This window comes from Amycolatopsis sp. SB7-3 (assembly GCF_041021335.1).
In the GTDB taxonomy this organism is placed as follows: Bacteria; Actinomycetota; Actinomycetes; order Mycobacteriales; family Pseudonocardiaceae; genus Amycolatopsis; species Amycolatopsis japonica.
Genome location: NZ_JBFPJQ010000006.1, coordinates 227258 through 442647, shown reverse-complemented (window position 1 = coordinate 442647; position 215390 = coordinate 227258). Strand labels below are relative to the sequence as shown.

Genomic DNA, 215390 nt, shown 5'->3' with positions numbered 1-215390 from the left:
CCCCACGTTCGGCACAGTCCTCATCGCAGTTCCACCTCCGCCCCGCGGTACAGCGGCCCCACCAGCAGGCTGCCCCAGTTCGGCACCTGGTCCGGCGTCGTGCCCATCGCCGGCGACACGAGCAGATCGATCAGCCGCTGCTCGTCCGGCGAGTTCACCATCGAACCTCCCGCGTTCCCGCCCGCGGGAATGGTCCCGTTCGAGGGCAGGGTGCCGTCGGGATCGCGCGGCGGGGCGGGTTTCGACGATCCGTCGTCGATGGCGCCGTCCGGCGGGTACTGCGGCCAGCGGCCCGGCGGCGGGACCTCCGGGTAGCACCGGGGCCCGCGTTTGTCGTTGTACTTCGGCTCGTCGACGCCGGGCAGGTACTTGCCCCGGCTCGGCGTGAACTCGATCGTCACCCGGCTGACCTCGGGATGTGCGGTGCCCTTGCCGAACGCGAGTTCCGCGCGGGGCACCGATCCGGCGAGCTGTTTGAGCAGGCACGGGTATTCCGGCGCGTATTTCGCGAGGACGTCCAAAGTGGGCTGCAGGTTGGTGGTGAGGCGGATCAGGTTGTCCTGGTTGACTTTCAGGAAGCTCGTCAGGTCGATCGAGGCCGCGGTCACGGTCGAGTAGACGTCGGCGAGCCCGCGCTGGCTCTCGACCAGGGTCTTGCTCGTGGTGGTCAGATCCGACAACGCGGCCAGCAGATCCGGCGCGGCCTTGTCGTAGATCGCGGCGGCGTCGGCGACCCCGGTGATGTCAGCCTTGAGGTCGGGCAGCGACGGGTTCACTTTGCCGAGGTACTCCGAAAGTCCCGCCATCGTCGCGCCGAGCTGCTTGCCCTGACCGTCCAAAGCGGACGCGACGGCGTTGAGCGTGCTGGCCATCTTCTCCGGCTGAACGGCCTGCAGCAACGGCATCACGTTGCCGAGCACGGTTTCCAGCTCGATCGCGCTGCTGCTGCGGTCCTGCGGGATGACGTCGCCCTCGGCGATGTGCCGCTCCGGCTTCTCGGGTATCTGCAATGCGACATACCGCTCGCCGAACAACGTCTTCGGCAGCAGGCGCGCGGACACGTTGGACGGGATGACCGAGGTCTTGTCCGGCTGCAGCGCCAGATCCATCGTCGCGCGGTCACCGTGGGCCTGGATCGCGCGGACCTCGCCGACGACCATCCCCCGCACTTTGACATCCGCGCCTTCGCGCATTTGGTTGCCGATGCGGTCGGTCTCCAGTTTCACCAGGGTCACCGAAGTGAAGGCCTTCTGGTAGAAGGCGATGGTGGTGACGAAGAACAGCACGACCACCACGAGGAAGATCAGCCCCAGCACCTGGTGCCGGAGCCGCTGCAGCAGCATCCTCCTGTTCACCCGGAAATCCTCACTGTCGTGGTGGCGCCCCAGATCGCCAGGCTCAGGAAGAAGTCGAGCACCGAGATCAGCACGATCGACGTCCGCACCGCGCGGCCGACCGCGACGCCGACCCCGGCGGGCCCGCCGCTGGCGGTATAGCCGTAGTAGCAATGGGACAGGATGACGAGCACGCTGAAGATGATCACCTTGAGGAACGACCAGAGCACGTCCTCGGGCGGCAGGAACAGCGTGAAGTAATGGTCGTAGGTGCCCGCGGACTGGCCGTAGAGCCAGATGGTGATCTGCCGCGACGCGAGATAGGACGAAAGCAGCCCGACGGCGTACAGCGGGATCACCGCGGTGACGCCGGCGATCACCCGCGTCGTCACCAGATACGGCATGCTCGGCACACCCATCACTTCGAGCGCGTCGATCTCCTCGGAGATCTTCATCGCGCCCAGTTGCGCGGTGAACCCGCAGCCGACGGTGGCCGAAAGCGCGAGCCCGGCCGAAAGCGGCGCGACCTCGCGGGTGTTGAAGTAGGCCGAGATGAACCCGGTCAGCGCGGCGGTGCCGAGCTGGTTCAGCGCCGAATAGCCCTGCAGGCCGACGATGAGACCGGTGAACAGGGTCATCCCGATCATCACGCCGAGCGTCCCGCCGATCACCGCGAGCGCGCCGGTGCCGAAGCTGACTTCGGTCAGCAGGCGGAAGATCTCGCGGCCGTAGCGCCGGATCGTGCGCGGGGTCCACGCCAGCGCGCGGAAGTAGAACGACAGCTGGCCGCCGAAGCCTTCCAGCATCGCACCCGGGCGCGCGATGATCTCGAGCGTCCGATCGGAGACAGCGGGTTCGCCTGCCATGTCACATCGCCTTCGGCGGCACGATCCGCAGATAGATCGCGGTCAGCACTACGTTGATCAGGAACAGCAGCAGGAACGTGATGACCACGGCCTGGTTCACCGCGTCGCCGACGCCCTTCGGCCCGCCCGCCGGGTTCAGCCCGCGGAACGCCGCGACCACCCCGGCGACGAAACCGTAGAGGAGCGCCTTGATCTCGCTGATCCAGAGGTCCGGCACCTGCGCGAGCGCGTTGAAGCTGGCGAGATACGCGCCCGGCGTGCCGCCCTGCATGACGACGTTGAAGAAGTAGCCGCCGAGCACGCCGACGACGCTGACCAAACCGTTCAGCAGCACCGAAACCACGATCGCCGCGAGCACGCGGGGCACGATCAGGCGCTGGATCGGGTTGACCCCGAGCACCTCCATCGCGTCGATCTCTTCGCGGATCTTGCGGGCGCCGATGTCGGCGCAGACCGCGCTGCCGCCCGCGCCCGCCACCAGCAGCGCGGTGATCAGCGGGCTCGCCTGCTGCACGATCGCGAGCGCGCTCGCCGCGCCGGTGAACGACTGCGCGCCGATCTGCTGCGTCAGCGATCCCAGCTGCAGTGCGATGACCGCGCCGAACGGGATCGCCACGAGTGCCGTGGGCAGGATGGTGACACTGGCGAAGAACCAGCACTGCTGGATCCATTCGCGGAACTGGAACGGTCGTTTGAAGATCGCGCGCAGGACTTCCCACGACAGCGTCGCGAGCCTGCCGACCTGTGTGAGCGCACCCGTACCCGGGACGGACACCGATGCGTTCACAGAACCTCCCAGTAGCCTGCCCCGAGTCTTACTCCACCTGTCAACGCCCCATTGCGTTAGCGGTGTTCACTTTGCTCTCGGCACCTCCGCGCTAGAACTTGAGAGCGTGCGTCGCGGTCGCGCCGCCGTCGGCGACGAACTCCGCGCCCGTGCTGTACGAACTTTCGTCACTGGCCAGGAACAACACGAGTTTCGCGATGTCCTCCGGCTGTCCGACGCGGCCGAGGGCGACCTTCTTGCCGACCCACGACATGTCGACTTTCTGCCCGCCCGCGGCGGCCGCGACCATCGGGGTGTCGATCGCGCCGGGGTGGACCGAATTGACCCGGATGTTCTTCGCGCCGAGTTCGAGCGCGGCGACCTTGGTCATCCCGCGGATCGCGAACTTGCTCGCGGTGTAGGCGACGAGGAACGGCATCCCGGCGAGCCCCTCCACTGAGGACACGTTGACGATGGAGCCGCCTCCGGCCCCGGTCATCGGTTCAACGACCGAGCGCATCCCGAGAAACGCGCCGATCTGGTTGACCCGGACGACGCGTTCGTAGTCGGCGAGCGTGGTCTTGCCCAGTTCCGAGAAGTGCAGGATGCCCGCGTTGTTGACCAGCACGGTCGGGGGGCCGAACTCCGCCTGGGTGCGCTCGATCGCCGCGTCCCATTCGGCTTCGTCGCCGACGTCGAGATGCTGGTAGACGGCCGCTTCGCCGAGATCGGCGGCGAGTTTCTTGCCGTCGAGGTCGTTGATGTCGGCGATCACCACGCGCGCGCCCTCGGCGACGAAAAGCCGCGCGGCCGCCTCGCCCTGCCCGCGGGCACCGCCGGTGATCAGCGCTACCTTGCCGTCGAGCCTGCCCATCGTCATCTCCTCCGATTCACGGCAGCGACATGATCTCGGACGCGGAGAACATCCGCTCCGGGTCGCGGTCGGCGAAGTAGCCGCCCACGCTGGTGGCGAGTTCTTCGGGGGTCCAGGTGCCGTTGGCGGTGTCGAACCGCTGTTCCACCGACGGCGGCCGCATCAGCGCGACCATCCCGCCGTAGACGAGGAACACCTGACCGTTGACGCGATCCGCGTCCGGCGAGCAGAGGAAGGCCACGAACGGCGCGACGTGGTCGACCGAAAGCGGGTCGATCCCCTCCGGCGCGTCGGCGCCGAAGACGGCTTCGGTCATCGCCGTGCGGGCGCGCGGGCAGATCGCGTTGGCGCGAACCCCGTAACGGGAGAGACCGCGCGCGGTGGAGACGGTCAGCGCGGCGATGCCCGCCTTGGCCGCGCCGTAGTTCGGCTGGCCGGGGGCGCCGAGCAGGAACGACTCCGACGCGGTGTTGACCACCCGGCCGTACACCGGCGCGCCGTCCACTTTGGACTTGTCGCGCCAGTACGCCCCGGCGTTGCGTGAAAGCAGGAAATGCCCGCGCAGGTGGACGCGGAGCACCGTGTCCCATTCGTCGTCGGTCATCGAGAAGAGCATCCGGTCGCGCAGCACACCCGCGTTGTTGACCAGGACGTGCAGCCCGCCGAAGTGGTCGACGGCGGCGGTGAGCAGCGCGTCGGCGGTCGCGGACTCCGACACGTCGCCGGTGACCGCGATGGCCTTGCCGCCCTCGGCCTCGATCTCGTCGGCCACCGCCTGCGCGGCGGTGGACACGTCGTTGACCACGACCGACGCTCCCGCGGCGGCCAGCGCCAGCGCCTCGGCCCGGCCGAGTCCCGCGCCGGCGCCGGTCACGATGGCCGTCTTGCCGTCCAAACTCACTCCGGGCCTCCTTGCCTCTCCGCACACACTAGAATCTGTTCTTGTTCGACGCAAGCAGCAAATAAACGGTGCTAACCACGTATGAGCAGCGCGTTTTTCGGGCAGCTCGCCACGGCTTGAGTAACACGTTCTACTTGATTCTGCGGAACCTCGCCTGTCGCGAGGACAAGCTCCTCGTCGTCATCGAGATCGAAGACCTCCGGCGCGAAGCCGACACAGATCGCGTTCGCCTCGCAGAGTGAGCGATCGACGTCGATCTCCATATTCCCTCCTCGCCGTCACACCTGGTACAACTAGAACAGGTTCTACCCTACCGCCGCGAGCGGCCATGGCACCAGTAACGAGCACCGACGGCAGAGGTGACGGATGCGGATCGACTACACGCCGGAGCAGCGGGCACTGGCGGGCGAACTCCGGGAGTACTTCGCCGGGCTGATGACCCCGGAGCGCCGCGAAGCCCTGGCCGGCGACGGCGGCGAGTACGGCAACGGCCTGGTGTACAAGGAAATCGTCCGCGACCTCGGCAGGGCGGGCTGGCTCGCGATCGGCTGGCCCCGCGAGTACGGCGGGCAGGACCGGCCGATGCTCGACCAGCTCATCTTCACCGACGAGGCGGCCGCGGCGGGGGTGCCCGTCCCGTTCCTGACGGTGAACACCGTCGGCCCGACGATCATGCGGTACGGCACCGAAGAACAGAAGGCGTTCTACCTGCCGAAGATCGCCGCGGGCGAGCTGCACTTCGCGATCGGCTACTCCGAGCCGGGCGCGGGCACCGACCTGGCGGCGCTGCGCACGCGCGCGATCCGCGACGGGGACGACTACGTCATCAACGGCCAGAAGATGTGGACGAGCCTGATCGAGTACGCCGACTACATCTGGCTGGCCGCCCGCACCGACCCCGAGGCGCATCGGCACAAGGGCCTGAGCATGCTGATCGTGCCGACGTCGGCCCCCGGTTTCTCCTGGACGAAGGTGCACACCGTCGCCGGGCCGGGCACGAGCGCGACCTACTACGACGACGTCCGCGTCCCGGTGACCTCCCGGGTCGCGGGCGAGAACGAGGGCTGGCCGCTCATCACGAACCAGCTCAACCACGAGCGGGTCGCGCTGACCTCGGCCGCGCCGATCCAGACGTCGCTGCGCGAGGTGCGCGCCTGGGCGCAGACCACGAAACTGCCCGACGGCACCCGCGTCGCCGACCAGCCGTGGGTGCGGCTGCACCTGGCGCGGATCCACACCCACGCCGAGTACCTGAAACTGCGGAACTGGCGGATCGCCTGGGCCGCCGCCAGCAGCGAGCTCGGCCCCGAGGAGGCGTCGGCGACCAAGGTGTTCGGCACGGAGTTCGCGACCGAGGCCTACCGGCTGATGATGGAGATCCTCGGCGCGGGCGCGGTGGTCCGCGAGGGCTCCCCCGGCGCCCAGCTGCGCGGCCGGATCGAACGGCTGCACCGCTCGTCGCTCATCCTCACCTTCGGCGGCGGCGCCAACGAGATCCAGCGGGACATGATCGCCGCGACCGCACTCGGCCTGCCCGTCACGCGCTAGGAGACATCCATGGACTTCACGCTCACCGAAGCGCAGCGAGACCTCGCGTCGCTCACGCGCCGGATCCTCACGGACAAGGTCACCCCCGAGGTGCTGGGGCCGCACGGTTCCGGCGGCTTCGACGCTCCACTGTGGACTGCACTGGCCCAGGCGGGCGTACTCGACGCGGCGCTGCCGCAGTCGGTCGGCGGTGGCGGGTTCGGGCTGCTGGAGCAGTGCTCGGTACTCGCCGAGATCGGCCGCGCGGTCGCTCCCGTGCCGTATCTGACCTCGGTGGTCATGGGCGCGGCGGCGGTGGCCTCCTTCGGGGACGGAAGGCTCGCCGAACGCTGGATCGTCCCGGTCCTGCGCGGTGACCACGTCCTCGCGGTGGCGTTGCCGGATTACGGCGTACCGTGCGGGTTCACGGCCGAGACCGACGGCGACGGCTGGCGGCTGACCGGCGCGCAGACCGCGGTGCCGTCGGGCGCGTTCGCGCACGGGTTCCTCGTCGAAGCCGCCATCGACGGCGGCCGTCAGGTGTTTCTGCTCGACCGGGACGCGGTGACGGTCTCGCCGCAGCGGACCGTCGACCACGCCGACGCGGCGCTCGTCGAACTGTCCGGCGCGAAGGCCACGGTGTCCTTGGGCGACGTCGGCGAATGGCTGCGGCTGCGAGGCACGATCGGGGTCTGCGCGCAGCAGCTCGGCGTCGTCGAACGGGCTTTGGAGCTGACCGCGGCGTACGCGCGGGAGCGCAAGCAGTTCGGGCATCTGATCGGGAGTTTCCAGGCGGTGCGGCAGCGGCTCGCCGACGCCTACGTCGACGTCGAAGCCGTCCGGCTGACGTTGTGGCAGGCGGCCTGGCGGCTGAGCGAAGGGCTTCCGGCGGCCGAAGAGGTCGCGACGGCGAAGTTCTGGGCGGCCGAGGCCGGGCACCGTGTCGCGCATACCGCCGTGCACATCCACGGCGGGGTCGGCATCGACGTCGACCACACCCTGCATCGCTACTTCGTCGCGGCGAAGCGGCTCGAGTTCACCTTCGGCGGGGCGACCGCGCAGCTGGGCGGGCTCGGCGACCTCCTGGCCGCGGCTCCGGCATGACCCCCACGGTCACGGAACTCCTGCTCGCGCGGGCGGAGGACCACTCGACCGGGTTGCTGTTCGAGGACCGGCGCTGGACCTGGGCCGAACACGTCCGGGCCTGCGCCGGATACGCCGCCGCGCTCGCCGGGATCCTGCGTCCCGGCGGGCATTTCGGCTTGCTGGCGGACAACGTCCCCGAGTTCTCGTTCCTGCTCGGCGGGGCGGCGCTCTCGGGGCACGTGCTGGCCGGCCTGAACCCGACGCGGCGGGGCGCGGCGCTCGCCCGGGACATCGCGCTGGCCGACTGCGAGCTGGTGTTCGTCGAGGAGAAGTACCTTCCGCTGCTGTCCGAGGCGGGCGTGCCGGTGCTGCCGCTGAGCGAGCTCGAACCGGCCCGGGAGGCCGTGGTCCCCGTGGCCGCGAAGCCCGAAGACCTGCTCATGCTGATCTTCACCTCCGGCACCAGCGGCGACCCGAAGGCCGTCCGGTGCACGCACGGGAAGATCGCCTACCCCGGCGAGATGCTGGCGACGCGGTTCGGTCTGTCCACAGAGGACAAAGTCTACGTGTCGATGCCGATGTTCCACTCCAACGCCATCATGGCGGGCTGGTCGGTCGGGCTCGCGGCGGGCGCGGGGATCGCGCTGCGGCGGCGCTTCTCGGCCTCCGGTTTCCTGCCGGACGTCCGGAAATTCGGGGCGACTTACGCCAACTACGTCGGCAAGCCATTGTCCTATGTGCTCACCACGCCCGCGCGGGACGACGACGCCGACAATCCACTGGAACTGGTCTATGGCAACGAAGGCGCGGAGGCCGACCTCGCTGCGTTCGGTACGAGGTTCGGCTGCCACGTGGTCGACGCGTTCGGTTCGACCGAAGGCGGCGTGAACTTCGGCAGGGACGCCACCACTCCGCCCGGTTCGCTCGGCCGCTTGCTCGACGGCGTCGCAGTCCTCCATCCGGAAACCGGGAAACCCTGTCCCCCGGCGGAATTCGGCGAAGGCGGGAAGCTGCTCAACGCCGCCGAAGCGGTCGGGGAACTGGTCAACACCGGTGGTCCCGGCTTCTTCGCCGGGTACTACGGTGATCCCGAGGCCGAAGCCGAGCGGATGCGCGACGGGATGTACCACACCGGCGACCTGGCGTACCTCGACTCGGACGGTTACTGCTATTTCGCGGGCAGGCTCGGCGATTGGCTGCGCGTCGACGGGGAGAACCTCGGCACCGCACCGATCGAACGCGCGCTCCTGCGGCATCCCGCCGTCAGCGAGGCGGCCGTGTACGGCGTCCCGGATCCGCGCGTCGGCGACCAGGTGCTGGCCGCACTGGTCTGCCGGACGCCGATCGACGCCGACGAGTTCGCCGCTTTCGTTGCCACGCAAGGTGATCTCGGGCCGAAACAGTGGCCCCGGTTCGTCCGGGTGCTCGACGCGCTGCCCCGGACGGCCACGCACAAGGTGCTCAAACGGGAACTGGCCGCGGACGGCACCACCGACGCCCTGGAGCTCCGCTACCCCCGCGTTCAGTCCTCTGAATGCGATAGTTCGCATTCAGAGGACTAAACGCGGAAGGGGACCCGGGGGCCGATCCCAGGGTCGCGACCGGTGATCTTCCCGATGTCCGCGGCCGGGCGCGCTCCCTACGTTCGGTGCCATGAAACGAACAACGCGCCGGATCGGCGTACTCGCCACCGCACTCGCCCTTCCCGCCGTCCTCCTCGCGCCGTCCGCGTCGGCGGCCCCCGTCCGCTTGAGCCTGCCCGCGCCGACCGGCCCGTTCGCGGTCGGCGCCACCGACCTCCACCTGATCGACCGCTCCCGCCAGGACCCGTGGGTTCCCGGCACCCCAAGGGAACTGATGGTCACCGTCCGGTACCCGGCATTGCCGAGCGGAAAGCCGAAGGCGCCGTACATGGCGCCGGGTGTCGCGAAGGTGGTGGCCGAAGGCGACGCCGCCAAACTCGGCATGCCGTCGGACCGGCTCGACTACCGCTTCCCCACCCACTCCCGGATCGGCGCGCCCGCGATCGGCGGCGGACGGCCGGTCGTGCTGTATTCACCCGGGGGCACGTTGTCGCGTTCGCACGGCACCACGCAGCAGGAACAGCTCGCGAGCGAGGGCTACGTCGTGGTGGCCATCGACCACACCCACGAAGCGGAAGCGGTGGAGTTCCCCGGCGGCCGTGTCGAGAAGAAAGCCTTGCCGCCGTCGAGCATCGAGGTGTCGAAACGCGTGATCGAGACCCGCGTGCGGGACACGCGTTTCGTCCTCGACTCGCTCGGCCTGGGCCAAGTCGGCATGTTCGGCCATTCCGCCGGCGGGTTCACCGCGGGCGAGACGATGGTGAGCGACCGGCGCGTCGTCGCCGGGGCGAATCTGGACGGCAGCATGGCCCACTCGCAGTCTCAGCGGATCTTCGGCCGCGTCGCCGACGAAGGACTGGACCGGCCGTTCCTGCTGATGAGCGCCGGCGACCACAGCGCGGCGTCGGACGCGTCCTGGCAGGAGTTCCAGCGCAACCAGCGCGGCTGGACCGGGGAAACACGGCTGCCGGACGGTGAGCACTTCAGCTTCACCGATTATCAGACCCTGCTGCCGCAACTGGGGAACGCGCCGGCCGCGTTCGTCGGCACCATCGATCCCGCACGGAGCGTCGCCGTCCAGCGCGCCCGGCTCTCGGCGTTCTTCGCCGAGCACCTGCGTCACCGAAGCAGCGACGCGACCAAAGTGTCCTTGAGCCAGGCTTCGTAGTCGTCGTGACTCCACCCGGCCTCGGCTACGAGGCTGGTGTGGACGTCGGCGCTCATCAGGGCCACGGCGATGTCCGTGGCCCTCGGCACCAGGGCGCGGCCGCTCTTCCGGACACGGTCCATGACCATCTCGACGCCGAGCCGGTTGCGCCGCGCGCCCTCCGCCTGGGTCGCGGCGATATCCGGATCGACGGCCGCGCCGGAGCTCAGCATCGCGACGATGTCCCCGCAGCGTTCCCGGACCTGGCGGGCGACCGTGGCGAGCAGGCCGAGCAGCGCGACCGGATCGTCGGTCCGCTGTGCCTCGGCGACGAGGTCGGGGATCCCGGCCTCGTCGTCGAGGAGGTCGACGAGACCGCCGAGGACACCGGCCTTCGACCCGAAGTGCGCGTAGATGGTCTGCGGTGAGACCCCTGCCTCTTGGGCGATGACGCGGATCGGCGTCCGCGCGTACCCGCGCTCGGCGAACAGGCCGCGGGCCGCCGTCAGGATCGTGCGCAGCGTCAGCGCCTCACGGCGATCGCGCAACCGGACGATGCCGGGAAGGTCCGCCGACATGTATGCTCCTCGAAAGTTGGAACGTTGTTCTAACTAATGGATCGTTGTTACAGGAGGATAGCGATGTCCACCGAGGAGATCATCACCGCGCTGGAACGTGCCTGGAACGCGGGCGACGGTGAGGCGTGGGCGGCGAACTTCGCCGAGGACGCGGACTTCGTCGACGTCGTCGGCCGGATCCAGCGCGGCCGCGCGACGATCGCGCGCGAGAGCCAGAACATCTTCGACACCATCTACCGGGGAAGCACGCTGAGGATTCGCCAGGTGTCGAGCCGCCCGCTCGGCGGCGGGTTCGACCTCGTGCACACCGCGACCGTGCTGACCATCCCCGCCGGGCCCCTGGCCGGGGAAGCACGGGCGGTGCAGACGAAACTCGTCCACGGCGGGCTGATCGTCGCGTTCCACAACACCATCCGCGGCGATATCGCGACGTTCACCCAGCACGACAAGGACCTCGCGGCCCGCTCGCCCCAAGAGTGGGAGCTCAAGCAGGGGCGTTGATCGGCCGCAGCCGTCGCGGCCCCGTGTCGGGACGGGACGGTGGCGGGCCCAGCACGATCCGGGCGTTGGCCACGAAAGCGCCGTCCGGCGAGGCGAGGATCGGGTCGAGCGTCATCGACCGGACCTCGGGGTTGTCCTCGGCGAGCGCCGCGACGCGCAGCACGATGTCCTGGAGCGCGGCCAGATCCGCCGGTTCGTCACCGCGGTAGCCGGTGAGCAGCGGCGACGTCCGCGGTTCGCGGAGCAGGGTGGCGGCGTCGACGTCGGTCAGCGGGACGGCGCGGTAGGCCCGGTCCCCCAGCAGCGTGCTGACCAGACCGGACAGCCCGAACGACACGAGCGTGCCGAACGACGGGTCGTCCTGCAGCCCGATCACGCAGGACAGGCCCTTGGGCGCCATCCGCTGGACGTAGACCTCGTCGTCGCCGGAGATCTCCCGCAGATCGAGGTATGCCCGGCGCACTCCGTCCACAGAGGACAGATCGAGCCGCACCCCGGCGAGGTCCGGCCTGCCGCGCAGCCGTTCGTCGATGGCCTTGAGCGTGACCGGGAAGCCCAGGTCCTCGGCCGCTTTCACCGCTTCGTCCGCGGAGGTCACGACCCGGAACGGGACGACGTCGATGCCGTAGCAGCCCAGGAGCCGGACCACGTCGTCGTCGGAGAGCAGCGTCGTCTTGCCGTCCTCGGCCGCCAGCAGTTCGGCGACGATCACCTGCGCCTGCTCGGCGTGCAGGCCGGCGGGACGCACGAGGTTGCCCTGCGGCCGCTGCCGCCAGGCGGCGTACCGCACGACCCGCGCGAGCGCGTTCACCGCGCGTTCCGGGCTCGGGTACGACGGGACCGAACCCCGCGTCGGCACGCCGTCCTCCGACAGCACGGCCAGCTCGTCCGGCACGCCCTCGACGGCGAGGAAGGTCGACACGATCGGCTTGTTCTTGTCCATCTCGACGACGGCCTCCCGCAACGCGCGGGCGTACGCGGTCCCCGGGATCGCGAGCGGTGGCACGAAAACCACAACGAGCGCGTCGGTGTCCGGGGAGTTGAGCGCCTCGCGCACGGCGGCGGCGAATTCCTCCGGGCTCGCCTGCGGCCCGACGTCGACCGGGTCGGCGGTCAGCCGGAGGCCGTGCGCCCGCGCCGTGTCGGCGGCGAGCAACCCGATGGCGCTGGAGTTGCCCACGATGGCGATCCGCGGCCCGGCGGGCAGCGGCTGATGGGCGAAGACCAGCGCGGTGTCGAAGAGCTGCGCGAGCGTGTCGACGCGGACGACACCCGCCTGCTCGAACAGGGCCTGGACACTGGATTCGTCGACCTCCGCCGAGGTCGCGGCGAGCTGCGGGCGGACGGCGTGCCTGCCGGATTTCACCGCCACCACCGGCTTCGTCCGCGCCAGCCGCCGCGCGAGCCGCGCGAACTTGCGCGGGTTGCCGAACGATTCCAGATACAGCAGGACGAGATCGGTCGCCGGATCGGTCTCCCAGTACTGGAGCAGGTCGTTGCCGGAGACGTCGGCCCGGTTCCCCGCCGAGACGAACGTCGAAAGCCCGAGGCCGCGTGCTTCGGCGTCGGCCAGGATCGCGGTGCCCAGCGCGCCGGACTGGCAGAAGAACCCGGTGCGGCCGCGCGCGGGCAGGCGGGGCGCGAGGGTGGCGTTGAGCCGGACCGAGGCGTCGGTGTTGAGCACGCCCAGCGCGTTCGGGCCGACGACGCGCATACCGTGTGCCCTGGCCTCCCCGACCAGCCTCAGTTCGGCGTGCAGCCCGTGCGGCCCGGCCTCGGCGAACCCGCCGGAGACGATCAGGAGGGTCTTGACCCCCTTGGCCAGCGCACCGTCCAAAACGGACTCGACGGCCTCGGCGGGCACCGCGACCAGCGCGAGGTCGACGTCCTCGGGGATGTCCACGACGGACGGATAGGCACGGACGCCGCGGACGGATTTGTGCTCCGGATTGACCGGGTAGACCGTGCCGGCGAAATCGGCGCTGAGCAGGTTGGTGAGGGCGACGTAGCCGATCTTCGTCGGATCGGTGGACGCGCCGATCACCGCGACCGACTTCGGATGCAGCAGGTTGTGCACGCTGCGGGCCTCCGCGGCCTGCTCCCGGGAACGGGCGACCGCGAGCGACTCCTCGGTCGGGTCGATGTCGAACTCCAGGTGCAGCACGCCTTCTTCGATCTCGCGGCTGACCTGGTAGCCCGCGTCACGGAACACGCGCACCATGCCCGCGTTCTCGGCGAGCACCTCGGCGACGAAGCGGCGCAGCCCGGATTCCGAGGCGGCCGCGGCCAGATGCTCCAGGAGGATCGACCCGAGCCCGCGGCCCTGATGGGCGTCGTCGACGACGAACGCGACCTCGGCCGAGGGCCCGTGTTCCAGCCGTTCGTACCGGCCGACCGCGACGATGTCGTCGCCCAGCAGCGCGACGAACGCGACCCGGTCGTGGTGGTCGACGACGGAGAACCGTTCGAGGTCGCGCTGCGGGATCCGCGGATAGGCGCCGAAGTACCGGAAGTACCGGGTGCGTTCGGACAACCGGCCGTGGAAGGCGACGAGGCCGTCGGCGTCGCTCGGGATCACCGGGCGCAGGTGCACCGTGCCGCCGTCGGAGAGCAGGACGTCGGCCTCCCACTCACGCGGGTAGTCGTAGGGGTCGCGTTTGGTGTCCTCACTGACCATGTTCAGTCCCTCGGATCGTCCGGATCGAGGCCGTGCAGGGGGAAGATCGCGCGGCGGGTGTCGCGGATGGCGATGTCGACCGGTTCGTCCTCGCCATCCCCCCACGGGACGAAGGCGGTGTCGCGGTCGTCGGACATGCCGGGCGGGATCTCGGCCTTCGGCGCCGCCCTGGTGATCGACGCGACCCAGTTCGGCGGCAGCGACGTCGCCGGGTCGACGTCGCGGTCGAGCACGGTGGCGAGCAGATGGGTCCAGGACCGGGGCACCACCCGGATCAGCTGGTAGCCACCGCCGCCCACGGCCAGCCAGCGGCCATCGGTATGCGTCTCGGCCAGTTCGCGCAGCCTGCGGTAGATGGCGCGGTGGCCGTCCACGGAGAGCGAGAGGTCCGCCAGCGGGTCTTCTTCGTGCGAGTCGACGCCGCATTGGGTGACGAGGATCTGCGGCCGGAACTGCTCCAGCAGCGACGGCACCACCGCCTCGAACGCCCGCAGCCAGCCGCCGTCACGGGTACCGGGCGGCAGCGGCAGGTTGACCGAGGTGCCCGCGGCCCCGCCCTTGCCGATCTCGGCCGAGTAGCCCGTGCCCGGCCACAACGTGAACGGGTGCTGGTGCAGGGAAACGGTCAGCACCCGCGGGTCGTCGTAGAACGCCGTCTGCACGCCGTCGCCGTGGTGGACGTCGGTGTCGACGTACGCGACGCGATCGAAGCCGTGGTCCAGCAACCACGAGATCGCGACCGAGCAGTCGTTGTAGACGCAGAAGCCCGACGCCTTGCCCGGCATCGCGTGATGCAGGCCGCCGGCGATGTTGACCGCCCTGGTCGCCTCGCCCTCGGCGATCTTCCGCGCGGCCAGCAGCGTCGAGCCGACGACGAGCGTGGAGGCCTCGTGCATGCCGGTGAACACCGGGTTGTCCTCGGTGCCGAGCCCGTGCGCGAAATCGGCACCGGTCATCGGCGCCTGCCGGACGGCCTCGATGTACTCGCCGAGGTGCACGCGGCGCAGCTCGTCCTCGCCCGCCGGGCCGGGGATCAGCAGTTCGACCCCGTCGAGCACGCCGAGTTCGGTGGCGAGCCGGATGGTCAGCTCGAGCCGCACCGGATTGAACGGATGCTCGCCGCCGAGGTCGTAACCCAGCAGCGAGGAGTCCCATACGACGGCCGGTGCTCGCATGGTCGGAACTCTAGTGCCCGGACGCGGCTCGTGCGCCATTCCGCGCGTCAGCCGGGCAGATCCCCCGTGGCCACCGGGCGCTCCGGATCACGGGACCAGTGCGACCACGAACCCGTGTACAGCGCTGCGGGCTCCGGGTGGCCGGCGACCTCGAGCGCGAGCACGACGGACGAGGCGGTGACGCCCGATCCACAGTAGACACCGACCGGTGTCTCCGGGGCCACGCCGAGCCCTTCGAACCGCTCGGCCAGCTCCGAGGCGTCTCGCCAGCGGCCGTCCTCCCCGACGTGCCCGGAGAAGGGCGCGTTGACCGCGCCGGGGATATGCCCGGCGCGCGGGTCGATCGGCTCGGTCTCGCCCGCGTACCTCGGCCGCGCCCGTGCGTCGAAGAGCAGCCCGTCCCTCGCGAGAGCGGCGGCTCCAGCCGCGTCGAGCACCGGCATGCCGCCCGGCTCGACGACGATGTCGCCCTCCGCCGGTGACGGGATCTCGTCGGTGAGCGGGCGCTCTTCCTCCGCCCACGCGGCGAACCCGCCGTCCAGCACGGCGACCTCGGCGTGCCCGGCCCAGCGCAGCAGCCACCACGCCCGGGCCGCGACCGAACCGTCGGAGTCGTCGTAGACCACCACCGGGTGACCGGCGCGGACCCCGGCCGCCCGCAGGTGCCGCTGCAACGTCTCCGGCTCGGGCAACGGGTGACGGCCGCCCTCCCCCGGCTCCCCGGCGAGCGCCGTGTCGAGGTCGACGTACACCGCGCCCGGGAGATGCGCCTCACGGTAGGAATCGGCGCCGGGCGGCCCGGCGAGCCGCCAGCGGACGTCGAGGACTACGGAGCGTGCGGATTCCGGCCCGGAGAGCCGCTCGGCGAGTTCGCTGGTGGTGATCATGGGGCGCATGGGCCCATCTTCCCGTGCCCCACGTCTCCATGCCCAGCTTGGGGGACTTTTCCCGCCTCGGTGCTTGTTCTCCCCACGCCTGCGTCGCTGTCGGTGCCAGCGACTACGATGAGCAACGCGGACGAAGGGGACAGCGTGAACGATCTCATCGACACCACAGAGATGTACTTGCGTACCATCTACGAGCTCGAAGAAGAAGGTGTCGTCCCGCTGCGGGCCCGGATCGCGGAGCGGCTGCAGCAGAGCGGCCCGACCGTGAGCCAGACCGTCGCCAGGATGGAACGCGACGGACTGGTCGTGGTCGCGGACGACAGGCACCTGCAGCTGACCGAGCACGGTCGCGAGCTCGCCATCGCGGTCATGCGCAAGCACCGGCTGGCCGAGCGCCTCCTGGTCGATGTCATCGGCCTGGAATGGGAGCACGTCCACAACGAGGCCTGCCGCTGGGAACACGTGATGAGCGAGGCCGTCGAGCGCAAGCTGGTGAAGCTGCTCGACCACCCGACCACGTCGCCCTACGGCAACCCGATCCCGGGGCTGGACAAGCTCGGCGACGGTGATCCCGCCCCGCCCGCCGAAGCCGACCTCGTGCGGCTCGACGAGTTCGCCCGCATGGGTGGCGGCGAGGTCGAGATCCGCCGCATCGCCGAGCACGTGCAGCTGGACGAGACGCTGATGACGGAGCTCAAGTCGGTCGGCATCGTGCCCGGCAGCCGGGTCAAGGTCGGCAAGACGGCGCCCGGCGGCACCATCGAGGTCACCGGCGGGAGCAGCACCGCGCAGGTGCCCGTCTCGGCGTTGCACGCCGTGCTGGCGCAGGCCAGGTGAGCGCCGCGTCCGACGCCGCGGAGACCTTCCAGGACCTCCACGGCCGGGCTCCGGCCGGCGTCTGGTCCGCACCGGGCCGGGTGAACCTGATCGGTGAGCACACCGACTACAACGACGGTTTCGTGCTGCCGTTCGCCCTCCCGCACCGGCTCGCCGCCGCGGCGTCGCCGCGCGAGGACGGTGTGCTGACCGTGGCCACCCTCGGCTCGGACGGGCGGGTCCAGGAATCCGGCCCGCTCACCATCGCCGATCTGCGGCCCGGCTCGGTGGAGGGGTGGGCCGCGTACCCGGCCGGGGTCGCGTGGGTCCTGCGGGACCAGGGCCTCACCGGCGGTGCGGACGTGGCGATCGCGGGGAACGTGCCCTCGGGGGCTGGCCTTTCCTCCTCCCACGCGCTCGAATGCGCCGTCGCGCTCGCCCTCCTGGGGCTGGCGGGCATCACCCCGGGGACCGGCGCGGGTGCGCCGACCCTGCACGAGGTGGCCCGCTGGGTGCAGCGTTCGGAGAACGACTTCGTCGGGGCGCCGACCGGCCTGCTCGACCAGACCGCTTCCCTGTGCTGCACGGAATCGAACGTGCTGTTCCTCGACGTCCGTTCCGGTGAGCTGGAGCAGGTGCCGTTCCCGCTGGAGGAATCCGGCGTCCGGATCCTGATCATGGACAGCCGCACGAAGCATTCGCACGCCGAGGGCGGCTACGGCGAACGCCGCCGGGGCTGCGAGCGCGCCGCGGAGCTGCTCGAAGTGAAGGCGCTGCGGGACATCGGCGTCGACGGGCTGGACACCGCGCTCGCCAAGCTGCCGGACGAGCTCGTGCCGCTGGTGCGCCATGTGGTGACGGAGAACCAGCGCGTCCTCGACACCGTGGAGCTGTTGCGGGCGGGCCGGATCACCGAGATCGGCCCTCAGCTCGACGCCTCGCACGTGAGCATGCGCGACGACTACCGGATCTCCACCCGTGAACTCGACCTCGCCGTCGATTCGGCCCGCGAAGCCGGGGCGCTCGGCGCGCGGATGACCGGCGGCGGCTTCGGCGGGTCGGCGATCGCCCTGGTCCGCGAGTCCGATGTGGACACCGTGGGCCGGGCGGTGAAGGCCGCGTACGAAGCGGCGGAGCTGCGCCACCCCAGGCTGTTCACCGCCGTGCCGTCGCGTGGCGCGGGCCGCGACGAGCTCTAGCCGCCGCACCACCCCCGGGCGCGCACCGTGCCCGGGGGCGAGGACACTGGGCCGCGACCGCATCCGCAGCAGAAAGGCGCGAACGTGACCGACGAACCGACCAAGACCCTGAAGCTGATGGTGACGGGCGGAGCCGGTTATGTGGGCAGCGTCTGCGCGGCCCGCCTCATCGAGGCCGGGCACGACGTCACCGTGGTCGACGACCTCTCCACCGGGCACGCCGACGCGGTGCACCCGGACGCGACCTTCGTCGAGGGCGACGCCGCCGAGGTCGCCCGGCGCCTGCTCGGTGACGGCTTCGACGGTGTCCTCCACTTCGCCGCCAAGTCGCTGGTGGGCGAATCGATGACGGATCCGGCGAAGTACTGGGAAGGCAACGTCCTCACCTCGCTCCGCCTGCTCGAGGCGATGCGCGACCACGGCACGAAGCGGCTGGTGTTCTCCTCCACCGCGGCCACCTACGGCGAACCCGAGTCCTCCCCCATCCCGGAGACCGCGCCGACCCAGCCGACCAACACCTACGGCGCGACGAAGCTGGCCATCGACCACGCGATCACGTCGTTCTCGCGCGCCCACGGCATCGCCGCGGTCAGCCTGCGCTACTTCAACGTCGCCGGCGCCTACGGCTCCTTCGGCGAGCGGCACACCACCGAAACCCACCTGATCCCCCTCGTGCTCCAGGTCGCCACCGGGGACCGCGAGCGGATCCAGATCTTCGGTGACGACTACCCGACTTCGGACGGCACCGCCATCCGCGACTACATCCACGTGGTCGACCTCGCCGACGCGCACCTGCTGGCCCTGCGGCACGCCGCCGACGGCGAACACCGCATCTACAACCTCGGCAGCGGCACCGGTTTCTCGGTGCTCGAGGTGATCGAGGCGTGCCGCCGCACCACCGGTCACGAGATCCCCGCCGCGGTCGCGCCGCGCCGCGCGGGCGACCCGTCGGTGCTGGTGGCCTCCAGCGAGCGGGCCGGTCAGGAACTCGGCTGGAAGCCCGAACGCACCGACCTCGACGGCATCGTGGCCGACGCCTGGGCGTTCACCCAGTCCCGCCAGAACGTCTGAGCCTGATTTCCGGTGGTCCTTCGGCTTGCTGCCGCAGGACCACCTCGATCAGATCGGACGGCGGCACCATCGCGTTGAGGGCCGTGGTCAGCAGCTCCGCCAGCCGGTGCCCGGGGTCGGCCTCGGCGGCCCTGGCCAAGGCCATCCCGGCGGTCGCCAGGTCACCTCGGACGTAGGCGGCGTGCGCCTTCAGGACGAGCGCCTCGGCCGCTTCGGGTGCCGGGAGCTCCCTGGCCAGGATGAGCCAGAGGTCCTCCGCCACGCGGGCGAGCGACGAGTCCGCGGGGACGGCCGTGAGCAGACAGGCGCCGCGAACCTCGACCAGGGAAAGCGCCCAGGCCAGCCGGACGGCTTGGTCGTCGCTGATCGCCCGGTCTCCGCTGTCGGCGCGGGTGAGGGCGGCGTTCACCTCGGCGACTCCGGCCGGGACGGGATCTTCCCCTCGCCACGGCGGATCGGCCATCCTGGTGAGCAGATCGGCACGTCTGGCGAGCGTCTCCGGCGCGACGGGGTCGAAGAGCCGCTCGACCTCGTCCCGGCTCGCGTGGGTGACGTGCCCGGCGCCGGTGACGACCGCGGCGGCCACCGAGTCCCGCGGATCCGGCAGGATCCCGCCACAGGTCCGCTCCCGGTAACAGCCCCACCGCACGTCGGCGGCGATCCGGGGCGCCCACACCGCATGTGTCACCGAGATCTCGTACTCGGCCAGCGAGGCTTCCAGGCGCCGGATGAACCGGCGCCGCGGTGGCCGCCCCGCCTTGTTCGCGGCGCCACCGCCGACCACCGCGAGGGTGGCGCCGGTGTGGCCGGACACGGCGAGCCTGATCGCCAGGTCACGCGCCTGGTCTTGTTCCAGGCCGGGCGGCGGCAGGTCCACGCGCATGACGAGGCCCTGTTTCCTCCGTCCCGGGCCGCGCAGGCCGAAGACGACGACGGAGTCCTCGGGGTGGAATCCGAGGAGGTACGGGATCGCGGCGAGCAGGTCCGCCGGATCCGTCAGATCGACCTTGGTCCTGCCGGTCGGGGTGGAAGTGGTCATGCCCCCACCCTGCGGCGGGAATGGGGCCGCGGGGTGGGGGCATGACAGATCTGTGGACAGCCGGGACCGTTGTGGACAACCGCCGCGGGACCGGTCGTGGGACGCCGATCCTGTCGGTGAGGTGATCTACAGTGCCCGGCCCCGAGTGATCAGCCGCAGTGTTCGAACGGGCTCTCGTAAGCGTTCGATCCGACCGAACCACCCCACTTGACGCAGGTCGAGGCGGCCGTCTTCTTCACCGGTCCGGCGTAGTAGGTGAAGCTGCCGGAGTCGGTCACGCGAGCCGAACCCTGTACTTCGAGGAACGCCGAAACCGGCGAGGCGGTGCCGAGCGAAACGGCCTTCAACGTGGTGACGCAGTTGGCCCCGGTCGAGGCGTTGTACAGCAGGTACGCGGTTCCCGAACCGTTCGCGAGCCCCTGCGAGTCAACGACCGAGAAGCCGCTGCCGCACACCTCGGTGGCCTCGTACGGGTTGCCGCCGCACGAGTTCTTGCTGGTGAAGTTCGTGTGGCCGTAGTACGGCACCGCGACCCCGTTCAGCACCGCCTTCTGCACCACGCCGTTGAGCCGCTCTTCGAAGTGCAGGTGCGGACCGGTCACCCCGCCGGTCGCGCCGGCCGTGCCGATCTGCTTGCCGAGGCTGACGGCCTGGCCGACCGAGACGGACTGCGTCGACAGGTGGGCGTAGCGGGTACGCCAGCCGCCACCGTGGTCGATCTCGACCCAGCGCCCGTAGCTCGTGCTGCCTTCGTTGGCGACCCGGGTGACGGTGCCGCCCGCCGAGGCCAGCACCGGCATCCCGGTGATCCCCGACTTCTGGAAGTCGACCGAGTTCGCCGGGCTGTGCCCGCTGAACGTCGCCGCCGTGACCGTGACGCCGCATTTGAAGGGGACCTGGAAGTTCGGGGCGGCCGACGCCTGCGTCGTGCCGGCGAGGGTCAGGCCGAGCGCGGGGATGACGGCGGCCGCGGCGAGCACTGCGAAACGGCGCAACCTGGACATGGAGACCTCCATCAGGTGGGGAAGCCGGACAGGACGGAGCAAAGCCGGGGGAAATACATTTTCCGTACAAGCCCGAGGTCGGGTCGGCGTTTTCCATCCGAAACGCCGGATGCCACGTCCCGAGGGAGACGTGGCATCCGGAAAGCGCGGCCCTGATCAGCCGAAGGCGGCACGCAGCGCGGGTTTGCCGCCCGCCACCGGCAGCACCAGCGTGGTGCGGTTCAGTTCGACCGAGACACCGGCGCCCGGCTTCGGCCGGAGCGTGTAGTCGTGGTCGCTGGAGGCCACCAGGAACTCGATCTTGTGCCCGGCCGCGAGCAGGTAGTCCTTCGCGACCAGTTCCACCTCGACCTTGTAGTTCTCACCAGGGGTGATCGGATCGGTGCGGGCGGGGTCGCGCCGGTTCTGCGGGTCGGTCCAGCCCCGGGTGATCACCTTCGCCGTCCCGTCCGGGGCGCGGTCGAGGAGCACCGCGGTCACGTTCGCGGCCGGCTTGTCGAAGGACAGCGACAGATCGGTCTTCACGGTTCCGGAAAGCCGCACGGGCTGCTTCGCCGCAGTGGTCGAGTACAGCAGGCGGTTGCCCGAAGACGTGGCGGCCGCCAGCTGTTCGATCGTCTTGCCCGCGTCGTCCGCCAGCGTCTCGACGGCGGCCTTGCCCGGGACGGGGTTCCGCGTGTCGAGCTTGCCCTTCGAAGAACCGCCGGGCCACGGGTACAGCTTGACGTCCTGGGTGCCGGGCAGCGGCCACTCCGGCTCGTCCACCCACGACTTGTCCTCGCGCTGGATGGTGGCCTTCGGCTCGCGCTCGATGCCGTTGTCGATGCCGTAGAGGTAGTGCGACATCCACTTGTTCAGCGTCGCGAGCCAGACGTCGCGGCGGAGGCTGTACGGGTCGGCGTGCCCGGCCTGGTGCAGCCAGATCTTGTGCTCGACACCGCGCGCCTTGAGCATTTCGTACCAGCGGGTGCCCTGGTCGGTCTTGACGTTCCAGTCGCCGAGACCGTGCACCACGAGCACCGAGGCGCGCACCTTGTTCACGTCGTTGCGGTAGTTCCGCACGTCCCAGAAGCGGCTGTAGTCGCCGGTCACCCGGTCCTGGTCCACGGCGATCCGGTCGATCGACGGACGGCAAACGGCGCGATCCTGACGTGTGTAGACGTAATCCGCGAGCACGTCCGCGTCCTCGCCCTGGAAACCGCCGGCCGCGACGACGGCGCCGTCGTTGCGGTAGTAGTCGTACCAGCTGGAGATCGCCGCGATCGGGACGATCGTCTCCAGCCCTTCGACGCCGGTGCTGGCGACCGCGTTGGGCAGCGTCCCGTTGTAGGAGACGCCCGTCATGCCGGTCTTGCCGGTGCTCCAGTCCGCGACCGCGGCCTTGCCCGCCGCGTCGCGTGCCGTCGCACGGCCGTTCAGCCAGTCCACAATGGACTTCGCGCCGATGGTCTCGTTGACGTCGCCGGTGCTCGGGCAGCCGGTGGACTGACCGCTGCCGAGCGATTCCCCGTACACCACGGCGAACCCGCGGGCGGTGAAGTAGTCCTGGTAGCGCCAGCTGATCGGTGCCGCGTTGGGGCCGACGGTCTTCGTCGCGATCCGCGGGCCCGCCGGGGCGCGCTTCGCGCCGGGCACGTACAGCTCCACGTCGACGTTGTGGTTCGCGACGTCGTTGCCTCCCGCGTAGTACGGGCTGGCCTGGTAGACGACCGGGACCTTCATGCCCTGCTGTGTCGCGCGAGGACGCACGACCTCCGCGTGCACGAGGTCGTCCTTGCCGTCGTGGTCGCTGTCGACCGGCGCGGTGACCCAGACGTTCTCCCGGATGACGTCCGCCGGGTCGAACACCGGCTGGGCTTGGCCGTCCTTGAAGACCGGCGTTGGCGGCGCGTCGGCTTGGGCGGGCAACGCCGTCGCCGGAAGGACCAGGACGGCGGTGAACAGGGCGGCGAGCCTGGCGACTCTCACAAGACCCCCAAAAGGCTGGTGGGCAAGACGAAGCTGAGGCTTCCGGCCACCCGATCGGGTGTCAAGAGACTAACGTCGGAGGCATGCCGAGCACCCTGGAAGCACCGATCGTCGCCGTCACCGTCTATCCGCACCACGCCCGGATCACGAGGCGGGCTTCGGCGGCCCTCGACGGGGAAACGCGTTTCGCCTTCGCGGGCCTGCCGTGGAACCTGGACACGGATTCGGTCCGCGTCACCGGTTCCGGTCCGGCGGTCATCGCCGGGGTCGACGTCGCCGTCGAGCGCCATCCCGCGCCCGCGGACGCGTCACTGCGCGCGCTGGCCGAACAGCGCAAGGCCGATCAGGCGGTGGTCGACGAGGTCGCGGACGCGGTCTCCGCCGAGACGGCGAAGGTCGACCTGCTGACCGGCCTGGCGACCCGTAGCGGCAAGAGTTTCGCGAAGGCGCTCGCGGCCGGCACGGCGGAGCCGCCCCGCGTCGCCGAAGTCACCGACGCGCTGGGCACCCAGCTGGCCGAGGCTCTGGGCAAGCGCCGCGAACTCGGCATCCGCCTCGCCCGGCTCCGTGACGACCTCAAGGCGCTGGACCGCGAGATCGAGGCGAAACGAGGGGCGTCCGAAGTGGACAGCGCGACGGTCACGGTCGAGCTGGAGCCCGGGGAGGACCGCGCGGAGATCGGCCTCGAACTGTCCTATGTGGTCGCGAGCGCGAGCTGGGAGCCGGGCTACGACGTGCGTGTCCGCGGCGAGGACGTCTCGCTGACCTGGTACGGGCGGATCACCCAGCACACCGGCGAGGACTGGCCGGAATGCGACCTGGCCCTCTCGACCGCGCGGCCGGCGAACACCGTCGAAGTACCGGAGCTCGAACCCTGGTTCCTCGACCGCGTGCGGCCGGTCCAGCCGTTGATGGCGCGCGCGGCGTACGGCAGCGCGTCGCCCGCGGGTGGCGGGATGCCGGAGGCGGCGGGCATGCCGGCGCCCGCCGGCCCCCCGATGGCCGCGCTGACGGCGTCCGTCGAACAGGGCACCACCGCGGTCACCTACCGGCCGAGCCGCCCGGTGGCGGTGCCGTCGGGGGCGCAGGGCCACCGCACGACGCTCGCCCAACTGGAGCTGACGGCGAAACTGGGCTACATCTCCGCTCCGGCGGTGTCCCCGGAGGCGTTCCTGCGGGCGACGGTGGTCAACACTTCGGAGCACACGCTGCGGCCGGGGAAGGCTTCGGTGTTCCACGAGACGGAGTTCGTCGGCACCACGCGGCTGGACGTCTGGGCGCCGGGCGAGGAACTCGAACTCGCCCTCGGCGTGGACGACCGGATCAGGATCGAGCGCGAACTCACGCACCGCACGGCGAGCAAGGCGACGCTGTCCGGCGTCCGCAAACGGGAAGCCGCGTACACCACGACGATCGTCAACCACAGCCCGCGCGAGGCCGTCGTGACCGTGCTGGACCAGGCACCGGTCTCCCGGGACGACGCGATCACCGTCCGGGACGTGCGCACCACGCCGGAGCCGGTGGAGCGGACCGAGCTGGGCGAGTTCACGTGGCGGCTGACGCTCGCTTCGGGCGCGAAGGGCGTCGTGACGCTCGGGTACCGGGTGGACGTCGCGAAGGGGGTCGAGCTGTCGGGGTGGCGCGAGTAGCCGCCCCCGGATGCAATGAAAGGTCTTTTCCTTGCGAAATTTGCAAGGAAAAGACCTTTCATTGCACGGACCGGACCGGGATCAGCCCTGCGAGATGTACGCCTCCAGCTGTTCCTGGCTCTGCTCCAGCTGTTCCATCCGGGTCTTCACGACGTCACCGATGCTCACGATCCCCGCTAGCCTGCCGTCCACCACCACCGGGACGTGCCGGATACGGCGTTCGGTCATCAGGACCGACAGCTGGTCCACCGAATCCTCGGGGGTGCAGCTCGCGACCATCTTCGTCATGATCGCGGACACCGATCCGTCGAGCAGCTGGGGTCCGCGCTCGTTGAGCCGTCGCACCACGTCCCGTTCGGAGACGATCCCGACGATCCCGCCCTCGGGGTCGACGACCACCAAGGCGCCGACGTTGTGCTCCGCCAGTCTCTCGAGCAGTTCGGTTACGTTCGTCTCCGGCGAGACGGTCGCGACGGCCGCCCCCTTGTTCCGCAACAGATCGGAAATCCGCATACGCGCTCCTCCCGGATGGGTGACCTGAGTCACTCCAGGTTATGGCCTCACCGCCGTGCGCGAAAGTCCGGAGAGTCCGGTTCGAGACCGAGCCGGGTGGCGAGCGCGTCGTAGGCCTCGATGATCCCCAGGCCGTAAGGGTCGTCGCCGAGCGCGCCGAGTGTTTCCCGCCCGAGCGCCCAGTGCTTCTTCGCGGACTCGTGATCACCGAGTTTGCGGTAGTCCTCGGCGAGGTTCAGGTGCAGCGAGGGGTAGAACCCGCGGACGGCGAGCGTCGCGTGGTACTCCTTGGCACGTTCGTCGGTGAGGGAATCGGCCGCCGCGAGCGCGCGGAGATCCCAGGCGAGTTCGTCGGCCGGGTCGTCGCACACGTCGGCCATGTAGTGCGCGAGCGCGCACCGGTGCAGCGGGTCGCCGTCCTCGCCGATCCGTTCCCACAACGCCGCGAACCTCTCGCGCGCGCCGGCGCGGTCGCCGGAGATGTGCGCCTGGAGGCCGGTGTTGATCTCGGCCATCACCTCGTCGGTCATTTGACGTCCGAAGCGGGCGCCGCCCAGGTGTTGCACGCCGACGTCGTCTTCCCGGAGAACCCTGCCTTCGCCCATTTCAGCTGGTTACGACGGCTGCCGTGGGTGTCGCTGTCGTCGGCGCGGCCGTAGTCGTCGAGTGCCGCGTTCGCCAGCGACTTGCTGATCGAGCCGCGACCGGCGGCGGCCGCGAGGGCGAGCGCGCCGAAACAGTTCGCCTGCAGTTCGATGCGGCGGACGAGTTCCTTGTCGGCCGGGCTGTCCTCGCCCGGCGACGACATCTTCTCCGCGGCCGCCGACAGGATCCCGCTGGACCGCTGGATGTGGTGCCCGTACTCGTGGGCCATCGTCGCGAGATGACGGGACCGTTCGAGACCCGCGTCGCCCAGCATCCACTGGGTCGGCGCGTAGATCGTGGTGTCGCCGCCGCAGTAGTAGGCGACGGCCTCGTTCTCGCTCGGCGCCTTCCCGCACGCGCTGGTCTCGGGCAGCGTCACCTGCACGGTCACCGTCAGCGCGGGTTCGTTCGCCTGGTCCAAGGCGGGTTTCCAGGATTCGGCGAGACAGGACACGAAGGTCTTGTAGTACGTCTCCAGTTTCGCGGGCTCGCGGCTGATCGCGGGCAGCCGGCAGGTGACGGCGCCGAGCGCGATCCCCTCCGCCAGCAGCGGGTTCGTCTCCAGTTCCCGCACCTCCTTCGGCGCGGGTTTCGCGTTCCCGGCGGGCGCTTTGGCCCCTTCGGAGGTGTACACACCGGACGCCGGGAGGGCTTGGCCGTCGATCTTCCGCGGTCCGCCCGCCATCGCCATCCCGGTGGTGGTCAGCGCGGCGACGATGAGCAGACCGACGACGGCCGCCCCCGGGTTCCGGCGAGGCGGCGGGGGCGCGAACGGTCTGGGTACCTCGTCGGTGCCGGTCATGGTGTCCCCCAAACGTGCGAGCCCACAGCATACGGAATGCCACACCTGGTGGCGCCGGGACGGAGCACCCGGCGAGACTGTGGGCATGAGTGACGAGGACCCGTACCTGTGGCTGGAAGACGTGACCGGCGAAGCAGCGCTGGACTGGGTGCGAGCCCGCAACGCCGAGGCGCTGGCGGAACTGTCCACCGGCGAGCGGTTCGCCGAGATCCGTGACGAGGTCCGCGAGGTCCTCGACGCCGACGACCGGATCCCGTACATCCGGCGCCGCGGCGAATATCTGTACAACTTCTGGCAGGACTCGGCCAACCCCCGCGGCCTGTGGCGCCGCACCACCCTGGAGCAGTACCGGCTCGACGACCCGGAGTGGGAACTCCTGCTCGACGTCGACGCCTTGGCCGAGGCCGACGGCGAGAACTGGGTGTGGCAGGGCGCGGCCGTCCTCCGTCCGGGGTATCACCGCGCATTGGTCGAACTGTCGCGCGGAGGCGCCGACGCGACCGTGGTCCGCGAGTACGACCTCGACGAGCGCCGTTTCGTCGACGACGGGTTCTTCGTCCCCGAGGCCAAGACCAGGATCGGCTGGATCGACCAGGACCGCGTCTACGTCGGCACCGACTTCGGTCCGGGGACGCTGACCAGTTCGGGCTATCCGCGGCTGGCGAAGGAATGGCGTCGCGGCACGCCGCTCGAAGAGGCGACGGTGGTCTTCGAGGGCAAACCGGACGACGTCTCGGTGTCCGCGCACCACGACCCGACCGAGGGCTGGGAGCGCGACTTCGTCTACCGGTCGATCGACTTCTACCGCACGGAAAGGTATGTCCGGACGGCCGCCGGTCTCGACCGCATCGAGGTCCCCGAAGACGCCCAGACGTCCTCGCACCGTGAGTGGCTGCTGATCCGGCTTCGCTCGGACTGGACCGTCGAAGGCACGACGTACCCTTCCGGCGCCTTGCTCGCCTCCGACTTCGACGCGTTCATGGCGGGCGAGCGCTCCTTCACGACGTTGTTCACGCCGGACGCGCACACGTCGCTGGAGTACTGGGCGTGGACGCACAACCACCTGCTGCTCTCGACGCTGTCCGACGTCCGGACGGAACTTCACGTGCTCACGCCGTCCGAAGGCTGGACCTCCCGGCCGCTCGCCGGCGCCCCGGAACTGGGCACCGCGCAGATCACCGGCACGGACCCCGACGTCAGCGACGAATACCTGCTCGACTCCAGCGGTTACACCCAGCCGTCGACGCTGAGCTACGGCCACGTCGGAGGTGACGTCGAGGTCCTCAAGCGCGCTCCGTCGTTCTTCGACAGCGAAGGCATGACGGTCTCGCAGTACTTCGCGACGTCCGAAGACGGCACGAAGATCCCGTACTTCGTCGTACGCCCCTCCGGTGCCGAAGGCGGCCCGACGCTGCTGACCGGCTACGGCGGCTTCGAGGTCTCACTGACCCCCGGCTACAGCGGCATCATCGGCCGCGGCTGGCTCGCGCGAGGCGGCACGTACGTCGTCGCGAACATCCGCGGTGGCGGCGAATACGGGCCGGACTGGCACACCTCGGTGACCAAAGCCAAGCGGTACAAGGTGTACGAGGACTTCTCGGCCGTCGCCGCCGATCTCGTCGAGCGCGGGATCAGCGAGCCGTCCCGGCTCGGGATCCAGGGCGGCAGCAACGGCGGGCTGCTGATGGGTGTTATGCTGACGCGCTATCCCCACCTGTTCGGCGCGATCGTGAGTCAGGTGCCGCTGCTGGACATGAAGCGGTATCACAAGCTCCTCGCGGGCGCGTCGTGGATGGCCGAGTACGGCGACCCCGATGATCCGGCGGAATGGGACTTCATCGGGAAGTACTCGCCGTACCAGAACGTCCACGCGGACCGCGCGTACCCGCCGGTCCTGTTCGTGACCTCCACCCGCGACGACCGGGTGCATCCCGCGCACGCGCGCAAGATGGTGGCGCGGATGGCGGAGCAGGGGCACGACGTGCGGTACCACGAGAACATCGAGGGCGGGCACGGCGCGGCGGCCGACAACGAGCAGCTCGCGTTCAAATGGGCGCTGATGTTCGAGTTCCTGTGGGAGAAGCTCGCCTGACATGTCATGAAAGGGCCGTTCAGGACATCTTTCGTCCTGAACGGCCCTTTCATGACACTCGGAGCTCACTCGGTCACCTTCGCGAGCACCACCCCTCCGACGATCAGCGCCATCGCCGCGAACCGGCCGAAGCTGACCGGGTCCTTGTGGATCACGATGCCGAACACGATCGCGCCCACCGCGCCGATCCCGGTGAAAACGGCGTACGCGGTCCCCACCGGGATCGAGTCCATCGCCTTCGACAGCAGGTACACCGCGGCGACGCCGAGCACGAAGCACAGCACGGTCGGCCAGAACCGGGTGAAGTTCTCCGTCGGCTTGATGCTCTGCGACCAGGCGACCTCGACGACTCCCGCCAGCAGCAGGATTCCCCAGCCCATCAGACTTCCCTCCCAGCCTTTTCGGCGCCGAGGAGCGCCTGCTCCCGCGACGCGATCCGGTCGGCGTCACGCGGGCTCAGCCGCGGGTCGACCAGGGCGTTCGTCAGTTCGGAGTGCAGGAAGGTGACGTCCCGGACGTCGTAGTGCCCGGCGAAGAAATCGCGCAGGTAGCGCTCGTGGTGGTCGACCGGCTCGCGCGGCGTACCCGGCAGGTACGTGCCGCCGCGCGCTCCCGCGACCACGAAAGCCTTGCCCGCCAAGGACATCTTCGGGAACGTCACCTGGTCGATCCACAGCTTGAGCGTCGCGGGGATCGAGAAGTTGTACATCGGCGCGCCGATCAGCACGACGTCGGCGGCGAGCAGTTCGGCCAGCAGCGGCTCGATGACCGCCCAGGCTTCGCGCTGCTCCGGCGTCTTCACCACGGAGGCGTACCCCTCCGGATCCGTGATCCCCGCCTGGAGGAGAGCGTCGCAGAGCTCGGTCCAGGCCTGGCCGATCGGCGGCACCGGGTCGGCGGCCAGGTCGCGGTAGGTGTAGGACGCGCCCGGGTTCGCGGCACGCCAGGCGCCGGCGAACCGGGCACTCAGCTCGCGGGAGAACGACGCGCTGCGGGCACTGGAGTCGAGGTGGAGAAGGTGGCTCATCGGGGCCTCCGAGACCAGGAAGTGGACACGGCGTCCACTTGCTTCGCCAGGTACAAGTGGACGCCGCGTCCGGATATTCCCTAGGCTGCGAAACATGCCGGAAGATCTGCTCGCGAACGGTCCGGGACGGGAACGTTCGGACGCCGCCCGTAACCGCGCGAAGATCCTGGAGGCCGCCGAAGGGCTCTTCGCCGCACGTCCGGCGGCCGACATCACCATGGAGGACATCGCCAAAGCGGCCGGAGTCGGCCGCGCGACGCTGTACCGCCGCTACCCGGACCGCTCGGCGATCGCCGTGGCCCTGCTGGACGAACACGAGCGGGAACTCCAGGAGCGGCTGCTCACCGGCCCTCCCCCGCTGGGGCCCGGCGCGCCGCCCGCCGAGCGGCTGGCCGCGTTCTACGCGGCGATGATCGGACTGCTCGCCCGGCACGCGCATCTCGTCCTCGGCACCGAGGTCGGGCACTCGCGGTTCACCACCGGGCCGTACCGGCTGTGGCGCACCCATGTCCGCCATCTCGCGGAGCAGGCGGGCGCCCCGGATCCGGACGTGCTCGCCGACGTCCTGCTGGCGCCGCTCGCCGTCGAAGTGTTCCTGCATCAAACAGGCGAGCTCGGCCTGAGCGTCGAACGGATCACCGACACCCTGGCCGAGCTCGCCCGGCGAACGTTCTCCTGATCAGCCGGCGAGACCGTCGACGACCAGCTTCATCACGGCCTGCCAGTGCTCCCGCTGCGCGGCGCGCTCTTCCGGGCCGGTCAGCCGCTCCTGGTGGAAGACCACGGTCGTCTTGCCCGGCCCGGCCGGACGGAGCCCGACCTGGACCGTGCTCTCGTGATCCCAGTCCTTCGGCCGCCAGGTGAGACGGATCTTCTCGCGCTCGCGGTAACCGCGGACCTCGCCGACGGTGCCCTCGGCCGTCTCGTACGGCGCGCCCTTCTCCGGCTCCAGCGACACTTCGCCCAGCCAGGCCGCCAGGCCCGGACCCGAGAGGTACTCCCAAACCTCGTCCAGCGGATACGCCACCGTCTTGGACACGCCGATCTCCCAGCCCGCGTCCTTCGTCTTGCCGATCATCACGCCTCCGCTGTAACCGTCTTACCTGGTTTCTGAAACCGACTATAGTGGTTACATGACTCCGGGAACAAGAGTGCTCGTCAACGCCCAGGGCGAGCGGTACCGGTTCGACCCGGGCAGCCTCAGCCTCGAACTCATGCTGACCGGCGGCCCCGGCCCGTACGAGCGTTACGAGATCGCGCATACGCCGTCCGCCCTCGCCGACTGGTTCACCGGCTCCCGGCTGGCGCTGACCGCTCCCCTGACCGACGTCCGGATCCGGCCCGCCGAACTCACCGCGCTCAAGGAACTGCGGGACACGCTCTACCGCGTCGCACCCGCCCTCGCCCGGGGCGAAGCACCGTCGGCCGGCGACCTCGCCGTGCTGAACAGCGCGACCGAAGCCACCCCGAGGCCGCTCGTGGACCCGGAGACCCGGCGGCTCGCCTGGGCGCCACCCGTCACCGGGAAGCAACTCCTCGGCGCCGTCGCCCGCGACGCCATCGGCCTGGTCGCGGGCGAACGCTCCGGCCGCGTCCGCGAATGTTCCGCGAGCGACTGCTACCTGCTGTTCTTCGACACCTCGCGGTCGGGCAACCGCCGCTGGTGCTCGATGGAACGCTGCGGCAACCGCGCCAAGATCCGGGCGTACCGGGCCCGGACCGAAACCGCGTGATCGCTAGGATTCCCGGCGATGCAGGGTGAAGCGAAACTGGAGCAACGCGTCGTCGACACGGCGGAAAAGCTGCTGGCCAAAAAGAAGTCGGTGACCGCGCTCGGCATCCTCACCGGCATCGGCTGGCTCTCGGAGAACGTCGTCGACGCCTGGCAGCGCGGCCGGATCCCCGCGCTGACGGGGGCGCTGTCGGTGGCACCGGAGAAGCTGACCTTCGCGCTCGGCGCCCTGCAACGCTGGGCCGCGGCGAACGGCCTCGAAGCGTCGGAGATCGAGCACGTCGGTGCGACCCGGGACCGGACGGCCCTCCAGGTGACCTCCGGCGAGCTCGCCGGTCTCGAACCGCTGTTCCGGACGCACTGGATCATGCCGGGACTGTCCGAAGCCAAACGCGCGCAAGTCGAAGCCAGGCAACGGAAAGCACCCGACCTCATGGTGTCGGTGGCCCTGCGGGATTGGACGTGCGCCGACTGCGGCGGCACCGGCGACCTGTGGTTCGCGGAGAACGAAAAGCCGCATTGCCTCGACTGCGCCGACCTCGGCCATCTGGTCTTCCTGCCTTCCGGCGACGCCACCCTGACCCGCCGGGCGAAGAAGGCGAGCCGGCTTTCCGCCGTCGTCACCAAGTTCAACCGTTCGCGGAAACGCCATGAGCGGCAAGGGATCCTGGTCGAAGAAGCGGCACTGCGCGCCGCCGAGGAACAATGCCTCGCCGACGAGGACATCCGGGAACGGCGCCGCGGCCGCGACCGGGAACGCCGCGCCCACGAAGACGTCGAGTTCACCGCCCGGTTCCACACCGCGATCACCGCGATGTTCCCCGGCTGCCCGCCGGACCGGGCACGCGCCATCGCCGAACACGCGGGCCTGCGCGGCAGCGGCCGGGTGGGCCGGTCCGCCGCCGGGCGGGAACTGGCCGAACGAGCGGTGTTCCTCGCCGTCGTCGCCTCGATCCGGCATCTGGACACCGAGTACGACGACCTCCTCATGGCAGGAGTTGAACGCCAGGCCGCCCGCGACCGCATCCGGCCCGCCATCGACGCGGTGCTCGACCGCTGGCGTTCCTGACCACTGTCACGTTCGGGGCACGGGCCTCGTCCACGGGGCATGTTCACCGCATACCTCATCGTGGCCATCGTGACGATCGCCCTCAACGCCGGGGCGGCGATCGCCGATTTCGTCCATGCCCCGTTCGTTCTCGAGAATTCCGCCGCCGTCGACGTACCCCGTTCCTGGATCGTGCCCCTGGGGCTGGTGAAGGCCGCGGGCGCGGCGGGGCTGATCCTCGGCCTGTTCGGGGTCCCGTACCTCGGGGCCGCCGCGGCCACCGGGCTCGTGCTGTTCTACATCGGCGCGGTCGTCGCGCATGTGCGCGCCCGCGTTTTCGGCGACATGATCGTCCCGGGCGGACTCCTGGCGCTGGCCGCGGTCGCCCTGGTCCTGGATCTCGCTCAAGCCAGGTAGGGACCGAAGTGCCCGGCGACGACGTCCGCGATCGCCTCGGCGTCTTTCGAGCCGTCGACCCACAGCACCCGGATCCTTAACCTTTCCGCGCTCCGGACGGCGTCCTCGGCGACGAGCCGGTCTCGCGCGATCCGGTTGCGCTGCGCCCGTTCGGGGTCACTGACCCGCTGTGTCACCGCCCCGGCACGGGGCAGCACACGAAGCTGGTGCTCGCGGAACTCGTCCGTGGGCACCAGCACGATCATCCGCCGGGGTGAATCCAGGAGTGGCGCGACCAGTTCAGGGCGCAGCCCCCAGCCCTCGGCGAGGATCGGGCGCCCGGACACCAGCGCGCGCAGATCGTCCAGCGCCCAGGCGAACCGGGTCGGGAAACCGGCGATCGTGTCGGCGGCCATCCGTTCGGGTGTCGTCTCGACCCAGACGGTCTCGGGGTCGGGATCCTCGACGGGCGAACCGTTCCGGACGCGGTGGGCGATGCGGCGGTCCTGATGGGCGCGGGCATCGTGGAAGTCGTAGTGGTAGACGGTGATGCCGTGGCGGCGGGCGAGCAGGCGGGAGACGGTGGACTTGCCCGCCCATTGCCCGCCGCAGATCCAGAGCGCCTGCTTGAGTGTGCCGAAAGGATCAACGATGGTCACGCACGCGCCTCCGGTGTCATGAAAGGGCCGTTCAGGACATATATCGTCCTGAACGGCCCATTCATGACATTCGCTTTGATCTAGCTGCAGCCGGAGGTCGCTCCGCACCCTTCGCAGGCGTAGCACGAACCGGCGGGCCGCATCTTGGTGCCGCAGGTCATGCAGAGCGGCGCGTCGGAAGCGGTGCCCAGGTTCAACTCCACCAGTTCCGCCGTCGAATGCGCGACCTTGGCGGGCTCGGCGGACGAGGAGTCCACAGTGGACCGGAGGGCGTCGATGTCGACGTTCTCCGGTTCCGCGGCGGGAGCGGTGCCGTAGCTCGCTTCGACCTGCGCCGAACGTTCGTCGGCGGTGAAGATGCCGAGCTGCGAACGCTTCTCGTACGGCAGGTAGTCCAGAGCCAGCCTGCGGAACAGGTAGTCCATGACGCTGGTGGCGATCCGGATATCCGGGTCGTCGGTCATGCCGGCGGGCTCGAAACGCAGGTTGGAGAACTTCGAAACGTAGAACTCCAGCGGGATCCCGTGCTGCAGGCCGACGGAGATCGACATCGAGAACGCGTCCATCACGCCCGAAAGGGTCGACCCCTGCTTGCCGAGCTTCACGAAGATCTCGCCGAGGCCGTCGTCCGGGTACGAACCGGCGTGCAGGTAGCCCTCGGCGCCGCCGACGGTGAACGACACCGTCTGGCTCGGGCGCTTCTTCGGCAGGCGCTTGCGGACCGGCCGGTACTCGACGACCTTTTCGGCCTCGGGCTCGGCCTTCTCCTTCTTGCCGCTGGACAGCGGCTGGCCGACCTTGCAGTTGTCGCGGTAGATCGCGAGCGCCTTGAGGCCGTACTTCCAGCCCTGGAAGTAGATCTCCTCGACCTCTTCGACGGTCGCCGACTCCGGCATGTTGACCGTCTTGGAGATCGCGCCCGACAGGAACGGCTGCACCGCGGCCATCATCCGGACGTGCCCCATCGGCGCGATGGACCGCTCCCCCACCGCGCAGTCGAATACTTCGTAGTGCTCCTGGCGCAGGCCGGGGGCGTCGACGACGTGGCCGTGCTGAGCGATGTATTCGACGATCGCTTCGATCTGCTCGCCCTGGTAACCGAGCGCGGCCAGCGCGCGCGGGATGGTCTGGTTGACGATCTGCATCGAACCGCCGCCGACCAGCTTCTTGAACTTGACCAGCGAGAAGTCCGGCTCGATGCCGGTCGTGTCGCAGTCCATCATGAAGCCGATGGTGCCGGTGGGCGCGAGCACGGAGGCCTGCGCGTTGCGCCAGCCGCTCTTCTCGCCCAGTTCGATGCCGCGCTTCCATTCCTGGGTCGCGAGCGCGCGGACCGCGGCGTCGTTCGAGTGGTAGGTCCGCACGAGTTCGTTGGCGGCGGCGTGCTTGCGCATGACCCGCTGGTGCGCCTCGGCGTTGCGCGCGTAGCCCTCGTACGGCCCGACGACCGCGGCGAGTTCCGCGGAACGCCGGTACGAGACGCCGGTCATCAGCGACGTGATCGCGGCGGCGAGCGCGCGGCCGCCGTCGGAGTCGTACGCGTGGCCGAGCGCCATCAGCAGCGCGCCGAGGTTCGCGTAACCGATGCCCAGCTGGCGGAACTTGCGGGTGGTGTCGCCGATCGCCTCGGTCGGGAAGTCGGCGAAGCAGATCGAGATGTCCATCGCGGTGATGACCAGCTCGACGGCCTTCGCGAACAGCGGCGCGTCGAAACCGCCGTCCTCGGTGGCGAACTTGAGCAGGTTCAGCGAGGCGAGGTTGCAGCTGGAGTTGTCCAGGTGCATGTACTCCGAACACGGGTTGGACGCGGTGATCCGGCCCGATTCGGGGCAGGTGTGCCAATCGTTGATCGTGCCGTCGTACTGCAGCCCCGGGTCGGCGCATTCCCAGGCGGCCTGCGCGATGGTGCGGAACAGTTTCTTCGCGTCGACCCGGTCGATGACCTCGCCGGTCGTCCGGGAGCGCAGGCCGAAGTCGCCCTCGGTCTCGACGGCCTGCATGAACTCGTCGGACACGCGGACCGAGTTGTTCGCGTTCTGGTACTGGACGGAGGCGATGTCCGAGCCGGACAGGTCCATGTCGAACCCGGCGTCGCGGAGGACCTTGATCTTCTCCTCTTCGCGGGCCTTGGTCTGCACGAACTCCTCGACGTCCGGGTGGTCGACGTCGAGCACGACCATCTTCGCCGCGCGCCGGGTGGCGCCGCCGGATTTGATGGTGCCCGCGGAGGCGTCGGCGCCGCGCATGAAGGAGACCGGACCGGACGCGGTGCCGCCGGAGGACAGCAGCTCACGCGAGGACCGGATGCGGGAGAGGTTCAAGCCGGCACCAGAGCCGCCCTTGAAGATCAGGCCCTCTTCGCGGTACCAGTTGAGGATCGACTCCATGGTGTCGTCGACCGCGAGGATGAAGCACGCGCTGACCTGCTGCTTCGACGTCGTGCCGACGTTGAACCACACCGGCGAGTTGAAGCTGAACACCTGGTGCAGCAGCATCCAGGTCAGCTCGTGTTCGAAGACCTCGGCGTCGGCGGGGCTCGCGAAGTAGCCGTGTTCGCGGCCGGCGTTGACGTAGGAGTGGACGACGCGGTCGATCAGCTGCTTCAGGCTCTGCTCGCGCTGAGGCGTCCCCACGGCACCGCGGAAGTACTTGCTCGTGACGATGTTCGTCGCGTTGACCGACCAGAAGTCGGGGAACTCGACACCGCGCTGCTCGAAGTTGACCGTGCCGTCGCGCCAGTTCGTCATCACGACGTCCCGGTTCTCCCAGGTGACCTGGTCGTACGGGTGGACGCCCTCGGTGGTGAAGACACGGCGCACGGTGAGCCCGCCCGCCTGCTTCTTCTTCCCGTTCGTCCGCGCTGTGGCCGGGTTGCCTGTTCCCACGGTCTCGGTCATGGGTCTTTCCCTCACTCCCACGCGGGAGGCGGCATCAGCCGTCTTTCGCGTCTTGATCGCTCTCGTCCGGTGTGGCAGCCATGGCCTCGCGGAGGTCCGAGATCTCCTTCTCGAAGTCCTCGACCGAGGAGAAGGAGCGGTAGACACTGGCGAACCGGAGATAGGCGACGCCGTCGAGTTCGCGCAAGGGGCCCAGGATCGCCAGGCCGACCTCGTGACTCGGGATCTCCGCCAGCCCCGCCGACCGGATCGATTCCTCGACCCGCTGCGCGAGCTGCTGCAACGCGTCGTCGTCGACCGGCCTGCCCTGGCAGGCGCGGCGCACCCCCCGGACCACCTTGTCCCGGCTGAACTGCTCGGTGACCCCGGATCGTTTGACGACGGCGAGCACCATCGTCTCCGAAGTGGTGAAGCGCCGGCCGCAAGCGGCGCAGGAGCGCCTCCGCCGGATCGCCTGACCCTCATCCACCTCTCGGGAGTCGACGACCCGAGAGTCCGCATGCCGGCAGAACGGGCACCTCATCCGCCGATCACCTTCCCCTCCGCGCCGGCCGGTCCCGAGTGGACGCCCGCCCCCGTCGCCACGCAACGACGGAAAAGATCGACATGTGGATCGATCTGTGGACATCCGGTGGGTGAACACCGGCCAGCTGTGGACAACTGGTACCGAGTCTACCCCAAGCTATGGACCAACTACAGCCATGTAACTACTACATATAGCGGTGGAGACTAGATCGCTGGTCGGACGCACGCAAGCGCAACGGCCGGGTCGATCAGACACGAAAGAGGAGCTCACCCACGACGGGTGAGAGCGCCCTTCGGGATCACCTCCCGCCTTCCGCGACCTCGGCCGCGACGGGCACCGTGAGCGGCAGCCCGGGCACGAGGACGGCGTTTTCCAGGGAGTTGAGCTCCTTGATCTTGGCGACGACCGCGCCGGTGTCACTGCCTGGCGCGAATCGCGCCGCGATCTCCGTCAGCGTCTCGCCCGCGGAAACGGACACCGTGGTGGTCCGTTCGGGCACCGCGGCGCCGGGAACACCGGCCAAGAACAGACCCAATCCGGTGACGACCCCGGCGACGAGCAAGGCCATCCCGACGAGCGACGGCCACCTGAGCGGGAGCCGCCGCGGCGCCGGGCACGCCGGGGCGACGGTGGCGACGCCGGGGCGGCGGCCCGCCACGACCCGCGCCCTGGTCGGCGGACGCAAGGGCTCGGCACGCCTGCCCCGTACCACCCGCACGGGCCGGGCCACCCCTGCCGGAACGGGCCCGGGGGAACTGGGCCGCACCAGTCCTCGATCGGCCAGAATCGACATCGGAACCTCCTCGCAGTCCTGCTGCACTCGCCGCCGGGCCGGGACCCGGCATCAAGATCGAACACGCGTTCTATCGAACGCCCGTGCGAATGTGTACCACCTTCCACCGACAAAAATCGAGCGACACGGCGTGTCCATCGAACAGATGTTTGAAATCGTCGTCCCGGCGGGCTAACGTCGTTGACCAGGGCGTCTGCTGCGCGGACGCCGCCGGTGCCGTGGGCGGGGAAGATCGTCCGCCACCGGCGAAAACACGCGAAGTCGGTCCGGGCGACCGGACGTACTGGGAGGCGACGCAGGAGATGAAGGAGCGAGACGGTGGCTAAGGAGAGCAAGGCGGGGAACGCGCCTAGGGGCTCGGGCAAGGTGCGCGCCTTGCCCGAGGTCTACGAGGTGGACGAGACCCTGACCGTGCGGCAGCAGCAGGTGCTCGACGTGATCAAACTGTGGGTGAGCCGGTTCGGCTACCCGCCGAGTGTGCGTGAGATCGGCGAGGCGGTCGGGCTGACCTCCACTTCGTCGGTGTCGCACCAGTTGCAGGCCCTGCAGCGCAAGGGTTATCTGCGACGCGACCCGAACCGCCCGCGTGCGGTGGGTGTGCTCGCCACGACGGACGACAACCCGATGGGCATCGACGTCGAGCAGCCGCAGTCGGCCGCGAAGGCCGCGTACGTGCCGCTCGTCGGCCGGATCGCGGCCGGTGGCCCGGTACTGGCGGAGCAGGCGATCGAAGACGTCTTCCCGTTGCCGAGGGAGATCGTCGGCGAGGGTGAGCTGTTCCTGCTCAGCGTCACCGGCGACTCGATGGTCGACGCCGCCATCACCGATGGCGACTGGGTCGTCGTGCGCCAGCAGCCCACGGCGGACCCGGGCGAGATCGTGGCGGCGATGATCGACGGCGAAGCGACGGTCAAGACGTTCAAGCGCAAGGACGGCCACATCTGGCTGATGCCGCACAACGAGGCGTACGAGCCCATCCCGGGTGACGACGCCACGATCCTCGGCAAGGTCGTCGCCGTTCTTCGCAGGCTGTAGCCCCAAGCCGGAGCACGCCGGGATCCCGGGTCAGCCGACCCGGGTCAGGCTCGGCAGCTTCGGCAGCCCTTCCGCCTCTCGGTCAAGCACGCCGCTTGCGCAGCCTGCCGACCAGGAGAAGGCCGCCGATCACGACGACCGCGGCGATACCGACCTGCACGTACGGGAAGTCGGCCCCCTGGCCCGTGCCACCGGCCGCGGAGGTCCCGCCCGACGTGCTGCCCTCGGATTTCGCCGCGTCCACGGCGAGGGCCGCCGCGCCCTTCACCGCCCGGATCTGCTCGCCGACGCCCTCCCCGCCGGACAGCAGCGTCCCGTCCGGATCGAAGGCGATCGCCTCCCCCTGCTTCTCGTTCGGCAGGGGTACCCGCACGGGCTCGCGCTGCAGCGCGCTCTTGAGATCCCCGTCGGTGACGGCGTAGAGGTAGGCGTCGGTGTAGGTGCGCAACGCGACCACTGAGCCGTCCGCCATCGACGCCGCGCCGGTGACGGTCATCGAACCGATCGACCCGACGGGCCCGCCGGGGGTCGAGGTCTCCTTGATCTGCAGTGACCCCACGCTCTCCAGCGGGGTCGGCCCGGGACTGGCGAGCGGCCCCGTCGGCCGGTACACCTTCGCGTCGCCGAAGACGTCCTTGGTGATCAGGTACGGCGTGCCGGAGCGGTCCATGATCAGCGCCTCGACGTCGTGCTGCCCGTCGGGGTACGTGAGCCGGTGCAGCGTCGCTTTGCCTTGCGGCGTCAGCGAGATCAGCGCGACCGTGTCCCGCCGCTTGCGGTTGTCGCCGGTGTCGGAAAGCCAGAAGGTGCCGTCCGCGGTACGGGCGAGATCTTCGGGGTCGTACGGGTCCGTGGGCGCAGAGATGACTTTTTGGACCTTGCAGTCGCGGCCGAGGACGAAGACCTGAGTCTTGGTGCCGCCGTCGTTGAGGGCGTACAGGTGCTCGCCGTCGGAAACCAGCCCGGAAAGCTCGCTAAGCCGGGAGTCGCTGTTCTTGCACACCGGCTGCGGCGCCGGGACCTCCTGCGCCAGGGCGGGAGCCGTCCCGCCGATGAACGCCGCCAGCACGACCGCCGCCGCGACAATCCCCCGCACATCCACCTCCGTACCGTGGAACCCCTGAAGCCCCACACTACGGAGACGTCCGGGACGGCGCGCAGTTCGGTGCGGACGCCGAGATGGGGCGGAATGTCGCGAAGGCCACTTTCAGCGCTGACTGTCGAACTCCTCCAGCCATACCTGGAAGTCGGCCGGGCCATACAAGTGACTCGACGGTGAAGTCATCAGGTCGGCGCCGAACAACCGGTCGAGTGCCTGCCGGACCAATTCGTCCTCTACTGGGAAGCGGTCGTCGACGAGCCAGGGACGCGCCCAGTCGTCGGCTTGCGCAGGCGTGATCGCACCGTCGACGAGAGCCTGCAGCACTTCACGGACCTCAGCGCGGGTCGGCACGGTCACGAATCCACCACCAGCGTCGAAGGGACGTGAAGGCCCCCTTCACTGCGTCTAGCGCACTGAAGGGGCCCTTCACGTACTTGCCTACAGAGCCGAGCCGTTCGTCTGGAAGTCGCTCAGCGCCGCGGCCAGCTCGGGCCTGCCGCGGACGACCAGCCGGGTACCGGTCTCGACGTGCTCTTCCTCCAGCACCTCGCCGTCGGCGTGGGCGCGGGAGACGAGCTCGCCCCGCGAGTACGGGATCAGCACCTCGACCACGACCTCCGGCCTCGGCAGCCGCTCCGCGATCACCTCGGCCAGCTCCGTGATCCCGGTGCCGGTCCGCGCCGACACCTGCACCGAACCGGCCAGCTGGTGCCGCAACCGGGCCAGCGACACCTCGTCGGCGGCGTCGGCCTTGTTGATCACCAGCAGCTCCGGCGGGAGCGGCTCGGAACGGCGCTTCGTGATCTCGGCGAGCACTTCGCGCACCGCGTTGACCTGCTCTTCCGGCGTCGGGTCGGCGCCGTCGACGACGTGCACGAGCAGGTCGGCGCTCGCCGCCTCCTCCAGCGTCGACCGGAACGCGTCCACCAGCTGGTGCGGCAGGTGCCGGACGAAACCGACGGTGTCGGTCAGCGTGTAGGTGCGGCCATCGGGGGTCTGCGCCCGCCGGGTCGTCGGATCCAGCGTGGCGAACAGCGCGTCCTCGACGAGCACCCCGGCGCCGGTCAGCGCGTTGAGCAGGCTCGACTTGCCGGCGTTGGTGTAGCCGACGATCGCGACGCTCGGCACCTCGTTGGCCACCCGGCGACCGCGTTTGGTCTCGCGGATGGTGTCCATCGCGGCGATCTCGCGGCGCAGCTTGGCCACGCGCTTGTTGATCCGGCGGCGGTCGGTTTCGAGCTTCGTCTCACCGGGACCACGCAGACCCACACCACCGTTGGCGCCACCCGCGCGGCCACCGGCCTGCCGGGACAGCGCCGCACCCCACCCGCGGAGCCGCGGGATCAGGTACTGCAGCTGGGCCAGCTCGACCTGCGCCTTGCCCTCCTTGGAGCGGGCGTGCTGCGCGAAGATGTCGAGGATCAGGGCGGTGCGGTCGATGACCTTCACCTTGACCTTCTCCTCCAGCTGACGCAGCTGGCCGGGCGAGAGCTCACCGTCGCAGATCACCGTGTCGGCACCGGTGGCCATCACGATGTCCCGCAGTTCCTTGACCTTGCCCGAGCCGATGTAGGTGGCGGGATCCGGGCGGATCCGCCGCTGCACCAGGCCTTCCAGCACCTCGGAGCCCGCCGTTTCGGCGAGCCGCGCGAGTTCGGCGAGCGAGGCCTCGGACTGGAGGGCGCTGCCCTCGGTCCACACACCGACCAGAACGACGCGCTCCAGGCGCAACTGCCGGTATTCGACCTCGGTGACATCCGCGAGTTCGGTGGACAGGCCCGCTACCCGGCGGAGCGAGGCGCGGTCCTCGAGCTCCAGTTCGCCGGTCGAAGGGTCCATGTCGTTCAGATCGTTGTGTGTCAGTTCCGTCATCGTGCCTCCATGGTCCCACGTTTCGGCGGCGGGACCGAATTCATTACCTGCTGGGATACTTCGACAGGTAGATGGCCGTGCGTTTCGCTTCCGGGTCGACCGGCCGGGACATGAAGTCGTCGACGAGCTCCATCAGCCGTGTTTCGAACTCGATGATCTGCTCGTCCGGCACCTGGACGACCAGGCGCGTCTGCTGCACCTCGTCGAATCCCACGTCGGCGATCTCGGCCAGATAAGCCTCGAAGATCGCCTGATCGATCCCCCTGTCGCGGGAATCAAGATGCCATGACAACCCGGTCGAGCGATACGGAATTTCTTTCGCACCGCGCGTGCCGCGTCGCGGCGGGAGCGCTTCGAGGAAGCCGGTGTCGACGAGCTTGCGCACGTGGTGCAGCGTCGTCGCCGGATCGCGATCGAGCCGTTCGGCGAGCTCCTTGTTGGTCAGCGCCTCGGAGTAGGTCAACCTGATGATGCGCAGCCTTATTCCGGAGGCCATCGCGGCGATCTCGGCCTCGGTGGCGGCGCGTCGTGGAGTGGGCACCGGGACAGCCTAGAGCGATTAGTGATTGACAGTTTCCAATCACTGGCGCCAAGGTGGCGTCGTGCGCAGAGACTCCCTCTTCTTCCACGCGGACTTCCGGCGGCTCTGGGCGGGTGACACGGCCAGTCAGGTGGGTGCTTTCGCCGGCCACACCGTGATCCCGCTGCTCGCGGCCACCGTGCTGGCCGCGACGCCGTTCCAGATGGGACTGCTGACCGCGGCCGAGACCATCGCGTTCCTGATCATCGGGCTGCCCGCCGGGGTGTGGGTCGACCGGATGCGGCGCCGGGTCCTGATGCTGCGAGCCGACTTCGTCCGCGCGGCGCTGCTGTTCACCGTTCCACTCGCGTGGTGGGCGGGCGTCCTGTCGCTGACACAGCTGATCATCGTCGCCACGCTCGTCGGCGTCGCGACGGTGTTCTTCGACGTCGCCTATCAGTCGTATCTGCCGTCGTTGGTCGGCCGCGAGCATCTCCTGGAGGGCAACGCGAAACTCCAGGCGAGCCAGTCGGTCGCGTTCCTGACCGGCCCGGGCATCGGCGGCGGGCTCGTGCAGCTGGCGGGCGCGGCCAACGCCGTGCTGATGACCGGCGTGGGTTTCCTGACCTCGGCCCTGTGCCTGCTGCGGATCCGCACCGTCGAGGAAGTACCCGGGCAACACGAAGAGGCGAAGCTGCTCCCCCAGATCGCCGAGGGACTGCGGTTCGTCTTCACCGACGCCGCCCTGCGCTCGATCGTCGCCTGCACCGCGACCGCGAACCTGTTCAACGGCGCCTTCACCGCGGTGGAGATCCTGTTCCTGAACCGGGAACTGGGCCTGTCACCGGCGGTCGTCGGCGTCGTCCTGGCGACCGGCGGCGTGGGCGGGATCGTCGGGGCGATCCTGGCCGGGCGCATCACCCGGCGGATCGGGCAGGCGCGGTCGATCTGGTTCGTCCCGCTGCTGACGTGGCCGTTCCAGCTGTTGCTGCCGCTCGCCGCGCCGGGCTGGCGGATCGTGCTGTTCCCCGCGGCGCTGGCGATCGCGGGGTTCGGGATCATCGTCTACAACGTCGCGCAGGTGTCCTACCGGCAGGCCGTCTGCCCGGACCGGCTGCTCGGCCGTATGAACGCCAGCGTGCGCTTCGTGGTGTGGGGGATGCTGCCGCTGGGCGGGCTGATCGGCGGTGTGCTGGGCGAGGCGATCGGGATCCGGGGGACGCTGTGGTTCGTCGCGGTCGGCGAGACGGCCGCGCTGCTGTGGGTGGTGTTCTCGCCGATCCGGAAGCTTCGCGACCTTCCCAAGGAGCCGATCGCGGTCGGTTAAGCGAGCCCGGCCCACCAGGTCTCGTCGAGTTCCCCGCGGGCGACGATCTCCGCCGGCCCGGTCAGTGTGGACCCGCCGCGGCGGATCTCGACCACCACGCGGCCGCCGGGGATGTCGACGGTCGCCTCACCGGTGTCGGTACCCGCGAGGTGCAGGGCGGCGGCGACCGCGGCGACCGTACCGGTGCCGCAGGACCGCGTCTCGCCGACGCCGCGTTCGTGGACGCGCATCTTCAGCGCGTTGTCGCCCAGCAGGTTGATGAACTCGAGGTTCACGCCGTCGGGGAACACGTCGGAGTCGAAGTCGGGCTGGTCGCGCAGGTCGAGCACGTCGACGTCGTCGTCGACGACCGACACCAGGTGGGGGTTGCCGACGTTCACCGCGACCCCGGAGAACGGCTTGCCCGCGACCACGGTGACCGAGGTGCCGGTGATCGCCGCCGGTCCCATCTGCACGGTCACCGTGCCGTCGGCGTGCATCCGCACCGGCCGGTCACCGGCGCGGGTGCCGATGACGAAGTCGCGTTCGGGTACGAGCCCGGAATCGACGAGGTACCGGACGAAGACCCGGACGCCGTTGCCGCACATCTCCGCGATGGACCCGTCGGCGTTGCGGTAGTCCATGAACCATTCGCCGCCGGACTCGGCACCCAGTGCGGCCGACCGCACGATCCGGAGCACACCATCGGCGCCGAGACCACGCTGACGGTCGCACAACGCGGCCACCCGCGCTTCGGTCAGCTCGAGGCGGCCGTCGGGGTCGGGAAGCAGCACGAAATCGTTCTGTGTGCCGTGTCCCTTGAGGAATTCGATGCCGCCCATGGCGCCAAGATTACTGGGCCACCGCTTCGAGGACGCGCTCGGCCAGCCGCTCCGAACCGCCGTCGAACCACCGGATGCGCTTGTCCCGCCGGAACCAGGAACGTTGTCTCCGCACGAACCTCCGGGTGGCCTGTGCGGTGGCCGCCGAGGCCGCCGGGAAGTCGCCGTCACCGTCTAGCGCGGCGATCACCTGTTGGTAGCCCAGCGCCCTCGAAGCGGTGAGCCCGTCACGGAGTCCCTGACCCAGCAACGTCCGGACCTCGTCGACGAGTCCGGCTTCGAACATGAGCTCCACGCGGCGGTCGACGCGGATGTCGAGTTCCGCCGGTTCGCGGTCGATGCCGATCAGGACGGTGTCGTAGCGCGCGGGCCCCGGTCTCGGCAGGTTCGCCGAGAACGGTTCGCCGGTGATCTCGATGACCTCCAGCGCGCGCACGATCCGGCGGCCGTTGGTCGGCAGGATGGCCGTGGCGGCGACGGGGTCCAGTTCCGTGAGCCGGGCGTGCATCGCGGCGACGCCGAGTTCGTCGGTCTCGGCGGTCAGCCGGGCGCGCACGTCCGGATCGGTACCCGGGAACTTGAGATCGTCGAGCACGGCTTGGACGTACAGCCCCGACCCGCCGGTGAGGATCGGCACGCGACCGGCTTCGAGGAGTTCCTCGACCCGCCGACGCGCATCGCGCTGGTACGCGGCGACGGAGGCGGTCTCGGTGACGTCGAGGACGTCGAGCAGGTGATGCGGCACGCCTCGCCGCTCCTCGACGGTCGCCTTCGCCGTCCCGATGTCCATCCCCCGGTAGAGCTGCAACGCGTCAGCGTTGACCACCTCACCCCCGAGGGTGAGGGCGAGTTCGACCGCGAGCGCGGTCTTCCCGGTCGCCGTGGGCCCGACGACCGCGACCGGCCGGATCACGCGCGCTCCCAGACCGCGACGTGATAGCCGACACCGAACGGCGCGGCAGAGTAGAGGACCTCGGCGGTCCAGTCCCCGGCCGCCAGACCGGCGAGAACCTGCCAGGGCGCGCGGCCACCTGCCCCGAGTTCGGCGGCCAAGGCGGGGTCGAGCGCGGCCAGCGCTCCCGTGTCTGCCTTGGCCAGGGCGTCGCGGACCCCGGCGTCGAAATCCTCGGCGCGCGCGTCCTCCCCGCCGGGGGAACGGGGGCCGTGCCTGCTCGAACCGTCGCCGAGAACGAGCACGGCGGAGTGGTCGCCCACCGCGCGGGCGAACTGTTCACACTGGTCGGAGGGGGTGGCGGGATCCACGAGATGGACGCGGACGGACGACGCGCCACTCTGCTCACGAAGCCAGCCGGCGACGAGCGCGGGCAACGGCAGCTCGGTTTCGGGGGCCGTCACCCGGCTGAGTGAGACTCCGAGGTCGACGCCGAAACCGCGGAACGACCCGCTCGCGTGTTCGGGCACCGCGGGGGCGCCAGCGGCCGCGCCGATGACGACCCAGTCCGGCGAAGCACTGGTCAGGCGCCTCGCCGCGGCGAGGCAGGCTTCGCGCAGCTCGGCGCACTCGTCAGCCGCTCCGGCGGCCAGTTCGGGGATGAGCAGCGGGGGTTGCGGGAGCACGGCGACACGGCGGATCACGGCCGCCGACGTTACCTTCCCCGCCACCTACCACCCGCAACCGACCGACACGGAGGGTCCTCCGGAAGTAGGATCACTGCCCTCTGGTGGTTCATCCGGTTCCACGGTGGACGCTGAGCTGCTTGAATGCCGCAAGGGGTTGATGCCCCCGAAGCAAGACGGCAACGCATTACCCGGCCCCGCCGCTAGGCGGGGCGCCCGCGCCAGCGGGCGTACAGGCGATAAGGAGCCTGCGATGGCCCAGGAGAACACGTCCACCGGTACCCCGGCACCGCACCCGGTACCGCACGCGCTCGGTGGCGGGCATCCCGCACCCCCCGTGCCGCCCGCCGAGCCCAGCCCGTCCGCTTGGGGCAGGGTCGACGAAGAAGGAACGGTCTACGTCACCACGGCCGACGGCGAACGCGCGGTCGGTGTCTGGCAGGCCGGGAGCCCGGACGAGGGTCTGCTCCACTACGCGCGCCGCTTCGACGACCTGCGCACCGAGGTCGAGTTGCTGGAGACCCGGCTGGAGTCCGGCGCGGGCGACCCGAAGCACGCGCTGGCGACGGCGACACAGCTGCGTGACGGCCTCGCCGAAGCCGCCGTCGTCGGCGACATCGCCGCGCTGAACGGCCGCATCGAGCAGGTCATCGCCCACGCCGAGAAGGCGCTGGCCTCGGCCAAGCAGGAGCGCGAGGAGGCCCGCGCGGCGGCCGTCGTCCGCAAGCAGGCCCTCGCCGACGAGGCCGAGAAGCTCGCCGCCGAGTCGACCCAGTGGAAGGCCGCCGGCGACCGGCTGCGCGCGATCCTCGACGAGTGGAAGACCGTCAAGGGCGTCGACCGCAAGACCGACGACGAGCTGTGGAAGCGGTTCTCCAAGGCCCGTGAGGCGTTCAACCGCCGTCGCGGCTCGCATTTCGCCGAACTCGACAAGCAGCGCGCGGGCGCCAAGCACCGCAAGGAAGAGCTGATCGCCGAGGCCGAATCGCTCTCGGAGTCGTCGGACTGGGGCGAGACGGCGGGTCGCTACAAGGACCTGATGACCGAGTGGAAGGCCGCCGGCCGCGCCCCCAAGGACAGCGACGAGGCGCTCTGGCAGCGGTTCCGCGCCGCGCAGGACAAGTTCTTCGCCCGGCGGTCCGCGGTGTTCTCCGAGCGGGACGCCGAGTTCGCGACCAACGCGCAGCAGAAGGAAGAACTCCTCGTCGAGGCCGAGAAGATCGACCCCGCCGCGAACCTGGAGGCGGCGAAGCAGCACATGCGCCGCATCCAGGACCAGTGGGACGAGATCGGCAAGGTCCCGCGCGAGCGCATCCGCGAGCTGGACGGGCGACTGAAGGCCGTGCAGGACGCGATCAAGTCGGCCGAGGACAGCAAGTGGCGGCGAACCGACCCGGAGGCGCAGGCCAGGGCGGCGCAGTTCCGCGAGCGGGTCGAGCAGTTCGAGTCGCAGGCGGCGAAGGCCCGTGCGGCGGGCGACGAGCGGCGCGCGAAGAAGGCGGACGAGCAGGCCGCGCAGTGGCGTGAGTGGCTCGAGGCAGCGGAAGCGGCCATCGCGGACCGGTAGGTCTTCGGCGTCCTGTAGTGCCATGAAAGGTCCTTTCCTTGCAAATTTCGCAAGGAAAGGACCTTTCATGGCGTTCGGGGGCGGGCGCACGCGTCACTCCACTGTGGAGGGACGCCTGGCACCTTCGTGCGTATTCGGGCGCTCTCCGCGCTCAACCGTGGTCGACTTCGATCATGAACCAGACACTGATTCCCCCAGCACGCCGGGCGTTCGCCGCCCTGGCGATCAGTTGTGCTCTGGTGGCCGGGCTCGCCCCGGCCGCGTCGGCGACGGCCGCCCCGGCACCGGCCCCGGTCTCCGCCGAAGCGGGCAAGAAGAAGGTCAAACTCGACGCCTCGCTCAGCAAGAAGCAGGCGAAGGTCAACGAAAAGGTCACCCTCAAGGGGACTCTGCAGGCTCAAGAAGGCGGCGACGCGGCCGACAGCCTCGAAGCGATCATCGTGCAGCAGCTTCAGGGCAGCGTGTGGGTGAACATCGCCGACACGACCTGCCGGCCCAACTCGACGTTCTCCCTGAAGCTGAGTTTCTCCTTCAGCGCGGTGGTCACGCTGCGGGCTTACCACCCGGAAACGACGCTCTACGCGAGCGCGTACACGTCCAGCAACCTCACCCTGCGGGTCGGCTAGCTGCGGGAGAAGGCCGCACGCATCCAGTAGATGGCCAGCGCGACGGTGGCGATCCAGGCGACGATCAGCCCGAAGCCCGGACCGCCACCGGCCGCGCCGGTCGCGTGCGAGGACTGCTGCGACCAGATCGCGAGCATCCCGTCGACGGAGGCGAACCAGCCGCCCGCGGCGCAGACCCAGGCCAGCCACCAGCGCCGGGTCACCAGCGCGACAGCGCCGACGAACACCCCGATGCCGGTGGAGGTCGCCGCGAACAGCTGCGGGATCCCGCCGCCCCTGCCGAGCAGCACCTCCCAGCCGGCGTGCTCACCGACCCAGGGCAGCAGCTGCGCGATCAGCAGCACGAACACCAGCACGGCGATGGAGAACCCGCGCCTGCCCAGCTCGATCGTCTTGGCCGCGCGCGCACCGACCTCGTCGATCTCGGCGGCGAGTTCGTCGATCTTCGGTTCGGTCACAGCGCACACCCGCTCACCGGTTCCGGCGTGACGGCCGGGGCGCCGAAGCCCGGCAGGCCCAGCGTCACGCCGTTGGTCTTCGGCCGCAGCCCGGCCTCGGAGTTGTCCCCCGCCTTGGTGCGGCGGTGCGACAGCAGGTCACCGTCGGCGACGAGGTGGTGCGGCGCGCCGTAGGTCACCACGGTCTCGACGACGTCGCCCGGCCGTACGAGGCGGTCCACGAGCGGCCCCGTCGGCGTGAAGTGGACGAGCCTGCCGTCACGGGCACGGCCGCTCATCCGTTGTGTCTCGGTGTCCTTGCGGCCTTCGCCGGAGGCCACCAGCAGCTCGACCCGCCGTCCGACGATCTTCTTGTTCTCGTCCCAGGAGATGTCGTTCTGCAGTTGCACGAGCCGCTCGTAGCGCTCCTGCACGACCTCCTTCGGCAGCTGCCCGTCCATCTCGGCGGCGGGCGTGCCCGGCCGGATCGAGTACTGGAAGGTGAACGCGCTGGAGAACCGCGCCTGCGCGACGACGTCGAGCGTCGCCTGGAAGTCTTCCTCGGTCTCGCCGGGGAAGCCGACGATGATGTCGGTGGTGATCGCGGCGTCGGGCATGGACTCGCGCACGCGGTCGAGGAGCTTGAGGTACCGCGCCGAACGGTAGGACCGCTTCATCTCGCGCAGCACCCGGTCCGAACCGGACTGCAGTGGCATGTGCAGCTGGTGGCACACGTTCGGCGTCTCGGCCATCGCGTCGATGACGTCCTCGGTGAACGCCGCCGGATGCGGCGAGGTGAACCGGACGCGCTCCAGCCCGTCCACCGAACCGCAGGCGCGCAGCAGCTTCCCGAACGCGAGCCGGTCGCCGAATTCGACGCCATAGGAGTTCACGTTCTGGCCGAGCAGGGTCACTTCCAGCACGCCTTCGGCGACGAGCGCCTCGACCTCGGCCAGGATCTCGCCGGGACGGCGGTCGCGTTCCTTGCCGCGCAGCGCCGGGACGATGCAGAAGGTGCAGGTGTTGTTGCAGCCGACCGAAATCGACACCCAGCCCGCGTACGCCGAGTCGCGCTTCGCCGGGAGCGTCGAGGGGAAGGTCTCGAGCGATTCGAGGATCTCGACCTCGGCCTCGGCGTTGTGCCGCGCGCGTTCCAGCAGCGTCGGCAGCGAGCCGATGTTGTGCGTGCCGAAGACGACGTCCACCCAGGGCGCGCGTTTGACGATCTCGCCGCGGTCCTTCTGCGCGAGGCAGCCGCCGACGGCGATCTGCATGTCCGGCTTCGCGGTCTTCTGCGGGCGCAGATGACCGAGGGTGCCGTACAGCTTGTTGTCCGCGTTCTCCCGCACCGCGCAGGTGTTGAACACGATCAGGTCGGGTGTGGCCTCGCCGTCACCCGGAACGTAGCCGGCGTCCTCGAGCTGCCCGGCAAGACGTTCGGAGTCATGCACGTTCATCTGGCAGCCGAAGGTGCGGATCTGGTAAGTGCGCGCGCTCATCTCGCCTTCGAGGGTACGCGGGCGGGGTTCCATGGCACGATCGACCCTCATGAGGAGACCAGGGGTGCTGGCGGTGGTGATCGCCGTGGTCTGTGCCCTGGTCGCCGGGTGCGGACCCGATCTGTCCGGGACGAAGGTGCGGATCGCGGCGGGGCTCAACGGCGGCGTCTACGACAAACTGGCCGAGGCGCTGGCCGACGCGTGGGCCGCTCAGCTGGACACCGAGCGGCCCGAGATCCAGGAGACGCACGGCTCGCCGGACAACGTCGACCGGGTGCGGGCGGGGAAGGCCGACGTCGCGTTCGTGGCCGCCGACGTCGCCGCCGCCGACAAGAGCCCCGGCCTGGCCGCGCTGGCCCGCGTGCACGACGACTACCTGCACGTCATCGTGCGCGCCGACTCGTCGATCAAGTCGTTCGCGCAGTTGCGCGGCCGCAAGGTCGCGATCGGCTCGCCGGACTCGGGGGTCGAGTTCCTGTCGAAGCAGCTGCTCAAGGCGGCGGGGTTGACCGGCGCGATCGACCGGCGCAACCTGGGCCTTCCCGAGGCGCTGCCCGCGCTGGAGAACCGGCAGATCGACGCCGTCATCTGGTCGGGTGGGCTGCCGACACCGTCGATCACCGAGAAGGTGCACACCGTCGGCCTGCGGCTGCTCGACATCACCGACCTCGCGGACGCGCTGCGGGCCACCAGCCCGGTGTACCGGACCGCGACCATCCCGGTGACCGCCTACAACCTGCCGTCGCCGGTGACCACGCTCGTGCTGCCGAACTTCCTGGTGGTGCCCACGTCGATGCGCGACGACGTCGCCGAGGCGCTGGTACGCGGGCTGTTCGACGCGCGGGACCAGCTGGTCAAGGCGGCGGGCGCGGCGTTGTCGATCGACGTCCACCCCGCCATCGAGACCGCTCCCCTGCCGCTGCATCCGGGGGCGCTGCGTTACTTCCGGTCACTCAAGGACTAGCACCGTTTAAGGGCAGGGTCACCGTCACCTGGAGACCGCCACCTTCGGGTGAGCCGAGCCGCAGCGAACCGTCCGATCTGGCCAGGATCTCGGTGACGATCGCCAGGCCGAGGCCGGAGCCGGGCACGTTCTGATGCGCGGTGCTGCGCCAGAACCGGTCCGCCGCGCGGTCCAGTTCGTCGTCGCGCAGGCCGGGGCCGTGGTCGCGGACGGCGATGTCCACCTTCCCGTCCGCCGTGGTGACGTCGACCCTCACCTCGGTCCCCGGCTCGGTGAACTTGAGCGCGTTGTCCAGCAGCGCGTCGAGGACCACTTCGAGGCCGCGCGCGGGCGTGAGCACCCTCAGCCCACCGCCCAGCCCGGACGCGACCAGGGTGATGTCGCGTGCCGCGCCGACGACGGTCCAGTCGGCGACCCGGGCGCCCACCGTCTCGTCGAGGCCGACCGGCACCAGTTCGCCGCCCGAGGATTCGGCCCTGGCCAGCGAAAGGAGCTCGTCGAGGATCTGGTTGAGCCGTCGCGCGTCGACGAGGGCGGCTTCGAGATCGGCCGCGGCCAGGTCGTCATCGACGTGCCCGTCGAGGTTGCCGAGCCGGATCTTCAACGCGGTCAACGGGTTCCGCAGCTGGTGGGAGGCATCGGCGACGAACGCGCGCTGCGCGGAGAGAGCCTCGTCGACGCTGGCGGCCATCCGGTCGAAGGAGCGTTCGAGCTGCCGCAGTTCCGGCGGACCGCCCGTCTCCCCCACCCGTTTGACCTCGCGGCCGCTGACCACGGAGGCGACCAGTTCGCCGGTGGCGTCGTCCAGCCGTCGGACCGGGCGCAGGATCCAGCGCACCACCGGCACCGCGACCAGCAACGCGAGCCCGAACGCCAGCACCGCACCCGCCGCGATGAGCAGCCACCACCACAGCAGCGCGGTGCGGGCCTTGTCCGTCGAGGAGACGGTGATCACCGCGCCCCGCACCTCGCCGTCGATCAGGATCGGCTCGGCCAGCACCAGCGGCTCGGTGGACCACGGCAGCAGCAGCGGACCGGGTTCCGAACGCCGCCCGGCCAGCGCCTGCTGCAGATGTGAGGCGATGACGGGGTCTTTGAGATCGATCCCGGCCGTCTCGCCCGGCCCTCCGGCGACGGATTCGCCGTCCTGGTCGACGATCGCCACCGGCACCCCGTAGACCTCGGTGTAGCGGCGGAGCTCGTCCTCGATCAGGTCCGGCCGGTTCTCCACCAGCGGGCGCTGGGCCAGCGACGCGAACCGGGAGGTGTCGGTGAGCCGGTCGAGGAAGAGGTCGAGCTGCGCACTGGCCGCCACGCTGAGCGAGAGCGGGATGCCGAGGCCGAACACGAGCGCCGCGACCAGCGTCAGCACGATCGCCTGGAGCCGGACGCGCACCGGCTCAGCCCTCCTCGGCCGGGCCGTAGGCGCCGCCGAGGCGGTACCCGACGCCGCGGACGGTCTCGATCAGCGCGGGCCTGCCGAGCTTGGTCCGCAGGGTGGCGACGTGGACGTCGAGCGACCGGCTCTCCGCGGGGCCGCGATGCCCCCACACCTCGTTCAGCACATGGTCGCGGGCGCAGACCGCGCCGCGGGCGGTGACCACCAGCGCGAGCACCTGGAATTCCTTGCGGGACAACGAAACCGGCTGCCCGTCGACCTGCACCTCATGGCGTCCGATATCGACGGACACATCACCCGCGCGGATGACGCCCGCCGGTTCGGGCGCGGCGGGCCGCTCCCCTCGGCGACGGCGCACGGCCTCGACGCGGGCGACCAGTTCGTCGACGTCGTAGGGCTTCACCAGATAGTCGTCGGCGCCGGACCGCAGTCCCTGGATCCGGTCGTCGACCTCGCCCCGCGCCGAAACGACGATCACCGCGACGTCGCTGACCGCGCGGATCCGGCGGCACAGCACGATCCCGTCGATATCGGGCAGCCCCAGGTCGAGCAGCACGACGTCGACCTCGTGCACCAGATCGAGCACCCCGGCGCCGGAGGCCAGGCGTTTGATCGTCAGGCCGCGCCGGGTCAGCGCGGGCGTCAAGGCACCCGCGACCCGGTCGTCGTCCTCCACCAGCAGTACCCGCACCCGTGTTTCCCTTTCACGCCGTCCCCGCACCGCGACGACTTGAGGAACGACTCTATGGGGTGAGTCACCACTCGCGCTGCCCGTACCGCTGGGCCGGATGGCCCTGTGAGGGACCCGCTGCACGCGGTAATGGTCACGATGCGTCACAGATCTTGTGTGACCCCGGTTACGAGGCACCCCCGCTTTGTCTAGGCTGATCAGCGCCGGACGGCGGCGGATCGGGCCGTCCGGTGGCTTGAGAACGATACGGACTTGAAACCCTAAGTATTGGTCAAGCCGCCTTTACAAGCGGTCCGACGGGAGTAGGTTTCCGCCATCGCGTGGTGCCTGACCCCGCAGTCCCCTGCAAACGAACGCTCCTGGAGGCCAGATGACCGCGGAGGTGGCGGCGCCGATGATCAAGGCGGCCGCCGTGAACAAGTACTTCGGCGACCTGCACGTGCTCAAGGAGATCAACCTCGAGGTGCCGCGCGGGCAGGTCGTGGTCGTGCTCGGGCCGTCCGGGTCTGGCAAGTCGACGCTGTGCCGGGCGATCAACCGGCTGGAACCCATCAACTCCGGCGAGATCGCGGTGGACGGCGTTCCGCTGCCCGCCGAAGGGAAGGCGCTGGCCGCGCTGCGCGCCGACGTCGGCATGGTGTTTCAGTCGTTCAACCTGTTCGCGCACAAGACGATCGTCGAGAACGTCATGCTCGCGCCGATGAAGGTCCGCAAGGTCAACTCGGCCGAGGCCCGCAAGACCGCGATGGACCTGCTCGAACGTGTCGGCATCGCCAACCAGGCCGACAAGTACCCCGCCCAGCTCTCCGGCGGGCAGCAGCAGCGGGTGGCGATCGCCCGCGCGCTGGCCATGCGCCCCAAGGTGATGCTGTTCGACGAGCCGACCTCGGCGCTGGACCCGGAGATGGTCCAGGAGGTCCTCGACGTGATGACCACGCTCGCCAAGGACGGGATGACGATGCTCGTCGTCACCCACGAGATGGGCTTCGCGCGGCGCGCGGCGAACCGGGTGGTGTTCATGTCCGACGGCGAGATCGTCGAGGACTCCACCCCGGACGACTTCTTCACCAAGCCGAAGACGGATCGCGCCAAGGACTTCCTCGGCAAGATCCTGACCCACTAAGCGTTTCCGCGGCGCGGGCTCGTGCCGCATCGACGGAAGAAACAGGAGAGGTTCACATGAGGATCCGCACCCTTGCGGTGGGTCTGCTCGTCGGCAGTCTCGCACTGACCGCTTGTGGCAAGGAAGGCACGCCCAGCTCGCCGGGCGGCAGCTCCGAAGGCGCGAACGCCGGTGCCCAGCTGCCCCAGTACACGGTGGCGTCGAACGTCGACCTCGCGGGCTCCCCGGTCTTCGCGAAGATCAAGGCCGCGGGCAAGCTGACCCTGGGCGCCAAGGACGACCAGCCTGGTCTGGGCAAGAAGGACCCGACGAGCGGCAAGTTCGCCGGTTTCGACATCGAAATCGCGAAGCTCGTCGCCGCGAGCCTCGGCTTCGGCGAAGACAAGATCACCTTCAAGACGGTCGACTCGGGTGCCCGTGAGCAGGCCATCGTGAACGGCGACGTCGACTACTACGTCGGCACCTACACGATCAACGACAAGCGCAAGGCGCAGATCTCCTTCGCCGGCCCGTACTTCGAGGCCGGCCAGGACCTGCTGGTGCGCAAGGACGAGACGACGATCACCGGTCCGGAGACCTTGAAGGGCAAGAAGGTCTGCTCGGTCACCGGCTCGACCCCGATCCAGCGCGTCCGCGAGCAGAACCTGACCGAGCCCGGCAACATCGTCGAGTTCCAGAAGTACTCGCAGTGCGTCGAGAAGCTCAGCACGAAGGAGGTCGACGCGGTCACCACCGACGACGCGATCCTGAAGGGCTTCGCTTCGGAGGACTCCGACAGCTTCAAGGTCGTCGGCAAGACCTTCTCGAAGGAGCCGTACGGCATCGGCCTGAAGAAGGACGACAAGGTCCTTCGCGACAAGATCAACGACACCCTGCAGAAGGCGCTGGACGACGGCACCTGGCAGAAGATCTACGACGCCACCCTCGGCAAGTCGGGTTCGGCGGCGCAGAAGCCCACCCTGCAGAAGTACTGATGTAACCAGCGGCCGGTGGACCCGTGACGGGTTCACCGGCCGCTCCACACCCACCTCCAGTCGACGGCAGCGGGGAAAGGCTCCATGAACGTCCTGCTCGACAACCTGGATCTCTACGGTCCGTTCTTCCTCACCACGATCGAACTGTTCCTCTGGTCGGCGGTCGGCAGCCTGATCCTCGGCACGATCCTGGCGATGCTGCGGGTGAGTCCGGTCCTGGCGTTCCGCGCGGCGGGAACGACCTATGTGACCCTCATCCGCAACACCCCGCTGACGCTGGTGTTCGCGTTCTTCGTGTTCGCGTACCCCCTGCTCGAAATCGTCAAGCTCAACTTCTTCACCGCCGCGGTCGTCGCGCTGATCGTGTACACCTCGGCGTTCATCTGCGAGGTCGTCCGGTCGGGCATCAACACCGTCCCGGTCGGCCAGGCCGAGGCCGGGCGCGCGCTGGGGCTGACGTTCGGCCAGATCCTCGGCCAGATCGTCCTGCCGCAGGCGCTGCGCTCCGTGGCGCCGCCGCTGATCAGCACCCTGATCGCGTTGCTGAAGAACACCACGATCGCCGCGGGCTTCTCGGTCGCCGAGGCCGGCGCGATCCGGTCGTACCTCTCGGAACGAGGTGACAACCAGTTGATCGGCCTGCTGTGGGTCGCCCTGGGCTTCATCATCCTCGTCGCCGTACTTTCTCTCATCCAGCGGAGCCTGGAGAAGCGCTGGAGCGTGGCCCGATGAGCAGTGTCCTGTTCGACGTCCCCGGCCCCAAGGCGCGGATGCGCCACCGCATCTACGCGGTCATCGGCGTCGTCGCCATCGCCGCGTTCATCACCTTCGTCGTCTACCGGTTCTACGACACCGGCCAGTTCACCGCGCGCAAATGGGAATGGCTCCAGTACCAGCAGGTTCAGATCGACCTGCTGAACGCGGTACTGGAAACGCTCCGGGCGTTCGCGGCGGCGGCGGTCCTCGCGCTGATCTTCGGTGCGGTCTTCGCGGCCGGGCGGCTCTCCGACCACGCCTGGATCCGGCGCATCTCCGGCGTGATCGTGGAGTTCTTCCGCGCCATCCCCGCGCTGATCCTGATGTTCCTGTTCTACTTCGGCCTCCCGGCCGTCGGCGTCCCGATGACGCCGTTCCTCGGCGTGGTCTTCGGTCTCACGCTGTACAACGGCTCGGTGCTCGCGGAGGTCTTCCGCGCCGGCATCCAGGCCCTGCCGAAGGGCCAGGCCGAAGCCGCGTACGCACTCGGCATGCGCAAGACCCAGGTGATGTTCACCGTCCTGCTGCCGCAGGCGATCCGGGCGATGCTGCCGACGATCATCAGCCAGATGGTGGTGCTCCTGAAGGACACCGCGCTCGGCTTCATCATCACCTTCCAGGAACTGCTGTACTACGCCCGCTACATCGGCACACAAGGCGAATTCGGCCGGCCGATCGTGCCGTCGACGCTGGTCGCGACCGGTATCTACATCTGCCTGTGCCTGCTGCTGACGGCGCTGGCGACGTATCTGGAGAAGCGCAACCGGCGCAGCAAGAAGCACATCGACCTGGACGAGAAGAAGGCCGAGGAGACCGGACTGGGAGCCGCCGCCTCCGCTTGATCTGTCCAGAAATCCGGAAGAGGCCCCGCCGCGCAGCGCGCGACGGGGCCTCTTGCTGTGCTCACGCTTTGCCGAGGATGCGGCAGCACCGCATCACCGGATTCCGCTGTGACCACAGCTATCCGCGGGTCGCCGGCTACATAACCCAAGCAGGTATCGAGATAGGCCTCTTGGTCCTGTCGGGACAGCAGCCGCTCGGCTAGCGTCGGCCGTATGGCGGACCAGGCCGCGACGCTGCTCGAAGCGCTGCCGGACCTGGCGGGCAGGGCGGTCCTGGTCGTCGGGTGCGGCGATGGCCGCTATCCGCGCCTGTTCCGGCGAGAGGGCGCGCGCCGCGTGGTCGGCGTCGACGCGGATCAGGCCTCGATCGCGGTCGCGCAACGCGAAGAGGAACGCGACCCCGTCGGGATCTCGTACGAGGTCCACCAGCTCGCCCGGCTGCCGGTGATGGGGGCCTTCGACGTCGTCGTCGCTTTCCTGGACTCGCCGGCCCATCTCGATCGCGTCGCCGCGAGCCTGGTGACGGGCGGGCTGCTGGTGGTCGTCGCCACGAACGGGCTCAACCTGGAAGAAGGCCTGCGCGACAACGGTTTCCAGGATCTCGTCCTGCGCCGCCACGAAAGCGGCGACGTGCACAGCGCCCGCAAGACGGGCTGAGTCGCGCACCCTGGTGTCGAGCCAGGCTGGCCGGGGCTATGAATCCCGGCCGGTCACCGGACCGTGCGCGTCTGGCGGTATGGGACACACGGACCCCACACCGCCGCACCGGTACGACGGAACAGGTTTCCCCCGCCGTGCCGGGGCGTAGCGCGTGTGGGAGTCGAACCCACGTCACCGGGGTGAAAACCCGGTATCCATTCCGCTGGACCAACGCGCCTTGGCCTGGAACACAGTCCGGCACGCATCGCGCACCGGACTGCTTCGTTCCAGAAAACAGGGTCACCGCAAAGAAAAAGCCGCCCGGTTCGGTTTCCCGAAGGACGGCTCCACGTACGCGACGTCCGGCTAGGACGGCGGCGTGGAGCCGTGTTTCTCTTCCATGCCAAGGAACATGGCGTAACAACGTCGCGTCATGTGTCCTCCTTGGTCGGTGTGCGGTAAGTGTGCGACAGGCGAGTGAGTGAGGGCAACCGATTAAAAGCCGTGAAGGCCTCCTTCCCTACTCTCAGGGTAGGGAAGGAGGCCTTCACGGACTTCCTCGTGACTACTTGTCCCGCCGGAACAGTTTGTTCCCCAGCCACACGATGGGGTCGTACTTCCGGTCCGCGACGCGTTCCTTCATCGGGATCAGCGCGTTGTCGGTGATGTGGATGCCCTCCGGGCACACGTCCGAGCAGCACTTGGTGATGTTGCAGTACCCGAGCCCGTGCTCCTCCTGCGCCTCGTCACGCCGGTCGGCGACGTCGAGCGGGTGCATTTCGAGTTCGGCGATCCGCATCAGATACCGGGGCCCGGCGAAGGCCTCCTTGTTCTCCTCGTGGTCACGCACCACGTGGCAGGTGTTCTGGCACAGGAAGCATTCGATGCACTTGCGGAACTCCTGCGAGCGCTCGACGTCCACCTGCTGCATCCGGTACTCCCCCGGCTTCAGTTCCGGGGGCGGCGTGAACGACGGGATCTCGCGGGCCTTGGTGTAGTTGAACGACACGTCGGTCACCAGGTCGCGGATCACCGGGAACGTCCGCATCGGTGTCACGGTGATGACCTCGTCCTCGGTGAAGGTCGACATCCGCGTCATGCACAGCAACCGCGGCTTGCCGTTGATCTCCGCCGAGCACGAACCGCATTTGCCCGCCTTGCAGTTCCACCGCACCGCCAGATCCGAGGCCTGGGTGGCCTGCAACCGGTGGATGATGTCGAGGACGACCTCGCCCTCGTTGACCTCGACGCTGTAGTCCTGCAGTTCACCCGAATCGGCGTCGCCGCGCCAGACCCGGAAACTCGCCTTGTAGCTCATGCCGGACTCCCGGGGTGCGAAGTCAGTTCTTCGTCGGTGTAGTACTTCCCCAGCTCGGACAGTTCGAAAAGCTCCAGCAGGTCCTGCCGCAACGGGACCTGGGCCTTGACCTCGACGCCGATGTCCGGCACCACCGGGTTGTCGCCCGGAGTCGCCGAGCAGACCAGGAGTTTGTTGCGCCACTGGGCATCCATGCCCGGGTGATCGTCCCGCGTGTGCCCGCCCCGGCTTTCGGTCCTGGTGAGCGCGGCCCTGGCGACGCATTCGCTGACCATCAGCATGTTCCGCAGGTCGACGGCGAGATGCCAGCCGGGGTTGAACTGCCGGTGCCCTTCGACGGTGACCCGCTTGATCCGCTCGCGCAGTTCCCCGAGCTTCTCCAGCGCCCGCTCGATCTCCTCCGCCTTGCGGATGATGCCGACCAGGTCGTTCATCGACTGCTGCAGTTCGGTGTGCAGGCTGTACGGGTTCTCCTCGACGCCGTCACCCGGCGGGTCGAACGGCGCGAGCGCCATCGCCGCGGCGGCGTCCACATCGGACTGACTGACCTTCGGACGGTCCTTCAGGTCCGCGACGTAGGACGCGGCGCCGAGGCCCGCACGACGGCCGAAGACCAGGAGATCCGACAGCGAGTTGCCGCCGAGCCGGTTCGAGCCGTGCATCCCGCCCGAGCACTCGCCGGCCGCGAACAGCCCCGGCACGCTCGACGACGCGGTGTCCGGGTCGACCTCGATCCCGCCCATCACGTAGTGACAGGTGGGGCCGACCTCCATCGGCTCCTTCGTGATGTCGACGTCGGCGAGTTCCTTGAACTGGTGGTACATCGACGGCAGCCGTTTGCGGATCTCCTCCGCGGGCAGCCTGCTGGCGATGTCGAGGAAGACCCCGCCGTGCGGCGATCCCCGGCCCGCCTTGACCTCCGAGTTGATCGCGCGCGCCACCTCGTCGCGCGGCAGCAGATCCGGCGTGCGGCGGTTCTTCTCCTGGTCGGTGTACCAGCGGTCGGCTTCCTCTTCGCTGTCCGCGTACTGCCCCTTGAACACGTCGGGGACGTACTCGAACATGAACCGTTTGTCCTCGGTGTTCTTGAGGACCCCGCCGTCACCTCGGACGCCTTCGGTGACCAGGATCCCCTTCACACTCGGCGGCCAGACCATGCCGGTCGGGTGGAACTGGACGAACTCCATGTTGATGAGCGTCGCCCCGGCCCGCAGCGCCAGCGCGTGCCCGTCGCCGGTGTACTCCCACGAGTTCGAGGTGACCTTGAAGGATTTCCCGATGCCGCCGGTCGCCAGCACCACCGCCGGCGCCTCGAACAGGATGAACCGGCCGCTCTCGCGCCAATACCCGAAGGCGCCGGAGATCCGGCCGTCTTCGGTCAGCAGCTCGGTGATCGTACATTCGGCGAAGACCTTGATCCTCGCCTCGTAGTCGCCGGTCTCCTTGAAGTCCTCTTGTTGCAGCGAAACGATTTTCTGCTGCATCGTGCGGATCAGTTCGAGCCCGGTGCGGTCGCCGACGTGCGCCAGCCGCGGGTATGTGTGCCCGCCGAAGTTGCGCTGGCTGATCCGGCCGTCGGCGGTACGGTCGAACAGCGCGCCGTAGGTCTCCAGTTCCCAGACCCGGTCCGGCGCCTCCTTGGCGTGGAGTTCGGCCATCCGCCAGTTGTTGAGGAACTTCCCGCCACGCATGGTGTCGCGGAAGTGCACCTGCCAGTTGTCGTTCGAGTTCGCGTTGCCCATCGACGCCGCGCAGCCGCCTTCGGCCATCACGGTATGCGCCTTGCCGAAAAGCGATTTGCACACCACCGCGACGCTGAAGCCGCGTTCACGGGCTTCGATGACCGCGCGGAGGCCGGCACCGCCGGCACCGATCACCACCACGTCGTAGCTGAGCCGTTCGACCTCGGTCATGAAAAGAGCCACCTCGAAGCTTGTCGCCGGGGACGGGAGATTCCCGCGCCGCTAGTTGATGAACCGCAGATCCGAAATCGCACCGCTCGCCACGAGCATCACGTAGAGGTCGGTCAGCACGAGCGTGCCGAGCGTCGTCCACGCCAGCGCCATGTGGCGGGTGTTGAGTTTCGTCACCTGGGTCCAGATCCAGTAGCGGACCGGATGTTTGGAGAAGTGCTTGAGCCTGCCGCCGGTCACGTGACGGCACGAGTGGCACGACAACGTGTACGCCCACAACAGGATCACGTTGCCGAGCAGCACGATGTTGCCGAGCCCGAAACCGAATCCGCCGGTCTTGCCGTGGAAGGCGGTGATCGCGTCGTAGGTGTTGACCAGCGAGACGACCACGGCCACGTAGAAGAAGTAGCGGTGGGCGTTCTGGATGATCAGCGGCAGCCGGGTCTCCCCGGTGTACTTCGCGTGCGGTTCGGCGACCGCGCAGGCGGGCGGCGAGAACCAGACGGCCCGGTAGTAGGCCTTGCGGTAGTAGTAGCAGGTCAGCCGGAAGCCCAGCAGGAACGGCAGGACCAGGAAGCCGAGCGGGATGAAGCCCGGCAGTTCGCCGAACCAGGCCCCGAAATGCCGGGAGCCTTCGACGCAGGACTCCGAGACGCACGGCGAATAGAACGGCGTCAGGTAGTGGTACTCGGGCACCCAGTACGCGGTGCGCACGAAGGACCTGATCGTCGCGTAGATGATGAAGGCGGAGAGGCCGAGGACGGTCAGCAGCGGGGACAGCCACCATCGGTCGGTGCGCAGCGTTTTTTCGGCGATCCGGGCCCGCGACGGCGCGCGGACCCCCGTACCCCGTCCGGCTCCCTGGCCGGCGGGGGCGCTCACCGCTGGTCGCGCTTGTAGCCGCCGACGCCTTCGTCATCGGCGCCGTGCCACAGCGCCGGGTCATAGGGCGTATCGGGAACTTGGACCCGATCGGCGGCCTTCGCCTGCGCGGGCACCGCGTTCGGGGTCGTGTCGAGGTCGGTCGCGTCGATGTCGAGCCGCTCGACGTCGTTCGCCAGGCGCCGTACCGCCGAGGCGTCGCCGTATCGGGACCGCAGCGCGCCGACGCACTGCCTCAGCTGACCGATGGCTCGCCGAAGCTCGGCGATCTCTGTGGTGGACATCGGTACCTCCCGATGGTCGGTTCGGTTGGCCGCTTGAGCCTTCGAGGGCAAGCGATTCCTCGCCATCCCGACTCTGCCGCGCGTTGTGCAATGTGACAAGTAGCACAGTAGAACCTAGGGGCGTGACGCAGGTCACGCGAGTCGATCTTCTGTATCGATTTTGATTCGGGCTTTCCCCTGAGCTACTGTGGCCACTGTCACGACCCAGCGACGTCAGCGTTGCCGTCCCGCGGACCACCACGACCAGTGATCCGGAGCCGGACAATGAGCACCGCCCCGAACGTCCACCCCATCATCGCCGAAGTCACCGAACGCGTCGCCGCCCGCAGCGCCGAAACCCGCGCCGCGTATCTCGAGCGCGTCGCCGCCGCCCACGAGGAAGGGCCGGTGCGGCGCGGCCTCGACTGCAGCAACCTCGCCCACGGCTTCGCCGCGATGGAAGGTGTCGACAAAGCGGCACTGCGCGCCGCGCGGGCGCCGGGAGTCGCGATCGTCTCGTCCTACAACGACATGCTTTCGGCGCACCAGCCGATGCAGGAGTACCCCGCGCTGCTGAAGGGGTCGGTCCGCCAGGCGGGCGGCGTCGCCCAGTTCGCCGGTGGTGTACCCGCGATGTGCGACGGCGTCACCCAGGGCCGCCCGGGGATGGAGCTGTCGCTGTTCAGCCGCGAGGTGATCGCGATGTCGACCGCGATCGCGCTGTCCCACGACATGTTCGACGCGGCACTGCTGCTCGGCGTCTGCGACAAGATCGTGCCCGGCCTGCTGATCGGGGCGCTGTCGTTCGGGCATCTCCCGGCGATCCTGGTGCCCGCCGGGCCGATGAACTCGGGCCTGCCGAACAAGGAGAAGGCGCGCGTGCGCCAGCTCTACGCCGAGGGCAAGGCGACCCGCGAAGACCTCCTGGACGCCGAAGCGGCTTCGTACCACTCGGCGGGCACGTGCACCTTCTACGGCACCGCCAACTCGAACCAGATGGTCGTCGAGGTGATGGGCCTGCACCTGCCGGGCGCCAGCTTCGTGCAGCCGAACTCGCCACTGCGGCGGGTGCTCACCGAAGAGGCCGGGCGTCGCGTCGTGAAGCTCTCGCGCGGCGAGGAGTACACGCCGGTCTCGCGCGTGATCGACGAGAAGGCCGTCGTCAACGGCGTCATCGCGCTGCTCGCCACCGGCGGTTCGACCAACCACACGATGCACCTCGTCGCGATCGCCGCCGCCGCGGGCATCCAGCTGACCTGGGACGACTTCTCCGATCTGTCGTCGGTGATCCCGCTGCTGGCCCGCGTGTACCCGAACGGCAGCGCGGACATCAACCACTTCCACGCCGCCGGGGGCATCCAGTTCCTGGTCGGCACGCTGCTCGACGCGGGTCTGCTGCACGAGGACGTCCAGACCGTCGCCGGACCGGGCCTGCACCGCTACCGGCAGGAGCCGATCCTTTCCGAAGGCGAGCTGGTCTGGCGCGACGTCCCGACACGCAGCCTCGACGAGGACGTCTTGCGCCCCGCGTGGCGGCCGTTCGCCGCCGACGGCGGCCTGCGGATGGTCGCGGGCAACCTCGGCCGCGCGGTGATCAAGGTGTCCGCGGTGGCACCGGAACACCGGATCGTGCAGGCCCCGGCGCGGGTGTTCACCGACCAGAAGTCCTTCAAGGACGCTTTCGAGGCCGGCGAGCTGGACCGCGACGTCGTCGTGGTCATCCGGCAGCAGGGCCCTCAGGCCAACGGCATGCCGGAACTGCACGGGCTCACCCCGGCGCTGGGGGTGCTGATGGACCGCGGGCACCAGGTGGCGTTGCTCACCGACGGCCGGATGTCGGGCGCGTCCGGCAAGATCCCCGCGGCGATCCAGGTGACCCCGGAAGCCGCCGCGGGCGGCCCGATCGCGCGGATCGCCGACGGCGACGTCGTCCGCCTGGACGCCAGGGCCGGGACGCTCGACGTCCTCGTGGGTGACGAAGAACTCGCCCGTCGTGAACTGGTGGACTCCCCGCCTTCGGAGGCATCCTGGACCGGCACCGGCCGGGAGCTGTTCGCGGCGCTGCGCCGCGCGGTCGGCCCCGCCGATCAGGGCACGAGCGTGTTCGGACCGCTCACGCCGGAACACTTCGGCGCTCCGGCGCACACGTTGACCCCTGTGGAGGTAACCCAGTGACCACCGGCGCCGACCTGCTCGGCCTGTCCCCCGTGATGCCCGTCGTCGTACTCGACGACGCCGCCGACGCCGTGCCCACCGCGCGGGCCCTGCTCGCGGGCGGGATCGGCGTGATCGAGCTGACCCTGCGCACCCCGGCGGCACTCGCCTCCATCGAGCGGATCGCCGCGGAGGTCCCGGAGATCGTCATCGGCGCCGGGACCGTCACGGCGCCCGAACACGCCAAGCAAGCGGCCGACGCCGGCGCGAAGTTCCTGGTGACCCCCGGCTGCACGGACGCCGTGCTGGACGCCGCGTTCGACACCGGCCTGCCGTTCCTGCCGGGCGCGAGCACGGTTTCGGAGGCGATGCGGCTGGCCGAACGCGGGCTGACCGCGCTGAAGTTCTTCCCCGCCGAGGCCAGTGGCGGCGTGGCGTACCTGAAGTCGATCGGCGGGCCGCTGCCCGGGCTGAAGTTCTGCCCGACCGGCGGGATCACCGTGAAGACCGCACCGGACTATCTCGCGCTGTCCAATGTGGGCTGCATCGGCGGTTCCTGGCTGACGCCGAAGGATGCCTTGGCCGCCAAGGACTTCGGGAAGATCGAGGCGTTCGCGGCGGAGGCTTCGAAGCTCTGATCCGTGTTGTGAAGGCCACCTTCGCGAAGGTGGCCTTCACTGCTTTCAGAGCGGGAGCTGGTACTGGATGAAGCCCCGGTTGACCGCGACCCGGTCGTACAGACGGCGGGCGGTCGCGTTGGATTCCTTGGTGTGCCAGTAGACCCTGCCGCACTCGCGGGTGCGGGCCCAGTCCGCGACGGCCTCGATCAGCGCCCGCGCGACCCCTTTGCCGCGGGCTTCCGGCGCGGTGAACAGATCCTGCAGGTAACAGACGTCGGTGAGCGCGGAAGTGCTGGGGTGCACCAGGAAATGCACGATCCCGACGAGCTCGCCGCCCACGTGGGCACCGAGCGCGTGCATCCGCTCCCCCGTTCGGAACTCGCGCCAAGCCCGGTCGTAGACCTCTTGCGGCGCAACACGTTCGTAGAAGGCGATGTACGCGCGGAACAGGCCTTCCCAGGCTTCGCGGTCTTCAGGCTTCAAGGGCTCGATGGTGATCATGTTCGTCCTCCCAGTGATCACCCGAGCCTAGGGTTTCCCCGCCGTTCCGCGTGTGGCCACTCACGCGGTAAAGCGGGTTGCCACTCCCGTCAGCTGACGGCTTGCTTCACCAGGCTGGCGATGCGCTGCTCCACGTCGGGCGTGACTCCCGTCAGCGCGAAGGCGGTCGCCCACATCGCACCATCGTCCAGCTGAGCCGCGTCGTTGAAGCCGAGCGTCGCGTAGCGGGTCTTGAACTTGGCCGCGGGCTGGAAGAAGCAGACGAGCTTGCCGTCCAGCGCGTAGGCGGGCTGGCCGTACCAGAGTTTCGGCGCGAGCATCGGGGCGTTCGCCTTCACGACGGTGTGGACCAGCTCCGCCAGCGCCCGGTCCTCATCGGACATCTCGGCGATCTTCGCGATCACGTCCTGCTCCGCGGCCGCCGCTTTGTCGGCGGCCGAGCTGCGACGCGCCGCCTTCTTCATGTCCTGGGCGTGTTCCTTCATCGCGGCCTTCTCTTCGGCCGAGAATCCTTCGTAGGTCGTGGTCATGGCGTTTTCTCCAAGGTAGGCGGCGAGCGGGGGCATCCGGAAGTGGCACATCAGGACTGGGCGGCGAGCGCCGAGGTCTCCCAGGCGAAGCCGTCCGGGTCGGTGAACGGGGCGGCGCCACAGATCGCGATACGGTGCGAGCCGGTGCCCTCCGGGGCGACGCCGGCGTCCTTGGCCAGTGCCTTGCGCTTGTACAGCGCCAGCTTCACCGGGCTCGAGCCGGCTTCGAACTCGACGTACACGCGACCGAAGCTCTTCCCGACGGTGAGACCGTGCTCGACGTAGAACTTCTTGCTCGCGGCCACATCGGCGACGCCCAGCAGCAGCACGATGGCGTCGATCTCGCGGGTGGCAGGCGCGGTGTTCTTCTTCGCCGAGGTGGCGATCTTCCAGATCGCGCCGTCCGGGGCCTGGACGGTTCCGCCGTAACCCCACATCGACTTCGTGGCGGGCTTGATCACGGTCGCCCCGGCGGCGACGGCCGCGTCGATGAGCGCGTCCGCGTTTGCGGGCTGGGAAACCGTGAGGGAAAGGGTGTAGCCGCGGAAGCCGGTGGAGGGCTCCTGCGACGCCCGGAAGCGAAGCTCGGAGCCGAGCCCGAAGGCGGTGGTGTAGAAGCGTTCGGCGGCCTCGGTGTCGGCCACTTCGAGGGTGATGGCGTCGATGAAGTTCATGCCGGTAACGCTATTTCGCGGCGGGCTTCCGGCGCTTCTCGATTCCTGATCGGTCGTATCGGCACTGTTCAGAGGCCTGGCTTGCGCGGTGATCTGGGTTGAAGTTCGACGGTGGTGCTTCGAGCGCGTTCGTGACGCGGCGCCGCACTCGCGTGGTTGAGGCCGGAACTCGCGTGATCAGAGGCGGAACACCGAGTGCGGCACCCAATCACGCAAGTCACGTGCCTGATCACGCGAGTCACGACCACCGTGCGCCCAGGCGGCACTTTCGCGTGATTGAACGGACGGCGCGTGTGATCACGCGGACGACACACGTGATTGGACGGACGACACGCGCGTAACCGCCGGGAACGCAAAACACCGGCCGCGCGGGCAAGTGTGCCCGTACGGCCGGTGAGTGGCTGTGGTGCGGAAGCTCAGTCGAGGGTGGCGTCGTCCAGCAGTGCCGATTCGGCGCCGAACTCGCGGAGTTCGTCGCGGATCACGGTGTAGGCCAGCCCTTGGGGATAGCCCTTGCGGGCGAGGAAGCCCAGCAGGCGGCGGATCGCCGTCTGCTCGTCGACGTTGCCCAAGGAGCGCATGCGCTTCCGTACCAGCTCTCGGGCGCGCTGCTCCTCTGCCTCTCGGTCCACCTCTTCGGCGGCCTGGACGGCGATATCCCCATCGATTCCTTTGCGTTTGAGTTCGGCTACGAGGGCGGTCCGTGCCAGGCCCATGTTGGCATGGCGGGAACGCACCCACATCTCGGCGAACTCGGCGTCGTTGATGAGCCCTGCCTGGTCCAGCTTACCGAGCAGGGTCTCCGTCGTCTCCTCGTCGAAGCCCTTGCGCTTGAGGGCCTGACGCAGTTCCTCCGTGGAACGCGGGCGCGCGGCCAGGAGATCGAAGCAGATCTCCTTGGCCTTCTTCCTCCGCTCGTCCGGCGGCAGCTCCGCCGGATCCACTTTGGGCGCACGCATTCAGCTCTCACTCCAGTCGAAACGGTCGATCGGCGACTTCACCCCGGTTGCGGGGCTCCGGAACTCAGAAGTCGACCGGCGCGGGGGCGGCTTCGGCGTCGACGGCGGCACCGATGCCGAGCTTCTCCTTGATGCGCTTCTCGATCTCGTTGGCGATGTCCGGGTTGTCCAGCAGGAACTTACGGGCGTTCTCCTTGCCCTGGCCCAGCTGGTCGCCCTCGTAGGTGTACCAGGCGCCGGACTTGCGCAGGATGCCCTGGTCGACACCCATGTCGATCAACGAACCCTCGCGGGAGACACCCTTGCCGTAGAGGATGTCGAACTCGGCCTGCTTGAAAGGCGGCGCGACCTTGTTCTTCACGACCTTGACGCGGGTGCGGTTGCCGACGGGCTCGCCGCCGTCCTTCAGCGTCTCGATCCGGCGGACGTCCAGGCGGACCGACGCGTAGAACTTCAGCGCCTTACCACCGGTCGTGGTCTCCGGGGAGCCGAACATGACGCCGATCTTCTCGCGCAGCTGGTTGATGAAGATCGCGGTGGTGCCGGAGTTGTTCATCGCACCGGTCATCTTCCGCAGCGCCTGGCTCATCAGCCGGGCCTGCAGACCGACGTGGTTGTCACCCATCTCGCCCTCGATCTCGGCGCGCGGCACGAGCGCGGCGACCGAGTCGATGACCAGGATGTCGAGCGCGCCGGAACGGATCAGCATGTCCGCGATCTCGAGCGCCTGCTCACCGGTGTCCGGCTGGGAGACCAGCAGCGCGTCGGTGTCGACGCCGAGCTTCTTGGCGTACTCCGGGTCCAGCGCGTGCTCCGCGTCGATGAACGCGGCGATGCCGCCGTTCTTCTGCGCGTTGGCGACCGCGTGCAGGGCGACGGTGGTCTTACCGGAGGACTCCGGACCGTAGATCTCGATGACGCGGCCGCGGGGCAGGCCGCCGATCCCGAGTGCGACGTCGAGTGCGATGGCACCGGTGGGGATGACCTCGATCGGCGCGCGGCCCTCTTCGCCGAGGCGCATGACCGAGCCCTTGCCGTACTGCTTGTCGATCTGGGCGAGGGCCAGTTCGAGCGCCTTGTCCTTGTCGGGTGCTGCTGGTGCCATGGAGTCCACCTCGTTGGTTGAGCCGGGTAGGGCTTGATTCAGTTCTGAGCTGTCGGGTCCGACGCTACGGGCGACCACCGACAATTCCAGGCCTCGCGCCCAAGCTGTGGATCGCTGACCCCGTTGTGGACAACACCATAGACGAACGTGTGTTCGAGGCCGTCTCCGACACGCCGTTGCGCTAGGGTTCTTGCCCGTTCTTCGAGGTCAGCGCCGCTCGGGCGGGATCTCGAAGGCGTCGCAGACCGCCCGCCAGACGTCTTTGGCCGAGGTTCCCGCGTCGAGGGCCTGTTCGACGGTCCGGCCCCCGAGTTCGCCGAAGACGTGATCCCTGGAGAGGGTTTCCGCACGTCCTGGACCGAATTCGTCGGCCATCAGCCGCCGGAAGACCGTGATACGCATCAAGCGGAGTCTAGCCCGGACACTAGGCGGGAAACGCGTGAAGGCCCCCTTCACGCGGCTGAGCCGAGGGAAGGGGGCCTTCACGCGCGAAAAGGGGACTATTCGCCCGGCTGGACGCTCTTCTCGAAGTAATCGGCCAGCTCACCCGGCGTCGGGGTCTGTCCTTCGGCCGGCACCTGGTAGATGAAGCCGACCAGCGGCCGGTCGGTCACGGTGAACACCAGCACGGCGGCGTTCCGCCCGGCGGCCGAGGAGTACTGGCCTTCCAGCGCGTTGCCGGCCCACTTGGCCTCGGTGCGGTCCCCGCCCGCCGACTTGAGCAGCCCGTCGGTGTAGGCCTTGAGCTTCTCCGCCGAGTCGCTCTGCAGATAGGTCACCTGGGTCCCGGCTCGGCCCGGGGCCGAGCAGGTCGACGTCACGCCGAGGTCTTCCGCCGGTTTCGCCGGCCCGTTGCCCATGCCGGGTTTGCAGTCCCCGGTGTCGGCGATCTTCCCCGCGAGCTGGCGCAGGCATCCGGTGAGGCCCTTGTCGTCGGCCGCGCCGGGCACCTTGCACTCGTCGGCCGTGTAGGTCGTCGCCGAAGAGGACGTCAGGAAGAACGTGAGCCCGGCGGCGAGCAGCACGACGACGGCCACGATGGCGCCGATGACGAGCGGCTTCTTCTTGCTCGCGGGCGCCTTCTCGGCGGTGGTCTGCCCGGTGAGGGAGTACGTCGGGAAATTCGTCGGCGCGGGCTGCTGCGCCTGCTGCGGACCGCTGTTCGGATAACCCGACTGGGGGAATCCGCCGGACTGACCGGGGCCCCCGCCCGAGTAGCCGGGGATCGACGCGACCTGCTGCGGCGGCGCGTACGGTCCCGACGCGCCGGGGCCGACCTGATGCGCTCCGGTTCCCGCCGCGACCTGCCCTTCGACACCCTGCGTCCGCGAGCTGATGCCGTCGGAAGCGACGTGCTGGGCGCCGAGCGCCACCGCGGTCTCGGGCTGGTCGAGGCTGCCGGGGACGACGCCGAGCTTCTCCGCGATCAGGCTGCCGACCAGCGGGAGACGGCTCGAACCGCCGACGAGGTAGATACCGGCGAGCCGGTCCGGGGTCATGCCCGCCGAGCGGACCACCCGCGACATCAGCTCGACACTGCGCAGCATCGACGGCCGCACCAGCGCTTCGAGTTCGCCTCGCGTGACGAGGACGTCCTCGAACGGCTCCGGCATCGGGACCTCGGTCTGCGGGTGCCGCGAAAGGGCTTCCTTCGCCGCCTTCACGTCCTCCTGCAGTGCGCGCCGCGTACGACGGTCCGGAGTGGACTCGGGCCGCAAAACCCGCTGCCAGCGCTGGGGGTCCCTGTGCGAGACCTCGCGGCCGACGTGCACCAGCAGCGCCTGGTCGACGTCGAGACCACCGAGGTCGGGAAGGCCGTCTTCGGCGACGACGGTGAAGCCGCCGTTCGGGGTCGCGCCGACGATCGCGACGTCGAAGGTGCCGGCACCGAGGTCGTACACGGCGAGCGCCTGACCCGGCGCGAGCGTCTTGCCGGGGAACGACGCGAAATGCGCGGCCGCGGCGACCGGCTCGGGGACGAGCACGATGTTGCCGCCCATCCCGGCGAGCCGGGCGGCGGACAGCAGCACGTTGCGGCGGGTCTGTCCCCACTGCGCGGGGTGGGTGAGCCGGACCTCGTCGGGCAGTTCGCCGCCGAGCTGGCGGGTGGTCTCGTCGAGGACGCGGCGCAGGATCGCGGCCAGCACCTCGGTGACCGGGATGACGTCCGTGCCCAGCAGGAGCGTCTGCTCGTCGATCCGGCGTTTGGGGTTGGGCTCGAAGCGGGTCGGGTCGAGCCGCGCACGGCGTTCGGCGTCGCGGCCGACCATGATCGTGCCGTCCTCGGTGGCGAACACCGCGGACGGCATGTTGGCCGAACCGTCGACCTCGACCACCCGCGGCGGCCTCCCGTGCGCCGATAGGACGGCCACGGTGTTGGACGTCCCGAGGTCCACCGACAGGATCCGCACAGCTCATACCCCTTCAACAGACGAACGGCGACCGCCCCAAGTACCGATCCGGCCGCGCTGGCCGTGATGCTCCCATGAGCGAGGTCACCGCACGTGCGGAACCCGCCGATCTCGTCCCGACCGGGTGCCTCGTCACAGCCCTCGGAGCGAAACTGTCGGTGGTCCGGCGCACTATGGAGGGCGTGGCAGACGTACTCGACCTCTTCTCCCCCGCGACCAGGGACTGGTTCACCGGGGCCTTCGCCGCGCCCACCCGCGCGCAGGAGGGGGCGTGGCGTGCCGCGCACGCGAAGGAACACGCGCTGGTCGTGGCCCCGACAGGCTCCGGTAAAACGCTGTCGGCCTTCCTCTGGGCACTGGACAGGCTGTCGGTCGAGCCGCCGCCGTCCGAGCCGCGGAAACGCTGCCGCGTCCTCTACGTCTCGCCGCTGAAGGCGCTGGCGGTCGACGTCCAGCGCAACCTGAGGGCACCGCTGGCGGGCATCTCACAGGCTTCGCGACGGCTGGGGCTGCCGGTGCCGGACATCGGCGTCGGCATGCGCACGGGTGACACCACGGCCGCCGAGCGGCGCTCGTTCGGCAAGACCCCGCCGGACGTGCTGGTCACCACGCCGGAGTCGCTGTTCCTCATCCTCACCTCCTCCGCCCGCGATTCGCTGCGCGGCGTGGAGACGGTGATCATCGACGAGGTCCACGCGGTCGCGGGCGGCAAACGCGGCGCGCATCTGGCCTTGTCCCTGGAACGGCTCGACGCGTTGCTGGAGAAGCCCGCCCAGCGGATCGGGCTTTCGGCGACGGTCCGGCCGATCGACGAGGTCGCCTCGTTCCTGGCCGGTGGCAGGCCGGTCACCATCGTCCAGCCGAAGCTCGCGAAGACGATCGAGGTCCGTGTCGAGGTCCCGGTCGAGGACATGTCCAATCTCGACGGTCCTCAGGGGCCGAAGCAGAACGAAGACCTCGACGCGGGCCTCGCGCGTCTACCCGGCTCGCTGGAGGACATCGACGGCGCACCGCGGCGGCCGTCGATCTGGCCCGCGGTGGAGGAGCGGGTCCTCGAACTCATCCAGGCGCACCGGTCGACCATCGTGTTCGCCAACTCGCGGCGGCTCACCGAGCGGATGACGGCCCGGCTCAACGAACTCGTGGCGGAACAGAGCGAGCTGGAGCCGGATCAGCGGTATCCGGCCGAGGCGATCGGCCAGTCCGGGCTCACCACCGGTGCGGCCCCGGTGATCGCGCGGGCGCACCACGGTTCGATGTCGCGTGAGCAGCGCACGCATGTGGAAGAGGAGCTCAAGTCCGGACGGTTGGCGTGTGTCGTGGCGACGTCCTCATTGGAACTGGGCATCGACATGGGCGCGGTCGATCTCGTCGTGCAGATCGAGGCGCCGCCGACGGTCGCTTCGGGCCTGCAGCGGGTCGGCCGGGCCGGGCACCAGGTCGGCGCGGTGTCGAGCGGGGTGATGTTCCCGAAGTTCCGTGGCGACCTCGTCTCCTGCGCGGTGGTGGCGGAGCGGATGGCGTCCGGGGCGATCGAGGCGGTCCGGTATCCGCGGAATCCGCTGGACGTGCTCGCGCAGCAGATCGTGGCGATGGTGGCGCTCGAATCGTGGACGGTCGACGAACTCGCCGCATTGGCCCGCCGCGCGGCGCCGTTCGCGTCCCTGCCGGACGACGCGTTGCTGGCCGTGCTCGACATGCTCGCCGGCCGGTACCCCAGCGAGGAGTTCGGTGAACTGCGCGCCCGGATCACCTGGGACAGGGTCAGCGGCGAACTCCACGGCCGCCCGGGTTCGCAGCGGCTGGCGGTGACCTCGGGCGGCACGATCCCCGACCGCGGGCTGTTCACCGTGATGACGCCGGGCGGCGACGACAAACCCGGGTCGCGCGTGGGCGAGCTCGACGAGGAGATGGTCTACGAGTCCCGCGTCGGCGACACGATCCTGCTCGGCACCTCCTCCTGGCGGGTCACCGACATCACCCACGACCGGGTGATCGTTGTCCCCGCGCCGGGTGAGCCCGCGCGGATGCCGTTCTGGAAGGGCGACGCCCCGGGCCGTCCGCTGGAACTGGGGCGGGCGCTGGGCGCGTTCGTCCGCGAACTGTCCACTTCGGAGCCCTCGGCGGCCAGGGAACGCGCCGCCGTCGCCGGGCTGGACGAGTACGCCTGCGACAACCTGCTGGCGTACCTGGAAGAGCAGAAGTCGGCCACCCGGCATGTGCCGAACGACAAAACCGTGCTCCTGGAACGGTTCCGCGACGAGCTGGGCGACTGGCGCGTCATCCTGCACTCGCCGTTCGGCGCGCAGGTCAACGCGCCGTGGGCGCTCGCGATCGCGGCCCGGCTGCGGGAGAACCGCGGGGTCGACGCGCAGGTGGCGCATTCCGACGACGGCATCGTGCTGCGGCTGCCCGAGGCGCTGGACATGGACGGCGCCGAGGTCACCATCGGGGTCGAAGACGTGTTGCTCGATCCGGAAGAGGTCGAGCAGCTGATCGTCGCCGAGGTCGGCGGCTCCGCACTGTTCGCCGCACGGTTCCGGGAATGCGCGGCGCGGTCGCTGCTGCTCCCCCGCCGGGATCCGCGCCGCCGCACCCCGCTGTGGCAGCAACGGCAGCGCGCGTCCCAGCTGCTTTCGGTCGCGGCCAAGTACGAGCGGTTCCCCGTGGTGCTGGAAGCGATGCGGGAAGTCCTGCAGGACGTGTACGACGTCGGCGGGCTGCGCGAACTGATGGCCGACGTCCGGTCCCGGAAGGTCAAGCTGGTCGAGGTCGAGACGCCGTCCGCGTCCCCGTTCGCGCGCAGCCTGCTCTTCGGCTACGTCGGGATGTTCCTGTACGAGACGGACGCCCCGCTCGCGGAACGGCGCGCGGCGGCGCTGGCACTGGATTCGACGCTGCTGGCCGAGCTGCTGGGCACCGAGGCGATCCGGGAACTGCTGGACGCCGAGGTCGTCGCCGAAGTGGAGCGCTCCCTGCAGCGGCTCGACCCGGACAGGCACGCCCGCAACGCCGAAGACGCCGCGGATCTGTTGCGGTTCCTCGGCGATCTCTCGATCGAGGAGGCCGCCGCGCGCGGGATCCAGCGGGAATGGCTGGAAGAGCTGGAAGCCGCGCGACGGGTGATCCGGGTGCGTATCGGCGGCGGCGAGCGGTTCATCGCGATCGAGGACGCGGGCCGGGTGCGGGACGCGCTGGGCACCGCGCTGCCGGTCGGTGTGCCGGAGGCGTTCACCGAACCGGTCGAGGATCCGGTCGGAGACCTGCTTTCCCGCTATTCGCGAAGCCGTGGCCCGTTCAGCGCCCGCCAAGCCGCCGAGCGGTTCGGGCTCGGGACGGCCGTGGTCACCGGCGTGCTGGACAGGCTGACCGCGCAGGGCAGGCTGGTCCGGGGCGAGCTGAGCCCGGTCGGGCATCCGGAGACCCACGGCGTCGGCATCGAGTTCTGCGACGCGTCGGTGCTGCGCAGGCTCCGGCGGGCGTCGCTGGCCCGGCTGCGGGCGGAGGTCGAGCCGGTCGAACCGGCGGCGTTGGGCCGGTTCCTGCCGTCGTGGCACGGTATCGGCGCGCGGGTGCGGTCGGCGCCGACGGCGGACGACGTGCTGTCCGTGGTCGAGCAACTGGCCGGGGCCCCGCTGCCGGCGAGCGCGGTCGAGTCCCTGATCCTGCCGAGCAGGCTGCCCGGCTACACCCCTTCATTGCTGGACGAGCTCACCACTGCGGGCGAGGTCACCTGGTGTGGTTGCGGTTCCCTGTCCGGCGGGGACGGCTGGCTGGCGCTCGCGCCCGCAGACGTCGCCGATCTGCTGTTGCCGGATCTCGACGACGACCTGCCCTCCGGTCCGCTCCACGAAGCCATTCTGTCCACTTTGGAGGGTGGGGCGCAGTTCTTCCGCCAGCTGGTGGATCGCGCGTCGCCGTTGGTCGAAACCCCACCCAACGACGGCGAAGTCGTGGCGGCACTGTGGGATCTCGTGTGGGCCGGGCTGGTCACCGGGGACACGCTGGGCCCGCTGCGGGCTCAGGTCTCCGGCTCCGGCGCGGCGCACAAACCACGGCGGCAGGCTCCTCGCGGCCGGTACGCGCGGCTTCGGGCCGGGCGCCCGGCGATGCCTTCGCGCACCGGGCCGCCGACGGTCGCGGGACGCTGGGCCCTGACCCCTGATCGCGAACCGGATCCGACCAGGCGCGCGCACGCGCGGACCGAGGCCTTCCTGGAGCGGCACGGCGTCCTCACCCGCGGAGCTCTCGACACCGAGCGCGTGACGGGCGGTTTTTCCGGGATCTACAAGGTTTTGCGCGGAATGGAGGATTCGGGCCAGGTCGTCCGGGGGTACGTGGTCGAAGGGCTCGGCGCGGCGCAGTTCGCGGCGAAGGGCGCCGTCGACAGGCTGCGCGCGCAATCCGGGAACCAGCGCACGACCTCCGAAGGCGCCGTCGTGCTCGCCGCCGCGGATCCGGCCCAGCCCTACGGTGCCGCGTTGCCGTGGCCCGCCGCTACCGGCGACACGAAGCACCGCCCGGCAAGGAAAGCGGGCGCGCTGGCGGTGCTCGTGGACGGTGTCCCGGCGATGTACGTCGAGCGGGGCGGCCGGTCGTTGCTGAGCTTCACCGAGGATCAGGAGACGTTGCGGTCGGCCGCGCGGGCGCTGTCCACGGCCGTGCGGGAGGGCTGGCTCGGGCAGCTCGCGGTCCAGAAGGCCGATGGCGAGGTGGCGCTCACTTCGGAGCTTTCGACCGTCCTCCAGGAGGCCGGTTTCCGGGCGACTCCCAAGGGACTGCGCCTGCGGGCCTAGAATCACCGCTCAGGCCTGCGGAAAAGGACGTTCGAACATGGTGATGCGCGACCTGCGCTATTTCGGGGATCCCGTGCTCAAGACCGTATGCGACCCGGTCACGACATTCGACAAGAAGATCGAGTCACTGGTGACCGATCTGATGGACGGGGTGAAACCGGCCGGGCGTGCGGGGCTGGCGGCGCCGCAGATCGGGGTCGGGCTGCGGGTGTTCAGCTACGACGTCGGCGGGCTGAGCGGGTACGTGATCAACCCCGAGATCGTCGAACTGTCCGAGGAGACGCACGAGATCGGCGAGGGCTGCCTGTCGGTGCCGGAGCTGTGGTTCCCGGTGGTGCGCGCGAAGCACGCCGTGGTGCGCGGTGTCGACCTGCGCAACGAGCCCGTCGAGGTCGAAGGCGTCGATGTGCTCGCCCAGTGCCTGCAGCACGAGACCGATCACCTCGACGGCAAGCTGTACCTGGAGCGGCTCACCCCCGAGCGCAAGAAGCGCGCACTTGGCGAGGCGCGGGGCAAAGACTGGTTCTGGAACCGCTGACCTCGTCCCGCATTTCGTCCTCTGGATGCGGTGGTTGGTAACGCGAACTACCGCATCCAGAGGACTAAACGCGGGGGTCGGGGAGCGGGAAGCGCAGGGTGCCGGAGTCGCCGGCGACGCGTTCGGGGCGGAGCCCCACGCGGACGGCGGTGCGGTACAGGGAATCGTCGCCGGGCAGGCAGACGGCGGTGAGCTCGCGCTCCCCCTTGGCCAGGGCGAGCGTGGCGAGCCGGGCCAGCAAAGCCGTGCCGATGCCTTGGCGCTGCCAGGAATCCTCGACCAGGAGCGAGACTTCGGCCGCGCCGCCGTCGGCCGACGGGATCAGCTGACCGAGGCCGATCACGTCGCGGCCGCAGACCGCGAGCAGGCTGATCCCGCGCGGCGGCATCAGGAGCCGGTGCAGCCAGCGACGCGGTACGGCACGCATTCCGGTGTGATAGCGGTGGAAGAGCGTCGTCATCGAGCATCTCTGATGCAGCGCGGACACCGCTTCCGCGTCACCCGGGACTCCCTTGCGCAGGACGACCGCGGCGCCGTCGGGCCGGTCGAGCACGATCGGGCCGGTCACGTTGTCGCGGACGGCGGCGATCAGGCCGGTCAGCGCGACGGCGCGGCTCAATTCCAGCTCGACGAACGGCGACCACCGGCGGCGGGCGACGAACGCGGCGCCGTCCCCCGCGGGGAACACCGCCCGGTGCCCGCCTTCCGTGCGGGCCGGGTTCGACTCGATCGACGGGACCTTCGTGACGACGTCGGCCGCCAGGACACCGCGGAGCACCTCCGCGAGGCCATCGGGTTCCTCGACGGCACGTTTGGCCGCGGTGAGGGTCGCGGTGGCCGGATCGACCAGTTCCGCCAGATCGGCGTCGACGACGGCGGAGCATTCGCATCCTTCGTCGCGGATCGCGTCGATGAGCAGCTGCCGTGGCAGCCCGGTGGCCGGCCGCAGGACGATCTCGTCGAGCACGCCGCCGGGCACCGGCAGCACCGACAGCCCGAGGATGTTGCACTCGAGGTCGGCCAGCCGGATCGCGATCCTGGCCAGCGTGCCGGGCCGGTCGTCGACGCGGATCCGGACACGCCAGGCCGAAGCGGCCGCCGTCTCTTCGCCGGGATGGACCAGGGTGGGCCGGACTCGATAGGTCTCCATGGCCTCAACGGTCCCGGCCGGTTGTTGCCTGCCCACGGCGCGGGTGTTTCGCTCAGGTCAGCGTTCGACGCCGCCGCGCAACCGGGGCGAAACACTCAGCGGGGCGTGAGCACGCTGAACTCGTTGCCCTCCGGATCCACCAGGGACACGGCGCCTTGTCTCGCCGTACCGCGCCCTAGCGCGCCCAGCCCCAGCAGACGCCGGACCTCGGCCGCCCGGCTCCCGCCCGGCCGTGGCGCGATCTCGAAGCGCAGCCGGTTCCGCTCCACCTTGTCCTCTTTCGTAGCGAGGAACTCGACCCAGGGGCCGCGACCGTCCGGCGGCCGCAGGCCCACGATCGTCTCTTCCCGGACGCCGATCTCCCAGCCCAGCGCGGCCGCCCAGAACCGCGCGAGCCGCTCCGGGTCGAGGGCGTCGACGACGACCGCGGCGAGCGCGCCGGTGCCCTCGTACTGCTCTCGCGGCTCGAGGACGCAGAACTCGTTGCCCTCCGGATCCGCGAGCACCACCCACGGCACCCGTTTCTCCTCCGGCGGGCCTTGGCCGACGTCGATGTGCCGGGCGCCGAGGGACAGCGCACGGTCCACCAGCTCGGCCTGGTGCCCGGGCGAACGGCTCGCCAGATCCAGATGCAGCCGGTTCTTGCGGCCTTTGGACCGCGTTTCGGAACGGAACGCCGGCTCGAACGGCGCGTCCCAGCTGAACAGCCCTTCCCAGAAACCCGCCAGATCCCTGGGAAGGGCCGAATCGAAGACCAGGTTCACCAGATGTGCCACCACACCGTGAACCTAGACGGCACCACCGACACTTTCCTTGTCGTAGGTGAACCCGCGACCGCGATCGACGTCGGCAGGGCGCTCGCCGCTCAAGCACGTCACGCTAAGCGGAAGGGGCGCCCTGCCACCGCGATAGCGGGGCCTTCGGCCGGGCGGGTTCACGTGTTCGGTCGCTCTACAGGCACATCTTCAGCTCCGTCGACCCGCTCTTGACCGGTTTGGCTTCCCCACCGACCGGTCATCGGGTCGCGAGCCGCAGAAGGGCCCAGAGTTGTCCCGCCATGTCCTGGTCTCCGCTGACCGTCACCGCCGTCGGACCCGCCCGGCCCCAGAGCCAGCGGTAGATCTTGTCCGGCTTCCCGGTGATCAGATCGTCCGCGCGCTGGGCTTCCTCGGCCGAGCACCGCCAGGCGACCGTTTCCGTGGGGCCGGCCCTGGCGATCCAGGTGTGGCCCGCGGTGCGGACGCCGACGGATCCGGTCTTGGTGCCGGACAGCCCGAGCAACGGCAGCCGCTGCCCGAACCAGAGCACCAGGGCCTCGTCGATCCCATCGACCGCCACGTCTTCGGGGATCTCCGACACCTCCCGCCCGGCCGCGCTCTCCGCGTCGATCCGGTGGATCGTCGTCTCGTGCGCCATCCGGCGCCGCCAGAACCCGTAACTGCGGTCCGCAGGCCACCAGGTCGGCGCCAGTTCGTCCGGATCGTGCGCGGACAGCTCGGCGACGAGCTCGTCCCGGCCCTCGCAGAAGTACTCCTCCAGGGTCTGCCCCGGCCCCGGTTTGCGCTGCCAGTGCTCGGGACGCCGCCCGTCGGTGATCCAGCGACGGGTGACCCGGTACACGCTGCCCACGTGCCGGAGGACCTCACCGAGTGTCCAGCCGGGGCAGGTGGGGACCGGCGCGTCGGCGGACGCGGTGTGCGCCACTTGAGCCATCAACTCGGTTTCGGCGCCGATCACCTCCAGGAACCTGCCCTGGTCGATCATGGCCTGCCCGGCCATCGGGCACCCCCTCTCCGTGGAGCACTAAGCCACATGCGCCGAATCACCCATCGGCAGCCCGTGCACCACCCGTCGCACCAGTTCCAGGAACACCGTCGCGGCCCGCGTCAGCTCGTCCGCCAGTTCGACGGTGACCTTGCCGGTGATACCCGCCTGCGCGGCGGCCCGCGTCGCCGAGTTGGCCGCGAAGAACGCCGCCCATTCCTTCAGCTCGGGCGCGACGGAGTCGAGCAGCACCCAGCCGCTCGCCGGGCGGGCACGGCCCCGGTGCGGACGCCCGCGGGCCTCCAGTACCGCCGCGGCGCCCCGCAGCGCGGCGAGATAGGCGCCGATGAACCGCTCCGCGGGATCGTTTTCCCGCTCTGCTTCGGCGAGCCCCCGCCTCGCCTGCGCGTACAAGGAGACCGCCGCGGGTGGTGCCGGCGGGCGCAACGACATGGGCAGGGCGGGCTGCGCGGTGCCCCCCGGCCTCTCGGCTTCGTCAGGGGACACGACCGAAACGGACATGACGACCCTCCTCCTGTACGTGAGCGCCGGCCGGTGCCCGGCGCCGAGGCGCTTCCCCCGCCCCCGCGCCGGGCACCTACCGGTGCGCGCTCACCGAATGTCGAACGTCTGTTCGAACAACTCCAATGTAACCCCGAAGTGCCCACTTCTTCAACCCCGTAGCCGGGTGGTCGCCGCATGTGGTGCGGGACACGGCATCGGCCACGTGATCTCATAGGCGTATGAGCACCATCGACCATCCCTCGGTGGCCAAGGTCGCGGCCGCGCTCGCCGAGGCGGGCCAGCAGGCCGCCGCGGACGGGATCCGGATCCTCCCCGCCGAAGTCCGCACGGCCGCCCAGGCCGCCGAAGCGCTCGGTGTCGAGGTCGGCGCGATCGCGAACAGCCTCGTCTTCCGCAGCCGCACCGGCGACACCGAAACGGCCCTGCTCGCCCTGACCTCCGGCGCGCACCGCGCCGACACGGGTCTCCTCGCTTCGCTGACCGGAGCCGACGAGATCGGCAAGGCGGACGCGGATTTCGTCCGCGCGCACACCGGGCAGCCGATCGGCGGCGTCGCCCCGGTCGGTCACCCGAAGGCGTTGACCACCCTCGTCGACACCGCGTTACGCGCCCACGAAGTCGTCTGGGCGGCCGCCGGGCATCCGAAGTCGGTGTATCCCACGACGTTCGACGGCCTCGTGGCACTGACCGGGGGCACTCCCGCGGACGTCGCGGGCGACAGGCAGGATGGGCGCCCGTGACCGCGATGTCCTCGGAATGCACCCGCTACGTCCAGCTGTCCGCGGACGAGTTCCGCGCCCGGCTCCCCGAGGCGCTGACCATCTACGTCAACGCCATGCGCTACCCCGAAGGCACGGCGGAGCAACGCGCGCCGATGTGGCTCACGCACGCGCTGCGCGAAGGCTGGCGCTGCATGGCCGCGCTCGACGCGGACGGTGTCCTGCTCGGGCTCGCCTACGGCTACAAGGGCCGCGGCGGCCAGTGGTGGCACGAACAGGTCCGCCACGGCCTGACCCGTCGCGAGGGCCAGGCCGCCGCCGAGCACTGGATGTCCGACTACTTCGAGCTCACCGAGATCCACGTCAGTCCCGAAAGCCAGGGGAAGCGGATCGGCGAAGACCTCCTGCGACGGCTGCTCGACGGCGTGCCCAGCGCCCACGTCCTCCTTTCCACGCCGGAAGGCACCAGCCGGGCCTGGAACCTGTACCGGCGCGTCGGATTCGTCGATGTGCTGCGGGACTACCACTTCGCCGGGGATCCGCGGCCCTTCGCGATCCTCGGCCGGACGCTGCCGCTCTAGGGCCTGGAATACGCCACGGCGAGCGCGGCGATGAGCACCACCGCACCGCACCAGCCCACGGCACCGAGCCGTTCCCCGAGCACGGACATGGACAGGAGCGCGGCGGTCAGCGGTTCGAGCAGCGCGGACAGCGCTGCCAGCACCGGATGCGCGCTTTCGAGACCCCGGAAGTACGCGGCGTACGCCAGCGCCGTGGGCACGACGCCGAAGTAGACGACGAGCGCGAGCACGTCGGCCTGCATCGGCACGGCCATCCCGAACCACAACGCGGCGGGAGTGAGCGCGGCGCCACCGATCAGGCAGCCGAAAGCCGTGGTGGGCAAGGGATCCAGCCCCTCGACGCGGGTCGCGGTCACGAGTGTCAGCGCGGCGAACCCGGCCGCGGCGAGCAGAGCGAACAAAACACCGGCGACGTTGACTTCCTGCCCTGGTGTCCATTGCAGCAGCGCGAGCCCGGCGAGCGACCCGGCCAGGGACACCGCCGTCCACGCTCCGGGCAGGCGGCGGGTTTTGACGACCGTCGTGACGGCGAGCAGCACCGGCGCGCTGCCGATGGTGGTCATCGTCGCGACGCTCACGGAACTCAGCGAGACCGAGGCGAAGTAGCTGGTCTGGAAGAGCGCGAACAACCCACCGACCGCCAGGAGGCGGCGACGGGCCTGTGGCGTGAGGGGAAGGCCACGAAGGCCTCCGGTGAGCCAGAGGTAGCCGGTGGCGATCACGCCGCCGATGAGCAGCCGGTACGCGGCGACGCTCAGCGGATGGAGCCCCGCCCGGGAGGCGAGCAGGGATCCGGCGAGGCCGCCGGTCCCCCAGAGGACCCCGGCGAGGACGAGCGCGGCCGACGATCGGGCGCGCGTGGGTACGGCAACGGACATGGGGAAACGCTCCTGCGTCTGTGTCTGTCGGAAAGGACGTCGACGACGCGGGGTGCTTCAGTGCAGCACGGATCGGCCGGGCGGCTGGAACGCCGCGCGGCCGGAGACACCCCGCTCAGGAGGCGGGGGGTGGGGTGACGAGAAAGATCCGGTGCACGCGGGGAACGTATCAAGGCCGCGGCAGCTGGGGCACGTGAATTACGGCACGCGGAGGGCCAGATGTCATGAAAGGGCCGTTCCTGACATTTTTCGTCAGGAACGGCCCTTTCATGACATTCGAGGAAGGGCGGCGGTTCAGTCGAGAGCGGCCAGCATCTCCCGCAGCGTGTCCAGCCCCATCCCGCCGAGCGCCAGCGCCCGCGTGTGGAACTGCTTGATGTCGAACGCGTCGCCCTGCCGCGCGCGGGCCTCCTCGCGGGCGGTGAGCCAGAGCCGTTCGCCGAGCTTGTACGACGGCGCCTGCCCCGGCCAGCCCAGGTAGCGGTCGATCTCGTCGTGCACGTGGGCCGGGTCGGTGACGGTCCGGGTGAGCATGAACTCCAGGCCCAGCTCGGGCGTCCACCGCTCGCCCTCGTGGAAACCGGTGCCCGCCGGGATCTCCAGTTCCAGGTGCATGCCGATGTCGACGATCACCCGCGCGGCGCGGAACAGCTGCTCGGACAGCATGCCGAACAGCTCGCCGTCGTCGGCGAGGAACCCGAGGTCCTCCATGAGCCGCTCGGAGTACAGCGCCCAGCCCTCGGCGTGCCCGGAGGTGAACGCGAGCAGCCGCTGGTACTTGTTCAGCGACTCCGACTGGTCGACCGCGGTCGCGATCTGCAGGTGGTGACCCGGCGCGCCCTCGTGGTAGACGGTGCTGACCTCGCGCCAGGTGGTGAACTCGTCCCGGCCCTGCGGCAGCGACCACCACATGCGGCCGGGGCGGGAGAAGTCTTCGCTCGGGCCGGTGTAGTACGCGCCGACGGTGCCGCCGGGCGGGGCGATCTTGCACTCCAGCGCCATCACCCGGTCGGAGATGTCGAAGTGCTTGCCGCGCAACGACTTCAGCGCGTTGTCGGACAGGTTCTGCATCCAGGCCTGGAATTCCGCCCGGCCACGCACGATGTACTTGGGGTCGGCGTCGAGGGCGGCGGCCGCCTCGGCGAGGGTGGCGCCCGGTTTGATCCGGCCGGCGACCTCGCGCATCTCCGTTTCGAGGCGGGTGAACTCGGCCCAGCCCCAGGCGTAGGCCTCGTCCAGGTCGAGGGTGGCGCCGGTGAACACGCGGGACCACAGCTGGTAGACCTCTGCGCCGACCGCGTCCTTGACCGGCGCCAGCGGGGCGAGTTCGGCGCGGAGGAAACCGGCGAACTCCGCGTACGCCTCCTGGGCGGCGTGAGCGGCCTGGCCGAGTTCGGCGCGGAGCTTCTCGTCGACGTCTTTCGCGCCGGAGACGAGGGTCTCGAAGAAACCGGTCTCGTCCTTCAGCCCGGCCCAGGTTTCGGCCTGTTCGGCGACCTTGCCGACCTGCCGCAACGCCGCCACCCGGCCGGCGTCCGCGGACGCGAGCAGCGAGGTGCGGAGACCGTCGAGCGCTTCGGGCACCCTCGCCATCCGGGCGGCGATGGTCGCCCAGTCCTCCGCGGTCTCGGTGGGCATGAAGTCGAAGACCATGCGCAGTTCCTGCACCGGGCTTTCGATCACGTTCAGCGCCGCGATGTCGAGGCCCGCTTCGTGGATTTCGAGGTTCAGCGCGATCCGCTCGCTGAACACGGCCTTGGCCGCGCGTTCACCGTCGTCGACCGGTTCGGCCGCGGCGATGTCGGCCAGTGCGCGCGCGGCGATCGCGGCCCTGGCCGCGTGCCCGGCGGGCGAATAGTCGGTCAGCTGGTCGTCGTATCCGGAGATACCGAACGTCGTCGCGGCGACCGGGTCGGCCGCGGCGTACTCGTCGACGTACCGGTCACAGATCTCGTGCACACTTCGCGCGGTTGAAGCCATGACCGGCACGCTACCGGGATCGCGGGCGACTTCGGTACGGAGTTACGCCCGGGCGGGGACCAGCCCGAGCCTGCTGACCACCTCACGCGTGGCCTTGGACCGGTTGAACGTGTAGAAGTGCAGGTCGGGGACGCCTTCGGCGATGAGCCGCTCGCCCAGTTCGGTCACCGCGTCGATACCCGCGGCGCGGAAGGCCTTCGGGTCGTCGGCCAGCGGCTCCAGCCGGTCCAGCAGCCGCCGCGGCGCGGGCGCGCCGGACAGCTTGATGGACGTGTGCAGCGTCCGCGGCGTGGTCAGCGGCATGATGCCGGGGATGACCAGTGCCTCGCAGCCGGTGGCCGCCACCCGGTCACGCAGGCGGAGGAAGTCTTCCGGTTCGAAGAAGAGCTGCGCGATCGCGAAATCCGCGCCCGCGCGCAGTTTGCGCACGAGGTACTCGGTGTCGGCTTCGAGGTTGGCCGAGCGAGGGTGGCCGTACGGGAAGGCCGAGACGCCGACGCAGAAGTCGCCGAGCGAACGCACCAGTTCGACGAGTTCCTCGGCGTAGTTCAGCCCGTCCGGATGCGGGACCCAGTCGCCGTAGACGTCGCCCGGCGGGTCGCCCCGCAGCGCGAGGATGTTCCGCACGCCGACGGCGGCGTACCAGCCGATGACGTTGCGCAGTTCCGCGACCGAGTGGTTCACGGCGGTGAGGTGCGCCATCGGCACCAGCGTGGTTTCGGTCGCGACGCGGGCGATGCTGCGGATCGTGCCGTCCCGGCTGGAGCCGCCCGCGCCGTAGGTGATCGACATGTACGCCGGGTCCAGCGGCTCGAGTTCCCGGATCGACTTCCACAGCACGGCCTCGTCGGCCGCGTCCCGGGGCGGGAAGAACTCGATGGAGAACACGGGTCCATCACCCTGCAACCGCTCGACCACCGACGTCATACGGCCATGTTAAGGGGGAATGTCCGCTGGCTGGGAGCCCCCTCTCAGGCTATGGGCGTACGAGCGGTTGCCGAGCGGAGCCCGCCTGGGGAGACTCGGTGAGGAGCACAGGGAGCCGCCATGAGCGCCGAAACCGACACCAGCTGGGATGAGGACGTCCGCGTGGCGGTCTACCGCGCGTTCGCCGAGCACGGGAGGCCGCCGACGGCCCCGGAACTGGCCGACGCCGCCCACGGATCGCTCGCGGTGGCGAAACAGGCGCTGCACCGGCTCGCGGAGCGGCGCCATCTCGTCCTCGACGAATGCGAGCACGTCGTGCTGGCGCATCCGTTCGCGGCGATCCCGCTCGGGTTCTCCGTGATGGGCGAGCGCACGTTGTGGTGGGGTGGCTGCGCGTGGGACGCGTTCGCGATCCCGCATCTGGTCAAGGGCGAGCCCGAGGTGCTGGTGTCCACCCGCTGCCGCGGCTGCGGCGAACCCCAGGCGCTGATGGTGAACGACCGGACCCCGCCGAAGGGTGATCTGGTCGCGCATTTCCTCGTCCCGGTGGCGCGGATGTGGGACGACGTCGTGCACACCTGTGCCAACCAGCGCCTGTTCTGCGGCGAGTCCTGTGTGGACGAATGGCTGGCGGAAACGGGGCAGGACAAGGGTTACGTCATGGATCTGGCGACGCTGTGGCGGCTCGCGGCCGGCTGGTACGACGGCAGGCTCGACCACGGCTACACCCGCCGGGAACCTGCCGCGGCGGCCGCGTACTTCGAGCAGGCCGGGCTGAGCGGACCGTTCTGGCGTTAGACGAGGAATCGCAGCACTGCTGTGACGACCACGCCGCAGAGGATCGCGGCGAGCACCGGCGCGCGCAGCACGTACGTCACCGCGATCGCGGCCAGGCCGGCGCAAAGCGTCCAGTCGAGCCCGGACCAGGCCGGACCGGTCACGTCCGTGAGCACGAGCCCGGCCAGCAGCGCGGGCGCGAGCAACGCGATCACCCCCGCGAGCCGCGGCGGCAGCGTGCGGTCGCCGAGCAGGACCGGTCCCGCCGCCTTGAACCCGATGCTGACCAGCGCCACCAGGACGATCGCGAGCCAGAGCGTCATCGCCGCACCCCCAGCCCGAGCAGCGCGGCGGCCGAAGCGCCGATCAACGCGAGCCCGACCGGGACGAACAGCACCAGGATCCCGGCGAGGCAGGCGGCGAGCACCGCGGTCAGCACCGCCTGGCGTGACCGGCGCAGTTCGTCGATGAGCAGGACCAGGAAGAAGCCGGGGAACACGACGTCGAGCCCGAACCGTGAGACGACGTCCGGTGGCGGGGCGGCCAGCACCCCGAGCACCGTCCCCAGCACCCACGCGGGCAGCTGGACGAGCGTGCAGCCGATGAGTTTCTCGCGGTCGAAGCGTCCTTCGCCGAGGTGGGCGGCGACCCATGAACCGTCGACGACGGCTTGGCCTTCCCACGCGCGGCGCAGGCGGCCGCCACGCAGGTCGGCGGCGACGGCGGCGCCCATCGGCAGGAACCGGGCGTTGATCAGGGCGGCCGCGCCGACCGCGACCGCGAGGTTGCCGCCGCCCGCGAGCGCGGTGGCCATCGCGAACTGGGCCGAACCGGAGAACACCACGATCGAGGCGACGATGGGGGCGGCGATCCCCCAGCCGAGGGTCTGGCTGTACGCGCCGAAGGTGACACCGAGGACGAAGGTCGCGACACCCAGTCCGAGCCCGACACGGGCGCCGGCCAGATAGTTGTGCCGGAGCGTTGTCATGGTTCGACCCTAACAAGCTAAACTCGTTTTGACCATTAGGAGGATGCGTGGACGGCCATTGGGACGGGTACGACAGCATCGGCGGGAGCGTGCCGTTGGACCTGGTCAACACCGTTTCCTGGCGGCGCGATCCGGCCCGGCGGGAAGACCGGCTTTCGGCTCCGGAACGGCTGTCCGAGTGGGTCGTCCTGGTCGGCGCGGGCACCGAACGGCTGGAGATCTCCGAAGCCGTCCTGGAGGCGGTGAAAGACTTCCGCGAGACGCTGTATCGCGTGCTGACGTCGGATCCGCCGGACGTCACGGTGCTGCGCAACCCGCTGCTGGCGGCGTACCGGCACGCCGAACTCCCGCCGTCCCTGCCGCTGCGGTGGCAGGTGCCACTGGTGGACGACACCGCGTTGCCGCACTTCCTCGCGTTGGCGGCCGAGGACCTGCTCCGGTCCGGGGAGCTGGAACGGATCCGGGAGTGCGAGGGCCCCGGCTGCGGCTGGATCTTCACCGACCACACGCGCAACCGGTCGCGGCGCTGGTGTAGTTCGTCGGACTGCGGGAACCGGGCGCGGGCGAAGCGGCACTACGACAAGACCCGCGTTTAGTCCTCTGAATGCGGTCCTTGCGCGTGCAACTACCGCATTCAGAGGACGGAATGCGGCGAGTTCCGCCACATTCGAAGGCACCCGACTGGGTCACGACGACGTCCTTCCCGGAGGATGTGCTCATGGACACGTCCGCCTACGACGCCGATCTGCCCGCCCACGTCGAGCGGGCGCTGGCCGGATTCCTCGAGCGCGCCGGTGCCGAAATCCGCCGCACCGAGCCGACGGTCGGGGCCGGGATCGACGCGCTGGCCGGATTCGTGCTGGGCGGCGGCAAACGCCTGCGCCCGACGTTCGCCTGGTGGGGCTGGCGCGGCGCGGGCGGCGACCCGGGCGGGCCGGACGTCGAAGGTGTCCTGCAGGCGGTGGCGAGCCTGGAGCTGATCCAGGCGTGCGCGCTGATCCACGACGACCTCATCGACTCCTCCGATTCGCGCCGCGGTGCGCCGACGGTGCACATCGCGGGCGCCAAACTGCACGCCGACAGCGGCTGGCTGGGTTCGCCGAGCACGTTCGGGCTCGCGACCGCCGTCCTGGTCGGCGATCTCGCGCTGGCCTGGGCCGACGACATGTTCGGCGAGGCCCCGCTCCCGCCCGCGGCCCTCGCGGCCGCGCGGCCGGCGTGGCGCGCGATGCGCACCGAGGTGCTCGCCGGGCAGTACCTCGACGTCCGCACCCAGGCCACCGGCGACGCCTCCCCCGAGGCGGCGCTGCACATCTGCAAGCTCAAGACGGCCGCGTACACCGTCCAGCGCCCGCTGCACCTCGGTGCCGCGCTCGGCGGCGCCGACGACGCCCTGATCGCGACGCTGCGCGAGTTCGGCGACGAGGTCGGCGTGGCGTTCCAGCTGCGGGACGACCTGCTCGGCGTGTTCGGCGACCCGTCGGTCACCGGCAAGCCCGCGGGTGACGACCTGCGTGAGGGCAAGCGGACGCTGCTGGTCGCGCTGGGTCTCCAGCGTGCGGCCGAACAGGGCAAGGACGCGGCGGCGAAGGTCATCTCCGACGCCATCGGCGACGCGCACCTGTCCGAAGACGCCGTCGAGACCGTGCGCGAGGCACTGCAGGACGTCGGCGCCGTCGACGCGGTGGAACGCCGTATCGACGAGCTCACCGACTCCGCGCTGGCCGCGCTGGACCGCGCCCACCTGGCCGAACCCGCCCCCGCCGCACTGACCGGGCTGGTCGTCAAGGCGACCCAGCGGACCTACTGATGCGCACGGTCACCGGTCCGAGTGACCACGTGGTGGTGATCGGCGGCGGGCTCGCCGGGCTGTCGGCGACGCTGCACCTGCTCGGCGCCGGACGCCGGGTGACCCTGCTGGAGCAGGACAAGACTCCCGGAGGGCGGGCCGGGCAGGCGGATCTCGGTGGCCACACCGTCGACACCGGCGCCAGCGTGCTGACCATGCCGGAACTGCTCGACGAAGCCTTCTCCGCCGTCGGCGAATCCCTGGCGGACAACCTCACGCTGACCCGCCTCGACCCCGCGTATCGCGCGCGATTCGCGGACGGGAGCACGATCGCCGTGCACACCGAGGCGGCGGCGATGGAGGCCGAGATCCGTGAGGCCGCCGGTCCGGCCGAGGCCGAGGGCTACCGGCGGCTGCGGCGCTGGCTGACCGAGCTGTACGCGGTGCAGAAGGACCACTTCATCGGCGCGAACTTCGATTCACCGTTCGATCTCGTGCGCCCGGAGCTGGCGAAACTGGCCGCGCTGGGCGGTTTCGGACGGCTCGGCCCGAAGATCGGCGGGTTCCTGCGCGACGACCGGGTGCGCCGGCTGTTCTCCTTCCAGGCGCTCTACGCGGGGCTCGATCCGGCGCGCGCGATCGGCGCGTACGGCGTCATCTCCTACATGGACACCGTCGGCGGGGTCTACTACCCGTCGGGTGGGATGGGCGAGATCGCGCGGTCGATGGCGAACGCGGCCGAACGCGCCGGCGCGGAGCTGCGCTTCGGCACCGAAGCCGCTTGGCTGGAAAGGGTTTCCTCGCGCGTGCGCGCGGTGCGGACCCGCACGGGTGAGCGGATCCCTTGCGACACCGTGGTTCTCGCGACCGAACTCGGCACCGCGTACCGGCTGCTCGGTGCCCGCCCCCGGCGTCCGCTGCCGCTGCGGTACTCGCCGTCGGCCGTCGTGTTGCACGGGCACGCGCCGAAAACGTGGCCGGATCTGGGCCACCACACCATCTTCTTCGGCCATGCCTGGGAGAAGACGTTCTCGGAGATCATCCGCGAGGGCAAGCTGATGAGCGATCCTTCGCTGCTGGTGACCCGGCCGACGGCGACCGACCCGGCCCTCGCCCCCGGCGGCGACCAGGTGATCTCGGTACTGGCCCCGGCGCCGAACCTCAGCCGGGGCAAGATCGACTGGCGCCGGGTCGGGCCCGCGTATCGCGCGGAGCTCCTGCGCACGCTGGAAAACCGCGGCCTCACCGGCTTCGCCGACGACTTTTCCGTCGACGAGATGATCACCCCGGCGGGCTGGGCGGAACGCGGACTCACCGCGGGCACGCCGTTCTCGCTCGCGCACACCTTCGCCCAGACCGGCCCGTTCCGGCCGGGGAACCTGATGCGGGCGGTGGACAACGTCGTGCTGGCAGGCTGCGGGACCACGCCGGGTGTCGGCATCCCGCCGGTGGTGATCTCCGGCAGGCTCGCGGCGGGAAGGGTCACCGGCCGATGAGCGAACTCGACGCGGCGGGCATCACCGAACCGGCGTTGCGGGCCGCGTACACCGAATGTCGCCGCGTCAACGCGCACTACGGCCGCACCTTCTTCCTCGCGACCCGACTGCTGCCGCCGCGGACGCGGCCGTTCGCGCACGCGCTGTACGGCTTCGCCCGCATGGCGGACGAAGTGGTCGACAATCCCGCGCCCGGCACCGATCCGGCGGTCGCGCTGGACGACGTCGCCGCGATGGTCGCGCAAGTCTTCGACGGTGACACGCCCGCCGATCCGGTGCTGACGGCGCTCGCCGACACCGTGCGGCGCCACGGCCTCGACCGCGACCTGTTCGACGCGTTCCTGCGGTCCATGGCGATGGACCTCAAGATCACCGAGTACGCGACCTACGCCGACCTGCGGGAGTACATCCACGGTTCGGCCGAGGTGATCGGCCTGCAGATGCTGCCGATCTTCGGCACCGTCGTCCCGGTCGAGGAAGCCGTACCCGGCGCCGCCGCGCTGGGCGAGGCGTTCCAGCTGACCAATTTCCTGCGCGACGTCGGCGAGGACCTCGACCGGGGGCGGCTGTACCTGCCGACCGAAGAGCTGGCCGCGTTCGGCGTCGACCGTGAGTTGCTCGAATTCTCCCGCGCCCGCGGCCTGCCCGACCGGCGGGTGCGGCGCGCGCTCGCCGTCGCGGTGGCCCGCAACCGGGCGGTGTACCGCCGCGCCGAAGCGGGCATCCCGTTGCTGCGTGAGGAATCCCGCGACTGCGTGCGGACCGCGCTCGTGCTCTACGAAGGCATCCTCGACGAGATCGTGGCCCTCGGGTACGACGTGCTGAACACCCGCGCGGTCGTCCCCCGCCGCCGCCGGCTGGGTGTCGCTCTGCCGAGGCTGTTGGCGAGCAAGTGGAGCAACTCCAGGCTTAGGCTGCGATCATGACTTCTGCTTCGAACAGGAAGATCCGGATCGGCGTCCAGCTTCAGCCCCAGCACGCCGAGTACAAGGCGATCCGCCGGGCGGCTTCGGAGGCCGAAGACCTCGGTGTGGACATCGTCTTCAACTGGGACCACTTCTACCCGCTCTACGGCGAGCCCGAAGGACTGCACTACGAGTGCTGGACCATGCTGGGCGCCTGGGCGGAGTCGACGTCGCGGGTCGAGATCGGCGCGCTGGTGACGTGCAACAGCTACCGCAACCCCGAACTGCTCGCCGACATGGCCCGCACCGTCGACCACATCTCCGACGGACGGCTGATCCTCGGCATCGGCTCCGGCTGGTTCGAGAAGGACTACGACGAGTACGGCTACGAGTTCGGCACCGCGGGCGGGCGGCTCGACAACCTGGCCGAGGCGCTCCCGCGGATCGAGAGCCGGTTCGGCAAGCTGAACCCGGCGCCGACCCGCAAGATCCCGGTGCTGATCGGCGGTGGCGGCGAGAAGAAGACGCTGCGCCTGGTCGCGAAGCACGCCGACATCTGGCACGGCTTCGGCGACCCTGAGGTGGTGGAGCGCAAGGTCAAGATCCTCGACCAGCACTGCGCCGACGTCGGGCGCGACCCGAAGGAGATCGAGCGTTCGGTCGCCGTCGACGGTGAGCCCGAGGAACTCGGTCCCAAGCTGCTGGACCTGGGTGTCTCGCTGTTCACCGTGGCGACCGGCGGGCCCGACTACAACCTGGACAAGCTGCGGTCCTGGATCCAGTGGCGGGACAAGCAGCAGTCCTGACCCGCTCGCAAATGTCATGAAAGGGCCGTTCAGGACGTTTCTTGTCCTGAACGGCCCTTTCATGACATCCGGGACCGATCGCGACGGTGAGCCGCCACCCGCTCCCGAGTGGCGCACCGCGTCGAGCAGTACCGCCGCGGGCTCCCGCCACCCAAGTGCGCGAACGGCTTCCCACAGCCCGAAGCAGCGCATAACCCGCCCGGCGGCGCCTGACGGTCCGCCAGCAGCACGGCCAGCGCCAGCGCGGACGACGTCACCAGCCACGCGCCCCACGGCCCGTCGTCGTCGGAGTCCACGTGGAGATGCCAGCCGAACCCGTCGGCGTGATCGGTCAACCGCGGCGGATGCGCGTAGCGGGCCAGCAGCCGGTTGAGCACGTCGGCCGCCTCCGCGACATCCCGCGCCGCGAACACCTCCCGCAGCTGCGAGGCCGCCTCGCGCAACGACGCCACATCCGACGGCGCCAGCTCGACCGAGGTCTCCCCGTGCGCTTCCAGCACGGCACGGACCGAGGAAGCCGACGGATCCGGTGCCAGCAGCACGACCATCAGATCCACCGCCCGCTGCGCCGCCGCCCGCGCCGACCGGCCGGGCAGGAGATCCCGCTGCGCTGAAGTCATATCCCACTGTAACGTCTCAGCTATGAGAAGCCGTTACAGGCTCGCCGTCTACCTGACCGGCGCGACGGTCGCCAGGACCGGCGACGAGCTGTCCGGGCCTGCGTTGCTCCTGCTGGGACTCAGCGTCGACGGCTCGGCCGCCACCGGATCCGCGCTGCTCGCGGGCCTGACGATCTCCGCGGCGGCGGGCGGGCCCCTGCTCGGCGCCCTGCTCGACCGCAGTCCCCGGCCGGGACGGCTGCTGGCGTGGGCGCTGCTCGCGTACGCGGGCGGGCTCGGCGCGGTGCTCGCGCTGGTCGAACTCCCCGCGGCGATCGTGGTGGCCGTCGCGGCGGGACTGCTCAACCCCGCGTTGGCCGGCGGCTGGACGGCGCAGCTGCCGCAGGTCCGCGGCGGCACACCACTGGAGCGGGCGAGCACGCTGGACGCGATGACGTTCACCGCCGCGAGCCTGGCCGGGCCGGGACTCGCCGGGCTCGTGGCCGCGTACGCCGGCGCCCCGGCCGCCGTGGCGCTCGCGATCACGCTGGTCGCGGCCGCCTTCCCGGCGGCATGGTCGCTGCCCGCCACCGAAGCGAAGCCCACGAGACCGATCCGCCGTCAGCTTGCCGACGGGTTCGCGGTCCTCTTCCGCAACCGCGCGCTGCTGCGGGCCACGGCGACGTCCACCGTGTCCTTCGTCGGCATCGGGATCGCCGTGGTCTGTTATCCGCTGCTCGGCGCCCAGCGACTGGGGAACCCGGGGTTCGGCGCGCTCCTGCTCACCGTGCTGGCCGCCGCGTCACTGGCCGCGAACGCCGTGCTGGCCCGCAAGCCACCGCAGCCGGATCGCACCGTGTTCGCCAGCACCGTCCTGCTGGGCGCGAGCTTCCTGCTCGCGGCGGCAGGCCACGGCGTGGTGCTCCTGCTGGCCGCCGCCGTACTCGCCGGATTCGCGGAAGGACCCCAGCTTTCGGCACTGTTCGCCATCCGGCATCGCGAAGCGCCCGCGGCGGTACGGGCTCAGGTTTTCACGACGGCGGCGAGCGTGAAGATCACCGGACTCGCGGTCGGAGCCGCGGTCGCGGGGCCGTTGAGCGCACTCTCCGTAACCGCCGCGCTGGGTGCCGCGGCGGGATTCCAGCTTCTCGCGGCTGCGACGTATGTACTGGTCAGAACGTCCGGGCGGACTAGAACGCCATCGCCTGCGCGCGCCGTTTGACCTCGGTGCCGTGGCTGGTGCGGAGCGCGTTGACCGGGGTGATGCCGGGCAGGGTCTCGTCCTCGGCGAAGAGCCAGCGCAGCATCTCCGTCCGGCTGAACCCGGAGTCCGCGAGCACGGTGATGGTGCCCGCCAGGCCCTTGACCACGCCGTCCTTGACCAGGAACGCGGCCGGGACGTACAGCTCGCCCTTGCGCCGGACGGCGATCAGGTGGCCGTCGCGCAGCATCTGGCGGACCTTGTTGGCCGAAACGTTCAGCGCGGTCGCGACCTCCGGAAGCGGGAGAACGGCCACATCTGCATCGAGAACGTCGTCGGCGACGGGAATACCACTCACAGGTGACACTGTGCCACATTCCGTCTCCCCCTCCGTTAGTGCGCATGGGTGACGGCCACGAGTCATGACGGACAGTGCCCGCATGGTCACGGATACCGCCAATTCGACGAAATGCCGGGAATCGTGATCCCCGGCGACCCAGGTCCCGTACACCAGAACATGGGTACTTCCGTACGATCCATAGCCGTGACACGCACGGACCCCACGCTGGTGGGCACTCTGCTCGAGGGCCGCTACCGGGTGGACAAGCTGCTCGCACGCGGTGGGATGTCGTCGGTGTACCGCGGCGTCGACACCCGCCTGGACCGCCAGGTCGCCATCAAGATCATGGACCCGCGGTTCGCCGACGACAGGTCCTTCGTCGAACGCTTCGAACGGGAAGCCCGTTCGGCGGCCCGGCTGCACCACCCGCACGTGGTGGCGGTGCACGACCAGGGCTTCGACACCCCCGGCGGCGAGGAGTCCGGCCGCGCGTTCCTGGTCATGGAACTCGTCGACGGCGGCACCCTGCGCGAACTGCTCGCCGAACGCGGTCCACTGGACGTCGCGCTCGCGCTGAGCATCACCGAACCGGTCCTCTCCGCGCTGGCCGCGGCGCACGCCGCCGGTCTGGTGCATCGCGACGTCAAACCGGAGAACGTCCTCATCGGCCGCGGGGGAACCGCTCTGTCGGGTGGTGTGGTCAAGGTGGGCGACTTCGGGCTGGTCCGCGCGGTCGCGAGCGCGGGCACCACGAGTTCGAGCGTCATCCTCGGCACCGTCGCCTACGTCTCGCCCGAGCAGGTCGCGACCGGCGCGACCACCTCGCGCGGCGACGTCTACTCGGCCGGGATCCTGCTCTACGAAATGCTGACCGGACGCCCGCCGTACACCGGCGACACCGCGCTCTCGGTGGCGTACCGGCACGTCAACGACGACGTCCCGCGCCCGAGCGAGCTGCGTCCGGGGATCCCGCCGCAGCTGGACGAGTTGATCCTGCGCGCCACGCGCCGTGACCCCGAGCAGCGACCGGCCGACGCCGCGGCGTTCCTCGCCGAGCTGAACCATCTGCGCACCGTCCTCGGCGTCCCGGCGGTCCCGGTGCCGGTCCCGCTGCCCGCCGACGCCGACCGCGAGACCGACGCCGAGCGCACCACGCCCGGCATCCCCGCCGTCCCCGCGGTGGCTCCGGCCGCCGCCGCGACGACCGTGCTTCCCCCGGTCGCCGAAGCGACCTTGCCGGTCACCGGGCCGCGCGGAACGCAAGCGCTGCACCGCGAGCCGCAGATCCCGGCCGCGCAGCCGCCCCGCACGCCTCCCCCGCGGCCCAAACCGGCCGCCGGCGACGAGCAGCCGGGGTCACGCAAACGGCTCTACCTGATGATCGCGGCCGCGGTGCTCGTGCTCGGCGGTCTGATCGGCGCGTTCGCCTTCATCCTCAACGACTCCGGCCCGACGTCGTCGTCGGTGCCGAAGCTCACCGGGATGAACCAGGCCGCCGCCGGTGACGCGCTCCGGTCGGCGAAGCTGACCCCGGCCTACACCGAGGAGTACAGCGACACCGCCGCCCAGCACACGGTGATCCGCTCCGACCCCGCGGAGGGCACGTCGCTCGCGCCGGGCGCCACGGTCAACGTCGTGCTGTCGAAGGGCCGTCCGATCGTGCCCGACATCCAGGCCGGGACGAGCCAGCAGGACGCGGAGACGGCGATCAAGGCCGCGCAGCTGACCCCGGTCCAGGGCGAGCAGGAGTACAGCGACGTCGCCAAGAACAAGGTGGTCCGCGTCGACCCTGGCCCCGGCTCGCAGCTGAACATCGGCGGGCAGGTCACGATCATCCTGTCCAAGGGTCCCGAGCCGCTGCCGCCGGTCCCGGACGTCACGGGCCAGAGCAAGGACGCCGCGTTCCAGATCCTGCAGCAGGCGGGCTTCCAGCCGTTCCAGGCCGGCGAGGAGTTCTCCGACCAGTTCGCCGCCGGTCAGGTGATCCGCACCGACCCGAAGGGCGGCGGCAAGGCGAGCAACCGCCGGATCGGCGTGTTCGTTTCGAACGCCGTCGAAGTACCGAACGTGACCTTCAAGCGGATGGAGGAGGCGATCCAGATCCTGAAACAGGCGGGTCTGGAGCCGGACCGTCAGGGTCGCGGAAACGGGAACGGTCACGGCGGCGGAAACGGTGGTTTCGACTTCGTCCTGGAGCAGGATCCGCAGCCGGGCACCAAGGTGCCGAAGGGCACGAAGGTGAAGATCAAGGGCTTCGGGTGACGCGAAAGGTGCTTTGAAACCGTTCAGTACCGGCATGGTCATCGGCTACCGTGAGCGCATGGTGGTAGTCGACGGCGTGAACGGCAGGTCGGACAGCTTCACCCCGCGTTCCGCCGCGCCACGATGAGCTTCTTCACGGACGGTCCGCGCAGCCGCCCCCTGTTCCCGGTGCCGGAACAGGAGCTGTTCGGCTACAACGGCCGCCCCTGGGTGGAGACACCGCACGAGTACATCGTCCCGGCGATCCTGCCGTGGTCGATGCCGCTGGGCCGCGCCGAACGGACCATCGTGGCGCTGCGTGGCATCGAGGTGTGGCCGGAGTCGGTGTCCTTCCAGCTGTCGGTGTACTCGCGGGATCTCCTGCTCGACGAACCCGGCGAAGGCCTGATCGACCACCGCCGGGTCCCGGACTACAACGCGCTGCTGGTCGGGGTGCTGTTCCCCGACGGCAGGCGGGCCAGTTCGGAGACCATCTCCGTGCCGTCGGCCACCAAACCGGATCAGCCGGTGCTGCGCGCGCAGGGGCTGGGCGGTTCGGCGTTCCACGTCGACCACGAGATCTTCCTGTGGCCGCTGCCGCCCGACGGGCCGCTGGAGTTCATCGTCCAGTGGCTCGACCGCGACATCGAGGAGTCACGCACCTCGCTCGACGGCACCGCCATCCGCGACGCCGCCAAGGAAGCGGGCGAGATCTGGCCCGGCCTGCCCGCCCGGAAATCGCATGGGCTGCCCGTCCGCCGGGTCGGGGCCCAGGCGATGATCACCCCGGCTTGGCCCGCTCAGGCCCCGCCGCCGCTGCCTCAGCCGCAGCGATCGTCCCCGCCACCCGCTTCGGACCAGCCGCGGGGCGCTCCGCTGCCGACCCGCCTCCCCCGCCGGGCCCGCTGACGCGTCGGCAACCCGTATCTCGCGTGTTCCTGGCCGTATCTCGCGTGATTGAAGCCGGAACGTCTCCAATCACGCAAGATACGGCTTCAATCACGCGAGTGACGGGCTCAGCGGAAGGCTTCGACGTTCGCCACCGCCCACTCCGCGTAGGTGACGCCGGGCCGGCCGGTGAGTTCCTGGACGACGCCGGTCGGCTTGTCGGGGTTCTCGGTGAAGTACGCGAAGCCGTCGAGCAGCCACTCGGCGATCTCGGCCGGGACCCCGGCGGCCGCCCACTGCTTGTTCGCCTCTTCCCTGGTGAGCTCCTGGAAGACCACCTCTTCGCCGAGCGCGGCCGAGATGGCGGCGACCTGTTCGCGCTGGCTGATCGCCGTCGGACCGCTCAGCGTGTGCTTCTTGCCGACGTGTCCCTCGGTCAGGATGACGTGCGCCGCGACGGCGGCGATGTCCGCGAGGTCGATCGGCGTCATCCGCGCCTCGGGGTAGGCCTCGCGGACCACCCGCTCGGCCTTGATCGTCGCCGCCCAGCCGAGCGTGTTGTTCATGAACGCGCCCGGCCGCAGGAACGTCCAGTCGAACTCCGCCTCCCGGACGGCCTTCTCGATGATCGCGTAGTCCACGCCGCTCGAGTTGTCCGCCGGGTCGTCGGCGTTGCTGCCCGACAGCGCCACCACGCGGCGCACTCCGGCCTCCTTCGCCAGCTTCACGAAGTCGTCCACCTTCGCCGCGAGCGGGGCCAGGTACACGGTCTCGATGCCCTTGAGGGCTTCCGGCAACGTCTCCGGCTTGCCCAGGTAGCCCTTGGCGACCTCCACCTGCTCGGGCAGTGCCGCCTTCGCCGGGTTGACGGTCAACGCCCGCACCGGCGCCCCGGCCTTCACCAGTTCGTCGACGAGCAGCCTGCCGACGCTTCCGGTCGCACCGGTCACCAGGATCGTCACGATTCCCCACTCCTTTTCGTACGCCCTACGGGATCAGTTTAACCGTACAGCATACGAGAATGTAGAATCCAGCTTCACGGCCGAGTGGAGTGTGGATGGACTTCGAGCGCAGCCTCGATCTGTTGTGGCGTGACCGCGGCGAAGCCCGGCAGCCGAGCAGGGGACGAAAACCCAAACTGACCCTCGACCAGGTGATCGCCACCGCCGTCGCGCTCGCCGACCGGGCGGGCGAGGCGACCGTGTCGATGAGCCAGATCGCCAAGGAACTCGGCGCGGGCACGATGACGCTCTACACCTACGTCCCCGGCAAGACGGAACTGCTCGATCTCATGGTCGACTCCGTGCTCGCCGAACGGAACCTCCCCGGCCCCGGCGACCCGCGGCCGGACGGCTGGCGCGAGCAGGTGCGGCTCTACGCCGACCGCACACTGGCCGTGTTCCGGGCACACCCGTGGCTACGTTCGACGTCGATGGTGCGGCCGGTGCTCGGGCCCGGGCTGATGGCGGGCCAGGAGTACGTGATCGCGGCGGTGTCGGACATCGGGCTGCAACCGCGCGAGGCGGCCGCGGCCGCGAACAGCATCGAGATCTACGTGCAGGCCAACGCGACGCTGTTCGCCGAGACGGCGCAGGTCGAGCAGGAGACCGGGGAGTCGACGGACGCCTGGTGGGGGCAGCGGTCGGTGTTCTGGGAGAAGTACTTCGACGTGGCGCGGCATCCGGCGATGACACGGATCTGGGAGAGCGGCGGCTACGACGCGGACACCTGCGAAGCCGCCGACGAGACCTTCGCGTTCGGCCTGGAACGCATGCTGGACGGTATCGAAGCCCTCGTCACCCGCTGAGCGCCCCGCATTTCGTCCTCTGAATGCGGTAGTCGGGGATACGAACTATCGCATCCAGAGGACGAAACGCGTCAGGAGACGGTGGGCAGATCGGGGGCCGAGACGTCGAAGACCTTGCCCTCGCGGGTGAGCAGCGCGGCCAGGACCTTCGCCTTGCGTTCGGTGTCGGCCGAGGTCCCCCACCGCACGGTCTTCCCGTCGGCCAGCGCGAACTCGACGCTGCCGGGGGTCTTCGCCGTCGCGGTGGTGACCTGCTTGAGCAACTGCTGCGGGATCACGCCGAGGACGCCGGTCACCGCGCGGGTCACCGGGTCGTCGGCCGACACCGACGGCAGCTTGAGCTCGGGCAGCCCGGCGGGCCGTTCCTTGACGGTCTTGAACACCACTCCCCCGCCGTCGACGAGGTGCACGCCGTCGCCGCCGGGCCCGCTGTCGAAGAACGCGATCGCGGTCCGCTCGGTCACGGTGATCTCGAGGGTGCTCGGCCACGACCGGGAGACGTCGACGGTCGCGATACCGGGCATCTGCGCCACCTTGTCGCGGATCTCGTCGGTGTCCAGGCGCAGCATCGGCTTCTGGTCCGGCACCGCCGCCGCGGCGCGGATCTGGTCCGCGGGCACGGAGCTCGCCCCGACGACGTCGACCTGCCGCACCCCCAGCATCGAGCTGAACCACAGCAGGTAGACGAGGGCGACGGCGGTCAGCACCGAAAGCAGCGCGACCCAGCGCCGCCGCAGCTCCTTGTGCCGGGTCGGCCGGGCGGAACGGCGGCGGTCGTCCACCGACCGCCTGCCGCGCCGCTGCTTCAGCCGTTGAGTCCGTTCGGCCCGTGGGGTCCGCTTGACCCGTTCGGAGCGCGGACGCCGACCGGGTTCGGCCGGGCGGCGGCGTTCCCCGGTCTGTGTCATGGGCTAGCCCGCCCGCCGGTCCAGTTCGGCCAGGATCTCCGGGCCGAGCTGCGTGACGTCGCCGGCGCCCATGGTCACCAGCAGGTCGCCGGGTTCGACCAGATCCGCCGCGAGCTTCGCCGCGACGTCGAACGCGGGCTGGTAGTGCACGGGGACGCCGGAGATCTGGTCGGCGATGAGCGCGCCGCTCACCCCGGGCTCCGGCTTCTCGCGCGCCCCGAAGACGTCCAGCACGACGACCTCGTCGGCCAGCGACAACGCGGCCGCGAACTCCTTCGAGAACGCCTTCGTGCGCGAGTACAGATGCGGCTGGAAGACCACGACGACCCGGCCCTGGCCGGCGGCCGTCCGTACCGCGCGCAGCTGCGCGTCGACCTCGGTCGGGTGGTGCGCGTAGTCGTCGTACACGCGGACGTCGCCCGCGCGGCCCTTGAACTCGAACCGCCGCCGGACGCCGCCGAACGCGGCCAGCCCTTCGGCCAGTCCTTCGATCGGCGCGCCGAGCTCGATCCCGGCCAGCAGCGCGGCGATCGCGTTCAGCGCCATGTGCTCACCCGGCACCGCGACCCGCAGGACGATCTCCTCGCCCCGCACCGAGATCCGGACGACGCCGCCGTCCGGCGCGGGGGCGTAGTCGAGCACCTTCGCGTCGTCCGCGCCGGTGACCGAACGCCCGTAGCGGCGGACGCGGATGCCCCGCTCCTCGGCCAGCGCGCCCAGCTTCCCGGCGCCCTCGTCGTCACCGCAGACGATGAGCAGCCCGCCCGGCACGATCCGGCCGAGGAAGTCGGCGAACACCGAGACGTACGCCTCGGCCGTGCCGTGGTGGTCCAGGTGGTCCGGCTCGACGTTGGTCACCACGGCGACCGACGGCGAGTACGCCAGGAACGACCCGTCGCTCTCGTCGGCCTCGGCGACGAAGACGCCGCCCTCGCCGTGATGCGCGTTCGCGCCCGACTCGTTGAGGTCGCCGCCGATGGCGAACGACGGGTCGAGACGGCACTGCTGCAGCGCGACGGTCAGCATCGACGTCGTCGACGTCTTGCCGTGCGTCCCGGCGATACAGGCGACGCGGTGCCCCTCCATCAGCCCGGCCAGCGCCTGCGCGCGGTGCAGCACGGTGATCCCGCGTTCCCGCGCGGCCATCAGTTCCGGGTTGTCGTCCTTGATCGCGGTCGACACGATCACCGAGGACGGGCCTTCGGGGAACGCGTCGAGGTTCTCGGCGCGCTGGCCGACGGCGATCTCGGCGCCCTGGGCACGCAGCGAAAGGAACGCGCGCGACTCCTTGGCGTCGGAACCGGACACCTGGACACCGCGGGCGAGCAGGATACGGGCGATGCCGCTCATCCCGGCGCCGCCGATCCCGATCAGGTGGGCACGCGTGAGCGTGTCGGGGAGTTGATCAGGCACCTGCGGCCTCCAGCACGATCTTGGCAAGGGTCTCGTCGGCCTCACGGTGACCGAGGCCGACCGCGGCCGCGCTCATCTTCGCGACCCGGTCGGCGTCGGACACCAGCGGGATCACCAGCTCCGCGACCTTGGCGGGGGTGAGGTCGGCGTCGTCGACCATCAGGCCGGCACCGGCGTCGACCGCGGGCCGGGCGTTGACCGCCTGCTCGCCGTTGCCGTAGGGCAGCGGGACGAACACCGCGGGCAGGCCGACCGCGGACACCTCGGCGACGGTCATCGCGCCGGAGCGGCACAGCACCGCGTCGGCGGCGGCGTACGCGAGGTCCATGCGCTCCAGGTACGGCACCGGCACGTACGCGGGCCGTCCGGGGAACTCCTGGACGACCAGCGTGTTCTTCGGTCCGTGGGCGTGCAGGACACCGACACCGGCGTCCGCGAACTCCTTGGCCGCGCCGGAGACGGCGCCGTTGATCGACACCGCGCCCTGCGAACCGCCGAAGACCAGCAGGGTCGGGGCGTCGGGGTCGAGCCCGAAATGCTCGCGGGCTTCGGCGCGCAGCGCGGCCCTGTCGAGCGAGGTGATGGAACGGCGCAGCGGGATGCCGATGACCTCGGCCTTCGCCAGCGGCGTCCCCGGGACGGCGACGGCGACGCGGACGGCGAACCGCGCGCCGACCCTGTTCGCCAGGCCCGGCTTCTCGTTGGCCTCGTGCACCACGATCGGCGTGCGGCCGCGCGCGGCGAGGTACGCCGGAAGCGCGACATAGCCGCCGAAGCCGACGACGACATCCGCGCCGACCCTGTCCAGGATCTCGCGGGTGCGCTTGACCGAATCGCGGACCTTCAGCGGCATCTTCAGCAGCTCGGGCGTCGGCTTGCGCGGCATCGGCACCGGCGGGATCAGCTCCAGCGGGTACCCGCGCGCCGGGACGAGCTTGTTCTCCAGTCCGCGCTGGGTCCCCAGCGCGATCACCTTCGCGTCGGGACGCAGGCGCATCACCGCGTCGGCGAGGGCGAGTGCCGGTTCGATATGCCCGGCGGTCCCACCGCCGGCGACCACGACCACCGGCGCCTTGCCGGTGACCTCGCCTGAAACGCCACCTCTGACGGGGTTGTTCACCTATGACCTCTCCGGTTTGCGGTACCCCGTTTCGCGGTACCGCGGTTCACCGCCGTTCGCGCGGCCGTCCTCCTGCCGGGCTCCCGTACCGAACGGCGCCGCTCCTGTGCGGGCGAAGGCCTCGCCGTCCTCGGCGCGGGCCTCGCCGCCTTGGCAGCGCCTCCCCTGGCCGCGCCGCCCTTGCGCTTGGCGGGCGGGCGGTACGGCTCGGGCGCGGGAAGCCTCAGCAGGCGTCCGAATTTACCTGGCCCCTGCGAGCGCAGTGCGGCCACCGCCTCCGGTTCGTGCCGGGCGGCGTTGGCCAGGATCCCCATGATGAGCATGGTGATCACCAGCGACGTCCCGCCGTAGGAGATCAACGGCAGCGTGACCCCGGTGACGGGCAGCAGACCGACGACGTAGCCGATGTTGATACCGGCCTGCGCGACCAGGAAGACGGTCAGCGTGCCGGACACGATGCGGATCCACGGGTCGAGGTTGCGGGTGGCGATCCGCAGGCCGACGACGGCGACCCCGGCGAACAGCCCGAGCACCACCGCGCAGCCGATGAAACCGAGTTCCTCGCCGATCAGGGCGAAGATGAAGTCGTTCTGCACGTTGGGCAGGTAGCCCCAGTTGGACTGGCCCTGGCCGAGGCCCTTGCCGAGGAACCCGCCGTCGGCGAGCGCGAGTTTCGCCTGGTTGGCCTGGAAACCGTCCGCGCTGGTGTCCGGGTCGCCGGAGACGAACGACATGACCCGCGCCAGCCGGTACGGGGCGATGATCGCCAGCACCAGGATCCCGGCCAGGCCACCGGCGAGGATGACCCCGAACAGCCGTTTCGGCGCGCCCGCGAACCACAGCAGGGCCATCAGCACCACCGCGAGGGTGATCGTGCCGCCGAGGTCGGGCTGCATCATGACCAGCGCGAACATCAGCAGCGCGATCGGCACGACCGGGACGAGCAGATGCCGCCACTGGTTGATGATGTTGTACTTGATCACCAGGATGTGCGCGCCCCAGAAGGCCAGCGCGACCTTCGCCGCCTCGACCGGCTGGAAGGCGAACCCGCCGAGCCGGAACCAGCCCTGCGAGCCGTTGACCGTGGACCCGAGCGGGGTCAGCACCAGCACGAGCAGCCCGAGGCACACCACCGTCGCCGTCGCCGACAGCCGCCGGACGCGTTCCAGCGGCACCCGCAGCCCGATCCAGAACACGACGGCGCCGATCGCGACGAACATGAGGTGCTTGCTGAACTGGGCGTACACGCCGGTGCCGGTCTTGGGGTTGTACGAGGCGACCGAGGACGCGGACAGCACCATCACGATGCCGATCACGGTCAGCACGCCGGTGAGCGCCAGGACCAGGTGGAACGAGGCGAGCGGCCGCGAAAGCCAGGCCGTCAGCGCGGTGCGGAAGGCGACGAACGGGCTTTCCTTGCGTTCACGGCGCTTGCGCTGCGCGGGCTCGCGTTTTCTTTCCTCAACCGCCGTCACTGGTCTCCCCCGCACCGTCGCGCAGGACACGGACCGCGCTCGCGAACGCGTCGCCGCGTGCGCCATAGCTCGAGTACATGTCCAACGACGCCGCGGCGGGGGCCAGCAGCACCACATCTCCAGGGCGCGCCAGGGCGCGGGCCGCCTTCACCGCCGCAGTCATGGTGTCATCGTCACCCGAAGGGAGGCTGTTCACCGGGACATCCGGCGCGTGTCGCGCGACAGCGGCGGCGATCACGGGTGAATCCACGCCGAACAGCACGACTCCGCGCAGCCTTCCGGCGATCGAACCGACGAGTTCGTCCACGGAAGCGCCCTTGAGCTGGCCACCGGCGATCCAGACGACGTTCAGATGCGCGCGCAGCGAACCGCTCGCCGCGTGCGGGTTGGTCGCCTTGGAATCGTTGATGTAGCGGACGCCGTCGATCTCGCCGATCTCCTCGGCCCGGTGCGGGGCGGGCCGGTACTCGCGCAGCCCCTTGGCGACGTCCTCGCCGGTGACGCCGTACGCGCGGGCCAGCGCCGCCGCGGCGAGCGCGTTGGAGACGTTGTGCGGACCGGCGGGACGCACGTCGGCCAGCGTGCCGAGTTCGTCGGCGCTGGTCGCCGGATCGGCCACGAAGGCGCGGTCCACCAGCAGATCTTCCACGATCCCGAGTTCGCCGGGGCGCGGGGTGTCCATCCCGAAGGCGACACGGCGCGCGTCGGCGGGCGCGTGTTCGTCGGCGAGCCGGGCGGACCACTCCTCGTGCAGGTTGTGCACGACGGTCCGGGAGTGGGTGTGGACCCGCCCCTTCGCGGCCGCGTACTCCTCCATCGAGCCGTGCCAGTCGAGGTGGTCCTCGGCCAGGTTCAACACCACCGACGCGAGCGGGGCCAGCGTCGACGACCAGTGCAGCTGGAAACTCGACAGCTCCACGGCGAGCACCTCGTGTCCCGCACGCACCGCGTCGAGCACCGCGAAACCGACGTTCCCGCAGGCCACGGCGTCGACCCCGGCGGTGCGCAGGATCGACTCCAGCATCCCGACCGTGGTGGTCTTGCCGTTGGTGCCGGTGATCGCGAGCCACACCGGCGGCTTGTCGCGCAGCTGCCCGACGCGCCACGCCAGCTCGACGTCGCCGATCACCTCGATCCCCGCTTCGGCCGCCGCCACCAGCAGGGGCGACGTCGGCTTCCAGCCGGGGCTGGTGACGACCAGCTCGACGTCTCCGGGCGGCTCGGTCAGGCCCGGCACCAGCTCGGCGCCGAGCCCTTCGAGCTCCGCCAGCCGTTCGGCGTTGCCGTCGGTGACGGTGATCCGCGCGCCCAGCTCCGCCAGGACGGGGACGATCGACTTGCCGGTGACCCCGGCTCCGGCGACGAGGACGTGACGCCCGGCCAGCTCCACCGCTTAACCCCCGAGACCGAGCTGTTCGCTGTAGAACAGGCCGAGACCGAACATGCAGCAGATGGCCGAAAGCAGCCAGAACCGGATGATGACGGTGGTTTCGGCCCAGCCCGCGAGCTCGAAGTGGTGATGGAACGGGGCCATCCGGAACAGCCGCCGCCGGGTCGTGCGGAACACGGCGATCTGCGCGACCACCGAGATCATCTCGACCATGAACAGACCGCCGATGACGATGGCGAGCAGCTCGGTGCGGGTGGTCATCGACAGACCGGCGACGAGGCCACCGAGGGCCAGCGAACCGGTGTCACCCATGAAGATCTTCGCCGGTGCGGCGTTCCACCACAGGAAGCCGACACAGGCGCCGGTGGCCGCGGCGGCGACCACCGCCAGGTCCAGCGGGTCACGGACGTCGTAGCAGGCGGCCTGCGGGGTGACCGCGCACGAGAGGCGGGTCTGCCAGAAGGCGATGACGACGTAGGTCGCCAGCACCATCGCCGCGGTGCCGCCGGCGAGACCGTCGAGGCCGTCGGTGAAGTTCACCGCGTTCGACCAGCCCGAGATGACGATGTAGCAGAAGATCACGAAGAACACCGACGGGAAGGTGATCAGCGCGAGGTCCCGCACGTAGGACAGGCTTTCCGACGCCGGGGTGAGCCCGCGTTCGTCGGCGAACTGCAGCGCCAGGATCGCGAAGGCGATCGTGACCACGAGCTGGCCGACCAGTTTCGCGGTCTTGTTCAGCCCGAGGTTGCGCTGTTTGCGGATCTTGATGAAGTCGTCGAGGAACCCGACGAGCCCGAGGCCGACGGCCAGCAGGAGGACCAGCAGCCCCGAGGCGGACGGGCCGCCGGTGCCGTTGCCGCCGCTGAGCGCGCTGATCAGATGCGCCACGAAATACCCGACGACCATCGCGACGATGATCGCGACACCACCCATCGTCGGGGTACCGCGTTTGGATTTGTGTCCCTGCGGTCCTTCCTCCCGGATCTCCTGGCCGAAGCCCTGCCGGGAGAACACCCGGATCAGATAGGGAGTGAGGAGGATGGAGACCAGCAGGCCCGCCGCGGCCGCGATCAGGATGCTGATCACGCGTCACCACCGTTCGAGCGTTCGTGAGAGGGGGAAGGGGCTACTACAGGGGATTCAGCGTCGGTTACGGGAGCGGCGAGCACGGCGTCGGCCACCCGCCAGAGGGCGGCGGCCTTGGACGCCTTCACCAGCACCACGTCTCCCGCGCGGAGCTGATCATGCAGCAGGGCGATGGCGGCCTCGACGTCGGGTACCAGTACCGACTCCTCGCCCCAGGAACCCTCGTGCTGGGCACCCTGATGGGTGGCCGCGGCGGCCTGGCCGATGACCACGAGCTTGTCGATGTTGAGCCGGACGACGAGCCTGCCGATGCCGTCGTGCGCGGCGACCGAGTTCTCGCCGAGGTCGCCCATCACGCCGAGCACGGCCCAGGAGCGGCGGTTCGCGCTCATCGACGCGAGCGCCTTGAGCGCGGCCCGCATCGACTCGGGGCTGGCGTTGAAGGAGTCGTTGAGGACCGTGACGCCGTCGGCGCGGGTGGTGACCTCCATACGGCGCTCGGAGCGTCGCTCCAGGCTCGACAGGCGGGCCGCGACCTCCTCGACCGTCGAGCCCATCTCCAGGGCCACAGCGGCCGCGCTGAGCGCGTTGCCGACCTGGTGCTCGCCGTAGAGCGGCAGCTTCACCGGCGCTTCGCCGTCCGGGGTGACCAGGCGGAACGACGCGCGCGCCTCGTCATCGAGGGTGATGTCGACCGCGCGGACCTGCGCGGACTCGCTCTCGCCGACGAACACGACCCGGGCCTTCGTCCGGCTCGCCATGGCCGCGACGTACGGGTCGTCGAGATTCAGGACCGCGACACCGCCGTCCTCGGCGCTCGGCAGCGCCTCCACGAGCTCGCCCTTGCCCTTGGCGATGCCCTCGCGCGAGCCGAACTCGCCGACGTGCGCGGTGCCGACGTTGAGCACGACCCCGATCCGCGGCGGCGCGATGGCCGCCAGTTCGGCGATGTGGCCGGGCCCGCGGGCGGAGAGCTCCAGCACGAGCTGCCGCGTCGAGTCGTCGGCCCGCAGCGCCGTCCAGGGGTGGCCCAGCTCGTTGTTGAACGAGCCCGGCGGCGCCACCGTCGGGCCGAGCGGCTCCAGCAGCTGGGCGATGATGTCCTTGGTGGAGGTCTTGCCCGCCGAACCGGTGACCCCGACGACGGTCAGGTGGTCACCCGCGAGCTTCTGGATCACGTGCCGGGCGAGTTTGGCGAGCGCGGCCAGCACCGCGGCACCCGCCCCGTCCTTGTCCGAGACCAGCGCGAACGCCCGCTCGTGCCCCTCGCCGGCCGCCAGCGGCGGCACGATCACGGCCGGGGCGTCGACTTCGCGGGCCGCGAGCACCGCGACGGCGCCCGCGTCGACCGCCCGCGCGGCGAAGTCGTGGCCGTCGACCTTCGCGCCGGGCAGCGCGATGAACAGACCGCCGGGAGTGACCTCACGGGTGTCGAATTCGACGCTTCCGGTGACCTCGGCGGTCCCGTCGGTCCGATGCAGCCGCCCGCCGACGATGGCGGCGATCTCGGCCAGGCTGAGCACGATCACACTGTCTCCAGACGTCTGCGGATGGCGGCGGCCAGCTCTTCCCGGTCGGAGAACGGGTGCACGACACCCTGGACCTCCTGGCCGGTCTCGTGGCCCTTGCCCGCGATGAGCACGATGTCGCCGGGCCGGGCCAGCTCGACCGCGTGGACGATGGCTTCCCGGCGGTCGGCGATCTCGAGGATCTCGCCGCCCAGTGCCGGTCCGGCGTTGCGGGCACCGGCCAGCATCGCCGCCCGGATCGCGGCCGGATCCTCCGACCGCGGGTTGTCGTCGGTCACGATCAGCACCTCGCTGCGGCGGACCGCGGCCTCGCCCATGACCGGGCGTTTGGCGGTGTCACGGTCCCCGCCGCAGCCGAGGACGGTGATGATCCGGCCCTCGGTGCGGGCACGCAGCGCGTCGAGCCCCTGCGCGACCGCGGCGGGCTTGTGCGCGTAGTCGACCACCGCGGTGAACGGCTGGCCGAGGTAGACCCGCTCCATCCGGCCCGGCACCTCGACCGAGGCGAGCCCGGCGACGATGGCGTCGAGCGGGACACCGGCGGTGTCGAGGATGGCGGCCGCGAGCACGGCGTTGGCCACGTTGAACTCACCCGGCAGCGGGATCTTGGCCGCGGCGGTGAGGCCCTCGGGACCGTGGAGGGTGAAGGTCTGCTCGCCGGCCGGGGTGGGGTTGAGGTCGGTGGCGCGCCACAGCGCGTCCGTCCCCGGCTCGGTGGACACGGTCACCGTGTGCGGGGTGAGGAGCGCCTGGCCCCAGGCGCTGTCGACGACGACCACCTCGGCGGTGGACCGGCCGTCGAACAGCAGCGACTTGGCGGCGAAGTACTCCTCCATGTCCTTGTGGAAGTCCAGGTGGTCCTGGGAGAGGTTGGTGAAGGCCCCGACCGCGAAGCGCGTGCCGTTGACCCGGCCCAGCGACAGCGCGTGGCTGGAGACCTCCATCGGGACGTGCGTGACGCCGCGTTCCACCATCACCGCCAGGAGCGCCTGCAGATCCGGCGCCTCGGGGGTGGTGAACCCGCTGGCGAGACGCTCCCCCGCGATCCGGGTCTCGACCGTGCCGATCAGCCCGGTGGTGAGCCCGGCCGCCTTGAGCCCGGCGTCGACCAGGTACGACGTCGTGGTCTTGCCGGACGTCCCGGTGATGCCGAGGACCGACAGCTCCAGCGACGGCTCCCCGTAGATCCAGGCGGCGATCTCGCCGAGCGCGGCCCGCGGGTCCGGGTGCACCAGGATCGGCACGCCGGCGTCGCGGAGCACCGGACGCTCGGCACCGGCCTCGTCGGTGAGCACGGCGGCCGCACCGGCCGCGATGGCCTGGTCGCTGAAGTCCGCGCCGTGGGCGCGAGCACCGGGAAGCGCGGCGAAAAGGTCACCGGGGAGGACGTGCTGGGCGCGGAGCGTGCTGCCCGTGACCGTCAGCTCGGCCGCGGCCGGGTAGTCGTCGCCACCCACCACGAGCCGGGCGCCCGCCCTGGCGAGCAGCGTGCCCAGCGGCATCGGCTCGATCCTGGCCGGACGAGGGGGTGCGGCGACGGCCTTAACCGGGCTGTCCGGGACCTGGGCAGCCGTCGCGCCGGACCCGCTTTCGACGGCGGGACCGCTGCGGGGATCTGAAGTAGGCACCGACACAGCCAAGGAGGTTACCGGCGCGGCATTCGGGTGACTGAAGCGGTGCGGGGTGTGAGCGCGGCGATCATGCTCGTGGTAATGGGTTTCGCGAGCTCTCCTTGGCACACAAGGGCTTCCGACTGTCGCTTGAGGACAGCGAGCCTCAGCGCGCTCCCGCTGGGCGAGATCCGGCCCCGAACACGCGAGTTCCGCCTTCAAGCACGCGAGTTGCGGCTCCGGACACGCGTGTCACGTCAGGAAAGCACCAGCGGCACCTGAGGCGACGGACCGTCCGAGAGCGGGATCTGGAACCGCTGCGCCAGGTAAGCGGCCACCGAATGGAACAGCGGCGCGGCCGAGAGTCCTTGCTGCAGGGTGGCGTCCGGCGCGTCGAGCCGGATGCCGACCACGAAACGCGGGTTGTCGGCGGGCAGGATCCCGGCGAAGGTGATGTTGTACAGATGGTTGCTGTACGTCTTCGTCTGCGGGTCGACCTGCTGGCCGGTGCCCGTCTTGCCCGAGATCTGGTAGCCCTCCAGCGCCGCCTTCGGTCCGGTGCCGCTCTGCTGCCCGCGGCCCTTCTGCGTCACCGCGCGCATCATCTCGCGTACGGTCTTCGCCGCCTGCGGGCTGATGACCTGGACGGTCTTCGGCGCCGGCTCCGGGACGAGGGTCCCGTCCGGGTTGACCTTCGCCTTGACCACCCGGGGTTCCACCCGCAGGCCGTCGTTCGCGATGGCCTGGTACATCCCGGCCATCTGCACGACGGTCATCGAAAGTCCCTGTCCGATCGGCAGGTTTCCGAAGGTCGTGGCCGACCACTGGTTGCGCGGCGGCACGACACCGGGGCTCTCACCGGGGAGGCCGAGCCCGGTGCGCTGGCCGAGTCCGAACTTCTTGAGCAGATCCGCGTACCGGTCCTCGCCGAGTTTCTGCGCCAGCAACAGGGTGCCGACGTTCGACGACTTCGCGAAGATGCCGGTGGTGGTGAACTGCTGGGTGCCGTGGTGCCAGGCGTCCTTGACGATCTTGTCCGCGACCTGCAACGAACCCGGCACCGGCAGCGAGGCCTCCGGCGTGGTGATACCCGCGTCGATCGCGCCCGCGGCGGTGACGATCTTGTTCACCGAACCGGGTTCGAACGGCGTGGTCACCGCGCGGTTGTTCAGGTTCTCCGTCTCGCTGCGCGAAGCGGGGTCGTTGAGGTTGACGGTCTTGTCGTTGGCCAGCGCGTAGACCTCGCCGGTCTTCGAGTCCAGAATGACCGCCTGGCCGCCCTTGGCCTTCGACTTGGCGACGTAATCGCTCAGCTGCCGCTGCAGTTCGTACTGCAGGTCGGTGTCGATCGTGAGCTGCAGGTCCGAACCGGGGACGGCGTTCTGGATGTCCCGTTCGGTACCCGGGATCACGAGATTGTCGTTGCCGTTCCGGGTGTTGACGATCTTGCGGCCCGGTGTTCCGGCGAGATCGTTGTCCCGCGAGGCTTCGAGACCGTAGCCACCGTGCAGGTTGTGCTTGGAGACGTCCTTGTCGTCGGTACGCCAGTTCGCGTAGCCGACGATGTTCGCGCCGACCGAGTCACCGGGATACTCCCGCTTCGAACGCTTCTCGACGCTGATCCACGGGTATTCCTTGACGATCGCCTCGGCGACCGAAGGTTCGATGTCGTGGACCAGGTAGGTGAAGCCGTCCGGCTTGTGGAACTTGTCCAGCAGTTCCTGCTCGGTGATCACCCCGGGCAGTTTGGCCGCGATCAGCTTCGCCGCGCCCGCCACCTCGGACTCGAAGTTCTTGCCCTTGGTCGGGTTCTTCGCGGCGAAGTCGTCCATCGTCTTGTGGAGCCAGTTCAGGCTCACCGCGAGCGTCCGCACCTCGACGCTGAACGCGATCTTCGTCCCGTTGCGGTCCAGAATGGAGCCGCGCTGCGCGGGACTTTCGATCACCGACGTCCGCTGCCGTTCCGCCGCCTCGGACAGCGCGCCGGCCTCGAACCACTGCACCTGCACCAGTTTGAGGCCGGCGAGCACCATCACGACGATCAGCAGGATCCGGACACCGGTGAACCGGCTCCGGTTCCCGCCGTTGCCCCGGCGGGCGGTGGCACGACGGGTCCCGGCGGCGTACGTCCGCCGCGCGCTCCCCGCCGACCTGGCCCTGGCCTGAGCCGGGCGGCCGGGCGACATCACTGACCTCCCTGCGCCGGGGTCGCCGCGTTCTCCTGCGGCACCGCGGGCTGGTCGCCCTCGTACGGGGTGCCCTGCTGCGTTCCCTCGGCGGGCGGGGGCGCCGTCGATTCGGTCGAGGCGGCGGGCGCCTCCCCTTCGGCCTTCTTCGGCTCACCGACCACAGTGGACTGTCCATCCGGGCCGACCACGATATGCGCGGGGTCGCCACCGGGCACCATGCCCAGTTCCCTGGCCTTGGGCGCCAGCGATGCGGGCGACTCGGCCTTCGCGACCTCGCGCTGCAGCCGTTCCTTCGCCTCGGCGAGCCCGGCGTTGGTCGTGCGGAGCTGTTCGAGCCGGTACGAATCGGCGATGGCCTGCGTGGTCAGCCACAGCGTGCACGCCACACCGACGGCCAGCATGCCCATCATCATCAGCACGAACGACGCGCGCGAACGCGGCCAGCGCAGCTTGAGCTTCTTCTTCGGCTCTTCCTTGCCCGCGCCGCCTTCCGCGTCGGGACGGTTGCGCTGCTGGTCTCGCTGCAGCAGGTCGGCGCGCTGGGCACGGCGGGCGTAGGCGCGCTCGGCCGCCGACGTCCGGCCACGGGAGGCGCGGGACGTCGTGGTCTCGGTGGTGTCGGTCGCCTGGTCGGCGGTGGCGGTCGCGCGGGCACGCCGTCCGGGCGGCGGTGTCCGGCGGCCGCGGGACTTCGCGGGAGCGGTCATCGTGCTCGGTCTCCGATCCGTTCGGCGGCCCGTAGCCGCACGGAGGCGGCCCGCGTGTTCTGTTCGGTCTCCGCCTCGCCGGCCTTCTCGGCCCCTCTGGTGAGCAGTTTCAGTTCCGGGCCGTGGCCCGGCAGTTCCACCGGAAGCCCTTCCGGCGTCCGGGATTTCGCCAGTTCCGCGAAGGCCTGCTTGACCAGCCTGTCTTCGAGGGACTGATAGGACTCCACGACGATGCGGCCGCCGACGGCCAGGCAGGACAGCGCCCGCGGCATCGCCCGCCGCAGCACCTCCAGTTCACCGTTGACCTCGATCCGCAACGCCTGGAAGGTGCGCTTCGCCGGATGCCCGCCGGTACGCCTGCTCGCCGCGGGGACCGCGTCGTACAGCAGTTCCACCAGCCGTCCGCTGCGCGTGAAGGGTTCCTTCTCCCGTTCCGCCACAACGGCTTTGACGATCCGCTGGGCGAACCGTTCTTCGCCGTAGTCGCGCAGGATCCGGATCAGCTCGCCGGGGGCGTAGGTGTTGAGCACGTCGGCCGCGGTGAACCCGGTGGTCGGGTCCATGCGCATGTCGAGCGGGGAATCCTTGGCATAGGCGAAACCGCGCTCGGCCCGGTCGAGCTGCATCGAGGAGACCCCGAGGTCGAACAGGATCCCGTCCACTCTGGACAGTCCGAGTCCCTGCAGCGCGGAGGGCATCTCGTCGTAGACCGCGTGCACGAAGTCGACACGATCACCGTGCGGCGCAAGCCGTTTCGCGGAAAGCTCCAGCGCGTTGGGGTCACGGTCGAGGGCGACCAGGCGCAGCCGGGGGAACGCGGTGAGCAGCGCGTCGGAATGACCGCCGAGCCCGACGGTCGCGTCGACCAGCACGGCCTCGCGGTCGGAGAAGACCGGCGCGAACAGTTCGACGATGCGGTCGAGCAGCACCGGGACGTGCTCGTGTTCGTCTGCCATGTCTTCCCCCCTTTCCTGTAGTGCCGGGGAAGATGCCGGATGCCGTCAGGTCCCTGTCCGCCCGCCTGCTGACCTGGTACCGGGGAAGGTGTACCAGGGCCACTGAGCGGACAGAGGCCTCACGGCATCCGTGTGGACGGTTCCCGGCGTGTCCGAAGCGTGAACCCGCGCCCCCCGACGGCGTGGGTGCTTCCTCGGCCACGTCTAGAAGACGCCCGGCAGAACTTCCTCTCGAGCCTTCGCGTAGCTGTCCTCGTGTTCGTCCAGGTAGCCCTGCCACGCTTGGGCGTCCCAGATCTCCAGCCTGGTGATCGCCCCGATCACCACGCACTCCTTGTTCAGCCCGGCATAGCGTCGGAGCTCGGACGCGATCGCGATACGTCCTTGCCCGTCCGGGCGTTGTTCGTCCGTCCCGGCGAAGAGATAACGCTGATAGGCCCGGACCGCCTCGTTCGTGAACGGGGCGTCGGCGACCTTCCTCGCCATCTGCTCGAACTCGGCCCGGGGAAAGACGAAGAGACAGTGATCCTGTCCCTTGGTGACCATCAGCCCACCGGCGAGCGCGTCGCGGAACTTCGCGGGCAGCGTGAGCCGCCCCTTGTCATCCAGTTTCGGGGTGTGGGTGCCGAGGAACACCGGCTCCACCTCCCTACCGATCCCGGCTGCGAACAGCCAAGCCCGGCCACGGGGCTCCCTTCTGCCCCACTGCGCACCACCGTACCCCACTTTTCACCACAGTCAACGCGGCAAAAGCCGCGACCACTCCGTCGTGTCAGACGTTTTCGCTGGTCAGCCAGGTGGGGCCTGGTGGGGGCTCGGTGGGGGACGGTGGCCAAGATCCCCCTGGGCGGGTATCGAAGCAACCTCATCCATGCCTGACACGTCCGGATATCGGCCGCCGGAACCCTGCTGTGGTGCGAAGTGGGGGTGAAAGTGGGGAATCCGGTGGGGCGTGGTGGGGACCGCCGAGGACACAGTGGAGGGTGGCCGTCGGGTCATCCCATGACCCGGGGTCGACAAAGGACTGCGGCCCGTCCTCGTGGCACCGCACTCACGTGATCAGCGGCGTGACTCGCGTGATCGAAGGCGGAACTCGCGTGATCAGACGGACGACACGCGTGACCAGATGGACGACACACCTGCGGCGAAGCCTCCGCCTCGTGCCGTCCGTTCAGACACACATGTCGTCCGTCTGATCACGTGTGTCGTCCAACCAATCACGCAAGACCGCCAGAAGGTATCCAGGACACGGTTGGTTCTAACCGTCCTCGCCACTCACGAGGTCAGCCGCGGTTGCGCTTGCGACGGCGTCCGTTCATTCCCGGTGTGGCGCGACGGCTGACGCCGCGCCAGTCCTTGGGCTTCTCCTTCGGTTCAGGCAGGAGCCGGCCGAGACGGTCACCCACCCAGAAGCCCGCGATCCACCCTGGGATCACGCTCACGAAGACGAGAAGGATCCACCAGCCGTCGGCGACCGGCCACGACGGCCGATCGACCGGGACGACGGAAAACCCACCTCTCGAACTGTTCTTCTTCCGGTACTTGTACTCCTCCACCGGCACCCTGCCCGAGAGCGCGGAAACCGCGGTGACCCACGCGGTCGAGACCTGTTCTCCGCCTGGGGAAACCTTGTCCCACCTGACTTCCGCCTCGCACCGGAAAGTCATCCAGGTGTGAACCGGGTTCCGCTGGCACTGCCCGATCTGCGCGGTACCCGCCCGGGTGGGCTTGCCCCAGGGCTCGAACCCGACCACCCACTGCAGGGAGAACATCAGCCACAACGTGAGGATCACGCCGACGGCGCCCATCACGCCTGGTGGCCACCACCGAGTCCGGCGGGCCGGGCTCGTCGTCTGTTCGGGCATCAGCGGCCCCGCCGTCGACGGCGTCCGTTCATTCCCGGTGTGGCGCGACGGCTGACGCCGCGCCAGTCCTTGGTTTTCTCCTTCGGTTCCGGCAGGAGCCGGTCGATGCCCTTGCCCGCGAACCACCCGGCGACATACCCGGGGACCAAGCTCACGACAGTGAAGAAAAACCACCAACCGAACGAGAACAGCGGCCTTGGGCGCTCGACGGGGACGGCGTTGTACTGCGACCCGCCATAGCGGCCCGCGGACTGGTAGGACACGACGTTCACCTCGCCCGACAGGTTCGAAACCGAACCGATCACAGCGGAACTGACGAGGGGCTTGCCCGGCGCCTTCCGATCCCACGTCACCTCGGCTCGGCAGACATGGATCAGCCAGAACCGCAGCGGGCTGCGGTGGCATTCCTGGATGCGCGCCACCCCGAACCGGTCCACTTTCCCCGTGTCGCTGATCCCCAGTGACAATCCGAGCGAGAACATGAACCACGCGGTCACCACCGCGACGACGACACCGGAGAGCACCCTCAGACTGACCCGGCCTCGCCGTTTCCGAACCGGCCGCTCGTCTTGTCCGGTCCGTTCAGTCATCGTCGTCGTCGAGCGTTCCGCTGATCCGGCCGGTGGTGGGCGGTGTGACCCTGCCGCGCTCGGCCGATCCGCCGTCGTATTGGACGCGATTCTCCGCGGCGGCCTTGCCTGCTTCCTTCCCGACCTTCAGGTAGGTGTTGTCGGCGATCTTGCCCGCGACGGTGTTCTCCATCCGGTTCATCCCGCCCCGCGCGTGTTTGAGCACACGCTCGGCACCTGTCGCGTCGGAGTCCAAGGCCTTCTTCGCGAGCTTGAGGTTGTCGGCTTTGAAAGCGTCCAGTGTCTTGTCACTGGCCTTGATCGCCTGATTGGCCTCGTGGCCCAGGTCCGAAGCCTTACGCCCCAGGGCCCGTGCCGCCTCCCGGGCCCGGTCGCTCGATCCTTCGAACCGTTTCACGAACTTTTGGATGGCACTGAGCAGCTTGCCGAGCTTCTTCTGGATCTTCGCCATGACCTTGACCGCGTCGGCGAAGATGCTCGCGGTGAAGGCCGCGACCGAGCCGCCCAGGGTGAACCACGATGAGGCGAGAGCCAGGAGCGCACGGGTGATCACATCGCTGATGAAGCCGGCGATGATGTCGAAGATCAGCGCCCGCGCGGTCGCCACCACCATCCCGCCCGTGGTGATCCAGTGGGCCGAATCCTTCGCCTCGGCCGCGACGTCGCGCAAGGACTGCGTGTACTGCAGGGCGATCCGCCGGTACGCGATCGCCGCGTCACCGTCCCACCCGGATGTCGTGCTCAGCGCACCTTCGTAGTCGCCCGCCACCGCCTCGAGTTCCGTCGCGATGTTGTTCCAGGTCTGTGCCGCCTGCTGGACCAGATCGGGATCACCGGTGAGGATCTCCAGTGGTTCGCGGATGAACTCCAGGTTCTCCATCAGCCAGCCGACTCCGGCCTTCACCAGCTCACCGAGCGGGTTCAAGCCCATCGACAGCAGGTCCAGCCCGACCGAGACCCCGTCCATGGCGAGCGCGAACGAGTCGATGTCCTGGCCTTGATCGGGGTTCAGGGTGCCGGCCAGCCCTTCGAGGCTGTCCGCCAGGCCGCCACCCTTGAAGTTCTTCTTCTCTTCGTTCTTCTGCGCGACCAGGTTCTGTTCCCTCGGGCCCGCGACAGGTCCTTCGCTCACAGCTTCTTCCCCAGGTCCCGGCCGAGCTGCGCCGCGTCGTCGTCGATCTTCGTGTAGTCCGTGGCCGCCTTCCGCAGCGCGTCGGACAACGCGTCGCCGAGATTCGCCGCGCTGGTCATCAGCTCGTCCGCGTCACCCTGGGCCAGCTGAAGGACACCGCCGACGGGCACCGCGCACAGGAGGCCATAGCCCTGGAAGCCGCCCATCCCGACCTGGTTCGCCGCCGAGGCCGCGCCGCGGATGCGGTCGGCGAGGTCGGTGACCTGGTCCGCGTGTGCTTTGAGGCGTTCCGGCGAGACGCCGTATCCCGGCCCGCTCACGAGCGGCCGGTCCAGTCGACGTGCTGGAAGTCCTCGCCGTCGTCCTCATCGGACACAGGACGGGGTGGCCGGGGCGGAGCGGGCGGCGGTTCGGCCGGGACGCCGAAGCGTGCGGAGTCGTCCGGTTCCGGAGCGGGCTGCGCTTCTTCCCTCGGCGGCAAGGTGCTCTTGATGAAGTCCACCGCGTCGGAGTCTTCGCCGGTCAGCCCGGCCATGATCTCCAGCGTCCGGTCCGCCGCGCGCGTCGTCGCCTTGCGGTAGGTGCTCATGATCAGCGACGCGAGCTGGGCGGGCGGACGCTCCTGTGCCTGCGGGGACAGCGAGAGCGACGTCAGTCCCCCACCGGGGTTGACCGTCACGGTGACCAGCCGGTCCGGGCTACTCAGCGTGACGACGTTGTTCTCCAGATCGGCCTTCGCCTGTTCCGCCTTGGCGAGCAGAGCGGCGCTGCGCCGCTCCTGTTCCCGCATCCACTCCTGCGGATCCCGCACGTGGCCACCGAATGGCACGGTCATTCCGAAACCCCCACTTCCCGAAGGCCCCCTCAGGCGTTCGTCTCGTCACAACTTAGCGGTCCGGGTCGAGCAGCGAAGCCAATCGCGCGGCCAGCCGGGGACCGTCCACAGGGGACACGTTCACCCACGTCTGCCCGCCGCGGCCCTCGGTGCGCGCCGCGCAGTACGCGCCGACGTCGGTGTCGAACCAGGTCAGCCCGCCCGCCCGGTGCGCCCGGCCGTCGCGGTCGCGGGTCCGCACGGTGAACTGGCCCGCGCTGTAGACGGGCCGCGCCTGGATCGCGAGCACCTCACGCAGCTGGCTGTCCGAAGCCGACGATCGCCCGCCGTCACCGAACACCGGATCCTCCAGGGCGTCGCCGAAGCGCGCCGCGGGCAGGCTGATGCCGTAACCCGGGCCGGGCCGCAGTTCGGGCAGGACGTCGACGATCGCGCCGAACACCTCGCCGTCGCCGATCCCGGAGAGCGCGATGGTCTGCTCGGGTTGCGTGGCCAGCACGCCGTGCCGCCCGCGCGCGGCCGCGACCGCGCGGAACGGCGCCGGAGCCGTCATGTCGGCCAGCGCCTCGCATTCGACGTAGACCTCGGCGCGTGCGAGCAGGTCCAGCCGCGCTTCCAGGGCGGCGTCGAGCCGGTCCCCGTCATAGAGGCCTCGTTCGGCGAGGTTGTCGTAGACAGCGCCGCGTATCTCGGCGCGTTCCGCTTCCGTGGTGCCGACGCTGCGCACGGACAACGGCCACGGCGGGGCCGCGTGTCCCAGATCGGTCCAGAGGACGTCGAACGCCGACGCGGAAACGCGGATCAAGACCGCCCCAGCTCGGGCGGCTTCCCGAAGGAGACCCGCGGGGTCAGCGAACGCAGCGAGGCATCGCGGGTGTTCATGACGTCGACGGCCTTGCGGCGGGCCTCTTCGGCTTCCGCGTGCTTGGCCTCCATCTCGTCGGCGAGCGCGGCCAGGAGCGCGAGGTTCCCGCCCGCCGCGGCGCCGCGGATCATCGCGCCGGGGTCGTAATCCACCGGCGGCGGCATGTCGGCGCGGGCCCGCGCGGCCGCCTCGGCCTGTCCGGACACGGCCTTCCCGAGCGAGGACGAGAGGTCCGCCGACCACGCCAGCCAGCCGGACGCCGTGGCCAGCACCCCGCGGAGCGCGTCGCCCGCTTCCCCGCGCCAGTTCTCCTCACTGCTGCCGACCAGCCCGGCCAGTTCCGACGTCGCGTCCTGCATGCGCCGCGCGAGCGCGTCCCAGCCGGCGCCGATACCGCCCGCGGCCTCGGGGTCGTTGCCCGCTTCGACCTCGGCTGCCAGCGCTTCGTGGCTGTACGCCTCGTACCGCGTGGCCGCGACCGGGACCTCGCGTCCCGGCGTCTCTCCATCAGGCACTGTCACTCCTAAGGCAGTTTCGGTTCGGCCAATCCCGCCACCGTCACCGCGCGCTCGCACGCGAGCGGGGTGTCGGCGAAGTTCGTGTTGCTCACGTCGATCTGGACGCTCGCCTTCTCCCCCATGCCGAGCAGGACCGCGCAGGTCCCGTCGGCGGCCTTCTTGTCGGCGACCTTCAGCGCGTTCCGGCCGCCGACCTTGGTCTTGGTGGCGGTCTTGCGCTCGACCTCGAGATCCGCCAGGCCGTTCTTCTCGTCCACGGTGATGGTGACGCCGAACGTGGCGGGCACCGTCCAGTCGCAGGCGCGGGCGCCGTTGATCTCCTTCGCGACGCCGAGCACGGAGATCCCGGCGGTCGACCTGTCCTTCGGGTCGAGCAGCGTGCACGGATCCACGCCGCGATCCGAGGACGAAGACGCGGGAGCCGGGGCGCCGTCGGCGGCCGGAACCGGCGTCTGGCCCGCGGCCCCTTGCCCGCAGGCGGACACTGTGAGGACGACCAGGACGCCGAGCGCGGAGAGGCCGGACTTCATGGGGTCAGCCGCCGACACAATCCACATCCGCCGCCGCTTGTTCATCCTGTCGGGTGTACTTCGCCAGCGCCTTCTCGATCCGGTTCTTGAGCGCCTCGAGTTCCTTGCCGAACGCGGTGAGCGCCTCGACCGCGGAGCCTTCGGCGCCGATCCCGTACTGCGCCATGAACTTGCCGACCTCGTCCGCGTATCCCCCGCCGAGGGGAACCGTGCGGCCGAGCACCTTCGCCTCGCGGACCATCTGGCCGACCACGTCTTGCAGGGCGGAGATCTTCACGTGGGCGTCGGCGGCCAGCTCCGGCGCGACCGCGAACCCGCTCAGATCGAACCTCGGCTTGGCGGTACTCACCTCGCTCATATGCGATTACGCCTCTCCGTAGTCGAGCGACCTCGCACCGGAGCATACGACAAAACAAGGTGTCAGCGGGAGCACCCGAAAACGCGCTCACCTCACCCGATCGAGGTAAGGTCTCTGGTTGCACAGAGTCATCGACTGGGGTTGGCGGGGTTCCCCCCACGAGTTCGCCCGAGTTTGACACACTTCGTGGGAGGCTGACCGCTGCCCGGGGGACTGAACGGTCCGGCAGAGGACCCAGCGGAAATCCAGCCACGCGGCATCAGGAGGTCGAGTGACGTCGAGAATCCAGTCTGCGACGCCCGGCGAACACCAGGGCGAGCAGGCAACCGGGCAAGCGCCGTACCCCACGGGCGCCGGCTCGGTCAGCGGCCGGCAGAACGGCCGTGAAGCCCCAGCGTCGCTGGACGAACTGCACGAGACCGCGCGGCGGATCGCCGCCAACGTGGAGCGGGTACTGGTCGGCAAACCCGACGTCATCCGCATCGCGCTCGTGACCCTGCTCGCCGAAGGCCACCTCCTCGTCGAAGACGTCCCCGGGGTCGGCAAGACCTCGCTGGCGAAGGCGCTGGCCCGCTCGATCGACTGCACCGTCAGCCGGATCCAGTTCACCCCCGACCTGTTGCCCAGCGACGTCACCGGGGTGTCCATCTACAACCGGCAGAGCGGCGAGTTCGAGTTCCGTCCCGGCCCGGTGTTCGCGAACATCGTGGTCGGCGACGAGATCAACCGCGCCTCGCCGAAGACGCAGTCGGCCCTGCTCGAATGCATGGAAGAGCACCAGGTCACCGTCGACACCTCGACCTACCACCTCGAAGAGCCGTTCATGGTGATCGCCACCCAGAACCCCATCGAGATGGAGGGCACGTACGCGCTGCCCGAGGCCCAGCGGGACCGGTTCACCGCGCGGGTGTCCATCGGCTACCCCGACCAGCAGGCCGAGCTGGCCATGGTCGACGAGCACGCCGGGCACAACCCGCTCGCCGACCTAGAGCCCGTCTCCGACCGCGAGTCGGTGCAGCGGCTGATCGAGACGGTGCGCTCGGTGCACATGTCGCCGGAGATCCGCCGGTACGCCGTCGACCTGGTGGCCGCGACCCGTCAGGTGCCGGAGATCCGTCTCGGCGCCTCGCCGCGGGCGACCCTGCAGCTGGTCCGCGCCGCCCGCGCGCAGGCCGCGCTGTCCGGCCGCGAGTTCGTCGTCCCGGACGACCTGCACACGGTCGCGGTGCCGGTGCTGGCCCACCGCATGGTGCTCACCACCGAGGCGCACGCCGCCCGCCGGTCGGCCACCGACGTGGTCCGCGCGATCCTGCACCGCGTTCCCGTTCCGCAGGGCTCCTCGGGCACGAACCACCGCTGAGTAAAGGAAACGTGGCCATGCTGCGTGCGCTGTCCGGCCTGACCACACGCGGCCGCTGCCTCCTCGCCGCCGGCGTCGCCGCGGCGGCGTGCTCGTTCGTGCTCAACGAACGGGATCTGCTGCGGGTCGCGGTGTTCGTGATCGCCCTGCCGCTGCTGGTCGCCTTCTTCATCTCGGCGACCCGGCTGCGGCTGGGTGCGGCCCGCTCGCTGCGCCCGGAGCGGGTCTCGGTCGGCTCGCCGGGCGAGGTCCAGCTCGAACTCTGGCGGAACGGCAGGCTCCCGGCCGGCGAGGTGCTGCTCGAAGACGGCGTGCCCTACGCGCTCGGTTCGCGGCCGAGGTTCGTCGTCGAACGCCTCCCCCACGACCGCCGGGTCGCGCTGCGGTATCCGCTGCAGCCGGTGCTGCGCGGGATCCAGCAGGTCGGCCCGCTGCGGGCGACGATCACCGACCCGTTCGGGCTCTGCGAGTTCGAACGCGAGCTGATCGCGCATTCCCGGCTGGTCGTCGTGCCGAAGGTGGTCGGCCTGTGGGGCCTGCCCAGCGGCGCCGGGATCGGCGCGGGCGACGACGGCAGCATCCGCCTGCACGCCGGGCAGGGCGAGTCGGACGTGATCGTCCGGCAGTACCGCCAAGGCGACGACCTCCGGAAGGTCCACTGGCGCTCGACCGCCCGCCGCGACGAGATCATGGTCCGCGTCGAGGAACGGCCGTGGCGCGGCGGCACCACGGTGCTGCTGGACCACCGCGCGGCCGCGCACCACGGCACCGGCCCCGCGGCGAGCCTCGAATGGGCCGTCTCGTTCGCCGCCTCCGTGGCCCTGCACCTGCGGCGCTCCGGGCACCGGGTCCGCCTGATCACCGAACACGGCCTGACCCTGGCCGACACCCCCGGCGAGGGTGGCGAGCACTACGACAACGTCGTGCTCGACGTGCTCGCCGCGCTCCAGCCCGCGCACCAGCGCGACATCACCCTCGGCCACGACCCGGCCGAGGGACAGGAACTCATCGCGGTGCTCGGCACCGTCAGCAACGAATCCGTGCACGAGCTGTCCCGGTACCGCCCGCGCGGGATCCGGAGCCTCGCCGTGCTGCTCGACACCCCCGGCTGGTCGTCCGGCGTCAACCGGCCCGAAAACCGTGCCGCCGCCACCGAGGAGTCGGTGGCGCTGCTGCGAGCCGCGGGCTGGGGCGTCGTCGTCGCCGGTCCCGGATCGCCCATGCCGCAGGTCTGGGCCGAGCTCTGCCAGACGGCCACCCGCCGGGGCACGCTGATCGGAGGCGGCCTGTGACCGCGACCGCGCCGCCCCTGCGGCACACCCCCAAACCGCGCCCCGCCGCCCCGCCGCCCGTCTGGACGAGCAGCGTGCTCGCGCCGGTCGCCGCCGGGCTCGCCACGTTGTTCGCCTCGACCTCGCTCACCGGCGTGGTCTCCGGCTGGGCGTGGTTCGGCTACCTGCTGGTCGCCGTCGTGCTGATCGCCTCGACCGGCCTCGCCCTGCGCTCGCTGCGCGCGCCGACGATCGTCGTCGGCCTGGCGCAGCTGCTGGTGCTGCTGCTCCTGATCACCGGGGCGTTCACCACCAGCGGGATCCTGAAGATCTTCCCCGGCCCGGACGCCCTCGACGAACTGCGCGGTGTCCTCGCCGCCGCGGCCGAGCAGATCCGTGTCGGCCTGCCGCCGGTCGAGGGCACCCCGCCGATCCTCTGCCTGATCACCATCGCGATCGGCCTGGTCGCGGTCCTGGTCGACACGCTGGCCGTGGCCGCCGCCGCGCCCGCCGCGACCGGACTGGTCCTGCTGTGCGTGTACGCCGTCCCGGCCGCGCTGGCCGAGGACATGTTGCCGTGGTGGACGTTCCTGCTCGGCGCGGCCGCGTTCGCCGGTCTGCTCGCCGTCGACGGCAACCACCGCCATCGCCGCTGGCGCAACCGGGACGCGCCCGGACTGGGCAATTCGGCGAGCACGTTGTCTGCGCCCGTCGGCGTGGTGGCCGCCGCGATCGCGATGGGCCTGGTGATCGGCACCGCCGTCACCGGGGTCGGCACCGTCGGCAGCCTTCCCGGCGGCCAGGGTTCGGGCCGCGGTGGCGCGGGCGGTTTCGGCGTCGAGCCGTTCACCCAGCTGCGTGGCCTGCTCGACCAGGGCGAGAACGTGGAGCTGTTCAAGGTCTACGGGCTGGGCGCGGACAAACGGCTGCTGCGCGCGTTCACCCTCGACACCTACACCCCGAACAAGGGCTGGGGGCTGGCGCAGAACGGCCGCGCCCAGCAGGGCGTGCAGGCCAACAAGGGGCTTCCGCCCGCACCGGGTGACGACGGCGCCGGGCCCGGACGCGAGATCCGGATCGAGCCGACGAACTGGGTCGACAACTGGCTGCCGATCTACGGCGCGCCGAGGGCGCTCAACGGGCTGGCCGACAACTGGCTGTACGACCCGGTCGGCGGTGCCGTGTTCACCACGACCAAGCAGAACGCGCCCGCCTACACCGAGACCGCGTCCATCAAGGAACCGTCGAAGGACGAACTCCGGCTCGACGACCCCCGCCTGGCCGAGGTGCCGCCGCAGTTCACCCAGGTCGACCGCGTCGATCCCCGCGTGGTCGCGAAGGCCAAGCAGCTGACGGAGAACGAGTCGAACAACTTCGACAAGGCGCAGGCGCTCTGGTCGTTCTTCACCGCGCAGAACGGTTTCGTGTACGACACCAAGACCGCCGACGCGACCGACTCCGACGCGCTCGCCGACTTCATCCTCAACGGCAAACGCGGGTTCTGCGAGCAGTACGCGTCCGCGATGGCCGTGATGCTGCGGGCGGTCGGCATCCCGTCGCGGGTCGCCATCGGCTTCACCTCCGGGACGCCCAAGGGCGATCACGTCTCGATCAGCTCCGAAGACGCCCACGCGTGGGTCGAGGTCTACTTCCAGACGAAGGGCTGGGTCAGCTTCGACCCGACCCCGCTGCTCGACGGCCGCGCGGTCGTCCCGCCGTACCTGCAGAACGACGCCGGCAGCTCCACGACGAACGACACCCAGGAAGTGCCGAGCGCGCCCGCGTCGAGCGCCCCCGCCACCGGCACCCCCCGCGACCAGGGCGAGGACCTCGGTGCCGACGGCGGCACGGGCCAGCAGGAGGAAGAGCCGCTGTGGCCCGCGATCCTCGCCGGGATCCTCGGCGGGCTGGCGGCCGCGCTGACCGTGGTCGCGATCGTGCGGTCGCGGTTGAGATACCGGGCGCTGATGCGGTCGTCGTCCTCCCCGGACGCACCGGAACCGGAACACGGGTTCCTCGACAACCAGAACGTGACGAACTGGCTGCCGCTGATCGCGATCGCGCTGTGGGTGGCGGCGTTCGCGTTCCTGGCGGCGTGGGTGTCGTGGTGGTTCGCGCTGGCGCTGGTGGTCGTCCTCGGCGGGCTCGGGACGCCGACGGCGATCCGGGAGATCAAGCGGCGGCTGCGACTGCAGAAGATCGCGTCCCGCTCCCCCGCCGCGGCCGACGCGGCGTGGCGCGAGCTGATGGACGAGTGCGCGGACCGCGGCCTGCCGCTGTCCGGCGGCGACACGGTGCGCGTGGCGGGCCGGAAGGTCGTCGAGAAGCACCGGCTGGACGAAGAGGGCCGCTCCGGGCTGCGGACGGTCATCGGCGTCGTGGAGCGGTCGTGGTACTCGGACAAGCCGGCCGACGACCGGACGCTGGGCCCGGCCTTCGACGAGGTGCGCAAGAGCCTGAAGCGGAACGCGCCGATGTCGTGGAAGGGCCGCCTGTTCCCGCGCTCACTGCGGCGGCGGGACAAGTAGCGCCCGAGTGCGCGTGAAGGCCTCCTTCCCTCGGCTGAGCCGAGGGAAGGAGGCCTTCACGCGCTTAGAGCCCCGGGCAGGACAACGCGAACATGCCGGCAGGGGCATCGCCCTGCCGGCATGTTCGCGTGTGTGAGAGCTATTGCTCCTCGAAGCGCTGGCGGAAGCGCTCTTCCATGCGCTGGGTGAACGAGCTCCGGCGCGTGGACGACTTGCCGCCGCCACCTCCGCCGCCACCCGGGCCACCGCTGTCCTTACCGCCCTCCGCTTCGGCTCCTTGCCGAATCGATGTGACGGCCATCATGACTCCGAAGAACATCACGAGGAACCCGAGCACGCTGATCACTGGGATCTCGGCCACCCGGATGTTGACCACCACGCCGAGCACCAACAGTGCGACGCCCACTACGAACAGGGCGATGCCCTGCAAACGCCGTCGGCGGGCGGGGCGGCGCAACCGGGTGCCTCGCACCGTGGATGCGAACTTGGGGTCCTCGGCATAGAGCTCGCGCTCGATCTGATCGAGCAGCCGCTGCTCATGCTCGGAGAGTGGCATCTTTCCTCCTCCGGCACAGCTGTCGCGGGCGCCGGGCCGCGCAACGTCATGGACCCAACAGACAACCCCAGGCGGGGTGTCTCTGTCCAGGATACGAGCCCCGCGCTCGTCCGACTACCCGATCCCGTATCCAGAAGGGATCGAATTGGCCGAAACCACCCGACTCGGCTCTCTCGAAGACGACCGAGCAGGCGATGTCACTGGTCACGGGGGGTCAGCAGTGACGCGGGCCGCACCGCGGCGGCACCGAACTTCGACCTCGCGACGTCGGCGGCGACTTCCGCATCCCGCCAACGGGGTTCGGGAGATGCGAAAAGCAGCTGTTCTCCACTACTCTCCGTGTCCAATCCCTCGACTCTTACGCCGATCAGGCGGACTGCGCCCGTCGGCGCGTGCTCGGTGAGGAGTTCGACGGCCGTGCGGTGGATGTCGCGGGCCACATCCACCGGGACGGCGGTTGTCCTGGCGCGGGTGATGGTCTTGAAATCCGCGAACCGGACCTTGATCGACACCGTCCGCCCGCGAAGGCCCCGGCGGCGCAAGGTGGCGGCGACGCGTTCCGACAGCCGGAGCAGTTCCAGCCCGAGCGCCGAGCGGTCGTGGAGGTCGACGTCGAAGGTCACCTCGGCGCCGATCGACTTGTCCGGGGACTCGGGGATGACCTTGCGGTCGTCGTGCCCGTTCGCGAGGGCGTACAAATGCTCCCCCAGCGCCCGCCCGAGCGAGCGCCGCAGCCTGGACAGCGGGGCGGCGGCGACGTCGGCGATGGTGTCGAGCCCCTGCTGCCGCAGATGCTCCTCGGTGCGCTTGCCGACGCCCCACAGCGCCGACACGGGCAGCGGGTGCAGGAACGCGAGCGTCTCGGCCGCCGGGACGACGACCATGCCGTCCGGTTTCGCCATCCCGGAGGCCAGCTTCGCGACGAACTTGACCTTCGCGACGCCGACCGAGCAGCTGATCCCGAAGTCGGCGGCCACCCGCTCGCGGATCCAGGCTCCGAGCCGCGCGGGCGAGGAGTCCAGCCGTTTGAGCGCCCCGCTGACGTCCAGGAAGGCCTCGTCCAGGCTCAGCGGCTCCACCAGTGGCGTCAGCTCGCGGAAGATCCCCATGACGCCCTGGGACACCTCGCCGTAGAGCCCGGGTGTCGGAGTGATGCAGATCAGCTGCGGGCAGAGCCGTTTGGCCGTCGAGAACGGCATGGCCGACCGGACGCCGAACTCGCGCGCCGCGTAGCTCGCGGCCGCGACGACCGACCTCGGCCCGCCGCCGGAGACGACCACCGGCTTGCCCGCCAGCTCCGGGCGGGTGCGCAGCTCGCAGGACACGAAGAAGGCGTCCATGTCGACGTGCAGCAGGCCGCAGCCGGTGTCGTCGGGCCAGGTGGTGGCCCCGGCCGTCACGCGGTAGCGGGCCATCCCTCCGGGCAGTTCAGCGTTTCGTCCCACGGGCAGACGCTAGCCCGGGCCACCGACAGTTCCCCGCTTCGAGTGTCATGAAAGGGCCGTTCAGGACATTTCTCGTCCTGAACGGCCCTTTCATGACATCCGGAAGGGCTCCGCGACGGTCAGGCCGGACGGCGGGCCAGCAGGTGCAGCCGGCTCGCGATGTCCCGCAACGGCGCGACAGACGCCGCCGCCAGCTCGAACTCGGCCAGGTCCTCTTCCCGCACCCCGCCGGGCACGAAATCCGCCACGACGCCGTCGCCCTGCAGCGAGGTCACCTCAAGGCCCACCTCGATCAGCTGGGCGCGCAGGGCCTCGGCGTCGAACCGCCGCAGCACGGTCTCCCGGCCACCGCCGAGCACGCCGCTTTCGGCCGCGAGCAGCTCCCGCGCCTCGCCGAGGCGTCCGGCCAGCGCGCGCTGCAGGATCGCGGCGTGCCGGTTCGCCACCAGCACCGAGACCGCGCCGCCGGGTTTGACCGCGGCGGCCAGCGCGGCGAGCACGAGCGCCGGGTCGTCGACGACTTCCAGCAGGCCGTGCGCGAGGACGAGGTCGGCCGATCCGGCGGCGACGTGGGCTCCGAGCGCGTCGGAGTCGTCGGCGATCACCGTGATGCTTCCGGAGACGCCCTCTTCCTCGGCGCGGCGGCGCAGGGTCGCCAGCGCGTTGGGGTTCGGTTCGACCACGGTCACCAGGCAGCCCGCCGAGGCCAGCGGCACCGCCCAGCCGCCGCTGCCGCCGCCGACGTCGACGACGTGCGGCTGTTGTGCGCCTCGCGCCCGTGCGGCCCGGAGTTCTGCTTCGAGAACCCGGCGAACCGCCCCCGATCCCCGCGTGGCCACGGTGTCCGTCTTCATAAACGCACAGGGTAATGCCCGCCTTCGCCGGCCCGTCGGGTGTAGTCCGATGCGGTGTTCGACACCTTGCCAAGGGGCCACCCCGCGGACTGCCCGTAGGCTGTATCGAGTGCACACGGTCGCTGTTCTCAGCCTGAAGGGTGGCGTCGGTAAAACGACGGTCGCCCTCGGTGTCGCGTCCGCCGCGCTGCGTAGGGGCGCCCGGACCCTCGTGGCCGACCTCGACCCGCAAGGCAACGCCACCACCTCGCTGGACCCGCCCTTCACCGATCGCACGCTGGCCGACGTCCTCGAGACGCCGGTGCGTTCGGTACTCGAACGGGCGATCGCGCCCAGCGTGTGGAGCGACCAGATCGACGTGCTCGTCGGCGCCGAAGAGCTGGAGATGCTCAACGAGCCCGACGCCGACAGCCGCCGCCTGGAGAACCTCTCCCGCGCGCTCGACGAGCTGCACACGAACCCGTTGCGCGAGGAACCCTACGAACTGGTGATCCTCGACTGCCCGCCGTCGCTGGGCAGGCTGACCCGCTCCGCGCTGGTGGCCGCGGACAGCGCCCTGATCGTCACCGAGCCGACGATGTACGCCGTCTCCGGCGCGCGCCGCGCCCTCGACGCGATCGAGAAGATCCGCGAGGAGCAGAACCCGGGGCTGCGGCCGATCGGCGTCGTGGTGAACAAACTCCGCGTGCGCTCCTACGAGCACCAGTTCCGCGTGGCCGAACTGCGGGAGAACTTCGGCCCGCTGGTGATGCCGACGGCCATCCCGGACCGGCTCGCCGTGCAGCAGGCGCAGGGCGCGTGCAGCCCGATCCACGAATGGCACTCCCCCGGCGCGCAGGAGATCGCGCTCACCTTCAACATGGTGCTGGCGAAGGTCCTGCGCTCCAGCCGGGCCGGACGGCATCGCGTCCGCGGCGAGGAAGAGCCCGAGACCACCGAGGCGCCCGCCAAGCTGAGCGACACCGGCACGGGATAGGCGCCGATGCCCGAAGGCGACACCGTCTTCCTCGCCGGCAAGGTCCTCGACAAGGCGTTGGCGGGCAAGACCTTGCTGCGCGGCGAGTTCCGGGTGCCCCAGCTGGCCACGACGGATCTCGCCGGCCGTGACGTGCTCGGCGTCGGCACGGTCGGCAAGCATCTGCTGACCCGGCTCTCCGGTGACCTGACCCTGCACAGCCATCTGCGGATGGACGGCAAATGGGACGTCTACCGGGCGGGCGCGCGCTGGCGGCATCCGGCGCATCAGGCGCGGGTCATCCTGGCCACCGACGAGCTGCAGGCGATCGGCTTCCGCGTGCACGATCTCGAACTCGTACCCACGGACGAGGAAGACCGCCTGGTCGGCCATCTCGGCCCGGATCTGCTCGATCCACAATGGACGGATGAACTCGCGCAGCGGGCGGCGGCCGCGCTCGCCGCCGACCCGGACCGCGAACTGGGCGACGCCCTGCTGGACCAGCGGATCATGGCCGGGATCGGGAACATGTACAAGGTCGAGATGTGCTTCCTGCTCGGTGTCACGCCGTGGACACCGGTGTCCGGAGTGGACACGGCGAAAGCGGTCGCGCTCGGCCGCAAACTGCTGAAGAGCAACGCCTGGCGCACCTCGCAGACCACCACCGGCGATCTGCGGCGCGGCCGCGAACACTGGGTCTACGAACGGACCAAACAAGGCTGCTTCCGCTGCGGAGGACGGCTGAAGGTCGCGCCCCAGGGCGACGGGTACCAGGCGAGGCCGACCTGGTTCTGCCCGAAATGCCAGTCCGGGCCCGCTCCCGGCGGCTAAGCTGGACCCGTGACGCTGTTCAAGCTCCCGCTCTACGGGGCCGACACCGAACGCGGCGACCTCGCTCCCTGAGCCGCCCGCTCCTTCCGCATGTCACCCTTCACTTCTCCCAGGGAGCTTTGTCATGCCCGGAATCCTCACGGGCGGGGCGCTGCGCGCGTTCGTGCACGCCCTGCCCAAGGTCGAACTGCACGTCCACCTCGTCGGCTCGGCGAGCCTGCCCACGGTGCTGGAACTGGCCCGCCGACGGCCTTCCGCGGGAGTGCCGACCGAGCCTTCGGCACTCGCCGAGTTCTTCACCTTCCGCGATTTCCCGCATTTCCTCCGCAACTACCTGGCGGTGACGTCGCTCGTACGCGACGCCCGCGACATCCACACCCTCGTCACCGGGCTGGCGGCCGATCTGGCCGCGCAGAACGCCCGGTACGCCGAAGTGACCGTGACGCCGTACAACCACGTGCTCGACGGGATGTCGACGGACGATCTCCTCACCGGGCTCGCCACCGGACGGGCCGCGGCGCGGGCCGACCACGGGGTGGAACTGGCCTGGTGCTTCGACATTCCCGGCGAGAAAGGGGTCGTCGCCGGCCGCGAGACGGTCGTGTTCGCGCTCCGCGAACGCCCCGAAGGGCTGGTGTCCTTCGGGCTCGGCGGCCCCGAGGTCGGTGTCGGCCGCGCGCAGTTCGCCCCGTTCTTCACCGCGGCGAGGGAGGCGGGGTTGCACAGCGTCCCGCACGCGGGCGAGACCACCGGGCCCGCCAGCGTCTGGTCGGCGGTGCACGATCTCGGCGCCGAACGGATCGGCCACGGCGTCGGCGCGCACACCGACCCGGCGCTCCTGGAACACCTTGCCGTGCAACGGATACCGCTGGAGGTCTGCCCCACGTCGAATCTCCGCACCGGCCAGTTCCCCTCGATCGCGGCGCATCCGGTGCGGCGGCTGCTCGACCACGGGGTGACCGTCACGCTCAACACCGACGACCCGCCGATGTTCGGCGCCACCCTCGACGGCGAGTACCTGGCGGTGGCCGAGGCCCTCGGGCTGACGCCGGCCGAAATCGCCCTGTTCGCGAAGAACGCCGTGGAAGCCTCTTTTCTGCCCTCGGCGGACAAGACCGCCCTGCTGCGGGAGATCGACGAAATCTTGTTGCAGGACCCCGAACTCCTCGCATAGCGTGGCGGTACACGAGAGAGGAGGTGGTCCAAAGTTGTATTCCAACAGGACTCGTGAGGTGGCTGTCCGCTAGCGGACCCCACGCGTAGGACTTCAGAGCAGCGATACAACGCAAGTTGGAGCCACCTTCGGCTCGTCGTCTCTGCTTCGCGTGATGCCTGCTAGCGAATACCAGGCAGTCACCGGGCCCCCGAGGTTCCCGAGCACCGGTCCGGCTCGGGCCCGGACGCCGATTCCCGGCGTCCGGGAGCCGCCTCGGGGGTACCCCTATTTCCGGGGTGCCGCCCGGCGCCCCAGAAGACCGTCCACCGCAGTTCCGCCCCCGGGAACCCCGTGGACTGGATAGATTGACGCCATGCTGAGGCCCGATTTCCCGATCATCACCCAGCGACTGACCCTCCGCGCCTTCACCTCCGCGGATCTCGACGAACTCAACTCCTTCCAGTCCCGCGCCGACGTCGCCCGCTACCTCTACTGGGGCCCGCGCAGCCGGGCCGAATCCGCCGCCGCGCTCGCGAAACGGGTGCACAGCAGCAGCCTGTCGAAGGAAGGCCAGCTCCTCGCGGTGGCCGTCGAGCTGACCGAGACCGGGCAGCTGATCGGTGACCTGAACCTCGAATACCTGAGCAGCGAACACCGTCAGGGCGAGATCGGGTTCGTCTTCCATCCCGATCACCACGGCAAGGGGTTCGCCGCGGAGGCCGCCACCGAACTGCTGCGCCTCGGCTTCGAAGAGCTGGGCCTGCACCGGATCATCGGCCGCTGTGACGGACGCAACACCGCGTCGGCCGCGCTGATGGAACGCCTCGGCATGCGCAAGGAGGCGCATCTGCGCGAGAACGAGGTCGTCAAGGGTGAATGGACCGACGAACTCGTCTTCGCGATGCTCGAAGACGAGTGGAAGGCGAAGCGCTAGAGCTCACCAGGCATGATGGGGCCGTGCTCTTCGACAAGATCGTCCGCCCCGCTCTCTACCGGGTCTCCGGCAGCGACCCCGAAACCGTGCACGAACGCACCATCGGCTCGCTCGCCAGGCTGAGCCGGGTCTCCCCCGCGCTCGCCGCGCTCGGCCGCGTCTACCGGACGGACGATCCGGTCACCTTCCTCGGCCTGCGCTTCCCGAACCGGGTCGGGCTCGCCGCCGGGATGGACAAGAACGGGCGCGCGCTGCACGCGTGGCCCGCGCTCGGTTTCGGCTTCGTCGAGGTCGGCACCGTCACCCGGCATCCGCAGCCGGGCAACGACAAACCGCGGCTGTTCACCCTCGCCCAGACCGACGCGGTGATCAACCGGATGGGCTTCAACAACGAAGGCGCCGAAGCGCTCGCAGCCCGCCTCGCCGCGACCGGGAAGCCGCCGGTGCCGCTCGGCGTCAGCATCGGCAAGTCCAAGGTGACCCCGCTCGACGAAGCCGTCGAGGACTACCGGTTCTCGCTGCGGGCCTTGTACCCGTACGCCGACTACTTCGCGATCAACGTCAGCTCCCCGAACACCCCGGGGCTGCGCGCGCTGCAGGACAAGTCCGCGCTGGCCGAACTGCTCGCCGAGCTGCGCGAGACCTCGGCCGGGCTCGCCGGCGACGCGAAGCCGACGCCGGTGCTGGTGAAGGTCGCCCCCGACCTCACGGACGAAGCGCTCGCGGAACTGCTGGAGGTCTGCCTCGACCACGGCGTCGCCGGGCTGATCGCGACCAACACGACGTTGTCACGCGAAGGGATCGCCCCGCCCGAGGCCGCCGTCGGCGAGCAGGCGGGCGGGTTGTCCGGCCGTCCGCTCACCGCGCGTTCGGTCGAGGTGGTGCGGTTCGTGCACGACGAAACCGGCGGCAAGCTGCCGATCATCGGCGTCGGCGGGATCTTCGACGCCGGCGCCGCCGCACGGATGCTCGACGCCGGCGCCGGTCTCGTCCAGCTCTACACCGGTTTCGCCCTGCACGGTCCCGGTCTGGTCAAGCGGGTCGCCCGAGGTCTCGCGGCCCGGCCGTACTGACGAACCTGAGGTAGGCACGCCAGCACTGGTACCGCGTCAGCTCCGTCGCCGTCGCGGCGGCCGCCTGGTCGCACAGGACGGCCAGCGGCGTTTCCCCGTTCTCCAGCCGGATCCGGCCCAGCACGAACGGCGCGGGCAGCGTGGCCGCGAAGGCACCGAGGGCGGCGGGCGAGAGCCGCCAGCGTTCACCCGAAAGCATCGTGTGCTCGCCCGTCGCGCTCACCGGCACGACCCCTGGCTGGGGCGGATCGGTGGGCAGCAACAACATCCGGTAGCCCTCGGCGGTCTGGACCAGCCCGGTGAACCGCGCCCCGGCACGGACCAGGCTGCCGTTCAAGGGCTGACCGCGCAGATGCGCGCCGAACACGACGAGATCCGCACCCGGTGCGGGATAAGGGAAATCGGCCTGTTCGTCGGTGAGCACGGCGGCCAGGTCGATGGCGACCTGGTCGTCGAACGGCCGCACCACCACCGACACCCCGTACGGCCCCAGATCCGACGGCGACGCCGGAACCGTGACGGCGGCGAGGTCGAGCAGGTTGACGAACGCCGTGAAGCGCTCCAGCCGCTTCGAGACACCGTCCGGATCGGACAACGCCTCGGAGACCTCGGGATGGTCCGCGACGGTCGGGAGCACGAGGGCGTCGTACTCGGACAGCATCCGGAGCGCGAGCATCCCGGCCTCGGCGACACGATGCCTGTCGGCGGTGAAGCCGTCGTCGTGGATCAGCTCGCCGACTTTCAGCAGTGCCGAGACCTCCACGGTCTCCACGAGGGCGCCGGACGCCCTCAGCGCCGAAACCGCGCCGAGGAAGGCGGATCGGGACTGCAGCGAAAGGCCGGTGAGCGTGTCGGAGCCCGGGATCGCCACCCGCGGCCGGTCGCCCGCCGACAGCCGGACGTCCGGCGGCCAGTCGCGGGCGAGCGGGTCGATCCCGTCGGGACCGGTCATCAGTCCCAGCGCGCGCTGCCCCAAGGTGAGGCTGCGGGCGAACAGGGCGATCCCGCCGCACGGCGCGGCGCCGGTCTTCGGCACGAGACCCAGTGTCGGCTTCAGGCCGACGATCCCGTTGAGCGAAGCGGGAACGCGGCCCGCGCCCGCCGTGTCCGTGCCGACCGCGAGATCGACGAGGCCGAGCGCGACGGCGACGGCCGCGCCACTGCTCGCGCTTCCGGAGACCCGGGCGGTGTTCAGTGCCGCGCTCACGGCGCCGTAGGGGCTGCGGGTGTGCTCGAGGTCGCTGCCGAACCGGTCGCAGTTGGTCTTGCCGATCACGACCGCCCCGGCCGCGGTCAGCCGGGACACCGAGGTGGCGCCGGTACAGCAGACGTCCTCGCCCGCCGTGGGAAGACCGGCGACGTCGACGACGTCCGCGACCGCCACCAAGGTGCCCGCGAGCGGCAGGTCCGCGCCCGCGCGCAGCCGTTCATCGACGGCTTTCGCGTCCACGAGGGCGTCTTCCACCGGGCGGAGGGTGATCCAGACGTCGGGGCGGTCGACTTCGGCTATCCGGTCGTAGGCGGCTATGACGCGCTGGTAGGAGCTGGGAGGCGGGACGGGGGTCGGCTCTGGTTCCGGGGGGAGCGTCGTCACTGGGCGTCCTTTCCTCGGCGGGGACGAGAAAGACCACTGCGCGAGATCCACTGTGTCCGGTCCGCCACCCTGGGACGCCCGCTCACGCGGGCTGGGTTCAGGCCCGGGCCGGGATGAGCACTGCGTGCATGGAAGAAACGTTAGGCACCGCGGGTCGCCGTCACCAGCGGATTCGGGTCACGCGAGCGTTTCGGTACCGCACAGTGAGCAGGTCGTTACGCAATGGAGTATTAGCGACGACGAATGAGACGATGGTCCAGGAAAGCGCCTCAGACCCTACCCGTTTCCGGACCTCGCGTGTTTGAACAGCGATCTCGCGTGATCGAAGGCGGAACTCGCGTGATCAGACGGACATGACCGCGATCAGGAGAGTTCGCGCAGGGCCATGGCGAGGCCGGCGAGCTTGTCGGTCGCGTCGGAGAGGGATTCCTTGGACGAGGTCATGCCGTCCGAGCTCGCGGCGACGGTGTGCCCGGCGGCCGCGACGAGACCGCCGTAGCCGTCGAGACCGTCTTCGAGCTGGTCGCGCAGTTGCCTGATGGCGGCGTCGAGGGCGCCGCGTTCCCGCTCGGGCGCGGCGTCGCGGCCGCGTTCGATGGCCTGGATCCGGCCTGCCAGCCCGCGCAGGGCCTGTGCCGCCTCGGCGGCGGTGGTGCGAGCGTCCGCGACGGCGATCTCCGAGACCGGCATGGTGCCGAGCGACGTCGGCTGCGAAAGCTGGCGAAGCAGCTCCGCCAGCGAAGCCTCGCTCTCGGCGAGGCGCTCCATCGGCTCACGCGCGACCGACCGCGCCGGGGGCAGCGGCGGCGGAGTGGCGGGGGCGGCGGGCAGCACGGTGCGGTTGAGCGTCCGCAGCCGCAGCCCCGACTTCACCCCGAAAGTCCCGAAGATGACGGCGAAGGCGCCGCCCGCGATGGCCTGGAGGACGTCGGCCTCACCGTTCTTCAACAGACCGGTGCCCGCGACGACGGCGAACAGTCCACAAAGGAAGGTGAGGAGGATCCAGAACGTCAGCGCCCGCGAGGCACGGCGTTTGCGTCGCTCCAGTTTGGCGGCGGGTTCGTTCCAGCGCGCCCATTTGGCCTTCGCGTCGGCCACGACCGGGATCTGCCCGGCGGCCATCGACGTCAGCTGCTGCGAGATCTTCGGCATGGCCGGCATCTGCGGCATCTGGGGGCGCGGCCGGGGCGGCGCCGGCTGAGCGGGCCGCGAGGAACCCTGCTCGGAGGGCGGGATGTAGCGCTGCAGCTTCTCCTGCGCGCGCTGGGCGTAGTCGGGCAGCTTTTCGATGTGCTTCTCAAGCTTGGCGGTGAACTCCCCGAAGTCCTTGCGCCTGCCCTGCCCCATGCCCTCTCCCCTGTCTTCTGGTGAGACCGGTCCCGCACCCGCGCGGGGTGCGGGACCGGCTCCAGTTGGTGTGTCAGGCGGGGTTCTTGCCCTGTTCGGCCTGAACCCGTGCCTGGATCTCACGCTGGATGTCCGCGGAGCTCGACGCCTTCGGCGCGGCGGCGGTCTTGCCGTCGGTCACCTGAGCGACGGAGTCACCCTTCATGGACGCACGGATCTGCTCCAGCCGCGAGTGCCCCGCGAGCTGCGTCGTGGAGGCCTGGACCTCCATCATCCGGCCCTGGACGGAGTTCTGTGCGAGTTCGGCCGAGCCGAGCGCGGTGGTGTAGCGCTTCTCGATCTTGTCGCGAACGTCTTCCAGCGACGGGGTGTTGCCCGGCGCGGCCAGCTGGCTCATCTGGTTCAGCGAAGCGGAGACCTGCTCCTGCATCTTCGCCTGCTCCAGCTGCGAGAGCAGCTTGGTGCGCTCGGCCAGCTTCTGCTGCAGCATGGTCGCGTTGCGCTCGACGGCCTTCTTCGCCTGCTCCGCAGCCTGAAGCGACTGGTCGTGCAGGGTCTTGAGGTCTTCGATGCTCTGCTCGGCGGTGACGAGCTGCGCGGCGAAGCTCTCCGCCGCGTTCTCGAACTCGGTCGCCTTCTGCTCGTCGCCCTTGGCACGCGCCTCGTCGGCGAGCACCAGCGCCTGGCGGGTCGAAGCCTGCAGCTTCTCCACGTCGCCGAGCTGGCGGTTCAGCTTCATCTCCAGCTGACGCTGGTTACCGATCACCGAGGCGGCCTGCTGGGTCAGCGCCTGGTGGTTGCGCTGTGCCTCCTCGATGGCCTGCTGGATCTGTACCTTCGGGTCGGCGTGCTCGTCGATCTTCGACGAGAACGCCGCCATCATGTACTTCCAGAACTTCACGAACGGGTTGGCCATCTCCTCCGCCTGCCTTCTCGCATCCCACGGGCTGTTACCTCGAGGTGGGGCGTCCCCTCTGTGATGTTGCAACGTCCCGACCCCGGCGTTGAGTTCCATCGTGTCAGGTCGGCGTCCCGCGTTCCAGGCGACCCCGACGGAATTCAGGGATCCCCCTGACTGTGACGTCCACGACCTTTCGGGTTCACCTGCCGGTGACGGTGGGTGAAAACGGCCGGAGTCAGCGCCCCAGGACGGTCTCCTGGTCCATACGTGACAACTTCTCGGGGTTGCGCACCGCGTAGAGGCCGGTGACGAGTCCGTCCTCGACCCGCAGCGCGACGACCGTGTCGACCTCCCCAGCTAGCCGGAGGATCAGTGCGGGATGGCCGTTGACCTGCGCCGTTGCCATCGTCGCCGCCTCGTCGCGGACCGGACGGCTCGCGGCCAGCAGCGGCGCGACCAGCGCGGCACCGACCACGGGCTCCAGTACGGCCTGCACCACGCCGCCGCCGTCGCCGAGGAAGACGACGTCCGGGGACAGCACGTCGAGCAGTCCCTGCAGGTCACCGGTCCGGACCGCGCGGTGGAACGCGTCGAGCACGTCCTTGGTCTCGCCGGGGGAAGCGACACCGCGCGGCCGCCGGGCGGCGACGTGCGCCCGCGCCCGGTGGGCGATCTGGTGGACCGCGGCCGGGGTCTTGCCGACGGCTTCGGCGATCTCGCCGTAGGGCACGTCGAACACCTCGCGCAGTACGAACACCGCCCGCTCGGTCGGCGTGAGCGTCTCCAGCACCAGCAGCATCGCCATCGAGACGCTGTCGGCAAGCTCGACGTCGTCGGCCACGTCGGGGCTGGTGAGCAGCGGTTCGGGCAGCCAGGGACCGACGTAGGACTCCTTGCGGCGGCCGAGCGTGCGCAGTCTGCCGAGCGCCTGCCGGGTGGTGACGCGGACCAGGTACGCGCGCGGGTTCTCCACGGTGCCGAGGTCGACGCCCGACCAGCGCAGCCAGGTCTCCTGCAGGACGTCCTCCGCGTCGGCGGCCGAACCGAGCATCTCGTAGGCGACGGTGAACAGCAGGTTCCGGTGGGCGACGAACGCCTCCGTGGCGGTGTCGGACATGGACTCGCTCCTGTTCTCGGCGACGCGTGGCCCCCACCAGACGCCGCGTCTCCCCGATTCCTGACACGTCGAAGCCGTGGCGCTCGTCACGCCCCGAGCCTGTCAGCGCAGCCTGACCGGCGGCATCTGGTGGTCGTTCGGCACACGACCACGAAAGAGGACGAGATCATGGATTCCCGTTTCGATCTGAACGGCACCGAGCTCGGCGCCAAGCTCGGCAAACGCTTCGCGAACGTCAGTGTGGGCATCAAGGGTTCGTCCCTGCCGAAGGTCACCCAGGAACTGGTGTCACTGCGGGCCAGCCAGCTCAACGGCTGCGGGTTCTGCGTCGACGCCCACGCCAAGGACCTGGCGGCAGCCGGGGAACCCGCGGTCCGCGTCAACCTGGTCGCCGCTTGGCGCGAGTCGACGGTGTTCACCGAGGCCGAGCGGGCCGCGCTGGCGCTCGCGGAGGAGGGCAGCCGGATCGTCGACGCGCACCAGGGTGTCTCCGACGAGACCTGGGCCCGGGTGCGGAAGCACTACGACGACGATCAGGTCGCCGCGCTGGTCTACCTGGTCGCGATGATCAACGCCGCCAACCGGCTGCTCGTGATCACGCACACCAAGGGTGGCTCCTACCAGGCGGGCACGTTCGACGCGAACTGACGGAAGAGGCCCCAGGCGACTGCCTGGGGCCTCTTCCGTTCACGACCTTCGCTAAGCGGCGACCATCTTCGGTGCGGAGATCGTCGTCCGCAGCGCGGGGCTCATCCGCGGCGGCGGCGAGATCCGCAGGTCGGCCAGATCGTTGCCGATCAGCTCGGACACCAGACGGCCGCCTTCGAGCTCGCCCGCTTCGGCGCTTTCCCGCTCCGGAGCGCGCCTCTTGCCCGCTTCGACCTTCTCGTCCACCGGGGCGACCTCGACGTTGTCCATCGCCGAGACGTCCGCCGCGACCTTGTGCAGGAGTTCGCCGAGCGGAAGGTCCAGGGCCTCGCAAATGGACGCCAGCAGCTCGCTGGACGCCTCCTTCTGCCCGCGCTCGACCTCGGACAGGTAACCGAGGCTCACCCTGGCGGCGCGGGAGATGTCCCGCAGCGTTCGACGCTGGTTCGTGCGGGCGTGTCGGAGCCGGTCGCCGATCGCCTCGCGCAACAGCACGGTCATCACGCGCCTCCCTTCCAGGACTGACTACCCCCTACGTTACCCAGAGCGGTGCCCTGGGCGCAGGTGTTGACACGGCAATACGCCAAGGGCGAACGCGGCGATCATGCGAGATGTTCCCCCAGCAGGGCGAACGCGCCGGAGACGGCACCCGCCCTGACCGAGGCTCGATCACCGCTCAAGCCCAGCGTACGGACGGTGAGGACGTCCGGTCCGGCGAGACCGACGTGGACGACGCCGGGCGCGACCCCGTCCTGTCCGTCCGGACCCGCGACACCGGTCAGGCCGAGACCCCAGGTGGCGCCGCACCGGTCCCTCGCGCCGGCGGCCAACTGCGCCGCGACCTCGGGATGCACGGCGCCATGCGCGGCGAGGAGGTCTTCGTCGACCCCGGCCAGCTTCGCCTTGAGGTCGGTGGCGTAGACCACCAGTCCGCCTCGTACGACGGCACTCGATCCGGGGACCTCGGTCAGCGTCGCGCAGACCAGACCGGCGGTCAGCGACTCGGCCGTCGCCACCGTCTCCCCACGCTCGATCAGGTGAGTGATCAAGGTCTCAGCTTTCATGCGCCCGCGGCACGCCGTCCCGCCGCGCGCAGCCGGACCGCGCGTACGACGTAGTCGAGACCGGTCACGACGGTCAGCACCAGCGCGAGCCCCATCAGCACCCAGCGCACCGGCTCGGCCGACGCGGGCAGGGGCAGCAGGTACGCGGTGATGGCCGCGATCTGCGCGAGCGTCTTGGCCTTGCCGCCCCGGCTGGCCGGGATGACGCCGTGCCGGATCACCCAGAAGCGCAGCAGGGTCACGCCGATCTCGCGGACCGCGATGACGATGGTGACCCACCAGCCCAGTTCGCCGAGCACGCTCAGCCCGATCAGCGCGGCGCCGATCAGCGCCTTGTCGGCGATCGGGTCGGCGATCTTGCCGAAGTCGGTGATCAGCCCGTACTTGCGCGCGACCCAGCCGTCGACCTGGTCGGTGAACGACGCGATCGCGAACAGCGCGGTGGCGATCGCGCGCCAGAACGTGTCCTCCCCGTCGCCGACGAACAGCGCCATCACGAACAGCGGCACCAGCACCAGCCGCGACATCGTGAGCAGATTCGCCAGGTTCAGGGTCGGGACCGGGGTGGCCTCGGGTACCCGGGCGTGCTCACCGCCCGTCCCCTCACCGGCCCCGGCGTCGCTCGGGGCGGCATTCACCGGTCGGCCTCGGGCGGCGCGGGCCGCACGATCAGGTCGACACCCTCGGAGTCGACGACCTCACAGCGGACGAAGTCGCCCACCGCGAGCTTGGGCAGGTCTTCGGTCTCGATCAGGACGCATTCGCCGTCGACCTCGGGGGCCTGGTGCGCGGCGCGGCCGATCGGGTCCTCGCCGTCCTCCGCCTGCTCGATCAGGACGTCGACGAAATCCCCGATGCGGTCCTCGGCACGCTGCGACGTCAGCTCCTCGACCAGCGCGGAGATCCGCGCGACCCGCTCGGCCACCACGGACTCGTCGAGTTTGCCGTCGAAGGTCTCGGCCTCGGTGCCGTCCTCGTCGGAGTAACCGAAGACGCCCACCGCGTCGAGCCGCGCGCCGTTGAGGAAGCGCTCCAGCTCGGCGACGTCCTCTTCGGTCTCGCCGGGGAACCCGACGATGACGTTGGTGCGGATACCGGCGTTCGGCGAGAGCTCCCGGATCTGATCGCACAGCGCGAGGAACGAGTCCGTGGAACCGAAGCGGCGCATGCGGCGCAGCACGGTCTCGCTGGAGTGCTGGAAGGACAGGTCGAAGTAGTCGGCCACACCCGGGGTGGTCGCGATGGCCTTGACCAGGCCGGGGCGTGTCTCGGCGGGCTGCAGGTACGAGACGCGGACGCGTTCGATACCGGGCACCGCGGCCAGGCGCGGCACCAGCAGCTCCAGCGCGCGGGCGCCGTCGCGGCCGAAGTCCTTGCCGTAAGAGGTGGAGTTCTCCGAGACGAGGAAGACCTCCTTGACGCCGTTCTCCGCGAGCCACATCGCCTCGGCGACGATCTCGTCCGGCTGCCGCGACACGAAGGAACCGCGGAAGGACGGGATCGCGCAGAACGAGCAGCGGCGGTCACAGCCGGAGGCGATCTTCAGCGCGGCCACCGGGGAGGTGTCGAGCCTGGTCCGCAGCACGCGCGGGCCCCAGCCGTGCTGCGCGTGCCCCGGAACCTCGACCGACTCGGCGGCGGTCGGGCGCTGGACCGGGCTGATCGGCAGCAACTTGCGGCGGTCGGACGGCGTGTGCGACTCGACCTTGCGGCCGGCCACGACGTCGTCGAGACGCTCCGCGAGGTCGGCGTAGTGGTCGAAGCCCAGGACCGCGTCGGCCTCGGGCAGGCTCTCGGCCAGCTCGTTGCCGTAGCGCTCGGCCATGCACCCGACGGCGACGACCTTCTTGCCGGTGTCGGACGCCGCGAGCAGCGTGTCGACCGAGTCCTTCTTCGCGGACTCGACGAAGCCGCAGGTGTTGACGACCACAACGTCGGAGTCCTCGGGCTCGGCGGCGAGCTCCCAGCCGCCCGCCGCCAGCCGTCCGGCGAGTTCCTCGGAATCGACCTCGTTGCGGGCGCAACCGAGGGTCAACAAGGAAACGCGACGGGTGGCGACAGGATCAGTGGTGGGAGAAGGCACGTGCCTTAGGGTAGCTGGCCTGTTCGCGGGGTCGGCGATCGCTCGCTCGGGCGAGCCCTCGACCGGGCCGGGCGCCGGGGATGGCTTAATGGTGGACGTGCCCTCAGACCCCCTCCCGCACCGCCGCCCCACCGTCCGCCGGGCGCGGATCGCGGACGTCCGCAAGATCAAGGCGCTGGTCGACTCCGACGCCGGGACGGTGCTGCTGGAGAAGGAACTCGTCACCCTCTACGAGAGCGTCCAGGAGTTCTGGGTGGTCGAGGACGGCGACGACGTACTCGGCTGCGGCGCGCTCCACGTGCTGTGGGAGGACATCGCGGAGCTGCGCACCATCGCGGTCGACAAGGACTCCCGCGGGCGCGGCATCGGGCACGCGCTGGTCGGGCAGCTGATCGACTTCGCGCGCGAGATCGGGCTGAAACGGCTGTTCGTGCTGACCTTCGAGACCCATTTCTTCGCCGGGCACGGGTTCGTCGAGATCGACGGGACGCCGGTGACCCAGGAGGTCTACGAGGAGATGCGGCGCTCGGCCGATCCGGGTGTCGCGGAGTTCCTCGACCTGCCGTACGTGAAGCCGAACACCTTGGGCAACAGCCGGATGCTGCTGGAGCTCTAGCCCTTCGCCGCGTGGCGCGCGACCCGGACCCGGTTGCCGCACAGCGACGGCGTGCACCACACCCGCCTACTGTTGGCCGCCACGAACAGCATCGAGCAGTCGTGCGCGCCGCATCGCCGCAGCTGAGCCGCGCGCGGCCCGGACACGAGGTCGATCGCCGCGACCGCGACGGCGGCGAGGGCGATCTCCCCGCCGTCCTCGCCGTGCCAGCACGTCTCCACTCCCCCGTCGATCAGCCGCGGGCTGGTCGGGACGGCGGCCGCGGCCGCGTTCACCCGCTCCACCGCCCACGCCTCGGGCTCCCGCGCCGCCACGACCGCCTCCAGCAGCTCACGCACCGCCGAACGCAGCCGCCTCGTCTGCTCGGGCGAAGGCGCGCGGGCGCCTTCCGGCAGAGCCTGTGCCGACCAGAACCGGGCGTGCCCCTCGTCGAGCAGGTCGATCGACGGCGAGACGGCCAGCATGACCGTGTCGGCGAGGTTCACCGCGAGATCGTCACCGGGAAGCGAGTCGAGATCGAGCATGCCTTGACACTATCAGGTACTAATGGTTCGAGACAGTTTTAACCATTAGGGAGTGCTCATGGCGACCATCCGGCACCGTTCCGTCAAGCTCGGCGACGTCGAGGTCTTCTATCGCGAAGCCGGCCACCCCGAAGCGCCCGTGTTGCTCCTGCTGCACGGCTACCCGACGTCTTCGCACCAGTTCGTGCGGCTGATGCGGCGTCTCGCCGGCCGGTGGCGGCTCGTCGCCCCGGACCTTCCGGGCTTCGGGCAGACCGTCACGCCCGAGGGCTTCACGTTCACCTTCGACCGGCTCGCGGAGGTCGTCGGCGAGTTCGTGGACGCGCTGGAGCTGCGGCGATACGCGCTCTACGTCTTCGATTTCGGCGCTCCGACGGGCCTGCGGCTGGCCGTCTCACGGCCCTCCCAGATCACGGCGCTGATCACGCAGAACGGCAACGCCTACGTCGAGGGGCTCGGCCCGGCGATGCCGGACTTCCCTTCCCTGACCGACGAAACCGAGGCGCGGCGCGGCTTCGAGGCGATCCTCGAACCGGAGCAGATCCGCTACCAGTACACCGGCGCCCGCGACCCGGAGACCATCGATCCCGCGAACTACCTGCTGGACCAGTACTTCCTCGAGCGCCCCGGCCGCGCGGAGGCGATGCTGGACCTGTTCTGGGACTACCGGAACAACCCGCCCGCGTACCCGAAGTTCCAGGCGTGGCTGCGCGAGGCCCAGCCGCCCGTACTCGCCGTGTGGGGCCGCAACGACCCGTTCTTCGTCCCGGCGGGGGCCGAGGCTTTCCGGAAAGATGTTCCCTCGGCGGAGGTCCACCTCTTCGACACCGGGCATTTCGCGCTGGAGGAGGACCTCGAACCGATCAGCGACCTGATCGACCGCTTCCTGGCGAAGCATCTGTAGAAGGGCGGCACATGGACACCTCGGTCACCGACCACCTGCTCAGCACGACGCGGGCGGTCCGCCGCAAGCTCGACCTGGACCGTCCGGTGGAACCCGAGGTGCTCGACGAGTGCCTGCGGCTCGCGCTGCAGGCACCCACACCGGGCAACCAGCAGGCGTGGCGGTGGCTCGTCGTGCGGGATCAGGGCGTGAAGGACCGGTTGTCCGAGCTGTTCCGGCGGGTCGGGAAGGCATACCTGGAGGCGAACGCGGCGGCGCTGGGCGAGGCGATCACCGAGCCTTCGGTGGCGCGGGCGTTCGCGTCGGGACAGCACCTGATCGACGTGATCGACCGGGTGCCCGTCTTCGTCATCCCGTGCCTGACCGGCAGGCCGAGCGGCGACAACGCGACCGACGCCGCGTTCTACGGCGGGATCTTCCCGGCGGTGTGGAACTTCCAGCTGGCGCTGCGGTCACGCGGCCTCGGCTCGACGCTCACGACGTACCACCTGCCCCACGAGGCGGAGGCGGCCGGAATCCTCGGCATCCCCGCCGACGTCACGCAGGTCGGGCTGCTGCCGGTCGCCTACACGACGGTGCCGGATTTCAAACCGGCGGCGCGTGTGCCGCTGTCCGAAGTCGCGTATCTCGACGGCTGGGGCAATCCCCTTTAGGCCTTGGACACCCGCAGGGTGACCTGGTCGCCCCCCGAACTCACGGCGACCAGGTCCACCCGGCAGGCGGCGAACTCGACGGACTGCCTGCCACCACGTCCGGTGGAAGCGAGGGCCGCCGTCGTCCGCTCGCCGCGTCCCGGTTCGGCCAAGGTCAGCTCGACCACGGCCTCCCCTTCCCAGACGCAGACCATTCCCGTGGCGCAGCGGGAATCGGACACCAGGCGAGCGAAGCGGATGCTGACGTCCTTCGACGCGACCTCCGTCGTGTCACCGGTCTTGAGGACGACGGTCTTCCCCAGCTCGACGCTGTTCTGGGCGTCGCGAGCGGGCTGAGGCCGTTGCACCGGCGCGGGCTGGGCCGGCGCGGGTTGCTCGCGCGCGGCGGAGCTGCCGGCCCCGCAGGCGAGGCCGACCAGTGCGCAGAGGACGACGAGCAGCTTCTTGAGGTCCACGGGTCAAGGACGTAGCGGAGGCTCCGGTCCGTTGCACCGGTCTTCAGTTGATCTTTTCGACCAAGGCCCAGACTCCGGTGGACGGGTTCCGACCGTGCTCGAAGCCCAACTCGACGTTGTGCTTCTTCGCGCGCTGGACAGCGGCCTCGATCCCACTCTCGTAGTCCGCGAACCGCAACGCCGACTTACTGAACCCCGGTACGTGCTTGACCAGCCGTTTCGCCACGTCCCCGTAGCAGGTCAACGGCGCCGAGCAAGCCTCGAAATGAAGCAGCAACCAGAACTCGAAGCACGGATTCGAGATCGCCAGATTGATCCGGAGCCTGCCGGCCGTCGCCGCGGCCTTGTCGAGGTCGAACTCGTCGACGTCGACCACGCACCACACCTCGTCGTGCGTTCCCTCCGCACGATCGCGCATTCCCGCCGCGTACTTGACCACCGTGTCCGGGTCGCCGCGCTTCGCCTTGATCTTGATGGTGACGGCCGGGTTACGCCGTGCCCGTTTGAGCCCCTCGAAATACGCGGGCTCCGTGGCCTCGGCACCGCAGACGACGAGGACCGACGTTCGCTCCTCCCTGAATGCCGACCGCCTCCGGCCGCTGTTCTCCCGGCGAGTCATCTGCCCAGCACTGCCTCGGCGAAGTCACCCAGCACCGGAACGGCCCCATAGCTACCGGCGAGATAGCGCCGTTCGGTGTTCTGGTCTTTGCGCGGCTTGAAGTCCGTAAGCGGGTAAAGCTCGCTCGCGCCTTCGGCGTTCTTGTCGACGAACCAGATCTGGTCTCGTTCCAGCACGTCGTCGCCGAGCATGGTGCCCAGGAGAGTCGTGTCATGGGTGGTGAAGACCAGTTGGGCTCCGCGTCGATTGACGCCCTGATCACGGAACAAGCCGATCAGCTCCGCCACGAGTTTGGGATGGAGGCTGGTGTCGATCTCGTCCACGACGAAGGCCCATCCGTTGTCCAGCACGGTCAGGACGGTCGGCAAGAGCCCGAGCCAATTGTTCGTCCCGGCCGATTCGTCGAACAGGCTGAAGGGCTCGGCGCCCTGCCCATGGTGCAGTCGTACCGAACGATGGTCGCTGCCCTTGTCCTGCCAGACGACCATGTCGGTGATCCCGGTGTCAGCGGCTCGCAGCAAGGCGATCAATCGCGCCCGGTTGTCCGGGTCCACGTCGATGAACTCGGTGACCCTTCGCTGTACCTCGAGCGGCTCCCACTGCTGATTCCTGAGCCACACCCGCAATTCCTGTTTGAACCAGCGATAGACCGGGACCAGGGGGCCCAGCTGTAGCCGGTCGCAGACGCTGAGCAAGAGCGCGTTCGGCTGGATCAACTCCTCCAGCACGGCGAATTTGCTTTTGAGGTCCGCGGTCGTGCTCCCGAATCGGACGCTGCCGCCCTGCCGTTCGAAGATGACTCGCCGACGCTTCTCCGGATAGGTGTAGAGCCACTCCTCCACCACCCGGTCGGCCGCGGTCTCACCGTCGATCCGGAATCCATAGGTGTGGCGGACGTCGTCGAGCATCAGTTCCACGACATAAGTCGACGGGCGCCTGCTGTCCCCCGAGCCGAGCCGGAAGTGACTTTGGTGGAGAAGGCTCCAGTAACCCTCCACCAGGGACCTCATGGTGAAGAGCCCGTCGAGCAGATTCGACTTTCCGGAGGCGTTCGCCCCGTAGACGGCCGCCACGGGAACCGCCGCGCGCTCGTCCCCCGGCATCGCGGGCATCAGGAGCAACTCCTGCTCGTCGCGAAAAGAGCGGTGGTTGCCCAACCGGAAGCTCCGGAGCACCCTGAGCACCTCCCTGGCAAAGTTTCAGGCCGTTCTGTGACAGTAAACCGCACAGAACGGCCTGAAGCATCATCCAGGGACCGGTTCAGTCGTCGGAGACGTCGCCGCCGTTCGCGTCCCCGCCGCCGCGGATCATGAACAGCACCGACTCCAGCTCCTCCGGCTTGATCAGCACATCTCGCGCCTTCGAGCCCTCCGAGGGACCGACGACCCCCCGGCTTTCCAGCAGGTCCATCAGGCGCCCGGCCTTAGCGAAGCCGACCCGCAGCTTCCGCTGCAGCATCGACGTCGAACCGAACTGCGAGGTGACGATCAGCTCGGCGGCCTGCAGCAGCACGTCGAGGTCGTCGCCGATGTCGGAGTCGATTTCCTTCTTCTCGCCCGCCTTCGCCGCGGTGACGCCGTCGGTGTAGTCCGGCTGCGCCTGCTCCTTGGCGAAGTTCACCACCGCGGCGATCTCTTCGTCGCCGACGAAGGCGCCCTGGATGCGGACCGGTTTCCCGGCGCCCATCGGCAGGTACAGCGCGTCACCCATACCGATGAGCTTCTCCGCGCCCGGCTGGTCGAGGATGACCCGCGAGTCGGTGAGCGACGACGTCGCGAACGCCAGCCGCGACGGCACGTTGGTCTTGATCAGGCCGGTCACGACGTCGACCGACGGGCGCTGCGTCGCCAGCACCAGGTGGATACCGGCGGCACGCGCCTTCTGGGTGATCCGGACGATCGCGTCCTCGACGTCGCGCGGGGCGGTCATCATCAGGTCGGCGAGCTCGTCGACGATCGCCATGATGTACGGGTACGGCGCGTACACGCGCTCGCTGCCCGGCGGCGCGGTGATCTCGCCCGAGCGCACCTTCTTGTTGTAGTCGTCGATGTGCCGGACCTTGTTGACCTGCATGTCCTGATACCGCTGCTCCATCTCCTCCACCAGCCAGGCCAGCGCGGCGGCGGCCTTCTTCGGCTGGGTGATGATGGGCGTGATCAGGTGCGGGATGCCCTCGTACGGGGTCAGCTCGACCATCTTCGGGTCGATCAGGATCATCCGGCACTCGTCCGGCGTCGACCGCGCGAGCAGCGACACCAGCATCGAGTTGACGAAGCTCGACTTACCGGACCCGGTGGACCCCGCCACCAGCAGATGCGGCATCTTCGTCAGGTTCGCGGTGACGAAGTGGCCTTCGATGTCCTTGCCGAGCCCGATGACCATCGGGTGGTTGTCCTTGACCGTCGACGGCGCGCGCAGCACGTCGCCGAGGCGCACCATCTCGCGGTCGGAGTTCGGCACCTCGATGCCGACCGCGGATTTGCCGGGGATCGGCGCCAGCAGCCGGACGTTGTCGGTCGCCACCGCGTAGGCGATGTTCTTGGTGAGCGCAGTGATCTTCTCGACCTTCACGCCGGGGCCGAGTTCGACCTCGTACCGGGTGACCGTCGGCCCCCGCGTGAAGCCGGTGACCTGCGCGTCGACGTTGAACTGCTCCAGCACGCCGGTGATCGCCTCGATCATGGCGTCGTTGGCCTTGCTGCGGGACTTCGGCGCGTCGCCGAGCTTCAGCAGGTCCGGCGGCGGGAGTTTGTAGTCGCCCTCGACGGTCCTGGTGACCGACAGCGGAGCCTCGGCCTTCTTCGGCTTCTTCTCCTCGACAGGCTTGGGTGCGGGCTTCGGCGCGCGCAGCGGCGTCGGCGCCTCGGCCAGCGCGGCTTCGATGTCGAGTTGCTCGCCCTCCTGGTCACCCGTGGCCTGGCGGCGCCGCGACGGCTTCCGCAGGCGGACCGATTTCGGGTCGGCTTCGGTGACGGCGTCGCGTTCCTCGTGGATGGCCTTGCGCTCAGCCTCGGCCTCCTCGATTTCCTCAGGGTCGAGGCCCCAGTTACGCAGGCGGTGCGGGATCTCCCGGACCGGGGTCCCGGTGAACACGAGCGTGCCGAACAGCAGCGCCAGCACCAGCAGCGGCACGGCGACCCAGGTGGTGACCCCCATGGTCAGCAGGCCACCGGAGAACGCACCGATCACGCCACCGGCGTACATCCGGCCGTCGTTGGTCTCGGGCAGCGCGGTGAAGATGTGCAGCAGGCCGAGTACCGCCAGGACCACCAGCAGGGTGCCGATGACCATCCGCGGCCGGGCTTCGGGCACCGGTTCCGACCGCATCAGCGCGACGGCCACCACGGTGAGTACCAGCGGGAGCGTCACCGCTCCGGCGCCGAGCAGCGAGCGCGTGCCGAGCTCCACCCAGCCGCCGATCGGGCCGGCGGCCCGCCACCAGACGCCGAACGCGATCACCAGCGCCAGTGCGATGAGACCGAGGGCGAGACCGTCGCGACGGTGCTCGGGTTCCAGTTCGCGGCCGCGGCCGACCGTCCGCGCGAGGGTGCCGAGGCCCTTCGCGAGCAGATTCCAGGTGCCGCGCACGCCTTTGGCGAACGTGCCGGAAGAGCGTTTCCGCGGCGCCGGACGCCGTGGAGCGGGCTTCCTCGCAGCCGTTGACCTGGGCTTCGCCGGGGTACGCGGCTTTCGCGCCGGCCCCTTGCTGCCGCCGCTTCGCGCCGTACTCCGCTTCCTGGTCGTCGACCCGCTAGCCATGTCTCCACGGTAACCGCCTCGACCCTCCAGCCCCGGCCGCCACTCGGAGCACATCCGGAACATTCGTCTCAGGTCACAGCTTGAGCGGCCATCCGGGTGAAAAGCCGTTCATGAAATGCTCTGCGCATGTTCGCGCTGCATCAGGATGAAAATTCGGCTCGCCGCGCCCCGGCCATCTGGCGCACGATGCTGAACATCGACCGGGGGCTGGTCAACTTCGTCGGCAAACTCACCGTGACCGGCGGTGTTTCGGCGGAACTGCGTCGGCGGCCCCTGCTCATGACGGCCAACCACATCGGCGTGTTCGACGCGTTCGTGCTGATGGCGGCCTGCAAACGGATCGGGATCAACCCGCGGTTCATGCTGGCGGGCGGCATCCTCGACGCGCCGGTCATCGGCCCGGCGCTGCGGGTCAGCGGCCACCTGCGGGTCGACCGCAAACAGGCATCGACGGCCATCGGCCAGTTCGCCGAGGCCGCCGAAGCGCTGCGGACCACTCGCGACCCGCTGATCGTCTATCCGGAGGGCCGGATCAGCCACGATCCGGGTCTGTGGCCGGAGCGCGGCAAGACCGGCGCGGCGCGGCTCGCGCTGGCCGCCGGGGTGCCGGTGATCCCGATCAGTCAATGGGGCGCGCACGAAGCCGTCTACTGGGGGACGGAGACCGTCAACGGTCCCGCCGATCTGGTGCCGCTCGCCAAGTCCGGGCTGAGCGCGCCCATGCGGCGGCCGCGGTTCAAGGTGCACTTCGGCGAGCCGGTGGACCTGTCGGAGGTCGAGCCCGAGCGGCCGGGCGCCGGGGTCCGCGCGCACGCCAAGATCATGCAGGCGATCACCGACGGCCTGGTCCCGCTGCGCCGCGACGAACTGGACAAGCCCCGGTTCCACGACCCGACGCGGCCAACGGACACCGTCAGCCCCTGGAAGAAGCACTGAGTTCCGGATCCTGAGACGGGGGCTCACGCTCGCCTAAGGTCGGCGGACGTGAGCACCCGCATCCTCGTCGTCTACTACAGCGCGACCGGCAACACCGCGAAACTGGCGTCGGCGCTGGCCGACGGCGCCCGCGAGGCCGAAGCCGACGTCCGCGTCCGCACGGTTCCCGAGACCGCCCCGCCCGGAGCGGTGGCGAGCAATCCGCGCTGGCAGGCGTGGGTGGACTCGGGGCCGCACCACGAGACGGCGACGCTGGAAGACCTGGAGTGGGCCGACGGTTTCGCGGCGGGCAGCCCGACCCGGTTCGGCGGCCCGGCCGCGCAACTGAAGTCCTTTTTGGACAGTACCGGCGGCCTGTGGGCCAAGGGGAAGCTCGTGAACAAGGTCGCGACCTCGTTCACCACCGCGTCCACCGCGCACGGCGGGCTCGAATCGACCGTGCTGGCGACGAACAACATCTTCTACCACTGGGGCGCCATCGTCCTGCCGCTCGGCTACACCGACCCCCACCTGCTCGAATCGGGCAATCCGTACGGCGGCTCGTTCGTCTCGCGCAAGTCCGCCGAACCCGACGACCTCGCCCTCGACGCCCTTCGTCTGCAGGGGCGGCGGCTCGCCACCGTCTCGCGCTACGTCGCCGACGGGCTTTTCAAGGACGGGTGAAGGGAACCGCAAGTCCGTCTCCCGCGTCGTAGGGTGGTCACACAGCGTCACGCTACGGGGAGGAAGCGGGATGACCGGCGGGTACGAGGTGGCCTTGGCGGCGATCGGCGCGGCATCAGACGCGGCGAAACGGGCTTCGGCCGACGTCGGGAAGGTGGACCTCTCGGCCACCCTCGCCGGCGTCGCGACCGGCTTGCCGGGTGGCGTTTCCGGTGAAGCGGCGCGGCTGCTCGCGGACGCCTGGAGCCGCGCGGTGCCCGGCTGGGCGCGGAACACCGCCGACTACGCCGAACGGCTCGACGAGGCGGCCGTCCGCTACCGCGCCAACGAACTGGCGGCGTCACGGGAACTCCCCGTCTGATGCTCACCTGGGGAGACGTGCGCCGGTGGGATCCGGCCGCGATCGGCCAGGTCGCCGACGCGCTCAACGACGGTTGCACCCGGATCATCGCCGCCAACGACGACGTCGAAGCCATGGCACGCTTCACGAACTGGACCGGCGACGCCGCCACCGCCGCGAAGACGCGGGGCGAATCGCTGACCTCCACCCTGGAGCGGCTCGTCGCCCAGGCGTCCGCGGTCCGGCGGGGCGCGCACGAGGTGCAGATCGCGCTGGACCGGATCGTCGCGTTCGTGCGGGAGACCGACGAACTGGCGCGACGGAACGGGCTGGCCATCGGCCCTGGCGGGGAGATCACACCCGCGGGTGTTCCGTCGCCCGACCAGCCGCGCGTGAGGGCGGAACTGGCGGACAGGGTCGAACAAGGCCTGCGCCGCGCGGCCGACGTCGACGCCGATTTCGCCGAGATCCTGCGTCGCGCGCTGCGGGGCGAGATCACCGAACAGGGTGGCGGCACGCTCGCCCAAGCGGCCGACGCCGGAGCCGCGCAAAGCGGCCTGTCGATCATCGGCCCGCCGGAGAACGGCACCCCCGGGGACAACAAGGCGTGGTGGGCGAGCCTGTCGGACACGGCGAAAGTAGCTCTGCTGCAAGGAAATCCGGGACTCGTCGGGAATCTCGACGGTATCCCGGCGACCGACCGCGACGCCGCCAACCGCGCCGTCCTCGCCCGCGAGATCGCGCGACTCCAAGGCGATCCCAAACTCAGGGGTCTCGAAGCCATCCAACAGAGGTTGGACCGGTCGGACCCGCAGGCGTTCCTGCTGGGGTTGGACACCGGCGGCGACGGGAAGGCGATCGTTTCGGCGGGGAATCCCGACACGGCGGTGAACGTGGCGACGTACGTGCCGGGGACCGGCTCCGAGTTGTCGAAGATCGGCGGCGACCTCAACCGGTCCGACAAAATGTGGGCCGCGGCGACCACGTCGGGTTCCCCGTCGACCGCCGTGATCACCTGGCTCGGCTACGACGCACCGAATGAGATAACCGACGCCGCGAGCCCCAAGTACGCCGACGGCGGCAAGGCGGCGCTCGCGCAATTCCAAGACGGGCTGAGGGAAACGCATCAAGGCGCGCCCTCGCACAACACGGTGATGGGGCACAGCTACGGAACGACCGTCGTCGGGCACGCGGCCGTCGACGGCGGCCTCGCCGCGGACGAACTCGTCTTCGTGGCGAGCCCCGGCGTCGGCGCGCACGACGTGAGCGAACTGCATCTCGACGGGGTGGATCAGGACGAGATCGGCAAGCACGTGCACGCGACCGTGGCCGAGCACGACATGATCAATCTGGCGAACCTCGAGATCGCCGGGTACGACCCGATCCTCGGCCAGGACCCGGCCGACGCGGACTTCGGCGGGCAGGTGTTCACGTCGGCGCCGGGGACGGACGGGTGGGGTGGGTACAGCAAGGAAGCGCACAGCGAATACTGGGAAGACAACAACCCGTCGCTGAACAATCTCGGCCAGATCATCGCCGGGAAACCGACGACGTGAACCGGGCCTTCACATTCATCCTCGCCTCGCTGATGTTCTCGGCGGCCTGTTCCCCTGGAGGTGGGGACGACATGGAATCGACGATCACCGAACAGCAGGCTCGCGACAAGGTCGAGCAGTACATCCAAGGCGCGCTGTCGGCGTTGCCCGCCGGTGCCGAGTTGAAGCCGTTCACGCGGAACCGCTCCGAATGCACGGACCCGACCGACAAAGGCCCGTTGGGCCGCTTCGAGATCTCCGCGACCTACGAGGTCATCGGCCTGGACTCCGCGCGGTTCGCCGAGCATTTCACGGCGATCACCCAGTGGTGGGAGTCGCACGCGTTCAAGATCCTGACCGACTCCCGGCCGACGGATCAGTACGTCTTCGCCCGCAACACCGGCGATGCCTTCGACATGTCGATCAAGGCGAACGACCTCGGCAAGTTCTACGTCGGTGCCACCTCCCCGTGTGTCTGGCCGAACGGCACCCCCGATCCCCAGGCCCTCGAAGCCACCGAGCCCGAGCAGCCGGTCGCCGCTCCCCCGGAGCCGGAGCCGGAGCCCGCGCGCAAACCGCGTCGCGCCCCCGTCGACGACGAGGACTTCGCCCAGACGAACTGGACCGACGGCGGCACCTCCTTCTGACCGCTCGCCTGCCAAGTACGTGAAGGCCCCCTTCCTTGCGCTAGACGCAGTGAAGGGCCCCTTCCCTCGGCTGAGCCGAGGGAAGGGGCCCTTCACGCGCGGCCGCTGTGACTGCTGGTGCACATGGGACGCACGTGGCGATCATCAAGTCCGTGAAGGCCTCCTTGAGGGACCCAGAGCCCCTCAAGGAGGCCTTCACGGACCGGCCCGGTGACCATCCGCGGCCAGGGCCCCGAAGACCAACCGGTGGGAAAACGGGTCGCCCCGCAGGCACCCGGCCTCTACCCTCCGGCCGTGACCGCCGAACTCGCCGCCGCCCCCAGCCAGCACGTCGCGCATCGCGGCCGGGGCATCACGCTGATCCTGCTCGCCGCGCTCTTCTTCGGCACCTCGGGGGTGCTGGGCAAACCGGCGATGCAGGCCGGGTTGTCGCCGGAGCAGGTCGCGGCGATCCGCATCGGGCTGTCGGCGATCGTGTTGCTCGCGCTGGTCGCCGTTTTCCGGCCGAAGCTCCTCAAAGTCGCGAAGAACGAGTGGCCGCTGCTGCTCGCGTACGGCTCGCTCGGTGTCGCGGGCGTCCAGCTCATGTACTTCCTCTCGGCGGGCCGGATCCCGGTCGGGATCGCGATCCTGCTCGAGTTCACCTCACCGGTGCTGATCGCGCTGTGGGTGCGGTTCGTGCGCCGCGTGCGGCTACCGAAGGCGATGTGGGCGGGGATAGCGCTGGCGATGACGGGGCTCGTGCTGGTCGCGCAGGTCTGGGAGGGGCTCAGCCTGGACGTCCTCGGGTTGCTCGCCGGGCTCGGCGCCGCCGTCTGTTCGGCGGGCTACTTCCTCCTCGGCGAGCGCGGTGTCGCGGACCGCGATCCGCTCGGCATGGTCACCTGGGGGATGACGATCGGCGCGGTACTGGTGTGCGCGGTCGCCCCGCCGTGGACGATCCCGTGGGGTGTCCTCGACACGCCGGCGACGTTCGGGCCGTGGGAGCCGCCGGTGTGGTCGTTGCTGATCGCGCTGGTGCTGATCGCGACCGTCCTCGCCTACGCGACGGGGATGGCGGCGCTCCGGCATCTCCCGGCGTCGGTGGCGAGCGTCGTCGGGCTGGTCGAGCCGCTGATCGCCGCCGCCGCGGCCTGGCTGCTGCTGGGCGAGGCGCTCAGCTGGATCCAGGCCGCCGGCGCGGTGGTGCTGCTGACCGGCGCGTACATCGTCCAGCTGAATTCCAACGTGGTCCAGACGGACTCAACCCTGCTGGAAGCCCCGTAGGTCGCCGATCTCCTGCTGCTGCGAACGGGAAGTCGTCGCGGCGAGGTCGCGAGCGTCGGGGTTGCGGCCGTGCTGGGTCTCGGCGTCGGCGATGCGGACGCCTGCTTCGCGCTGGCGCAGCAACCGCGTGACGAACTGGCGGTCGAAGTCCTTTCCGGACAGTGCGGCCAGTTCCGCCATGTCGCCGGGACTGACGTACCCGTCGCGCTGGACGTGTTCGAGGTTCGGGTCGTCCGGCGCGGGCTGACCCCACGCCTCGATGAGCCCGGAGAGCCGCGCGATCTCCGGTTCGTGCGTGTCGATGATCCGCTTCGCGAGCACCTTCAGCTGTTCGTTCGCCGCGCGGGTTTCCGCCAGGGAAGCCAGATCCATGCCCTGCTGGTGGTGCGCGAGGGCCTGCCGCGCGAAGGCGACGTCGGCGTCGTTGAACGGGACGGCGGCCTGCTGCGCCACCGGCGACGACCCGGGCGGCGCCGTCTGCGACTGGGGCGCCTCGTCCGAGCAGCCCGCGAGCGCGACGGCGGCCAGGGCGACGGCGGGCAGGAACCGGAGGACGGCGTGCGGCATCGAAGAGCTCCTCGGAACGCGCGGTGGAGTGCCTAGGTTGGCAGAGTCCACATCGGCCTGTTCACCTGGGGTTGCGCAAACACTTTTCCTCCCCGGCCCACGGTGCGACAATCCCGCGATCCGCCGACGCTCCGACAGGAGGTAACCGCGACATGGACCCCGAAACCACGCGCGAACGAGCGGGACTGCGCCCGGACCTGCGGCAACGCCACGTACGGATGATCGCCCTCGGCGGCATCATCGGCGCGAGCCTGTTCATCGGCAGCGGCGCGGTCATCCACACCGTCGGCCCGGCGGCCGTCCTCTCCTACGCCATCGGCGGCCTGATCGTCGTGCTGGTGATGCGGATGCTCGGCGAGATGGCGACCGCCTCGCCGTCGCAAGGGTCCTTCATGGAGTACGCGCGGACGTCGCTCGGCGGCTGGGCGGGCTTCACCGTCGGCTGGCTGTACTGGTACTTCTGGGTCGGCGTGGTCGCGTTCGAGGCCGTCGCCGGGGCGAAGATCCTCCAGAGCTGGATTCCCGTTGTGCCGCAATGGATCTTCTCGCTGGCGCTGATGCTGCTGCTGACCGCGACCAACCTCGCCTCCGCCCGTTCGTTCGGGGAGACGGAGTTCTGGCTCGCGTCGGTCAAGATCGCCACGATCGTGGTGTTCCTCGTGGTGGGCATCCTGTTCGTGCTCGGCGCCTGGCCCGGCGGTTCGTTCTCGGTCGGCAACATCGCGCAGGACGGTTTCCTCGCCAACGGCCCGTTCTCGGTGGTGCACGGGGTGGTGATCGTGATCTTCTCCTACTTCGGCGCGGAGATCGTCACCATCGCCGCCGCCGAATCGCGGGAACCCGAGGCCGCCGTGCGCAAGGCGACCTCGTCGATCGTGTGGCGGGTCATCGTGTTCTACGTCGGCTCCGTGACCCTGCTGGTGATGATCACCGGCTGGCGTGACATCCCGACCACGACCAGCCCGTTCGCCGCCGCGTTCGGCCGGTTCGGCATCCCCGCCGCCGAGACCGTGGTCAGCGCGGTGGTACTGACGGCCGTGCTGTCGGTGCTGAATTCGGGGCTGTACACCGCTTCCCGCATGTTGTTCGCGTTGCGCGGCAACGGCTGGGCGCCGAAATGGATCGCGGACACGAACCGGCGCGGCGTCCCGTGGAAGGCGATCCTGGTGTCCACTTCGGTCGGTTACGTGGCCGTGGTGATGAACTTCGTGTCCCCGGACAAGATCTTCTACTTCATCATCAACTCCGCCGGCGCGGTCGCGTTGTTCGTCTACGCGATCATCGCGGGCTCGCAGCTGCGGATGCGGCGCCGCCTGGAGGCCGAGGCGCCGGAACGGCTGAAACTGCGCATGTGGGGTTACCCGTGGCTCAGCTGGCTCACCCTCGCCGGGACGCTGGCCGTGGTCGCGTCGATGTTGTTCGTGGACGACGACACGCGGGCCCAGCTCTACCTCAGCCTGATCAGCCTGGCGGTGATCCTCGGCGTGTATTTCATCCAGCGCCGGCGATCCGGCCGAGAGCCCCGTAAAACACCTCTTCGATCTTCGCGGGATCACGGCTGAGGAAGGCCTGTCCACCGGCGGGCGCGACGAGCTGCCCTAGTTCGGTCTCGTCGGCGTCCGGGCCGATCCCGATGGCGATCACCTGCACCGGGCGCTCCCGGTCGCGCAGCTTTCCCAGTTCCGCCACCAGGTTCTCGCGGCTGATGCCGCCGGGATCGGTATTGCGGCCGTCGGTCATCACGATGACGAGGTTCAGCTTCCCCCGCTCGAATTCCTTGTGCGCCAGCCGGTAGACGTCGAGGACGCTGTCGTAGAGCCCGGTCTGCCCGTCCGGTACGGCGCGGACGGCGCGCAACCGATCGACCGCCGCCAGCTGCTGCCCGACCGGGGCCATCGGCAGGATCTCCCGGTAGTCCCGCTCACCGTCCACTTTGGTCGCGAAGGCCAGAAAACGGACCTGTGACGTGGATTTGAACAAGTGCAGGGCGTTCTCCGCCGCCTCCAGCGTGATCGCCAGGCGGGATTTCCCCGTTCCCGGTACCGGCGCGCTCATCGAACCGGACACGTCGATCAGCACCTGGACCCGGGCGCTCGCGTTCACGCCGGCCCACTGGCTGAGCGCCTTGCCGACTTCGGCGGCCGCCGGGATCTCGGCACTGCGCTGCCCATGTGCCTCGACGCGTCGATCGGTTTCGGTCAGCCGCAACGCTTGCCCGCCCGGAGCACGCAGTTCGGACCGCGTGCCGGTCGCGGCGCCGTAGAGCAGGGCACGCTTGAGCTCCGCGACGGCCTCGGCCTGCCGCCGGGTCGCCCCCGCGATCTCGACGAACGGATAGTCGAGCGCCATGGCCGCGGGCGAGTACGCGGCCACCAGCGCGGTCTCGCCTTCGGAAAGCACGGAATTGTGCCGTAGCACCGCGTTCTCCGGAGCGGGGAACACCGTCGCACCCGAAGTGGTGGCGGCGAACTTCCGGAGCGACGCGACGTACGCGGCGGCCGGATCCGGGGCGCCCTTCGTGACTTCGCGGAGTGCCAGCAGCGCCGAGACTCCGACGGGATCGCGTGCCGGATCCGGCATTCCGGCGACGATCCCGGCGTGGCCCAGCACTTCCGGCCACGTCAGCGGCTCGCGGGGCCAGCCGAGCGCTCGCGCGACCGGTTCCGCGACCGCGAGCACCACCGGGGAACTGGCGATCGACGGTCCCGACGGCGGAACACCGGTGGCCTGCCTCAGGAACAGCGTCGACGACGGGATCCAGGCCTGGGGCTTGGGCGCGGTCCCGGAGAGTTCCTGCGCCAGCTGGAGGGATTCCCGGGGCTGGACGTCGAACGCGACACACGCGAGAGCGAGGGCGCCCGCCGCCTCCGCGACGGCGGGGGCGATGTCGGGCGACGCGGCGACGACCACCCGCGTGGTCTCGCAGTCGGGTTCGGACCGCGACATGGCCACGGCGACCCAGGTGGCCGCGCCGAGCACGGCCGCCAGCGCGAGCGCCAGCAGCGGGAGCAGTATCCGTCTTCGGGTCCGGCTGGTGGCGTGGCGTCCCATCGGCTCTCCCGGCATGGGGCTCGAGGAGCGTCCGAGGGTACGCCGAGAGCACCCCTAGGGGAAGGCTACGACTTTCGGCGTAGAGAAACCCCACCGAGGCGGGAGGTGCCCCCGAGTGGCTCGCGAAACACTTGCCCGGTAAGGAAAACACTCGAAACCGGGGGAATTCGTGATGAACCGGCCCACCCGTGCGGAACAGCGCAAAGCGCGCAACGCCCTCTTCGGCCAGGCGATCACGGTCGCCTTCGCACTGCTGCTCGCGGCCGCCACTCGCGCGTGAAGGCCCCCTTCCCTCGGCTGAGCCGAGTAAAGGGGGCCTTCACGCGCGTTCGGGACTAGACGGGGATGACCGTCGGCACGATCATCGGGCGGCGCCGGTAGGTGTCGGCGACCCAGCGGCCGACGACGCGGCGCACGGCCTGCGCGATGCGATGCGTGTCGGTGATGCCCTCGGCCTCGGTCCTGGCGAGTTCCATCTCCACCATCGGGACCACGGCGTCGAGCGCCTTCGGGTCGTCGGAGAACCCGCGTCCCGACACCGTCGGCCGCGTCACGGCGCGGCCGGTGCTGGTGTCCACGGCGACGGTGATGGCGATGAACCCGCCCTCGCCGAGCACGAGCCGGTCGGACAGGGTCGACTCGCCGACGTCGCCGACCGAGAGGCCGTCGACGTACACGTGCCCGACCTCGACCCGGCCGGTCCGGGTGGCCTTGCCGTCGACGAGGTCGACCACGACACCGTCCTCGGCGATCACCACGTTCTCCGGCGCGACACCGGTGCGCACGGCCAGTTCCCCGTTGGCGCGCAGGTGTTTCCACTCGCCGTGCACCGGCATGACGTTGCTGGGGCGCACCGCGTTGTACAGGTACAGCAGCTCGCCCGCCGACGCGTGCCCGGACACGTGCACCTTGGCGTTGCCCTGGTGCACGACGTTCGCACCGAGCCGGGTGAGGCCGTTGACGACCCCGAAGACCGCGGTCTCGTTGCCCGGGATCATCGAGCTGGCCAGGACGACGGTGTCGCCGGCGCGGATCGAGATCTGCCGGTGTTCGCCGCGCGCCATCCGCGACAGCGCCGACAGCGGCTCGCCCTGCGAACCGGTCGACACGAACAGCACCTTGCCCTCGGGCAGGTCACTGGCCTGGTCGAGGTTGACCAGCAGACCGTCGGGCACGTTCAGCAGGCCGAGATCGGCCGCGATACCCATGTTCCGGACCATCGACCGGCCGACGAACGCGACCCGGCGCCCGTGCCGCACGGCCGCGTCGAGCACCTGCTGGACCCGGTGCACGTGGCTCGCGAAACAGGCCACGATGACCCGCTGGCCGACCTTGCGGACGACGTCGTCGAGCACCGGGCCGATGTCGCGTTCCGGCATGACGAAACCGGGCACCTCGGCGTTGGTCGAGTCGACGCAGAACAGGTCCACGCCCTCGTCGCCGAGCCGGGAGAACCCGGCGAGGTCGGTCAGCCTGCCGTCGAGCGGGAGCTGGTCGAGCTTGATGTCGCCGGTGTGCAGCACGACCCCCGCGGGTGTGCGGATGGCCACCGCGAGCGCGTCCGGGATCGAGTGGTTGACCGCGAAGAACTCGAGGTCGAACCGGCCGACCTTGCGTCGCTCGCCCTCGCGGACCTCGATCAGGTTCGGCCGCTGGCGGTGTTCCTTGGCCTTGGCCGCGAGCAGCGCGTTCGTGAACCGGGAACCGTAGATCTTCAGGTCCGGCACGAGCCGCAGCAGGAACGGGACGGCGCCGATGTGGTCCTCGTGCCCGTGGGTGAGGACGAGACCGTCGATGTCCTCGAGGCGGTCTTCGATCGCGCGGAAGTCGGGCAGGATCAGGTCGACGCCGGGCTGGTCGTCCTCGGGGAAGAGCACCCCGCAGTCGACGATCAGCAGACGGCCGTCGAATTCGAAGACGGTCATGTTGCGGCCGACTTCGCCGATCCCGCCGAGCGCGACCACGCGCAAGGCGCCTTCGGGCAGCGCGGGCGGCGGGGTGGTCGGTCCGGGTCCGGTTGGCAATGAACTCACCGAGGCATGGTCCCTACGCTGGTATGTGAGGTCGGCGCCGTGTAGGCCGCCGCTGAATCTGCTTGTGCCACTCGTGCACCATGCCAGTCACTGGCGGCGCTTTCGCCGAGCGGCACGCCCCCCTGGGCGAGATCCGCGGAAATCGCCTGGAGCTGCTCGTCGCTCGCGGCCACGATGGGCAGCCGCGGGTCGCCGATGTCGAATCCGCGCAGCTTCAGGGCCGCCTTCGAGAACGCGACCCCGCCGACGCGGGACATCGCCCGCAGGACCGGCAGCATGCCACGGTGGTTGGTGCGCGCGGTGGAGGTGTCACCGGACTCGTAGGCGTCCATCATGCCGCGGATGCGGCCCGCCACGACGTGCCCGATCACGCTGACCACGCCCGCGCCGCCGACCGAGACCCACGGCAGGTTGAGGCCGTCGTCGCCGGAGTAGTAGGCGAGCTGCGAGTTCGCGATGACCTCGGAGCCGGCGATCAGGTCGCCCTTGGCGTCCTTGACCGCGAGGATGCGCGGATGCTCGGCGAGCCGCAGCAGCGTGTCGACCTCGATGGGCACGATCGAGCGCGGCGGGATGTCGTAGAGCATCACCGGCAGGCCGGAGGCGTCGGCGACCGTGGTGAAGTGCGCGTAGAGCCCGGCCTGGCTGGGCCGCGAGTAGTACGGCGTGACGACGAGGATGCCGTGGGCGCCCGCCGCTTCGGCCTGCTTCGCCTGCTCGATGCTGTGCGCGGTGTTGTTCGTGCCCGCCCCGGCGACGATCGTCGCGCGGTCACCGACGGCTTCGACGACGGCGCGGACCAGCTCGGCCTTCTCGGCGTCGGTGGTGGTGGGGCTCTCCCCCGTCGTGCCGTTCACGACGAGACCGTCGTTGCCCAGTTCCACGAGGTGTTCGGCCAGCTCCTGCGCCCGCTTCAGGTCCAGCGCCCCGTCGGCGTCGAAGGGGGTGGCCATCGCGGTGAGCACGCGCCCGAACGGTCTTCCCGGCGCTGCGGTAGGTGGAGTGGACATGCTGTGAAGGTACCTCCTGCGAGCGCCGAACCCTTGCCGACGTGGTCGTTCCCGTCGAATGCGGGAGATTTTCCGCGACGAAGGCGAACTCGGCGCAAACTCTCTGTGAGCTATTTGACCTTGGTCGTGATCTGCGAGGGGATCTGGCTCCCGTCGGTCTTGGCGAGCAGGCAGTAGTAGCCCCGCGAGTAGCTGCGGTCCTCTTCGCCGGGCGGCCGCTTCCACTCGGCTTCGGTCGGGACGAGCGCCCGCCAGGTCAGCGACGCCCGCTGCGCCGCGGGCACGACGTTCGAGTTGAAGGTCGCCGAGCAGGTCGCCTCGGCGATCCGGTTGACCGTTTCCGCGCCCGGGTATTCGGCGATCTTCGCGTCGTCGTCGCTGGGGGACTCGACTTCGAGCAGGGCCCGTTTGGAGAAGATCTCCAGCAGGTGGTCCTTGTCGCAGCTGACCCCGTCGTTCAGGTTGATGCCCTCTCTGAGCGGCACGTTGTAGCAGTCCCCGGACGAACCGAGTTTGACCTGGCCGTTGATGCCGTAGGTCAGCGTCGGCTGCGCCTGTGAACTCCCCTCGGGCGCGGCCATCCAGCGGCCGAGGAAGATCCCGCCGACCAGCGCGCCGATCACGGCCACCGCGGCGAGGCTGAGCCACAACGGGCGCAGGTTGCGCTTCGCCTCGGGCGCCGGGGCGAGCCGGGTCATCGGCTGGCCGGACTGCGGCATCATCGCCGTGCCGCCCGAAGGCGGCGTGGGCTGGGCCTGCACGCCTTGCGCGGCCGCGAGCAGGCTGCGCACCTGGTCGTAGGACATCCGCGCCTCGGGTTTGGTGACCAGCAGGCCGAGGATCGCGGCGGCCAGCGGGCCCTGGACCCGGGTCAGGTACGGCGCCTCGGTCATGATCGCGTGCAGCGTCGCCGCGGTGGTCGACCGTTCGAACGCGACGATGCCTTCCGCGGCGAAGAACAGCGTCGTGCCCAGCGACCAGAGGTCGGATTCCGGCATCGCGTCGCGGCCCTCGACCCGTTCCGGCGCCATGAACGCGGGCGAGCCGACGATCATGCCGCTGGTGGTCAGGCGCGGGTCGTCGGCGGCGTGCGCGATACCGAAGTCGGTGAGTTTCACCCGGCCGTCCGGCGCGACCATGATGTTCGCGGGTTTGACGTCGCGGTGCACGATCCCGGCGGCGTGCGCGGCCCGCAACGCGGACAGCACCCGCTCCCCCACCAGCGCGACCTGCTGCGCGGGCAGCGGACCGCGGTCGCGCACCAGGTCGGCCAGCGTCGGCGCCTCGACCAGCTCCATCACGATGTAGGTGGCGCCGTTCTCGGTGACGACGTCGTACACGGTGACGACGGCCGGATCGTTGAGGCGACCGCCGGAGCGGACCTCGCGCAGCATCCGCTCCGACAGCACCGAGGCGTCCTCGGGGGCGTTCGGGAACTTCAGCTCCTTGATCGCCACCTGGCGGCCGATCACCTGGTCCTGCGCACGCCAGACGATGCCCATCCCGCCGCGGCCGAGCTCGCCCAGCAGGGCGTATCGGCCGGCGACGATCCGCGCGCCGGTGGCCTGCTGCGTCTGCTGGGGCGGCCCGTACGGACGGGTCTGTTCGTCGGTCAAGGTTCGGTGCTCCTTCGGTTCGCGCAGGATGCTAACTCGGACCCGTTCGCGTCCCGAAAGGTTCCTTCGCCCGGCTGATGGATCAGACCGTGACCTCGTGCCCGGCCTCCCGGAGCGCCTTCACCGCGCGCTCCAGTTCGGCGGCCCGGACCAGCACGTGGTCGGTGTCGAATGTGGACATCGAGAACAGCGCCACGCCGGCGGCGGCGAGCTCGCTCGACAACGCCGCGATGATGCCGGTCAGCGTGAACGCGAGCGGTCCGCGGACCGACAGCAGCCGCCAGCCGTCCTCGACGGTGGCCCCGGCCGGCGCGAGACCGGCCGGGCAGATCACCGACAGCTCTTCCGGCGTCCGGGTGAGGGAGATCAGCACCGGCTCGCCGGGGTCGAGCAGGTTCGCCGGAACCGGCGCGTCCGGGGCGAGGCGGGCGACCGCGTACTCGCCGGGCCGGACGTCGATCGCGAGGCGTCGCATCAGCCCTCGAGAACCTTCGGGCTGGACGCGACCTCGGTGCCGTCGGGCAGCGCGGAGATGGTGAAGTCCGCGAAGACGTTGCCGGAGGCCTTCTGCAGCTCGCGCAGGCAGTCGATGGCCAGGGCGCGGATTTCGACGTCGGCGTGCTCGGTGGCGCGCATCGCGATGAAGTGCCGCCAGGCACGGTAGTTGCCGGTGACCACGATGCGGGTCTCGGTCGCGTTCGGCAGCACGGCGCGGGCGGCCTGGCGGGCCTGCTTACGGCGCAGGGTGGCGCTCGGCACGTCGGCGAACTTCTCCTCCAGCCCGGCGAGCAGTTCGGTGTAGGCGTCGACCGCGGCCTGCGAGGCGGCGAGGAACTTCGCGTGCAGCTCCGGGTCCTGCGCGATGACGTCGGGCTCGACGAACGCGGCGTCGCGCTCCGGCACGTAGCGCTGCGAGAGCTGCGAGTAGGAGAAGTGACGGTGGCGGATCAGCTCGTGCGTCAGCGACCGGGAGATGCCGGTGATGTAGAAGCTGACGGAGCCGTGCTCCAGCACCGACAGGTGGCCGACGTCGATGATGTGCTCGAGGTAGCCGGCGTTGGTGGCCGTCTTCGGGTTCGGCTTCTTCCAGGACTGGTAGCAGGCCCGGCCCGCGAATTCGGCCAGCGCCTCACCACCGTCGGCATCGGTCGACCACGGTACGTCGGACGGCGGGAAGAACTCCGTCTTCGCGATCAGTTGAACCTTGGGTGACACGGTCTCGGCCACGTTCGCACTCCTTTTCGACCCCTGCTCCACGACTCCGGGCAGCGTAACCGTAAGCAGGTTTGACGCCGGGGCGACATCACGGTGACGTCAGGTCTCCTTGACGTGACATCACAGTGACGTCATAGTGGTGTCATGGATCTGACGCCGTACATCACAAGCCTTCGCGAGGACCTCGCGAACACGGCTTCGGCCGGCGACGAGCAGACGCGGCGCGCTGCCGCGCTGCTGTCGTCGGCGCTGGAGCCCGCCGCCCGGCTGACCATCATGAACGCCCTCGCCGACCTCGCCGCCGAAGTGACTTCGGCGCTGCCGGGGCACGTCGTCGACGTCCGGCTCGACGGCCGCGACGTGCGCGTCGTCGTCACGGGGGCGGGTGAGGGCGCCGAGCAGTCCGCGCCCCGCACCGATGCGCCGCGGGAGACCCCGCGCGCGCCCAAGGTGGACACGGGCGACATCACCCGGATCACCTTGCGCCTGTTCGAGCAGGTCAAGGGCCAGGCCGAAGCCGCGGCCGCCTCGCAGGGCGTTTCGCTGAACACGTTCGTCTCGCAGGCCGTCCAGGGCGCGCTGGGCAAGAGCGGGAGCGAGCACTGGCAGCACAAGCAGAAGCCTGGCGGCGGTGCCGGTTCGCACCTGCACGGCTGGGTCCAGGGCTGAGGGGGACGGACATGACCGAGGAAAGCATTCCCGCCGGTGAAGAGACCGTGCGCGTCGAGGACTTCGAGGCCGAGGGCCCGATCGAGGTCGACGTGAGCGTGGCCATCGGCCGGGTGACCATCGAACTGACCGACGGGAACGGGGTCCACACCGAGGTCCGCCGGGACGGCGGCGAACAGCAGCCGTGGGTGGACGGTATGACGAGCCTGCTCAGCTGGGTCGGGGAACGTTTCGGCGACCAGCTCGGCGGTTCACCGGTGGGGTCGGCGGGCGCCGTGGGTGACGCCGTGGCGCAGACACGGATCGAGAAGGTCGGCAACCGGCTGGTCGTCCAGGCGCCGAAGGCCTGGCAGCTGAAGAACGTCCCGCTCGCCGTGACCGTCCGGGCACCCGCCGGTTCGCATCTGGAGGTGCGGGCCGGGGCGGCCGACGTGACGGTCACCGGCTCCGCCGGACGGGCCGACCTCATGACCGGCGCGGGCAAGATCGCGCTCGAACGAGCCAACGGTTCGGCGATCGTCCGCACCGGCACCGGCGACATCAAGCTCGGGCCGACCCTGTCCGGTCTCCAGCTGCGTACCGGCAGCGGCTCCGTCGAGGCGGCGTCGGTGAGCGGTTCGGCCACGGTCGCGACCGGCACGGGTGACGTCTGGCTCGGCGAGGTCGCGGGCGAGGTCCTGGCGCGCACCGGCAGCGGTTCCCTCTCGGTGGCGGACGCCGCTTCCGGGACGCTGGAACTGACCACCGGATCGGGTGAGGTCCGCGTCGGGATCCGCGGTGGTGTCCAGGCGGAGATCGACCTCTCGTCGACGACCGGATCGGTGTCGAGCGAACTGGAGGTCGCGGACAGCGCGCCTTCGGAGGTCTCGCTGAAGGTGCGGGCGCGCACCGGCACGGGTGACGCGGTGGTGACCAGCGCGGCCGGCTGAGCCGCGGTCTGCAGGGGGATCGAGGGACCTTTGCTCGCACTTTTCCACGGGGGTGGGAGCAAAGGTCCCTTGCTCATTTCAGGTGCTCGCGAACGGCCGCCAGATGGACATCGGTGATGCCCGTGCGCGGATCGACCCGCACCAGGTGCGTGGCCGTCCCGTCCCGCCGGGAAAGGAACGCGTCCCTGGCGGCGGGATACAGGTCGAAATCGTCATCGAGCCAGACGAGAGGGCGCGGCCCGGCGTAGCGGGCGACTTCGCCTGGTTCCCCCAGGTGGTCGCCCAGACCAGTTCCGCGTTCCCGGCCGCGTCGAGCAGCGCCGTCCCGTGGCCTGGGTTGAGCCACATCCGCGGTGGATGCCGCCTGCTCCAGCCCCGGATCCGGAACATGTGCTCGATGCCCGAAGCCGCCGGGACCTTCACTCGAAAACGGCCGTTGATGAAGGATTTGGGACGTTGAATGCCCCAAATCCTTCACGGACCTCCCCGCGAGAAGCGCCGACGCTATGAAAGGTCCTTTCCTTGCAAAATTTGCAAGGAAAGGACCTTTCATAGCGTTCGCGAAGTTCAGCGCACGAGGCGCGAGAGCACCGGAGCGAGATCGCCCCGCTCCCCCACCGCGACCCCGTCCAGCCCCTGCCATTCCGCCATCAGCCGCAGCTCGCCCGCCAGCTCACTGGCGACCCGCGCGACATCCACCCCAGGCTCGGCGAAGGCGCCCTGGACGCGAAGCACCCCGGCGGCGCGATCGCATTTGAGGTCGACCCGGCCGACGAGTTCGCCGTCGAGCAGGAACGGGAACACGTAGTACCCGTAGATCCGCTTCGGCTCGGGCACGTAGATCTCGATGCGGTAGAAGAAGTCGAAGATGCGCTCGGTGCGGGCGCGTTCCCAGATCAGCGGGTCGAAGGGCGACAGCAGTGCCCGGCCGGTGACCGACCGCGGCGCTTTCGCCGCGACGTGCCGGTACGCCGGGGCGGGCCAGCCGTCCACGGTCACCGGTTCCAGCACACCCGCCTCGACCAGTTCCGCCACCGCCCGCTTGCTGACGTCGGGGCCCAGCCGGTAGTAGTCCCGCAGATCCGGTTCGGTGCCGATGCCCAGCGCGACGGCCGCGCGGGTGATCAGTTCGCGGGCGCCTTCCTCCGGGCTCACGGTCCGCGACAGGATCTCCGGCGGGACGACGCGTTCGGTCAGGTCGTACAGCCGCTCGAACGACCGGCGCGTGCCGGTGGTCAGCTGCCCCATGCCGAAAAGCCACTCGCAGGCCTTTTTGACCTCGGACCGCTCCCACCACGAACCGGGCCTCGAACCGCCCGACTTGCCCTCCAGCGCGCGCTCGATGCCACCCGCACCGATCGGTCCCTGTTCCTTGATCACGGTCAGGATGTCGTCCACCAGCTGCGGCGTCTGGTCCAGCACCCGCGCGTAGTTCGTCCACCAGCCCATGCGCTTCGCCCCGGACCGGATGAGCGGCCAGTCCGCCACCGGCAGCAGGCTCGCCTCGTGCGCCCAGGATTCGACCAGCATCCGGGGTTTGCGCGCGGAATGGGACCAGGCCGCGTCGTCCACCAGCGTGGGCTCGTACGCGCCGAGCCGGGAGAACAACGGCATGTAGTGCGCGCGGACCGCGACGTTCACCGAATCCAGTTGCAGCAACTGGATCCGCGACAGGACGCGCTGCAGATGCCTCCTCGTCACCGCTCCACCGGGACGCGCGTCGGCGAACCCTTGTGCGGCCAGGGCGATCCGGCGCGCGACCGGACCGCTGATGGTCGTAGTGCTCATCGTGCGCATGCTGCCATCCACCACCGACAGTTTTCGGCGACACCGCTAATCTGCGCAGCATGGCCGCCGCCGAAGTCCGCCCAGCAGTCGTGTCCGACGCCCCCGAGATCGCCCGCATCCAGCGCGATACCTGGCGAAGCGCCTACACGGAGCTGCTCGGCGAAGCGGCTGTCGCCGGGCTCGACATCGAAGAGCTCGAAAAAACCTGGACCGAGACGATCGAGTACCCGGGCACACGTGTCTTCCTCGCCACCGAAGGCGAGTTCACCGTCGGCTTCTGCGTCGTCGGCCGCGCGCCGGTGAGCGAGGTCGCCACGGCCGACGGATCGCTGCCCGACGACGCTTCGACGACGGCGCTCATCGCCTCGCTGCTGGTCGAGCCGCGCTGGGGACGCCGTGGGCACGCGGGACGGTTGCTGGCCAACGCGTCCGCCTGGCTGCGCGAAGACGGCGCCACCCGCGGGATCAGCTGGGTCGCCCAGACCGATCACGCGTCACTGGGCTTCTTCCGCCGCGCGGGCTGGTCGCCCGACGGGACCGTCCGCATCCTCGACACCGGAAGCACGAACGTGCGCGAAGTCCGCCTCACCGGCGGCCTCGACCTCGAGCTCACTCCCTGACTTCGCGAACACGACCCAGCGCATCACCGAGTACATGAACACGCCTTCGCACGCCCCGGCGATGAGCCGGGACAGGCGGTAGTCGACGCCGAGCGCGGCCAATCCCGCGCCGACGCCGAGCAGGAACGCCACGTAGTTGATGACGATCGCGATGACGTACAGCACCGCCTGCCTGCCGACGGGCGCGTGCGAGCGGAAGTTCATGCTGCGGTTCAGCACGAAGCTCAGCCCGAACGCCGTCGCGTAGGCGAGCGTGATCGCCAGCCACACCGGCAGGCCGAGCCAGCCGCGGAGCAGGGTCAGCAGGATCAGGTCGACCCCGAAGGTGAACCCGTTGATGAGCGCGAAACCGAGGAAACTCGGCGCCACCAGCCGGGAAAGCCCGAAGGGGAGGCGCCGCACCACGGCCGCGCAGAAGTCGGCGAAGCGATCCGCGAAACCCTTGCCGCGGACCGCGTCGTGCACGTCGGCCACGACTCCAGCATGGCAGCGGCAGGTGGCCGCGAGCCGACGAACAGGTGATCTTCTGGTGCGGCCCCGAGGCCGGGAACGGGGGCTGGCCCCAGTGCGTCCAGGTTTTCAGCTGATAACTTGGAGAGGACGAAGATAACGGGGAGGCAACGATGGTGGGCTGGTTGCTCCTGTCGTTCGGCGTCGCCTTCGGCTCCGCGATCCTCCCCGTGGTCAGCATCGAGATGTTCCTCATCGGCCTGTGCGCGAGCCAGCCGACGCTGCCGTGGCTGCTGCTCGGTGCCATCGTCGCGGCCGGTCAGGTGGGTGGGAAGACGCTCTACTACCTCGCCGCGAAGGGCACGATCAAGCTGCCGAAACCGCTGCACGACCGCCTGCACCGCGAGCGGCCACCGACCCCGCGCCGGGAACGGTGGCGGGCGCGCACCAAGAAGATGCGTGCCCGGCTCGACGCCTTGCGTGAGCGGTGCCATCGGCATCCGCATTGGATGGCGGGCACATACGGGGTGAGTTCGGTCGTCGGGCTGCCGCCGTACATGGCCACGAGTGTGCTCGCGGGCCTGGTGCGGATGCCGCTGGCGACCTTCCTGGCCACCGGTTTCGTGGGCCGCTGGCTGCGGTTCAGCCTGCTGGCCGCCTCACCCGCCCTGTTCGCGGGCTGGTTCCACTACTGACCTCACGCATTTAGTCCTCTGGATGCGTGAACGCCCACTCCCGCATTTCGTCCTCTAAGTGCGGGAGGCGGCTTCGAGTTCCACGGCGCGCCGCATGGTCGCGCGGGCCCGTTTCCGGTCCCCGGCGATCTCGTACGCGTACGCCAGCCGGTACCAGACGCGCCAGTTCTCCTGATCCGCCTCGACCTCGGCGCGGCGTTCGTCGAACCAGGCGTCCGCGGCGTCGCGATCCACCCGGCCCGAAGGCCGCCGCGGCAGATCGGAGACGTCGGGAAGGCCGCCTTCCTCATCCAGCCGCCGCGAGAGCCGCTGGATCTGGACGCCGGAACGCCAGGTGGTGACGATGATCCAGATCCCGAGCACGGGCAGCAGCAGGACGCCGATGCCGAAGATCACCGGCACCGTCTCGCCGGTGCGCAGCAACGCGATGGCCCGGCCCGCCAGCAGGACGACGTAGACGGCGAGCGCCGCCGTCATCACCAGCGCGAAGTTGCGGGCCCTCACAGGTCGAGGATGTTCTCGAGACCGACCGTGAGGCCGGGCCGGGTGAGCACCGAGCGCACGCCGAGCAGCACGCCCGGCATGAACGACGTGCGGTGCAGCGAATCGTGCCGGATGGTCAGGGTCTCCCCCTCGCCGCCGAACAGGATCTCCTCGTGCGCCACCAGCCCGGGGAGCCGGACCGAGTGCACGCGGACGTCGTCGACGAGCGCGCCGCGGGCACCGTCCACTTCGGACGTCGTCGCGTCTTCACCGGGAGCGAGACCGGCTTCCGCGCGGGCTTCGCCGATCAGCCGCGCGGTGTGCGCGGCGGTGCCGGAGGGCGCGTCGGCCTTGCGGTTGTGGTGCAGTTCGATGACCTCGGCCGAGTTGTAGAACCGCGCCGCCTGCTGGGCGAACCGCATCGCCAGCACCGCGCCGAGCGCGAAGTTCGGCGCGATGAGCACGCCGAGCGAAGGGTCGGCGGCGAGCCACGAGCGCAGCTTCTCCAGCCGCTCCTCGCTGAACCCGGTGGTGCCGACCACGGCGTGGATCCCGTTGCCGGTCAGGAACTCGAGGTTGTCCATCACCGCTTCGGGGTGGGTGAAGTCGACGACGACCTGCGCCTGCTTGAGCGCCGCGAAGTCGTCACCGGCGTCGAGCGCGGCGACGAGCTCCATGTCGTCGGCGCCGTTGACGGCGTTCACCACTTCCTGGCCCATCCGGCCGCGTGCGCCCAGCACGCCGACGCGAATCCCAGCGGTCATGATGCGATCACCTCGTGCAGATCGTCCGGAAGGTCGTCGGCGTGAGCGTACGGCCCGACCACCGCCGCCGCCGAGACGCCACCAGGGCGGGCGAGCAGAGTGCGAGCGAGCGCACAGACCTCTTCGGTGGTGACGGCGTCGATCCGCGCCACCGTGTCGTCGACGCCGAGATAGCGGCCGTAGTTCAGTTCGTTCTTGCCGATCCGCGACATCCGCGACGAGGTGTCTTCCAGGCCGAGCACGAGCCCGCCCCGCAGCTGTCCCTTCGCCCGCGCGACCTCGGCTTCGCTCAGCCCGTCCTTGCCGACGAGTTCGAGCACCTCGCGGATCACGCCGGCGACCTCGCCGAGCTTCTCCGGCTGGCAACCGGCGTACACGGCCATGTGCCCGGCGTCGGCGTAGCTCGCGACGGACGAATACACCTGGTACGCCAGGCCGCGCTTCTCGCGGACCTCCTGGAACAGCCGCGAGCTCATCCCGCCGCCGAGCGCGGCGTTGAGCACCGACTGCGCGAACCGCCGGTCGTCGTGCCGCGACAGCGAACGCAGGCCGAGCATCACGTGCGCCTGCTCGGTGTCGTCGGTGTGCAGCGCGAGTTTCGGCGCCATCGCGATCCGCGCCCGTCCGCCCCGCGGCGGGACGGGGGTCGCCGTTCCGGTCAGCCGGTTCCGCAAAGCCTTGCGCACCAAGCGAAGCACCTGGCCGTGCTCGATGTTCCCGGCGACCGCGAGCACCATCCGCGGCAGTGTGTAGCGGCGCCGGTAGAACCCGCGCAGCGCCGAAGCGGACATCTCGATGATGGACTTCTCACTGCCGAGCACCGGACGGCCGAGCGCGTGGTTGCCCAGGATCGCGCCGACGAACGTCTCGTGCAGCAGGTCTTCGGGGTCGTCGTCGCGCATCGAGATCTCTTCGAGCACGACACTGCGCTCGGTCTCGACGTCCTTGTCCGTGCACAGCGCCTCGAACACGACGTCGGTGACGAGGTCCATCGCGAGCGGCAGGTCCTCGTCGAGCACCTGCGCGTAGTAGCAGGTGTGCTCCTTCGCGGTGAACGCGTTGAACTCCCCGCCGACCGCGTCGATCTCTTCGGCGATCTGGGTGGCGTCCCGGTTCGTGGTGCCCTTGAACAGCAGGTGTTCGAGGTAGTGCGCCGCGCCCTCGACCGACGACGGCTCGTCGCGCGAGCCGACGCCGACCCACAGCCCGACCGTCGCCGAACGGGACGCGGGGACGTGTTCGGTGATGACCCGGAGGCCACCGGCCAGCACACTGCGCTTGACCACCGCGCCGTCCGAAGTGGACTCCAGCGTGCGGGTGCTGCCGACGGGCTGTTCGTGCCCGGGAACCTGACGAGCCAACGGATTCCTTACTCACATGTCAGGAAAGGGTCGTTCAGGACGAAAAATGTCCTGAACGACCCTTTCCTGACGTTTCACATCGGTCCAGCCAGGACTACTACGCGTCGGCCTTCGGGGCCTCGGCCTTGTCACCCTCGGCGGGCTTCTCGGCGGCTTCCTCGTCCTTGACCACGATCAGGCTGATCTTGCCGCGGTTGTCGATGTCGGCGATCTCGACGCGGAGCTTGTCGCCCACGTTGACCACGTCCTCGACCTTGGCGATCCGCTTGCCGTTGCCCAGCTTCGAGATGTGCACCAGGCCGTCCTTGCCCGGCAGCAGCGAGACGAACGCGCCGAACGCGGCCGTCTTCACCACGGTGCCGAGGAAGCGCTCGCCGACCTTGGGCAGCTGCGGGTTGGCGATGGCGTTGATCTTGTCGATCGCCGCCTCCGCCGACGGGCCGTCGGCCGCGCCCACGTAGATCGTGCCGTCGTCCTCGATGGAGATGTCGGCGCCGGTCTCCTCGGTGATCGAGTTGATCATCTTGCCCTTCGGGCCGATGACCTCGCCGATCTTGTCCACCGGGATCTTCACGCTGGTGACGCGCGGCGCGTACGGGCTCATCTCGTCCGGGCCGTCGATCGCCTCGGCGATGACCTCCAGGATGGTGAGGCGAGCGTCCTTCGCCTGCTTCAGCGCGGCCGCGAGGACCTCCGACGGGATGCCGTCGAGCTTCGTGTCGAGCTGCAGCGCGGTGATGATGTCCTTGGTGCCGGCGACCTTGAAGTCCATGTCGCCCATGGCGTCTTCGGCGCCCAGGATGTCGGTCAGCGCGACGTAGCGGGTCTCGCCGTCGACCTCGTCGGAGATGAGGCCCATGGCGATGCCGGCGACCGGCGCCTTCAGCGGGACACCCGCGTTCAGCAGCGCCATGGTCGAGGCGCAGACCGAGCCCATCGAGGTGGAACCGTTGGAGCCCAGCGCCTCGGAGACCTGGCGGATCGCGTACGGGAACTCGTCCCGCTTCGGCAGGACCGGCACGAGGGCGCGCTCGGCGAGCATGCCGTGGCCGATCTCGCGCCGCTTCGGCGAACCGACGCGGCCGGTCTCGCCGGTGGAGAACGGCGGGAAGTTGTAGTGGTGCAGGTACCGCTTCGTGGTCTCCGGGGAGAGCGAGTCGATCTGCTGCTCCATGCGGAGCATGTTCAGCGTGGTGACGCCCAGGATCTGGGTCTCACCGCGCTCGAACAGCGCGGAACCGTGCGCCCGCGGGATCACGGCGACCTCGGCGGCGAGCGAGCGGATGTCGGTCAGGCCGCGGCCGTCCATGCGGATCTTGTCCGTGAGGACGCGCTTGCGCATGATCTTCTTCGACAGGGCCTTGAACGCCGCGCCGATCTCCTTCTCGCGGCCCTGGAAGGCTTCGCCCTCGCCCAGGCCGATCTTCTCCAGCACCGCGGCCTTGACCTGGTCGGTCGCGTTGTCGCGGTCCTGCTTGCCCGCGATGGTCAGGGCGTTCGCGAGGTCGTCGGTCGCGATGGAGGCGACGGCGTCGTACGCGTCCTGCTCGTAGGCGAGGAAGACCGGGAACTCACCGGTCGGCTTGGCGGCCAGCTCGGCCAGCTGCTGCTGGGCCTCGCACAGCACCTTGATGAACGGCTTCGCGGCCTCGAGGCCCTCGGCGACGGCGACCTCATCCGGCGCCTTGCCACCGGCGGCGATCAGGTCGAGGGTCTGCTCGGTGCCCTCGGCCTCGACCATCATGATGGCGACGTCGTCACCGACGATGCGGCCGGCGACCACCATGTTGAAGGTGGCCTCTTCCAGCTGCTTCCAGGTCGGGAACGCGACCCACTGGCCCTCGATCAGCGCGACGCGGACGCCGCCGACCGGGCCCGAGAACGGCAGGCCGGCGATCTGCGTCGACGCCGAGGCCGCGTTGATCGCGAGGACGTCGTACGGGTCCTCCGGGTTGAGGCTCTGGACGGTGATGACGACCTGGATCTCGTTGCGGAGACCGTCGGCGAACGACGGGCGCAGCGGCCGGTCGATCAGGCGGCAGGTCAGGATCGCGTCGGTCGACGGGCGGCCCTCGCGACGGAAGAACGCGCCGGGGATGCGTCCGGCGGCGTACATCCGCTCCTCGACGTCCACGGTCAGCGGGAAGAAGTCGAAGTGGTCCTTCGGGTGCTTCGACGCGGTGGTCGCCGAGAGCAGCATGGTCTCTTCGTCGAGGTACGCGACGACGGCGCCGGCGGCCTGACGGGCCAGGCGGCCGGTCTCGAAGCGAACGGTGCGGGTGCCGAAACGGCCGTTGTCGATCACGGCTTCGGTTTCGTGCACGGTGACTCCGGTGGAGTCGGTCATAGGGTGTATCTCCTCTTTTGATCCTCTGTAACGGCGCGAGTCTCCCACCCTGGGACCTGTTTCGCCTGCGGACGCTCGAGGAGTGAGGCCGGTCTTCGATCGAAGCCCCCGGGCCGTTGCCCGGGAACCACTACCGAGGACCGGCGGACGGTTCCTCGTGCGCGCTCGCGCCGCGTGTTTCTGTACTTGGACCGAGGGGGAGCGACCGCAGTGGTCACTCCCCCTCGGGTTCGAGCTATCGGCGCAGGCCGAGACGCTGGATCAGCGCACGGTAACGCTCGATGTCCACCTTCATCACGTAGTTCAGCAGCCGGCGGCGGCGGCCGACCAGCAGCAGAAGCCCGCGACGGGAGTGGTGGTCGTGCTTGTGAGCCTTGAGGTGCTCGGTGAGGCCGACGATGCGCTTGGTCAGCAGCGCGACCTGGGCCTCCGGGGATCCGGTGTCCGAGTCGTGCACGCCGTACTCGGCAAGGATCGACTTCTTCTCTTCGGTGGACAAAGCCACAGTGGTGCTCCTAGATACTCTGTGCCGTGCGGCCCGGACGATGCTTCACGCCGGGTGAGACGGTCACGGCCGCCACGGACTGCAGCCGGACCCAATCATCGAGGTTACCAGCCTCGTGATCAGCGGCTTCAGTCGCGGGCGTGGTTCAACGCGTACGACCGGATCACCCGGTAGCGCGAGACGCCCTGCTCACGGTCACTGCTCATCAGAACGGCCTCGGTCGCCGTCCAAGTCTCACTGGTGAACCCGGCCAGCCGCTCCTCCCACGCGCTCGCGGCGTCCGGCCGGTCGCGGGGGAAGCGGGCCAGGGTCAGGTGGGCCACGTACGGCCTGCCCTCACTCTCCGCGCCGGCCCGCAGGGCCAGCTCGTGGAGCCCGGTTCCGGACACACTCAACCACAGGACCCCGGGGAATGTCGCGGCCTTTTCCAGCCGGAGGTCGAGCGGGCCCGCGTCCGCCAGCCGTCCGGCGAGCCAATCGCCTCGTTCCGCCGGGTCGTCCGCGCCGTAGAAACCGAGGGTGACGTGCCAGTCCTCCCGCGGCGACCAGCGGAAACCGTCGCCTCCGGGAGTGCCCACCGCGGCGGCGACCCGGTCGAGGACGCCGTCCGGCGGGATCAGCGCGCTGAAGAGGGTCACGAGCCGTTCTTGGCCGCCCGGCGCAGCAGATCCGCCAGCGACGGGAAATCTTCGTCGAGCAGCTTCGCGGCCTCGGTGAGGTCTTCGTCCTCGCCGATGTCCCGCAGCGCGGCGAGCACGCCCTGGTCGTCGGCGACGGCGCCGACCGGGATGCTGTCCCGGCCCACCGTCGGCCGCGAATCGCGGACGTCTTCCAGCGCCTCCTGCATGGCCTTGCGGTCGCCCGCGGCGACCGCGGGGACGAGCACCTTGCGCTCCAGCATGATCATCTTGGCGAGGACGACCGGGTTCCCGATCTTCGCGCGACGGCCGCTCATCACCTGGCTGAGCATGGGGGCGCTGATGCCGAGGACCTCGGCGAGGAAGGCCTGGGAGATGTCGAAGGCGACGACCAGTCTCCGCACGCGATCGCCGAGCGGTTCCCCGTACCACTCCTTCTGCAGCGCTATGTTCCGCTGGACGATCTTGTGGTCCTCCACCTGGTCCGCTCCCCTAACCCCATCGAACGCCATGCGCGCGGTCCGTGACATCTTGCCACCGGAACGCACCCAGGCGGGCGTGTTTGTCGATTCTCGTCCGGCCGTGGCCGGGTCCGGTCAGTCCTGCTCGCCGAGCATTTCCCTGGTCCGCGCGACGTCCTCGTCGATCTGCTTCACCAGACCTTCCGACGTCGTGAACCGGACCTGATCCCGCAGCTTGGCGACGAAATCGAGCGAAACGTGCTGTCCGTAGAAATCCTCGTCGATGTCGAGGACGAAGGCCTCGACGGTGCGCTCCCGCCCGGAGAAGGTCGGATTGGTCCCGACGGACACGGCGGCGCGCAACCGGCGGCCGGAATCCGACGAACGAGTGAACCAAGCGCTGTAGACACCGTCGGCGGGCACCGCCGCGAAACGCGGTGTCGACAGGTTCGCCGTCGGGTAGCCGAGGTCGTGCCCCCGGCCGTCGCCCCGGACGACGATGCCCTCCAGCCGATGCGGCCTCCCGAGTGCCTCGGACGCCGCCACGACGTCCCCCGCGTCGATGCACGAGCGGACGTAGGTCGAGGAGAACGTGATGTCGTTGTCCGCCTGCTCCTGCGCGAGCAGCCCCTGCAGTTCCGCCCCCTGCGCCACGAAACCGAACCGCTTCCCCAGCGTGCGGAGCAGGGCGACGTCACCGGCCGCCTTGGCGCCGAAGGTGAAGTTCTCCCCCACGATCACCGCGGCCGCGTGCAGTTTGTCCACCAGTACCTCGTGGACGAACTCGTGCGCCGTCAGCCGCGACAGCTCCAGGGTGAACGGCAGCACGCAGAAGACATCCGCCCCCAGGCCCTCGACCAGTTCCGCCTTGCGGCGCAACGTGGTCAGCTGCGCGGGATGGCTGCCCGGCCGGATCACCTCCGACGGATGCGGGTCGAAGGTGAGCACCACGCTCGGCACGCCGCGTTCGGCGGCGGCGCGGACCGTCCTCGAAATCAGCTCCTGATGACCGCGGTGCACGCCGTCGAAGACGCCGATCGTCACCACGCACCGTCCCCAGCTCCCGGGGAGGTCACCCAAACCACGCCAACGCTGCACTTCTAGCCCCGTCTCCCTAGGCCCGGCTCCGTGCACCACCCTAGGCGGGCAGCAACACGACCACCGACCGGGCCAGTTCGCCTTCGTCCGCGGCGAGCGCGAGCACCCGGCCGTCCGGTCCGAACATCCCGTACGTGCCCGCGATCCCGGCCGCGGGCACCCTCTGTCCATATCGGACCGCCTGCGCCGTGCGGGCGTCCAGATCGCGGCGCGGGAACGCCGCGGCGACGGCGGCGTCGAGGTCCAGCGACAGCTCCGGCTTGTCTTCGAGCTGGTCGAGGGTGCGGGCCTTGGCGAGGGTGAACGGCCCGACCGTGGTGCGCCGCAACGCGAGCAGATGTCCGCCGGCGCCCAGTCCGGCGCCGAGATCGCGGGCCAGCGCCCGGACGTAGGTCCCCGACGAACACTCGACGATCGCGTCGAGTTCGATCCGGCCCGCCTCGCGGCGCGTGGCGAGCAGATCGAAGCGGTGCACGGTGACCGGACGCGGCGGGATCACGACCTCTTCACCCGCCCGGACGCGGGCGTACGCGCGCTTGCCGTCGATCTTGACCGCGCTGACCGCGCTCGGCACCTGCTGGATGTCGCCGGTCAGCGCGGCGATCCCGGCGGCGATCGCTTCGTCGGTGATCTTCTCGACGACCTCCGGGGCGGCTTCGGCGATCGGCTCGCCCTCGGCGTCGTCGGTCGTGGTGGACAGTCCCAAGGAGAGGGTCGCGAGATAGGTCTTGCGGTCCAGGGCCAGGTGGCCGAGGAGTTTCGTCGCGCGTTCGATGCCGAGCACGAGGACACCGGTGGCCATCGGGTCGAGGGTGCCGGCGTGCCCGACCTTGCGGGTGCCCATGAAGCGCCGCGCCCTGGCGACGACGTCGTGGGAGGTCATCCCGGACGGTTTGTCGACGATGACGAGACCGGGCGGCGGGGCGGGACGTTTCTTGGCTTGAACCTGATTGGGGCGCGACACGGGCCGAACCCTATCTTTCGGCTCTCGGCCTAGGACGAGACGGGCAGCGGCGCTTCGGCGTCCCAGCGGCGGCGCCGGATCTGCACCGGGATCGCCTCGCCGCGGGCCTCGGCCTCGAACAGCACGGCGCGGGTGCGCCGCCACCACACGAGCATCCGGAAGGTGCCGAACGCGAGCACCGCGATGACCGACAGCAGCGCCAGGCGGAACGTGCCGCCCGTCCACTCCAGCAGGACACCGACCGCGAGCGCCGAGATCGTCGTGGCCACGAAGCCGCCGACGTTCACCACCCCGGTCGCGGTGCCGACGCGCGAGAGCGGGTTGTAGTCCCGTGCCAGCGCGAAACCGATCATCGACACGGGTCCGCCGAGGGAAAGGAACGCGAACACCGGCACCAGGACGGCGACCGGCATCGTGCCGCTCCAGCCGAGCAGGACCGCCCACATCACCGCGGCGCCGCCGATGTACCAGCCGACGAGCGGCATCCGCAGCGACGGGCGCCGTCCGATCAGCCCGCCGAGCACGGGGCCGCCGATCATCGAGCCGAACACGAACACGATCAGCAGCGAACTCGCGGTGGCCTTCGGATATCCCTGCCCCTGCACCAGGAACGGGACACCCCACAGCATGGTCAGCACATTGGGCGCGAACATCGTGCTGAAGTGGACCCAGAAGCCCAGCCGGGTCCCCGGCGTGCGCCACGCGTCGGCGACCTGGCGGCCCAGCACCTTCGGATGGACCTTTTCGCGCACGGGCTCCGGCAGGCCGCGCGGGATGTCTTCGACGCGGAGGGCGACGACAGCGGTGTAGAGCGCCGTCACCAGGCCGACGGCGAGGAACGTCGGGGTCCAGCCGGGACCGTCGAGCAGCAGGCCCAGCGGGAGGGTCGCGGCGAGGTTGCCGACGTACCCGATGGCCCCGGTCAGCGCGGCGAGCAGGGCGTACTGGCGGCCGGGGAAATGCGCGGCGATCAGCCGCAGGATGCTCACGAAGGTCAGGGCGTCGCCGAAGCCGACGACGGCGCGGGCGAGCAGGCCGAGCGGGTAGGAATCGGCGACCGCGAGCAGGATCTGGCCGAGGCCGAGGAAGAACACGGCGCCGGTGAGCACCCGTCGCGGGCCGTAGCGGTCGACGAGGACGCCGGTGGGGATCTGCATCGCGGCGTAGACGCCGACCTGCAGGACGGTGAACGTGCCGAGCGCGGCGGCGCCGACTCCGAACCGGTCGGCGGCCTGGAGCCCGGCGACGCCGAACGAGGTGCGGTGGAAGACGGCGAGGAGGTAGACGGTGACCGCGGCCAACCAGATGAACCAGGACCGGCGGGTGGCTCGGCCTGTCACAGTGGTCCTCCTTGGGCGCGGTTTCGGGCGGTGAGAGACGCCCGCACTGCCGCCTCATATAGTTGTAGCTCCTAAGCAACGGCGAAACATACCCGTTACCCGGGTGGTTTTCGCCACAGCGCGAGCCCGCCCCCACCGCATTTAGTCCTCTGAATGCGGTGGTTGCCCGCGCAAGGACCGCATCCAGAGGACTAAACGCGGACGGCGCCTTCCACGGCCCACCGGCCCGAGCGCCATCGCACCAGCAGGGTCGCCAGCCGCAGCAGCATGAACAGCGAGAGCCCGGTCCAGATCCCGGCCAGTCCCCAGCCGAAGGCGAGCGACAGCCAGATCAGCGGCAGGAACCCGACCGCCGCGCTGAGCAGGGTCGCGTTGCGCAGGAAGGCGGCGTCTCCCGCGCCGAGCAGAACGCCGTCGAGCGCGAACACCACCCCGGCGATCGGTTGCAGCGCGACGAAGAACCACCAGGCGTGCGGGATCTGGCCGAGTACGGCCGCGTCCGAAGTGAACACCCGCGGCAGCACCCCGGCCACCGACGCGAACACGACACCGAGGAAGCAGCCGAACACCAGGCCGTAGACGGTGATCTGGTTCGACACGCCGCGCGCCCGTTTGCTCGCCCCGGCGCCGAGCGCGGCGCCCACGAGCGACTGCGCGGCGATCGCGAGCGAGTCCAGCACCAGCGCGAGGAACGTCCAGAGCTGCAGTACGACCTGATGCGCGCCGACGGCCTCGGTGGACGTCCGCGCGGCGACCGCGGCGGCCGAGACGAAGCACGCCTGGAACGCGAGGCTGCGCAGCACCAGATCCCGCCCGAGGCCGAGCTGGGCGCGCATCACCTTCGGCTCCGGGCGCAGCGGGACCCGCTCCCGCACCAGGGCCGCGACGAACAGCGACGCCGAGATCACCTGCGCGACGACGTTCGCGATCGCCGAACCTTCCAGCCCCCAGTCCGCGCCGTACACCAGCACCGGGCACAGCACGGCCGAGATCCCGTTGCCCGCCAGCACATAGCGCAACGGTTTCGCGGAGTCCTGCACGCCGCGCATCCAGCCGTTGCCCGCCATCGTGATCAGGATGAACGGCGTGCCGAACAGCGCGATCCGCAGCCAGGAGACGGCGGCGTCGGTGATCGCGGCGTCCCCGGACAGGACGCGGGCGATCGGCGCGGCCAGCAGCTGCCCGGCGACGATCACCACCAGCCCGACGATCACCGCCAGCCAGGTCGCCTGGACGCCTTCGCGCACGGCGTCACCACGACGGCCGGCGCCGTGCAGCCGCGCCGTCCGCGACGTGGTGCCGTACGACAGGAACGTCAGCTGGCTCGAAACCTGCGACAGCACGACACCGCCGACGGCGAGGCCCGCCAGCGGCAGCGCGCCGAGATGCCCGACGACGGCCGTGTCCACCAGGACGTACAGCGGTTCGGCGGCGAGGACGCCGAGCGCGGGCACGGCGAGGCCGAGGACGCGTTTCGGCGGGACGCGTTCGTCGGGTTCGGAAGCTTCAGGCACCCCTGGAGACTAAAGGTCTGGTACGACAGTCCCATCCGCTGGACCGAAGCGAGCGTGCTTCACGCCGCTGGCGAACGCCCAGTACCGGTCCCCGTAGGACCAGTGCCACCATTCGCTCGGGTAGTTGACGAAGCCGGTCGTGGTCATCGCGTCGATGAGCGTTTCCCGGTTCGCGCGTGCTTCGGCGTCGATCAGCGCGGACTCGGTGAAGCATTCCGTCCCGTACTCCGGCGGTGTCGCGTTCACGTCGGTCCCCATCGGCAGCTCGACGCCGTCGACGGTGCACAGGGTGAGATCCACCGCTCCCCCGGCGACATGCGGCGCGACTTCGGGCGGTGAGACGTAGGTGGCGGCTTCGGCGGCCACCCGCCCGGACGACCATTCCGGATTGGCGCGCGCGATCCTGGCCATGCTGTCCGCGAAGTACCGCTCCTGCACCTCCCTCGGCCGGAATCCCTCGACGACGAGCAACCGCAGCCCGCGCGGGAGCTGGCATTGCGCCGCGACGAGCCGGTCCGCGACGCTGAGCCGCACGTGCGCGAAGGCACCCCGTTCGTCGGCGAGCCGGGGATCGATCCGGATGGCGCCGGTTTCCCGCAGGTCCACCAGGGGTTCCCCGCATTCCCGGACGGGCACGGCGGCGATGTGAGGATCCGACAACGACACGAACGAAGACATGGACCCCACTGTCCACGAACGTCCTTCAGGAACGCTGTAACCCGGTTACAGCGGAGAGTTCCCGGTACTCGCGAGCACCGTAGGTCCGGAAGATCTCGCACGCCTCCGCGGTCATCCGCTCCCCGGCAGGCACGTCGCCGAGCGCGTCGTGGACCTCCGCGAGCGTGCGCAGGGTCCGTGCCCGGAACAGTTCGGCGCGCAGGTCGGTCCACCGCCGGAGCGAGTCCTCCAGGCAGTCTTTCGCTTGGTACAACCGGCCTTCCGCGAGATGCACCTCCCCGACGACGCGGAGGGTGCACGCGTGGCCGAAGGCATCGCCGAGTTCACGGCAGACCTCCAGCGCGTTGTCCGCCAGCCGCCGCGCCGCGACGGAATCCCCGCGCCGTAGCAACGCCTTGGCCAGCGCGCGTTCGGAATACGCGGCCAGCATCCGGTCTTCGGTGCCCTCGAACACCGCGAGCGCGGCACGCGCGAACTCCTCGGCTTCGGCCCACTCGCCACGGGCCCGGTGATACAGCGACAGGCTGCGCAGGGTCAGTCCCTCGCCGCGCCGCGAGCCCGCCGCCGCGAACGACGCGCGCGCCTCGGTCAGCGCGGTCAGCGCTCCCGGGTATTCGCCGAGCTCCAGCCGCACGGTGCCGGCCAGCCGGTGGACGTGGCCCATCGCCCCCGGATCGTCCAGTTCGGACCACATCCGCCCGGCGCGATCGAGGAAGTGCACCGCCTCGGGCAGGTAGCCCTGCTCGCGGCAGGCGGCGCCGAGCGCGGCGAGGGTGGCGGCCTCGCCGCGGACGTCGCCCGCGGCGCGGAACATCGACAGTGCCTGGCTCAGATGCGCGCGGGACCGGGGGAAGTCGTCGTGCTCGTAGTACAGCTGCCCGAGCCCCGCCAGCAAAGTCGCCTCGCCCAAGGCGTTTTCGGTGCGGCGGGCGGCGGTGAGCGCCGCGTCGTGGGTGCGGCGCCAGGAGCCGAGCGAATCGTCGAGGACCCGGTTGTGCCCGCCGAACGCGGTGCCGCACAAGGCCGACGAGAGCCCGACCGCGATGTCGACCAGGTCCAGCGCCGCCGCCAGTTCGACGGCGGTGGTCATCGCCTCCTCCTCGGCGCGGAACCATTCGTACGGCCTGGCCACGACCCGCCGCGCGATCTCCTCGGCGACGGGACGGCCCAGCCGGGAGGTGCCCTGGATCGACGGCACGACCGGCGGCAGGGTCTCGTTGATCCGCTCGACCAGCCAGATCCAGGCACCGAGCACCCGCTCGACGGTGGCCGCCCGGTCCGCGGCGGGCTCCTCTTCGACGGCGCGTTCCAGCGCGAACAGGCGGACGAGGTCGTGCAGCCGGTACCGCATGAGCCCCAAGGGATCCACGCCGTCGACTTCGAGCAGCGACACATCGACGAGGTCTTCGAGCACCTGCTCCGCGTCGTCCGGATCGGACTCCATCGCCGCCGCGGCGACCCATGCGGGGAAATGCGTGAGGCCGAGCAAACCCAGCCGTCGCAACGCGGTCCGCGCCGCCGTGGGCAGGAGCGTGTAGCTCAGGTTGATACTGGCCCGCACCTCCTGGTCGCCGACCACCAGTTCGTCGAGGCGGCGCTGTTCCTGGGCCAGCCGGTTCGCCAGCCGGGACAACGACCATTGCCGCCGGGACACCAGCCGCGCGCCGGCGACGCGGATCGCGAGCGGCAACTGGCCGCACAGCTCGGTGATCTCGGCGGCCGAAGCGGGCTCGGTGCTGGCGCGTTCGGCCCCGACGATGCGGGTGAGCAGGTCGAGCGCGGCGTCCGCGGGCAGCACCCCCAGTTCGCAGAACGTCGCGCCCGCCAGCGCGGGAAGCCGGTTGCGTGACGTGACGACCACCGCACATCCCGGGCCGCCGGGCAGCAGCGGCCGGACCTGGGCCTCGTTCGCGGCGTCGTCGAGCACGACGAGCGTGCGGGTGCCGGCGAGCACCGTCCGATAACGGGCGACGCGCTCGTCGAGGGAGCCGGGCGGCGTCGTCGCGGGATCGAAGTCGCGCAGGACACGGCCGAGTACCTCTTCGGCGGTCGCGGGGCTGTCGGTGGAGCCGTGGAGTTCGAGGTGCAGTTGGCCGTCGGGGAAGTGCTCGGCGATCTCGTGCGCGACCCGGTGCGCCAAAGTGGACTTGCCCACGCCGCCCGCGCCGGAGACGACGGCGACCGGCATCCCGCCGGGCCGCACCAAGGTCGTGCGCAGCGCCGCGAGTTCGGGCGCCCGCCCGGTGAAGTCGGGTGGCGGCGACGGCAGCTGCCGCGGCGTACGGGAGGTGACGGCCGGGAGCAGGGCGGTGTCGGACCGCAGGATCGACTCGTGCACCCGGCGCAGCTCCGGGCCGGGATCGATGCCCAGCTCGTCGGCCAGCACCTTCCGGCCGCGTTCGTAGGTCTCCAGCGCTTCGGCCTGCCGCCCGGACCGGTACAACGCGACCATGAGCCCGCCGCGCAGCCGCTCCCGAGTGGGATGCAGGGCGACCAGTTCGGTGAGTTCCGCGAGCAGCCGCGGTCCCTGCCCCGCCGCCAGGTCCGCGTCGATCCGTTCCTCGGTGACGGTCAGCCGCAGCTCGTCCAGCCTGGTCGCTTCGGCACGCAGGAACGACTCCCCGATCCCGCCGAGCGCGGGTCCCCGCCACAGGCCGAGGCCGGTGCGGAAGAGATCCGCCGCCTCGGTGTGGTCGCCGTTCTGCGCGGCCTGCCGTCCCCGTTCCACCAACCGCTCGAACATCCGCACGTCGAGGGCGTCCTCGGCGACGTCGGCGCGGTAGCCGTTCCGATCGGACGCGATCACCTGCGGCAAGCCCGCCGTGTCGAACGCCCGGCGCAGCGTCGCGACATACGTCTGCACCACCGCGCGGGCGGTCGTGGGCGGCTCCTCGCCCCAGATCACGCCGATCAGCCGTTCGGCGGGCACCGTCCGGCCGGAGCCCAGCAGCAGCGCGGCCAGCAGTGTGCGCGGTTTGACCCCCGGGAGCGCGATCGGCCCCGACGGGCCCGCCACCTCCATCGGCCCGAGCAGAGAAAACCTCATCCGTCCCTCCCCCAGAGCGGATCCAGCCACAGCGCGCCCCTCTCGCTGTAGCTCGCCTTGAAGCGTGGCTACAGCGGCCTCCCGGAGCCTCTGTGTCGTCCACTCCACATCATGCTCAGGAAAGGTCGTCATGAACAGCTCCGGTTCTCCCAGAGCGGTCCGGTTCGCCTCCGCGGTCATGGTCCTCGTGACCCTCGTCGCAGGCTTGCTCACGTTCGGCACGCGGAACGAGGCGAGCGCCGCGTCCACAGTGGGCGGCGTGATCACGCGCGCCGAGATCATCGCCCGCGCCAAGTACTGGTACGACCGGGGAGACACCTGGTACAGCCAGGACCAGGCGGACGCGATCTCCGACGGCACCGGCGGCAAGTACCGGCCCGACTGCTCCGGTCTCGTCGCGATGGCCTGGCATCTGCCCAAGAAATCCGACGGCTGGGACCTCAACACCGGCGACTTCGAGTCCTACTCGCACAAGTCCTGGCTGCCGAGCCTGCACGATCTGCTGCCCGGTGACGCACTGCTCAAGAACGGTCACATCGAGCTGTTCGAGAAGTGGGTCGACCCCAAGGACCACTCGGCGGGCGCCTGGGTCTACTCGGAAAACGACTACGGCCAGAAGACCAACCACAACACCAACTCCTGGTCGGAGATGACCACCTACCGCGGCATCCGCTACGACAAGGTCATCGAGAAGTCCCTCGACGGCGGGGACTTCGACGGCAACGGCGTCGGCGACATCTACGCGACCGGCACGGGCACGCTGACGATCTGGAACGGCAAGGGCAGCAACAACTTCGGCACCGCGGACCCCGTGGGCGGCGGTTGGGAAGGCTTCACCCGCCCCGCCGCCGGCGACTTCAACAAAGACGGTAAGACCGACCTCGCCGCGGTGAAGAACGGCACCCTCTACGTCTGGAACGGCAAGGGCGGCAACAAATTCGGCGCCGCGGACGCCGTCGGCAGCGGCTGGGAACCCTTCAGCGCCCCCGTCGCCGGCGACTTCGACAACGACGGCATCAGCGACCTCTCCGCAGTCAAGGACGGCACGCTCTACATCTGGAACGGCAAGGGCAACAACCACTTCACCCCCGCCGACACCATCGGCGGCGGCTGGGAACCCTTCACCGCGCCCATCGCGGGCGACTTCGATGACGATGGCAAGAGCGACCTCGCCGCCGTCAAGGACGGCACCCTCCACATCTGGAACGGCAAGGGCGGCAACAAGTTCGGTGCCGTCGACGCTCTCGGCGGTGGCTGGGGCGACTACCAAGCGACCCTGATGTCCCTCGGCGACGTCAACAAGGACGGCCACTCCGACATCGGCGCCATCAACAAGACCAGCGGCACCCTCTACCTGTGGAACGGCAAGGGCGGCAACAAATTCGGCCCCGCCGACGCCCTGGGTGGCGGCTGGCTCCCCCACTTCTGACCGCTTCCGTCCCCACCCCACGACCTTGGAGGGTCGACCAGTGTCGAAGAACTTCACCCGCCGTGTGACCACGGCAGCCCTGACCGTCTTCGCGATCACCGCCCTGTCCCCCGTCGCGCACGCCGAAGAAGAACCGGCCGGCTTGGTGACCGCCGCCTACGCGACGGCCCCGTGCGACCGCTCGGGCACGACCAGCGGCGACGCCGCCCTGGCCACGCAACTGAACGGCACCCTGACCGCTAAGATGCGGGGATATCTGACTGCGTACCGGATGTCGTGCGCCCGCATGGTCGTCGACGCCGTCCGCGATCGCGGGCTGAGCCAGAGAGCCGCGGCCATCGCCATCGCGACGGTGATCGTGGAGACGAGTCTCCAGAACATCAGCGAGGAGGTCGACCACGACAGCCTCGGCCTGTTCCAGCAACGCGCGTCCTGGGGCAGCGCGACGAACCGGCTCAACCCCGTCTGGGCCACCAACGCCTTCCTCGACAAGATGGTGCGGGTGTACCCGAACGGGTCCTGGAGCTCGGCGCCGATCGGCGAGGTGTGCCAGGCGGTGCAGGTCTCGGCCTATCCGGACCGCTACCAGACCGAGGCCGGTGACGCGCAGAAGATCGTCAGCGCGCTGTGGCAGCGGTCGACCGCGGACGGTGGGGACTTCGACGGCAACGGCGTCGGTGACATCTACGCGACCGGCACGGGCACCTTGACCATCTGGAACGGCAAGGGCAGCAACAACTTCGCCCCCGCCGACCCGATCGGTGGTGGCTGGGAAGGCTTCACCCGCCCCGCCGCCGGCGACTTCAACAAGGACGGTAAGACCGACCTCGCCGCGGTGAAGAACGGCACCCTCTACGTCTGGAACGGCAAGGGCGGCAACAAATTCGGCGCCGCGGACGCCGTCGGCAGCGGCTGGGAACCGTTCAGCGCACCGGTGGCCGGGGATTTCGACAACGACGGCGTCAGCGACCTCTCCGCGGTCAAGGACGGGACCCTGTACATCTGGAACGGCAAGGGCAACAACCACTTCACCCCAGCCGACTCGGTCGGTGGCGGCTGGGAACCCTTCACCGCGCCGGTGGCGGGTGACTTCGACAACGACGGCAAGACCGATCTTGCGGCGGTGCGGGACGGCAACACGCTCTACATCTGGAATGGCAAGGGCAGCAACAAGTTCGGTGCCGCCGACGCCATCGGAAGTGGTTGGGGCGACTACCACGCCACGCTGATGTCCCTCGGCGACGTCGACAAGGACGGCCACAGCGACATCGGCGCCATCAACAAGACCACCGGCACCCTCTACCTGTGGAACGGCAAGGGCGGCAACAAGTTCGGTCCTGCCGACGCTCTCGGTGGCGGGTGGCTCCCGCACTTCTGAAACGGTCAGCGAAGGAACGGTTCGTACCGCCGTTGCTGGCGCAGCGACTCGACCTGCCGCGTGGTGTCGAGCGAGACACTGACCAGGAAGACGAGTACCACCTGCAGGGTCACCCCGGCGACGAACAGCGTCGCCGGGGTGACGCTCAGCAGGGCCAGACCGGCGACCGGGAGCAGCGCGACCACTCCCAAGCTGAACGCGCCGAAGGCGATGATCCGGCGGTTCACGTAGTCGAGGTACTCGGCGGTCCAGTTCCCCGGCCGGATCCCGGGGACGAAACCGCCTACCCGCACCAGCTCGCCCGCCACCTTGTCCATGTCCTGCGCCACGGCCGCCCTGACGAAGGCGAAGAGGCAGACGAGGACGAAGTAGACCGCGATCCACCAGGGATCTCCCAGGCCGAAGGGAAGCACCCAGAGCAGGGCCGCGGCGAGCACGGCCGGGCTGTTCGCTTGGGGGAAGCGAAGGGGAATGTAGGACGGAGTGCCGCCGAAAGCGCGTCTGCCGATCATCCGCTTGGCGTACTGCACCGGGACGCGGCGCTGCCCCTGCGCGACGACGATCGTGATCACGGTGATCGACAGTGTCACCACGGCCATCACCACGACAGCGGCCCAGCCCGTCCTTTCGTACAGGCGCAGGAACTCCGGCGGCAGCACCGCCAGGACCTGCGCGAGCAGCAGGATCCGGACGCCATCACCGAAACCCCGGTCGGTGATCAGCTCGGTCAGCCGAAGGACCACCGCGGTGCCCGCGGTCAGGCACGCCACCGTCACGGCTCCGTCCAGAACGTCCTGGGCCCCGGACACGACCACGCCGACGGCACCCAGCAGGCCGAGCACGACGACGAGCCGTCGCCGGTACCGCGTCAGCACCCGGGCTCCGGCCTCACCTTCCGCCCGGAGCGCCGCCAGCCGCGGGATCAGGACGATCAGCGCTCGCAGGACGAACGGGGCGACCAGGCAGGGAAGGACACCGAACCCGAACACCGTGGCCAGGCGACCGCCGGTGAGGAGGTCGAGGATCCAGCGCCCCGAATGATCGCTCAGCGGCGGGCGGGCCGACTGGGGCGTGGGCAGGCCCTGCCCCAGCCGGAACAGCACGATCACGCCCAGCGTGACCAGGATCCGGCGGCGGAGGGAGTTTCGTTCGTTCATCGTGGCTCACGTTAGGAACCACCGATGAAATTACGATGACACCGTTCGTCAGAGCAGCGGTGCCCTCGACAGGGCCTCCCGGAGCTTGCCGAGCACCTCGTCGGGCGTGCCCTCCGCGGTGCACCCGGCCGCCTGGCGATGTCCTCCGCCGCCCAGTTCCCCGGCCGCGGCCGACACGTCGACGCCGCCCGCCGAACGGAGCGAGACAGTCCATCGCCGCTGTGGCCCGATCGGCTCGGCCTCCTTGAGCACCACCGCGACGCCGGCCTCGCGGGTGGACCGGACGACGTCGACGACGGCTTCGACCTCTTCGGCACGGACGGACCGTGCGACGTCGAGCGTCACGACCGCGTGCGCGAGGCCGAAGCCGCGAGCCTCGTCAGGCTCCAGCCGGGCACCCGCGAGGACCTTCGAAAGCATCGGCAGCCACGCGAACGGGTGGTCGTCGACGATCTCGCGGACCACCTTGTCCGGGTCGACACCGGCTTCGAGCAGCTTCGCGGCCATCAGATGCGTGGACGGCCGGGCGCGGCGGAACCCGCTCGTGTCCGTGACCAGCCCCGCGTACAGGCAGCGCGCGATCGGCTCGTCGATCTCGGTGCCGAGCTCCTCCAGCAACGCGAAGACGAGGACCGCGGTGGCTTCGGCGGTGTCGTCGACGACGTGGTGTGTGCCGTAGAAGACGTTGGACGCGTGGTGGTCGATCACCAGGACGTCGCCGCCCGCCGCGCGGACGGCGTCCACCCGCGGCGCGAGTTTCCCGAGCCTGCCCGGCGTGGGCGTGTCGAGCGCGACCAGCAGCCGTTCGCTCTCCGGCAGCTCGCTCGCCGGGACGTAGAGCCCGCCGACGTCCAGGCTCCGCAGGGTTTCGGGCATCTCCTCGGGTTCGCCGACGGAGACGCGGACCTTGACGCCGCGCAGCTGAAGCGCCCGGCCCAGCGCCAGCGCGCTGCCGAGGGCGTCGGCGTCCGGGCGGACGTGGCCGAGCAGGGTCACGTCGGTGGCGCGCGCCAGGAGGGCGGCGGCTTCCTTCAGGTTCGGCACTGGAGTGGCTGTCACAATCAGTCAAGCTACGCTCTACCGGATGTCCGAGTACGCGATCCTGGTCTACCCGTCCGCCAACCGGGTCTACACCGACTCCACTCCGGCCCTCCTGCGCGCGGAGCTGGCGGTGTTCGGTCTGTCCGCTTTGGAGACCGAGGTCTCCGAGATCGGCGAGACGGAACTCGGCGGCGTCGGCTACCTCACCTTCACGACACCCGCCCCGCTGACCGAACGCGATCTCGCGCTGCTGTCGAATCTTTCGGCGCTGTACGCGCTGTTCGAACTCGGCGACGGCGTGCTGAAGCCCGTGACGATCAGCCCGCTCGCGAACTTCGACTCGGATCTGCTGACCATCCAGAAGTACCCGGGCAAGACGAACGAGCTGTTCACCAAACTCCTCGTCAACATCACCCTGCTGTCGAGGGCGGAGCCTGCCGCGATGCTGGACGAGCCGCTGCACCTGCTCGACCCGCTCTGCGGCCGCGGCACCACGCTGAACCAGGCGATGATGTACGGCTTCGACGCCATCGGCCTCGACGTGGACGGCAAGGATTTCGATTCCTACGAGATGTTCATCAAGACCTGGCTGAAGCAGAAGCGGATCAAGCACAGCGCCGAATCCGGTCAGGTGCGCCGCAACAAGGTCCGGCTGGGCAGGCGGCTCGACATCGGGTTCGGGATCACCAAGGAGCGGTACAAGGCGGGCGAGGTGCGCCGGCTGAGCTACCTCAACTGCGACACGCTCACCACCGACGAACTGCTGCGGCCGAGCTCGGTGGACCTCATCGTCACCGATGCCCCGTACGGCGTGCAGCACGGCAGCCACCGCACCCAGGACGCGTCGCTCGCGCGCAGCCCGCGCGACCTGCTCGCGGCCGCGGTCCCGGTGTGGACGCGGGTGCTGCGCCCGGGAGGCGCGCTCGGCATCTCGTGGAACACCAACGTCGCGCCGCGCGAGGACCTCGCCGCGATCCTGGACAAGGCGGGCCTGGAGGTCCGGGAGGACGGCCCGTACGCCGGCTTCGCCCACCGGGTGGACCAGGCGATCGTGCGAGACCTGATCGTCGCCTCCAAACCCCTCTAACCCCCTCCCGCGTTTCGTCCTCTGAATGCGGTGGTTCGCATCGCGCACTATCGCCGGGGCACGTCGCGAAAGCCACTTTCGCGACGTCTGATGTCCCGAAAGTGGCTTTCGCGACACGGTCGCCGAAAGGTCGCGCTCACCAACGCCATGAAAGGTCCTTTCCTTGCAAATTTCGCAAGGCAAGGACCTTTCATGGCACGAGGTGTTGCCTGCCCTTCCCGCATTTCGTCCTCTGAATGCGGTAGTTGGCATCGCGCACTATCGCATTCAGAGGACGAAACGCGGGGTCAGGCGATGCGGTCCCCCACGAACTTCAGCACGTCGGGCATGATCTCGCGCCAATAGTCGTCGTTGTGCGCGCCCGGGGTCATCTTCGCGACGGCCGGGTCCAGTGCCTTGATGAGCTTGCGGTCGGCACGGGCGAAGGGATCCGAATTCCCGCACCACACGCCCGTCGCCTCGGCGGAAAGGTCGACGGTGTGCAGCAGCGGCTCATGCGATTCCCACTGCGCGCGATCCTCGAAGACCTTGCGGGACTTGGCATCGGGCCAGCTCACGAACAGCGCCGCGCTGGCGACGGCGACGGCCTTGAGGTTCTTGTGGTCGCGGGCGTAGCGCAGTGCGCCGAATCCACCCATCGAGATCCCGAACATCGCCGACGGCGGCCGCAGCTGGCGCTGGGCGAGCCAGCCGGGCAGCTCGTCGGACAGCATCCGCTGCGGGTCGTCGTCCTTGCCGACGTCCACCCAGTAGTTGTCCCCGTCGACGGCGGCCACCGCGAAACCGGGCATCCCGGACGCGACGGCCCGGTTCAGCGCGTCCTGCACGCCCAGGTTCAGGAACGTCCGGGCGTCCGCGCCGCGCCCATGCAGGGCGACGCAGACCGGCATCCCGACCCGGGACACGCCGTCCGGCGCGATGATGACGAGGTTGACGTCGCGATTCCGCGCCGCCGACCGCATCTTCTGCACCGTGACCGCTTCGGTGAGCGGGGTCGGGGTGGACGGTGGGGCCACCGGCGGCGGCCCCACCAGAGGTGGTTTCTCGGCGCCGCAAGCGGAAAGCAGCGCCGAGCCGCCGAGAGCCGCGGCTCCCAGCAGGAGACCACGCCGGCTCACGGCGTGGTCCAGTCCCTCAGCGACGGGTCTCCTCGTCGGCGAACTCATCGTCTTCGGCCTCTTCCCGCGGCGGCTTGTACGGGTCGGCTTCGCCGGCGTGCTGCGCCCCAGTGGCCCGCCGGGCGACCTCGGCATCCGCTTCCCGCGCCTTCGCGAGAAGGTCTTCGATGCGCTTGGCGTCCTCAGGAATACTGTCGGCCACGAAGGCCAGCGTCGGAGTGTAGCGGACTCCGGTGCCCTGACCGACCTTCGTGCGCAGGACGCCGCGGGCGGATTCGAGCGCCGCGGCGGCACCGGCGTGGTCGGGCGTGGACTCCAGGTTTTCGCCGAGCACCGTGTAGTAGACCGTGGCGTCGTGCAGATCCGCCGTGATCTTCGTGTCGGTGATCGTCACGTGGTTGAGCCGCGGATCCTTGATGTCGTGCTCGATCGCGTGCGCGACGATCTGTGAGATCCGCTTGGCGAGCTTACGAGCCCGAGCGGGGTCGGCCATGGGATTTCGTCTCCTCGAAAGATCTTCTTTAGTCATCCGGGCCGAGCAGCCGGCGATGGCTGGAGAGCAGTTCGAACTCCGGCCTCCCGGCCACGAGGCGCTCACACGAGTCGAGCACGTCCCGAACGTGCTCGCCACTCGCCGCGACCACGGCCACACCGATCAGCGCGCGCCGGTGCAGGTCTTGATGGCCCGCTTCGGCGACGGAGACGTCGAAACGCCTGCGCACCTCGGCCAGCACCGGTTTGATCACGGATCGCTTCTGCTTGAGCGAATGGACGTCGCCCAGCAGGATGTCGAGCTCAAGAGCTCCTACGAACATGTGGGGTTCTGGGTTGTTTCGAAGTGAAGCGGCGCTCCCCCGCCCAGATGCGGAGGAGCGCCGCCCGTGTCACTTACGCACGCGGCTTTTCGCGCTGCTCGTAGGTCTCGATGATGTCGCCGACCTTGAGGTCGCTGTACGACCCCAGCGTCAGACCACACTCGTACCCGTCGCGAACCTCGACCACGTCGTCCTTGAACCGCCGCAGCGAGCTGATCGGCAGGTTCTCGGCGATGACGGTCGCGTCGCGGAGCAGACGGGCCCGCGCGTTGCGGCGGATCTCGCCCGAGACGACGAGACAACCGGCGATGGTGCCGATCTTCGACGACTTGAAGACGTCGCGGATCTCCGCCTTGCCGAGCTCGACCTCTTCGTACTCCGGCTTGAGCATGCCCTTCAGAGCCTGCTCGATCTCCTCGATCGCCTGGTAGATGACCGTGTAGTACCGGACGTCGACGCCCTCGCGGGTGGCCCGCTCGGTCGCCTTGCCCTGCGCACGGACGTTGAAGCCCAGGACGATCGCGTCGGACGCGGTCGCCAGGTCGATGTCGGACTCGGTGACGCCACCGACACCGCGGTGCACGACGTTGAGTTCGACGTCGTCGCCGACCTCGAGCTGCACCAGCGAGGCTTCGAGCGCCTCGACGGTACCGGAGTTGTCACCCTTGATGATCAGGTTGAGGCTGTTCGTCTCCTTCAAGGCGGAGTCGAGGTCCTCGAGGCTGACCCGCTTGCGACGCGACGCGTTGAGGGCGTTGCGCGTCCGGGCGGAGCGGCGCTCGGCGATCTGCCGGGCGACGCGGTCCTCGTCGACCACCAGGAAGGTGTCGCCCGCACCCGGCACCGAGGTGAACCCGATGACCTGGACGGGACGCGACGGGTACGCCTCGGTCACGTCGACGTTGTGCTCGTCGACCATCCGGCGGACGCGGCCGTAGGCGTCACCCGCCACGACCGAGTCACCGACGCGCAGCGTGCCTCGCTGGACCAGCACCGTGGCCACCGGACCGCGACCGCGGTCGAGGTGGGCCTCGATCGCGACACCCTGGGCCTCCATGTCCGGGTTGGCCCGGAGGTCCAGCGCGGCGTCGGCGGTCAGCAGGATCGCCTCGAGCAGGCCGTCGATGTTGATGTTCTGCCGCGCGGAGATCTCGACGAACATCGTGTCGCCGCCGTACTCCTCGGCGACCAGGCCGTACTCGGTCAGCTGCTGCCGGATCTTGTCCGGGTTCGCGCCTTCCTTGTCGATCTTGTTGATCGCGACCACGATCGGCGCCTTGGCGGCCTGCGCGTGGTTGATCGCCTCGACCGTCTGCGGCATCACACCGTCGTCGGCCGCCACCACGATCACCGCGATGTCGGTCGAGTTGGCACCGCGGGCACGCATGGCGGTGAACGCCTCGTGACCCGGGGTGTCGATGAAGGTGATCAGACGCGGGGTGCCTTCGAGCTCGGTCTCGATCTGGTAGGCGCCGATGTGCTGGGTGATGCCACCGGCTTCACCTTCGCGCACCTTCGTCTTGCGGATCGTGTCGAGCAGGCGGGTCTTACCGTGGTCGACGTGACCCATGATGGTCACGACCGGCGGACGGACCTGCAGATCCTCTTCCTCACCCGCGTCTTCGCCGTAGGTGATGTCGAAGGTCTCGAGCAGCTCCCGGTCCTCTTCCTCGGGACTGACGACCTGAACGTTGTAGTTCATTTCGCCGCCGAGCAGTTCCAGGATGTCGTCGGACACCGACTGCGTCGCGGTGACCATCTCGCCGAGGTGGAAGAGCACCTGCACCAGCGAAGCCGGGTTGGCGTCGATCTTCTCGGCGAAGTCGGTCAGCGAGGCACCACGCGGCAGGCGGATCGTCTCGCCCTGCCCCTTGGGCAGACGGACACCACCGACGCTGGGCGCCTGCATGTTGTCCATGTACTCCTGGCGCTTCTGCCGCTTCGACTTGCGGCCCTTGCGCGAGGGACCACCGGGACGCCCGAAGGCACCCGCGGTACCGCCACGGCCACCGGGGCCGCCACGACCGCCGCCACCACCGCGGAAGCCGCCGCCACCGGCCGGGGCGCCGCCCCCACCGGGACCGCCGCCACCGGGACGGAAACCGCCGCCACCGCCGCCGGGACGGAAACCGCCACCGCCGCCGCCACCGGGACCGCCGCGGAAACCTCCGCCGCCGCCACCGGGACCGCCACGAGCGCCGCCGCCGGGGCCACCGCGGGCTCCGCCGCCGGGCCCACCGCGGCCGCCACCGGGACCACCGGCCGGACGGGCCGGGCGGCCCGGCATCATGCCGGGGTTCGGGCGCGGGGGCATGTTGCCCGGGCTCGGCCGGTTACCGCCGGGCGCGCCGCCACCGGGGCGGGGAGCCGGACGGTCGCCGCCCTGGCCGCCACCGGGACGCGGCGGACGGCTGTCGCCGCCCTGCTGGCCGCCACCGGGACGGGGGCCGGACGGACGCGGGGCCGGGGAACCGGAACCCACACCGAACGGGTTGTTGCCGACGCGCGGGGTGCGCGGGCCGGGCTTCGGGCCGCCGGGCTTCGGGCCCTGCGGCTTGGGCGGCACGACCGAACCCTGCGACGGCGTCTGGGACGCGGGCGGGGTGGCCGGTGCCGCCGGGGTCTCCTTCTTCGGCTCGGCCGGAGCGGCCTTCGCCGCCGGAGCGACCTCTTCCTTCGGCGCCGGCGGCCGGGGGCCGGGGCGCGGACCCGGGCGGGCACCCGGGGTGGCGGGACGGGACGGCTGCTGGGCCGGAGCCGGAGCCGACGGGGCTTGGGCGGACGCCGCGGGGGCGGCCGGGGCCTCGGTCTTCGCCGCGGGCGCGGGCGCAGCGGGCTTCGCGGCCGGAGCCGGGGCAGCGGGCTTCGCCGGCGGGCGCGGGCCGGGAGTCGGGACGGGCTTCTTGCTCTGGCCGTCCTTGGACGAATAAGCGTCACGAAGACGCCGGGCCACGGGTGCCTCGACGGTCGACGACGCGGACTTCACGAACTCGCCCTGGTCCTTCAACTTGGCGAGAACTTCCTTGCTGGTGATGCCGAGCTCTTTCGCGAGCTCATGTACTCGGGCCTTGCCTGGCACAGCTCTCCTCATCTGGGGAGGCCGGCGGCAGACCCGCAGACCTCGTCCTATTGTCGCGCGTTCATTGATTCAGCTTCACGGCTGACTCATGACGGGTCGACCTGCTTCCTGATTCCATCCGGCACCGGGGATGTCCCGGCGCCCTTTAGCCTTCGGCGTGCCGCTCCAGGCGTTCGTGGACACCCTGGGCGTCGAGCGACCCCGGAACACGAAGTGCTCGGGGGAACGCCCTGCGCCGCTCGGCCTTGGCCAGACAGTCCGGCACGGGGTGCAACCAGGCACCCCGGCCCGGCAGCCGCCGACGTTCGTCGACGACCAACCGACCGTCCGCCGCGACCACTCGCAGCAACTCGCCGATCAAGGCCCGCTTACGGCAACCCACACAGGTGCGAACCGGGGTTTCCCGGTCATGCTGGAGGTCGGTTCCCGGCCGCGGGCTCTGAACCACTCGTAAGTCTAGCGCTTCGACCTTCACTCAGCCGAACCGGTTGCCGCGGCGGGCCGCGCCTGCCCGGCGTGTGCTTCGTCACCCTGCTCAGGGGCGGCGTCGCTGCGGATGTCGATCCGCCAGCCGGTGAGCCGGGCGGCGAGGCGGGCGTTCTGCCCCTCCTTGCCGATCGCGAGCGAAAGCTGGAAGTCCGGCACGACGACGCGGGCGGTCTTGGCCCGCTCGTCGACGACCTTCACCGATACAACCTTCGCGGGCGACAGCGCATTCCCGACGAACTTCGCCGGGTCTTCGGAGTAGTCGATGATGTCGATCTTCTCGCCCGCCAGCTCGCTCATCACGTTGCGCACCCGCGCGCCGACCGGGCCGATGCACGCGCCCTTGGCGTTGACGCCGGGCACCGTCGAGCGGACCGCGATCTTGGTCCGGTGTCCCGGTTCCCGCGCGACGGCGGCGATCTCGACCGTGCCGTCGGCGATCTCGGGGACCTCAAGGGCGAACAGCTTGTGCACCAGCTTCGGATGCGAACGCGACAGCGTGACCTGCGGGCCGCGGTTGCCGCGCGAGACGGTGACGACGTAGGCCTTGATCCGGTCGCCGTGCTCGTAGGTCTCGCCGGGTACCTGCTCGATCGCGGGCAGCACGCCCTCGATGTCGCCGACCTGGATGACGACCATGCCGCGGGCGTTGGCGCGGGCGTCGCGCTGCACCACGCCGGCGACGAGCTCGTTCTCCTTGGCGGAGAACTCGCCGAAGGTCTTCTCGTGCTCGGCGTCGCGAAGACGCTGCAGGATGACCTGCCGCGCGGTGGTCGCGGCGATCCGCCCGAAGCCTTCGGGGGTGTCGTCCCATTCCTCGTCGGTCTGGCCGTCCGGGGTGAGGGTGTGCGCGAGGACGCGCACCAGCCCGCTCTTGCGATCGATGTCGATCCTGGCGTGCGGCTGGTGGCCCTCGGTGTGCTTGTACGCGGTGAGCAGCGCGGTTTCGATCGCTTCGATCACCGTCTCGAAGGGGATGTCCTTGTCCCGTTCGATCGCGCGCAGCGCGGCGATGTCGACGTTCACTTCGGCTCCTCCTTCGGCTCCGTGGTGGCGGCGTTCAGGGCCGACGCATCGGTTTCCAACAGTTTCAGGTCCTCGGCAGGTGGTTGCTTGAACTCGATCTCGATGACCGCCTTGGTCACCGAGGCGTAAGAGACGTCCCGGATCTCGCCGTCCACGAGCACGCGCGCGGACTTCTCCCCCGCGTGCCCGACGCGGCCGATGAAGGCCGCGCCTTCGGCCGGGGTGACCTTGACGAGACGGAACTTCGCGCGCCGCCAGTGCCGCTGCACGGTCAGCGGCCGGTCCAGGCCCGGTGAGGTGACTTCGAGCGTGTACGCGCTCGCGATCACGTGCTCGTTCTCGTCGAGCGCGGCGGAGACCGCGCGGCTGACGCCCGCCACCTCGTCCAGCCCGACGCCGTCGTCCCCGTCGACGACGACCTTGACCAGCTGACGGCGGCCTGCCTGCTGGACCTCGAAGGAATCGAGGTCGAAACCCGCGGCCTTGACGGCTTCGGCCACGATGGGCTCCAGCCTGCTGGCGAGGTCGTTGGGCACGGTGGAGCGCTCCTGTTCGGCTGTGGGCGACCCGGCGGCGTGGATCCGGGTTCGGTAGTGGACCAGCTTATCCGGTCACCCCCGCGTGACGCGCGAGCGGCGGCCCCGCACGGGGTACTGGCAGGATGGGGCGGCGTGACCGGAAGATCGACAGAGCCGAGCCGTCGCACTTTCCTGCGGATGGGGGCGATGGCCGTGCTGGCCGTGCCGCTGGCGTCCGCCTGCTCCCCCGGCTTCGACGAAAGCCCCGACCCGCTGGGCCCGTTGCTGCGCGCGGCGGAGACCGACGCGGCCGGCGCGAAGGCGCTGGGCGCCGAGGGCGAAGCGGTCGCCACCGCGCGGGCCGCGCACGCGGCGGCGCTCAAGACCGAGGTGGACCGGCTCAACCGGCCGAAGCCGGAGCAACCGGGTCCGGCGGCGATACCTCCGCCGTCGTCGCTGGACGGGCTCAAGGAACGGCTCGCCGTGGCCCGTAAACAGGCCGAAGGTCTCGTGCCCGCCCTGCCGCGCTACCGCGCCGGGATGGTCGCCTCGATCGCGGCGGGCTGCGCGGCGCTGCAGCAGAGTTCGGAGAAGCTCGGCCGCGGCGACGACGCCGGAGCCGTCGAGGTGCCCGCCGGGGTCCAGCTCGGCGGCGAGGCGGCGGAGGCCGTCCAGCAGGCGCTGGCCGCCGAACACGCGGCGATCTGGGTGTACGGGCTGGTCAGCGCGTACCTGCCCGCGGCGTTCAGCGGCGCGGTGTCGCGGGGTACGGCCGAGCACGTCAAACGCCGTGACGTCTGCGAACGCATGCTTTCCGCGGCGGGACAGGCGCCCGCCGGGCCGGAGGCCGCGTACGTGCCGCCGAGGCCGGTGACCGAGGCGAACTCGGCGATGGAACTGGTGGCGACCGCCGAAGCGGACGCGTCCGCGGCCTGGCTCGGCGTGGTCGACCGCACCGACGACGCCGCTTTGCGGACGACGGCGCTGAACGCGCTGATCGGGTCGGCGCGGCGGGGGACGGCGTGGCGGGCGGAGTTCGGCGCGAAACCGGTGGCGATAGCGATGCCGGGCCAGTCGGCCTGAGGCTCTTCGCGTCCCTTCAAACGCTAGGAAAGGACCGTTCCTTGCAAATTTTGCAAGGAACGGTCCTTTCCTAGCATCCGGAGGCGGGTCCGGTCAGCGGCGCAGGTCGCCCGAAAGCCGCAGGGCGTCGGTCGCGATCTTCTCCAGCACCGGCTTGTCCTTCTGTTTGTCGTAGAAGCCGGCCAGCACGATGGCCACCTCGGGCCCGGTGACGTGGGAGTCGTAGGCCGCGTCCTGCCCCGAGATCTTCGGCGCGCCCTGCGCCTTGAAGGTCCCGTCGCGCACCAGGTCGGACACGTTGCCCGTGCCGTCCTTGTCGGTCAGCGCCTTGAGCTGGGTCGCGGTGACCTCGCCGGGCATGGTGACCAGGACGACCGACACGAGCGCCTTCTTCCCGCCGGTCTCGGTCGTGTACAGCGCCCGCGACAGTCGTGTGCACGGCGTGTCGGTGAAGAACTTCTTGGTGTCGCCGTAGGCCTTGCTCGCGCAGTCGGTGGTGACCTGCGGGCCTTCGACCAGCGTGTACTGGAACTGGCCGGTCTTCGCCGGCGGGTCCGCGACCGGCGTCGGCTCCGGCTCGTGCCGGATCAGCCACCAGAGCAGGGCCGAGACGACCGCGATGGCGACCAGCCCACCGCCCTTGAGCGCCAGGGCCTTGGTGTCCCTAGGCGGCTTCGGCGCGGACGGCGGTCCGCCCGGCCCTGCCGGTCGCACCGGCTGAAGCCGGGTCGTTTCCGTCGGTCCCGGGGTAAATTGCGCACCAACCACGGGAACATACGGTAGTTCACGCGCTTCCGGCGGTTCACCTGAACGTGCTTATCACCCGTTCGACGTCGTCAGCCGTGTTGTAGAGATGAAAGCCGAATCGCTGCCTTCCGGCCCGGGTACCGGCCACGATGCCCGCTTCCGCCACCCGGCGGGCGTCGGCGTCGAGCGAGACGATCGCACTCCCCTGAACGGGTGAGCCGATCGCTTCGAGGAGTGAGTCGGCGAGGCCCACGCAGTGCGCGCGGACGGCTTCGAGGTCCAACGACGCGAGGTAGTCGAGAGAGGCGGCGGCGCCGACGAACGCGAGCCAGGCCGGAGACAGGTCGAGCGACCGGACGCCCTCCGCCAGGCGCAGCGGGAGCCCGTAGACGGTCTGCCAGCGGTCCTCGCCCGCGTACCAGTTCGCGGCGACCGGCACGGCCCGCTCCAGCACCCGCGGATGCGCGGCCAGCCAGGCCGCCCCGCGCGGCGCGAGCAGCCATTTGTAGCCCGCGGCGACCACCCAGTCGGCCCAGCCGAGGTCCAGCGGCCGCCATCCGGCGGCCTGGGTGGCGTCGAGCAGGACCGCCGCGCCCGCCGCCTCGGCCGCGGCCCGGAGCGCGGCGAGGTCGACCTGGGCGCCGTCCGCCGACTGGACGACGCTGACCGCGACGAGGTCGTGCCCTTCAACGCGCTCGGTCAGTTCGGCCAGCGGGACTTCGGTGACCTTCACCCCGCGGTGCGCCTGGGCCGCGAAAGGGAAGGTGACGCTCGTGAAGTCGTTCGCGGCGACCAGGACACTGGCGCCGTCGGGCAGTCCGGGGGCCACGTTCGCGATCAGCTGCGACACGGACGCCCCGACCGCGACCCGCTCGGCGGGGACGCCGATCAGCGCGCCGAAGCCCGCCCGGGTCCGCGCGACGGGCTCGTCGAAGTCGGCAGGCCGGGCCTCGCCGCGCCGCCACCGTTCGACCGCCTCCGCCACCTCGTCGGCCACGTGCGACGGCGGGATGCCGATGCTGGGTGTGTTCAGATAACCGGGCGGGACGGCGAATTCGGCTCCGAAGGTCTGCATGCTCCCGAGGTTAATGAGAATCCGGGAGCAGAGCCGCGACGTCGGCGTAGGACGGCGGGATCAGCGGGAGTTCGCCGCCGTCGCGCACCGCTTCCACCGTGCGCAGCGTGGCGGCCAGCGCCATCCGGTACGGCAGCGACCCGAGGCTGATCCGGGCGACGCCGAGCCCGGCGAGCCCCGCGACGGTGACCTTGCCGGGCAGGAAAAGCAGGTTCACCGGCACCTTGACGGCCTTTACCAGCCGTTCGACGTCCGACGCCTCGGCGAGCCCCGGCACGAAGACCCCGTCGGCGCCCGCGTCCACATAGGACAGAGAGCGGTCGATCGCGGCGCCGATGTCGGGCGCTCCCAGCCAATGCGTGTCCGTGCGGGCGTTGACGAACAGACCGGGAGCGCGGTCCTTCACGGCCGCGATCTTGGCCGCGTGCCGCACCGGGTCGCCGAGGGCGTCTTCGAGGTTGATGCCCGCGACACCGGCTTCGGCGAGCTCCACCGCCAGCGCGCCGACCTCGCCCGGGTCTTCGCTGAACCCGTCGGCGAGGTCGACGCTGATCAGCGCGTCCAGCCCGGCGAGCCGTCGCGCCAGCCGGACGGTGGCGTCCTTCGAGGACGGGGCACCGTCCGGCTCGCCCTCGGCGGCCGAAACCCCGAGGCTGGTCGTGCCGAGCGCCGGGAAGCCTTGCGCGGCCAGGAAGGCGGCGGTGCCGAACTCCCAGACGTTCGGCAGGAGCAGCGGGGAACCGGGGACGTGGAGTGCGGCGAATGCGGTCATGGCACGACGGTAGCCAGCGGACGCTTCGGTGACGGCCGAAGCGTCGGTCGCGGTGGTCGTGAGTGGCGTTTCGGGTTAGAACCCGAAACGCCACTCACGACCCACTGGACCGAAGCGTCAAGCCCGTTCCAGGAAGGGCGTCAGCAGCTCCGGCACCGACTCCTCCGCGAACAGCAGCCCCTGCTCCTCCCCCGCGTCGTACACCGAGTACGCCCCGGCACCGGCGGCCGTGGTCGCCACGACGGTCAGCAAACCCTTGCGCCGCTGGAAGATCGACTGCTTCACCGTCCAGCCGATCACGCCGTCGCGCTCCAGCGCGAACGTGCTCCGCCGCACGGTGCCGTGCCGTCCGACCAGGTACCGCCCGGTGATCCCGTGTCCGAGGTTGCGGTAGGCGTCCAGCGCCAGCAGCACCGACACCGGCAGCAGCACGACACCGAGCGCGGCGCCGATCACCAGCAGGACGTCGGTCAGCAGAAGGCCGAGGAGCGCGAAGATCGCCAGCAGGACCACCACCGAACCGACCCACCAGCGCAGCAGCCGTCCCCGCGCGGCGCGAGGGTGCCCGGTGAGCCGGACGGCTTCGGTCGGCGAGACCGGTTCGCGCAGCACCGCCGCGGCGATCCGGTTGGCCGTCGCGACCGGCGCGGCGGGCAGAAGCGTGTGGTAGTCGGTCTTGTCCTTGTCGTCGCTTTGGCGCATGCCGGTGGCGATCGCGTCGACGCGCGCCGCGCCGGAGATCCGGTTCCCGAGCGGCTCCACGAGGTCGATGCCGCGCATCCGGCGTTCCTCGATCGAGATCGAGCGCGTGGTGAACAGGCCCCGGCGCACCCGCAGCGTGCCGCCCGCCTCCCGGTCGAGCCGGTAGTTCCACCACATCTCGACCCACAGGCCCAGCGCGCCGACCAGGCCGACGAGCATCGCGATCGCCAGCAGGATCAGGATCGCCACCACCAGCGGGATACCGCGGAACAGGCCGATCACCCAGTCGATCAGGCCCTTCTGCAGACCCGCCCATTCGGAGACCTGCATGAGCCCGCCGCCCGCGGCGAGCCCCAGCGCCGGGGTGAGAAACGACATCGGCGCGTAGCGGATCCAGCTCCGGTCGAGTTCGGCCAGCGGCGCGTCCTCGTCGGTCTCCACGGTTTCCGCGCGGCGCAACAGTTCCGCGCGCAGCCGCTCGGCTTCGGCGCGCGAGACGGGGTTGAGCTTGATCCGGCCCTGCCCGCCCGACTCGTGCGAGCCGGTGCCGATGGTCACCACCGCCACGCCGAACAGCCGGTGCAGCGGGTTCGCCGTCAGGTCGACGTTGCGGATCCGGTCGCGCTGCAGGGATTTCCGCGAGCGGAAGACCAGGGTGAACGCCGTCTCCAGACGGTCCGGCGTGAGCCGGTAGCGAACCCCCTTCCAGTAGAAGAGGTCCGCCAGCACTCCGCCGACGACGAGGACCAGCCCGCCCGCCACGACCCAGGCGAGCGCGACCCAGAATCCCGCGCCGCCGCCGACGATCGCGGCCGTGGTCGGGATCGCGGCACCGACGGCCGCGCCGGTCATCATCACCGCGGTGACGGCGAGTGTCCGCTTGTCGAGCGTGTTCCAGCCCTCGAATTCGCCCGAGGTCATGTCGCGTCCCCCGGCGTCGCCTGCGTCGTTTCGGTGAGCTGCTCCGCCAGGCTCGCGGCCAGTTCGTGGTCGAGGCCGCGGATCTTGACCGCGCCCCGCGCCGACGCCGTGGTGACCGTGACGGTCGCGAGCTTGAACAGCTGCTGCAGTGGCCCGCGCAGGGTGTCCACGGTCTGGATCCGCGACATCGGCGCGACCCGCCACTCCTGCCAGAAGAACCCGGAGCGCGCGTACACCGCCGTCTCCGTGACCTCCCAGCGATGCACCTTGAACCACCACAGTGGCATCGCGATCACCCACGCGAGGCCCAGTACCGCGAACACCACCGCCGGCGTCAGCAGCCAGAACCGCGCGGGCGTGATGAGCAGCCCGAGCACCACCAGCACCAGCACCGGCGCGCCCCAGAAAAGCGTTCCCTGCAGCCGCCACCAGCCCACGACGCGCTGATCCAGCACGTTACGCGGCGGCCGCAGCCGCACCTTCCCCCGTTCGGCTTCCACCGAGTTCACCCCCGAGCTCGTTTACAATGCGATCGCATCGTAATAACCTGGACAGTAGTGGCAATGCGATCGCATTGCAAACGGCGGAACGGATGGTGAAGGTGCCGAAACAGGTGGATCACGCCGCGCGCCGTGCGGAGATCGCCGAGGCGCTGACGCGGCTGACGGCCACGCGGGGCCTCGAAGGAGTCAGCCTCCGGCACGTCGCCGCCGAAGCGGGCATGTCGATGGGCTTGGTGCAGCACTATTTCAAGACCAAGGACGAGATGCTGCTGTTCGCCGTCGAACGCCGCTCGCAGGTCTACGAGGAGCGCATCAAGGCCCAGCTGGAGGCCGGTGAACTGCCGTCGACACCGCAGGCCATCATCCGCGCGATCATGGTCGAGATCCTGCCGCTCGACGAGCGCCGCCGCGGCGACTGGCTGATGGGTGTCGCGTTCTTCATCCGCGCGATCTCCGACCCCTCCTTCACGGCCGCGTTCACCGACGGCGTCCCGCAGTTGTTCGAGCTGCTCGCCCTCCTGATCCGCCAGGGCCAGGACGCGGGCACTGTCGACAAGTCGGCCGATCCGATGCACGAGTCCGCGATCCTGTGGGCCCTCGCCGATTCCCAGGGCACCAACATCGTGATGAAGCACCGCACACCGGAAGAGGCGTTGTCCACAGTGGACTACTACCTCGACCGGCTGTTCGGTTCAGCTCCCGCCGGATGAGGACGCTGCCGACGCCCGCACCGCCCGTAGCTCCCGGAACAGCTTCCGCAACGCGGGGACCGCGTCCCCGCCACGCTCGCCCAGTTCTTCGATCCGGTCCCGGTACCGACGCCTGTCCCGGCCCGAAACGACACCGCGGAGCTCCACCGCGGCCACCAGCGCGGTGAGCGCGGCGTCCACGGTGTCCACATCGGACGCCGGCGCCGGGCCGCGCAACGCCTGATCGACCGAGGCCCGCAACCTTTCCACGACGGCCGGATCCCGCACGACCGGACGGCGCGACGGGAACAACCCCAGGATCCGGGCGGTCTTCAAGTCGATCACACCCGCCGTGTCCAGCTGGGACTCCAGCGCCTCCAAGGTGCCACGCGCGTCCTTGCGCACCCACCCCTTCCACTTGCGCGGGCTCTCCCGGCCGATTTCGGCCAAGAGCTCGTCGAGGACGAGGTCCCCGGTCGGCCCGGCGCCCGTCACCGCGACCCGGCCGTCCGCGTCGGTGACGCGGCCGCGCAGCACGAGGTCGGTGAGCGCGGCGCCGCGGATCAGCAGGCCCGCGCGCGCCCGGTCGCGCAGCTTGGCCGCGCCGACGTCGCACGCGAGCAGATAGGCCTTGGCGGGCAACGAAAGTTCGGTCATCGTCAGTGCCTTTCCAGCTTGGGCCAGATCTCGTCCCAGGAACCCCGTCTACCGTCGTACCGCCACAGCAGTCCTTCCACCACCGGGGTCACCGTGGCGAAGTATGGCTTGAGCAGCCCCGGATCGAATCCCAGGAACAGCACGCCGTCCGCCGAATCCGGCGGCCGGTCGAAATACCAGTAGCCGCGATGTCCACTGTAGACGTGGTCGATGCCGTACCGCCTGCCGTAGAACTCCGTGGCGGCGGCGAACGGATAGATCTCGGCGTAGACCGCCGTGCGTGCGCGCTGATCCGGCGGCAGGGCCGCGTACACCTCGCCGACCGCCTTGACCAATTCCTGTTGCGGCAGCTCACCACCGGCGAAGGAACTGCCGAGCGCGATCGGCCCGAAGCTCGTCCTGGCCATGGTCGCCGGATAGATCGGCAGGCCCGCGAGGGTGATCACCGCCGAAAGCACCATCACCGGCCACGCCACCGGCCGCCATCGGGGGATGTGCTTCGCAAAGCCCGTCGCCGCGGCGGCGAACGGCAGCGCGAAGACGCCCATCAGATAGTAGGAACGTCCGTGCAGCACCAGGAACGCCACGATCAGCGCGGCTATCGCCACCCCCAGGAAGCGATAGCCGCGAAGTTCGCGGGAGAGGTTCAGCCGGACGAGGCCGTAGACGAACGCGAGCACACCGGCCCCGATCCCCGCCGTCAGGAAGCCGTCGCGCAGAAAGGGCCACGTTCCGGGGAATTCCGCCGAGACGACCTCGTTCATGATCAGATACGGCCAGCCGTTCCGCGCCTGCCAGAGCAACGTCGGGATCGTCGCGACGACGGCGATTCCCGCGCCGAGCCACAGTTTCGGCCGCCGCACGAGCTCTCTCGGCCCGAGCACCAGCGCGGAGAGCAGGGCGAGCACCCAGAAAGCCGGGACGAGGAACTTCGTCTGCAGGGAGACGGCGGTGACGACGCCCGCCCAGACCAGCAGCCCGTCCCGGCGGACGCGTACCCAGCGGACGACCAGCCAGACGATCACCGTCCAGAGGAACGGATCGAAGACGTAGGTGCCGATCCAGTGACTGACGATGATCACGCCGGACGTCGCGTGGAGCCCGGCCGCGAGCACCTGGGCGCCGCGTCCGCCGCCCAGTTCCCTGGCGATCAGCGCGGTGACGACCACACCGGCGGCGGCCGCCAGGGTCATCGGCAACCGCAGCATCACCAGCGAACCGGGGAACAGGGTGTCCATCGCCCCGGCCAGGGCGGGGATCAGCGGCGGCTGGTCGAAGTAGCCCCACGCGAGGTGTTCCTTGCCCGCCATCAGGAAGTACAGCTCGTCGAAACCGTGCGCGTAGCGGCCGCTCGTGGCCAGCAGCGCGGCCCCGGCCAAGGTGGCGACGACGAGCACCGGGAGACGGGCGAAGGTCTGCTCCCGTCCTGTTCGGACGGTCTGGGTCGCGATGCTCATGTTCTCCAGTCCAGCCGAGACGCTCGCTGCCGGCTACCGGGTAAGGAGGGTCATGGGATAGACGAAAGTTGCGGATCACCCCGTCGCGGCCGCCGGGTGGTTACCGTGATCCGGTGGAGAGAAGCAGGTCGTTCCGGCCGGGCCCGGTCGACACCGGGTGGCTCACGCTGGCGGCGCTCGCGTTCGCAGGCCTGGACGTCACGCTGTACGTGTTCGGCGAACCGACGTCCGGCTGGGCGGGGCCCGCCGCGGGCGTCACCCTGCAGGTGCTGCTCGATCTCTCGCTGATCCTGCTGTTCCGGTTCCCCCGGCTGGTCGCGGGCCTGATCGTGGCGGGCGGGCTGCTGATGCTCGCCTCGGATCTGCTCTCCCCCGGCCTGCTGGTGCCGGAACGGCAGCTGACGCTGATGACCGTCCCGACGATCACCCCTGTGGTGCTGAGCCAGCTGGCCCGCCTGATCGACCGGCGGACCCTGCTGTGGCTGACCGCGATCCTGGCGGTCTGCGCGTCCCGGCCGTGGGACGCGCACTGGAACACCACCCCGTTCGGGCTGCTGAGCACGGCGCTGCCCACCACGCTTTCGCTGTATTTCGAGGCCCGGCGCCAGTTGCTGCGCTCGCTGCGGGACCGGGCCGAACGGGCCGAACGCGAACAGCACCTGCTCGCCGAACGCGCCCGTGCCGAGGAGCGGCGGAAACTGGCCGAGGAGATGCACGACGTCGTCACGCACCGGTTGAGCCTGATGGTGCTGCACGCCGGCGCGCTCGGCGTCGTCTCGGCGGACGAGGCGGTGCGGACCTCCGCCGAGGACATCCGTCGCGAAGGCGCGCTGGCGCTGGACGAACTGCGTGATCTCGTCGGGGTGCTGCGCAACGGCGCGAACGCCGGGCCGCCCACCCTGACCGAGGGCCAGGCGGGCGATCCGGCGACGCTGGTCGCCGAATCGGCGTCGGTGGGCATCCCGACCGAACTGATCGTGCGTGGCGACCCCGGGCGGATTTCCCCGACCGTCGCCCGGACGGCGTACCGGGTAGTGCAGGAAGCGCTGACGAACGTCCGCAAACACGCGCCGGGCTCGTCCGCGACCGTCGAACTCCGCCACCACGCGGACGGTGTGGACGTCGCGGTGGAGAACACGCGCGCGGGTGCCCCACCGGATCCGGCGCTGGCCGGCAGCGGTTCGAGCGCCGGGCTGGCCGGATTGCGGCAACGGGTCGAGCTGATCGGCGGCCGGTTCGCGGCGGGGCCTCGGCCGGGCGGCGGATTCCGCGTCGATGCGATACTGCCCGCCTACGTCCCGACGGCGGAAGGGGATCGGTGATCCGGGTGGTCGTCGTCGACGACGAGCCGATGGTCTGCGCGCATCTGCGGACGATCCTCGGCTCCGCGGCCGACATCGAGGTGGTCGCGCAGGCACAGGACGGCGCCGAGGCGGTGGAGGCCGTGATCCGGCACAAGCCGCGCGTGGTGCTGATGGATCTGCGGATGCCCGGGGTCGACGGGCTGACCGCCATCGAGCGGATCGCGAAACTCCCGGAGCCGCCCGCGGTCGTCGCGCTGACGACGTTCGACGCGGATACCTACGTCATCCGCGCGCTGCGGGCGGGCGCGGCCGGGTTCCTGGTGAAATCCACCCCGCCGGAGGAGCTGATCGGGCTGGTCCGGGTCGCGGCCGACGGGCATACGGTGCTCTCCCCCGAAGCGGCGCGCCGTCTGGTGGCGATGTCGGCCGACGGGCGGCGTCGCGGGGACGACGCGCGCCGGAAGACCGAAGGGCTCACCGAACGCGAAATCGACGTCCTCGCCTGTCTCGGCGAAGGACTGTCCAATGCGGACATCGCGGCGCGGCTGCACCTGGCGGAGGCGACGGTGAAGAGCTACGTGTCGCGGATGCTGGTCAAGCTGGGCTGCGCGAACCGGACCCAGGCGGGACTGCTCGCGCACGAGGCCGGTCTGGTCAAGCGGTGAGCTGACCGTCGTAGCTCTTGCGGGCGTCGAGCACCTCGCCCATGTGGACCCGGGCCCACTTGTCGAGCATCTCGAGCGGTTCGGCGAGGTTGCGGCCGAGGGCGGTCAGCTCGTACTCCACGTGCGGAGGGATCTCCGGATACGCGGTGCGCGTCAGGATCCCGTCGCGGACGAGGCTGCGCAGGGTCTGGGTGAGGACCTTCTGCGAGATGCCGCGCACGCGTTTGCCGATCTCGGTGAACCGGAGCGGGCCGTCGCCGAGCACGCCGACGATCAGCACGGTCCACTGGTCGCCGATGCGGTCGAGCAGCGCGCGGGTCGGGCAGTCGGGGTCGTACGGGTTTCCGAGCACGTGACCTCCTCACTCTCCCGGGGAGAGTAACACGCTCAACGAGAGGGAGCGGGCTGCATCAACGCCTCGAACAGCAGGATCAGATGGCGGCGGCCGCGCTCCCAGCGCGCCTCCAATTCGGTCTGGTCGCGGGTCGCCCAGCTGGCGATGAGGATGCCGCGGACGACGTCCATCGCCGTGTACACCGCGTGCAGGAACTCCGGATGCGCCGAATGGTCCGGCAGCAGGGCCTTGCCGAACTCGACCAGGCTGCTCGTCGCGATCGGCTCGACCACCGCCATCTGGGCGCGCAGTTCCGCGTCGGTCCGCGACGCCACCCACAGCTCGACGGTCGCCGAGAAGACCGGGCCCTGGTGCATCTCCCACAGCAGCTGCAACGCGTCCCCGACCGGGTCGGCCGAGGCCTTTAGCCGGTCGATCTCCGCCATCGCGACCTCGGTGCGTTTGGCCGCGAGATGCCGGATCGCCGAGGTGACGAGGTCGGTCTTGGTCGGGAAGTGGTGCACCTGCGCGCCGCGGGTCACCCCGGCGCGGTCCGCGACGCGGGTGGTCGTGGTGCCCGCGTAGCCGTACTCGACGAGACAGTCGATCGTGGCGTCGAGCAGCCTGACGCGCATCGCGGCGCTGCGTTCCTCCTGCGTGCGTCGTGGGGCTGCCATGCGCCTACTTTATGGTGCGCCGCGCGAGGCGCGCGCCACGAGGCTCGCGACCATGCGCCCGATGAAGTGGCCGAGGAAGCGGCGATACAACCAGCCGGTGCCCGGGATCTTGGCGGTGAACGTGGAATGCCAGTGGATCGCGGTGCCGTTCCGCTCGGGGGTGAGGTCGACGTAGGCGCGGTAGTCCCGCACCGGGAGCCCCTTCTTCAGCGAGTAGCCGAAGCGTTTGCCGGGTTCGAGCGCGATGACCTCTTCGCAGCTGTTGACGCCGTTGGTGCTGAAGACGCCGATGGCGCCGAGACCGTTGGCGTCGCCCTTGTCGAGCAGGCGGAACGAGCCCATGGGCGACCAGTCGGGCCAATGCTCGCGGTCCACGAGGAGCGCGTAGACGGCATCGGGGCTCGCGCTCGTGTGGCCGTGGACGGAAATGCGCTGGATCTTCGCCATGCGTTCTCCTTCACCGGGGTTCGTGCCAGGGAAAGCCATCCAGGGAGGCGGCCGCTCTGGCGAGCAGTTCCGCGTCGTCGTGGCCGTGGACGTCGTGGAGGAAGGGGAAGTCCTCTGGTCCGACGGTGAGTTTGGCGACCGGCCGGACCGGTACCGGGCTGGCGGCCTGGGTCGGCCGGATGTCCCCGTCCGCCGGTTCCAGGTCGAAGGTCGCGGACGGCAGCAGGTACACCGTTCCTGTCCGCCACGGCCGCCGCGCAAAGGCGGGCGCGCTGATCGAGAAGTGGTAGCGGGCCTCACCACTGGCCCGCACGCACGCGTTGCACATCGACACCGGCGCGCTGTCGCGATCGAGGATCGCGTAGAACATCGGCCAGATCCCGTCGGCCGCCGCGAACACCGCGTGCCTGCTGCCGAACTCCGTGATGTCCGGCGGACGGCGCGGGACGAATTCGGGGATACCCGGGTCGCCCGAGCCGTGCAGGACGAAATCCGCGCGGTCGGCGACGTGGCACAGGAACTGCCATTTCGGCGCGTCGACGTGGTAGGCGACAGGCCGGTCGGGGCCGGCCGCGAGCGCTTCGTCCAGCAGCGCGTCGAACCGCCCGCGCAGCGCGGCCGACGCCGGGACGGCGGGCCGGCGCAGCCAGAAGTCGGGCAGGCTCATGGTTACGACCTTAGCCAGACGACGCCCCTCCCCTCTCGCATTCAGAGGACTAAACGCGGGCGATGGGTACCGAGAGCGAAGTCCCGCCCAGTTCGAACGTCACCCGGGAGCCGAGCGCGGGCAGCGCCGGATCGAACATGTCCCCATCGGTCCCGCCCAGCACGAGCGCCAGCCGGTGCCCCGCCGGGACGACGTGGTCGAGGCTGCTCAGCCGGAACGTCATCGTGTACGCCTTACCCGGCACGAGCGGCTCACCCCGCCACAGTGACCGGTGATGGCCGAGGTCCGCCCATCCGGTCGCGACGATCTGTCTGTCCACAGTGGTCAGATCGGCGACGGTGTCGAGGAAGCAGCCGGTGTCCGCGGCGGTGCCCGCGCCCCAGCAGGAGCGGGTCGTCAGGTCCTTCGTGCCGAGCGCCGGCCACGTCGTGTTCCGCACGGTCGCGGGCCCGTAATCCACCAGCACCGCGCCGAGCCGCGCGCTCGGCTTGTCCGAACGGGCGGTCACCGTCACGGTGGCGGTCCCGGCCACGCGCGTGTCCACTCGCACGGGTTCACCGGCGAAGACGACCCGATCCGGGCTGGGCTGCGCCGGGTTCTCCACCCACTGTGACGCTCCGCGCGCCGGATCGTCGGTCACCGAAGCCGTGCCCGGCGACGGGCGATTCCCCAGCCCGCCCGCCACCGATGGCCACATCACGCGCGTCCCCGTCACCGGTGGCCAGCGGCGTTCGTCGGTCCAGCGGTCCGGCGTGTGCTCGACGCGGATCGCGGGTTCGGTCTCGACGCCGTTGCGGACGCCGAGCAGCCAGCGGTCGAACCAGCGGTGCAGCGTCCGCACGAACAGCGACCGGTCGAGGTCGAACGGGTCGACGTGCGCCGCCTGGTGCAGCCACGCCTTGTGCGGCACACCGTGGGCGTTCAGCGCCTCCCACCACGGCCCGAACTGGATCGGGTTGACGTTGAGATCGTGGAAGCCCATGGACGCGAAAACGCTCGCGCGCACCTTGCCGGTCTTCGCGACGTAGTCGAGCCCGCGCCAGTACTCGTTGAAGTTCCCGTCCGTCCCCGCGCGCCGCGCGTTGTCCTCTTCGAACGGACGGCACAGCTTCTCGGCACGCTCGTTGTAGAACCCGGCGCCGCCCGCCCACCCGAAGTAAGCGCCGTGGGAGTTGTGCACCTCGTAGTACGAACTGACCCCCGCGATCGGCACGATCGTCTTCAAACCCTCGATCCCGGACGCGGCCATCCCGATCGCCGTCGCGCCGTCCTGCGATTTCCCGATCGCGCCGACCGATCCGTTCGCCCAGTCCGCGCGGACCCGCTCGGGCCCGAACGGCGTGCGGAAGGCCTGGGCGCGCCCGTTGAGCCAGTTCACGACGCCGTTGCCGGACGCGACGTCGTCGAAGCACCCGGACGAGCGATTGGTGCCCCCGACGTCGACCAGCACGACCGCGTATCCGCGCGGGACGAAGTAGTTGTCGTAGAAGAGCGGGAACTGCGAGGGCGTGCCGTCGGGGAGGTACGTCTTCGGCTGGCGCTCGTTGCCGCGCCCGACCTTTTCGAAGTACGGGCTGACGTCCATGATCACCGGGACGCGCTGCCCTCGCGCGGCCGGTTCCGCCGGGCGGATGATGTCGGCGGCGACGCGGTCCACCTGCCCGTCGCGGTCGAGGTCCTGGCCGGTCTCCACCCAGGCGGTCTCCCGGATGGCCTTCTCGTAGGAGAACACCGGCGCGCTGACGCCGTCACGCAGGACGAACGCGGGTGACGCGACGGCTGGTGCGGCGGTGAACAGCAGTGTCGCCACGACGGTGGCGGTCAAGGTCTTGAGCCCCATCGTCCGAGTATCGCTTACAAAACCCGAACATTTCCCCCACATTCCTCGTATCCGGCCGCGCCACGCTCTTCGCATGCTGAAACACACCATCGCCGTCTGCCTCACCGCCGCCGGCCTCGTCGCGCTCGCCCCCGCCGCCTCGGCCCAGGCGCCGATCACCCTGAGCCCCGAAGAGTCCCAGACGCTGTGCGCCGAATGGCTGCCCAAGCTCACCCAGCGCACCACGAAGCTCACCGAACGCATCAACGGCGGCCCCGAGGTCCGCGGTTCGGTCGCGAACCTCAAGGCCAGGGCCGAGGGCCAGCGCAAGAAGGGCCACAACGACACCGCCGACAGGCTCCAGAAGCGCGCCGACAAGCGCAGCGGACGGCTTCCCGAACTCACCGCCGCCAAGCAGAAGCTCGACGCGTTCGCCGGGGCGCACTGCAAGGCGGGCAAGTGAAACGCCTCCTGGCCGCGGGTTTGACCGCGCTCGCGTTGTTCGGCACGGCCGCGTGCACAGACGACGAGCCCGCGTCGAGTCCGGCGCCGGGTGAGCTGAGCGACGTCCAGCACACCCTCGACTCGATCGAACAGGACATGGCCGGCGACCCGGCCCCGTGACAGGATCGGCCGGTGACGACACAACCGGGACGCGGGCTGGTGCTGGTCGTCGAGGACGACCCCGCGATCGCCGAACTCTCCTCGCTGTACCTGCGGCGGGACGGGTTCGGCGTGCACGTGGAGGCGGACGGCGGCGCGGCACTGGCCACGATCCGGCGGACGCGCCCGGTCGCGATCGTGCTCGACATCGGACTGTCCGGAATGGACGGTATCGAGATCTGCCGGACGCTGCGCGCGGACGGCGACTGGACGCCCGTGCTGTTCGTGACCGCACGCGACGACGAGCTGGACCGCTTGCTGGGCTTGGAGATCGGCGCGGACGACTACCTGACGAAACCGTTCAGCCCGCGTGAACTCTCGGCGCGGGTCCGGACCGTGCTGCGCCGGGCCGCCGGGGCGCCGTCGCCCACCGAGACCTACACCGCGGGCGACGTCCGGGTCGACGTCACGCAGCGTCGTGTTTGGGCGGGCGGTGCCGAGATCGCGCTGACGTCGACCGAGTTCGATCTGCTGACCCATCTGGCTCGACGGCCGGGCCAGGTGTTCAGCCGCGAGCAGCTGCTCAGTTCCGTCTGGGGGTACGCGGCGTCGGCGGGCACGCGGACCGTCGACGTCCACATCGCCCAGCTGCGCGGGAAACTGGGCGAGCACAGTCCGATCAGGACGGTCCGCGGGATCGGCTACGCGGCGGACGCCGGATGAACCGGACGTCGCTCGCGCTGCGGATCACCGTGGTCTGCCTCGCGATCGCCGCGGTCGCGGTGGTGGTCGCCGGGCTGGTCGCGGCCCGGCTCATCCGCACCACCGGCACCGACGTGCTCCGGCAGTCGCTCTCGGCACAGGCCGACGTGGTCGCGAGCCAGCTGGACGAGACCGGGATCGGCAACCGGCTCAGCGTCGGAAAGGTCGCCGAAGTCGTGCGCGGGCAAGGGATCGACGTCGTCGTCCGCCGTCCGAACGGGACACTCGGCGGCGCCGGGACGGAAGCGGCGATCGCCGCCACCAAGGCGGGCCTGACCCGCACCGGCTCGGCCACGGTGCTCGTCGAGGGACGGCAGTACCTGGTCGAAGTCCGCACCGTGGGCGCCAAGGGGGCCGCGTTCGCGCTCGTCCAGGCGACGGAGATCGGCGAGGCGCGTGGCCGGACGCTGGTGCGCAACACCGTGCTCGCGCTCGGCGCCGGGCTGGCGGTCGCCGCGATCGCCGGGCTGGTGCTGAGCCGGATGCTGTCGCGGCCGCTGCGCCGGGTCGCGTCGGTGGCGAGCGGGATGCGCGCCGGGCGTCGTGACCTGCGGGTTCCGGTGGAAGGCCCGTCCGAGGTCGCGGACGTGGCGAAAGCGGTCAACGAGCTGGCCGACGCGCTGCAGTACAGCGAGGCGCGGCAGCGCGAGTTCCTGCTTTCGGTGTCGCACGAACTGCGGACGCCGCTGACCGCCGTCACCGGATTCGCCGAGGCGATCGGTGACGGCGTGGCCGAAGGCGAGGACGCGCGCCGCGCCGGGCGGACCATCCATCGCGAGGCGGAACGCCTGGAACGACTGGTCAGCGATCTGCTGGAGCTGGCGCGGCTGGGCGCGGACGAGTTCCGCCTCGACGCGGCGCGGCTCGATCTCGCCGCGCTGGTCGACGAATGCGCGGACGTCTGGCGGCTGCGGTGCGCGCGGCAGGACGTCACGCTGGTGGTCGAGCGGCCGCCCGGCGAGGTGCCGGTGATCGCCGACCCGCGGCGGCTCCGCCAGGTCGTCGACGGACTGGCCGAGAACGCCCTGCGCGTGACCCCGGCGGGCGCGCCGATCGTGTTCTCGCTGGTCGCGGCCGGCGGTCAAGCCCGGCTGGCGGTGCGCGACGGCGGGCCGGGTCTGGCGCCGGAGGACTACCCGGTCGCGTTCGAGCGCGGGGTGCTGAACCGGCGCTACCGCGACAGCCGTCCGGTCGGTTCGGGAATCGGGCTCGCGCTGGCGCACGGCCTGGTCACCCGGATGGGCGGTACGCTGACGGCGGGCCCGGCGCCGGAAGGCGGAGCCGCGTTCACGGTGGCTCTGCGGTTAGGGTGACCGGGTGGAGATGTTGCACCTGCGGTATTTCGTGGCCGTCGCCGAGGAACTGAACTTCTCCCAGGCGGCCCGCAAACTGCATATGGCCGCCTCCCCGCTGAGCCAGCGCATCAAGGATCTCGAACACGAACTGGGCCACCGGCTGTTCGACCGCAGCACGCACCACGTCACGCTCACCGCGGCGGGTTCCGCGCTGCTGCCCATCGCGCGGGACGTCCTCGAACAGGTCAACGCGATCCCCTGGCGGCTGCAGGAAGCGGTGAAACCCCGGCGGAGCACCGTGTTCGTCGGCATCCCCGCCGGCGTGCACCCGGCTTTGCGCGAGCGGGTCAAACGGCTCGAAGAACGCTGTCACGACCGCTTCGAGCTCAAGCGCTGGCCGGGCACGACCCCCGATCTGGTCGCCGCGGTGCACGAGGGCAAGCTGGCGTTGTCGCTGGTCCGGATGCCGGTGACCGATCCCGCGCTGGAGATCATCCCGGTGCAGGTGGAGCGGCTCGGCGCGGTCGTCCCGGCCGCCCGGTTCGCCGGACGGGAAACGGTGGACCTCGCCGAATTACGTGATCTGTCCTACATCCCGTCGGCGTCGGAGAGCATTCCGGCCTATTCGGACGATATGGACCACACCCTGTCGAAAGCGGGTATCAAGAAAAGGCTCAAGGTCGGCGGAACCGAATATTCGGGCATTTCCGAATTGGTGGCGAACGGTTCTTCGTTCTCGATCACGATGCTCGATCCGGCCAGCCCGATGCATCTGTTCCTGGTCGACGGCGCGACCATCCTGCCGTTCGCCGATTTCCGCCCCCAGCTGGAGACCGCCCTGGTCTGGCGGCGCGACCGCGGCGAGGAGGGCGACCTCGCCGAACTCGTGGCCGGGGTCCGCGAGATCTTCGCCGAACCGCTTTCGACCTGAAGAATGGTATGACCAC

Annotated in this window: 212 protein-coding genes, 1 tRNA gene and 1 pseudogene; 75 read left to right on the top strand and 139 right to left on the bottom strand. The window is 70.0% G+C overall.

Annotated features, from left to right (window positions below):
- Positions 1 to 20 precede the first annotated feature (20 nt).
- The 6 genes from AB8M46_RS34845 to AB8M46_RS34820 all read right to left on the bottom strand — a co-directional run bounded on the left by AB8M46_RS34845 (position 21) and on the right by AB8M46_RS34820 (position 5004).
- Entirely contained in the window at positions 21 to 1343 is a 1323-nt protein-coding gene (locus tag AB8M46_RS34845; RefSeq protein ID WP_394362955.1) for an MCE family protein, read from the bottom strand.
- 8 nt (positions 1344 to 1351) lie between these two features.
- A complete protein-coding gene (locus tag AB8M46_RS34840; RefSeq protein ID WP_016332769.1) occupies positions 1352 to 2200 on the bottom strand; it encodes an ABC transporter permease in 849 nt (282 codons plus the stop codon).
- 1 nt (position 2201) lies between these two features.
- Positions 2202 to 2987, bottom strand: coding sequence for an ABC transporter permease (locus tag AB8M46_RS34835; RefSeq protein WP_152611023.1), 786 nt, complete (start codon positions 2985 to 2987; stop codon positions 2202 to 2204).
- 91 nt (positions 2988 to 3078) lie between these two features.
- Positions 3079 to 3840 carry a glucose 1-dehydrogenase gene (locus AB8M46_RS34830; RefSeq protein ID WP_038516230.1) on the bottom strand — a complete coding sequence of 254 codons (762 nt, stop codon included), beginning with the start codon at positions 3838 to 3840 and terminating at the stop codon, positions 3079 to 3081.
- Between the two features lie 16 nt (positions 3841 to 3856).
- Positions 3857 to 4741, bottom strand: coding sequence for a 3-oxoacyl-ACP reductase (locus AB8M46_RS34825; RefSeq protein ID WP_394362944.1), 885 nt, complete (start codon positions 4739 to 4741; stop codon positions 3857 to 3859).
- 71 nt (positions 4742 to 4812) lie between these two features.
- Positions 4813 to 5004 (bottom strand): ferredoxin, encoded by a 192-nt coding sequence (locus AB8M46_RS34820; RefSeq protein ID WP_378429214.1) that lies wholly within the window; start codon positions 5002 to 5004, stop codon positions 4813 to 4815.
- Between the two features lie 103 nt (positions 5005 to 5107).
- Here AB8M46_RS34820 and AB8M46_RS34815 point away from each other — a divergent pair, with 103 nt between their 5' ends.
- The 4 genes from AB8M46_RS34815 (at position 5108) to AB8M46_RS34800 (ending at position 10105) form a co-directional block, all read left to right on the top strand.
- Entirely contained in the window at positions 5108 to 6289 is a 1182-nt protein-coding gene (locus tag AB8M46_RS34815) for an acyl-CoA dehydrogenase family protein (RefSeq protein ID WP_037343349.1), read from the top strand.
- Between the two features lie 9 nt (positions 6290 to 6298).
- Entirely contained in the window at positions 6299 to 7372 is a 1074-nt protein-coding gene (locus tag AB8M46_RS34810) for an acyl-CoA dehydrogenase family protein (RefSeq protein ID WP_394362943.1), read from the top strand.
- Entirely contained in the window at positions 7369 to 8916 is a 1548-nt protein-coding gene (locus tag AB8M46_RS34805) for a long-chain-fatty-acid--CoA ligase (RefSeq protein ID WP_394362942.1), read from the top strand. The genes AB8M46_RS34810 and AB8M46_RS34805 overlap by 4 nt, the downstream gene beginning before the upstream one ends.
- Before the next feature lie 91 nt (positions 8917 to 9007).
- Positions 9008 to 10105, top strand: coding sequence for an alpha/beta hydrolase family protein (locus AB8M46_RS34800; protein ID WP_394362941.1), 1098 nt, complete (start codon positions 9008 to 9010; stop codon positions 10103 to 10105).
- On the opposite strand, the gene AB8M46_RS34795 is transcribed toward AB8M46_RS34800, so the two are convergent.
- Entirely contained in the window at positions 10057 to 10662 is a 606-nt protein-coding gene (locus AB8M46_RS34795) for a TetR/AcrR family transcriptional regulator (RefSeq protein ID WP_125737796.1), read from the bottom strand. The two genes, AB8M46_RS34800 and AB8M46_RS34795, sit on opposite strands and share 49 nt — an antisense overlap.
- 63 nt (positions 10663 to 10725) lie before the next feature.
- On the opposite strand from AB8M46_RS34795, the gene AB8M46_RS34790 reads away from it, so the two are divergent.
- A complete protein-coding gene (locus tag AB8M46_RS34790) occupies positions 10726 to 11163 on the top strand; it encodes an SgcJ/EcaC family oxidoreductase (RefSeq protein WP_394362940.1) in 438 nt (145 codons plus the stop codon).
- Here the strand turns inward: AB8M46_RS34790 and AB8M46_RS34785 are convergent.
- From AB8M46_RS34785 to AB8M46_RS34775, 3 genes are read right to left on the bottom strand one after another with little or no spacing between them, the layout of a single operon-like run.
- The gene (locus AB8M46_RS34785) at positions 11147 to 13840 is read right to left on the bottom strand and encodes a GNAT family N-acetyltransferase (RefSeq protein ID WP_350598446.1); all 2694 of its coding nucleotides are present in this window, start codon (positions 13838 to 13840) and stop codon (positions 11147 to 11149) included. The genes AB8M46_RS34790 and AB8M46_RS34785 overlap by 17 nt on opposite strands.
- Before the next feature lie 2 nt (positions 13841 to 13842).
- On the bottom strand, positions 13843 to 15015 hold the full coding sequence (locus tag AB8M46_RS34780; RefSeq protein WP_394362939.1) for an acetoin utilization protein AcuC: 1173 nt from the start codon (positions 15013 to 15015) through the stop codon (positions 13843 to 13845).
- A gap of 47 nt (positions 15016 to 15062) precedes the next feature.
- Positions 15063 to 15911 carry a sulfurtransferase gene (locus tag AB8M46_RS34775; RefSeq protein ID WP_394362938.1) on the bottom strand — a complete coding sequence of 283 codons (849 nt, stop codon included), beginning with the start codon at positions 15909 to 15911 and terminating at the stop codon, positions 15063 to 15065.
- A gap of 108 nt (positions 15912 to 16019) precedes the next feature.
- Here AB8M46_RS34775 and AB8M46_RS34770 point away from each other — a divergent pair, with 108 nt between their 5' ends.
- From AB8M46_RS34770 to galE, 3 genes are all read left to right on the top strand, one after another.
- Positions 16020 to 16739, top strand: a complete 720-nt coding sequence (locus AB8M46_RS34770) for a metal-dependent transcriptional regulator (protein WP_016332755.1) — start codon at positions 16020 to 16022, stop codon at positions 16737 to 16739.
- Complete coding sequence (gene galK, locus AB8M46_RS34765) at positions 16736 to 17917, top strand: galactokinase (protein ID WP_394362937.1); 1182 nt, start codon at positions 16736 to 16738, stop codon at positions 17915 to 17917. The genes AB8M46_RS34770 and galK overlap by 4 nt, the downstream gene beginning before the upstream one ends.
- A gap of 117 nt (positions 17918 to 18034) precedes the next feature.
- Entirely contained in the window at positions 18035 to 18988 is a 954-nt protein-coding gene (gene galE / locus AB8M46_RS34760) for a UDP-glucose 4-epimerase GalE (protein ID WP_394362954.1), read from the top strand.
- Here the strand turns inward: galE and AB8M46_RS34755 are convergent.
- The 3 genes from AB8M46_RS34755 to AB8M46_RS34745 all read right to left on the bottom strand — a co-directional run bounded on the left by AB8M46_RS34755 (position 18963) and on the right by AB8M46_RS34745 (position 22999).
- Positions 18963 to 20027, bottom strand: coding sequence for a DUF4192 domain-containing protein (locus tag AB8M46_RS34755; protein ID WP_394362936.1), 1065 nt, complete (start codon positions 20025 to 20027; stop codon positions 18963 to 18965). The two genes, galE and AB8M46_RS34755, sit on opposite strands and share 26 nt — an antisense overlap.
- Positions 20028 to 20176: 149 nt before the next feature.
- The gene (locus tag AB8M46_RS34750; protein WP_350598436.1) at positions 20177 to 21031 is read right to left on the bottom strand and encodes a M23 family metallopeptidase; all 855 of its coding nucleotides are present in this window, start codon (positions 21029 to 21031) and stop codon (positions 20177 to 20179) included.
- A 156-nt stretch (positions 21032 to 21187) separates the two neighbouring features.
- Positions 21188 to 22999: a Xaa-Pro dipeptidyl-peptidase gene (locus tag AB8M46_RS34745; protein WP_037343324.1), complete on the bottom strand. Its 1812-nt coding sequence runs from the start codon at positions 22997 to 22999 to the stop codon at positions 21188 to 21190.
- A gap of 83 nt (positions 23000 to 23082) precedes the next feature.
- Between AB8M46_RS34745 and AB8M46_RS34740 the strand changes: the two genes are divergently transcribed.
- A complete protein-coding gene (locus AB8M46_RS34740; protein ID WP_394362935.1) occupies positions 23083 to 24648 on the top strand; it encodes a DUF4139 domain-containing protein in 1566 nt (521 codons plus the stop codon).
- Between the two features lie 81 nt (positions 24649 to 24729).
- Here AB8M46_RS34740 and AB8M46_RS34735 read toward each other — a convergent pair whose 3' ends face one another.
- From AB8M46_RS34735 to AB8M46_RS34725, 3 genes are read right to left on the bottom strand one after another with little or no spacing between them, the layout of a single operon-like run.
- Positions 24730 to 25161, bottom strand: a complete 432-nt coding sequence (locus tag AB8M46_RS34735; protein ID WP_037343317.1) for a CBS domain-containing protein — start codon at positions 25159 to 25161, stop codon at positions 24730 to 24732.
- Between the two features lie 47 nt (positions 25162 to 25208).
- Positions 25209 to 25691 carry a hypothetical protein gene (locus AB8M46_RS34730; protein ID WP_037343313.1) on the bottom strand — a complete coding sequence of 161 codons (483 nt, stop codon included), beginning with the start codon at positions 25689 to 25691 and terminating at the stop codon, positions 25209 to 25211.
- Positions 25688 to 26608, bottom strand: a complete 921-nt coding sequence (locus AB8M46_RS34725) for a neutral zinc metallopeptidase (RefSeq protein WP_125737807.1) — start codon at positions 26606 to 26608, stop codon at positions 25688 to 25690. The genes AB8M46_RS34730 and AB8M46_RS34725 overlap by 4 nt, the downstream gene beginning before the upstream one ends.
- Positions 26609 to 26693: 85 nt before the next feature.
- On the opposite strand from AB8M46_RS34725, the gene AB8M46_RS34720 reads away from it, so the two are divergent.
- Complete coding sequence (locus tag AB8M46_RS34720) at positions 26694 to 28700, top strand: prolyl oligopeptidase family protein (RefSeq protein ID WP_394362934.1); 2007 nt, start codon at positions 26694 to 26696, stop codon at positions 28698 to 28700.
- A 65-nt stretch (positions 28701 to 28765) separates the two neighbouring features.
- On the opposite strand, the gene AB8M46_RS34715 is transcribed toward AB8M46_RS34720, so the two are convergent.
- Positions 28766 to 29080, bottom strand: a complete 315-nt coding sequence (locus AB8M46_RS34715) for a DMT family transporter (protein WP_394362933.1) — start codon at positions 29078 to 29080, stop codon at positions 28766 to 28768.
- Positions 29080 to 29727: an FMN-dependent NADH-azoreductase gene (locus tag AB8M46_RS34710; protein ID WP_394362932.1), complete on the bottom strand. Its 648-nt coding sequence runs from the start codon at positions 29725 to 29727 to the stop codon at positions 29080 to 29082. Before AB8M46_RS34710 ends, AB8M46_RS34715 begins: the two co-directional genes overlap by 1 nt.
- A gap of 94 nt (positions 29728 to 29821) precedes the next feature.
- Here AB8M46_RS34710 and AB8M46_RS34705 point away from each other — a divergent pair, with 94 nt between their 5' ends.
- On the top strand, positions 29822 to 30406 hold the full coding sequence (locus AB8M46_RS34705) for a TetR/AcrR family transcriptional regulator (RefSeq protein ID WP_394362931.1): 585 nt from the start codon (positions 29822 to 29824) through the stop codon (positions 30404 to 30406).
- On the opposite strand, the gene AB8M46_RS34700 is transcribed toward AB8M46_RS34705, so the two are convergent.
- Complete coding sequence (locus AB8M46_RS34700) at positions 30407 to 30805, bottom strand: SRPBCC domain-containing protein (protein WP_037343302.1); 399 nt, start codon at positions 30803 to 30805, stop codon at positions 30407 to 30409. It abuts the gene before it with no gap.
- A gap of 55 nt (positions 30806 to 30860) precedes the next feature.
- Here AB8M46_RS34700 and AB8M46_RS34695 point away from each other — a divergent pair, with 55 nt between their 5' ends.
- The 3 genes from AB8M46_RS34695 to AB8M46_RS34685 are packed head-to-tail and all read left to right on the top strand — an operon-like array spanning position 30861 to position 32924.
- The gene (locus AB8M46_RS34695; RefSeq protein ID WP_037343299.1) at positions 30861 to 31460 is read left to right on the top strand and encodes an ABATE domain-containing protein; all 600 of its coding nucleotides are present in this window, start codon (positions 30861 to 30863) and stop codon (positions 31458 to 31460) included.
- A gap of 18 nt (positions 31461 to 31478) precedes the next feature.
- Complete coding sequence (locus AB8M46_RS34690) at positions 31479 to 32528, top strand: DUF2293 domain-containing protein (protein WP_394362930.1); 1050 nt, start codon at positions 31479 to 31481, stop codon at positions 32526 to 32528.
- A 39-nt stretch (positions 32529 to 32567) separates the two neighbouring features.
- Positions 32568 to 32924 carry a DoxX family protein gene (locus tag AB8M46_RS34685; RefSeq protein WP_394362929.1) on the top strand — a complete coding sequence of 119 codons (357 nt, stop codon included), beginning with the start codon at positions 32568 to 32570 and terminating at the stop codon, positions 32922 to 32924.
- Here AB8M46_RS34685 and AB8M46_RS34680 read toward each other — a convergent pair.
- The 4 genes from AB8M46_RS34680 to AB8M46_RS34665 all read right to left on the bottom strand — a co-directional run bounded on the left by AB8M46_RS34680 (position 32912) and on the right by AB8M46_RS34665 (position 37778).
- On the bottom strand, positions 32912 to 33562 hold the full coding sequence (locus AB8M46_RS34680) for a hypothetical protein (protein ID WP_394362928.1): 651 nt from the start codon (positions 33560 to 33562) through the stop codon (positions 32912 to 32914). The two genes, AB8M46_RS34685 and AB8M46_RS34680, sit on opposite strands and share 13 nt — an antisense overlap.
- An 80-nt stretch (positions 33563 to 33642) precedes the next feature.
- Positions 33643 to 36459, bottom strand: coding sequence for a vitamin B12-dependent ribonucleotide reductase (locus AB8M46_RS34675; protein WP_037343291.1), 2817 nt, complete (start codon positions 36457 to 36459; stop codon positions 33643 to 33645).
- Between the two features lie 34 nt (positions 36460 to 36493).
- Positions 36494 to 36982 (bottom strand): transcriptional regulator NrdR, encoded by a 489-nt coding sequence (gene nrdR / locus AB8M46_RS34670; RefSeq protein WP_034311932.1) that lies wholly within the window; start codon positions 36980 to 36982, stop codon positions 36494 to 36496.
- Positions 36983 to 37283: 301 nt separating this feature from the next.
- Positions 37284 to 37778, bottom strand: a complete 495-nt coding sequence (locus AB8M46_RS34665; RefSeq protein WP_394362927.1) for a LysM peptidoglycan-binding domain-containing protein — start codon at positions 37776 to 37778, stop codon at positions 37284 to 37286.
- Between the two features lie 318 nt (positions 37779 to 38096).
- On the opposite strand from AB8M46_RS34665, the gene lexA reads away from it, so the two are divergent.
- Positions 38097 to 38813 (top strand): transcriptional repressor LexA, encoded by a 717-nt coding sequence (gene lexA / locus AB8M46_RS34660; RefSeq protein WP_037343289.1) that lies wholly within the window; start codon positions 38097 to 38099, stop codon positions 38811 to 38813.
- 82 nt (positions 38814 to 38895) lie between these two features.
- On the opposite strand, the gene AB8M46_RS34655 is transcribed toward lexA, so the two are convergent.
- The 4 genes from AB8M46_RS34655 to AB8M46_RS34640 form a co-directional block, all read right to left on the bottom strand.
- Positions 38896 to 39909: a hypothetical protein gene (locus AB8M46_RS34655; protein WP_394362926.1), complete on the bottom strand. Its 1014-nt coding sequence runs from the start codon at positions 39907 to 39909 to the stop codon at positions 38896 to 38898.
- 111 nt (positions 39910 to 40020) lie between these two features.
- Positions 40021 to 40272 (bottom strand): hypothetical protein, encoded by a 252-nt coding sequence (locus AB8M46_RS34650; protein ID WP_394362925.1) that lies wholly within the window; start codon positions 40270 to 40272, stop codon positions 40021 to 40023.
- 81 nt (positions 40273 to 40353) lie between these two features.
- Positions 40354 to 41787 carry a GTPase HflX gene (gene hflX / locus AB8M46_RS34645; RefSeq protein WP_037343286.1) on the bottom strand — a complete coding sequence of 478 codons (1434 nt, stop codon included), beginning with the start codon at positions 41785 to 41787 and terminating at the stop codon, positions 40354 to 40356.
- A 43-nt stretch (positions 41788 to 41830) separates the two neighbouring features.
- Complete coding sequence (locus AB8M46_RS34640) at positions 41831 to 42328, bottom strand: transcriptional regulator (RefSeq protein ID WP_037343284.1); 498 nt, start codon at positions 42326 to 42328, stop codon at positions 41831 to 41833.
- 61 nt (positions 42329 to 42389) lie between these two features.
- Here AB8M46_RS34640 and AB8M46_RS34635 point away from each other — a divergent pair, with 61 nt between their 5' ends.
- Positions 42390 to 43634 (top strand): MFS transporter, encoded by a 1245-nt coding sequence (locus AB8M46_RS34635; RefSeq protein WP_394362924.1) that lies wholly within the window; start codon positions 42390 to 42392, stop codon positions 43632 to 43634.
- Here the strand turns inward: AB8M46_RS34635 and dapF are convergent.
- The 3 genes from dapF to AB8M46_RS34620 are packed head-to-tail and all read right to left on the bottom strand — an operon-like array spanning position 43631 to position 46051.
- Positions 43631 to 44455, bottom strand: coding sequence for a diaminopimelate epimerase (gene dapF / locus AB8M46_RS34630; protein ID WP_394362923.1), 825 nt, complete (start codon positions 44453 to 44455; stop codon positions 43631 to 43633). The two genes, AB8M46_RS34635 and dapF, sit on opposite strands and share 4 nt — an antisense overlap.
- Positions 44456 to 44465: 10 nt before the next feature.
- On the bottom strand, positions 44466 to 45368 hold the full coding sequence (gene miaA, locus AB8M46_RS34625; protein ID WP_394362922.1) for a tRNA (adenosine(37)-N6)-dimethylallyltransferase MiaA: 903 nt from the start codon (positions 45366 to 45368) through the stop codon (positions 44466 to 44468).
- Complete coding sequence (locus AB8M46_RS34620) at positions 45365 to 46051, bottom strand: class III extradiol dioxygenase subunit B-like domain-containing protein (protein WP_394362921.1); 687 nt, start codon at positions 46049 to 46051, stop codon at positions 45365 to 45367. The genes miaA and AB8M46_RS34620 overlap by 4 nt, the downstream gene beginning before the upstream one ends.
- A 235-nt stretch (positions 46052 to 46286) precedes the next feature.
- Between AB8M46_RS34620 and AB8M46_RS34615 the strand changes: the two genes are divergently transcribed.
- Positions 46287 to 47600 carry a DUF349 domain-containing protein gene (locus AB8M46_RS34615; RefSeq protein WP_037343278.1) on the top strand — a complete coding sequence of 438 codons (1314 nt, stop codon included), beginning with the start codon at positions 46287 to 46289 and terminating at the stop codon, positions 47598 to 47600.
- Between the two features lie 173 nt (positions 47601 to 47773).
- Entirely contained in the window at positions 47774 to 48226 is a 453-nt protein-coding gene (locus AB8M46_RS34610) for a hypothetical protein (protein ID WP_378422477.1), read from the top strand.
- On the opposite strand, the gene AB8M46_RS34605 is transcribed toward AB8M46_RS34610, so the two are convergent.
- Positions 48223 to 48684: a hypothetical protein gene (locus AB8M46_RS34605; protein WP_037343272.1), complete on the bottom strand. Its 462-nt coding sequence runs from the start codon at positions 48682 to 48684 to the stop codon at positions 48223 to 48225. The genes AB8M46_RS34610 and AB8M46_RS34605 overlap by 4 nt on opposite strands.
- Complete coding sequence (gene miaB, locus AB8M46_RS34600) at positions 48681 to 50195, bottom strand: tRNA (N6-isopentenyl adenosine(37)-C2)-methylthiotransferase MiaB (protein ID WP_394362953.1); 1515 nt, start codon at positions 50193 to 50195, stop codon at positions 48681 to 48683. The genes AB8M46_RS34605 and miaB overlap by 4 nt, the downstream gene beginning before the upstream one ends.
- 16 nt (positions 50196 to 50211) lie before the next feature.
- Between miaB and AB8M46_RS34595 the strand changes: the two genes are divergently transcribed.
- Positions 50212 to 51126 (top strand): TAXI family TRAP transporter solute-binding subunit, encoded by a 915-nt coding sequence (locus AB8M46_RS34595; RefSeq protein ID WP_394362920.1) that lies wholly within the window; start codon positions 50212 to 50214, stop codon positions 51124 to 51126.
- Here the strand turns inward: AB8M46_RS34595 and AB8M46_RS34590 are convergent.
- Together AB8M46_RS34590 and AB8M46_RS34585 are read right to left on the bottom strand one after the other, a co-directional pair.
- On the bottom strand, positions 51116 to 52522 hold the full coding sequence (locus tag AB8M46_RS34590; protein WP_394362919.1) for a sensor histidine kinase: 1407 nt from the start codon (positions 52520 to 52522) through the stop codon (positions 51116 to 51118). The genes AB8M46_RS34595 and AB8M46_RS34590 overlap by 11 nt on opposite strands.
- Before the next feature lie 4 nt (positions 52523 to 52526).
- Positions 52527 to 53216 (bottom strand): response regulator transcription factor, encoded by a 690-nt coding sequence (locus AB8M46_RS34585; protein ID WP_038516335.1) that lies wholly within the window; start codon positions 53214 to 53216, stop codon positions 52527 to 52529.
- Positions 53217 to 53610: 394 nt separating this feature from the next.
- On the opposite strand from AB8M46_RS34585, the gene AB8M46_RS34580 reads away from it, so the two are divergent.
- The 5 genes from AB8M46_RS34580 (at position 53611) to AB8M46_RS34560 (ending at position 57568) form a co-directional block, all read left to right on the top strand.
- Complete coding sequence (locus AB8M46_RS34580) at positions 53611 to 54339, top strand: amino acid ABC transporter ATP-binding protein (RefSeq protein ID WP_007029281.1); 729 nt, start codon at positions 53611 to 53613, stop codon at positions 54337 to 54339.
- 56 nt (positions 54340 to 54395) lie between these two features.
- A complete protein-coding gene (locus AB8M46_RS34575) occupies positions 54396 to 55313 on the top strand; it encodes a glutamate ABC transporter substrate-binding protein (RefSeq protein WP_037343263.1) in 918 nt (305 codons plus the stop codon).
- 84 nt (positions 55314 to 55397) lie between these two features.
- Positions 55398 to 56045, top strand: a complete 648-nt coding sequence (locus AB8M46_RS34570; protein WP_037343260.1) for an amino acid ABC transporter permease — start codon at positions 55398 to 55400, stop codon at positions 56043 to 56045.
- Positions 56042 to 56911, top strand: a complete 870-nt coding sequence (locus AB8M46_RS34565; protein WP_394362918.1) for an amino acid ABC transporter permease — start codon at positions 56042 to 56044, stop codon at positions 56909 to 56911. The genes AB8M46_RS34570 and AB8M46_RS34565 overlap by 4 nt, the downstream gene beginning before the upstream one ends.
- A 213-nt stretch (positions 56912 to 57124) precedes the next feature.
- On the top strand, positions 57125 to 57568 hold the full coding sequence (locus AB8M46_RS34560; RefSeq protein WP_394362917.1) for a class I SAM-dependent methyltransferase: 444 nt from the start codon (positions 57125 to 57127) through the stop codon (positions 57566 to 57568).
- 148 nt (positions 57569 to 57716) lie between these two features.
- On the opposite strand, the gene AB8M46_RS34555 is transcribed toward AB8M46_RS34560, so the two are convergent.
- The 5 genes from AB8M46_RS34555 to AB8M46_RS34535 all read right to left on the bottom strand — a co-directional run bounded on the left by AB8M46_RS34555 (position 57717) and on the right by AB8M46_RS34535 (position 61947).
- Positions 57717 to 57788, bottom strand: a tRNA-Glu gene (locus tag AB8M46_RS34555).
- A gap of 327 nt (positions 57789 to 58115) precedes the next feature.
- On the bottom strand, positions 58116 to 58868 hold the full coding sequence (locus tag AB8M46_RS34550; RefSeq protein ID WP_005164720.1) for a succinate dehydrogenase/fumarate reductase iron-sulfur subunit: 753 nt from the start codon (positions 58866 to 58868) through the stop codon (positions 58116 to 58118).
- Positions 58865 to 60781, bottom strand: coding sequence for a fumarate reductase/succinate dehydrogenase flavoprotein subunit (locus AB8M46_RS34545; protein WP_037343482.1), 1917 nt, complete (start codon positions 60779 to 60781; stop codon positions 58865 to 58867). The genes AB8M46_RS34550 and AB8M46_RS34545 overlap by 4 nt, the downstream gene beginning before the upstream one ends.
- A gap of 51 nt (positions 60782 to 60832) precedes the next feature.
- Positions 60833 to 61663 carry a hypothetical protein gene (locus AB8M46_RS34540; RefSeq protein ID WP_394362916.1) on the bottom strand — a complete coding sequence of 277 codons (831 nt, stop codon included), beginning with the start codon at positions 61661 to 61663 and terminating at the stop codon, positions 60833 to 60835.
- On the bottom strand, positions 61660 to 61947 hold the full coding sequence (locus AB8M46_RS34535; protein WP_005164726.1) for a hypothetical protein: 288 nt from the start codon (positions 61945 to 61947) through the stop codon (positions 61660 to 61662). Before AB8M46_RS34535 ends, AB8M46_RS34540 begins: the two co-directional genes overlap by 4 nt.
- 264 nt (positions 61948 to 62211) lie before the next feature.
- On the opposite strand from AB8M46_RS34535, the gene edd reads away from it, so the two are divergent.
- On the top strand, positions 62212 to 64101 hold the full coding sequence (gene edd / locus AB8M46_RS34530) for a phosphogluconate dehydratase (protein ID WP_394362915.1): 1890 nt from the start codon (positions 62212 to 62214) through the stop codon (positions 64099 to 64101).
- A complete protein-coding gene (gene eda, locus AB8M46_RS34525) occupies positions 64098 to 64718 on the top strand; it encodes a bifunctional 4-hydroxy-2-oxoglutarate aldolase/2-dehydro-3-deoxy-phosphogluconate aldolase (protein WP_016332712.1) in 621 nt (206 codons plus the stop codon). The genes edd and eda overlap by 4 nt, the downstream gene beginning before the upstream one ends.
- 45 nt (positions 64719 to 64763) lie before the next feature.
- Here the strand turns inward: eda and AB8M46_RS34520 are convergent, their stop codons facing one another.
- From AB8M46_RS34520 to AB8M46_RS34490, 7 genes are all read right to left on the bottom strand, one after another.
- Entirely contained in the window at positions 64764 to 65201 is a 438-nt protein-coding gene (locus AB8M46_RS34520; protein WP_378422460.1) for a GNAT family N-acetyltransferase, read from the bottom strand.
- A gap of 89 nt (positions 65202 to 65290) precedes the next feature.
- Positions 65291 to 65731 carry a DUF1801 domain-containing protein gene (locus AB8M46_RS34515; RefSeq protein WP_350596205.1) on the bottom strand — a complete coding sequence of 147 codons (441 nt, stop codon included), beginning with the start codon at positions 65729 to 65731 and terminating at the stop codon, positions 65291 to 65293.
- Positions 65732 to 65781: 50 nt separating this feature from the next.
- Positions 65782 to 66405: a glyoxalase gene (locus AB8M46_RS34510; RefSeq protein ID WP_394362914.1), complete on the bottom strand. Its 624-nt coding sequence runs from the start codon at positions 66403 to 66405 to the stop codon at positions 65782 to 65784.
- 416 nt (positions 66406 to 66821) lie between these two features.
- On the bottom strand, positions 66822 to 67349 hold the full coding sequence (locus tag AB8M46_RS34505; protein WP_125737904.1) for a regulatory protein RecX: 528 nt from the start codon (positions 67347 to 67349) through the stop codon (positions 66822 to 66824).
- Between the two features lie 79 nt (positions 67350 to 67428).
- The gene (gene recA, locus AB8M46_RS34500; protein WP_005164741.1) at positions 67429 to 68469 is read right to left on the bottom strand and encodes a recombinase RecA; all 1041 of its coding nucleotides are present in this window, start codon (positions 68467 to 68469) and stop codon (positions 67429 to 67431) included.
- A 207-nt stretch (positions 68470 to 68676) separates the two neighbouring features.
- Positions 68677 to 68871 (bottom strand): DUF3046 domain-containing protein, encoded by a 195-nt coding sequence (locus AB8M46_RS34495; protein ID WP_016332706.1) that lies wholly within the window; start codon positions 68869 to 68871, stop codon positions 68677 to 68679.
- 98 nt (positions 68872 to 68969) lie between these two features.
- The gene (locus AB8M46_RS34490) at positions 68970 to 70880 is read right to left on the bottom strand and encodes an Hsp70 family protein (RefSeq protein ID WP_394362913.1); all 1911 of its coding nucleotides are present in this window, start codon (positions 70878 to 70880) and stop codon (positions 68970 to 68972) included.
- Between the two features lie 173 nt (positions 70881 to 71053).
- Here AB8M46_RS34490 and AB8M46_RS34485 point away from each other — a divergent pair, with 173 nt between their 5' ends.
- On the top strand, positions 71054 to 75676 hold the full coding sequence (locus tag AB8M46_RS34485) for an ATP-dependent helicase (RefSeq protein ID WP_394362952.1): 4623 nt from the start codon (positions 71054 to 71056) through the stop codon (positions 75674 to 75676).
- A 37-nt stretch (positions 75677 to 75713) separates the two neighbouring features.
- A complete protein-coding gene (gene def, locus AB8M46_RS34480; RefSeq protein ID WP_037343240.1) occupies positions 75714 to 76214 on the top strand; it encodes a peptide deformylase in 501 nt (166 codons plus the stop codon).
- Positions 76215 to 76278: 64 nt separating this feature from the next.
- Here def and AB8M46_RS34475 read toward each other — a convergent pair whose 3' ends face one another.
- The 4 genes from AB8M46_RS34475 to AB8M46_RS34460 form a co-directional block, all read right to left on the bottom strand.
- Entirely contained in the window at positions 76279 to 77364 is a 1086-nt protein-coding gene (locus AB8M46_RS34475) for a GNAT family N-acetyltransferase (RefSeq protein WP_394362912.1), read from the bottom strand.
- 95 nt (positions 77365 to 77459) lie between these two features.
- Entirely contained in the window at positions 77460 to 78143 is a 684-nt protein-coding gene (locus AB8M46_RS34470) for a VOC family protein (RefSeq protein ID WP_394362911.1), read from the bottom strand.
- 235 nt (positions 78144 to 78378) lie between these two features.
- Positions 78379 to 79143 carry a maleylpyruvate isomerase family mycothiol-dependent enzyme gene (locus AB8M46_RS34465; RefSeq protein ID WP_394362910.1) on the bottom strand — a complete coding sequence of 255 codons (765 nt, stop codon included), beginning with the start codon at positions 79141 to 79143 and terminating at the stop codon, positions 78379 to 78381.
- Positions 79144 to 79167: 24 nt separating this feature from the next.
- Positions 79168 to 79650, bottom strand: coding sequence for an SAV_6107 family HEPN domain-containing protein (locus AB8M46_RS34460; protein ID WP_007029300.1), 483 nt, complete (start codon positions 79648 to 79650; stop codon positions 79168 to 79170).
- A gap of 221 nt (positions 79651 to 79871) precedes the next feature.
- Between AB8M46_RS34460 and AB8M46_RS34455 the strand changes: the two genes are divergently transcribed.
- Together AB8M46_RS34455 and AB8M46_RS34450 are read left to right on the top strand one after the other, a co-directional pair.
- Positions 79872 to 80393, top strand: a complete 522-nt coding sequence (locus tag AB8M46_RS34455; protein ID WP_125737837.1) for a YbaK/EbsC family protein — start codon at positions 79872 to 79874, stop codon at positions 80391 to 80393.
- A complete protein-coding gene (locus AB8M46_RS34450; RefSeq protein ID WP_016332697.1) occupies positions 80390 to 80953 on the top strand; it encodes an N-acetyltransferase in 564 nt (187 codons plus the stop codon). Before AB8M46_RS34455 ends, AB8M46_RS34450 begins: the two co-directional genes overlap by 4 nt.
- Here AB8M46_RS34450 and AB8M46_RS34445 read toward each other — a convergent pair.
- The 3 genes from AB8M46_RS34445 to AB8M46_RS34435 form a co-directional block, all read right to left on the bottom strand.
- Entirely contained in the window at positions 80950 to 81831 is an 882-nt protein-coding gene (locus AB8M46_RS34445; protein WP_394362909.1) for a DMT family transporter, read from the bottom strand. The two genes, AB8M46_RS34450 and AB8M46_RS34445, sit on opposite strands and share 4 nt — an antisense overlap.
- Before the next feature lie 294 nt (positions 81832 to 82125).
- Positions 82126 to 83811 (bottom strand): DUF885 domain-containing protein, encoded by a 1686-nt coding sequence (locus tag AB8M46_RS34440; protein ID WP_394362908.1) that lies wholly within the window; start codon positions 83809 to 83811, stop codon positions 82126 to 82128.
- Positions 83812 to 83853: 42 nt separating this feature from the next.
- Positions 83854 to 84738, bottom strand: a complete 885-nt coding sequence (locus AB8M46_RS34435; protein WP_037343226.1) for a methylenetetrahydrofolate reductase — start codon at positions 84736 to 84738, stop codon at positions 83854 to 83856.
- A 120-nt stretch (positions 84739 to 84858) separates the two neighbouring features.
- Here AB8M46_RS34435 and merB point away from each other — a divergent pair, with 120 nt between their 5' ends.
- A complete protein-coding gene (gene merB, locus AB8M46_RS34430) occupies positions 84859 to 85536 on the top strand; it encodes an organomercurial lyase (protein ID WP_394362907.1) in 678 nt (225 codons plus the stop codon).
- Here merB and AB8M46_RS34425 read toward each other — a convergent pair.
- Together AB8M46_RS34425 and AB8M46_RS34420 are read right to left on the bottom strand one after the other, a co-directional pair.
- Positions 85533 to 85838: an AzlD domain-containing protein gene (locus tag AB8M46_RS34425; protein ID WP_378422443.1), complete on the bottom strand. Its 306-nt coding sequence runs from the start codon at positions 85836 to 85838 to the stop codon at positions 85533 to 85535. The genes merB and AB8M46_RS34425 overlap by 4 nt on opposite strands.
- Positions 85835 to 86503: an AzlC family ABC transporter permease gene (locus tag AB8M46_RS34420; protein ID WP_394362906.1), complete on the bottom strand. Its 669-nt coding sequence runs from the start codon at positions 86501 to 86503 to the stop codon at positions 85835 to 85837. The genes AB8M46_RS34425 and AB8M46_RS34420 overlap by 4 nt, the downstream gene beginning before the upstream one ends.
- Positions 86504 to 86550: 47 nt before the next feature.
- Here AB8M46_RS34420 and AB8M46_RS34415 point away from each other — a divergent pair, with 47 nt between their 5' ends.
- From AB8M46_RS34415 to AB8M46_RS34395, 5 genes are all read left to right on the top strand, one after another.
- The gene (locus tag AB8M46_RS34415) at positions 86551 to 87099 is read left to right on the top strand and encodes a CGNR zinc finger domain-containing protein (RefSeq protein WP_394362905.1); all 549 of its coding nucleotides are present in this window, start codon (positions 86551 to 86553) and stop codon (positions 87097 to 87099) included.
- A gap of 122 nt (positions 87100 to 87221) precedes the next feature.
- Positions 87222 to 88313, top strand: coding sequence for a polyprenyl synthetase family protein (locus AB8M46_RS34410; RefSeq protein ID WP_394362904.1), 1092 nt, complete (start codon positions 87222 to 87224; stop codon positions 88311 to 88313).
- Positions 88313 to 89788 carry a phytoene desaturase family protein gene (gene crtI, locus AB8M46_RS34405; protein ID WP_394362903.1) on the top strand — a complete coding sequence of 492 codons (1476 nt, stop codon included), beginning with the start codon at positions 88313 to 88315 and terminating at the stop codon, positions 89786 to 89788. The genes AB8M46_RS34410 and crtI overlap by 1 nt, the downstream gene beginning before the upstream one ends.
- On the top strand, positions 89785 to 90714 hold the full coding sequence (locus tag AB8M46_RS34400; RefSeq protein WP_394362902.1) for a phytoene/squalene synthase family protein: 930 nt from the start codon (positions 89785 to 89787) through the stop codon (positions 90712 to 90714). Before crtI ends, AB8M46_RS34400 begins: the two co-directional genes overlap by 4 nt.
- Positions 90711 to 91499 carry an LLM class F420-dependent oxidoreductase gene (locus tag AB8M46_RS34395; protein ID WP_037343216.1) on the top strand — a complete coding sequence of 263 codons (789 nt, stop codon included), beginning with the start codon at positions 90711 to 90713 and terminating at the stop codon, positions 91497 to 91499. The genes AB8M46_RS34400 and AB8M46_RS34395 overlap by 4 nt, the downstream gene beginning before the upstream one ends.
- A 59-nt stretch (positions 91500 to 91558) precedes the next feature.
- Here AB8M46_RS34395 and AB8M46_RS34390 read toward each other — a convergent pair whose 3' ends face one another.
- Positions 91559 to 92119, bottom strand: coding sequence for a CGNR zinc finger domain-containing protein (locus tag AB8M46_RS34390; protein ID WP_394362901.1), 561 nt, complete (start codon positions 92117 to 92119; stop codon positions 91559 to 91561).
- 22 nt (positions 92120 to 92141) lie between these two features.
- On the opposite strand from AB8M46_RS34390, the gene AB8M46_RS34385 reads away from it, so the two are divergent.
- A complete protein-coding gene (locus tag AB8M46_RS34385; protein ID WP_394362900.1) occupies positions 92142 to 93320 on the top strand; it encodes an MFS transporter in 1179 nt (392 codons plus the stop codon).
- Here the strand turns inward: AB8M46_RS34385 and AB8M46_RS34380 are convergent.
- Entirely contained in the window at positions 93289 to 93657 is a 369-nt protein-coding gene (locus tag AB8M46_RS34380; protein ID WP_125737847.1) for an Rv2175c family DNA-binding protein, read from the bottom strand. The two genes, AB8M46_RS34385 and AB8M46_RS34380, sit on opposite strands and share 32 nt — an antisense overlap.
- A gap of 186 nt (positions 93658 to 93843) precedes the next feature.
- Between AB8M46_RS34380 and pknB the strand changes: the two genes are divergently transcribed.
- Positions 93844 to 95901: a Stk1 family PASTA domain-containing Ser/Thr kinase gene (pknB, locus tag AB8M46_RS34375; RefSeq protein ID WP_350596229.1), complete on the top strand. Its 2058-nt coding sequence runs from the start codon at positions 93844 to 93846 to the stop codon at positions 95899 to 95901.
- Between the two features lie 123 nt (positions 95902 to 96024).
- Positions 96025 to 96789: a hypothetical protein gene (locus AB8M46_RS34370; RefSeq protein WP_037343212.1), complete on the top strand. Its 765-nt coding sequence runs from the start codon at positions 96025 to 96027 to the stop codon at positions 96787 to 96789.
- Positions 96790 to 96896: 107 nt separating this feature from the next.
- On the opposite strand, the gene AB8M46_RS34365 is transcribed toward AB8M46_RS34370, so the two are convergent.
- Positions 96897 to 97730, bottom strand: coding sequence for an NAD(P)H-binding protein (locus AB8M46_RS34365; protein WP_394362899.1), 834 nt, complete (start codon positions 97728 to 97730; stop codon positions 96897 to 96899).
- A 95-nt stretch (positions 97731 to 97825) separates the two neighbouring features.
- Between AB8M46_RS34365 and AB8M46_RS34360 the strand changes: the two genes are divergently transcribed.
- Positions 97826 to 98575 carry a TetR/AcrR family transcriptional regulator gene (locus tag AB8M46_RS34360; RefSeq protein ID WP_394362898.1) on the top strand — a complete coding sequence of 250 codons (750 nt, stop codon included), beginning with the start codon at positions 97826 to 97828 and terminating at the stop codon, positions 98573 to 98575.
- A 71-nt stretch (positions 98576 to 98646) separates the two neighbouring features.
- Here AB8M46_RS34360 and AB8M46_RS34355 read toward each other — a convergent pair whose 3' ends face one another.
- The 21 genes from AB8M46_RS34355 to AB8M46_RS34255 all read right to left on the bottom strand — a co-directional run bounded on the left by AB8M46_RS34355 (position 98647) and on the right by AB8M46_RS34255 (position 119654).
- Positions 98647 to 99483: a cell division protein FtsQ/DivIB gene (locus AB8M46_RS34355; protein ID WP_394362897.1), complete on the bottom strand. Its 837-nt coding sequence runs from the start codon at positions 99481 to 99483 to the stop codon at positions 98647 to 98649.
- A gap of 3 nt (positions 99484 to 99486) precedes the next feature.
- Positions 99487 to 100896, bottom strand: coding sequence for a UDP-N-acetylmuramate--L-alanine ligase (murC, locus tag AB8M46_RS34350; RefSeq protein WP_394362896.1), 1410 nt, complete (start codon positions 100894 to 100896; stop codon positions 99487 to 99489).
- A complete protein-coding gene (gene murG / locus AB8M46_RS34345) occupies positions 100889 to 102016 on the bottom strand; it encodes an undecaprenyldiphospho-muramoylpentapeptide beta-N-acetylglucosaminyltransferase (RefSeq protein WP_394362895.1) in 1128 nt (375 codons plus the stop codon). Before murG ends, murC begins: the two co-directional genes overlap by 8 nt.
- Positions 102013 to 103491 (bottom strand): putative lipid II flippase FtsW, encoded by a 1479-nt coding sequence (gene ftsW / locus AB8M46_RS34340; RefSeq protein WP_037343198.1) that lies wholly within the window; start codon positions 103489 to 103491, stop codon positions 102013 to 102015. The genes murG and ftsW overlap by 4 nt, the downstream gene beginning before the upstream one ends.
- Complete coding sequence (murD, locus tag AB8M46_RS34335; RefSeq protein WP_037343195.1) at positions 103478 to 104881, bottom strand: UDP-N-acetylmuramoyl-L-alanine--D-glutamate ligase; 1404 nt, start codon at positions 104879 to 104881, stop codon at positions 103478 to 103480. The genes ftsW and murD overlap by 14 nt, the downstream gene beginning before the upstream one ends.
- Positions 104882 to 104884: 3 nt before the next feature.
- Positions 104885 to 105970, bottom strand: coding sequence for a phospho-N-acetylmuramoyl-pentapeptide-transferase (gene mraY, locus AB8M46_RS34330; RefSeq protein ID WP_016332673.1), 1086 nt, complete (start codon positions 105968 to 105970; stop codon positions 104885 to 104887).
- Positions 105967 to 107499 carry a UDP-N-acetylmuramoyl-tripeptide--D-alanyl-D-alanine ligase gene (murF, locus tag AB8M46_RS34325; protein WP_394362894.1) on the bottom strand — a complete coding sequence of 511 codons (1533 nt, stop codon included), beginning with the start codon at positions 107497 to 107499 and terminating at the stop codon, positions 105967 to 105969. The genes mraY and murF overlap by 4 nt, the downstream gene beginning before the upstream one ends.
- The gene (locus tag AB8M46_RS34320; protein WP_378422486.1) at positions 107496 to 109001 is read right to left on the bottom strand and encodes a UDP-N-acetylmuramoyl-L-alanyl-D-glutamate--2,6-diaminopimelate ligase; all 1506 of its coding nucleotides are present in this window, start codon (positions 108999 to 109001) and stop codon (positions 107496 to 107498) included. The genes murF and AB8M46_RS34320 overlap by 4 nt, the downstream gene beginning before the upstream one ends.
- 365 nt (positions 109002 to 109366) lie before the next feature.
- The gene (locus AB8M46_RS34315) at positions 109367 to 111295 is read right to left on the bottom strand and encodes a penicillin-binding protein 2 (protein WP_037343188.1); all 1929 of its coding nucleotides are present in this window, start codon (positions 111293 to 111295) and stop codon (positions 109367 to 109369) included.
- Positions 111295 to 112005 (bottom strand): hypothetical protein, encoded by a 711-nt coding sequence (locus AB8M46_RS34310; RefSeq protein WP_037343185.1) that lies wholly within the window; start codon positions 112003 to 112005, stop codon positions 111295 to 111297. Before AB8M46_RS34310 ends, AB8M46_RS34315 begins: the two co-directional genes overlap by 1 nt.
- On the bottom strand, positions 112002 to 112961 hold the full coding sequence (gene rsmH, locus AB8M46_RS34305) for a 16S rRNA (cytosine(1402)-N(4))-methyltransferase RsmH (protein WP_394362893.1): 960 nt from the start codon (positions 112959 to 112961) through the stop codon (positions 112002 to 112004). The genes AB8M46_RS34310 and rsmH overlap by 4 nt, the downstream gene beginning before the upstream one ends.
- A gap of 204 nt (positions 112962 to 113165) precedes the next feature.
- Positions 113166 to 113597 (bottom strand): division/cell wall cluster transcriptional repressor MraZ, encoded by a 432-nt coding sequence (gene mraZ, locus AB8M46_RS34300; RefSeq protein WP_005156436.1) that lies wholly within the window; start codon positions 113595 to 113597, stop codon positions 113166 to 113168.
- A 647-nt stretch (positions 113598 to 114244) separates the two neighbouring features.
- Positions 114245 to 114826 (bottom strand): hypothetical protein, encoded by a 582-nt coding sequence (locus AB8M46_RS34295; protein WP_394362892.1) that lies wholly within the window; start codon positions 114824 to 114826, stop codon positions 114245 to 114247.
- Positions 114826 to 115326 carry a hypothetical protein gene (locus AB8M46_RS34290; protein ID WP_394362891.1) on the bottom strand — a complete coding sequence of 167 codons (501 nt, stop codon included), beginning with the start codon at positions 115324 to 115326 and terminating at the stop codon, positions 114826 to 114828. Before AB8M46_RS34290 ends, AB8M46_RS34295 begins: the two co-directional genes overlap by 1 nt.
- Positions 115327 to 115408: 82 nt before the next feature.
- Positions 115409 to 116548: a WXG100 family type VII secretion target gene (locus AB8M46_RS34285; RefSeq protein WP_037343182.1), complete on the bottom strand. Its 1140-nt coding sequence runs from the start codon at positions 116546 to 116548 to the stop codon at positions 115409 to 115411.
- Positions 116545 to 116868, bottom strand: coding sequence for a type VII secretion target (locus AB8M46_RS34280; RefSeq protein ID WP_038516452.1), 324 nt, complete (start codon positions 116866 to 116868; stop codon positions 116545 to 116547). Before AB8M46_RS34280 ends, AB8M46_RS34285 begins: the two co-directional genes overlap by 4 nt.
- Positions 116865 to 117383 (bottom strand): YbaB/EbfC family nucleoid-associated protein, encoded by a 519-nt coding sequence (locus tag AB8M46_RS34275; RefSeq protein WP_394362890.1) that lies wholly within the window; start codon positions 117381 to 117383, stop codon positions 116865 to 116867. The genes AB8M46_RS34280 and AB8M46_RS34275 overlap by 4 nt, the downstream gene beginning before the upstream one ends.
- A 52-nt stretch (positions 117384 to 117435) precedes the next feature.
- Positions 117436 to 118188, bottom strand: coding sequence for an ESX secretion-associated protein EspG (locus AB8M46_RS34270; protein ID WP_037343174.1), 753 nt, complete (start codon positions 118186 to 118188; stop codon positions 117436 to 117438).
- A complete protein-coding gene (locus AB8M46_RS34265) occupies positions 118185 to 118763 on the bottom strand; it encodes a PPE domain-containing protein (protein WP_125737859.1) in 579 nt (192 codons plus the stop codon). The genes AB8M46_RS34270 and AB8M46_RS34265 overlap by 4 nt, the downstream gene beginning before the upstream one ends.
- 8 nt (positions 118764 to 118771) lie before the next feature.
- Entirely contained in the window at positions 118772 to 119296 is a 525-nt protein-coding gene (locus tag AB8M46_RS34260; RefSeq protein WP_394362889.1) for a DUF3558 domain-containing protein, read from the bottom strand.
- Between the two features lie 4 nt (positions 119297 to 119300).
- The gene (locus AB8M46_RS34255) at positions 119301 to 119654 is read right to left on the bottom strand and encodes a hypothetical protein (protein WP_037343168.1); all 354 of its coding nucleotides are present in this window, start codon (positions 119652 to 119654) and stop codon (positions 119301 to 119303) included.
- A gap of 271 nt (positions 119655 to 119925) precedes the next feature.
- Here AB8M46_RS34255 and AB8M46_RS34250 point away from each other — a divergent pair, with 271 nt between their 5' ends.
- Genes AB8M46_RS34250 through AB8M46_RS34240 form a run of 3 tightly spaced genes read left to right on the top strand, consistent with a single transcriptional unit; the run spans position 119926 to position 124813 of the window.
- Complete coding sequence (locus AB8M46_RS34250) at positions 119926 to 121014, top strand: MoxR family ATPase (RefSeq protein WP_350596250.1); 1089 nt, start codon at positions 119926 to 119928, stop codon at positions 121012 to 121014.
- Between the two features lie 17 nt (positions 121015 to 121031).
- Positions 121032 to 122306 carry a DUF58 domain-containing protein gene (locus AB8M46_RS34245; protein ID WP_037343164.1) on the top strand — a complete coding sequence of 425 codons (1275 nt, stop codon included), beginning with the start codon at positions 121032 to 121034 and terminating at the stop codon, positions 122304 to 122306.
- Positions 122303 to 124813: a DUF3488 and transglutaminase-like domain-containing protein gene (locus AB8M46_RS34240; protein WP_037343161.1), complete on the top strand. Its 2511-nt coding sequence runs from the start codon at positions 122303 to 122305 to the stop codon at positions 124811 to 124813. The genes AB8M46_RS34245 and AB8M46_RS34240 overlap by 4 nt, the downstream gene beginning before the upstream one ends.
- A 139-nt stretch (positions 124814 to 124952) precedes the next feature.
- Here the strand turns inward: AB8M46_RS34240 and AB8M46_RS34235 are convergent, their stop codons facing one another.
- From AB8M46_RS34235 to AB8M46_RS34225, 3 genes are all read right to left on the bottom strand, one after another.
- On the bottom strand, positions 124953 to 125369 hold the full coding sequence (locus AB8M46_RS34235) for a DUF3040 domain-containing protein (RefSeq protein ID WP_037343159.1): 417 nt from the start codon (positions 125367 to 125369) through the stop codon (positions 124953 to 124955).
- Positions 125370 to 125566: 197 nt separating this feature from the next.
- Positions 125567 to 126784: a DNA polymerase IV gene (gene dinB / locus AB8M46_RS34230; protein WP_394362951.1), complete on the bottom strand. Its 1218-nt coding sequence runs from the start codon at positions 126782 to 126784 to the stop codon at positions 125567 to 125569.
- Positions 126785 to 126933: 149 nt separating this feature from the next.
- Positions 126934 to 127668 (bottom strand): methyltransferase domain-containing protein, encoded by a 735-nt coding sequence (locus tag AB8M46_RS34225; RefSeq protein WP_037343156.1) that lies wholly within the window; start codon positions 127666 to 127668, stop codon positions 126934 to 126936.
- 109 nt (positions 127669 to 127777) lie between these two features.
- Between AB8M46_RS34225 and AB8M46_RS34220 the strand changes: the two genes are divergently transcribed.
- The 5 genes from AB8M46_RS34220 (at position 127778) to AB8M46_RS34200 (ending at position 132617) form a co-directional block, all read left to right on the top strand.
- Positions 127778 to 128644 carry a ParA family protein gene (locus AB8M46_RS34220; protein WP_007029346.1) on the top strand — a complete coding sequence of 289 codons (867 nt, stop codon included), beginning with the start codon at positions 127778 to 127780 and terminating at the stop codon, positions 128642 to 128644.
- Positions 128645 to 128650: 6 nt separating this feature from the next.
- Positions 128651 to 129454: a DNA-formamidopyrimidine glycosylase family protein gene (locus AB8M46_RS34215; protein ID WP_394362888.1), complete on the top strand. Its 804-nt coding sequence runs from the start codon at positions 128651 to 128653 to the stop codon at positions 129452 to 129454.
- Between the two features lie 124 nt (positions 129455 to 129578).
- Positions 129579 to 130628, top strand: coding sequence for an adenosine deaminase (gene add / locus AB8M46_RS34210; RefSeq protein WP_394362887.1), 1050 nt, complete (start codon positions 129579 to 129581; stop codon positions 130626 to 130628).
- A gap of 355 nt (positions 130629 to 130983) precedes the next feature.
- On the top strand, positions 130984 to 131544 hold the full coding sequence (locus AB8M46_RS34205) for a GNAT family N-acetyltransferase (RefSeq protein ID WP_037343152.1): 561 nt from the start codon (positions 130984 to 130986) through the stop codon (positions 131542 to 131544).
- A 23-nt stretch (positions 131545 to 131567) separates the two neighbouring features.
- On the top strand, positions 131568 to 132617 hold the full coding sequence (locus tag AB8M46_RS34200; protein ID WP_350598639.1) for a quinone-dependent dihydroorotate dehydrogenase: 1050 nt from the start codon (positions 131568 to 131570) through the stop codon (positions 132615 to 132617).
- On the opposite strand, the gene AB8M46_RS34195 is transcribed toward AB8M46_RS34200, so the two are convergent.
- From AB8M46_RS34195 to AB8M46_RS34180, 4 genes are all read right to left on the bottom strand, one after another.
- A complete protein-coding gene (locus AB8M46_RS34195; RefSeq protein WP_394362886.1) occupies positions 132577 to 134211 on the bottom strand; it encodes an amidase family protein in 1635 nt (544 codons plus the stop codon). The two genes, AB8M46_RS34200 and AB8M46_RS34195, sit on opposite strands and share 41 nt — an antisense overlap.
- A gap of 363 nt (positions 134212 to 134574) precedes the next feature.
- The gene (locus tag AB8M46_RS34190; protein WP_350598634.1) at positions 134575 to 135558 is read right to left on the bottom strand and encodes a hypothetical protein; all 984 of its coding nucleotides are present in this window, start codon (positions 135556 to 135558) and stop codon (positions 134575 to 134577) included.
- 73 nt (positions 135559 to 135631) lie between these two features.
- On the bottom strand, positions 135632 to 136474 hold the full coding sequence (locus AB8M46_RS34185) for a PspA/IM30 family protein (protein WP_007029352.1): 843 nt from the start codon (positions 136472 to 136474) through the stop codon (positions 135632 to 135634).
- A 220-nt stretch (positions 136475 to 136694) separates the two neighbouring features.
- On the bottom strand, positions 136695 to 137576 hold the full coding sequence (locus AB8M46_RS34180) for an RNA polymerase sigma-70 factor (protein WP_394362885.1): 882 nt from the start codon (positions 137574 to 137576) through the stop codon (positions 136695 to 136697).
- Positions 137577 to 137744: 168 nt separating this feature from the next.
- Between AB8M46_RS34180 and AB8M46_RS34175 the strand changes: the two genes are divergently transcribed.
- The gene (locus AB8M46_RS34175) at positions 137745 to 138224 is read left to right on the top strand and encodes a carboxymuconolactone decarboxylase family protein (protein WP_394362884.1); all 480 of its coding nucleotides are present in this window, start codon (positions 137745 to 137747) and stop codon (positions 138222 to 138224) included.
- A gap of 51 nt (positions 138225 to 138275) precedes the next feature.
- On the opposite strand, the gene AB8M46_RS34170 is transcribed toward AB8M46_RS34175, so the two are convergent.
- From AB8M46_RS34170 to rimO, 4 genes are all read right to left on the bottom strand, one after another.
- The gene (locus tag AB8M46_RS34170) at positions 138276 to 138725 is read right to left on the bottom strand and encodes a helix-turn-helix domain-containing protein (protein ID WP_037343144.1); all 450 of its coding nucleotides are present in this window, start codon (positions 138723 to 138725) and stop codon (positions 138276 to 138278) included.
- A 101-nt stretch (positions 138726 to 138826) separates the two neighbouring features.
- Positions 138827 to 139288 carry a CinA family protein gene (locus tag AB8M46_RS34165; RefSeq protein WP_394362883.1) on the bottom strand — a complete coding sequence of 154 codons (462 nt, stop codon included), beginning with the start codon at positions 139286 to 139288 and terminating at the stop codon, positions 138827 to 138829.
- Positions 139285 to 139926 carry a CDP-diacylglycerol--glycerol-3-phosphate 3-phosphatidyltransferase gene (pgsA, locus tag AB8M46_RS34160; RefSeq protein WP_394362882.1) on the bottom strand — a complete coding sequence of 214 codons (642 nt, stop codon included), beginning with the start codon at positions 139924 to 139926 and terminating at the stop codon, positions 139285 to 139287. The genes AB8M46_RS34165 and pgsA overlap by 4 nt, the downstream gene beginning before the upstream one ends.
- Entirely contained in the window at positions 139923 to 141371 is a 1449-nt protein-coding gene (gene rimO / locus AB8M46_RS34155) for a 30S ribosomal protein S12 methylthiotransferase RimO (RefSeq protein ID WP_037343141.1), read from the bottom strand. Before rimO ends, pgsA begins: the two co-directional genes overlap by 4 nt.
- Positions 141372 to 141459: 88 nt before the next feature.
- Here rimO and AB8M46_RS34150 point away from each other — a divergent pair, with 88 nt between their 5' ends.
- Entirely contained in the window at positions 141460 to 141987 is a 528-nt protein-coding gene (locus AB8M46_RS34150; RefSeq protein WP_016332644.1) for an amino-acid N-acetyltransferase, read from the top strand.
- On the opposite strand, the gene AB8M46_RS34145 is transcribed toward AB8M46_RS34150, so the two are convergent.
- Positions 141984 to 142511 (bottom strand): CGNR zinc finger domain-containing protein, encoded by a 528-nt coding sequence (locus AB8M46_RS34145; RefSeq protein ID WP_394362881.1) that lies wholly within the window; start codon positions 142509 to 142511, stop codon positions 141984 to 141986. The genes AB8M46_RS34150 and AB8M46_RS34145 overlap by 4 nt on opposite strands.
- A 58-nt stretch (positions 142512 to 142569) precedes the next feature.
- Here AB8M46_RS34145 and AB8M46_RS34140 point away from each other — a divergent pair, with 58 nt between their 5' ends.
- Positions 142570 to 143415, top strand: a complete 846-nt coding sequence (locus tag AB8M46_RS34140) for an alpha/beta fold hydrolase (protein ID WP_394362880.1) — start codon at positions 142570 to 142572, stop codon at positions 143413 to 143415.
- An 11-nt stretch (positions 143416 to 143426) separates the two neighbouring features.
- Positions 143427 to 144068: a nitroreductase family protein gene (locus tag AB8M46_RS34135; RefSeq protein ID WP_394362879.1), complete on the top strand. Its 642-nt coding sequence runs from the start codon at positions 143427 to 143429 to the stop codon at positions 144066 to 144068.
- Here AB8M46_RS34135 and AB8M46_RS34130 read toward each other — a convergent pair.
- The 4 genes from AB8M46_RS34130 to AB8M46_RS34115 form a co-directional block, all read right to left on the bottom strand.
- Positions 144065 to 144523: a hypothetical protein gene (locus AB8M46_RS34130; protein ID WP_037343134.1), complete on the bottom strand. Its 459-nt coding sequence runs from the start codon at positions 144521 to 144523 to the stop codon at positions 144065 to 144067. The two genes, AB8M46_RS34135 and AB8M46_RS34130, sit on opposite strands and share 4 nt — an antisense overlap.
- A 43-nt stretch (positions 144524 to 144566) precedes the next feature.
- Positions 144567 to 145142, bottom strand: coding sequence for an RloB family protein (locus AB8M46_RS34125; RefSeq protein WP_037343132.1), 576 nt, complete (start codon positions 145140 to 145142; stop codon positions 144567 to 144569).
- A complete protein-coding gene (locus tag AB8M46_RS34120) occupies positions 145139 to 146317 on the bottom strand; it encodes an ATP/GTP-binding protein (RefSeq protein ID WP_037343474.1) in 1179 nt (392 codons plus the stop codon). Before AB8M46_RS34120 ends, AB8M46_RS34125 begins: the two co-directional genes overlap by 4 nt.
- A gap of 85 nt (positions 146318 to 146402) precedes the next feature.
- The gene (locus tag AB8M46_RS34115; RefSeq protein ID WP_037343129.1) at positions 146403 to 148730 is read right to left on the bottom strand and encodes a DNA translocase FtsK; all 2328 of its coding nucleotides are present in this window, start codon (positions 148728 to 148730) and stop codon (positions 146403 to 146405) included.
- A 297-nt stretch (positions 148731 to 149027) separates the two neighbouring features.
- Here AB8M46_RS34115 and AB8M46_RS34110 point away from each other — a divergent pair, with 297 nt between their 5' ends.
- The 6 genes from AB8M46_RS34110 to AB8M46_RS34085 all read left to right on the top strand — a co-directional run bounded on the left by AB8M46_RS34110 (position 149028) and on the right by AB8M46_RS34085 (position 154288).
- Positions 149028 to 149837, top strand: coding sequence for a 1-acyl-sn-glycerol-3-phosphate acyltransferase (locus AB8M46_RS34110; RefSeq protein ID WP_063277180.1), 810 nt, complete (start codon positions 149028 to 149030; stop codon positions 149835 to 149837).
- A gap of 48 nt (positions 149838 to 149885) precedes the next feature.
- Positions 149886 to 150500: an NAD(P)H:quinone oxidoreductase gene (wrbA, locus tag AB8M46_RS34105; RefSeq protein WP_394362878.1), complete on the top strand. Its 615-nt coding sequence runs from the start codon at positions 149886 to 149888 to the stop codon at positions 150498 to 150500.
- 70 nt (positions 150501 to 150570) lie between these two features.
- The gene (locus AB8M46_RS34100) at positions 150571 to 150861 is read left to right on the top strand and encodes a hypothetical protein (RefSeq protein WP_037343115.1); all 291 of its coding nucleotides are present in this window, start codon (positions 150571 to 150573) and stop codon (positions 150859 to 150861) included.
- Positions 150861 to 152396 carry an alpha/beta hydrolase gene (locus AB8M46_RS34095; RefSeq protein ID WP_394362877.1) on the top strand — a complete coding sequence of 512 codons (1536 nt, stop codon included), beginning with the start codon at positions 150861 to 150863 and terminating at the stop codon, positions 152394 to 152396. The genes AB8M46_RS34100 and AB8M46_RS34095 overlap by 1 nt, the downstream gene beginning before the upstream one ends.
- Positions 152397 to 152467: 71 nt before the next feature.
- Complete coding sequence (locus AB8M46_RS34090; RefSeq protein WP_394362876.1) at positions 152468 to 153022, top strand: hypothetical protein; 555 nt, start codon at positions 152468 to 152470, stop codon at positions 153020 to 153022.
- Between the two features lie 294 nt (positions 153023 to 153316).
- Complete coding sequence (locus AB8M46_RS34085) at positions 153317 to 154288, top strand: EamA family transporter (RefSeq protein WP_394362875.1); 972 nt, start codon at positions 153317 to 153319, stop codon at positions 154286 to 154288.
- On the opposite strand, the gene AB8M46_RS34080 is transcribed toward AB8M46_RS34085, so the two are convergent.
- Positions 154265 to 154855 (bottom strand): DUF305 domain-containing protein, encoded by a 591-nt coding sequence (locus tag AB8M46_RS34080; RefSeq protein WP_394362874.1) that lies wholly within the window; start codon positions 154853 to 154855, stop codon positions 154265 to 154267. The two genes, AB8M46_RS34085 and AB8M46_RS34080, sit on opposite strands and share 24 nt — an antisense overlap.
- 152 nt (positions 154856 to 155007) lie before the next feature.
- On the opposite strand from AB8M46_RS34080, the gene AB8M46_RS34075 reads away from it, so the two are divergent.
- A complete protein-coding gene (locus AB8M46_RS34075) occupies positions 155008 to 156417 on the top strand; it encodes an amino acid permease (RefSeq protein WP_394362873.1) in 1410 nt (469 codons plus the stop codon).
- On the opposite strand, the gene AB8M46_RS34070 is transcribed toward AB8M46_RS34075, so the two are convergent.
- From AB8M46_RS34070 to thyX, 6 genes are all read right to left on the bottom strand, one after another.
- Positions 156347 to 157906, bottom strand: a complete 1560-nt coding sequence (locus AB8M46_RS34070) for a VWA domain-containing protein (protein ID WP_394362871.1) — start codon at positions 157904 to 157906, stop codon at positions 156347 to 156349. The two genes, AB8M46_RS34075 and AB8M46_RS34070, sit on opposite strands and share 71 nt — an antisense overlap.
- Positions 157907 to 158241: 335 nt before the next feature.
- Positions 158242 to 159939, bottom strand: coding sequence for a ribonuclease J (locus AB8M46_RS34065; RefSeq protein WP_037343103.1), 1698 nt, complete (start codon positions 159937 to 159939; stop codon positions 158242 to 158244).
- On the bottom strand, positions 159936 to 160949 hold the full coding sequence (dapA, locus tag AB8M46_RS34060; protein WP_037343102.1) for a 4-hydroxy-tetrahydrodipicolinate synthase: 1014 nt from the start codon (positions 160947 to 160949) through the stop codon (positions 159936 to 159938). Before dapA ends, AB8M46_RS34065 begins: the two co-directional genes overlap by 4 nt.
- Positions 160950 to 161059: 110 nt before the next feature.
- Positions 161060 to 162565: a serine/threonine-protein kinase gene (locus tag AB8M46_RS34055; RefSeq protein ID WP_394362870.1), complete on the bottom strand. Its 1506-nt coding sequence runs from the start codon at positions 162563 to 162565 to the stop codon at positions 161060 to 161062.
- 82 nt (positions 162566 to 162647) lie between these two features.
- Entirely contained in the window at positions 162648 to 163040 is a 393-nt protein-coding gene (locus AB8M46_RS34050; RefSeq protein ID WP_016332627.1) for an ACT domain-containing protein, read from the bottom strand.
- Positions 163040 to 163792 carry an FAD-dependent thymidylate synthase gene (thyX, locus tag AB8M46_RS34045; RefSeq protein WP_005156312.1) on the bottom strand — a complete coding sequence of 251 codons (753 nt, stop codon included), beginning with the start codon at positions 163790 to 163792 and terminating at the stop codon, positions 163040 to 163042. Before thyX ends, AB8M46_RS34050 begins: the two co-directional genes overlap by 1 nt.
- A gap of 132 nt (positions 163793 to 163924) precedes the next feature.
- On the opposite strand from thyX, the gene AB8M46_RS34040 reads away from it, so the two are divergent.
- Both AB8M46_RS34040 and AB8M46_RS34035 read left to right on the top strand, forming a co-directional pair.
- Positions 163925 to 164449, top strand: coding sequence for a toxin-antitoxin system HicB family antitoxin (locus AB8M46_RS34040; protein ID WP_394362869.1), 525 nt, complete (start codon positions 163925 to 163927; stop codon positions 164447 to 164449).
- Positions 164450 to 164460: 11 nt separating this feature from the next.
- Positions 164461 to 165378 carry a DUF4097 family beta strand repeat-containing protein gene (locus AB8M46_RS34035; RefSeq protein ID WP_394362868.1) on the top strand — a complete coding sequence of 306 codons (918 nt, stop codon included), beginning with the start codon at positions 164461 to 164463 and terminating at the stop codon, positions 165376 to 165378.
- 78 nt (positions 165379 to 165456) lie between these two features.
- Here AB8M46_RS34035 and AB8M46_RS34030 read toward each other — a convergent pair whose 3' ends face one another.
- Both AB8M46_RS34030 and AB8M46_RS34025 read right to left on the bottom strand, forming a co-directional pair.
- The gene (locus tag AB8M46_RS34030; RefSeq protein WP_394362867.1) at positions 165457 to 165801 is read right to left on the bottom strand and encodes a hypothetical protein; all 345 of its coding nucleotides are present in this window, start codon (positions 165799 to 165801) and stop codon (positions 165457 to 165459) included.
- A 144-nt stretch (positions 165802 to 165945) separates the two neighbouring features.
- A complete protein-coding gene (locus tag AB8M46_RS34025; protein WP_394362866.1) occupies positions 165946 to 167166 on the bottom strand; it encodes a winged helix-turn-helix domain-containing protein in 1221 nt (406 codons plus the stop codon).
- A 59-nt stretch (positions 167167 to 167225) separates the two neighbouring features.
- Between AB8M46_RS34025 and AB8M46_RS34020 the strand changes: the two genes are divergently transcribed.
- Positions 167226 to 167786 carry a GNAT family N-acetyltransferase gene (locus tag AB8M46_RS34020; protein ID WP_083649967.1) on the top strand — a complete coding sequence of 187 codons (561 nt, stop codon included), beginning with the start codon at positions 167226 to 167228 and terminating at the stop codon, positions 167784 to 167786.
- 66 nt (positions 167787 to 167852) lie between these two features.
- On the opposite strand, the pseudogene AB8M46_RS34015 reads toward AB8M46_RS34020, so the two are convergent.
- A pseudogene (locus AB8M46_RS34015) lies at positions 167853 to 168155 on the bottom strand (GtrA family protein); the annotation flags it as partial.
- 254 nt (positions 168156 to 168409) lie between these two features.
- On the opposite strand from AB8M46_RS34015, the gene AB8M46_RS34010 reads away from it, so the two are divergent.
- Positions 168410 to 168931 carry a YqaA family protein gene (locus AB8M46_RS34010; RefSeq protein ID WP_037343090.1) on the top strand — a complete coding sequence of 174 codons (522 nt, stop codon included), beginning with the start codon at positions 168410 to 168412 and terminating at the stop codon, positions 168929 to 168931.
- Positions 168932 to 168985: 54 nt separating this feature from the next.
- Here the strand turns inward: AB8M46_RS34010 and AB8M46_RS34005 are convergent, their stop codons facing one another.
- From AB8M46_RS34005 to AB8M46_RS33945, 13 genes are all read right to left on the bottom strand, one after another.
- Positions 168986 to 169435: a tetratricopeptide repeat protein gene (locus tag AB8M46_RS34005; protein WP_037343089.1), complete on the bottom strand. Its 450-nt coding sequence runs from the start codon at positions 169433 to 169435 to the stop codon at positions 168986 to 168988.
- Positions 169432 to 170178, bottom strand: a complete 747-nt coding sequence (gene dapB / locus AB8M46_RS34000) for a 4-hydroxy-tetrahydrodipicolinate reductase (protein WP_037343088.1) — start codon at positions 170176 to 170178, stop codon at positions 169432 to 169434. Before dapB ends, AB8M46_RS34005 begins: the two co-directional genes overlap by 4 nt.
- Positions 170175 to 171539 (bottom strand): pitrilysin family protein, encoded by a 1365-nt coding sequence (locus AB8M46_RS33995; protein ID WP_037343087.1) that lies wholly within the window; start codon positions 171537 to 171539, stop codon positions 170175 to 170177. The genes dapB and AB8M46_RS33995 overlap by 4 nt, the downstream gene beginning before the upstream one ends.
- A gap of 97 nt (positions 171540 to 171636) precedes the next feature.
- Positions 171637 to 173886: a polyribonucleotide nucleotidyltransferase gene (locus AB8M46_RS33990; RefSeq protein ID WP_394362865.1), complete on the bottom strand. Its 2250-nt coding sequence runs from the start codon at positions 173884 to 173886 to the stop codon at positions 171637 to 171639.
- Positions 173887 to 174121: 235 nt separating this feature from the next.
- Positions 174122 to 174391 carry a 30S ribosomal protein S15 gene (rpsO, locus tag AB8M46_RS33985; RefSeq protein ID WP_003084034.1) on the bottom strand — a complete coding sequence of 90 codons (270 nt, stop codon included), beginning with the start codon at positions 174389 to 174391 and terminating at the stop codon, positions 174122 to 174124.
- 128 nt (positions 174392 to 174519) lie between these two features.
- The gene (gene thpR, locus AB8M46_RS33980; protein WP_037343085.1) at positions 174520 to 175029 is read right to left on the bottom strand and encodes an RNA 2',3'-cyclic phosphodiesterase; all 510 of its coding nucleotides are present in this window, start codon (positions 175027 to 175029) and stop codon (positions 174520 to 174522) included.
- Positions 175026 to 175508, bottom strand: coding sequence for a helix-turn-helix transcriptional regulator (locus AB8M46_RS33975; RefSeq protein WP_037343083.1), 483 nt, complete (start codon positions 175506 to 175508; stop codon positions 175026 to 175028). Before AB8M46_RS33975 ends, thpR begins: the two co-directional genes overlap by 4 nt.
- 117 nt (positions 175509 to 175625) lie before the next feature.
- Complete coding sequence (locus tag AB8M46_RS33970) at positions 175626 to 176588, bottom strand: bifunctional riboflavin kinase/FAD synthetase (RefSeq protein WP_081975926.1); 963 nt, start codon at positions 176586 to 176588, stop codon at positions 175626 to 175628.
- Between the two features lie 40 nt (positions 176589 to 176628).
- Complete coding sequence (gene truB, locus AB8M46_RS33965; protein WP_394362864.1) at positions 176629 to 177552, bottom strand: tRNA pseudouridine(55) synthase TruB; 924 nt, start codon at positions 177550 to 177552, stop codon at positions 176629 to 176631.
- Between the two features lie 29 nt (positions 177553 to 177581).
- Entirely contained in the window at positions 177582 to 178892 is a 1311-nt protein-coding gene (locus AB8M46_RS33960) for a nitrate/nitrite transporter (RefSeq protein WP_037343077.1), read from the bottom strand.
- A gap of 191 nt (positions 178893 to 179083) precedes the next feature.
- Positions 179084 to 180406 carry an MATE family efflux transporter gene (locus AB8M46_RS33955; RefSeq protein WP_037343074.1) on the bottom strand — a complete coding sequence of 441 codons (1323 nt, stop codon included), beginning with the start codon at positions 180404 to 180406 and terminating at the stop codon, positions 179084 to 179086.
- A gap of 9 nt (positions 180407 to 180415) precedes the next feature.
- A complete protein-coding gene (locus tag AB8M46_RS33950; protein WP_394362863.1) occupies positions 180416 to 181084 on the bottom strand; it encodes a M15 family metallopeptidase in 669 nt (222 codons plus the stop codon).
- A 25-nt stretch (positions 181085 to 181109) separates the two neighbouring features.
- Positions 181110 to 184130 (bottom strand): BTAD domain-containing putative transcriptional regulator, encoded by a 3021-nt coding sequence (locus AB8M46_RS33945; protein WP_394362862.1) that lies wholly within the window; start codon positions 184128 to 184130, stop codon positions 181110 to 181112.
- A gap of 130 nt (positions 184131 to 184260) precedes the next feature.
- Here AB8M46_RS33945 and AB8M46_RS33940 point away from each other — a divergent pair, with 130 nt between their 5' ends.
- Positions 184261 to 185559: an FG-GAP repeat domain-containing protein gene (locus AB8M46_RS33940; protein WP_394362861.1), complete on the top strand. Its 1299-nt coding sequence runs from the start codon at positions 184261 to 184263 to the stop codon at positions 185557 to 185559.
- A gap of 64 nt (positions 185560 to 185623) precedes the next feature.
- On the top strand, positions 185624 to 186937 hold the full coding sequence (locus tag AB8M46_RS33935; RefSeq protein ID WP_394362860.1) for an FG-GAP repeat domain-containing protein: 1314 nt from the start codon (positions 185624 to 185626) through the stop codon (positions 186935 to 186937).
- Between the two features lie 5 nt (positions 186938 to 186942).
- Here AB8M46_RS33935 and AB8M46_RS33930 read toward each other — a convergent pair whose 3' ends face one another.
- Together AB8M46_RS33930 and AB8M46_RS33925 are read right to left on the bottom strand one after the other, a co-directional pair.
- A complete protein-coding gene (locus AB8M46_RS33930; RefSeq protein WP_394362859.1) occupies positions 186943 to 188094 on the bottom strand; it encodes a preprotein translocase subunit SecY in 1152 nt (383 codons plus the stop codon).
- Positions 188095 to 188142: 48 nt separating this feature from the next.
- Positions 188143 to 189138 (bottom strand): bifunctional oligoribonuclease/PAP phosphatase NrnA, encoded by a 996-nt coding sequence (locus AB8M46_RS33925; RefSeq protein ID WP_394362950.1) that lies wholly within the window; start codon positions 189136 to 189138, stop codon positions 188143 to 188145.
- A 40-nt stretch (positions 189139 to 189178) separates the two neighbouring features.
- Between AB8M46_RS33925 and AB8M46_RS33920 the strand changes: the two genes are divergently transcribed.
- On the top strand, positions 189179 to 190222 hold the full coding sequence (locus tag AB8M46_RS33920; RefSeq protein ID WP_394362858.1) for a TRM11 family SAM-dependent methyltransferase: 1044 nt from the start codon (positions 189179 to 189181) through the stop codon (positions 190220 to 190222).
- 287 nt (positions 190223 to 190509) lie between these two features.
- On the opposite strand, the gene AB8M46_RS33915 is transcribed toward AB8M46_RS33920, so the two are convergent.
- The 7 genes from AB8M46_RS33915 to rimP all read right to left on the bottom strand — a co-directional run bounded on the left by AB8M46_RS33915 (position 190510) and on the right by rimP (position 197282).
- Positions 190510 to 191340 (bottom strand): alpha/beta hydrolase, encoded by an 831-nt coding sequence (locus tag AB8M46_RS33915; protein WP_394362857.1) that lies wholly within the window; start codon positions 191338 to 191340, stop codon positions 190510 to 190512.
- Positions 191341 to 191356: 16 nt separating this feature from the next.
- A complete protein-coding gene (gene rbfA / locus AB8M46_RS33910) occupies positions 191357 to 191833 on the bottom strand; it encodes a 30S ribosome-binding factor RbfA (protein ID WP_007029396.1) in 477 nt (158 codons plus the stop codon).
- Positions 191834 to 191861: 28 nt separating this feature from the next.
- Entirely contained in the window at positions 191862 to 192155 is a 294-nt protein-coding gene (locus AB8M46_RS33905; protein WP_016332602.1) for a DUF503 domain-containing protein, read from the bottom strand.
- A 73-nt stretch (positions 192156 to 192228) separates the two neighbouring features.
- Positions 192229 to 195234 carry a translation initiation factor IF-2 gene (gene infB, locus AB8M46_RS33900; RefSeq protein WP_037343054.1) on the bottom strand — a complete coding sequence of 1002 codons (3006 nt, stop codon included), beginning with the start codon at positions 195232 to 195234 and terminating at the stop codon, positions 192229 to 192231.
- A gap of 145 nt (positions 195235 to 195379) precedes the next feature.
- Entirely contained in the window at positions 195380 to 195682 is a 303-nt protein-coding gene (locus AB8M46_RS33895; protein ID WP_052120881.1) for a YlxR family protein, read from the bottom strand.
- A gap of 23 nt (positions 195683 to 195705) precedes the next feature.
- Positions 195706 to 196746: a transcription termination factor NusA gene (gene nusA, locus AB8M46_RS33890; RefSeq protein ID WP_037343050.1), complete on the bottom strand. Its 1041-nt coding sequence runs from the start codon at positions 196744 to 196746 to the stop codon at positions 195706 to 195708.
- Positions 196743 to 197282 carry a ribosome maturation factor RimP gene (gene rimP / locus AB8M46_RS33885; protein ID WP_037343048.1) on the bottom strand — a complete coding sequence of 180 codons (540 nt, stop codon included), beginning with the start codon at positions 197280 to 197282 and terminating at the stop codon, positions 196743 to 196745. The genes nusA and rimP overlap by 4 nt, the downstream gene beginning before the upstream one ends.
- A 135-nt stretch (positions 197283 to 197417) precedes the next feature.
- Between rimP and AB8M46_RS33880 the strand changes: the two genes are divergently transcribed.
- On the top strand, positions 197418 to 198347 hold the full coding sequence (locus AB8M46_RS33880; protein ID WP_394362856.1) for a ferritin-like domain-containing protein: 930 nt from the start codon (positions 197418 to 197420) through the stop codon (positions 198345 to 198347).
- Between the two features lie 93 nt (positions 198348 to 198440).
- Here the strand turns inward: AB8M46_RS33880 and AB8M46_RS33875 are convergent, their stop codons facing one another.
- The 5 genes from AB8M46_RS33875 to AB8M46_RS33855 form a co-directional block, all read right to left on the bottom strand.
- The gene (locus AB8M46_RS33875) at positions 198441 to 199061 is read right to left on the bottom strand and encodes a hypothetical protein (protein ID WP_037343044.1); all 621 of its coding nucleotides are present in this window, start codon (positions 199059 to 199061) and stop codon (positions 198441 to 198443) included.
- 88 nt (positions 199062 to 199149) lie between these two features.
- Positions 199150 to 200169, bottom strand: a complete 1020-nt coding sequence (locus AB8M46_RS33870; protein ID WP_394362855.1) for an aminotransferase class V-fold PLP-dependent enzyme — start codon at positions 200167 to 200169, stop codon at positions 199150 to 199152.
- Between the two features lie 10 nt (positions 200170 to 200179).
- Positions 200180 to 200941, bottom strand: a complete 762-nt coding sequence (locus AB8M46_RS33865; protein WP_394362854.1) for an isocitrate lyase/phosphoenolpyruvate mutase family protein — start codon at positions 200939 to 200941, stop codon at positions 200180 to 200182.
- 117 nt (positions 200942 to 201058) lie between these two features.
- On the bottom strand, positions 201059 to 202564 hold the full coding sequence (locus AB8M46_RS33860) for a PH domain-containing protein (RefSeq protein WP_394362853.1): 1506 nt from the start codon (positions 202562 to 202564) through the stop codon (positions 201059 to 201061).
- Entirely contained in the window at positions 202561 to 203073 is a 513-nt protein-coding gene (locus tag AB8M46_RS33855) for a PH domain-containing protein (RefSeq protein ID WP_052120879.1), read from the bottom strand. Before AB8M46_RS33855 ends, AB8M46_RS33860 begins: the two co-directional genes overlap by 4 nt.
- Before the next feature lie 83 nt (positions 203074 to 203156).
- Here AB8M46_RS33855 and AB8M46_RS33850 point away from each other — a divergent pair, with 83 nt between their 5' ends.
- Positions 203157 to 203777, top strand: a complete 621-nt coding sequence (locus AB8M46_RS33850; RefSeq protein ID WP_037343040.1) for a TetR/AcrR family transcriptional regulator — start codon at positions 203157 to 203159, stop codon at positions 203775 to 203777.
- Here the strand turns inward: AB8M46_RS33850 and AB8M46_RS33845 are convergent.
- Together AB8M46_RS33845 and AB8M46_RS33840 are read right to left on the bottom strand one after the other, a co-directional pair.
- Positions 203760 to 204413, bottom strand: coding sequence for a GPP34 family phosphoprotein (locus AB8M46_RS33845; RefSeq protein ID WP_394362852.1), 654 nt, complete (start codon positions 204411 to 204413; stop codon positions 203760 to 203762). The genes AB8M46_RS33850 and AB8M46_RS33845 overlap by 18 nt on opposite strands.
- 2 nt (positions 204414 to 204415) lie before the next feature.
- Positions 204416 to 205870 carry an ArnT family glycosyltransferase gene (locus tag AB8M46_RS33840; RefSeq protein ID WP_394362851.1) on the bottom strand — a complete coding sequence of 485 codons (1455 nt, stop codon included), beginning with the start codon at positions 205868 to 205870 and terminating at the stop codon, positions 204416 to 204418.
- A 113-nt stretch (positions 205871 to 205983) separates the two neighbouring features.
- Between AB8M46_RS33840 and AB8M46_RS33835 the strand changes: the two genes are divergently transcribed.
- Positions 205984 to 207192, top strand: a complete 1209-nt coding sequence (locus tag AB8M46_RS33835) for a sensor histidine kinase (RefSeq protein WP_394362850.1) — start codon at positions 205984 to 205986, stop codon at positions 207190 to 207192.
- Positions 207189 to 207839, top strand: a complete 651-nt coding sequence (locus tag AB8M46_RS33830) for a response regulator transcription factor (protein ID WP_125737204.1) — start codon at positions 207189 to 207191, stop codon at positions 207837 to 207839. Before AB8M46_RS33835 ends, AB8M46_RS33830 begins: the two co-directional genes overlap by 4 nt.
- On the opposite strand, the gene AB8M46_RS33825 is transcribed toward AB8M46_RS33830, so the two are convergent.
- From AB8M46_RS33825 to AB8M46_RS33805, 5 genes are read right to left on the bottom strand one after another with little or no spacing between them, the layout of a single operon-like run.
- Positions 207829 to 208191, bottom strand: a complete 363-nt coding sequence (locus tag AB8M46_RS33825; protein WP_037343032.1) for a helix-turn-helix domain-containing protein — start codon at positions 208189 to 208191, stop codon at positions 207829 to 207831. The two genes, AB8M46_RS33830 and AB8M46_RS33825, sit on opposite strands and share 11 nt — an antisense overlap.
- Positions 208192 to 208226: 35 nt before the next feature.
- Positions 208227 to 208808, bottom strand: a complete 582-nt coding sequence (locus AB8M46_RS33820; RefSeq protein WP_016332589.1) for a TetR/AcrR family transcriptional regulator — start codon at positions 208806 to 208808, stop codon at positions 208227 to 208229.
- A 51-nt stretch (positions 208809 to 208859) separates the two neighbouring features.
- A complete protein-coding gene (locus AB8M46_RS33815; protein WP_394362849.1) occupies positions 208860 to 209297 on the bottom strand; it encodes an SRPBCC family protein in 438 nt (145 codons plus the stop codon).
- A gap of 10 nt (positions 209298 to 209307) precedes the next feature.
- On the bottom strand, positions 209308 to 209964 hold the full coding sequence (locus AB8M46_RS33810; RefSeq protein ID WP_394362848.1) for a hypothetical protein: 657 nt from the start codon (positions 209962 to 209964) through the stop codon (positions 209308 to 209310).
- A 49-nt stretch (positions 209965 to 210013) separates the two neighbouring features.
- Complete coding sequence (locus AB8M46_RS33805) at positions 210014 to 211804, bottom strand: CocE/NonD family hydrolase (RefSeq protein WP_394362847.1); 1791 nt, start codon at positions 211802 to 211804, stop codon at positions 210014 to 210016.
- 73 nt (positions 211805 to 211877) lie between these two features.
- Here AB8M46_RS33805 and AB8M46_RS33800 point away from each other — a divergent pair, with 73 nt between their 5' ends.
- Genes AB8M46_RS33800 through AB8M46_RS33780 form a run of 5 tightly spaced genes read left to right on the top strand, consistent with a single transcriptional unit; the run spans position 211878 to position 215374 of the window.
- On the top strand, positions 211878 to 212246 hold the full coding sequence (locus AB8M46_RS33800) for a hypothetical protein (protein WP_350578525.1): 369 nt from the start codon (positions 211878 to 211880) through the stop codon (positions 212244 to 212246).
- Complete coding sequence (locus AB8M46_RS33795) at positions 212243 to 212407, top strand: hypothetical protein (RefSeq protein WP_162836901.1); 165 nt, start codon at positions 212243 to 212245, stop codon at positions 212405 to 212407. The genes AB8M46_RS33800 and AB8M46_RS33795 overlap by 4 nt, the downstream gene beginning before the upstream one ends.
- Before the next feature lie 12 nt (positions 212408 to 212419).
- The gene (locus AB8M46_RS33790) at positions 212420 to 213109 is read left to right on the top strand and encodes a response regulator (RefSeq protein ID WP_394362846.1); all 690 of its coding nucleotides are present in this window, start codon (positions 212420 to 212422) and stop codon (positions 213107 to 213109) included.
- Positions 213106 to 214461 carry a histidine kinase dimerization/phospho-acceptor domain-containing protein gene (locus AB8M46_RS33785; RefSeq protein ID WP_394362845.1) on the top strand — a complete coding sequence of 452 codons (1356 nt, stop codon included), beginning with the start codon at positions 213106 to 213108 and terminating at the stop codon, positions 214459 to 214461. Before AB8M46_RS33790 ends, AB8M46_RS33785 begins: the two co-directional genes overlap by 4 nt.
- 4 nt (positions 214462 to 214465) lie before the next feature.
- Positions 214466 to 215374, top strand: a complete 909-nt coding sequence (locus AB8M46_RS33780) for a LysR family transcriptional regulator (RefSeq protein WP_394362844.1) — start codon at positions 214466 to 214468, stop codon at positions 215372 to 215374.
- The last annotated feature ends 16 nt before the right edge of the window (positions 215375 to 215390 follow it).

Bases quoted from the DNA above. Each gene is read 5' to 3' on its own strand.
- AB8M46_RS34845 (WP_394362955.1), bottom strand. From the start codon at position 1,343: ATGCTGCTGCAGCGGCTCCGGCACCAGGTGCTGGGGCTGATCTTCCTC.
- AB8M46_RS34840 (WP_016332769.1), bottom strand. From the start codon at position 2,200: ATGGCAGGCGAACCCGCTGTCTCCGATCGGACGCTCGAGATCATCGCG.
- AB8M46_RS34830 (WP_038516230.1), bottom strand. From the start codon at position 3,840: ATGGGCAGGCTCGACGGCAAGGTAGCGCTGATCACCGGCGGTGCCCGC.
- AB8M46_RS34820 (WP_378429214.1), bottom strand. From the start codon at position 5,004: ATGGAGATCGACGTCGATCGCTCACTCTGCGAGGCGAACGCGATCTGT.
- AB8M46_RS34815 (WP_037343349.1), top strand. From the start codon at position 5,108: ATGCGGATCGACTACACGCCGGAGCAGCGGGCACTGGCGGGCGAACTC.
- AB8M46_RS34810 (WP_394362943.1), top strand. From the start codon at position 6,299: ATGGACTTCACGCTCACCGAAGCGCAGCGAGACCTCGCGTCGCTCACG.
- AB8M46_RS34805 (WP_394362942.1), top strand. From the start codon at position 7,369: ATGACCCCCACGGTCACGGAACTCCTGCTCGCGCGGGCGGAGGACCAC.
- AB8M46_RS34800 (WP_394362941.1), top strand. From the start codon at position 9,008: ATGAAACGAACAACGCGCCGGATCGGCGTACTCGCCACCGCACTCGCC.
- AB8M46_RS34795 (WP_125737796.1), bottom strand. From the start codon at position 10,662: ATGTCGGCGGACCTTCCCGGCATCGTCCGGTTGCGCGATCGCCGTGAG.
- AB8M46_RS34790 (WP_394362940.1), top strand. From the start codon at position 10,726: ATGTCCACCGAGGAGATCATCACCGCGCTGGAACGTGCCTGGAACGCG.
- AB8M46_RS34785 (WP_350598446.1), bottom strand. From the start codon at position 13,840: ATGGTCAGTGAGGACACCAAACGCGACCCCTACGACTACCCGCGTGAG.
- AB8M46_RS34780 (WP_394362939.1), bottom strand. From the start codon at position 15,015: ATGCGAGCACCGGCCGTCGTATGGGACTCCTCGCTGCTGGGTTACGAC.
- AB8M46_RS34775 (WP_394362938.1), bottom strand. From the start codon at position 15,911: ATGCGCCCCATGATCACCACCAGCGAACTCGCCGAGCGGCTCTCCGGG.
- AB8M46_RS34770 (WP_016332755.1), top strand. From the start codon at position 16,020: ATGAGCAACGCGGACGAAGGGGACAGCGTGAACGATCTCATCGACACC.
- galE (WP_394362954.1), top strand. From the start codon at position 18,035: ATGGTGACGGGCGGAGCCGGTTATGTGGGCAGCGTCTGCGCGGCCCGC.
- AB8M46_RS34755 (WP_394362936.1), bottom strand. From the start codon at position 20,027: ATGACCACTTCCACCCCGACCGGCAGGACCAAGGTCGATCTGACGGAT.
- AB8M46_RS34750 (WP_350598436.1), bottom strand. From the start codon at position 21,031: ATGTCCAGGTTGCGCCGTTTCGCAGTGCTCGCCGCGGCCGCCGTCATC.
- AB8M46_RS34740 (WP_394362935.1), top strand. From the start codon at position 23,083: ATGCCGAGCACCCTGGAAGCACCGATCGTCGCCGTCACCGTCTATCCG.
- AB8M46_RS34735 (WP_037343317.1), bottom strand. From the start codon at position 25,161: ATGCGGATTTCCGATCTGTTGCGGAACAAGGGGGCGGCCGTCGCGACC.
- AB8M46_RS34730 (WP_037343313.1), bottom strand. From the start codon at position 25,691: ATGACCGACGAGGTGATGGCCGAGATCAACACCGGCCTCCAGGCGCAC.
- AB8M46_RS34725 (WP_125737807.1), bottom strand. From the start codon at position 26,608: ATGACCGGCACCGACGAGGTACCCAGACCGTTCGCGCCCCCGCCGCCT.
- AB8M46_RS34720 (WP_394362934.1), top strand. From the start codon at position 26,694: ATGAGTGACGAGGACCCGTACCTGTGGCTGGAAGACGTGACCGGCGAA.
- AB8M46_RS34715 (WP_394362933.1), bottom strand. From the start codon at position 29,080: ATGGGCTGGGGAATCCTGCTGCTGGCGGGAGTCGTCGAGGTCGCCTGG.
- AB8M46_RS34710 (WP_394362932.1), bottom strand. From the start codon at position 29,727: ATGAGCCACCTTCTCCACCTCGACTCCAGTGCCCGCAGCGCGTCGTTC.
- AB8M46_RS34705 (WP_394362931.1), top strand. From the start codon at position 29,822: ATGCCGGAAGATCTGCTCGCGAACGGTCCGGGACGGGAACGTTCGGAC.
- AB8M46_RS34700 (WP_037343302.1), bottom strand. From the start codon at position 30,805: ATGATCGGCAAGACGAAGGACGCGGGCTGGGAGATCGGCGTGTCCAAG.
- AB8M46_RS34695 (WP_037343299.1), top strand. From the start codon at position 30,861: ATGACTCCGGGAACAAGAGTGCTCGTCAACGCCCAGGGCGAGCGGTAC.
- AB8M46_RS34690 (WP_394362930.1), top strand. From the start codon at position 31,479: ATGCAGGGTGAAGCGAAACTGGAGCAACGCGTCGTCGACACGGCGGAA.
- AB8M46_RS34685 (WP_394362929.1), top strand. From the start codon at position 32,568: ATGTTCACCGCATACCTCATCGTGGCCATCGTGACGATCGCCCTCAAC.
- AB8M46_RS34675 (WP_037343291.1), bottom strand. From the start codon at position 36,459: ATGACCGAGACCGTGGGAACAGGCAACCCGGCCACAGCGCGGACGAAC.
- nrdR (WP_034311932.1), bottom strand. From the start codon at position 36,982: ATGAGGTGCCCGTTCTGCCGGCATGCGGACTCTCGGGTCGTCGACTCC.
- AB8M46_RS34665 (WP_394362927.1), bottom strand. From the start codon at position 37,778: ATGTCGATTCTGGCCGATCGAGGACTGGTGCGGCCCAGTTCCCCCGGG.
- hflX (WP_037343286.1), bottom strand. From the start codon at position 41,787: ATGACGGAACTGACACACAACGATCTGAACGACATGGACCCTTCGACC.
- dapF (WP_394362923.1), bottom strand. From the start codon at position 44,455: ATGGGCGGCATCGAATTCCTCAAGGGACACGGCACACAGAACGATTTC.
- AB8M46_RS34615 (WP_037343278.1), top strand. From the start codon at position 46,287: ATGGCCCAGGAGAACACGTCCACCGGTACCCCGGCACCGCACCCGGTA.
- AB8M46_RS34610 (WP_378422477.1), top strand. From the start codon at position 47,774: ATGAACCAGACACTGATTCCCCCAGCACGCCGGGCGTTCGCCGCCCTG.
- miaB (WP_394362953.1), bottom strand. From the start codon at position 50,195: ATGGAACCCCGCCCGCGTACCCTCGAAGGCGAGATGAGCGCGCGCACT.
- AB8M46_RS34595 (WP_394362920.1), top strand. From the start codon at position 50,212: ATGAGGAGACCAGGGGTGCTGGCGGTGGTGATCGCCGTGGTCTGTGCC.
- AB8M46_RS34580 (WP_007029281.1), top strand. From the start codon at position 53,611: ATGATCAAGGCGGCCGCCGTGAACAAGTACTTCGGCGACCTGCACGTG.
- AB8M46_RS34575 (WP_037343263.1), top strand. From the start codon at position 54,396: ATGAGGATCCGCACCCTTGCGGTGGGTCTGCTCGTCGGCAGTCTCGCA.
- AB8M46_RS34570 (WP_037343260.1), top strand. From the start codon at position 55,398: ATGAACGTCCTGCTCGACAACCTGGATCTCTACGGTCCGTTCTTCCTC.
- AB8M46_RS34565 (WP_394362918.1), top strand. From the start codon at position 56,042: ATGAGCAGTGTCCTGTTCGACGTCCCCGGCCCCAAGGCGCGGATGCGC.
- AB8M46_RS34560 (WP_394362917.1), top strand. From the start codon at position 57,125: ATGGCGGACCAGGCCGCGACGCTGCTCGAAGCGCTGCCGGACCTGGCG.
- AB8M46_RS34550 (WP_005164720.1), bottom strand. From the start codon at position 58,868: ATGAGCTACAAGGCGAGTTTCCGGGTCTGGCGCGGCGACGCCGATTCG.
- AB8M46_RS34545 (WP_037343482.1), bottom strand. From the start codon at position 60,781: ATGACCGAGGTCGAACGGCTCAGCTACGACGTGGTGGTGATCGGTGCC.
- AB8M46_RS34535 (WP_005164726.1), bottom strand. From the start codon at position 61,947: ATGTCCACCACAGAGATCGCCGAGCTTCGGCGAGCCATCGGTCAGCTG.
- edd (WP_394362915.1), top strand. From the start codon at position 62,212: ATGAGCACCGCCCCGAACGTCCACCCCATCATCGCCGAAGTCACCGAA.
- AB8M46_RS34520 (WP_378422460.1), bottom strand. From the start codon at position 65,201: ATGATCACCATCGAGCCCTTGAAGCCTGAAGACCGCGAAGCCTGGGAA.
- AB8M46_RS34515 (WP_350596205.1), bottom strand. From the start codon at position 65,731: ATGACCACGACCTACGAAGGATTCTCGGCCGAAGAGAAGGCCGCGATG.
- AB8M46_RS34510 (WP_394362914.1), bottom strand. From the start codon at position 66,405: ATGAACTTCATCGACGCCATCACCCTCGAAGTGGCCGACACCGAGGCC.
- recA (WP_005164741.1), bottom strand. From the start codon at position 68,469: ATGGCACCAGCAGCACCCGACAAGGACAAGGCGCTCGAACTGGCCCTC.
- AB8M46_RS34495 (WP_016332706.1), bottom strand. From the start codon at position 68,871: ATGCGTATCACGGTCTTCCGGCGGCTGATGGCCGACGAATTCGGTCCA.
- AB8M46_RS34485 (WP_394362952.1), top strand. From the start codon at position 71,054: ATGGAGGGCGTGGCAGACGTACTCGACCTCTTCTCCCCCGCGACCAGG.
- def (WP_037343240.1), top strand. From the start codon at position 75,714: ATGGTGATGCGCGACCTGCGCTATTTCGGGGATCCCGTGCTCAAGACC.
- AB8M46_RS34475 (WP_394362912.1), bottom strand. From the start codon at position 77,364: ATGGAGACCTATCGAGTCCGGCCCACCCTGGTCCATCCCGGCGAAGAG.
- AB8M46_RS34465 (WP_394362910.1), bottom strand. From the start codon at position 79,143: ATGGCCGGGCAGGCCATGATCGACCAGGGCAGGTTCCTGGAGGTGATC.
- AB8M46_RS34460 (WP_007029300.1), bottom strand. From the start codon at position 79,650: ATGTCCGTTTCGGTCGTGTCCCCTGACGAAGCCGAGAGGCCGGGGGGC.
- AB8M46_RS34455 (WP_125737837.1), top strand. From the start codon at position 79,872: ATGAGCACCATCGACCATCCCTCGGTGGCCAAGGTCGCGGCCGCGCTC.
- AB8M46_RS34445 (WP_394362909.1), bottom strand. From the start codon at position 81,831: ATGTCCGTTGCCGTACCCACGCGCGCCCGATCGTCGGCCGCGCTCGTC.
- AB8M46_RS34440 (WP_394362908.1), bottom strand. From the start codon at position 83,811: ATGGCTTCAACCGCGCGAAGTGTGCACGAGATCTGTGACCGGTACGTC.
- AB8M46_RS34435 (WP_037343226.1), bottom strand. From the start codon at position 84,738: ATGACGTCGGTGGTCGAGCGGTTGCAGGGTGATGGACCCGTGTTCTCC.
- merB (WP_394362907.1), top strand. From the start codon at position 84,859: ATGAGCGCCGAAACCGACACCAGCTGGGATGAGGACGTCCGCGTGGCG.
- AB8M46_RS34425 (WP_378422443.1), bottom strand. From the start codon at position 85,838: ATGACGCTCTGGCTCGCGATCGTCCTGGTGGCGCTGGTCAGCATCGGG.
- AB8M46_RS34420 (WP_394362906.1), bottom strand. From the start codon at position 86,503: ATGACAACGCTCCGGCACAACTATCTGGCCGGCGCCCGTGTCGGGCTC.
- AB8M46_RS34410 (WP_394362904.1), top strand. From the start codon at position 87,222: ATGGACACGTCCGCCTACGACGCCGATCTGCCCGCCCACGTCGAGCGG.
- crtI (WP_394362903.1), top strand. From the start codon at position 88,313: ATGCGCACGGTCACCGGTCCGAGTGACCACGTGGTGGTGATCGGCGGC.
- AB8M46_RS34400 (WP_394362902.1), top strand. From the start codon at position 89,785: ATGAGCGAACTCGACGCGGCGGGCATCACCGAACCGGCGTTGCGGGCC.
- AB8M46_RS34395 (WP_037343216.1), top strand. From the start codon at position 90,711: ATGACTTCTGCTTCGAACAGGAAGATCCGGATCGGCGTCCAGCTTCAG.
- AB8M46_RS34390 (WP_394362901.1), bottom strand. From the start codon at position 92,119: ATGACTTCAGCGCAGCGGGATCTCCTGCCCGGCCGGTCGGCGCGGGCG.
- AB8M46_RS34385 (WP_394362900.1), top strand. From the start codon at position 92,142: ATGAGAAGCCGTTACAGGCTCGCCGTCTACCTGACCGGCGCGACGGTC.
- AB8M46_RS34370 (WP_037343212.1), top strand. From the start codon at position 96,025: ATGAGCTTCTTCACGGACGGTCCGCGCAGCCGCCCCCTGTTCCCGGTG.
- AB8M46_RS34360 (WP_394362898.1), top strand. From the start codon at position 97,826: ATGGACTTCGAGCGCAGCCTCGATCTGTTGTGGCGTGACCGCGGCGAA.
- AB8M46_RS34355 (WP_394362897.1), bottom strand. From the start codon at position 99,483: ATGACACAGACCGGGGAACGCCGCCGCCCGGCCGAACCCGGTCGGCGT.
- AB8M46_RS34320 (WP_378422486.1), bottom strand. From the start codon at position 109,001: ATGCCGCTGGGCACGCTGCTCGCCAGGGCGGGCGCCCGGCTCGTGGTG.
- AB8M46_RS34315 (WP_037343188.1), bottom strand. From the start codon at position 111,295: ATGTCGCCCGGCCGCCCGGCTCAGGCCAGGGCCAGGTCGGCGGGGAGC.
- AB8M46_RS34310 (WP_037343185.1), bottom strand. From the start codon at position 112,005: ATGACCGCTCCCGCGAAGTCCCGCGGCCGCCGGACACCGCCGCCCGGA.
- rsmH (WP_394362893.1), bottom strand. From the start codon at position 112,961: ATGGCAGACGAACACGAGCACGTCCCGGTGCTGCTCGACCGCATCGTC.
- AB8M46_RS34295 (WP_394362892.1), bottom strand. From the start codon at position 114,826: ATGCCCGAACAGACGACGAGCCCGGCCCGCCGGACTCGGTGGTGGCCA.
- AB8M46_RS34275 (WP_394362890.1), bottom strand. From the start codon at position 117,383: ATGACCGTGCCATTCGGTGGCCACGTGCGGGATCCGCAGGAGTGGATG.
- AB8M46_RS34260 (WP_394362889.1), bottom strand. From the start codon at position 119,296: ATGAAGTCCGGCCTCTCCGCGCTCGGCGTCCTGGTCGTCCTCACAGTG.
- AB8M46_RS34255 (WP_037343168.1), bottom strand. From the start codon at position 119,654: ATGAGCGAGGTGAGTACCGCCAAGCCGAGGTTCGATCTGAGCGGGTTC.
- AB8M46_RS34245 (WP_037343164.1), top strand. From the start codon at position 121,032: ATGCTGCGTGCGCTGTCCGGCCTGACCACACGCGGCCGCTGCCTCCTC.
- AB8M46_RS34235 (WP_037343159.1), bottom strand. From the start codon at position 125,369: ATGCCACTCTCCGAGCATGAGCAGCGGCTGCTCGATCAGATCGAGCGC.
- dinB (WP_394362951.1), bottom strand. From the start codon at position 126,784: ATGGCCCGCTACCGCGTGACGGCCGGGGCCACCACCTGGCCCGACGAC.
- AB8M46_RS34225 (WP_037343156.1), bottom strand. From the start codon at position 127,668: ATGAAGACGGACACCGTGGCCACGCGGGGATCGGGGGCGGTTCGCCGG.
- AB8M46_RS34215 (WP_394362888.1), top strand. From the start codon at position 128,651: ATGCCCGAAGGCGACACCGTCTTCCTCGCCGGCAAGGTCCTCGACAAG.
- add (WP_394362887.1), top strand. From the start codon at position 129,579: ATGCCCGGAATCCTCACGGGCGGGGCGCTGCGCGCGTTCGTGCACGCC.
- AB8M46_RS34205 (WP_037343152.1), top strand. From the start codon at position 130,984: ATGCTGAGGCCCGATTTCCCGATCATCACCCAGCGACTGACCCTCCGC.
- AB8M46_RS34190 (WP_350598634.1), bottom strand. From the start codon at position 135,558: ATGGGGCAGGGCAGGCGCAAGGACTTCGGGGAGTTCACCGCCAAGCTT.
- AB8M46_RS34185 (WP_007029352.1), bottom strand. From the start codon at position 136,474: ATGGCCAACCCGTTCGTGAAGTTCTGGAAGTACATGATGGCGGCGTTC.
- AB8M46_RS34180 (WP_394362885.1), bottom strand. From the start codon at position 137,576: ATGTCCGACACCGCCACGGAGGCGTTCGTCGCCCACCGGAACCTGCTG.
- AB8M46_RS34175 (WP_394362884.1), top strand. From the start codon at position 137,745: ATGGATTCCCGTTTCGATCTGAACGGCACCGAGCTCGGCGCCAAGCTC.
- AB8M46_RS34170 (WP_037343144.1), bottom strand. From the start codon at position 138,725: ATGACCGTGCTGTTGCGCGAGGCGATCGGCGACCGGCTCCGACACGCC.
- AB8M46_RS34165 (WP_394362883.1), bottom strand. From the start codon at position 139,288: ATGAAAGCTGAGACCTTGATCACTCACCTGATCGAGCGTGGGGAGACG.
- AB8M46_RS34150 (WP_016332644.1), top strand. From the start codon at position 141,460: ATGGTGGACGTGCCCTCAGACCCCCTCCCGCACCGCCGCCCCACCGTC.
- AB8M46_RS34145 (WP_394362881.1), bottom strand. From the start codon at position 142,511: ATGCTCGATCTCGACTCGCTTCCCGGTGACGATCTCGCGGTGAACCTC.
- AB8M46_RS34140 (WP_394362880.1), top strand. From the start codon at position 142,570: ATGGCGACCATCCGGCACCGTTCCGTCAAGCTCGGCGACGTCGAGGTC.
- AB8M46_RS34135 (WP_394362879.1), top strand. From the start codon at position 143,427: ATGGACACCTCGGTCACCGACCACCTGCTCAGCACGACGCGGGCGGTC.
- AB8M46_RS34125 (WP_037343132.1), bottom strand. From the start codon at position 145,142: ATGACTCGCCGGGAGAACAGCGGCCGGAGGCGGTCGGCATTCAGGGAG.
- AB8M46_RS34110 (WP_063277180.1), top strand. From the start codon at position 149,028: ATGTTCGCGCTGCATCAGGATGAAAATTCGGCTCGCCGCGCCCCGGCC.
- AB8M46_RS34100 (WP_037343115.1), top strand. From the start codon at position 150,571: ATGACCGGCGGGTACGAGGTGGCCTTGGCGGCGATCGGCGCGGCATCA.
- AB8M46_RS34095 (WP_394362877.1), top strand. From the start codon at position 150,861: ATGCTCACCTGGGGAGACGTGCGCCGGTGGGATCCGGCCGCGATCGGC.
- AB8M46_RS34090 (WP_394362876.1), top strand. From the start codon at position 152,468: ATGGAATCGACGATCACCGAACAGCAGGCTCGCGACAAGGTCGAGCAG.
- AB8M46_RS34080 (WP_394362874.1), bottom strand. From the start codon at position 154,855: ATGCCGCACGCCGTCCTCCGGTTCCTGCCCGCCGTCGCCCTGGCCGCC.
- AB8M46_RS34075 (WP_394362873.1), top strand. From the start codon at position 155,008: ATGGACCCCGAAACCACGCGCGAACGAGCGGGACTGCGCCCGGACCTG.
- AB8M46_RS34070 (WP_394362871.1), bottom strand. From the start codon at position 157,906: ATGGGACGCCACGCCACCAGCCGGACCCGAAGACGGATACTGCTCCCG.
- dapA (WP_037343102.1), bottom strand. From the start codon at position 160,949: ATGTCCACTCCACCTACCGCAGCGCCGGGAAGACCGTTCGGGCGCGTG.
- AB8M46_RS34050 (WP_016332627.1), bottom strand. From the start codon at position 163,040: ATGCGACGCCTCGCGATCGACGTCCGGCCCGGCGAGTACGCGGTCGCC.
- AB8M46_RS34040 (WP_394362869.1), top strand. From the start codon at position 163,925: ATGGATCTGACGCCGTACATCACAAGCCTTCGCGAGGACCTCGCGAAC.
- AB8M46_RS34035 (WP_394362868.1), top strand. From the start codon at position 164,461: ATGACCGAGGAAAGCATTCCCGCCGGTGAAGAGACCGTGCGCGTCGAG.
- AB8M46_RS34025 (WP_394362866.1), bottom strand. From the start codon at position 167,166: ATGAGCACTACGACCATCAGCGGTCCGGTCGCGCGCCGGATCGCCCTG.
- AB8M46_RS34020 (WP_083649967.1), top strand. From the start codon at position 167,226: ATGGCCGCCGCCGAAGTCCGCCCAGCAGTCGTGTCCGACGCCCCCGAG.
- AB8M46_RS34010 (WP_037343090.1), top strand. From the start codon at position 168,410: ATGGTGGGCTGGTTGCTCCTGTCGTTCGGCGTCGCCTTCGGCTCCGCG.
- dapB (WP_037343088.1), bottom strand. From the start codon at position 170,178: ATGACCGCTGGGATTCGCGTCGGCGTGCTGGGCGCACGCGGCCGGATG.
- AB8M46_RS33990 (WP_394362865.1), bottom strand. From the start codon at position 173,886: ATGACCGACTCCACCGGAGTCACCGTGCACGAAACCGAAGCCGTGATC.
- AB8M46_RS33950 (WP_394362863.1), bottom strand. From the start codon at position 181,084: ATGTCTTCGTTCGTGTCGTTGTCGGATCCTCACATCGCCGCCGTGCCC.
- AB8M46_RS33945 (WP_394362862.1), bottom strand. From the start codon at position 184,130: ATGAGGTTTTCTCTGCTCGGGCCGATGGAGGTGGCGGGCCCGTCGGGG.
- AB8M46_RS33940 (WP_394362861.1), top strand. From the start codon at position 184,261: ATGAACAGCTCCGGTTCTCCCAGAGCGGTCCGGTTCGCCTCCGCGGTC.
- AB8M46_RS33930 (WP_394362859.1), bottom strand. From the start codon at position 188,094: ATGAACGAACGAAACTCCCTCCGCCGCCGGATCCTGGTCACGCTGGGC.
- AB8M46_RS33920 (WP_394362858.1), top strand. From the start codon at position 189,179: ATGTCCGAGTACGCGATCCTGGTCTACCCGTCCGCCAACCGGGTCTAC.
- rbfA (WP_007029396.1), bottom strand. From the start codon at position 191,833: ATGGCCGACCCCGCTCGGGCTCGTAAGCTCGCCAAGCGGATCTCACAG.
- AB8M46_RS33905 (WP_016332602.1), bottom strand. From the start codon at position 192,155: ATGTTCGTAGGAGCTCTTGAGCTCGACATCCTGCTGGGCGACGTCCAT.
- AB8M46_RS33870 (WP_394362855.1), bottom strand. From the start codon at position 200,169: ATGCAGACCTTCGGAGCCGAATTCGCCGTCCCGCCCGGTTATCTGAAC.
- AB8M46_RS33865 (WP_394362854.1), bottom strand. From the start codon at position 200,941: ATGACCGCATTCGCCGCACTCCACGTCCCCGGTTCCCCGCTGCTCCTG.
- AB8M46_RS33860 (WP_394362853.1), bottom strand. From the start codon at position 202,564: ATGACCTCGGGCGAATTCGAGGGCTGGAACACGCTCGACAAGCGGACA.
- AB8M46_RS33850 (WP_037343040.1), top strand. From the start codon at position 203,157: ATGGTGAAGGTGCCGAAACAGGTGGATCACGCCGCGCGCCGTGCGGAG.
- AB8M46_RS33845 (WP_394362852.1), bottom strand. From the start codon at position 204,413: ATGACCGAACTTTCGTTGCCCGCCAAGGCCTATCTGCTCGCGTGCGAC.
- AB8M46_RS33840 (WP_394362851.1), bottom strand. From the start codon at position 205,870: ATGAGCATCGCGACCCAGACCGTCCGAACAGGACGGGAGCAGACCTTC.
- AB8M46_RS33820 (WP_016332589.1), bottom strand. From the start codon at position 208,808: ATGCGCGTCAGGCTGCTCGACGCCACGATCGACTGTCTCGTCGAGTAC.
- AB8M46_RS33815 (WP_394362849.1), bottom strand. From the start codon at position 209,297: ATGGCGAAGATCCAGCGCATTTCCGTCCACGGCCACACGAGCGCGAGC.
- AB8M46_RS33810 (WP_394362848.1), bottom strand. From the start codon at position 209,964: ATGAGCCTGCCCGACTTCTGGCTGCGCCGGCCCGCCGTCCCGGCGTCG.
- AB8M46_RS33805 (WP_394362847.1), bottom strand. From the start codon at position 211,804: ATGGGGCTCAAGACCTTGACCGCCACCGTCGTGGCGACACTGCTGTTC.
- AB8M46_RS33800 (WP_350578525.1), top strand. From the start codon at position 211,878: ATGCTGAAACACACCATCGCCGTCTGCCTCACCGCCGCCGGCCTCGTC.
- AB8M46_RS33785 (WP_394362845.1), top strand. From the start codon at position 213,106: ATGAACCGGACGTCGCTCGCGCTGCGGATCACCGTGGTCTGCCTCGCG.